The organism is Noviherbaspirillum sp. (assembly GCF_035254685.1).
Taxonomy (GTDB): Bacteria; Pseudomonadota; Gammaproteobacteria; order Burkholderiales; family Burkholderiaceae_D; genus Noviherbaspirillum.
The window spans coordinates 282,547-508,389 of record NZ_DATFAI010000041.1 but is presented as its reverse complement, the minus strand read 5'-3'; the positions used below and the strand labels follow the sequence as shown (position 1 = coordinate 508,389).

194 protein-coding genes (1 of these 194 only partly in view) are annotated in these 225,843 nt (G+C 62.3%); 91 read left to right on the top strand and 103 right to left on the bottom strand.

What is annotated here, in order from left to right; genetic code table 11:
- On the bottom strand, window positions 1-1,484 hold a 1,484-nt coding region (locus VJ698_RS19880), incomplete at its 3' end, for a proline dehydrogenase family protein (protein WP_324104542.1).
- Window positions 1,485-1,637: 153 nt separating this feature from the next.
- Between VJ698_RS19880 and VJ698_RS19875 the strand changes: the two genes are divergently transcribed.
- On the top strand, window positions 1,638-2,096 hold the full coding sequence (locus VJ698_RS19875) for an Lrp/AsnC ligand binding domain-containing protein (protein WP_324104541.1): 459 nt from the start codon (window positions 1,638-1,640) through the stop codon (window positions 2,094-2,096).
- 16 nt (window positions 2,097-2,112) lie between these two features.
- Here the strand turns inward: VJ698_RS19875 and VJ698_RS19870 are convergent, their stop codons facing one another.
- From VJ698_RS19870 to phbB, 7 genes are all read right to left on the bottom strand, one after another.
- A complete protein-coding gene (locus VJ698_RS19870; RefSeq protein ID WP_324104540.1) occupies window positions 2,113-3,906 on the bottom strand; it encodes a serine hydrolase domain-containing protein in 1,794 nt (597 codons plus the stop codon).
- A 106-nt stretch (window positions 3,907-4,012) separates the two neighbouring features.
- The gene (locus VJ698_RS19865; protein ID WP_324104539.1) at window positions 4,013-5,281 is read right to left on the bottom strand and encodes an HD-GYP domain-containing protein; all 1,269 of its coding nucleotides are present in this window, start codon (window positions 5,279-5,281) and stop codon (window positions 4,013-4,015) included.
- Between the two features lie 109 nt (window positions 5,282-5,390).
- Window positions 5,391-7,439, bottom strand: a complete 2,049-nt coding sequence (gene fusA / locus VJ698_RS19860; protein ID WP_324104538.1) for an elongation factor G — start codon at window positions 7,437-7,439, stop codon at window positions 5,391-5,393.
- A gap of 189 nt (window positions 7,440-7,628) precedes the next feature.
- A complete protein-coding gene (locus tag VJ698_RS19855) occupies window positions 7,629-8,480 on the bottom strand; it encodes a universal stress protein (RefSeq protein ID WP_324104537.1) in 852 nt (283 codons plus the stop codon).
- A gap of 1 nt (window position 8,481) precedes the next feature.
- Window positions 8,482-8,937, bottom strand: coding sequence for a universal stress protein (locus VJ698_RS19850; RefSeq protein ID WP_324104536.1), 456 nt, complete (start codon window positions 8,935-8,937; stop codon window positions 8,482-8,484).
- Window positions 8,938-8,966: 29 nt separating this feature from the next.
- Window positions 8,967-9,413 (bottom strand): universal stress protein, encoded by a 447-nt coding sequence (locus tag VJ698_RS19845; protein ID WP_324104535.1) that lies wholly within the window; start codon window positions 9,411-9,413, stop codon window positions 8,967-8,969.
- A gap of 52 nt (window positions 9,414-9,465) precedes the next feature.
- Window positions 9,466-10,188, bottom strand: coding sequence for an acetoacetyl-CoA reductase (gene phbB, locus VJ698_RS19840; protein ID WP_324104534.1), 723 nt, complete (start codon window positions 10,186-10,188; stop codon window positions 9,466-9,468).
- Between the two features lie 360 nt (window positions 10,189-10,548).
- Here phbB and VJ698_RS19835 point away from each other — a divergent pair, with 360 nt between their 5' ends.
- The 3 genes from VJ698_RS19835 (at window position 10,549) to VJ698_RS19825 (ending at window position 11,572) form a co-directional block, all read left to right on the top strand.
- On the top strand, window positions 10,549-10,932 hold the full coding sequence (locus VJ698_RS19835; RefSeq protein WP_324104533.1) for a response regulator: 384 nt from the start codon (window positions 10,549-10,551) through the stop codon (window positions 10,930-10,932).
- A gap of 118 nt (window positions 10,933-11,050) precedes the next feature.
- Window positions 11,051-11,242, top strand: coding sequence for a hypothetical protein (locus VJ698_RS19830; RefSeq protein WP_324104532.1), 192 nt, complete (start codon window positions 11,051-11,053; stop codon window positions 11,240-11,242).
- 114 nt (window positions 11,243-11,356) lie between these two features.
- Window positions 11,357-11,572, top strand: a complete 216-nt coding sequence (locus tag VJ698_RS19825) for a hypothetical protein (RefSeq protein WP_324104531.1) — start codon at window positions 11,357-11,359, stop codon at window positions 11,570-11,572.
- Between the two features lie 37 nt (window positions 11,573-11,609).
- Here VJ698_RS19825 and VJ698_RS19820 read toward each other — a convergent pair whose 3' ends face one another.
- Complete coding sequence (locus VJ698_RS19820) at window positions 11,610-12,569, bottom strand: LysR family transcriptional regulator (protein WP_324104530.1); 960 nt, start codon at window positions 12,567-12,569, stop codon at window positions 11,610-11,612.
- A gap of 169 nt (window positions 12,570-12,738) precedes the next feature.
- Here VJ698_RS19820 and VJ698_RS19815 point away from each other — a divergent pair, with 169 nt between their 5' ends.
- On the top strand, window positions 12,739-13,059 hold the full coding sequence (locus VJ698_RS19815; RefSeq protein ID WP_324104529.1) for a hypothetical protein: 321 nt from the start codon (window positions 12,739-12,741) through the stop codon (window positions 13,057-13,059).
- Window positions 13,060-13,089: 30 nt separating this feature from the next.
- The gene (locus VJ698_RS19810; RefSeq protein WP_324104528.1) at window positions 13,090-13,509 is read left to right on the top strand and encodes a DUF2798 domain-containing protein; all 420 of its coding nucleotides are present in this window, start codon (window positions 13,090-13,092) and stop codon (window positions 13,507-13,509) included.
- A gap of 82 nt (window positions 13,510-13,591) precedes the next feature.
- Here the strand turns inward: VJ698_RS19810 and VJ698_RS19805 are convergent, their stop codons facing one another.
- The 3 genes from VJ698_RS19805 to VJ698_RS19795 form a co-directional block, all read right to left on the bottom strand.
- Window positions 13,592-13,810: a DUF3820 family protein gene (locus VJ698_RS19805; RefSeq protein ID WP_324104527.1), complete on the bottom strand. Its 219-nt coding sequence runs from the start codon at window positions 13,808-13,810 to the stop codon at window positions 13,592-13,594.
- Between the two features lie 94 nt (window positions 13,811-13,904).
- On the bottom strand, window positions 13,905-14,612 hold the full coding sequence (locus tag VJ698_RS19800) for an SRPBCC family protein (RefSeq protein WP_324104526.1): 708 nt from the start codon (window positions 14,610-14,612) through the stop codon (window positions 13,905-13,907).
- A 192-nt stretch (window positions 14,613-14,804) separates the two neighbouring features.
- Window positions 14,805-16,973: a hypothetical protein gene (locus VJ698_RS19795; RefSeq protein WP_324104525.1), complete on the bottom strand. Its 2,169-nt coding sequence runs from the start codon at window positions 16,971-16,973 to the stop codon at window positions 14,805-14,807.
- Between the two features lie 281 nt (window positions 16,974-17,254).
- On the opposite strand from VJ698_RS19795, the gene VJ698_RS19790 reads away from it, so the two are divergent.
- From VJ698_RS19790 to VJ698_RS19765, 6 genes are all read left to right on the top strand, one after another.
- Window positions 17,255-17,662: an Hsp20/alpha crystallin family protein gene (locus VJ698_RS19790; RefSeq protein ID WP_324104524.1), complete on the top strand. Its 408-nt coding sequence runs from the start codon at window positions 17,255-17,257 to the stop codon at window positions 17,660-17,662.
- A 126-nt stretch (window positions 17,663-17,788) separates the two neighbouring features.
- Window positions 17,789-20,107, top strand: coding sequence for an endopeptidase La (gene lon / locus VJ698_RS19785; RefSeq protein WP_324104554.1), 2,319 nt, complete (start codon window positions 17,789-17,791; stop codon window positions 20,105-20,107).
- A 204-nt stretch (window positions 20,108-20,311) separates the two neighbouring features.
- Complete coding sequence (locus VJ698_RS19780) at window positions 20,312-20,518, top strand: hypothetical protein (protein ID WP_324104523.1); 207 nt, start codon at window positions 20,312-20,314, stop codon at window positions 20,516-20,518.
- A 140-nt stretch (window positions 20,519-20,658) separates the two neighbouring features.
- A complete protein-coding gene (locus tag VJ698_RS19775; protein ID WP_324104522.1) occupies window positions 20,659-21,693 on the top strand; it encodes an RNA methyltransferase in 1,035 nt (344 codons plus the stop codon).
- 21 nt (window positions 21,694-21,714) lie between these two features.
- Window positions 21,715-22,134: a secondary thiamine-phosphate synthase enzyme YjbQ gene (locus VJ698_RS19770; protein ID WP_324104521.1), complete on the top strand. Its 420-nt coding sequence runs from the start codon at window positions 21,715-21,717 to the stop codon at window positions 22,132-22,134.
- Window positions 22,135-22,467: 333 nt separating this feature from the next.
- A complete protein-coding gene (locus tag VJ698_RS19765; protein ID WP_324104520.1) occupies window positions 22,468-23,259 on the top strand; it encodes a class I SAM-dependent methyltransferase in 792 nt (263 codons plus the stop codon).
- Window positions 23,260-23,314: 55 nt separating this feature from the next.
- On the opposite strand, the gene VJ698_RS19760 is transcribed toward VJ698_RS19765, so the two are convergent.
- Window positions 23,315-24,415 carry a YsnF/AvaK domain-containing protein gene (locus VJ698_RS19760; RefSeq protein ID WP_324104519.1) on the bottom strand — a complete coding sequence of 367 codons (1,101 nt, stop codon included), beginning with the start codon at window positions 24,413-24,415 and terminating at the stop codon, window positions 23,315-23,317.
- 315 nt (window positions 24,416-24,730) lie between these two features.
- Here VJ698_RS19760 and VJ698_RS19755 point away from each other — a divergent pair, with 315 nt between their 5' ends.
- Both VJ698_RS19755 and VJ698_RS19750 read left to right on the top strand, forming a co-directional pair.
- Window positions 24,731-25,279 (top strand): SRPBCC family protein, encoded by a 549-nt coding sequence (locus VJ698_RS19755; RefSeq protein ID WP_324104518.1) that lies wholly within the window; start codon window positions 24,731-24,733, stop codon window positions 25,277-25,279.
- Between the two features lie 195 nt (window positions 25,280-25,474).
- The gene (locus VJ698_RS19750; RefSeq protein ID WP_324104517.1) at window positions 25,475-26,695 is read left to right on the top strand and encodes a 6-phosphofructokinase; all 1,221 of its coding nucleotides are present in this window, start codon (window positions 25,475-25,477) and stop codon (window positions 26,693-26,695) included.
- A gap of 190 nt (window positions 26,696-26,885) precedes the next feature.
- Here VJ698_RS19750 and VJ698_RS19745 read toward each other — a convergent pair whose 3' ends face one another.
- Together VJ698_RS19745 and VJ698_RS19740 are read right to left on the bottom strand one after the other, a co-directional pair.
- Entirely contained in the window at window positions 26,886-27,911 is a 1,026-nt protein-coding gene (locus VJ698_RS19745) for a class I fructose-bisphosphate aldolase (RefSeq protein WP_324104516.1), read from the bottom strand.
- A 111-nt stretch (window positions 27,912-28,022) separates the two neighbouring features.
- Complete coding sequence (locus VJ698_RS19740) at window positions 28,023-28,715, bottom strand: MgtC/SapB family protein (RefSeq protein ID WP_324104515.1); 693 nt, start codon at window positions 28,713-28,715, stop codon at window positions 28,023-28,025.
- 172 nt (window positions 28,716-28,887) lie between these two features.
- Between VJ698_RS19740 and VJ698_RS19735 the strand changes: the two genes are divergently transcribed.
- On the top strand, window positions 28,888-29,409 hold the full coding sequence (locus tag VJ698_RS19735; protein ID WP_324104514.1) for a TlpA disulfide reductase family protein: 522 nt from the start codon (window positions 28,888-28,890) through the stop codon (window positions 29,407-29,409).
- Window positions 29,410-29,425: 16 nt separating this feature from the next.
- Here VJ698_RS19735 and VJ698_RS19730 read toward each other — a convergent pair whose 3' ends face one another.
- A complete protein-coding gene (locus VJ698_RS19730; RefSeq protein ID WP_324104513.1) occupies window positions 29,426-30,511 on the bottom strand; it encodes a class I SAM-dependent methyltransferase in 1,086 nt (361 codons plus the stop codon).
- Window positions 30,512-30,876: 365 nt separating this feature from the next.
- Window positions 30,877-32,850 (bottom strand): helicase-related protein, encoded by a 1,974-nt coding sequence (locus tag VJ698_RS19725; RefSeq protein ID WP_414691186.1) that lies wholly within the window; start codon window positions 32,848-32,850, stop codon window positions 30,877-30,879.
- A gap of 129 nt (window positions 32,851-32,979) precedes the next feature.
- Between VJ698_RS19725 and VJ698_RS19720 the strand changes: the two genes are divergently transcribed.
- Window positions 32,980-34,413 carry an MFS transporter gene (locus VJ698_RS19720; protein ID WP_324104512.1) on the top strand — a complete coding sequence of 478 codons (1,434 nt, stop codon included), beginning with the start codon at window positions 32,980-32,982 and terminating at the stop codon, window positions 34,411-34,413.
- 10 nt (window positions 34,414-34,423) lie between these two features.
- On the opposite strand, the gene VJ698_RS19715 is transcribed toward VJ698_RS19720, so the two are convergent.
- Window positions 34,424-34,843: a DUF1810 domain-containing protein gene (locus VJ698_RS19715; protein ID WP_324104511.1), complete on the bottom strand. Its 420-nt coding sequence runs from the start codon at window positions 34,841-34,843 to the stop codon at window positions 34,424-34,426.
- A gap of 2 nt (window positions 34,844-34,845) precedes the next feature.
- Window positions 34,846-35,127: a hypothetical protein gene (locus VJ698_RS19710; protein WP_324104510.1), complete on the bottom strand. Its 282-nt coding sequence runs from the start codon at window positions 35,125-35,127 to the stop codon at window positions 34,846-34,848.
- Between the two features lie 160 nt (window positions 35,128-35,287).
- On the opposite strand from VJ698_RS19710, the gene VJ698_RS19705 reads away from it, so the two are divergent.
- The 4 genes from VJ698_RS19705 to VJ698_RS19690 all read left to right on the top strand — a co-directional run bounded on the left by VJ698_RS19705 (window position 35,288) and on the right by VJ698_RS19690 (window position 38,428).
- Window positions 35,288-35,458: a hypothetical protein gene (locus VJ698_RS19705; RefSeq protein ID WP_324104509.1), complete on the top strand. Its 171-nt coding sequence runs from the start codon at window positions 35,288-35,290 to the stop codon at window positions 35,456-35,458.
- Between the two features lie 204 nt (window positions 35,459-35,662).
- On the top strand, window positions 35,663-36,226 hold the full coding sequence (gene ahpC, locus VJ698_RS19700) for an alkyl hydroperoxide reductase subunit C (RefSeq protein ID WP_324104508.1): 564 nt from the start codon (window positions 35,663-35,665) through the stop codon (window positions 36,224-36,226).
- 167 nt (window positions 36,227-36,393) lie between these two features.
- Window positions 36,394-37,974: an alkyl hydroperoxide reductase subunit F gene (ahpF, locus tag VJ698_RS19695; protein WP_324104507.1), complete on the top strand. Its 1,581-nt coding sequence runs from the start codon at window positions 36,394-36,396 to the stop codon at window positions 37,972-37,974.
- A 31-nt stretch (window positions 37,975-38,005) separates the two neighbouring features.
- Complete coding sequence (locus VJ698_RS19690) at window positions 38,006-38,428, top strand: HAD domain-containing protein (protein WP_324104506.1); 423 nt, start codon at window positions 38,006-38,008, stop codon at window positions 38,426-38,428.
- A 103-nt stretch (window positions 38,429-38,531) separates the two neighbouring features.
- On the opposite strand, the gene VJ698_RS19685 is transcribed toward VJ698_RS19690, so the two are convergent.
- Window positions 38,532-39,701: a polymer-forming cytoskeletal protein gene (locus VJ698_RS19685; protein WP_324104505.1), complete on the bottom strand. Its 1,170-nt coding sequence runs from the start codon at window positions 39,699-39,701 to the stop codon at window positions 38,532-38,534.
- Between the two features lie 280 nt (window positions 39,702-39,981).
- Between VJ698_RS19685 and VJ698_RS19680 the strand changes: the two genes are divergently transcribed.
- Complete coding sequence (locus VJ698_RS19680; protein WP_324104504.1) at window positions 39,982-40,536, top strand: thermonuclease family protein; 555 nt, start codon at window positions 39,982-39,984, stop codon at window positions 40,534-40,536.
- An 82-nt stretch (window positions 40,537-40,618) separates the two neighbouring features.
- Here VJ698_RS19680 and VJ698_RS19675 read toward each other — a convergent pair whose 3' ends face one another.
- Together VJ698_RS19675 and VJ698_RS19670 are read right to left on the bottom strand one after the other, a co-directional pair.
- Complete coding sequence (locus VJ698_RS19675; protein WP_324104503.1) at window positions 40,619-40,888, bottom strand: hypothetical protein; 270 nt, start codon at window positions 40,886-40,888, stop codon at window positions 40,619-40,621.
- A 130-nt stretch (window positions 40,889-41,018) separates the two neighbouring features.
- The gene (locus tag VJ698_RS19670; protein ID WP_324104502.1) at window positions 41,019-41,696 is read right to left on the bottom strand and encodes an SOS response-associated peptidase; all 678 of its coding nucleotides are present in this window, start codon (window positions 41,694-41,696) and stop codon (window positions 41,019-41,021) included.
- Between the two features lie 130 nt (window positions 41,697-41,826).
- Between VJ698_RS19670 and VJ698_RS19665 the strand changes: the two genes are divergently transcribed.
- Window positions 41,827-42,561, top strand: a complete 735-nt coding sequence (locus VJ698_RS19665; RefSeq protein WP_324104501.1) for an SDR family oxidoreductase — start codon at window positions 41,827-41,829, stop codon at window positions 42,559-42,561.
- 4 nt (window positions 42,562-42,565) lie between these two features.
- Here the strand turns inward: VJ698_RS19665 and VJ698_RS19660 are convergent, their stop codons facing one another.
- Window positions 42,566-43,705 carry a diguanylate cyclase gene (locus tag VJ698_RS19660; RefSeq protein ID WP_324104500.1) on the bottom strand — a complete coding sequence of 380 codons (1,140 nt, stop codon included), beginning with the start codon at window positions 43,703-43,705 and terminating at the stop codon, window positions 42,566-42,568.
- Window positions 43,706-43,852: 147 nt separating this feature from the next.
- Between VJ698_RS19660 and VJ698_RS19655 the strand changes: the two genes are divergently transcribed.
- The 3 genes from VJ698_RS19655 to VJ698_RS19645 all read left to right on the top strand — a co-directional run bounded on the left by VJ698_RS19655 (window position 43,853) and on the right by VJ698_RS19645 (window position 46,341).
- Window positions 43,853-44,506, top strand: coding sequence for a lytic transglycosylase domain-containing protein (locus tag VJ698_RS19655; protein ID WP_324104499.1), 654 nt, complete (start codon window positions 43,853-43,855; stop codon window positions 44,504-44,506).
- A 147-nt stretch (window positions 44,507-44,653) separates the two neighbouring features.
- Window positions 44,654-45,082: a hypothetical protein gene (locus tag VJ698_RS19650; RefSeq protein ID WP_324104498.1), complete on the top strand. Its 429-nt coding sequence runs from the start codon at window positions 44,654-44,656 to the stop codon at window positions 45,080-45,082.
- Between the two features lie 194 nt (window positions 45,083-45,276).
- Complete coding sequence (locus VJ698_RS19645; protein ID WP_324104497.1) at window positions 45,277-46,341, top strand: type I glyceraldehyde-3-phosphate dehydrogenase; 1,065 nt, start codon at window positions 45,277-45,279, stop codon at window positions 46,339-46,341.
- Between the two features lie 23 nt (window positions 46,342-46,364).
- Here the strand turns inward: VJ698_RS19645 and VJ698_RS19640 are convergent, their stop codons facing one another.
- Entirely contained in the window at window positions 46,365-46,844 is a 480-nt protein-coding gene (locus tag VJ698_RS19640) for a VOC family protein (protein WP_324104496.1), read from the bottom strand.
- 22 nt (window positions 46,845-46,866) lie between these two features.
- Window positions 46,867-47,241, bottom strand: coding sequence for a hypothetical protein (locus VJ698_RS19635; protein WP_324104495.1), 375 nt, complete (start codon window positions 47,239-47,241; stop codon window positions 46,867-46,869).
- 229 nt (window positions 47,242-47,470) lie between these two features.
- Here VJ698_RS19635 and VJ698_RS19630 point away from each other — a divergent pair, with 229 nt between their 5' ends.
- Both VJ698_RS19630 and VJ698_RS19625 read left to right on the top strand, forming a co-directional pair.
- Window positions 47,471-49,957 carry a penicillin-binding protein 1A gene (locus VJ698_RS19630; protein ID WP_324104494.1) on the top strand — a complete coding sequence of 829 codons (2,487 nt, stop codon included), beginning with the start codon at window positions 47,471-47,473 and terminating at the stop codon, window positions 49,955-49,957.
- A 205-nt stretch (window positions 49,958-50,162) separates the two neighbouring features.
- Window positions 50,163-51,059, top strand: a complete 897-nt coding sequence (locus VJ698_RS19625; RefSeq protein ID WP_324104493.1) for a LysR family transcriptional regulator — start codon at window positions 50,163-50,165, stop codon at window positions 51,057-51,059.
- Here VJ698_RS19625 and VJ698_RS19620 read toward each other — a convergent pair whose 3' ends face one another.
- The 4 genes from VJ698_RS19620 to VJ698_RS19605 form a co-directional block, all read right to left on the bottom strand.
- On the bottom strand, window positions 51,060-51,302 hold the full coding sequence (locus VJ698_RS19620) for a CDGSH iron-sulfur domain-containing protein (RefSeq protein WP_324104492.1): 243 nt from the start codon (window positions 51,300-51,302) through the stop codon (window positions 51,060-51,062).
- 81 nt (window positions 51,303-51,383) lie between these two features.
- The gene (locus tag VJ698_RS19615; RefSeq protein WP_324104491.1) at window positions 51,384-52,232 is read right to left on the bottom strand and encodes a hypothetical protein; all 849 of its coding nucleotides are present in this window, start codon (window positions 52,230-52,232) and stop codon (window positions 51,384-51,386) included.
- 72 nt (window positions 52,233-52,304) lie between these two features.
- Window positions 52,305-52,904, bottom strand: coding sequence for a YceI family protein (locus tag VJ698_RS19610; protein ID WP_324104490.1), 600 nt, complete (start codon window positions 52,902-52,904; stop codon window positions 52,305-52,307).
- 13 nt (window positions 52,905-52,917) lie between these two features.
- A complete protein-coding gene (locus VJ698_RS19605) occupies window positions 52,918-53,406 on the bottom strand; it encodes a MarR family transcriptional regulator (protein WP_324104489.1) in 489 nt (162 codons plus the stop codon).
- A gap of 362 nt (window positions 53,407-53,768) precedes the next feature.
- Between VJ698_RS19605 and VJ698_RS19600 the strand changes: the two genes are divergently transcribed.
- Both VJ698_RS19600 and VJ698_RS19595 read left to right on the top strand, forming a co-directional pair.
- Window positions 53,769-54,041, top strand: coding sequence for a DUF2164 domain-containing protein (locus tag VJ698_RS19600; RefSeq protein WP_324104488.1), 273 nt, complete (start codon window positions 53,769-53,771; stop codon window positions 54,039-54,041).
- Window positions 54,042-54,205: 164 nt separating this feature from the next.
- Entirely contained in the window at window positions 54,206-54,676 is a 471-nt protein-coding gene (locus VJ698_RS19595; protein ID WP_324104487.1) for a Dps family protein, read from the top strand.
- Window positions 54,677-54,683: 7 nt separating this feature from the next.
- Here VJ698_RS19595 and VJ698_RS19590 read toward each other — a convergent pair whose 3' ends face one another.
- Window positions 54,684-55,361, bottom strand: a complete 678-nt coding sequence (locus VJ698_RS19590; protein WP_324104486.1) for a hypothetical protein — start codon at window positions 55,359-55,361, stop codon at window positions 54,684-54,686.
- Between the two features lie 262 nt (window positions 55,362-55,623).
- Between VJ698_RS19590 and VJ698_RS19585 the strand changes: the two genes are divergently transcribed.
- Window positions 55,624-56,829, top strand: coding sequence for an esterase/lipase family protein (locus VJ698_RS19585; RefSeq protein WP_324104485.1), 1,206 nt, complete (start codon window positions 55,624-55,626; stop codon window positions 56,827-56,829).
- A gap of 3 nt (window positions 56,830-56,832) precedes the next feature.
- On the opposite strand, the gene ltaE is transcribed toward VJ698_RS19585, so the two are convergent.
- Entirely contained in the window at window positions 56,833-57,903 is a 1,071-nt protein-coding gene (ltaE, locus tag VJ698_RS19580; RefSeq protein WP_324104484.1) for a low-specificity L-threonine aldolase, read from the bottom strand.
- Window positions 57,904-58,085: 182 nt separating this feature from the next.
- On the opposite strand from ltaE, the gene VJ698_RS19575 reads away from it, so the two are divergent.
- Complete coding sequence (locus VJ698_RS19575; protein ID WP_324104483.1) at window positions 58,086-58,955, top strand: response regulator; 870 nt, start codon at window positions 58,086-58,088, stop codon at window positions 58,953-58,955.
- 38 nt (window positions 58,956-58,993) lie between these two features.
- Here the strand turns inward: VJ698_RS19575 and cysK are convergent, their stop codons facing one another.
- The 6 genes from cysK to VJ698_RS19545 all read right to left on the bottom strand — a co-directional run bounded on the left by cysK (window position 58,994) and on the right by VJ698_RS19545 (window position 65,468).
- Complete coding sequence (cysK, locus tag VJ698_RS19570; RefSeq protein ID WP_324104482.1) at window positions 58,994-59,926, bottom strand: cysteine synthase A; 933 nt, start codon at window positions 59,924-59,926, stop codon at window positions 58,994-58,996.
- A 63-nt stretch (window positions 59,927-59,989) separates the two neighbouring features.
- Entirely contained in the window at window positions 59,990-61,753 is a 1,764-nt protein-coding gene (locus VJ698_RS19565) for a cation:proton antiporter (protein WP_324104481.1), read from the bottom strand.
- Between the two features lie 157 nt (window positions 61,754-61,910).
- The gene (locus VJ698_RS19560; RefSeq protein ID WP_324104480.1) at window positions 61,911-62,147 is read right to left on the bottom strand and encodes a hypothetical protein; all 237 of its coding nucleotides are present in this window, start codon (window positions 62,145-62,147) and stop codon (window positions 61,911-61,913) included.
- Window positions 62,148-62,190: 43 nt separating this feature from the next.
- On the bottom strand, window positions 62,191-62,964 hold the full coding sequence (locus VJ698_RS19555; RefSeq protein WP_324104479.1) for a TSUP family transporter: 774 nt from the start codon (window positions 62,962-62,964) through the stop codon (window positions 62,191-62,193).
- A 39-nt stretch (window positions 62,965-63,003) separates the two neighbouring features.
- On the bottom strand, window positions 63,004-63,870 hold the full coding sequence (locus VJ698_RS19550; protein WP_324104478.1) for an acyl-CoA thioesterase II: 867 nt from the start codon (window positions 63,868-63,870) through the stop codon (window positions 63,004-63,006).
- Between the two features lie 26 nt (window positions 63,871-63,896).
- A complete protein-coding gene (locus VJ698_RS19545; protein ID WP_324104477.1) occupies window positions 63,897-65,468 on the bottom strand; it encodes a class I adenylate-forming enzyme family protein in 1,572 nt (523 codons plus the stop codon).
- A 14-nt stretch (window positions 65,469-65,482) separates the two neighbouring features.
- On the opposite strand from VJ698_RS19545, the gene VJ698_RS19540 reads away from it, so the two are divergent.
- From VJ698_RS19540 to VJ698_RS19530, 3 genes are all read left to right on the top strand, one after another.
- Window positions 65,483-65,947: a hypothetical protein gene (locus VJ698_RS19540; protein WP_324104476.1), complete on the top strand. Its 465-nt coding sequence runs from the start codon at window positions 65,483-65,485 to the stop codon at window positions 65,945-65,947.
- Window positions 65,908-66,543, top strand: coding sequence for a DUF924 family protein (locus tag VJ698_RS19535; RefSeq protein ID WP_324104475.1), 636 nt, complete (start codon window positions 65,908-65,910; stop codon window positions 66,541-66,543). Before VJ698_RS19540 ends, VJ698_RS19535 begins: the two co-directional genes overlap by 40 nt.
- 366 nt (window positions 66,544-66,909) lie before the next feature.
- Window positions 66,910-67,674 (top strand): hypothetical protein, encoded by a 765-nt coding sequence (locus tag VJ698_RS19530; protein ID WP_324104474.1) that lies wholly within the window; start codon window positions 66,910-66,912, stop codon window positions 67,672-67,674.
- Here VJ698_RS19530 and VJ698_RS19525 read toward each other — a convergent pair.
- The gene (locus VJ698_RS19525; RefSeq protein WP_324104473.1) at window positions 67,671-69,254 is read right to left on the bottom strand and encodes a CHASE domain-containing protein; all 1,584 of its coding nucleotides are present in this window, start codon (window positions 69,252-69,254) and stop codon (window positions 67,671-67,673) included. The genes VJ698_RS19530 and VJ698_RS19525 overlap by 4 nt on opposite strands.
- Before the next feature lie 208 nt (window positions 69,255-69,462).
- Between VJ698_RS19525 and VJ698_RS19520 the strand changes: the two genes are divergently transcribed.
- From VJ698_RS19520 to VJ698_RS19495, 6 genes are all read left to right on the top strand, one after another.
- Entirely contained in the window at window positions 69,463-70,779 is a 1,317-nt protein-coding gene (locus VJ698_RS19520; RefSeq protein ID WP_324104472.1) for a D-serine ammonia-lyase, read from the top strand.
- A gap of 215 nt (window positions 70,780-70,994) precedes the next feature.
- Window positions 70,995-72,569, top strand: coding sequence for a tetratricopeptide repeat protein (locus VJ698_RS19515; RefSeq protein WP_324104471.1), 1,575 nt, complete (start codon window positions 70,995-70,997; stop codon window positions 72,567-72,569).
- Between the two features lie 131 nt (window positions 72,570-72,700).
- A complete protein-coding gene (locus VJ698_RS19510; protein WP_324104470.1) occupies window positions 72,701-74,338 on the top strand; it encodes an acyl-CoA synthetase in 1,638 nt (545 codons plus the stop codon).
- 288 nt (window positions 74,339-74,626) lie between these two features.
- Window positions 74,627-74,986 carry a hypothetical protein gene (locus VJ698_RS19505; RefSeq protein ID WP_324104469.1) on the top strand — a complete coding sequence of 120 codons (360 nt, stop codon included), beginning with the start codon at window positions 74,627-74,629 and terminating at the stop codon, window positions 74,984-74,986.
- A gap of 166 nt (window positions 74,987-75,152) precedes the next feature.
- Window positions 75,153-76,091, top strand: coding sequence for an alpha/beta hydrolase (locus VJ698_RS19500; RefSeq protein ID WP_324104468.1), 939 nt, complete (start codon window positions 75,153-75,155; stop codon window positions 76,089-76,091).
- 226 nt (window positions 76,092-76,317) lie between these two features.
- Window positions 76,318-77,031 carry a hypothetical protein gene (locus VJ698_RS19495; protein ID WP_324104467.1) on the top strand — a complete coding sequence of 238 codons (714 nt, stop codon included), beginning with the start codon at window positions 76,318-76,320 and terminating at the stop codon, window positions 77,029-77,031.
- A gap of 18 nt (window positions 77,032-77,049) precedes the next feature.
- Here the strand turns inward: VJ698_RS19495 and VJ698_RS19490 are convergent, their stop codons facing one another.
- From VJ698_RS19490 to VJ698_RS19470, 5 genes are all read right to left on the bottom strand, one after another.
- Window positions 77,050-78,756 carry a methyl-accepting chemotaxis protein gene (locus tag VJ698_RS19490; protein WP_324104466.1) on the bottom strand — a complete coding sequence of 569 codons (1,707 nt, stop codon included), beginning with the start codon at window positions 78,754-78,756 and terminating at the stop codon, window positions 77,050-77,052.
- Window positions 78,757-79,162: 406 nt separating this feature from the next.
- Window positions 79,163-79,807: a response regulator gene (locus VJ698_RS19485; protein WP_324104465.1), complete on the bottom strand. Its 645-nt coding sequence runs from the start codon at window positions 79,805-79,807 to the stop codon at window positions 79,163-79,165.
- 122 nt (window positions 79,808-79,929) lie between these two features.
- A complete protein-coding gene (locus VJ698_RS19480; RefSeq protein WP_324104464.1) occupies window positions 79,930-81,567 on the bottom strand; it encodes a diguanylate cyclase in 1,638 nt (545 codons plus the stop codon).
- Window positions 81,560-81,985: a response regulator gene (locus tag VJ698_RS19475; protein ID WP_324104463.1), complete on the bottom strand. Its 426-nt coding sequence runs from the start codon at window positions 81,983-81,985 to the stop codon at window positions 81,560-81,562. Before VJ698_RS19475 ends, VJ698_RS19480 begins: the two co-directional genes overlap by 8 nt.
- Window positions 81,975-85,079 carry a PAS domain S-box protein gene (locus VJ698_RS19470; RefSeq protein WP_324104462.1) on the bottom strand — a complete coding sequence of 1,035 codons (3,105 nt, stop codon included), beginning with the start codon at window positions 85,077-85,079 and terminating at the stop codon, window positions 81,975-81,977. The genes VJ698_RS19475 and VJ698_RS19470 overlap by 11 nt, the downstream gene beginning before the upstream one ends.
- A 634-nt stretch (window positions 85,080-85,713) precedes the next feature.
- Here VJ698_RS19470 and VJ698_RS19465 point away from each other — a divergent pair.
- On the top strand, window positions 85,714-86,847 hold the full coding sequence (locus VJ698_RS19465) for a GNAT family N-acetyltransferase (RefSeq protein WP_324104461.1): 1,134 nt from the start codon (window positions 85,714-85,716) through the stop codon (window positions 86,845-86,847).
- Window positions 86,848-86,853: 6 nt separating this feature from the next.
- On the opposite strand, the gene maiA is transcribed toward VJ698_RS19465, so the two are convergent.
- The 6 genes from maiA to VJ698_RS19435 form a co-directional block, all read right to left on the bottom strand.
- Window positions 86,854-87,498, bottom strand: coding sequence for a maleylacetoacetate isomerase (gene maiA / locus VJ698_RS19460; protein ID WP_324104552.1), 645 nt, complete (start codon window positions 87,496-87,498; stop codon window positions 86,854-86,856).
- 27 nt (window positions 87,499-87,525) lie between these two features.
- On the bottom strand, window positions 87,526-88,554 hold the full coding sequence (locus VJ698_RS19455; RefSeq protein ID WP_324104460.1) for a fumarylacetoacetate hydrolase family protein: 1,029 nt from the start codon (window positions 88,552-88,554) through the stop codon (window positions 87,526-87,528).
- A 40-nt stretch (window positions 88,555-88,594) separates the two neighbouring features.
- Window positions 88,595-89,581, bottom strand: a complete 987-nt coding sequence (locus VJ698_RS19450; RefSeq protein WP_324104459.1) for a TRAP transporter substrate-binding protein — start codon at window positions 89,579-89,581, stop codon at window positions 88,595-88,597.
- 48 nt (window positions 89,582-89,629) lie between these two features.
- The gene (locus tag VJ698_RS19445) at window positions 89,630-90,907 is read right to left on the bottom strand and encodes a TRAP transporter large permease subunit (protein WP_324104458.1); all 1,278 of its coding nucleotides are present in this window, start codon (window positions 90,905-90,907) and stop codon (window positions 89,630-89,632) included.
- Complete coding sequence (locus VJ698_RS19440) at window positions 90,904-91,482, bottom strand: TRAP transporter small permease (RefSeq protein WP_324104457.1); 579 nt, start codon at window positions 91,480-91,482, stop codon at window positions 90,904-90,906. Before VJ698_RS19440 ends, VJ698_RS19445 begins: the two co-directional genes overlap by 4 nt.
- 67 nt (window positions 91,483-91,549) lie before the next feature.
- Window positions 91,550-92,092, bottom strand: coding sequence for a VOC family protein (locus VJ698_RS19435; protein ID WP_324104456.1), 543 nt, complete (start codon window positions 92,090-92,092; stop codon window positions 91,550-91,552).
- Between the two features lie 179 nt (window positions 92,093-92,271).
- On the opposite strand from VJ698_RS19435, the gene VJ698_RS19430 reads away from it, so the two are divergent.
- On the top strand, window positions 92,272-93,183 hold the full coding sequence (locus tag VJ698_RS19430) for a LysR family transcriptional regulator (RefSeq protein ID WP_324104455.1): 912 nt from the start codon (window positions 92,272-92,274) through the stop codon (window positions 93,181-93,183).
- Between the two features lie 19 nt (window positions 93,184-93,202).
- On the opposite strand, the gene VJ698_RS19425 is transcribed toward VJ698_RS19430, so the two are convergent.
- Window positions 93,203-95,077, bottom strand: a complete 1,875-nt coding sequence (locus tag VJ698_RS19425) for a diguanylate cyclase (RefSeq protein ID WP_324104454.1) — start codon at window positions 95,075-95,077, stop codon at window positions 93,203-93,205.
- 182 nt (window positions 95,078-95,259) lie between these two features.
- Here VJ698_RS19425 and VJ698_RS19420 point away from each other — a divergent pair, with 182 nt between their 5' ends.
- Together VJ698_RS19420 and VJ698_RS19415 are read left to right on the top strand one after the other, a co-directional pair.
- The gene (locus tag VJ698_RS19420) at window positions 95,260-96,117 is read left to right on the top strand and encodes a helix-turn-helix transcriptional regulator (RefSeq protein WP_324104453.1); all 858 of its coding nucleotides are present in this window, start codon (window positions 95,260-95,262) and stop codon (window positions 96,115-96,117) included.
- A 69-nt stretch (window positions 96,118-96,186) separates the two neighbouring features.
- Window positions 96,187-96,705 carry an SRPBCC family protein gene (locus VJ698_RS19415; RefSeq protein WP_324104452.1) on the top strand — a complete coding sequence of 173 codons (519 nt, stop codon included), beginning with the start codon at window positions 96,187-96,189 and terminating at the stop codon, window positions 96,703-96,705.
- Window positions 96,706-96,709: 4 nt separating this feature from the next.
- Here the strand turns inward: VJ698_RS19415 and VJ698_RS19410 are convergent, their stop codons facing one another.
- The 8 genes from VJ698_RS19410 to VJ698_RS19375 all read right to left on the bottom strand — a co-directional run bounded on the left by VJ698_RS19410 (window position 96,710) and on the right by VJ698_RS19375 (window position 105,195).
- The gene (locus tag VJ698_RS19410; RefSeq protein ID WP_324104451.1) at window positions 96,710-97,207 is read right to left on the bottom strand and encodes a hypothetical protein; all 498 of its coding nucleotides are present in this window, start codon (window positions 97,205-97,207) and stop codon (window positions 96,710-96,712) included.
- A complete protein-coding gene (locus VJ698_RS19405; protein ID WP_324104450.1) occupies window positions 97,204-98,442 on the bottom strand; it encodes a sialidase family protein in 1,239 nt (412 codons plus the stop codon). The genes VJ698_RS19410 and VJ698_RS19405 overlap by 4 nt, the downstream gene beginning before the upstream one ends.
- Window positions 98,429-98,857 carry a biopolymer transporter ExbD gene (locus tag VJ698_RS19400; protein WP_324104449.1) on the bottom strand — a complete coding sequence of 143 codons (429 nt, stop codon included), beginning with the start codon at window positions 98,855-98,857 and terminating at the stop codon, window positions 98,429-98,431. Before VJ698_RS19400 ends, VJ698_RS19405 begins: the two co-directional genes overlap by 14 nt.
- Window positions 98,858-98,866: 9 nt before the next feature.
- On the bottom strand, window positions 98,867-99,604 hold the full coding sequence (locus VJ698_RS19395; protein WP_324104448.1) for a MotA/TolQ/ExbB proton channel family protein: 738 nt from the start codon (window positions 99,602-99,604) through the stop codon (window positions 98,867-98,869).
- 35 nt (window positions 99,605-99,639) lie between these two features.
- A complete protein-coding gene (locus VJ698_RS19390; protein ID WP_324104447.1) occupies window positions 99,640-101,760 on the bottom strand; it encodes a TonB-dependent receptor in 2,121 nt (706 codons plus the stop codon).
- 26 nt (window positions 101,761-101,786) lie between these two features.
- Entirely contained in the window at window positions 101,787-102,491 is a 705-nt protein-coding gene (locus VJ698_RS19385) for an energy transducer TonB (protein WP_324104446.1), read from the bottom strand.
- A 448-nt stretch (window positions 102,492-102,939) separates the two neighbouring features.
- Window positions 102,940-103,407, bottom strand: coding sequence for a DUF2946 domain-containing protein (locus VJ698_RS19380; protein ID WP_324104445.1), 468 nt, complete (start codon window positions 103,405-103,407; stop codon window positions 102,940-102,942).
- Window positions 103,408-103,536: 129 nt separating this feature from the next.
- Complete coding sequence (locus VJ698_RS19375) at window positions 103,537-105,195, bottom strand: L-lactate permease (RefSeq protein WP_324104444.1); 1,659 nt, start codon at window positions 105,193-105,195, stop codon at window positions 103,537-103,539.
- A 330-nt stretch (window positions 105,196-105,525) separates the two neighbouring features.
- Between VJ698_RS19375 and VJ698_RS19370 the strand changes: the two genes are divergently transcribed.
- The gene (locus VJ698_RS19370) at window positions 105,526-106,242 is read left to right on the top strand and encodes a FadR/GntR family transcriptional regulator (protein ID WP_324104443.1); all 717 of its coding nucleotides are present in this window, start codon (window positions 105,526-105,528) and stop codon (window positions 106,240-106,242) included.
- Between the two features lie 21 nt (window positions 106,243-106,263).
- Here the strand turns inward: VJ698_RS19370 and VJ698_RS19365 are convergent, their stop codons facing one another.
- The 3 genes from VJ698_RS19365 to VJ698_RS19355 form a co-directional block, all read right to left on the bottom strand.
- Window positions 106,264-106,830: an NnrU family protein gene (locus VJ698_RS19365; RefSeq protein WP_324104442.1), complete on the bottom strand. Its 567-nt coding sequence runs from the start codon at window positions 106,828-106,830 to the stop codon at window positions 106,264-106,266.
- A gap of 113 nt (window positions 106,831-106,943) precedes the next feature.
- A complete protein-coding gene (locus tag VJ698_RS19360; RefSeq protein ID WP_324104441.1) occupies window positions 106,944-108,230 on the bottom strand; it encodes an HD-GYP domain-containing protein in 1,287 nt (428 codons plus the stop codon).
- Window positions 108,231-108,327: 97 nt separating this feature from the next.
- The gene (locus VJ698_RS19355; protein WP_324104440.1) at window positions 108,328-109,236 is read right to left on the bottom strand and encodes a LysR family transcriptional regulator; all 909 of its coding nucleotides are present in this window, start codon (window positions 109,234-109,236) and stop codon (window positions 108,328-108,330) included.
- A 168-nt stretch (window positions 109,237-109,404) separates the two neighbouring features.
- Here VJ698_RS19355 and VJ698_RS19350 point away from each other — a divergent pair, with 168 nt between their 5' ends.
- Together VJ698_RS19350 and VJ698_RS19345 are read left to right on the top strand one after the other, a co-directional pair.
- Entirely contained in the window at window positions 109,405-110,040 is a 636-nt protein-coding gene (locus VJ698_RS19350; protein WP_324104439.1) for a glutathione S-transferase, read from the top strand.
- Between the two features lie 10 nt (window positions 110,041-110,050).
- The gene (locus tag VJ698_RS19345) at window positions 110,051-110,995 is read left to right on the top strand and encodes a pyridoxamine 5'-phosphate oxidase family protein (protein ID WP_324104438.1); all 945 of its coding nucleotides are present in this window, start codon (window positions 110,051-110,053) and stop codon (window positions 110,993-110,995) included.
- Window positions 110,996-111,040: 45 nt separating this feature from the next.
- Here VJ698_RS19345 and VJ698_RS19340 read toward each other — a convergent pair whose 3' ends face one another.
- Entirely contained in the window at window positions 111,041-111,331 is a 291-nt protein-coding gene (locus VJ698_RS19340) for a hypothetical protein (RefSeq protein WP_324104437.1), read from the bottom strand.
- 157 nt (window positions 111,332-111,488) lie between these two features.
- On the opposite strand from VJ698_RS19340, the gene VJ698_RS19335 reads away from it, so the two are divergent.
- Together VJ698_RS19335 and glgX (VJ698_RS19330) are read left to right on the top strand one after the other, a co-directional pair.
- Complete coding sequence (locus VJ698_RS19335) at window positions 111,489-112,121, top strand: 1-acyl-sn-glycerol-3-phosphate acyltransferase (RefSeq protein WP_324104436.1); 633 nt, start codon at window positions 111,489-111,491, stop codon at window positions 112,119-112,121.
- Between the two features lie 164 nt (window positions 112,122-112,285).
- On the top strand, window positions 112,286-114,394 hold the full coding sequence (glgX, locus tag VJ698_RS19330; RefSeq protein ID WP_324104435.1) for a glycogen debranching protein GlgX: 2,109 nt from the start codon (window positions 112,286-112,288) through the stop codon (window positions 114,392-114,394).
- 174 nt (window positions 114,395-114,568) lie between these two features.
- Here the strand turns inward: glgX (VJ698_RS19330) and VJ698_RS19325 are convergent, their stop codons facing one another.
- The 4 genes from VJ698_RS19325 to VJ698_RS19310 form a co-directional block, all read right to left on the bottom strand.
- Complete coding sequence (locus tag VJ698_RS19325; protein WP_324104434.1) at window positions 114,569-116,041, bottom strand: hypothetical protein; 1,473 nt, start codon at window positions 116,039-116,041, stop codon at window positions 114,569-114,571.
- 176 nt (window positions 116,042-116,217) lie between these two features.
- Window positions 116,218-117,924, bottom strand: coding sequence for a hypothetical protein (locus tag VJ698_RS19320; RefSeq protein WP_324104433.1), 1,707 nt, complete (start codon window positions 117,922-117,924; stop codon window positions 116,218-116,220).
- Between the two features lie 491 nt (window positions 117,925-118,415).
- Window positions 118,416-118,862 (bottom strand): lysozyme inhibitor LprI family protein, encoded by a 447-nt coding sequence (locus VJ698_RS19315; RefSeq protein WP_324104432.1) that lies wholly within the window; start codon window positions 118,860-118,862, stop codon window positions 118,416-118,418.
- 12 nt (window positions 118,863-118,874) lie between these two features.
- On the bottom strand, window positions 118,875-119,174 hold the full coding sequence (locus VJ698_RS19310; RefSeq protein WP_324104431.1) for a hypothetical protein: 300 nt from the start codon (window positions 119,172-119,174) through the stop codon (window positions 118,875-118,877).
- 140 nt (window positions 119,175-119,314) lie between these two features.
- Here VJ698_RS19310 and VJ698_RS19305 point away from each other — a divergent pair.
- Window positions 119,315-120,143 (top strand): IS5 family transposase gene (locus tag VJ698_RS19305; RefSeq protein ID WP_414691185.1). Its coding sequence is split into 2 segments (ribosomal slippage): window positions 119,315-119,652 and window positions 119,651-120,143, totalling 831 coding nucleotides; the frame shifts between segments, so codons are not numbered across the junction.
- 510 nt (window positions 120,144-120,653) lie between these two features.
- Here the strand turns inward: VJ698_RS19305 and VJ698_RS19300 are convergent.
- The 4 genes from VJ698_RS19300 to VJ698_RS19285 all read right to left on the bottom strand — a co-directional run bounded on the left by VJ698_RS19300 (window position 120,654) and on the right by VJ698_RS19285 (window position 128,534).
- Window positions 120,654-121,514 (bottom strand): hypothetical protein, encoded by an 861-nt coding sequence (locus VJ698_RS19300; protein ID WP_324104429.1) that lies wholly within the window; start codon window positions 121,512-121,514, stop codon window positions 120,654-120,656.
- On the bottom strand, window positions 121,511-123,793 hold the full coding sequence (locus VJ698_RS19295) for a hypothetical protein (RefSeq protein WP_324104428.1): 2,283 nt from the start codon (window positions 123,791-123,793) through the stop codon (window positions 121,511-121,513). The genes VJ698_RS19300 and VJ698_RS19295 overlap by 4 nt, the downstream gene beginning before the upstream one ends.
- Before the next feature lie 9 nt (window positions 123,794-123,802).
- Window positions 123,803-126,790, bottom strand: a complete 2,988-nt coding sequence (locus VJ698_RS19290; RefSeq protein ID WP_324104427.1) for a type VI secretion system Vgr family protein — start codon at window positions 126,788-126,790, stop codon at window positions 123,803-123,805.
- A 190-nt stretch (window positions 126,791-126,980) separates the two neighbouring features.
- Window positions 126,981-128,534: an alpha-glucosidase gene (locus VJ698_RS19285; protein ID WP_324104426.1), complete on the bottom strand. Its 1,554-nt coding sequence runs from the start codon at window positions 128,532-128,534 to the stop codon at window positions 126,981-126,983.
- Window positions 128,535-128,901: 367 nt separating this feature from the next.
- Here VJ698_RS19285 and VJ698_RS19280 point away from each other — a divergent pair, with 367 nt between their 5' ends.
- The 3 genes from VJ698_RS19280 to glgB are packed head-to-tail and all read left to right on the top strand — an operon-like array spanning window position 128,902 to window position 137,919.
- On the top strand, window positions 128,902-132,225 hold the full coding sequence (locus VJ698_RS19280) for a maltotransferase domain-containing protein (protein WP_324104425.1): 3,324 nt from the start codon (window positions 128,902-128,904) through the stop codon (window positions 132,223-132,225).
- Between the two features lie 2 nt (window positions 132,226-132,227).
- Complete coding sequence (gene treS / locus VJ698_RS19275) at window positions 132,228-135,668, top strand: maltose alpha-D-glucosyltransferase (RefSeq protein WP_324104424.1); 3,441 nt, start codon at window positions 132,228-132,230, stop codon at window positions 135,666-135,668.
- Window positions 135,661-137,919 carry a 1,4-alpha-glucan branching protein GlgB gene (glgB, locus tag VJ698_RS19270; RefSeq protein WP_324104423.1) on the top strand — a complete coding sequence of 753 codons (2,259 nt, stop codon included), beginning with the start codon at window positions 135,661-135,663 and terminating at the stop codon, window positions 137,917-137,919. The genes treS and glgB overlap by 8 nt, the downstream gene beginning before the upstream one ends.
- A 246-nt stretch (window positions 137,920-138,165) precedes the next feature.
- Here glgB and VJ698_RS19265 read toward each other — a convergent pair whose 3' ends face one another.
- Window positions 138,166-138,459, bottom strand: coding sequence for a GIY-YIG nuclease family protein (locus tag VJ698_RS19265; RefSeq protein WP_324104422.1), 294 nt, complete (start codon window positions 138,457-138,459; stop codon window positions 138,166-138,168).
- A 214-nt stretch (window positions 138,460-138,673) separates the two neighbouring features.
- Here VJ698_RS19265 and glgX (VJ698_RS19260) point away from each other — a divergent pair, with 214 nt between their 5' ends.
- The 4 genes from glgX (VJ698_RS19260) to treY are packed head-to-tail and all read left to right on the top strand — an operon-like array spanning window position 138,674 to window position 147,456.
- Entirely contained in the window at window positions 138,674-140,815 is a 2,142-nt protein-coding gene (gene glgX, locus VJ698_RS19260) for a glycogen debranching protein GlgX (protein WP_324104421.1), read from the top strand.
- Window positions 140,802-142,592 (top strand): malto-oligosyltrehalose trehalohydrolase, encoded by a 1,791-nt coding sequence (gene treZ, locus VJ698_RS19255; RefSeq protein ID WP_324104420.1) that lies wholly within the window; start codon window positions 140,802-140,804, stop codon window positions 142,590-142,592. The genes glgX (VJ698_RS19260) and treZ overlap by 14 nt, the downstream gene beginning before the upstream one ends.
- Window positions 142,589-144,700 (top strand): 4-alpha-glucanotransferase, encoded by a 2,112-nt coding sequence (gene malQ, locus VJ698_RS19250; RefSeq protein WP_324104419.1) that lies wholly within the window; start codon window positions 142,589-142,591, stop codon window positions 144,698-144,700. Before treZ ends, malQ begins: the two co-directional genes overlap by 4 nt.
- Window positions 144,700-147,456 carry a malto-oligosyltrehalose synthase gene (gene treY / locus VJ698_RS19245; protein WP_324104418.1) on the top strand — a complete coding sequence of 919 codons (2,757 nt, stop codon included), beginning with the start codon at window positions 144,700-144,702 and terminating at the stop codon, window positions 147,454-147,456. Before malQ ends, treY begins: the two co-directional genes overlap by 1 nt.
- A gap of 116 nt (window positions 147,457-147,572) precedes the next feature.
- Here the strand turns inward: treY and VJ698_RS19240 are convergent, their stop codons facing one another.
- Window positions 147,573-147,983 carry a hypothetical protein gene (locus VJ698_RS19240; protein ID WP_324104417.1) on the bottom strand — a complete coding sequence of 137 codons (411 nt, stop codon included), beginning with the start codon at window positions 147,981-147,983 and terminating at the stop codon, window positions 147,573-147,575.
- Window positions 147,984-148,175: 192 nt separating this feature from the next.
- Between VJ698_RS19240 and VJ698_RS19235 the strand changes: the two genes are divergently transcribed.
- On the top strand, window positions 148,176-150,050 hold the full coding sequence (locus VJ698_RS19235; RefSeq protein ID WP_324104416.1) for a hypothetical protein: 1,875 nt from the start codon (window positions 148,176-148,178) through the stop codon (window positions 150,048-150,050).
- 85 nt (window positions 150,051-150,135) lie between these two features.
- On the opposite strand, the gene VJ698_RS19230 is transcribed toward VJ698_RS19235, so the two are convergent.
- Complete coding sequence (locus tag VJ698_RS19230) at window positions 150,136-150,336, bottom strand: hypothetical protein (protein ID WP_324104415.1); 201 nt, start codon at window positions 150,334-150,336, stop codon at window positions 150,136-150,138.
- A gap of 185 nt (window positions 150,337-150,521) precedes the next feature.
- Here VJ698_RS19230 and VJ698_RS19225 point away from each other — a divergent pair, with 185 nt between their 5' ends.
- From VJ698_RS19225 to VJ698_RS19215, 3 genes are all read left to right on the top strand, one after another.
- A complete protein-coding gene (locus VJ698_RS19225; protein ID WP_324104414.1) occupies window positions 150,522-151,028 on the top strand; it encodes a hypothetical protein in 507 nt (168 codons plus the stop codon).
- A 115-nt stretch (window positions 151,029-151,143) separates the two neighbouring features.
- The gene (locus tag VJ698_RS19220; protein WP_324104413.1) at window positions 151,144-151,680 is read left to right on the top strand and encodes a flavin reductase family protein; all 537 of its coding nucleotides are present in this window, start codon (window positions 151,144-151,146) and stop codon (window positions 151,678-151,680) included.
- 4 nt (window positions 151,681-151,684) lie between these two features.
- Complete coding sequence (locus tag VJ698_RS19215; RefSeq protein WP_324104412.1) at window positions 151,685-152,146, top strand: hypothetical protein; 462 nt, start codon at window positions 151,685-151,687, stop codon at window positions 152,144-152,146.
- A 51-nt stretch (window positions 152,147-152,197) separates the two neighbouring features.
- Here VJ698_RS19215 and VJ698_RS19210 read toward each other — a convergent pair whose 3' ends face one another.
- The 4 genes from VJ698_RS19210 to VJ698_RS19195 form a co-directional block, all read right to left on the bottom strand.
- A complete protein-coding gene (locus tag VJ698_RS19210) occupies window positions 152,198-154,366 on the bottom strand; it encodes an amylo-alpha-1,6-glucosidase (protein WP_324104411.1) in 2,169 nt (722 codons plus the stop codon).
- Window positions 154,367-154,479: 113 nt separating this feature from the next.
- Window positions 154,480-155,508 (bottom strand): glycosyltransferase family 4 protein, encoded by a 1,029-nt coding sequence (locus VJ698_RS19205; RefSeq protein WP_324104410.1) that lies wholly within the window; start codon window positions 155,506-155,508, stop codon window positions 154,480-154,482.
- Window positions 155,509-155,739: 231 nt separating this feature from the next.
- Window positions 155,740-157,926, bottom strand: a complete 2,187-nt coding sequence (locus VJ698_RS19200; protein ID WP_324104409.1) for a DUF1631 family protein — start codon at window positions 157,924-157,926, stop codon at window positions 155,740-155,742.
- Window positions 157,927-158,351: 425 nt separating this feature from the next.
- Entirely contained in the window at window positions 158,352-160,208 is a 1,857-nt protein-coding gene (locus VJ698_RS19195; protein WP_324104408.1) for a phosphoenolpyruvate carboxykinase (GTP), read from the bottom strand.
- Window positions 160,209-160,730: 522 nt separating this feature from the next.
- Between VJ698_RS19195 and VJ698_RS19190 the strand changes: the two genes are divergently transcribed.
- The 3 genes from VJ698_RS19190 (at window position 160,731) to VJ698_RS19180 (ending at window position 163,542) form a co-directional block, all read left to right on the top strand.
- Window positions 160,731-161,717: a D-2-hydroxyacid dehydrogenase family protein gene (locus VJ698_RS19190; RefSeq protein ID WP_324104407.1), complete on the top strand. Its 987-nt coding sequence runs from the start codon at window positions 160,731-160,733 to the stop codon at window positions 161,715-161,717.
- 74 nt (window positions 161,718-161,791) lie between these two features.
- The gene (locus tag VJ698_RS19185) at window positions 161,792-162,964 is read left to right on the top strand and encodes an MFS transporter (RefSeq protein ID WP_324104406.1); all 1,173 of its coding nucleotides are present in this window, start codon (window positions 161,792-161,794) and stop codon (window positions 162,962-162,964) included.
- Window positions 162,952-163,542 carry an MOSC domain-containing protein gene (locus tag VJ698_RS19180; protein ID WP_324104405.1) on the top strand — a complete coding sequence of 197 codons (591 nt, stop codon included), beginning with the start codon at window positions 162,952-162,954 and terminating at the stop codon, window positions 163,540-163,542. Before VJ698_RS19185 ends, VJ698_RS19180 begins: the two co-directional genes overlap by 13 nt.
- Here the strand turns inward: VJ698_RS19180 and VJ698_RS19175 are convergent.
- The 7 genes from VJ698_RS19175 to VJ698_RS19145 form a co-directional block, all read right to left on the bottom strand.
- Complete coding sequence (locus tag VJ698_RS19175; protein WP_324104404.1) at window positions 163,499-164,257, bottom strand: L-asparaginase; 759 nt, start codon at window positions 164,255-164,257, stop codon at window positions 163,499-163,501. The two genes, VJ698_RS19180 and VJ698_RS19175, sit on opposite strands and share 44 nt — an antisense overlap.
- A 187-nt stretch (window positions 164,258-164,444) precedes the next feature.
- On the bottom strand, window positions 164,445-165,806 hold the full coding sequence (locus tag VJ698_RS19170; protein WP_324104403.1) for an ATP-binding protein: 1,362 nt from the start codon (window positions 165,804-165,806) through the stop codon (window positions 164,445-164,447).
- Window positions 165,803-166,468 carry a response regulator gene (locus tag VJ698_RS19165; RefSeq protein ID WP_324104402.1) on the bottom strand — a complete coding sequence of 222 codons (666 nt, stop codon included), beginning with the start codon at window positions 166,466-166,468 and terminating at the stop codon, window positions 165,803-165,805. Before VJ698_RS19165 ends, VJ698_RS19170 begins: the two co-directional genes overlap by 4 nt.
- Window positions 166,469-166,641: 173 nt before the next feature.
- Entirely contained in the window at window positions 166,642-167,715 is a 1,074-nt protein-coding gene (locus VJ698_RS19160) for an ABC transporter ATP-binding protein (protein ID WP_324104401.1), read from the bottom strand.
- 9 nt (window positions 167,716-167,724) lie between these two features.
- The gene (locus tag VJ698_RS19155) at window positions 167,725-169,485 is read right to left on the bottom strand and encodes an iron ABC transporter permease (protein WP_324104400.1); all 1,761 of its coding nucleotides are present in this window, start codon (window positions 169,483-169,485) and stop codon (window positions 167,725-167,727) included.
- Window positions 169,486-169,568: 83 nt separating this feature from the next.
- The gene (locus VJ698_RS19150) at window positions 169,569-170,675 is read right to left on the bottom strand and encodes an ABC transporter substrate-binding protein (RefSeq protein ID WP_324104399.1); all 1,107 of its coding nucleotides are present in this window, start codon (window positions 170,673-170,675) and stop codon (window positions 169,569-169,571) included.
- A gap of 93 nt (window positions 170,676-170,768) precedes the next feature.
- Window positions 170,769-171,836 (bottom strand): AbrB family transcriptional regulator, encoded by a 1,068-nt coding sequence (locus VJ698_RS19145; protein ID WP_324104398.1) that lies wholly within the window; start codon window positions 171,834-171,836, stop codon window positions 170,769-170,771.
- Between the two features lie 337 nt (window positions 171,837-172,173).
- Here VJ698_RS19145 and VJ698_RS19140 point away from each other — a divergent pair, with 337 nt between their 5' ends.
- The 5 genes from VJ698_RS19140 (at window position 172,174) to VJ698_RS19120 (ending at window position 179,463) form a co-directional block, all read left to right on the top strand.
- Window positions 172,174-173,118: a CAP domain-containing protein gene (locus tag VJ698_RS19140; protein ID WP_324104397.1), complete on the top strand. Its 945-nt coding sequence runs from the start codon at window positions 172,174-172,176 to the stop codon at window positions 173,116-173,118.
- A gap of 111 nt (window positions 173,119-173,229) precedes the next feature.
- Entirely contained in the window at window positions 173,230-177,459 is a 4,230-nt protein-coding gene (locus VJ698_RS19135; RefSeq protein ID WP_324104396.1) for a PAS domain S-box protein, read from the top strand.
- 20 nt (window positions 177,460-177,479) lie between these two features.
- Entirely contained in the window at window positions 177,480-178,658 is a 1,179-nt protein-coding gene (locus VJ698_RS19130; protein WP_324104395.1) for a two-component system response regulator, read from the top strand.
- An 8-nt stretch (window positions 178,659-178,666) separates the two neighbouring features.
- Window positions 178,667-179,050 carry a response regulator transcription factor gene (locus tag VJ698_RS19125; RefSeq protein ID WP_324104394.1) on the top strand — a complete coding sequence of 128 codons (384 nt, stop codon included), beginning with the start codon at window positions 178,667-178,669 and terminating at the stop codon, window positions 179,048-179,050.
- A gap of 191 nt (window positions 179,051-179,241) precedes the next feature.
- Window positions 179,242-179,463, top strand: a complete 222-nt coding sequence (locus tag VJ698_RS19120) for a hypothetical protein (RefSeq protein WP_324104393.1) — start codon at window positions 179,242-179,244, stop codon at window positions 179,461-179,463.
- A gap of 148 nt (window positions 179,464-179,611) precedes the next feature.
- Here the strand turns inward: VJ698_RS19120 and mnmE are convergent, their stop codons facing one another.
- The 5 genes from mnmE to rpmH form a co-directional block, all read right to left on the bottom strand.
- Window positions 179,612-180,985: a tRNA uridine-5-carboxymethylaminomethyl(34) synthesis GTPase MnmE gene (gene mnmE, locus VJ698_RS19115; RefSeq protein WP_324104392.1), complete on the bottom strand. Its 1,374-nt coding sequence runs from the start codon at window positions 180,983-180,985 to the stop codon at window positions 179,612-179,614.
- A 231-nt stretch (window positions 180,986-181,216) separates the two neighbouring features.
- The gene (gene yidC, locus VJ698_RS19110; RefSeq protein ID WP_324104391.1) at window positions 181,217-182,863 is read right to left on the bottom strand and encodes a membrane protein insertase YidC; all 1,647 of its coding nucleotides are present in this window, start codon (window positions 182,861-182,863) and stop codon (window positions 181,217-181,219) included.
- 26 nt (window positions 182,864-182,889) lie between these two features.
- Window positions 182,890-183,150: a membrane protein insertion efficiency factor YidD gene (gene yidD, locus VJ698_RS19105; protein ID WP_324104390.1), complete on the bottom strand. Its 261-nt coding sequence runs from the start codon at window positions 183,148-183,150 to the stop codon at window positions 182,890-182,892.
- Window positions 183,150-183,614: a ribonuclease P protein component gene (rnpA, locus tag VJ698_RS19100; protein WP_414691192.1), complete on the bottom strand. Its 465-nt coding sequence runs from the start codon at window positions 183,612-183,614 to the stop codon at window positions 183,150-183,152. Before rnpA ends, yidD begins: the two co-directional genes overlap by 1 nt.
- Window positions 183,574-183,708 carry a 50S ribosomal protein L34 gene (gene rpmH / locus VJ698_RS19095; protein ID WP_040041456.1) on the bottom strand — a complete coding sequence of 45 codons (135 nt, stop codon included), beginning with the start codon at window positions 183,706-183,708 and terminating at the stop codon, window positions 183,574-183,576. The genes rnpA and rpmH overlap by 41 nt, the downstream gene beginning before the upstream one ends.
- 24 nt (window positions 183,709-183,732) lie before the next feature.
- Here rpmH and VJ698_RS19090 point away from each other — a divergent pair, with 24 nt between their 5' ends.
- From VJ698_RS19090 to gyrB, 4 genes are all read left to right on the top strand, one after another.
- Window positions 183,733-184,047, top strand: a complete 315-nt coding sequence (locus VJ698_RS19090) for a hypothetical protein (RefSeq protein ID WP_324104389.1) — start codon at window positions 183,733-183,735, stop codon at window positions 184,045-184,047.
- A gap of 177 nt (window positions 184,048-184,224) precedes the next feature.
- Entirely contained in the window at window positions 184,225-185,622 is a 1,398-nt protein-coding gene (gene dnaA / locus VJ698_RS19085) for a chromosomal replication initiator protein DnaA (protein ID WP_324104388.1), read from the top strand.
- Window positions 185,623-185,934: 312 nt separating this feature from the next.
- On the top strand, window positions 185,935-187,038 hold the full coding sequence (gene dnaN, locus VJ698_RS19080) for a DNA polymerase III subunit beta (protein WP_324104387.1): 1,104 nt from the start codon (window positions 185,935-185,937) through the stop codon (window positions 187,036-187,038).
- Between the two features lie 261 nt (window positions 187,039-187,299).
- The gene (gyrB, locus tag VJ698_RS19075) at window positions 187,300-189,798 is read left to right on the top strand and encodes a DNA topoisomerase (ATP-hydrolyzing) subunit B (protein ID WP_324104386.1); all 2,499 of its coding nucleotides are present in this window, start codon (window positions 187,300-187,302) and stop codon (window positions 189,796-189,798) included.
- A gap of 322 nt (window positions 189,799-190,120) precedes the next feature.
- On the opposite strand, the gene VJ698_RS19070 is transcribed toward gyrB, so the two are convergent.
- From VJ698_RS19070 to VJ698_RS24635, 4 genes are all read right to left on the bottom strand, one after another.
- Complete coding sequence (locus VJ698_RS19070; protein ID WP_324104385.1) at window positions 190,121-197,257, bottom strand: Ig-like domain-containing protein; 7,137 nt, start codon at window positions 197,255-197,257, stop codon at window positions 190,121-190,123.
- 60 nt (window positions 197,258-197,317) lie between these two features.
- Window positions 197,318-198,157, bottom strand: a complete 840-nt coding sequence (locus VJ698_RS19065; RefSeq protein ID WP_324104384.1) for a sulfotransferase — start codon at window positions 198,155-198,157, stop codon at window positions 197,318-197,320.
- Between the two features lie 113 nt (window positions 198,158-198,270).
- Window positions 198,271-198,870 carry an adenylyl-sulfate kinase gene (gene cysC, locus VJ698_RS19060; RefSeq protein WP_324104383.1) on the bottom strand — a complete coding sequence of 200 codons (600 nt, stop codon included), beginning with the start codon at window positions 198,868-198,870 and terminating at the stop codon, window positions 198,271-198,273.
- Window positions 198,871-199,225: 355 nt separating this feature from the next.
- Window positions 199,226-199,516 carry a LysR substrate-binding domain-containing protein gene (locus tag VJ698_RS24635; RefSeq protein ID WP_414691191.1) on the bottom strand — a complete coding sequence of 97 codons (291 nt, stop codon included), beginning with the start codon at window positions 199,514-199,516 and terminating at the stop codon, window positions 199,226-199,228.
- Between the two features lie 30 nt (window positions 199,517-199,546).
- Between VJ698_RS24635 and VJ698_RS19050 the strand changes: the two genes are divergently transcribed.
- From VJ698_RS19050 to VJ698_RS19040, 3 genes are all read left to right on the top strand, one after another.
- Window positions 199,547-200,584, top strand: coding sequence for a histone deacetylase family protein (locus VJ698_RS19050; protein WP_324104382.1), 1,038 nt, complete (start codon window positions 199,547-199,549; stop codon window positions 200,582-200,584).
- 81 nt (window positions 200,585-200,665) lie between these two features.
- A complete protein-coding gene (locus tag VJ698_RS19045; RefSeq protein WP_324104381.1) occupies window positions 200,666-201,232 on the top strand; it encodes a flavin reductase family protein in 567 nt (188 codons plus the stop codon).
- 182 nt (window positions 201,233-201,414) lie between these two features.
- Window positions 201,415-202,395: a diguanylate cyclase gene (locus VJ698_RS19040; RefSeq protein ID WP_324104380.1), complete on the top strand. Its 981-nt coding sequence runs from the start codon at window positions 201,415-201,417 to the stop codon at window positions 202,393-202,395.
- Window positions 202,396-202,406: 11 nt separating this feature from the next.
- Here the strand turns inward: VJ698_RS19040 and VJ698_RS19035 are convergent, their stop codons facing one another.
- The 9 genes from VJ698_RS19035 to VJ698_RS18995 form a co-directional block, all read right to left on the bottom strand.
- The gene (locus VJ698_RS19035; protein ID WP_324104379.1) at window positions 202,407-202,592 is read right to left on the bottom strand and encodes a hypothetical protein; all 186 of its coding nucleotides are present in this window, start codon (window positions 202,590-202,592) and stop codon (window positions 202,407-202,409) included.
- Between the two features lie 32 nt (window positions 202,593-202,624).
- Complete coding sequence (locus VJ698_RS19030; RefSeq protein WP_324104378.1) at window positions 202,625-202,888, bottom strand: hypothetical protein; 264 nt, start codon at window positions 202,886-202,888, stop codon at window positions 202,625-202,627.
- A 63-nt stretch (window positions 202,889-202,951) separates the two neighbouring features.
- Window positions 202,952-203,254 carry a hypothetical protein gene (locus VJ698_RS19025; protein WP_324104377.1) on the bottom strand — a complete coding sequence of 101 codons (303 nt, stop codon included), beginning with the start codon at window positions 203,252-203,254 and terminating at the stop codon, window positions 202,952-202,954.
- A gap of 302 nt (window positions 203,255-203,556) precedes the next feature.
- A complete protein-coding gene (locus tag VJ698_RS19020; protein ID WP_324104376.1) occupies window positions 203,557-204,543 on the bottom strand; it encodes a D-glycerate dehydrogenase in 987 nt (328 codons plus the stop codon).
- 170 nt (window positions 204,544-204,713) lie between these two features.
- Complete coding sequence (locus tag VJ698_RS19015) at window positions 204,714-205,904, bottom strand: YbfB/YjiJ family MFS transporter (RefSeq protein ID WP_324104375.1); 1,191 nt, start codon at window positions 205,902-205,904, stop codon at window positions 204,714-204,716.
- Window positions 205,905-205,970: 66 nt separating this feature from the next.
- Window positions 205,971-206,948, bottom strand: coding sequence for a branched-chain amino acid ABC transporter permease (locus VJ698_RS19010; protein ID WP_324104374.1), 978 nt, complete (start codon window positions 206,946-206,948; stop codon window positions 205,971-205,973).
- A 13-nt stretch (window positions 206,949-206,961) separates the two neighbouring features.
- Window positions 206,962-207,846, bottom strand: a complete 885-nt coding sequence (locus VJ698_RS19005) for a branched-chain amino acid ABC transporter permease (RefSeq protein ID WP_324104373.1) — start codon at window positions 207,844-207,846, stop codon at window positions 206,962-206,964.
- Between the two features lie 50 nt (window positions 207,847-207,896).
- Window positions 207,897-208,607, bottom strand: coding sequence for an ABC transporter ATP-binding protein (locus VJ698_RS19000; RefSeq protein WP_324104372.1), 711 nt, complete (start codon window positions 208,605-208,607; stop codon window positions 207,897-207,899).
- Between the two features lie 41 nt (window positions 208,608-208,648).
- A complete protein-coding gene (locus tag VJ698_RS18995; protein ID WP_324104371.1) occupies window positions 208,649-209,419 on the bottom strand; it encodes an ABC transporter ATP-binding protein in 771 nt (256 codons plus the stop codon).
- A 349-nt stretch (window positions 209,420-209,768) separates the two neighbouring features.
- Between VJ698_RS18995 and VJ698_RS18990 the strand changes: the two genes are divergently transcribed.
- From VJ698_RS18990 to VJ698_RS18975, 4 genes are all read left to right on the top strand, one after another.
- Entirely contained in the window at window positions 209,769-209,993 is a 225-nt protein-coding gene (locus VJ698_RS18990) for a hypothetical protein (protein ID WP_324104370.1), read from the top strand.
- A gap of 165 nt (window positions 209,994-210,158) precedes the next feature.
- Entirely contained in the window at window positions 210,159-211,370 is a 1,212-nt protein-coding gene (locus VJ698_RS18985) for an ABC transporter substrate-binding protein (protein WP_324104369.1), read from the top strand.
- 74 nt (window positions 211,371-211,444) lie between these two features.
- Entirely contained in the window at window positions 211,445-211,621 is a 177-nt protein-coding gene (locus tag VJ698_RS18980) for a hypothetical protein (RefSeq protein ID WP_324104368.1), read from the top strand.
- An 87-nt stretch (window positions 211,622-211,708) separates the two neighbouring features.
- Window positions 211,709-212,410, top strand: coding sequence for a hypothetical protein (locus VJ698_RS18975; RefSeq protein ID WP_324104367.1), 702 nt, complete (start codon window positions 211,709-211,711; stop codon window positions 212,408-212,410).
- A 274-nt stretch (window positions 212,411-212,684) separates the two neighbouring features.
- Here VJ698_RS18975 and VJ698_RS18970 read toward each other — a convergent pair whose 3' ends face one another.
- On the bottom strand, window positions 212,685-214,322 hold the full coding sequence (locus VJ698_RS18970; protein ID WP_324104366.1) for a sigma-54 interaction domain-containing protein: 1,638 nt from the start codon (window positions 214,320-214,322) through the stop codon (window positions 212,685-212,687).
- Between the two features lie 275 nt (window positions 214,323-214,597).
- Here VJ698_RS18970 and VJ698_RS18965 point away from each other — a divergent pair, with 275 nt between their 5' ends.
- From VJ698_RS18965 to paaH, 11 genes are all read left to right on the top strand, one after another.
- Window positions 214,598-215,827, top strand: coding sequence for a CoA transferase (locus VJ698_RS18965; protein ID WP_324104365.1), 1,230 nt, complete (start codon window positions 214,598-214,600; stop codon window positions 215,825-215,827).
- Window positions 215,828-215,867: 40 nt separating this feature from the next.
- Entirely contained in the window at window positions 215,868-216,653 is a 786-nt protein-coding gene (locus tag VJ698_RS18960; protein WP_324104364.1) for an enoyl-CoA hydratase-related protein, read from the top strand.
- A 14-nt stretch (window positions 216,654-216,667) separates the two neighbouring features.
- The gene (locus VJ698_RS18955) at window positions 216,668-218,353 is read left to right on the top strand and encodes a class I adenylate-forming enzyme family protein (protein ID WP_324104363.1); all 1,686 of its coding nucleotides are present in this window, start codon (window positions 216,668-216,670) and stop codon (window positions 218,351-218,353) included.
- Window positions 218,354-218,355: 2 nt separating this feature from the next.
- The gene (locus VJ698_RS18950) at window positions 218,356-219,123 is read left to right on the top strand and encodes an enoyl-CoA hydratase/isomerase family protein (RefSeq protein WP_324104362.1); all 768 of its coding nucleotides are present in this window, start codon (window positions 218,356-218,358) and stop codon (window positions 219,121-219,123) included.
- 4 nt (window positions 219,124-219,127) lie between these two features.
- Window positions 219,128-219,871, top strand: a complete 744-nt coding sequence (locus VJ698_RS18945) for an SDR family oxidoreductase (protein ID WP_324104361.1) — start codon at window positions 219,128-219,130, stop codon at window positions 219,869-219,871.
- Window positions 219,872-220,087: 216 nt separating this feature from the next.
- The gene (locus tag VJ698_RS18940) at window positions 220,088-221,254 is read left to right on the top strand and encodes an acyl-CoA dehydrogenase family protein (RefSeq protein WP_324104360.1); all 1,167 of its coding nucleotides are present in this window, start codon (window positions 220,088-220,090) and stop codon (window positions 221,252-221,254) included.
- A gap of 10 nt (window positions 221,255-221,264) precedes the next feature.
- On the top strand, window positions 221,265-222,140 hold the full coding sequence (locus VJ698_RS18935; RefSeq protein ID WP_324104359.1) for a 3-hydroxyacyl-CoA dehydrogenase family protein: 876 nt from the start codon (window positions 221,265-221,267) through the stop codon (window positions 222,138-222,140).
- Between the two features lie 3 nt (window positions 222,141-222,143).
- The gene (locus tag VJ698_RS18930) at window positions 222,144-222,800 is read left to right on the top strand and encodes a 3-hydroxyacyl-CoA dehydrogenase family protein (protein ID WP_324104358.1); all 657 of its coding nucleotides are present in this window, start codon (window positions 222,144-222,146) and stop codon (window positions 222,798-222,800) included.
- Between the two features lies 1 nt (window position 222,801).
- Window positions 222,802-223,920 carry a CaiB/BaiF CoA-transferase family protein gene (locus VJ698_RS18925; protein WP_324104357.1) on the top strand — a complete coding sequence of 373 codons (1,119 nt, stop codon included), beginning with the start codon at window positions 222,802-222,804 and terminating at the stop codon, window positions 223,918-223,920.
- A gap of 205 nt (window positions 223,921-224,125) precedes the next feature.
- Window positions 224,126-225,127: an NADPH:quinone oxidoreductase family protein gene (locus tag VJ698_RS18920; protein WP_324104356.1), complete on the top strand. Its 1,002-nt coding sequence runs from the start codon at window positions 224,126-224,128 to the stop codon at window positions 225,125-225,127.
- A 19-nt stretch (window positions 225,128-225,146) separates the two neighbouring features.
- Window positions 225,147-225,843: the start of a 3-hydroxyacyl-CoA dehydrogenase PaaH gene (gene paaH / locus VJ698_RS18915; protein ID WP_324104355.1), read on the top strand. 842 nt of this gene lie beyond the right edge of the window; only the first 697 of its 1,539 coding nucleotides appear in the window; the start codon lies at window positions 225,147-225,149; its stop codon lies off the right edge, out of view.

Here is a 225,843-nt window from a genome sequence, read left to right as displayed (position 1 = left end):
GAATTCGAACCGTTTTCCAGCAGGCGGCGCACCAGGTAGGCAAGCAGGGTTTCATGCGAACCGACCGGCGCATAGATGCGGCAGGCCTTGCCCAGCTTGTCGTCGCCGACCACCTGGTCGTACAGCGTTTCGCCCATGCCGTGCAGGCACTGGAACTCGTAATCGGTCACGCCGAATTCCTGCGCCCAGATATAGATGGAAGCCAGCGTCTGCGCGTTATGCGTAGCGAATTGCGGATAGATCACATCCGTCGAACCGAGCAGTTTCTGCGCGCACACGAGATAGCACACGTCCGAATACACCTTGCGCGTGTACACCGGGTAGCCGGGCATGCTGTCCACCTGCGCACGCTTGACTTCCGCGTCCCAGTAGGCGCCCTTGACGAGGCGGATCATGAACTTGCGCTTGCTGCGGCGCGCGAGATCGGCCAGGTAATCGATGACGAAGGGGCCACGCTTCTGATAGGCCTGCACCACGAAGCCGATGCCGTCGAAGCCGGCAAGGTCCGGATCAGCGGCCAGCGCCTCCATCAGGTCGAGCGACAGTTCGAGGCGGTCCGCTTCTTCCGCGTCGATGTTCAGGCCGATGTTGTATTGCTTCGCGATCAGGATCAGCTTCTTCAGGCTGACCAGCAATTCATTCATCGTGCGATCGCGCTGCGCGCGCGAGTAGCGTGGATGCAAGGCCGACAGTTTCACCGAGATGCCGGGACCTTCCTTGATGCCGCGTCCGTTCGACGCCTTGCCGATCGCATGGATCGCGCTTTCATAGGAACGGAAATAGCGCTCGGCATCCTCCATCGTCAGCGCTGCTTCGCCCAGCATGTCGTAGGAATAACGATAGCCGCGTGCTTCGTTGTCGCGGCTGTTGGCGAGCGCTTCGGCAATGGTCTGGCCGGTCACGAACTGATTGCCCAGCATGCGCATCGCCAGGTCGACGCCTTTGCGGATCAGCGGTTCGCCGCCCTTGGCGATCAGCTTGGTCAGGGCCGAGCCGAGACCCTGCTCGCTGCTGGTGCCGACCAGCTTACCGGTGATCAGCAGGCCCCAGGTGGCGGCGTTCACAAATAGCGAGGGCGATTCGCCGAGATGCTTGCGCCAGTCGCCCTTGCTGATCTTGTCGGCGATCAGGCGGTCGGCGGTCTGGTGGTCGGGAATGCGCAGCAAGGCTTCGGCCAGGCACATCAGGGCCACGCCTTCTTCCGATGACAGGGAGAATTCATGCATCAATGCATCGACACCCGATGAGCGGGTGCGCTTTTCACGCACTGCCTCGACCAGCTCGCGCGCCAGCGATTGCGTGCGTTCCTGCGCCGTCGCATTTACTTTCGCCTGCGCCAGCAGCCAGCGCACCGCTTCGCGCTCGTCGCGGCGATAGGCGGCAGTGATGGCTGCGCGCAAGGGGCTTGCGGACGGAGCGACTTCAGTGTGCAATGCGGAAAACGGAGCAGGTGCGGCTGTTACTTCAGGAGAAACAATCAACATAAGAGTCCGTACGAAAGATAATCGGTCACAAAAAATGATGATTCGATTGTAGTAAGCTTTCGTGTGGATTAATTCTGGAAATCTCGGTCCCTATCGAAATTTTGTATTTTGTGGGACAATCGCGCCGAACAAAATTCTTACGAGAAGAACGCCATGCTCGACAAGATCAGCAAGAGAATCCTGTCTGAACTGCAGAACGACGGCCGCATCAGCAATGTGGAGCTGGCATCACGCGTAAACCTGTCGCCGGCCGCCTGCCTGGAGCGTGTGCGCAAGCTGCAGGAAGCCGGCTATATCCTCGGTTATACCGCGCAGCTCAATCCGCAGTTGCTCGATGTGTCGCTGCTGGTCTTCATCGAAGTCGTCCTCGACCGCACCACGCCCGAAGTGTTCGAAGCCTTCAAGCGCAGCGTGCAGGTGATCCCCGAAGTGCAGGAATGCCACATGGTCGCCGGCGGCTTCGACTATCTCGTGAAAGCGCGCGTGAAGGACATGAACGCCTACCGCGAATTCCTCGGCAAGTCCTTGCTGCAACTGCGTGGCGTGCGCGAGACGCACACCTACGCCGTGATGGAAGAAGTGAAGAACACCACCAAGCTGCCAATCCGTTAATCTGCTCATCGGCTGATTACCATCCTGCCTTTTTTCTGAGCAGGTATCCCGAATACGCGAGGCGCTCCTCGCCGTCCGCTTCCACGACGCGGATTGTTTCCCCCATTTGCCGCCCCAGGCCAAGAATCACCAGTTCGGTTTCCGACACGGGCCTTACCGCCAACCTGACTACTTCCTCGCCGAGGTCGGGCAGCAATGCCTCGAACACCAGGAAACCGTCGCGCAGACGCAACGCCATGTTTTCCGGGCGAAATGCGTCACTCTCACCGTTCACGATCTCATACTCGCCCAGCCGCGCCATCCACCGTTCGCCGATGGGTTCCGGATGGATTCGTTCCCCCGCCAGCATGCGTTGCCCATTGCTGCTCGCCAGCAGCACGTCGTGGCCGGCGATATGGGCGAGCGACAGGTCCATGTCCGAAATCCCGGGCAATGCAATCGGGAACAGGCCAAGGAAGCGGTATTGCAGTTCGACGCTGCCATTACTGCGAGGCACGAGACGGAAGCGCCTTCCAAGCAGTTCCACGCGCATCGTGTTGCCGCTTGCGCTGACCTTGGCGAAACCGGCGGCGGTGGCGTAATAGCCGCCGAAGGCGCGCAGCTCGCTTTCCTGGACCTGAGCCGCTTCGCTGCCGGTGTCGGCAACCGACTTGATGCCGGTCTTTTCCTCCAGCGCGAGCGTCAAGGCTTCGGCGGAAATCTCGTTGAGCGCCGATGCCGCCGACGGTGAGTTGGCCAGCATGATCACGCCGAGCTTGTGCTTCGGCAGTGCGATGATGGCGCTGCGAAAGAGTTGCGTGCCGCCGGCATGCCGCAGTGTCGGTCCGGCCTCGTCGGGGTGCACGCCCTTGAGCGGGACCAGCATCCAGCCGAGGCCGACGGCAAAGTCGACATCCAGCGCGACGCCCGCGTTCTGCCGCCGCATCATTTCAGCCAGCGTTGCCGGCTTGATGATCTGTTGTCCGCCGAAGCGCCCGTCGGCGAATACCATTTGCAGGAATCGGCCGAGGTCGAGCACGCTGGAATTCAGCCCGCCGGCAGGCACGTCGCGCAAGGGCGATTCCTCCGCCACTTTTCCCTTGCGATAAGCCTTCGACATGAGCGGCGCTTCCGGCCGCACCGACAGGCTTGAATGCGTCATGCCGAGCGGGCGCAGGAGCGTGCGTTCGACATGGCTGATGAAGTCTTCGCCGCTCGCCTGCTGCACCACATGGCCAAGCAGGGTCGCGCCGAGATTGGAATAGGACATGACGAAATTCGGCGGATAGGCGACATACTCGTCCCTGAGCTTGTTCGCGAGGCGGGTGAACGGCTCCGGGTGCGCAGTCCACATGCCGCGCAGGTAATCGGCCGGCAATCCGGAATGATGGCTCATCAGCATGCGCGGCGTAATCGGTGCGGGCGCAAAACGGCTTCGCATCGCGAATTGAGGAAGCCATGTTTGCAGGGGCTGGTCGATGTCGAGCCTGCCCTGCTCCGCGAGCTGCATCGCAGCCATGACGGTGAACAGCCGGGTGATCGATCCCGCGCGATATACCGTCTCTGCGGTGGCGGGAATGCCATCGGACTTGTCGGCGAAACCGAACCCCTCCGCCCACACAATGTCCTGGTTGTCCACCAGCGCAATGCTCAGGCCCGTCACCTTCTGCTTGCGCATCTGGACGCGGATCAGGTCGGCGACATGTTGCCTGGTCGCGGCGTAGGACAGTTGCGCCTTTTCACCGATGGCTTCGGCTCCAGCCGTGCAGCTTGCGGTGAATGCGGCCGTCGCCATGAACACGGCGGCCAGGCATCTCAAACGCCTGGGCATGTTGTTCTCCCGATGTCACTCTTCCGCTATCGGCCCGCTTCGGTGCAGGCGCAATGGATGGTGCTTCAAGGATAGGACATCTTGCAGCAGGCCGGGACGAGCAAGCTCAAGCCGCTTCCGCATCGGAAAAGAAGTGGCGATGCGCCATTTCCCGCATCAGTGCCGCCGTCTCTTCTTCGCCGGCAAGTATCGCGCGCGTTTCGATTTCATCGAGCAGGCATTCGAAGCGGTCTAGCAACGCCGGATCGAAATGATTGCCCCTGCCCTCGCGCATGATGTGCAGCGCCTTGTCGCGGTTGAACGGCTCCTTGTAGGGGCGCCTCGCGCGCAGTGCGTCGTACACATCGGCGATGCAAAAGATGCGTGCCGCGAGCGGAATGGCTTCACCGGCGAGCTTCTTCGGATAGCCGGAGCCGTCCCATTTCTCATGATGGCCTTCGATCACTTCTCGCGCGTTGACGAGAAAGCCCGCTTCGCCCGCGATCTGCCCGCCCAGCTCCACATGCTGCTGCATGATCGCGAATTCCTCCGCATCAAGCTTGCCCGGTTTGAGCAGGATGGCATCCGGTATGCCGATCTTGCCGACGTCGTGCAGGAAGGAACCGGCGATCAGGCTGCGCATCTGCGCCGCACCCAGGCCGGCTTCCTCGCCCAGCCTGGCGGCGATCCAGGCGACCCGGTAGTTGTGCGCGCCGGTGTCGGAATCGCGCTTGGCGATGGCGCGGCCGAGGGCTTCGAGGATGCCGATGTGCGCTTCCAGCAGGGATTGCGCGCGGCGGAAATTCTTCACCGCGAGGTCGGTCAGCAGCGGTGCGAGCACGAGCGCGCACACCAGCACCGAGGCCGCCGCCAGCAGCGCCGAAATGAAGGCCGACTGGCGAATGTTCGCCAGCTCGATGTCATCGAGCACACGCACGCCCTCCAGGTGGCCGATGACCGTGCCCTGCGTTGTTGCCAGCGGCGTGAAGACACGCAATACCTGATGGCCCAGCACCATCGCCGAATCGTAGCCGCCATGCGCGGGCGGCGCACCGTGCGGCAGCTTTTTCAGTGCTTCCTCGATGTCGTCGAATCCGGGCTGCACGGCTTCGGCGATTTTTCCGCCATCCGCCGCGTACACCTCGGCCACCGAGAAGATGCCGCCCACCATGCCCTCGATGGCTTTTGCCAGCGCGTGCTCGCGCTGCGGCGAAGGCAATTCCAGAATGGCGGGGGGCACGATGCGGCGCGCTTCGATGCGCAGCATGCGTATCGAGCCATTTTCCGCTGATTCGCGTTCATGCAGGTAACCGAGGATGGCGGCAGCCACCGCCACCGTGAATGAGACGGCCAGCACCCGGACGAGCGCATTCTTCAGCAAGCCACGCAGATTCATGAATTACCCCTTTTAATGCAAGGGGTAATAATAACGTGTCTGGAAGGAAAGTCATGCGCCGGCACGCTCGGGTGCCGGCGCTCCTGCAACGGTCCTCAACGATCTTTTGTCATTCCTCCGGCGCCACCTTGTACTGGCTCGCCAGCCGTTGCTGCACCGTCGGCGGAACGGGATCGTAATGGCTGAACTCCACGGTATAGCTGCCGCGTCCGCCCGTGGTCGAATGCAGGCGCGACTGGTAGCCGTTCAACTCGGACAGCGGCACCTGCCCCGTCACCACCACCGTGCCGGCCTGTGCGGTCTGCATGCCGCTCACCTGTCCGCGCTTGGAGGACAGGTCGCCGGTGATGTCGCCCATGTTTTCTTCCGGAGTGACGATCTCGACATTGACGATCGGTTCCAGCACCATCGGGCGTGCCTTGAGCACGGCGTCGATGAAGGCCTTGCGTCCCGCCGTGGCGAAGGCGACTTCCTTCGAGTCGACCGGATGGCTCTTGCCGTCGTACACCGTCACACGCACATCCTGCATCGGGTACCCCGCCAGCGGGCCCGCTTCCAGCACCTGGCGTATGCCCTTCTCCACTGCCGGAATGAACTGCCCGGGGATCACGCCGCCCTTGACGGCATCGACGAACTGGAAGCCTTCGCCGCGCGGCAGCGGCTCCACGCGCAGGAACACTTCGCCGAACTGGCCGGCGCCGCCGCTCTGTTTCTTGTGGCGGTGATGCCCTTCGGCCCTGCCGGCGATCGTCTCGCGATAGGCGATCTTCGGCGGACGGGTGGAGACTTCGATCTTGTACACGTCCATCATGCGCTCGAGCGCCGCGCGCAGGTGCAGTTCGCCCAGCCCGAGCAGCACAGTTTCGTTGGTGCTGACCTGGTGCTCGACCTTCAGGCAGGGATCCTCGGCGGTGAGCTTGTTCAGGATTTCCCACATGCGCTGTTCGTCGCCGCGCTTCTTCGGTTCGATGGTCAGGCCGAAGATCGGCAGCGGGAACGGCAGCGGCTTGAGATGGATATGGTCGTCTTCGGCGGCATCGTGCAGCACCGCGTCGAAGGCGATGTCCTCGATCTTCGCGACCGCGCAGATATCGCCGGGCACGGCTTCCTGCACTTCGATCTGTTCCTTGCCCTGCAGGACATACAAGTGCGCGACCTTGAACGGCTTGCGTGCATCGCCGATATAGAGCTGGCTGTCGCGCCGCACGGTGCCCTGATGGATGCGGAACACCGACAGCTTGCCGACATACGGATCCACCGCGATCTTGAAGACGTGCGCCAGCACATGCTTGCCGGGATCGGTGACGGCATGGATTTCGCTGCGTTGGTCGGGCGCGTTCACATCGTCGCGATAGAACAGCGGCGGATTGCCTTCGGACGGATTGGGCATCAGCTTCACGAATACATCCAGCAGTTCGCTGACGCCCGCGCCATTGCGCGCGGAAACGAAGCAGATCGGCACCAGGTGGCCTTCACGCAGTGCCTGCTCGAAGGGCGCGTGCAATTGCTCCGGCGCGATCTCGCCTTGCTCGAGATAGAGCGACATCAGGTCGGCATCGACTTCCACCACCTGGTCGACCAGCGCGCGGTGCGCTTCCGCCACCGAGGAGAAATCCGATTCGCCGGCCGGATTGAAAAAGCAGTCCACCACCTTCGTGCCGCCGCCCGCGGTCAGATTGATCGGCAGGCATTCCTTGCCGAAGGTTTCCTGGATGCGCACCACCAGGCCGGGCAGGTCGATGTTTTCCGCATCGATCTTGTTGATGATGATCATGCGGCACATGTTGCGCTGCTGTGCCATCTCCATCATGCGCGTCGTCATCATCTCGATGCCGGACTGCGCATTGATCACCACCGCCGCAGTTTCCACCGCAGGCAGCGCGCTGATGGCCTGTCCGGCAAAATCCGGATAGCCGGGCGTGTCGATCAGGTGGATGCGCGTGTCGCGGTGGTCGAGGTGGACGAGGGAAGAGAAGAGAGAATGCTGGTATTTGCGCTCCAGCGGATCGTAGTCGCAGACGGTGCTGCCGCGCTCGAGGCTGCCCTGGTTCGGAATCATGCCCGCCTTGTGGAGGAGCGCTTCTGCGACGCTCGTCTTGCCGGAGGCGGTATGCCCGAGCAGGGCGATGGTTCGGATGGCTTCGGTACTGTACGGCATGGCGATTCCCTTTCGAAAAGCTGGAGCCTCTGATGAACAATCCCGCGTTGATCCTGTCGATTCATTATCGCACCAAGGTCAGGCGCGAATCGACCGGATAGCACTCTCCACCGATGCTACGGAGCGCCGGATGAAAATTGATTGACGGACATCAAAGATTGCAGAGGGTGTCGAAGGGCACGCTACGTGTCAGCCCGACATCAGCACGGGGATCGTCATGGATTGCAGCACGGTACGCGTCACACCGCCGAGCAGCAATTCGCGGAAGCGGGAGTGGCCGTAGCCGCCCATCACCAACAGGTCCGCACCGATATCGGCGGCCAGCGACAGCAGTGCCTCGCCGATATCGGTCTCGGCCCACTGCGGTATCACGTTGACGCGCACGCCGTGGCGCGCGAGGTACAGCGCAATATCGGCCCCCGGTTGTTCGCCGTGCGACGTGCCGCCCGCGTCGGGATTGAACACGGCCACATCCACGGCCTGCGCGCGCTTGAGCATCGGCAGCGCATTCACCAGCGCGCGCGTGGCGCTGATGCTGGCGTCCCATGCCACCACGATGCGCCGACCCGGCACGTCGAGGCGGCCCGCATGGGGAACGATCAGGACCGGCCTTCCCGAATTCAAGACCACGAATTCGGGAAAGTCGGGCATCACGACGGGCGAATGTTCGTCGGGATCGAACTGGCCGATGACGACCAGGTCGCTGTAGCGTGCACGAAGGCAGATCCCCGCGCCAGCCTCGTCGTCGATCAGCGCGCTTTCGAATGAACGGACCTCCATGCCGCGCGCCTGGCTTTCGAATTCCTGCAGCGCGCTGCGCGCCCGCCCGCGCAGCGCATCCAGGTGCAGCACGAGATGCTGCGCCGCGTTGGGCGCGGCCTCGTCGATCATGCCTGCCTGGTAGACATACCGCGACACGCCGCTGGTCGCCGCGCCGACGAGGTGGGCCTCCTGCTGGGCGGCAATGACGGCGGCAAGGCGGATGCGTGTGTGGGCATGCCGCGATGCATCGACATGCACGAGGACCGTTCTGTAGGACATGTCAGGCTTTCTTCATGCGGTAGACGAACACAGGGATGTCGCACAGCGCGAGTACCTTGCTGGTGACGCTGCCGAGCAGCAGTTGCCCCAGGCCGCTGCGACCGTGCGAGCCGATGAAGATCAGGTCGCACTGCTGTTGTTGCGCAATCTCCACGACCTTTTGCGCGGTCTGTTCGGAATACACGATGACAGAGCTGTATTTCAATCCGCTTTCCGTCGCGGCCTTGCGCACGCCTTCAAGATAGGCTTCGCCGGTACGCGCGATCGACGCCTTGTACTCTTCCTCAGTCGGATAGCTGGGCGGAATGATCTCCACGCCGATCGGATAGTGGTAATCAGGTGCGACAAACACGCCGACCACTTCGGCCTGGCACTGCTTTGCGAATTCAACGCCGGCCTGCGCTGCGTTCGTTGCCAGTGTGGAGCCGTCGGTTGGAATCAGGATTTTCTTGAACATGATGGCCTTTCGTAGCGTTTGATTCGGAATCACTTGTGCTGGCGAATCACCAGGACCGGGATGGTCGAGTGCGCCAGCACCTTTTGCGTTTCACTCCCGAGCAGGAATTCGCTCAAGCCCTTGCGCCCGTGCGACGCCATGAAGATCACGTCGCAGCTCATGTTGCGCGCGGTATCGATAATCTTCTCATAGGGAGAAAACGATTGCTCGACCACGATCTCGCAGGGCACCTTCATCGCCTTGGCCTCCTCGGCCACCTTCTGCACGTTGTGCCGCGCGCGCGCCAGCATTTGATCCTCGTAATGCGCGCATTCCTGCGTCATGCTGCTTTCGGCCATGGGAGAGAACGGATAGGGCTCGGCGACCGACAGGCCGACCACATAGCCGTCGCTCTCCTTGGCAAACAGGATGGCTTCGTGGATTGCCTGTTCCGCCAGTGTCGAACCGTCGGTCGGTACCAGGATGGTCTTGAACATCGCGTTCTCCTTCCTCCTTCCGTGTGTGAGATCACCGGGCCTGCTGCCCGGGCTACACCATGTACTGCCCTCCGTTCACCGAAAATGTCGCGCCATTGATGAAGCCCGCGTCCGCGCTCGCCAGAAAGGCCACCACGCGCGCGATGTCCTCCGGCGTGCCGAGACGTCCGACGGGTATGCCGGCAATGATGGTCTTGAGCAGGTCCGGCGGCACTGCAGCCACCATGTCCGTATCGCAATAGCCGGGAGCCACCGCATTCACCGTGATGTTCTTGCGTGCGACTTCCAGCGCCAGCGAACGGGTGAAGCCGAGGATGCCGGCCTTGGCTGCAGCATAGTTGGTCTGGCCGGCCTGGCCTTTCTGTCCGTTGACCGAGCTGATGTTGATGATGCGCCCGAAGCCGCGCTCGCGCATGCCGTCGATGATGTTGCGGCACATGTTGAAGACGGAACCGAGGTCGTTATTGATCACACGCCACCATTGCTCGGGCGTCATGTGGTGCAGGATGGCGTCGCTGGTGATGCCGGCATTGTTGACCAGGATGTCGGCCGGGCCGAGGTCCTGTTCGACGGCGGCGATGCCTTCGCGGCAGGCGTCGTAATCGGAGACGTCCCACTTGTACGAACGGATGCCGGTGGCCGTACTGAATGCCTGCGCAGCGCCGACGTTGCTGCAGTAGATAGCGGCAACGTCGCAGCCTTGCGCCTGCAGCGCAATGGAAATGGCCTTGCCGAGGCCGCGTGTGCCTCCGGTGACAATGGCGGTCCGCTTCATGATCGGGTTCCCTGCATGCGTCCGGTCGTGCCGTCGACACGTTCCGGCTTTGTTTTCAGGGTAGACGATGCGCTGTGGCGATGCATCGGATCTCGTTGATCTGAGTCAACGAAAAACGGAAAAATTCCACGGTCGCGGAAGGGCTTCGCTTGCCTGCCTTTCACATGCCGCAAACCACATTGATCAAACGCAAAACGTGTTTGGATACTGGTCAGCGCGCATTGTCGAAACTGTCGGGTTTGCGAGAATACGTGCCGCGAATTCCAACAAATCAGAAACAGGTCCCATGTCGTTTTCCACACCGCGAACCCGGATTGCCCTCGTCTGTGCCGAAGTGCCCGTAGTCCCTGGTATCCAGGCATGAAGGCGCGATCCGTCCGGGTCCTGGTCGTCGAGGACAATCGTGATTTCCTGCAGATCCTGTGCGACATGCTGGAAAAGCTCGGGCACCAGCCGCATGGCGTATCCTGCGCGGAAGACGCGCTGGCCGTCTGCCAGACGCGCGGTTTCGATGTGCTGATCGCGGACGTGCAGTTGCCCGGCATGTCCGGCATCGACCTGGCGAAGATCATGGCCAGGAGCTCGCCATCGACCAGGATCATTTTTTCTTCCGGTTTCGGCTACCTGCTCACGGACAAGCTCGATTTCGGATTCACCGTGCTGCACAAGCCCTATTTCCTCAACCAGCTCAGGCATGCAGTTGCAGCAGGCGACGCCGAATGCGACGCCAGGCCGCAGCAATAAAAAGCCTGCCGCGCCCTCCCGGCATGTTTGACGTGAGTCAAAGGGCCTCCCCTGCGGAATAAGGTACAACAGAACGATCGCCGCTTTCGCGGCGTCGAATGCATCGGGAGGTCTCGAAATGATGTGGCATCATGGAGCAGGCTGGCACTGGCTCGGATCACTTGCAGTGATCCTGTTCTGGGCGCTGATCATCGTCCTGGCGCTGGCCCCGATCAAATATCTTCGCGCGCAGCTGCAATCCCCCGAACTCGGTGAGGCAAGCGACAAGGAAGAACAGCACGAGGATGCTTCCGGAGAGCCGCGGCGCTAGCCGCAAGGTCATGTGCACATAACGCGCACGTCACGTCTGCGTCACAAACGGCGCGTAGCATCCGGCGCTGGAATCAGTGTACCTGCAGCGTATCTGCCAACGTGTATCAGCGCCATGGAAAACTTCATCAGCAGCGAGCATATCGTGATCGTTCGTGACGGCGAAGCCTATCGCCTCCTGCACGGACACCTGCGCCTGGCAAACGTGCTGCGCGGCACCGGCATGGCCCGGGTCGAAGTCAAGGGCGAGGGACAGATTACGGTGCTCAAGACCCGCGATGGATGGTGTGCGGACAGGAACGGGCAGCACCTGCCCCTGCGCATCGCCTGATCCGCGCGCCAGGCCTTGGCCAAGCCTTAGTCAGGCTTTATTGCGCGATCCCTACTTTCGCGAAGGTGTCCCGCGTGGTGCCGCTCAGGTGGTCGCGCAACCATTTGTGCGCGGGATTACGGGTATCGCGTTCGTGCCACAGCATGTCCACATGCACGTTCGGCAATGAGAACGGCAGTTCCTTGGTGACCAGGGCGCCGGTGATGCCGGTCGATGCGATCAGATGGCGCGGCAGCACGGTGATGAGGTCGGAGGTTGCCACCACGCGGCCCGCGGTGAAGAACTGGTTCACCGTCAGGAGGATGCGACGCTCGCGCCCGATCTTCGCCAGCGCCTCGTCCACCAGGCCGTGCGCGCGCCCGGAAAAGCTCACCAGCAGATGATTGGACCCGCAATAGTCGTCGATTGTCAGTTCCTTTTTCGCCAGCGGATGATGCTTGCGCATCACGCAGACATAGCGCCCGGAATAGAGCTGCTCATGCCGGATCGGTGACACCGAAGCCTGGCCGCCGGTCAGTTGCGCCACGACGCCCGGGAAGAAGCCCACTGCGAGATCGATGTCGCCGCGCAGCAACAGCGGGCGCGGTTCGCGCGTCGTCAGGGGAACCATGCGGATGGTCAGGCCCGGCGCTTCACGCTCGATGGAGCGCACCAGGGAAGGCAGCCACAGCGCTGCCGTGGCGTCGGCCATGGCCATGCGGAACGTATTCTGCGCGGTGGAAATGTCGAAGTGCTCATCCGGCGAAATGGCTTCCTCGAGCGCAGCAAGCGCACGGCGAACGGCCGGCCACAGGCTTTCCGCACGGGGTGTGGGCTTGACGCCGTGCGCCGTGCGGATCAGCAGCTCGTCGCCCAGCGCGTCGCGCAGGCGCCGCAGAGCGTTCGACACGGCCGGCTGCGTCATCGCCAGCCGGTTCGCGGCACGCGTCAGGTTCTGTTCGGTCATCACCGCATCGAAGACGCGCAGCAGGTTCAGATCCAGTGTCAGGAAGCTCATGGCTCAAGGACCCCAAGGAGGATCGTTAGAAAAAGGAAAGACCCTGATATTCATAAGGATTATAGCTGATATGCGGAAAGGAAATTGGTTTTATAACTGAGTGCAACTTATACTGCACTGCAACATAAGAGAAAAACGAAGAAGCGTACATATTGTTTTGGAGTAAATCATGTCTATCCTGACCGTTGCCATTCCTGCCGAATCCGCCCTGCCCGCGTTAGAGGTGCTGATCTCCAACGCCCTGAACGTCGTGCGTCCGATGCTCGGCGTAGGCGTCCTGGCCGCGATCGTCGTTGCATTCAAGCCACTGCTGGTCGGCCTGCTGCGCGCCGCGTTGCTGGTCGTGAAACCACGCCGCTCGCTGGAACAGCGCGAAGAGCGCCGCCGCCTGAAGGCCATCCTGCAGATCAACCGCCTGGCGCGCGATGTCGAAGGCCTGCACCCGAGCATGGCTTCCGAGCTGCGGTCCATTGCATCGCGCGGCAACTAAGAACGCAATCACATTCGCCGAGGTGAAATCATGAGTGCAGTCAGCCATTCCTTCCATCCGAACCTGCTGGAGCAGGCCGCTTCCTTTGTGCGCCGTTCACGCAGCCTGTCGTCGATGTTGCCTTCTCTGGTGCTGAGCGGCCTGATCACGCTGGTGATCACTGCGGTGATGCACGTGATGTGGTTGGGAACGGCCGAAGGTTTCTTCGGTGCATGGATGGAAAGCTGGCTGACGGCTTGGCCGATCGCCTTCCCGGTGACTTATGTCGCCGGTCCGATGCTCTTCAGGCTGGCCGCCCGCGCGCCTGTTGCCGTGGTGCCGATGCCGGTACGCCGCGAACCTGGCCTGGCGTTCAACGACATCCTGGACGCCTCGGAACGCGTGAGCGCACGCAACGGGCTGACCGCGCTGCGCGGATTGAAGCCGAACCCCGATTTTAGTGCCGTGTAAGACACGCCGGCACGACCCTTTGTCTCCTCCTCCCTGTCGAAGGAAGGTTTAACCCCGCAGGCTTTGGCCTGGCGGGGTTTTTTTATGGCGATCGGTGCCGCAAGGGCGCCAGCAGGGAAGTCAGGCCGTTGTGGTCGAGCTCATGCATCAGGTTCAGGAGGCGGCCGGTTTCCCCTGGCGGAAAACCTTCGCGCGCAAACCAGTTGAGGTAATGACCGGGCAGGTCGGCCATTAGGCGGCCCTTGTACTTGCCGAAGGGCATGGTGCGGGTGACGAGCAGTTCCAGATCGGTAGGGTCCATGGCGTGATTCAAGGTGGGACAGCGCGCTCTTGCGAACCATCGCGCACTATCGTGCAATTATGCCTTTTCCTGGTGCAAGGCCATGGCCATTGCCTTATTCCGACGGAGGAATATTCCGCTCGACCGCCTGTTCGACGCGTTCCTTGCCCGATTTTTCCATCGCCTCACCCAGCGCATCGACCGGCTTCGCGGCAGCGGCATCCTGCGGCATCTGCCCGACGCGCCGCGCCTGGTCCGACTGCTCGTCGAAGTTCTGCTCTTCCGCTATCGAAAACCGCGCCTCCCCGGCCGATCCGGCGCTGCGCGAGAGCGAGGCGTTGGATTGCGTGCTGCGGCCTGCCTGCGGCGCATTCGCGGCATCCTGCGAACCGGATGCCGGCGGCGCGCCGTGCTCCTCGACGAAAGCCTTGAAGCAGGCCAGGTCTTCCTCCAGCCTGCGCGCCATCATCGTATCGGTATTGCCATCCGGTGCAGCCAGGATTTCGCCAGGGTCGCATTCCATGCTCAGCGTGACGCGCGACCTGCTGCCGTTGACGGACTGCAACTCGACTCTTCCTGTGTTGGCCGGCCCGCTGATGTTGCGCCAGGCAATGCAACGGTCAGGTTGCTGCTCGATGATCTCGGCATCCCACTCCATGGTCAGGTACGACAGATTGCTCGACCAGTGCAGGTGTCGAGCATCGAGCTGCTGCACCGTGTCGATATCCTGCATGAAGCGCGGGTAGTCCTCGAAGCGGGTGAGCTGAAGGTAGGCGGCGTGCACCGGCACGCCGATCTCGATGGATTGCTGGATCCTTGTCATGATGCATCTCCGTCAGGCCTGTTGCCGGCGCGCATGCGACGCAAAGGGATATGGCCGGTCTCTGGAGTCTGAGAGTGCGACAGGCGACGCAAGTTGCGGGGGGATGTGCGGGAAGGGCCTGAGAACTGCGCGGCGCCATGTTGCCGAGAGGGGATCGGCGCGGGACAGTCGTCGGACTATCCCGCATGCCGGCTACTTCGTTGCGCGCGCCGGCTCGCCGTCGTCTTCAGCCTCCCCGACGGTGGGGATGGTGGGCAGCACGAAGTCGAAGTCGATCGGCCCCGTAGCGGCCTGCGCTTGCGTTTCGGCAGCTGCGGGTTCTTCCGCAACGGGAATGCTCGGCAGGATGAAATCGAAGTCGATCGGTCCGGTGCCGGGTTTCGGCAGGTCGGCAGGCGGCTCTTCGGGTTTCTCTTCCGCTGCAGCGGCCGGAATGGCCGGCACCAGGAAATCGAAATCGATCGGGCCGGGTTCCGGCTGCTGTTTTTCAGCTGCGGCTGCCAGTGCCGACGGCGTCGTTTCGTCGATGCGCAATGCATCGAGATCGAAATCGAGGTCGTTTGCCGAGGGTTCCGGCGCGGAAGACGGGAGCTCTTCGACAGCAGGGATGCCTGGCAGCGGCGTCGTGTCCGCTGCAACGGCGTCGGATGCCATCGTGACGGCTTCGCCAGTCAGTGCCGTCGCAAGCGCGCCTTCCTCGTCATCCTCGTCCTCACTGTCATCGGCCAGGTCGGGCACGGCCATAATGATTTCCGGCCTCGGCTTCGGTGCGCTGGTCTTGTTCTGCGCATACAGCGGATTGTTCGGGTCGATTTCGAGGCCCATGGCGGCTGCATGCGCCCAGTCGTCACCCTCGCCCTTCGTCATCCGGTAGAGCTCGCGCGCGAGCGATTCGTAGGCCTGCACATCCTTGCGGCCGGCGAAGATGCCGAGCAGTTTGACGCGCAGCGCATGGCGCTCCGGCTGCTTCGCCAGTGCATCCTTCAGTACTTCCTCCGCCTGCACGTCGCGGCCGTAGGCGATGTAGACATCGGCTTCCGACATGGCGTCCACCTCGCCCGAATGAGACGGGTTGCCGAGCAACGACCAGGAGGAATTCAGCGTGCCGGAAGCCATGCCTTCCGTATTGCTGTTTTCATGGCTGTCCGGTTTCTCATTGCTGAAGCTGTCCGCATCGAACGGCTGCTGCGCCTTCCTGCGGCGGCGATACAGGCCGAGCGCGCCGACCAGTACCAGCAGCATGCCTGCGCCCGGCAGCACCAGCGGGTCATCGAGAAGGCTGGGTTCCGGCGGCGGTGGCGCGACGGGCTTCGGCCTGGGTGCCGGTTTCGCGACGGCCGGCGCAGGTTTGACTGGTGCGACCGCGGATGTTTCGCTCTTTGCCGCGGCCGGTGCGGTTTCCGCAGTCGCCGGCGCTGCGCTGGCGACGACGGGGGCAGGCGCATCGGCTTTCAATTCTGCTTTCGCGCCCGTCTTCATCCCCGCCTTCGTCAGCGCGTTCTGCTTCTGCAATTCGGCCAGCAGGGCGTTCGTGACTTCGAGCAGTTTCTGGAGTTCGCCGACCTTGACTTCCAGCGCCTTGACGCGCGCATTGGCATCGGACAGCGCCTTTTCCATGGACGCATAGTCTTCGCGATTGATGGCGGCATCGCCGTTCGGCCCCGCTACCGCGCTCACCGCCGACAGCTTCAGGCGCGACTTTCCGCCGTTGTTGAGCGCAGCCGGTTTGCCGGCATGCTCCTGCACGGCCATCGGCTTTGGCTGTGCCAGAGTGGCTGCAGGCGGCTTCGCGGGGGCGTGCGCAGGCGGTAGTTTTTCCGCCGGCTTCGCGGGGTTGGCCGCTGCTGCTGTGGCTACCGCAGCCTGTGCCGGCTGACTTGGGCTTGCCTTGGGCGCCACGCTGTTATTCGGTACGCTGGCCGTTGCCTGCGGTAGCGGCAGGCTGGCCGGATCGAGCAGGAAAACGTATTCGCGCACCATGCGCCCGCCGCCGCTGCCGAGCTCCAGCAGCATGTCGATGAAAGGCTCGTTTATCGGCTGCGCCGACCAGACGCGCACCACCTGCCTGTCGCCGCGCTGCTCGACCGAAAAACGCAGCGACATCAGCGCGACGTTGAACTCGATATTGGCCTGACGGTAGGCCTCGTACGATGCCAGCTTCACGCGCACCGGGCCTTCATCGGTCTTCGCGGTCGACACCAGTTCGATCTCCGCGCGCAGCGGTTGTCCGAGCGCCGACTGAACCGTGAGGTCGCCCAGGCCGACGGCATGGGCATTGCAGACGGCAATGCTCGAAATAACTGCGGCGCAGAGCGTTTTCAGGCGGAACGCTTTCCAGCGGGAGAAAAGAGGCGGTGACATGATCGATGAAAGCATCCTACGGAGAGGGCTATGCTATGCCGCTACTTGCATTGCGTCAATTTCTCTACGGCATCAAACGAAGAAGATTGACCGGCCTGCCGGGATTTCCTGTCATTTCCTGTCTTTACGATACGAAGGTAACTGTAAGTTGGTTATCTTCTCTTGCTTGCCGCCATCTCACGATGATTGAGCGTCCGAGCATGCCGCGGAACGCGCTGCACCTGTTCGGGTCTACGCGTTAAAGGTATAGCAACAGTAACCGCGTTCACGGAAGACAAGCTATGAGACGGCGTGACCTGACAGCATCGATGTGGGATGAGGCACTGGAACTGCTGGAGCACGCCGACAGGCTGCACCGGCAATTCTTCCAGCTCGAAAACCGCCGTACGCGACAGCCGGTCTGGCAGCCGCCGGTCGACATTTATGAAACCGAGCGTGAAGTGGTCGTGTTCGTCGCGCTGCCCGGGGTGGCTGCCGAACAGCTCGACATCTCTACCGATGGCGGGATGATCGTCATCCGCGGCCAGCGCGCCCTGCCCGCCGTATGCCGCAGCGCGGCCATCCGCCGGCTCGAGATTCCGTATGGCCAGTTCGAACGCCGGATCGAGTTTCCCTTGGAACGCTACCAGCTCGGGCAGCGCCTGCTCAAGGACGGCTGCCTTGTCCTGACCCTGACGAAGATCGGATGATCCATCATGATCCGGAACGCTGAACAAGACTCGCGCCAGCACGTCCCTTCGCACGACGACAATGCGGCGATCATCGAAGCGACGCAGCCTGCCGCACACCAGCAGCGCAGCCTGCCGGACGATGCCATGATCATCGTGCCGGTGCGCAATCTCGTGCTGTTTCCCGGCCTCGTGGTGCCGATCAACATCGGACGCGAGAAGACGATCGCCGCCGCGCAGGAGGCAGCGCGCAACGAGCGCCCGGTTGGCGTCCTCCTGCAACGCCATGCCGAAGCTGACGTGCCGCAGCCGGAAGACCTGTACCAGGTCGGCACGACGGCCAGCGTACTGCGCTACGTCACGCAGAACGATGATCATTACATTGTCTGCCAGGGCAACCAGCGCTTTCGCGTGATCGAATTCCTGCAGGGTTACCCGTTCTACGTCGCGCGCGTGCACATCTTCGCCGAGCAGGACGAGAACACGGCGGAAGTGCAGGCACGGCTGCTGCAGCTCAAGCAGCGCTCCACGGAAATCCTCGGCATGCTGCCGCAGGTATCGAAGGACGTGGTCGCCACGGCGCAGAGCATCACCTCGGCGTCGGCCTACGCGGATTTCGTCGCCGGCCTGATGGATCTCGCCGTCCAGGAAAAGCAGGACATCCTCGAAACCATCGACCTGCCGCAGAGGCTCGACAAGGTGCTGAATCTTCTGGTGCATCGCATTGAAGTGCTGCGCCTGTCGCAGAAGATCGGCAAGGAGACCAAGGAGCGCATCGACGAACGCCAGCGCGAATTCATGCTGCGCGAACAGCTGAAGACGATCCAGCAGGAACTCGGCGAAACCGAAGAAACCAATCCCGAAGTGCAGGACCTGGCCGAGGCGATCGCCAAGGCAAAGCTGACGCCCGAGGTGGAGACGCATGCGCAGAAGGAGCTGCGGCGGCTGGAGAAGATGCCGGAAGCGGCGGCCGAATATTCGATGCTGCGCACCTATCTCGAATGGCTGTCCGAGCTGCCATGGTCCGTCATGACCGAAGACAGGATCGAGCTTGACGAGGCCGCCCGCACGCTCGACGAAGACCACTTCGGCCTGGAGAAGATCAAGCGCCGCATCCTCGAATACCTTGCCGTGCGCAAGCTGAACCCGCAAGGCAAGAGCCCGATCCTGTGCTTCGTCGGCCCGCCCGGCGTCGGCAAGACCTCGCTCGGGCAAAGCATCGCGAAGGCCACCGGGCGCAAGTTCGTGCGCGTCAGCCTGGGCGGGGTGCATGACGAAGCGGAGATCCGTGGGCATCGTCGCACCTACATCGGCGCACTGCCGGGCAACATCATCCAGGCGCTGCGCAAGGCCGGTTCGCGCAACTGCGTGATGATGCTCGACGAGATCGACAAGCTCGGCGCCGGCGTGCACGGCGACCCTGCCGCCGCATTGCTGGAAGTGCTCGACCCCGAACAGAATGCGACATTCCGCGACGCCTATCTCGGCGTGCCCTTCGACCTGTCGCGCGTGATGTTCATCTGCACCGCCAACATGCTCGACACCATTCCCGGCCCCTTGCGCGACCGCATGGAAGTCATTTCGCTGCCCGGCTACACCGAAGAGGAAAAGGCGCAGATTGCGCGCCGCTACCTGGTGCGGCGGCAACTGGAAGCCAACGGTCTGACGCAACAGCAGTGCGACATCACCGATGAAGCGATCCGCGCCATCATCCACGACTACACGCGTGAAGCCGGGGTGCGCAACCTCGAGCGCGAGATCGGCAGCGTGTTCCGCCATGCCGCCATGCGCGTCGCCAACGGCAGCGCGCAGCAGGTGCACATCGATGCCGCCGACCTGCGCGGCATCCTCGGGCCGAAGCGTTTCGAGAGCGAACTTGCCATGCGCACCAGCATGCCGGGTGTCGCCACCGGCCTCGCATGGACGCCGGTGGGCGGCGACATCCTCTTCATCGAAGCCAGCCGCACGCCCGGCAATGGCCGGCTCATTCTCACCGGTCAGCTCGGTGACGTGATGAAGGAAAGTGCACAGGCCGCACTCACGCTGGTCAAGGCGCGCTCCGAGTCCTTGCAGCTCGCGCCCGACATATTCGAGAAAAGCGATATCCATGTGCATGTCCCCGCCGGCGCCATTCCCAAGGACGGCCCCAGCGCCGGCGTCGCCATGTTCATCGCGCTCGCCTCGCTCATGATGAACCGCCCGGTGCGCCACGATCGCGCGATGACCGGCGAGATCAGCCTTCGCGGCCTGGTGCTGCCGGTCGGCGGCATCAAGGAAAAGGTTCTGGCCGCCTTGCGTGCGGGCATCACCACCGTCATGCTACCGGCTCGCAACGAAAAAGAGCTCGAGGAAATTCCCGAAGAGGCGCGCAAGAAGCTGCGTTTCGTGTGGCTGGAAACGGTGGACGACGCGGTGCGCGAAGCGATCGGTGAGGCGCAGGAACAGACGTTGAATCCGATCGGTTGAAGCGTCGATGTGTTGGTGTGCAGAAAACGCTTGCCTGCCAATGTGTTGGATCAAGCCAGACACTTTTCTCCCCAAGAACCGTGTTTTGTCCCGTATTCAGGCGATTTTCCACGCGTCGGACGCATGGCATGCTCCCTGCAAGTGTCTGCGCGAGCGCAACAATGCGCCGCACCGTTCCAACTTGCCAACCGAAGGAGATTTGCCATGAAAGCCCTGACCATCAAGGACCTGCCCGAGACACACCAACTGAGCCACGACGCGATGAGCGATGTGCACGGCGGCAGGATGAAACTGCCGTTCCAGCGAACATCCACCAATGGATTGCTGACTTCGCCCGACGGCGAGCCCGTCTCCGTCTATGTCGACGGCGTGCTCGTCAACTCCGTCACGGACGGCTATGTGCACCTCTGAAGCGCCTGCCTCCTGATCGACACCATCGGGCAAGCCCGGCATCCGCCGGCCTTGCCCGATTGGCATCGGCTCCTGCCTTGCTGGAAAAACGCCCTTCCCCGGCTTACAATCCCCCGGTCCGCACCAATGCCTCCGCCTCCATGCAAATCGAATCCATCCGTCAACGCTTGCGCGCGCTCGGCGCCAAACCCGAACACGAGCAACGCGTGCTGCGGGACTGGTTGCAAGGCCGCTCGCACGACCAGGGGCGGCGGCGCGCGAAGGATTACCTGCCGCTCGCCCTGCGCGACGCGTTGCCGCAAGTCGATGCCGAACTGCGCGGCATCGCGCGACTGGTAGCCTCGCATCCGACGGAAGAGGAAGGTTCGGCGCGCCTGCTGGTTGGCCTCAACGATGGTCAGACGGTCGAGAGCGTGCTGCTGCCGCGCGGCGGGCTGTGCGTGTCCACCCAGGTCGGCTGCGCGGTCGGCTGCCAGTTCTGCATGACCGGGCGCAGCGGATTGATTCGTCAGCTCACCAGCGGCGAGATCGTCGCGCAGGTGGCGCTCGCGCGCACTCAGCGCGCGGTGAAGAAAGTCGTCTTCATGGGCATGGGCGAGCCTTCGCACAACTTCGGCAATGTGATGGATGCCATCGAGTTGCTCGGCACGGAAGCCAATATCGGCCACAAGAGCCTGGTGTTCTCGACGGTCGGCGACTTGCGTGTGTTCGAACGCCTCGGCCAAGGCACAGTCAAGCCGGCGCTCGCCCTGTCGCTGCACACCACCAAGGCCGCATTGCGCGAACGGCTGTTGCCGCACGCGCCGCGCCTCACGCCGCAGCAACTGGTCGACCTCGCGGAAGAATACGGCCGCGTCACCGCTTACCCGGTGCAATACCAATGGACGCTGCTGGACGGCATCAACGACGGCGACGACGAAATCGAGGGCATCGTGGAACTGTTCAAAGGCAGGTATGGCGTGCTCAATCTTATCCCCTACAACGCCGTGCCCGACCTGCCGTTCCGCCGCCCGGAGGTGGAGCGCGCGCGGGAAATGGTGCGCATCCTGCATCGTCGCGGCATCCTCGCCAAGCTGCGCGATTCGGCGGCGCAGGACGTGGATGGCGGCTGCGGGCAGCTGCGGGCGCGTGCCATCGAAACGCAGGCAAGCATCATCCGCATCCGCGCTGCGTGATCAAGTTGCAGGAGAACCGACATGAAAAGCCATCGCAAGGAACTCTGGTTCAACACGTCGACGCGGCGCGCCTTCATCAACATCACGTCGCAAGTGGAAGCGGCGCTCGCCGAAAGCGGCGTCCAGGAAGGGCTGGTGCTGGTGAACGCGATGCACATCTCGGCATCGGTCTTCATCAATGACGATGAACCCGGCCTGCATCATGACTTCGAGGCCTGGCTGGAAAAGCTCGCGCCGCACGAGCCGATCGGGCAGTACCGCCACAACGACACCGGCGAAGACAATGCCGATGCGCACATCAAGCGCCAGGTGATGGGCCGTGAAGTGGTGGTGGCGATCACCAAGGGGAAACTCGATTTCGGTCCGTGGGAGCAGATCTTCTACGGCGAGTTCGACGGCATGCGCAGGAAGCGCGTGCTGGTCAAGATCATCGGGGAATAGCCAGGGCAGAGGACGCCGTTCAGGCAAACCACAGCCCCTCGCATCCATAACAGCGCCCTGACGCAACCTCAGTCCCGATTGCCGGAAAAAATCCTTTTCATTTTCGGGAAAAAAGCTGGCATTTCCGGCTTCTCGTCATTCCGGTTTCCCCCATTGCACGCACCACACCACGCGCCAGAGCCCGCTTTCCGGCCGCGCTGCCATGTTTCGTACGACCATTGAAACATGGCATCACTCTTGCATTACAGCATATGAACGCTTCCCGGGCCCACACGGCATGCCGCGCGGATCAATGAAGGAAGCAGTATCTGGTCCATATCTGAAGGAGGTGCCATGAATGCCTGGATGATCAATGGGGCCTTTGCCCTGTTCGCTGTGCTGTGCCTGACCGGCGTGTTTTTCTTTGTCTTCACGCGAGGTGCCCTGATCGTGCGCGGGTTTGTTCCCGCCTGGCAGAACGAAACCTCGCATGTGTACCCCGTCTACTCCGACATGCGGCTCATCAGGGCCGTCGATTTCCAGCCGGTCATCTCGGCCATCCTGCTGTTCCAGTATCGCCGCCTGGTGTCGAAGATCGTCGGTGAGATCAGGCGGATGGACCTGCGCAACAAGAAACTGCTGATCACGTCCTGCGCGTTCGGCAATGTCATGCCGCGCGTGGTGAAGGCAGCGCTGCAGGCTGGCGCCGAGCGTGTGCTCATTGCGGACATCATTCCCAATGAACTCGACCATGCCAGGGCCAAGCTGGCCCGCTTTGGCGACAAGGTGGAATTCATCCGCGACAACGCGACCAACATGCAGCAGCGCGACGGCGTGGTCGATGCCAACGTCATCTTCTTCCTGCTGCACGAACTGCCGCATCACCTGAAGGGACAAGCCTTGAACGAGGCTGGCCGCCTGCTCGCCCCTGGCGGCAAGCTCTTCCTTGCCGAATTCCATCGCCCCAGCCTGCGCGTGCTGCGCGCCCTGAGCTGGACGTACTTCAAGGTATTCGAGCCGCTCGGCCTCGCGCTGTGGGATACGCACGATCCTGTCAGCTACCTCGAAGAAACGGGCCAATGGACCTGCGAACGCAGCACCTGCTTCTTCGGAAACTTCCAGGTCATCACCGCGACGAAACAATAGCGGCACAGGCAATGATCAGGGCAGGCAAGCTAGAAATGCCCGCCCTGCCTGCCGTTCAGTGATGTGTGCTTTCGGCGCCGTAGCGCACCGCATCCTTCACCTTGTCCCACGCGCTTTCCGGATGCTGCCGTTCCCAGTCGCTGCGCAGGTCCGGTTCCGCATCTTCCCAGCGATAGTTCCTGAAACGTTCGGTGCCGGCCATGGCGGAGCCATAGCGATACGCGGCATCGTAGTCCTCGTAACGCCCGCCGGACCGACCGTAGGCATCCTGCCAGTGGTGTCGCCATGCATCGACGCCGGACGCACCGATCTGCTCGACGTCCACATCCGTCCTGCGCACGGTATCGTTGATCTCTTCGGTCTTCTGCGTCACTTCCTTGTTGACCACCACTTCCTCGACCACGTGCGCGGTCTTGGCCACCACAGGCTCTTCCGCCATCTCGCGCATCTCGACTGAACCCTCCTTGAACGCGCCAAGATCGGCTTCGCTGGCCGGCTTGTCGACGGCATGGCGTTCGACCTTCACATGTTCTTCGCGCAGCTGCACCGATTCATGCACCGGCTTTTCGCTGACGCGCCGGAACACCCGCACGCCGCCACGCTGCACTTCACGCTTGCCGACCGTGAGTTCCTCTTCAATGACGGGAATGCGCGAGGTTTCCGATGTCGCCGACGCCGTGGACCCTGTCCCGATATCTTCCTGCCCGGACCATCCCTGCTGCCGCCATGCGCTGGAAAGCTCGTCGATATCGAGCGGATTGAAACGGCCCATGATGTGCGTTGCGCGATCGATCTCTTCGTCGTTCTGCGTATCGATCGTCAGCACATAACTGCCACGCCGCACCGATTCGGCATACACCTCGTGATGCGCCTCGTTGTCGATACCGAACAGCGAACGGAAGAAATTGGTGATACCCGCTGCGCCATGCTGATGGCCGGTGCTCACCATCGCCGGCTGCGCCGCTTCCGATGCGTTTTCCGAGGCGATGTGAATCGCCTCGCGCGCGAAGCCGGCGGCAGTCAGCGCCTGCAGCGCTCCTTCCGCATCAGCGTAGTCGTCATAGACGCCGACCACGGTGTCGCGCAGGTCAGCCGGCGCGGTGTCTTCGGGCTGATGTGTGTCGTGCCTGGAATCATTTCCTGAAGTTGAAGCCATGATGCATCTCCTTGTTCATGCCTTGCGAAAAGCGTCGTTGCGGCCCGGCATGCGGAAGTTGATGTGAGGTGACGGGGAAAGCCGGCGTGCTGCGTGTCTGGAGGGGCAAGGGCGCTCTTCGGCGGATTGATGGAACCGCAATGGCAATCGTCTTGTATGAAACCTGTGCGCGCACAGAGTTCCTTTCCTGGTTCCATCCGGCGCCGCCGCTGTCACGAACTTAATGACGATTGCCGTTGTCAGTGAATGACGGTCTGCGCCGGCGCTTTCGCTTCACCGGCTCCAGGCACCCTTGCACGAAAGGAGATGCACACCATGAACATGAACAGGATCGTTACCATCGCCGCGCTTGCCGTGGGCGGAGTTATCCTCTCGAAACAATTCACGAAAAAGCGTGGCATGGAGCGCGGCTCCTCCACCAAGGAATCCATCGATGTCGATGTGCCCGTCAGCACCGCCTACAACCAGTGGACGCAATTCGAGGACTTCCCGAAATTCATGAGCAGCGTCAAGGAAGTGCGCCAGGTTGACGACACGCACCTGCATTGGCGCGCGGAGGTGGCCGGCAAGGAGCGTGAGTGGGATGCCGAAATCACCGAGCAGATTCCCGACAAGCGCATCGCCTGGCGCAGCATGAGCGGCCCGAGGAATGCGGGCGTGGTCACCTTCCACAAACTCTCGAACGGCAAGACGCGCATCATGCTGCAGATGGATTACGAGCCGGAGAGCATGGATGAGAAGATCGGCGATACGCTCGGCCTGGTGAAGATGCAGACGAAGGCGAACCTGACGCACTTCAAGGAAATGCTCGAGGGCCGCGGTCGCGAGTCCGGCGCGTGGCGCGGGTCGGTCGCGCAGCATTGATGCGGCAATGAGATGCGATGAGACGCCTTGAGAGGCAATCAGCGGCAATCAGCGGCAACGGACCAATAAACTGATCCTTCTCAAGCGCAATCACAGATTTTCCCTTTGCATGGTGTCCCCAGGCGTGCCGCCACGGTAAAATCCGGATATAGGGCGCGAGTCACGCCTGACAACGCTGGACAGAGGAGGAATGCCATGCCTTCCGGAAAAATCCTGGTCGCACAGGGCGGCGGCCCGACCGCGGTGATCAACCAGTCGCTGGTCGGCGTTGTCCTCGAAGCGCGCCGCTTCCGCAATGTCGAGCTGGTCTACGGCGCGCGCCACGGCGTGCGCGGCATCGTCGATGAAGACTTCCTCGACCTGACGCAGGAGACCAGCCACAACCTCGAACTGGTCGCCAATACACCTGCTTCCGCCCTCGGCTCCACGCGCGACAAGCCGGACGTGAAGTACTGCCAGGAGATCTTCAAGGTGCTGCAGGCGCACCAGATCGAACAGTTTTTCTACATCGGCGGCAACGACTCGGCCGACACGGTGCACATCGTCAGCCAGGAAGCGCAGAAGGCCGGTTATCCGCTGCGCAGCATCCACATTCCGAAGACCATCGACAACGACCTCGTCGGCAACGATCACACGCCCGGCTTTCCGTCCGCGGCGCGCTTCGTTGCGCAGGCCTTCGCCGGTGCCAACCTGGACAACGCCGCCCTGCCCGGCGTCTATGTCGGCGTCGTGATGGGCCGCCACGCAGGCTTCCTCACGGCTGCCTCCGCACTCGGCAAGAAATTCCCCGACGACGGACCACACCTGATCTACCTGCCCGAGCGCACGTTCAGCATCGACAAGTTCCTGGCGGACGTGAAGCGCATCTACGATCGCTACGGCCGCTGCGTGGTCGCAGTCTCCGAAGGCATTCACGACCTCAGCGGCACGCCGATTGCGACCCTGCTCGCCAAGGAAGTGGAGCGCGATGCGCATGGCAACGTGCAGCTCTCCGGCAGCGGTGCGCTGGCCGACCTGCTCTGCAATGAAATCAAGTCGAAGCTGAAGATCAAGCGTGTACGCGGCGATACCTTCGGCTACCTGCAGCGCTCCTTCATCGGATGCGTGTCCGACGTGGACCAGCGCGAGGCGCGCGAGGTCGGTGAAAAAGCGGTGCAGTACGCCATGTGGGGCAGCCGCGACGGTTCGGTATCCATCAACCGCACCGGCTTCTACTCGGTCGATTACGAGTTGCTGGACCTCGAAGTCGTCGCCGGCCAGACGCGCATTATGGACGACGAATTCATCACCGAAAGCGGCACCGACATCACCGACGCCTTCCGTCTCTACCTGCGCCCCCTGCTCGGCTCCGGCATGCCCGACGCCTTCCGCCTCCGCTATTACCCGGTCCCGAAGGTGAAGAACATAGCGCGCTAGATTTTTGTCCACGGAAAACACGGAAAGCACGGAAATTTTCTTTTCGTGTTTTTCGTGGACAAGGGGTTTTGTGAGGCGGCAGTATCAAACGGCGTAAGGCTATGCGCCGAGCATTTTGTTTGTCCACGAAGAACACGAAAGACACGAACGTTTTCTTTCCGTGTTTTCTGTGTTTTCCGTGGACAAAAATCTACTCCGCGTCCTTCTCCATGCTCCGCTCGTACTTTCCTTCGCGTGCGAGGCCGTTCAGGCGGCAGCGCAGGAAGAAGGCTTGCTGCGCCTTGCCGGACTGGTTTTCCTGGCCTTGCCATGTGGCGATGACGGGGGCTTGCAGGGCGCGGCCGTAGGAGAAGCTGAGTTGCCAGGGGTGGGGGCCGGTGCGGTTCATGGCGTTGAGGTGGTCAGTGGCGTCTTCGGCGCTCTGTCCTCCCGAGAGGAAAACGATTCCGGGAACGGCGGCGGGTACGTAGCGCCGGAGGCAGCGCAGGGTCGCATCGGCGACCTGCTGCACGTTCGCCTGTTGCGGACACTTCATGCCGGGGATGACCATGTTGGGCTTGAGCAGCATGCCTTCGAACGCGACGTGCTGCGCATCCAGTTCGTCGAACAGTGCGCCGAGCACACGTGAAGTCACTTCCTCGCAGCGCGTGATGCCGTGCGCGCCATCCATCAGCACCTCCGGCTCGACGATCGGCACGATGCCGAGTTCCTGGCACAGCGCGGCATAACGTGCCAGCGCATGCATGTTCGCGCGGACGCCGGATCGTGTCGGGATGTCGCGCTCGTCGATCTCGATGACTGCGCGCCACTTCGCGAACTTTGCGCCCATCTGCTGGTACTCGGTCAGGCGCTCGCGCAGGCCGTCCAGCCCCTCGGTGATCTTTTCGCCCGGATGCAGGGCGAGCGGCTTGGTGCCCTTGTCGACCTTGATGCCGGGAATGATGCTGCGGCGTGCAAGCAGTTCGGGAAACGGAACGCCATCCTTTGACGACTGGCGCAGGGTTTCTTCATACAGGATCACGCCGCCGAGATACTGCTCGACGCCATCGGTCGTGAACAGGATCTCGCGGTAGCGCCGCCGGTTTTCTTCGGTGGATGCCAGGCTGATCGCATCGAAACGCTTCTTGATGGTCGGTCCGCTCTCATCGGCAGCGAGGATGCCCTTCTGTTGCGACACGATGGCGCGCGCCAGCGCATTCAGTTCGTCGATGTTCATGGTCGGTCACCCCGGAGCGAGACAAACGGATGATTCAATGTTGCATGGAAGGGGCGGGCCTGCAATGGTGAACTGACATCATTTCTGCATGTCATCCACGCCCGGCCTGGCTCAGTCGCCCGTCGGCGAAATCTGGAAGGAGCGGACCTGCTTTTGCGACACGAGGTACTTGGCCAGCAGCGCCATGTTGCGCGCGTCGGCGGTGCGGATGACCATGCGGTATTCGAAATATTGCCCGTCCTCGGTGACGCGGTAGTTCATGTTGGCGATGTTGAAGCCGTGGCTCGCGATGATTTTTCTCACCTCCTCCTCGGAAAGAACCTGGTCGCGCTCGAAACGCAAGGCGTGATGCGCATACAGTTGCGAGGGCATCCGGGCCTCGATGCGACGGAAGAAGGACAGGATGCCGAAGGTCAGCGCGGTGGAAAGGATCGCTGGATAGTAAAAACCGACGCCGATCAGGATGCCGATGGCCGCAGTGATCCAGATCGACGCCGCGGTGGTCAGGCCGCGCACGCTCAGGCCTTCCTTGAAGATCACGCCGGCACCGAGGAAACCGATGCCGGTCATGATGCCCTGCGCCATGCGCGTCGGATCCGTGCGGATGGTATCGCTTGGCGCGCCGGGCAGCCATTTCCACTGGTACAGCATCACCAGCATGAGCAGCGCCGAAGCAACGCACACCAGGGCATGTGTGCGAAAGCCGGCCGGCCGGCCGTGGTAGCTGCGTTCGAGCCCAATGATGCCGCCCGCGCAAAGCGCGCCCAGCAGGTGGAGAGTGATGACAACATAATCCGTATTCATCGTGCATTCCATTCGTCAGCGATCGCCCCGATGCAGCCGGGCATGTCATCAGTCTGACAGCTTGCACACAAGGCATCGCGTGAAATCTCAACAAATATCCTTCTTGCAACGATCGTGCCGAAGTTTGATGTCGATGCTTTATTTTGCTGAGAGGCAACGATACACTCGGGGCATGAAACGCATCCTCCCTTCGATACTGCTCTGCCTGGTGTGCCACCTGTGCCTCACGCTGCCCGCCTTCGGCAAGACCCCCGGTGAAGTCGAAATCGGCTCTGCGCTGCGCGAAGCGCAAATGCAGGGCCTGTCCGGTCCGGCGAAAAAACTGTCGTCCTACCGAGGCAAGCCGCTGATCATCAACGTCTGGGCCAGCTGGTGCGGACCCTGTCGCGCGGAAATGGGCTCGCTGGATCGCCTCGCGCGGCGCTATGGTGGCAAGAAGTTCAATGTGATCGGTATCTCCACCGACGATTACCGCGACCGCGCACTGGCCTTCCTCAACCAGGCGAAGACCGGATTCAGCCACTACATCGACAGCGAACTTTTCATGGAGAACATGCTGGGCGCCGACATGATTCCGCTGACCGTGCTGGTGGACGCGCAGGGCCGCGTGCTCGCGAAGTTCTACGGCGCCAAGCAATGGGACAGCCAGGATGCGGTGGACGTGATCGGCAAGACCTTCCGCATCAAGATGTGACACAAGGCGTGGCGCGCTATTGCACCGTGACCTCGATCTGAGCGGGAGTGGCACCGACGTTCTCGAACCAGCAAATCGATTCGGAAACAAGGTCAAGCGACAGGTAGAATTTTCCGGCATGCGGAAATGTCACCGTGATCGCATTGGACACCGATTCGCCTGGAAGCACATCGCGCGCGAAGCAGCTTCTTGCGAAATCCAGGTTGAGCAGATTCCGGTTCGCATCGTAAAGATGGGCACCGAGCTTGACGACACCTAAATCACCGAAGTTCTTGCAAAGCCATTTTGCCCCGCCGCTATTCAGGATATCGACGTCGATCACAAGTTGCTCGCTTCTCCCGACCTTGTAGCTTGTCCGTTCTGCCTTCATCGCATAGGCAAGCCCTTCATGCCCGCGGCTGTCGGGCATGGCCACGCCCTTATGGATGAAAAAGACGGTCTTGCCGGCATTCACGATCGTGGCCTGGCACTGCTCAAACCCGATCCTGTTGGCAAGCTTGAAAATGCCGTCGAGATCGACATCGTTCTCCAATACCTTGAAATTTGCCATCTCATACTGCGATTGCGGGCTGCGGGAATGATACCTGCCCGGTTCGCTAAACCCCGCGATGCCGCCGTCCCTGAGAACGCGGAAGAACTCGGCCAGCACTTCTTCCTGGTTCGGGATGTGATGGAATGTATCGAAACAGATGATGCGGTCGACCGATTCGTCCGGCAAGTCGATGCGGTGGCCATCAAACACCAGGAATTCGGGCGCGGCCACATAGTCACCGATGATCGGATATTCATGGAACAGGCGTTTTCCTATGCCGATTGCCGTGGCAGAGGTATCGCAGGCCACGGTCGCGCATTGCATCTGGCTGAGAAAGCGCGAGAACCAGCATGCTCCCGCACCGAATTCCAGGACCCGCATGGTCTTGCCCAATTTCAGCCCGGATAAAAGTTGCCCCATGTTGATGAGCAACTCGGGTGCTTCCACCACCGACGAAAACGGCTTTGCCATTTGCGGCCACGGATTGGCGATTGACTTGTAGTAATCGTCGGCAGACTCGCACAGGTCCTTGATCGAATATTTTTCGATGACCTCCTGAGGATTGATCATGGGGTTGCCCCTATGCAGGATGGGAGAATCTTTCGCTTTCTGCGATAAGCCTTGTCGCAGCTGGTGCCAGTAGCTTGTCAAAGACATGGTTGAGGTTGCGAAATTCAAGGTGGCGAAATCTTCATGGGGAGAACCTGCGCAGGAAGCCGCCGGGAAAGATTTGCTCAATGGGCATCGCACGCATCAACGCATTCTGCGTGAAAGGTGTTTGCCACACTTTGATGGATGTATAGAACTGATCGGGGCCGCGACACAATGGCGGACAGGCCCGAACTTGAAATGTGCGCCGAGGCAGCGAGGCGAGTGCTCTTGCTGCCGACATCACGGTACGCGGCGCGCGCTACGTTTTTATCTGGAAGAAATACTTAGCCAAACTGCCGTCGCCGCTTGCGTGCCGCCGAATTCTGCGCGTGCAGAATGCTGTCCACCCGATCCGATGCTTCGCGTGCCAGTTCCTGCGCCAGTTCGCCGCTCGGGAAAAACTCGGGGCAGCGGTAGCTGAGCCAGGCATAGGCGGAATACATGCGGCAGACATCCTCCACTTCCTGCAAGTTATGTCGTGACAAGGCCGGGCTGGATGCGCGATGCAGCGCAAACACCTTCCGTTTCGCCAGCGCGCGCGCCCAGTCCTGCCACGCGATGTGCAGCGACGGCACGCGCGATGACACCGGCACCAGCGATAGCGTGAACTTGTCCGCGACCGACAGCTGCAAGGTGTCCAGCCACAGCGCGCGTTCGGTCTGGTCCTCGGTGATGCGCGGGAAGAAGAAGCCGTCCGGAACATCGATGTTATGCACGAAGCGCTTGAACAATTTCGTCAGCGACTGTTCGCCCGTCACCGCTGCGATCCGGTGCAGATGTTCCAGCGTCGGCGCGACGGAAAAGCCGGCGGCTGCGACGGGCGGAATCTTCTCCTTCAGCAGTGCGCGCATCACGTGGTGCGTGTCATCGTCGTAGCCGGCGACGAAGCCTTCCTCGTGCACGCCGAAGCGGCCCGCACGGCCGGCGATCTGGCGCGCCAGCGAGGCAGGCACTTCTTCTTCCTCATAGCCGTTGAATTTCACCGAGGTGGTCATCACGACGCGCTCGATCGGCAGGTTCAGGCCCATCGCGATCGCATCGGTGCCGACCACGATATCCGCTTCGCCGTTGCGGAAACGCGCTGCCTGCGCGCGCCGCACTTCCGGCGAGAGATTGCCGTAGACGGTCGCCACCGCATGGCCCTGTTCGGTGATCATGTCGCGCCACATCAGCACATCGCGCCGCGAGAACGCGATCACGGCATCGCCGCGCCGCAAATTGCGCAGCTTGCGCACCGGCCCCGCCTCCATCGACAGCGGTCCCTTGCGCTTGAGCACATGCACTTCGAGCGGACATTCAAGACGCTCCGCGAGCGCTTCCACCGCGCGCCGCGCTTCCAGTGCGCCGACCAGGTAGACCACCGATGCCGGCGCGCCGCACACAGCGGCAGTCCATGCGGCGCCGCGATCCTTATCGCCCAGCATCTGGATTTCATCGATCACCGCCACCTCGACGCGCGTGCTGGTGTCGAGCATCTCCACCGTGCTTGCAACATGCGTCGCCCCCTCCACGATGCGGCGCTCCTCGCCGGTCACCAGGCTGACCCTCAGTTCCTGCCCGTGCGGCCTTGCTTCCAGCAGCCGCTCGTAATTCTCCAGCGCCAGCAGACGTAGCGGCGCGAGGTACACCCCGCTCTTCGCCTTGGCCAGCGCTTCCATCGCATGATGCGTCTTGCCCGAATTGGTCGGGCCGAGCAAGGCGATGAAGCGACGCGGCATACGACAGGCGAGCTCGAACGACGCCGGATACTCCGCCAGGTTGATGCTCTCCTTGGTCAGCGTCGCATGCCGCTCTTCCTGCTGCCGCTCGATCGCATGCAGCAGGCGCTGCTCGATGCGATCGAAGACGTACTCCGCCGGATCGGCGTTGTCGCGGCTGGCCAGCGCGCGCAGGAAGGTCATCGCATCGAGCCCGAAGTCGTCGGCTCGCATGTAGATCCCTGCGACGAAGGCCAGCACTTCGCGATGCAATTCCTCCTTCACGCCGGCATGCGCGCGTTCCGTGATCAGCTGCACTTGTTCCTGCGGAGCCATCTTGCGCCACTTGCCGGGCTTGGCCAGCACGCCCTGGCTAGGCACCAGGCTGTAGGGCACATGCAAGCCGCCTGCCTCTGCGGCGCCCGCAAAGCGCAGGAATACCCGCCCTTCCAGCTTGACCAGTTCGGCACCGAGCGCCTGCGCGTGCAACTCGGGCGCCATGCCGTCGTCAGATTCGGGGATGGCCGGAGGGAAATCCGGGGATGAGGAGTGGGTTGTCATGAGGAAGGGAAATCGGTCGAATGCTTCAGTTTACGCCTTGATGGTTGGCGGGCAAGCCACGACTGTCACCAATCCGGCTGGCCTCGTCTGCATGTCTGCTCGCCTGCATGATACGCAAGGACAAGACGCATGAGCTTAATCACCAGCAATATTCACGCACGTCTCGACCGCCTGCCCTGGTCGCGCTGGCACTGGCGCGTCGTCATCGCGCTCGGCATTGCCTGGATCCTGGACGGACTCGAAGTCACGCTGGTGGGTTCCATCGGCGGTGTGCTCGAACGCAGCGACACGCTCGGCCTCAGCGCGTCGCAGATCGGCTGGTCGGGCTCGCTCTACATCGCCGGCGCTGTGTTCGGCGCGCTGCTGTTCGGACGCCTTGCCGATCGGCTCGGCCGCAAGAAGCTCTTCCTCGTCACGCTGGCCGTGTACATGTGCGCCACGCTTGCCACCGGATTCTCGACCGGCTTCACTTTCTTCGCGCTGTGCCGCTTCGCCACCGGCCTCGGCATCGGCGGCGAATACGCCGCCATCAACTCCGCCATCGATGAACTGATTCCCGCGCGCGTGCGTGGCCGCGTCAACCTCGCGATCAACGGCAGCTTCTGGATCGGCGCCGCGCTGGGCGCCGGCATCTCGCTGCTGCTGCTCGATCCGCGCGTGCTCGGCCCGGTCATGGGATGGCGCGCCGGCTTCGTGCTCGGCGCAGTGCTCGCGGTGGCGATCTTCCTCGTGCGGCGCGGCGTGCCCGAAAGCCCGCGCTGGCTGCTCGCGCATGGGCGAGAACAGGAAGCGCAGCGCATCGTCGAGCGGATCGAGGCCGAGATCGAAAAGGAACACGGCCGCCTCGCTCCGGCCGGCGGCAGTCTCCAGTTCCTGCGCCGCGCCGAACCCTCGCTGCGGCACGTCGCGCACATCCTGCTGCGCCAGTACCGCGAACGCAGCGCGGTGGCATTCGCGCTGATGGTGTCACAGGCCTTCTTTTACAACGCGATCTTCTTCACCTATGCGCTGGTGCTGACGCGTTTTTATCATGTGCCCGATAGCCTGGTCGCGCTGTACATCTTTCCTTTCGCGCTGGGCAACGTGCTCGGTCCTGTGCTGCTTGGCCCGCTGTTCGACCGCATCGGCCGGCGCAGGATGATTGCGCTGACCTATGTGCTGTCGGGCATCGGGCTCGGCCTGACCGGCTGGGCCTTCATGCTCGGCTGGCTCGACGCGCGCAGCCAGGCGCTGTGCTGGTCGGCGGTGTTCTTTCTCGCCTCGGCGGCCGCCAGTTCCGCCTACCTCACGGTGAGTGAAGTGTTTCCGCTGGAGATACGCGCCGTTGCCATCTCGGTGTTTTATGCGGTGGGAACAGGTGCCGGCGGATTCGCTGCGCCGCTGCTGTTCGGGATGCTGATCGACACCGGCAGCCGCGGCTCGGTGACAGTGGGATACGGCATCGGCGCCGTCCTCGTCGTGGTGGCCGGCCTTCTTGCCTTGCGATATGCGGTGGACGCCGAGTGCCGACCGCTGGAAGAGGTGGCGCTGCCGCTCGGTGTGGTCGAGGATCGCGGCGCATAGCCCGCGGGGCTCACAATCGCGCCAGCGTCGCCGGATCCGGCTCCCCTGCGAAATACTTCTGCAGGCAGGCGTTGAACACCTCATTGTCGTCCGCCGCCTGCGCAAAGAGAGTCATCGACGAGCGGAACTTCATGTCGTCCGGATAGCCGAAAATCTCCTCCACCGTGTGCCCTTCGAGCCCGGCCACGATGCGCGCACATTCGCGCAGGCGCGCTCCGAGCACCGGATGCGCGAGATAGGCTTTCGCCTCCTGCAGCGAAGAAATCGCATACCGCTGCGCCATCGGGCTGTGCCCCAGTCCTTCGATCTGCGGAAAGATAAACCACATCCAGTGGCTGCGCTTGCGGCCGGCGCGCAGTTCCGCGCATGCCGCTGCGTAGGCCGATTCCTGCGCATCGACGAAACGCTGCAGGTTCCAGGGATCGCTCATGCTCAGTCCGACAGTTCGCCCTTGCCCAGCACGCGCAGCAAGGCTTCCTTGCCGTGGATGCCGAGTTGCCGCTCAAGCTGCTCGCGCGCTGCGTGCTCGGTGCCCGCCGGGCCGCAGGTGATGCGCTTGCCCGAAGTGCGCTCGGTGATCGCCCAGCCGCCATGGTTATCGTACAGCCAGGAATGCAGGATGAACTGCAGTTCCTCATAGCCGGGCACGGCAATTTCTTCGCCGACGAGTTCCTGCGGTTGACCGAATTCGTTCTGGATGCGGAATCTTTGCATAGGAATGCTTTCTGAATGATCTTGTCATCTTAGGCGAAGATCGCGGCCCTGCGCGGAAGATTTCCCTGCCGTCCTTTGTGTGGCGTCAATCCTCGCAACGGCGAAATTCCTAATCTGTAGGTGCGTCCCGCGCTCCCGCCCTACCCGACCGATATCCGCAATGGAACAGCCCAAGCAAGCCAAGGAAAGAGTCAGGGAGTACCTGGAGCGGCGGCAGATCGAACGCCGCCAGAATGCCCGCTCGCCGCTGCACGATCCGGAGCAGATCCGCAAGGAAATCGGCTGGGACCTGGTCGAACGCAGGAAGCTGGACCGCCGCGGCCGGAAGTGAGCGCCCACGTGCCCTTGTCTCAGGCCGGTTCTCCAGCCGAAACCCAGGCCGCAAGCCGGTATCCGCCAGTGCGGCGGCATGACGCAAAAGCAATAGATTTAACCTATGGTATCGATCTGAACTATCGATTTTACGTTTTCATAGGTTCGCACTATGATTCACTCATCGCGTTTTTCTTCAACCAACACCAACACGGGAGCATCCATGTCTCTGATCAATACACAAGTCAAACCCTTCAGCGCCACCGCATTCCAGAACGGCAAGTTCACGCCGGTCACCGAAGCCGACCTGAAAGGCAAGTGGTCCATTGTGTTCTTCTACCCGGCCGACTTCACCTTCGTCTGCCCCACCGAGCTGGGCGACCTGGCCGACAACTACGACACCTTCAAGTCGCTGGGCGTGGAAATCTATGCCGTGTCCACCGACACCCACTTCACGCACAAGGCGTGGCATGACACTTCCGACACCATCCGCAAGATCAAGTATCCGATGATCGGCGACCCGACCGGCGCCATCACCCGCAACTTCGACGTGATGATCGAAGAAGAAGGCCTGGCGTTGCGCGGCACCTTCGTGATCAATCCGGAAGGCCAGATCAAGCTGTGCGAAATCCATGACAACGGCATCGGCCGCGACGCCAAGGAACTGCTGCGCAAGGTGCAGGCTGCCCAGTACGTCGCGTCGCATCCGGGCGAAGTCTGCCCGGCCAAGTGGACCCCGGGCGCGAAGACCCTGGCTCCGTCGCTGGACCTCGTCGGCAAGATCTAAATCATCCCGGCGCGCTGCCTGCGGGCGGCGCGCCTTTCCGACGCGCTCCGCGTCCGCAGCACCACTCCCCGATCATCCTCTTCGATCCGCCGGCGCGAGCCTGATCCGGAAGTGGACCTGCACATCTCAACATCCCGACATTCTGTCATCCTCACAAGGGAACCATCATGCTGGACAACAACCTCAAAACCCAATTGAAGGCTTACCTCGAGAAGCTCGTTCATCCTATCGAGATCGTCGCCTCGCTGGACAGCAGCGAAAGCTCGCATGAAATGTCCTCGCTCCTGAACGACATCGCCAACCTGTCCCCGCACATCACGCTCAGCGAGCAGCGCGGCGGCGATGAACACACGCCTTCCTTCTCGCTCAATCGCGTCGGCTCGAACATGGGCATCCGCTTCGCCGGCATCCCTATGGGGCATGAATTCACTTCGCTGGTGCTGGCGCTGCTGCAAGTCGGCGGCCATCCGCCGAAGGCCGAACCCGAGGTGCTGGAGCATATTCGTAACCTGCCGGGTGAGTACGTGTTCGAAACCTACATCTCGCTGTCCTGCCAGAACTGCCCCGACGTCGTGCAGGCACTGAACCTGATGGCCGTGGTCAATCCGAACATCCGCCACACCATGATCGACGGCGCACTGTTCCAGGACGAAGTGAACGCGCGCCAGATCATGGCCGTGCCGACGGTCTTCCTCAACGGCGAAAGCTTCGGCCAGGGTCGCATGAGCCTGGAAGAGATCATCGCGAAACTCGATACCGGCGCGGCGCAGCGCGAAGCGGCGAAGATCGCGCAGAAGGAGGTGTTCGACATGCTGATCGTCGGCGGCGGGCCAGCGGGCGCGGCAGCAGCCATTTACTCGGCGCGCAAGGGCATCCGTACCGGCGTCGTCACGGAGCGTTTCGGCGGGCAGGTGCTGGACACGCTGGGCATCGAGAACTTCATCTCGGTGAAGGAAACCGAAGGCCCGAAACTTGCGGCGGCGCTGGAACAGCACGTCCGCTCCTACGAGGTCGATGTGATGAACCTGCAGCGCGCCGAGGCATTGGTGCCCGGCGACACTATCGAAGTCAAACTGGCCGGCGGCGCCAGCCTCAAGGCGAAGACCGTGGTGCTCGCCACCGGCGCGCGCTGGCGCGAGATGAACGTGCCCGGCGAAAAGGAATACCGCAACCGCGGCGTGGCCTACTGCCCGCACTGCGACGGCCCGCTGTTCAAGGGCAAGCGCGTGGCGGTGATCGGCGGCGGCAATTCGGGTGTGGAAGCGGCGATCGACCTGGCGGGCATCACGGCGCATGTCACGCTGCTCGAATTCGACAACAAGCTGCGCGCGGATGCGGTCCTGCAACGCAAGCTGTTCAGCCTGCCGAACGTCACCGTGATCACCAGCGCGCAGACCACCGAAGTGACCGGCGACGGCAACAAGGTGAACGGCCTGCGCTACACGGATCGGACGAGCGGCGCTGCGCACCATCTCGAACTGGAGGGCATCTTCGTGCAGATCGGCCTGTTGCCGAACACCGACTGGCTCAAGGGCACGGTTGCGCTGAGCAACCGCGGCGAAATCGAAGTCGATGCGCATGGCCGTACCTCCGTGCCCGGCGTGTTCGCGGCCGGCGACGCCACCACCACGCCTTATAAGCAGATCATCATCGCAATGGGCGAAGGCTCGAAGGCAGCGTTGAGCGCATTCGACCACCTGATCCGTAGCTCGGCGCCCAAGGAAGACAAGGTGGCGGTCGCCGCCTGAGCATTTGCAGTGGCAAGGAACAGGTGATGCCATGATCGTGTTCCTCGATTTTGACGGCGTGCTGCATCCCTTCCATCGTCCTGACGGCGCATTCAGCCTGCGCCGCGAGTTCGAGCGGGTGATGCGCGATTACGGCGAAGTCGATATCGTCATCTCCAGCACATGGCGCGAAGCGCATGCGCTGGAGGAACTGCGAGCCATGTTCGCACCCGACATCGGCGAGCGCATCATCGATGTCACGCCGGTCTGCAGCTGCCTGAAGCACGAGTATGTGCGCGAAGCGGAAATCCTGCGCTGGCTGCACGAAGCCGGCCGCGAGGCAGAAGCATGGGTGGCGATCGACGACACCGCCTGGTTCTTCTCCCCCGGCTGCGCCAACCTCATCCTGGTCAATACCGAAACCGGCTTCAACTTTGCGACCGAACGCGAGTTGCGCCGCCGGCTGGCGAGGTGATTCAGGTAGTAATGAATCCTGTCCACGGAAAACACGGAAAGCACGGAAATGGTTCTTGATTTTTCCGTGCGTTCCGTGTTTTCCGTGGACAAACGCTTTTTTGTTAATGTGAAGCAGTCCGGCCACCATTCACCGTCGTCCTGATCCAGATGGCCCAGCCGCCGAGGCCGAACACGACGGCGGCGATCATGACGAGGCCGCCGATGAAGGGAATTGCAGCGGCGATGCTCAGCACGATCAGCGCCAGCGCGAGGAACAGTGCGACTTTCTTCACGCTCACCGGCTCGGGCTGCTTTGCGACGGTGGCGACTTCGCCGCCGATCAGGAAGGCCGTTGCCAGGTAACCGAGCATCAGGCTCAAGGGATACAGCAACAGCAGTGCGAAGCCGATCGGAATGCCGATCACCGTGACCATGAACAGGATCGCCACCGGAGGAACCGTGAACACCAGTGCGAGGCCGAGCAGCAGGCTGCGCAGGGGGTACTGTCGGATGGCGCGCTGTGGGCCGAGCGCCGCATTGGGGAACACCGCGTACAGCAGCACGCCCGCCAGCAGCATGCTCAGCACGAAGAAGGGATGGAACCACGATACGCCCCGGTGCCGACCTTCAGCCTTGCTCCAGCCTGGCGGCGTCGCCTCGCGCGTGACGCTTCCCAGCACTTGTGCTGCGGGATCTCGCGCTAGCTCGTTGGGGCTGGCATAGACAAGATTGCCGCGGATTTTCGCACCGGGCATCAGCCGGATCTGCTGGCCGTACAAGTGAGCGTCACCGCCGATGTCGCCCGAGACAGTGATGTTGCTCGCATAAATCCTCGCGCTTTTTTCTACGCGGCCGGCCAGCGTGACATCGCCTCCCGCCAGCCAGGCCGAACCTGCCACCCGCGCCGCATCGCTGACGCGCACATTGCCGCCCGCCGCAACAAGATCACCATCGGTATTGCCTTCGACATCGACACTGCCGCCTGCGACGCGCAGGTCCTGATGCACCGGTCCGCGCACGGTCACTGATCCGCCGGCCAGCGCCGCGTCCGCGCCGACATCGCGCTCCACGCGCACGCGTCCGCCGGCCGCGAAAAGGTCCGCTGCCACCGGCGTCGTGATCGCGAGGTCGCTGCCGCTGATGTAGGTGTTCCCCGCCTCGCTGGTCTGCATTTGCGATGGCGCCGGGAGCGCGATGGTAGGAGTCGACAGGCAGAGGGCAAGCATGAACGCACGCAAACGGAAGGGCAATGCGTAAAGAGATGACATCGGGGGTGACATCGGGGATGACATGGCAATCCTCCTTTTCGGAAAGCTGCGCTTGTTCCATCATCCTGCAGCCGGCGCGAGGCGGCTTGAGGCAGCGCAGGCATGCGTGCTACAGGACAGCAGTCTCTTGCGGACCGGACCAGGGAATGTCTGTTCTCCACCACGCAGGTCGCGCGATGCGCCGTGCGAGTGGCCCATCGGCCTGTTTTTGAGGCATCATGTCAGCCTCCCTCTGCCGTTCGCGACACGCGACTGAAACAGGCGGTTACACGCGGCACCGGGTTTTCTTTTTACAATCTTCTGCATGAAACTCCTGGCTTTTCTTTTCGCGCTGCTGCCCCTCGTGCCGGCGCATGCACACAAGGTGATCGGCGTGGCCGACGGCGACAACCTCACACTCCTCGTTGGCCAGCAACCCCTCAAGATCAGGCTCGCCAATATCGATGCGCCCGAGAAGGCACAGCAATTCGGCGATCAGGCGAAGCAGTCGCTGATCGAACTCTGCTTCGGCAAGGAAGCCAGCTACAAGGAACAGGCCATCGACCATCGCGGGCGCACGGTGGCGGTCGTCATTTGTGATGGGGTCGAGGCCAATCGCTCGCAGGTCGAACGCGGCATGGCATGGGTCACGCCGAAGACCAACCAGGACCTCACCCTGCCGGGCCTGGAGGCGATGGCAAGGCAGCGTCGTGCCGGCCTGTGGGCTATGGCAGAACCGACGCCGCCGTGGCAGTTCAGGAATCCGAAACCGAGGAAAGCGAACACGATACCCGCAGAGAATACGGACGGCAGTATCTGCTTCACCGACCGGCACGGCGAATACCGCTTTGTGGATGGTGTGAAGCGGTACGGGTGTTAGGGGGCCTGACAGGCGATCACGAACTGGCCCGAGATGTACGTAAGGCAAACGGCATCAAACTGCCGGACCGGCTGAACTCACGTCAGGGTTCTACCGGCAAACCTGCTGCGCGGGCTTGCCTCGGCAAGGTGGCCAGGACACCATCGTGCATAGGGTAAGGACTCGGCGCCCATTGGGAAATCGATTGCGCCCCGGATTTGCCGCGCAGCCGGTTGTCGAGCGCGGCGCTCAGGATCTCGTGCATGAGCATGCGCGCTTCCGCGATATCGTCCTTGAGGGACCGGCGGGGCAGCAGCCCCGCCTCAACGGCCTTTGTCACTGCTGCCGTCAGCATTTCATCTGTAATCTTCATGTCTCACCATATGCTCATTCTTATGAGCAAATGATGCCGTCTTGCACGATTTTGTTGGCGTGCCGTTACATCTTTTTACAGAGGCCAGGTGAATGTCGGTCGGCGAACGAGGCCGGCGCACCGGAACGCCTCAGAGGCCCGGGAGTCCTTCCTGCGCCGCCTTCTTCCCCGCACGCGGTGCGGCCCGGGCTACCAGGCGCTCGGCGGGATAGCGTACGAAGAAGCGATGCGCGTCGTCAACCGGGCAATGCAGCCATGCGTCGTACTGGTCCGGATCGAGGATGACCATCATGCGCTTTTCGTCGCCGGGCTTGTGGAAACGCTGCATCATGGGGTGGCCATCGGCGTTGATGGTCAGCATGGAGAAGGACAGGAGCGGCAGTCCGTTGCCGCCATCACGCTTGTATTCCCAGATGCCGGCCACGCCGAGCGGAGAGCCGTCGGTATTGGCGATCTCGAAGCGCACCGGCTTGCCCGACTCATAGCTCGGCTCGAAAAAGGAATGCAGCGGAATCACGCAGAAGTGACGTGACGTATACGCATGGCGATAACTCGGCTTGCTCGCAACGGTCTCCGTCCTGGCGTTATAGGTTTGCCGCGCCAGCTTCGGATCGGCCCATCCCGGCACCATGCCGAACATGCCCAGTGCGCAGGCGCGGTCGCCCGGGACAGACTCGGCGTGCGGCAGGCGGATCATCGGCGCCATGTATCCGGGGAAGGCTTCTTCCGGGTAGCCGGAATCCGGCGCCGCAACGCCGAAGAACTGTTGCAGCTGGTCACGCGTGGAAGGGATGTAGTTGGCGCACATGGGTTCATTCTAGCGCTTGCCCGCAAAGGCGATAAAGACGATATACGGTTTTCCCGCGTCCGCACGCGCAGCCTGCAGACTTTTCCCATGCAACTTATCATGCAGTCTTGCGCAAAGCGAAAGGACATCGATGAAAGCCATTCTTACCGGACATGCGCGCGGCCTGGGCGCTGCCATTGCCGAGGATCTTCTTGAAAGAGGCATCGGCGTCCTCGGCATTGCGCGGCATGGCAACACTTCACTCGCAAGCAGGTTTCCCACCCTGCTGGAACAGATCACGCTCGACCTCTCGGATACCGGCGCCGTCGCAGGCTGGCTCGCTGGCGATACGCTGAAGCGCTATCTTGCCGGCAGCAAGACCTCCCTGCTCATCAATAACGCTGGCATAGTGCAACCGGTCGGGCCCATGCAGGCACAGGACATCGCCACGATCGGCCACGCCGTCAGCCTGAATGTCGCCGCACCGCTGATGCTGGCCAGTGCATTCACCGAGGCCAGTTCCGATGCCGCGGACAGGCGCATCGTGCACATTTCCAGCGGCGCGGGACGCAGTGTGTATCCCGGCTGGAGCGTTTACTGCGCCACCAAGGCGGCGCTGGACCACCACGCACGCGTTGTTGTTCTCGACCAGACGCCAAATCTGCGCATCTGCAGCCTTGCGCCTGGCGTGATCGACACCGACATGCAGGCGGAAATCCGCGCGACCGCGCTGGAACAATTTCCGTTGCGTGAGCGCTTCGAAGCATTGAAGCGCACCGGCAGCCTCGCCGACCCGCGAGAGTGCGCAAGGCGCCTCGTCGACTATCTGCTGGACGATGGCTTCGGGCAGTCGCCGGTGGCGGACCTGCGCGACCGGGGCAGCTGAAGAATCAGGATTCCGCCGGTGCCGCAGCTTGTGCCAGCGCGCACTGGTTGCGGCCGTTTTCCTTCGCGCGGTACAAGGCGTCGTCCGCCTTCCTGAAGGTGAGCGCGGCATCCGTCGCGCGTTCATGCTCCGCAATCCCGATGGAGATCGTCACCCGCAGCGACGGATCGATTTCCGGGAAGCTCAGCCGTTCAATTTTCTGCCGCACCCGCTCGGCGGAAATCATCGCCCCGCATGCAGCCGCGTCGCTCAGCACCATGACGAACTCCTCGCCGCCGAAGCGCGCGAAGATATCAGTCGTGCGCAGCGCGCCGGATGCCGTTGCCGCCACACGCTGCAGCACGATATCGCCCGCCATGTGTCCGTAGATATCGTTGATCTTCTTGAAGAAGTCGATGTCGATCATGCCTATGCAGAACACCGCCCCGCCGCGGGCGCAACGCTGCGTTTCCTCGACGATCCGGTCCATCACGTAGCGCCGGTTATAAGCGCCCGTCAGTTCGTCGCGGATTGCCATTTCGCTGATCTGCTGCAGTGCCGCTTCGAGCGCAGCGTTGCGCTGTTCGAGTTCGTGATTGTTGATGCGCAGCTTGTGGCGCAGATTGCCGATGTACCCAGCGAGGAAGCTGAACTCCACCACGGCCACGAACTCCGCAAGCAACTGCACCACTTCGACCTTGACCTTGACTTCGTCCGGACGGAAGACGTACATCAAAATGATCAAGCCACCGTAGCCCGCCAGCATGAACGCGCCGAAGCGCGTGAAATCGCGCGTCCTGAAGCGGAACATGCCGAACACCAGCATCGCCACGCCGAGCAACAGGAAGGCTCCCCTGAAATCATCGGCGTAGTACATCAGATACAGGCCGGACAAGGTTGCCGCCGCCATCTGCGCCTTGGTCAGGCTCGGATCGGCAAAGCGCTTGTTCAGGCCGGAACGGATGATCGCGTAGACGGCAACGTGGATGGCGAGCACGAAGCCGGAATAGATGGCGACGGTCCGCGTCGTGAAATAGCCCATCCACCAGCACGCGAGGACGAACGCCAGGTTCATCGCGTAGGTTGCCGCCGCGAGGAAGAAGCGGCGGAGCCTGAGCTGCTGTTCGGGCTCGTCGGGAAAAAGCGCAAAACGTTTCGCTGTCATTTTTCCACTGGTCGGAATCGGACGATGGCGCGGCTCGCCAGCCGCCATGATTGCCAGATGGTAACGCAAGGCCGCAAAACCTGCAGAACCAGTGCTTGCAGGAAATGTTGCCGCTGACGTATCGTATGGCTCAGCAGGGAGGATGCAATGAACTCCAGACAACGGAGTGGGCTGGTGCCGATTTGGCAATTTGCGTTGGGCGTCACGCTAAGCGTGGCGGGCGCCGCGCACGCGGAAGACATGAAGATCTACCGGTCGTACGACGCGACCGGCAAGGTGCCGACCTTTTCCGACCGTCCGCTCGACCGCAGCTCGCGCATCTACGCGGTATTCGACGGCAAGCAGCTGTGGCCCCATTCCGGCGGAGGGCCGGTATCCCTGCCCCAACTGGCCGCCCGCCGCCACGCGCTGGAGCCGCTCGTGCAGCGCATCGCCGGCATGCACGGCATTCACGCCGCCCTCCTCAAGGCGATCATCGAGGTCGAATCCGGTTTTGATGCCGGCGCCCGTTCGCCCAAGGGCGCCATCGGCCTGATGCAGGTCATGCCGGCGACTGCGGCGCGCTACGGACAATTCAACCTGTATTCACCGGAGCAGAACGTCGAGGTCGGCGCACGCTACCTGCGCGACCTGCTCGCGATGTTCGACGGGAACGTACGCCTCGCCGTCGCCGCCTATAACGCCGGGGAAAACGCGGTGATCCGCCACGGGCGCCGCGTGCCGCCGTACCAGGAAACGATCCGCTACGTGCCAATGGTCATGGAACGCTACGACCGCTTCAGGGCGCGCGCCGGGTCTTGAATTTGCGCGCGGCAGTGGTAGGCTGTCATTTGGCCTTGTTGTGCTGCTACGGCAGCCACGGGTGAGCGTTCCCGGATACCCCGGAAAACCTGCCAACACCCGGCCAGCACCCCGGCCAGCATCCCGGCCAATGATAAGGAGCCCAAAGTGGACGAGCATACAAGCTTCGATCTGCACGGCTGCGGCCCATCCGGCACTCCCCGGACCGATGCCGCAGATCCATCCCGGACACCCGCCCCGGAACGGCCGCGCATCCCCTTCACCTGGATGGTCAGCTACGACGGCAGGAAGGCGCGGCGTAACATCGCCTACTTCGAGCACGGCGCGCGCAACTGCAAGCGCGCATTCCCCATCCACGTGTACATGAGTGCGCTGACGCCGGCCGTCGTCATTTCCTTCGTGCCCTTGACCGGCGTACGCGAACCGCATGTCCGCGAGTGGATGTCCAGCTACCATGAAATCCCGGTCGAGGAAGCCAAGCGCCGGCTCGACGCATTTCCGGAATGGCCGTATGACGGTCGCGACGCGGACGTGGTGCGCGTGGAGCAGATGAATGAACCGGTGTTCCATCATTAGGTCAGGCGGGCATAACGAAGGAGCATGAGCGCGGCAAGTCTGCTGTCGGCAGGTGCCGGAAACCTTGCGGCTTGTCCCTTATAATTCTTTCTTGTCCACGCCCCTGGCGCGGCTGCCGGTTTGTCTGTGTGGATCCGAACGGATGCCGGTGCGCGGCCGGGCATCGATCGACTTCCACATCTCCGCAGCCATTCATGCACTCTTCCCGCGCCAGCTCAAACCCTTCCGATCAACCAGTCAGGCTCGCCATCAACGGCTACGGCCGCATCGGTCGCTGCTTCCTGCGCGCCCTGTACGAGTCGCCGCTCAAGGAGCAGTTCCAGGTGGTGGCGATCAACGAGCCGGCCGACCTGGCGACCATCGCTTATCTGTCACGTTTCGATTCGACCCACGGCGTTTTTCCTGGCAAGGTCGAGGCGGGCGACCATCAGCTGATCATCGACGGCCAGCCCATTCACGTCAGCCACGCGAAGGCGCCGGAAGCGGTGGACTGGGCGGGGCTGGGCGTGGACCTGCTGGTGGAATGCTCCGGCCAGTACGCGCACCGCAATGAACTGCAGCGCTTCCTCGATGCCGGTTGCCCTCGCCTGCTGCTGTCGCACCCGGGGCATAGCGCGCAGGACGTGGACCGTACCATCGTGTACGGCATCAATCACGGCGAACTGGTCGGCGACGAGCGCATCGTATCCAATGCCTCGTGCACCACGAATGCAATCGTGCCTGTGCTCGATCGGCTCGACCGCGCTTTCGGCGTGGAGCATGCGCTGATGACCACGTTGCATTCGGTGATGAACGACCAGCCGCTGATCGACAGTTACCATCACAGCGACTTGCGCCGCACACGCTCGGCCATGCAATCGATCATTCCGGTGTCCACCGGACTGGCGCGGGGCGTCGAGCGCTTGATGCCGCAACTCGCGGGACGCGTGCAGGCCAAGGCGATGCGCGTGCCGGTCATCAATGTGTCGGCGATCGACTTGGTCGTGAGCTTCCGGCATGAGGTCAGCATTGCGCAGATCAATGCGCTGTTCTCCGGCGCGGCGTCCGAATATGCCGGCCTGTTCGCCTATTCCGACGATCCGCACGCCTCCGTGGATTTCAACCACAATCCGCATTCAGCCATCGTCGACGGCAGCCAGACGCGCACCATCGGTCCGCACATCGCCAACCTGCTGGTATGGTTCGACAACGAATGGGGATTCGCCAACCGCCTGCTCGATGTGGCGCAGGCCTGGCAGCAGCGCTTCGTAGAACTTTGAACCTGTTCGTTTCGAACAGGTTCTCAGGTAGGCCGCGCGCCGAACATCTCCATCGCGCGCTTTTCCATTTCGTCCGGCGGCACGTCTTCGATGTGCGTGGCGATCCACCATTTGTGGCCGAAGGGATCGACCACCAGGCCGCCCCGATCGCCGTAGAACTGGTCGGCCACCGGCCGCTCCAGTTTCGCGCCCGCCTTCACCGCACGCTCCACCAGTGCATCCACGTTTTCCACATAAAGATGGATGAGCACCGGCGAGCCGCCCAGCGTCTCCGGGCTCGTGCCATCCATCTCGGGATATTCGTCGCTCAGCATGATGGCGGAATCGCCGAGGCGGATTTCCGCGTGACCCACCTTCTTGCCGGACGGATCGTTGAGACGGAACACCACGTCGGCGCCGAAGGCTTTCTGATAGAAATCCAGCGCCGCCGCAGCGTTCCTGATCGTCAGATAAGGCGTGACGGTATGAAAGCCGTCAGGAACCGGTTTTACCTTGGCAATCATTGCACAGTCTCCATGTTGGATACTACAAACCGCGCAACAGCATCTCCGTATTGACCACACGCACGCTGCCGCGCACCTGAATGCCGTTATCAACAAACCATCGCTGCGCGACGAACGGACCGAAGCCCGTTTCCTCGCGGATCGCGTACTGGAATACCGCGTCCCAATCGGTATTGCGCGGCATCACCCACACCACTTGATGCCCGTTGAAGGCGCGGATGCCGGCATGCCGCAGGTTGGCGCGCACGCCTTCCGCGCGTTGCGCGCGCCCCGCCGCATACATGCCATCGAGGTCGGGCACCGGCAGCACGGCCGGCACCCGTCGCTGCTCGACGGAGGTTGCGTTGGTGCGGAACTTCGCCCAAGGGCCGACCAGCGTGTTGGTAACGAACTGCAATTCACTCTCTGTGAGAGGTTCATCCAGGTAAAAGCAGGGCAGGATCAACGTATATTCCCGGGAAAAATTTCAACTTTGATACCGCAGGATAAACCCTCTGTGCTGATTTAAACAGAACCGGCCGGCGCCGCACTGATGCGGGCCAAAGTCCCGACGCGCCAGAAATCGGAAAACCAATCAGGGAGGCGCTTGTCCAATTTTCAATTCAAGGTCGAGAAGAAGGATATCGATGGTGGACAACGAGAATCCGCAGAAGCAAGACCCGCAACATTTTTCCGGAGACAGAAAACATTCCCGCAGCCGCGCGTTCTTCTGGTACCTGCTCAAACTGACGGCTGCTTTCCTCATCCTGCTGACCGCCGCAGCCATCGTGGCCGGCGCCTACATCGCGAAGCTCGTTCCGCATACGCCGGATGTCGACGGCATGTTCGACATCCAGAGCGCCAAGCCCAGTGTCTTGCTGTCGGCCAATGGCACGCATCTCGCCACCTTCGGTCGCGTGCAGCAGGAACTGGTGCCGCTGGACCGCGTGTCGCCTTGGGTGATCCGGGCACTCATCGCCACGGAAGACCATCGCTTTTACGCGCACCAGGGCGTCGATATCAGCCGCACGCTGTCGGCGGTGGTGCATACCGTGCTCGGCCAGGCGCAGGGCGGCTCGACCATCACGCAGCAACTGGTGCGCAACATGTTTCCGGAAGAGATAGGCCGCGCGCGCACGGTCGACCGCAAGCTACGCGAGATGATCACCGCGATCAAGGTCGAACGGATGTACACCAAGGACCAGATCCTCGAAACCTATCTCAACACCGTGCCCTTCCTCTACAACGTGGTGGGCATTGAGATGGCCGCACGCACTTATTACGACAAGCCGGCGTCCGCGCTCGGCGTGCTGGAGAGCGCGACGCTGGTCGGCATGCTCAAGGGAACGAGCTACTACAATCCGATCAGCAATCCGGATCGCGCGCGAACGCGACGCAACGTCGTGCTCGGCCAGCTCGTCAAGCATGGCTTGCTTGACGCAGCGCAGGCGGATGCGTTGCGCGCCGAGCCCTTGCAGGCCAGGCTCAACCGGCAGCCCGAACCGCTCGGTGACGCGCCGCATTTCGCGGTGTACGTGCGACGGCAGCTGCTGGAATGGGCCGAGCAGAACGACTACAACCTTTACACCGACGGTCTCGTGATCACCAGCACGATCGACGACAAGCTGCAGGAAGCCGCGACCGATGCTGTCGAGCGGCAATCCGCTGCGTTGCAGGCGGTCGCGGATGTCGAATGGGGACGCAGTACGGCGCGCGTCATCTCGCACGGCCCGAAGGCCTACAAAGCCATGCGCAAGAAAGTCGAGCCGTTCCGGTATTTCTGGGATGAGCGTGCCGGACTGCTCGACGCCTTCATCCGCGAAAGCCCCGAGTACAAGAAGGTCGTTGCGCGAGGCAAGTCCGATCGCGCGGCGCTGGCGCAATTGAAGACGGACAGCGAATTCATGGAGCGCCTGCGCGAGGGCAAGACGCGGCTGGAAGCCGGCTTTGTCGCCATCGAACCCGACACCGGCGAGGTCAAGGCCTGGGTCGGCAGCCGCGACTTCCAACGCGACCAGTTCGACCACGTCGCGCAGGCCGAGCGCCAGCCCGGCTCCACGTTCAAGCCCATCGTCTATGGCGCAGCGCTGGAACAGGGATTCCGTCCCGATCGCATCTACCCCGACGGCCAGGTCGAGATCCGTGCGGATGACGGCAGTATCTGGCGCCCCACCGACATGTCGGGATACTCCGGGCGGATGATGACGATGCGCGAGGGCCTGGTGTATTCGAAGAACACCATCACTGCGCAAGTGATGCAGGATGTCGGCGTGCACCATGTCATCGACATGGCACGCGCCATGGGCGTGACGCAGAGCCGGCTCGATCCTGTGCCTTCGCTCTCGCTCGGCTCCAGCCCGGTTACGCTGCTCGAAATGGTGTCGACCTACGCCACCATCGCGCAGGTCGGCGAATACCGCAAGCCGGTCGTGATCCGCAAAATCGCGGACCGCGACGGCAAGGTGCTGGCCGAGTTCCATTCCGAAGCACGGCGCGCGATGTCGGAAGATGCCGCCGTCGAACTGATCGACATGCTGCGCGGCGTGGTCAGGCAAGGCACCGGCACCGCAGTGCGCGAGCGCTTCAACCTCGTTGCCGACATCGCCGGCAAGACCGGTACCACGCAGAACAATACCGACGGCTGGTTCATCCTGATGCATCCGGACCTCGTGGCCGGCGCATGGATCGGCTTCAACGATCCGCGCGTGACCATGCGCAGCGATTACTGGGGACAGGGCGGCCACAACGCGATCCTGCTGGTCGGCGATTTTTTCCGCGGCACCTTCAAGGAAAAGCTGATCGACGCGAAAGCAAAATTCCCGCAGCCGAAGCGGCCACCGCCCTTGATGGCCACGTCGCCGGACAAGGACTGGATCGACCAGCTCAAGCAGGAAGACATGATCCCGCCCGGCTACGGCGTGGTGCAGCGTAACGGCAGCGAAACCACGATCGTGGTCGGCCCGAACGGTGTGCAGACGGTAGACCGCGGAAGAGGCCGCAGCGACGATGCGCTCGATCGCTTCCTGAACGGGATGGAACGCGACCCGGCAACGGGCACGCGGAGCAGTGGATCATCAGGCGACAGCGCTGGTAGCGCCGGCGGCGATATGGACTTCCCGGGGCCGGTGCGGTAGGCGTTTTTTTGTCCACGGAAAACACGGAAAACACGGAAAAATCTCAAGGAAAATTCCGTGTTTTCTGTGTTTTCCGTGGACAAAAAAACTGTTCGTGCTCCTCCGCGGCCTCTTCTTCCTCAACATTGCCCTCCCCCCTTCGAGCATGGCAAGATACCGGACTGCAACGATGGCGTTGCGCTTCTCTACTCTTGCAAGGTCGAATGTGGATACGCTCACCAGCATGAAGGTGTTTGCCGCCGTGGTCGATAACGGCAGCTTTGCGGCCGCGGCTGATCGCCTTGATATCTCGCGTGCGATGGCATCGAAGTACGTGGCGCACCTCGAAGAACATCTTGGCACCCGCCTGCTTCAGCGCACCACGCGCAAGCTGACGCTCACCGAATCCGGCACCAGCTATTACGACCGCTGCGTGCAGATCCTGGCCGACATCAGCGAGGCGGAGGAAGGCGCGGTCAGCCACACCGAGGCGCCGCACGGCACCTTGCGCCTCACCATGCCGGTGTCATTCGGCATCCTGCACATGGGGCCGATCGTGTCGGACTATCTGCGCCAGTATCAGGATGTGAAGGTCGACCTCCTGCTGAATGATCGCCGCGTGGACTTGCTCGAGGAAGGGCTGGATCTTGCGGTGCGCATCGGCATGCTGCAGGAGTCGGGATTGATCGCGAAAAGGCTGGCCTCCGATCGCATCATCATCTGCGCCGCGCCCGAATACTTGAAGCGCCACGGCGTGCCGCAACAGCCCGCCGACCTGGCGCAGCACAACTGCCTGACCTACAGCTATGCGGCCGCTGGCGACGACTGGAAGATGACCGGGCCGAACGGTGAGCATGCGGTGCGTGTGGCGGGAAGTCTGCGCGCGACCAATGGCGACATGATCCGGCTCGCGGCGCTCGGCGGCGTCGGCCTGATCCGGCAACCGCTGTTCCTGGTGGGGGAAGATATCCGCGCGGGGCGGCTGGTGGAAGTGCTGCCCGAATACCGCTCTGACGAGATCGGTATCTACGCGGTGTACCCGAGCCGCAAGCACTTGTCGGCAAAGGTGCGGACCTTCGTCGACTTCGTGGCTGCGGCGCTGGCGCTCAAGAGCGAGTGGTGATCAGAGCTGCTTGTGCGTGCCGTCGCACAGCGGCGAGTTCGCACTCTGCTTGCAGCCGCAGAAATACACCGTCTTGCTTTCGACGGCGGTGTGCTTCATCGGCGTGAAACTCGTGCCTTTGTGGCTTCCATCGCAGAAGGGTTGTGCCTTGCTGCGGCCACAGCTGCACCAGTAGTAGTCCTTGCCTGCCTCCACGTCCACTGCGTACGGCGTCTTGCTTGCAACGATGGCTTTGTCACTCATGGGAACCTTTCATAGATAAGATGTTTGCTTTGCCTGCATGGACGCGCGGTCCATGTGTCGTTCGGAATTGTCGTTCCGGATTCAATAACCGCCTGCCTCCTGCGCCGCCTGGAGCACCAGTCCGATCGTGCACAGCGCGGGAATGGCCGCGAGCGCGGTGGCCGTGGCCCACGAGCCGGCGCCGCCGCAGTGCCTGCGCCAGCGATTGACTGCATGCACCAGCGGATCCGCGAGCAAGCCTGCGACGAGCAGCGCGACATACGCGAGCGAAAACCCGGCATACAGGTACGCGTTCATCAGCAGCACGCCGAGCAGCAGCACTGCCATGCCGATGGCCGCTGCGGAGAACATCGCGCGCCTGTGTGTCAGGTTGAAGGCGAGGCAGGCTACGATAACCGATGCCAGTACGCCACACAACTGCCCGATGGCCTGGCTTGAATCGAGCAGCAGTGCCAGGCCTGCGCCGCCGGCGACGACCATCATCAGCAGCGGCGGCGTCGGTCGGCTTTGTGCGGCGCGCACCAGCCAGGACCAGATGAGGCAAACTGCGGCGGCTGTCAGTCCGGCGGCCAGCGCTACTTTCTGCGCGCCCAGCCCTTGCAGGCCGAACCATGCGGTGGCGGACGTCGCCAGCAGCGACAGCACGAAGCGCGCGATCACGCGCACCGCAGCGCTCTGCTTGTGTTCGATCGTGATCGCACCGAGTGTGCCGAGCACCGCGATCGCCGGCAACCAGTCGAGTGCCTGCTGCGGTAGCGCGGACCATTGCCCGTGCAGGATCGCGAAATAAGCCGCGATGAAACCCGCGCACAGTGCGAGTACTGAGGCCGCTGCGTGCTTGCGCAAGGTGAACAGCAGCGCGAGCGCCACACCGAAGGGAAGGACGGCGCTCTGCAGCAACAGCGGAATGAAAAATGAGGGATTCGGCATCGCCGGTCTCCTGGAATCACAGCAGAGAAAATTGCGTGGGGATGGGCATTGCCTGCCCATCCGCGCGAACGATTACTGTTTCACTGCTTCGATGTTGATGTGCAGGTCCACTTCGTCGGTGGCCGCGCCCGGCACACCGTAGTTCATGCCGAAGTCGGTGCGCTTGATGGTGCCGGTCGCGACATAGCCGACGCGCGTCTCACCCTTCATGCCCTTGCCCGAACCGATCTGCTTGAGCTTCAGGGTGACCGGCTTGCTCACGCCGTGCAGGTTCAGGTTGCCGGCCAGTGTGCCTTCGCCCGCAGCGTTCAGGTTCACTGCGGTCGAGGTGAAGCTCATGACCGGGAATTGCACTGCGTTGAAGAAATCCGGGCTCTTCAGGTGCTTTTCCAGCGGCTCATGCTTGGTATCGATGCTGCCGGTCTTGATCTCGACCTTGATCTTGCTCTTCTCGGGCGTATCGACCACCAGGTCGCCCGACATGTCGTTGAAGCGGCCCATGAAACGGCTCACGCCGCCGAGGTGGCCGATTTCAAAGTACGCGACCGAGTGCACCGGGTCGATCTTGTAGTTGCCTGCCGGAGCCGGCGTGGCGGCGAAGGTGGATGCCGACAGGGCCAAACTGGCGGCGGCAATGACGGAGGACAGCGAGCGGAGAGCGAAGCGAGACATGGTTCTGATTCCTTTAGTGTTGCGAAGCTTGGTTGAAGAATTCCCTGAAGCGGCGGAAACTGGTTTCGAAGCGTGCGAGGTCTTCGCTGTCGAATCCGGCAAACGCCGCCTGCAGATAGGCGAAATGGTGATTGGCTGCCCGCTCAAAGGTCACCCGGCCTTCGTCGGTGAGATGCACGACGCTGGAGCGACGATCCTGCGGCGACGTGCTGCGTCGCGCCAGCCCTTTCTGTTCCAGCCTGTCCACGATTCCCGTCAGCGTGCCCTTGGTGATCCCCGCTTCCTGGCCGAGCGCCTTGCAGGAAATGCCCGGGGCGCGCATCAGGACCGACATCACCGAGAACTGCCCAGGTGTCAGCCCCAGTGTGCGCAGATGGCGCGAAGCGAAGCCCTCGAAGGCGTGATAGGCCAGGCTCAGCTCGCGCGCCGCCGGCGGCATGCGCAATCCAGTATCGGAATGCTTCGCCAGTGAGGGGCAAACGGTTTTGCTGGTGTCGCGCATTGCTTCGGGCAGGGACGGTTCGTGTTAGGACGAAGCCATTCTATTGCCGCAAGGATTGCGAATAAACTGCCTGATTGGAATGGCACTGTTTCTTAGTTATTGATAATTTGCACTGCAATGGAGCAGCGTGTGCACGTCGGGACAGGAGATGTTGATGGCGTTGTTTTTGTTATAAGCGCCGATATAAACTGGTTGGCGTTTTGGGCCTGTTTTTTTGCGTGTTTATTGCCGCATTGAGATGCAGTACTTTTCCGGCCCCGACAGGCTGTCGGCAAATGATGGATGGACTTTGGCACCCGCAAGTTCGGGCTGGGCATCATTCACTTGCGTGCCCCGTGCCGCACCGGGAATGAGGAAGAACGATGACCATAGAAATATCCAAGGAGGCGCGTGCGGAAGCGATCGCCTCCATCCAGCGCTACTTCGAAGAAAACATGGAAGAACCCATCGGCAACATCGCCGCCAGCGGGCTGCTGTCGTTCTTCCTGGAAGAGATCGGACCGCTGGTCTACAACAAGGCGGTCGCCGAGGTGCAGGAGCGTCTGGAGGCGCGCATCATGGACCTGGACATCGAGGTGCACGAGGAGGAGTTCCAGTACTGGCGCAAGCATGAACGCAAGCGCAAGGGGAAGTGAGACGCAGACTGGTAGCGGCCATCAACAGACACTTGGCAGTCACGACGCATGCCGGGCGGAAAAAAACATTCGCCATCCGCTTCATCTGCATCAAGCGCGGTCATGAACGCATGCAGCGCCTGCATGTCGTATCAATATACCAACCCGCTTGGGAGGAACGCACAATGGCAATTGACATCGGAATTTCCGAACAGGACAGGCGTGCCATCGTCGACGGTTTGTCGCGCTTGCTGGCCGACACCTATACGCTCTACCTGAAGACGCATAACTTCCACTGGAACGTCACCGGGCCGATGTTCCAGACCTTACACCTGATGTTTGAAGCGCAGTACACCGAGCTGGCGCAGGCGGTGGACCTGATTGCGGAGCGCATACGCGCGCTGGGTAGCTACGCACCGGGCACTTACGGTGACTTTTCCCGCCTGAGCACGATCAACGAGCCGGACGGCGTGCCGAACGCGCAGGAAATGATCCGCCAGCTCATGCAGGACCAGGAGAGCGTTGTGCGCACGGCGCGCGCAATGTTCAAGGCCGTCGACCGAGCCGGCGACGAGCCGACTGCCGACCTGCTGACGCAGCGCATGCAGGTGCATGAGAAGACCGCATGGATGCTGCGTTCGCTGCTTGAGAAATAGGCGGCGATCAGAACCTGTAGTTGAGGCCGATGCGCAGCACCGGATAGACCTTGAACTTGCTCACTTCGTCGTGCAGGGCGGCGTTTTCCTTCGCCACGTCGGATGAGAATTGCGCGCACATCGGTGCCGGCGCGGTGCATCCGCTGCTGGTGAGCGTTGTTTTCGGCGATCCCTGCAGCAGCACACCGACATCGGTCGCGAACGACCAGCCTGTCTTTTCCGTCTTCGGCCGGCCCCAGCCGATGCCCAGATAGGGTGCGAACTTGTTGAAGCTGACATTGCCGGTCACCTTGCCGAAGCTCGCAGCGTCATAGGTGTTACCCTGAATGCTGTAGCTGCCGGAGGAATTCGGCCGCGCCTGCGCGTCGATGCGGTTGCCGTTGTAGGCCACGCCGGCGGTGAGACGGAAACTGCTGCCCGTATTCGGATACCAATCGAGCAAGGCGTCATAGGTCTTGGCCTTCAGGCTCAGGTCATAGTCCATATCGTTGGTGCGTCCATGATAGGAATAGCCAAGATAGCCGAGGCCGACGCGGGCGTTGACATTGGGCTTGATTGGAATGGTGGCGTGAAAGCCGATGCCGGTGGTGCCGATGTCGCCGGACGCACTGATGTCTCTGGCATGGGAATTGGCGGCGGTGAATGCGATGGCGAGGGTGCCGAGAGCAGCGAGGGATTTCTTCACTAATGGATTCCTGTCATGCGTGGAAAATCGTCAAGCCAATTTTTCATCCATGCAAATTTGCCCGACGTACAGGCCGTTCTGACAGGAACGTTGCGGGCCGGTTCCACGATTTTCCACAATGATGCGTGAAGAGCTGCGCCGGACGGATTCGCGTGCAGGTTGGCGCTGCAAAGACAGCAATGCGGCCGGCGCAATCGGGATCGATTTGTTATGGTGCACACGCCCGATCCGTCGATATCATTCAGGAGTAGAAAGACTTGCCATGAAAAAAGAGCGCCACATCCATCCCTCCGACCTCCGCGCGCTTGCCAGCCTGGCCACTGATGCCACGCTCGGCATCACCGACCTGGTGGAAGCGATGCATGGCTCGGTCCTGCGCGGCACTAGCAAGCAGCCGCGGGAACGCACGAGCGGTCTCACTGGCCTCATCTATGATGCGGTGCGCGGCGTCACGCGCATCGCAGGCAATGGCATCGACACCGTGCTGGCACGGCTTGTGCCATTCTTCGAAGAGCGCAGCTCGTCACCCGAGCGGGAAGCGGTCCTCGCAGCGCTGAACGGTGTGCTTGGGGATTACATGGCGGATAGCGGCAATGTGCTGGCGATCAGGATGGCCTTGCGCAAGGAGTCACATGCGCTGTTGCTGGAGCGGGAGCACTTGCGCGGCGCATTCCCGCAGGCCGGTGGCAGGTTGCTCATCCTTGTTCACGGACTCTGCATGAATGACTTGCAATGGCAGCGCCAGGGACATGAGCACGGTGCGGCGCTGGCGCGCGATCTCGGCTACACGCCGCTCTATCTGCATTACAACAGCGGCATGCATATCTCGACCAATGGCCGGGAACTTGCCGCGCTATTGCAGACCCTGGTACAGCAATGGCCGTATCCGCTGGAGGAAGTGAGCCTGCTTTGTCACAGCCTGGGCGGACTGGTGGCGCGCAGCGCCTGCCACTATGCCGCGCAAGAGCAGTTGTCGTGGCTGCCGATGCTGCGCAAGCTCGTGTTCCTCGGCACGCCGCATCACGGCGCACCGCTGGAGCGCGTCGGCAACTGGGTGCATACCGTGCTCGAAGCCACGCGATATGCCGCACCCTTTTCGCGCCTCGGCAAGATCCGCAGCGCCGGGATCACCGATCTGCGCCATGGCAACCTGCTTGATGAGGACTGGAAAGGGCGCGACCGCTTCGCACGCACCGACGATTTGCCGCAACCAGTGCCGCTGCCGGAAGGAGTGGATTGTTATGCGCTGGCCGTCATGCTCAGCAAGAACGGCGGCGAATTCAGCGAGCGCGTGCTGGGCGACGGCCTCGTGCCACTCGACAGCGCCCTCGGCCGCCACGCCGATCCCGCGCGCTGCCTGGCAATTCCACCGGAGCGGCAGTGGATCGGGCTCGGCATGGGGCATCTGGAATTGCTGGGCAGCGCGGAGGCCTACGCGCAGATGCGTCGCTGGCTCGCGCGTGATTGAAAATCAAAACGCCGCCAGCACCCGCAAGGCGCGCTCGACATCGGCACGGTCCACATCCAGGTGCGTGACCCAGCGAATGCGCTTCATGGCACGATCCTTCAGGCGCTGCGTGCCTGCAGTGATCTTCACGTCGTTTTCCGCCAGATGCCGCAGCACGTCATCCGCCACGATGGCGTCGACATCGAAAAAGACAATGTTGGTGTTCGCCGCATGCGCAATCGAACGCCCTTGCAAGCGCGCGTGCGACGCGGCGATGCGCGACAAGCCTTCCGCCAGCAGCCGCGCATTGGCATGGTCATCCGCCATCCGGCGCACGTTGTGCTGCAGCGCGTAGACGCCGGCCGCCGCGATCATGCCTGCCTGGCGCATGCCGCCGCCGAGCATCTTGCGGATGCGGCGTGCCTGCCGGATAAAATCCTTCGAGCCGAGTAGCAGCGAACCGATCGGCGCGCCGAGTCCTTTCGACAGGCATAGCGACACCGAATCGTAGCCGCGGCAGATTTCCTTTGCCTGCTGCACCGGGTCGCCGCCTTCGGCCTCGGCCATCGCGACGGCAGCGTTGAACAAGCGCGCGCCATCGATATGCGTGCGCAAGCCATGCCGTGCGGCCAGCGCCTGCACGTCGCGCATATAGGCAAGCGGCAGCACCCGGCCGCCGGTCGTGTTTTCCAGCGCTACCAGGCGCGTGCGTGCGAAGTGCGGATCGTCCGGCTTGATCGCCGCCTCGATATCGGCCAGCGCAATGGTGCCGTCAGGCTGGTGTTCCAGCGGCTGCGGCTGGATCGAGCCGAGCACCGCCATGCCGCCCGCCTCCCAGCGGTAGGTATGCCACTGCTGGCCGACGATCGCTTCGTCGCCGCGCTGGCAATGAGTCATCAGCGCGATCAGGTTGGTCTGCGTGCCGCTCGGCGCCAGCAGCGCCGCTTCGAAGCCGAGCATATCGGCTGCGAGTTCCTGCAGGCGGTTGACCGTCGGATCATCGCCGAACACGTCGTCGCCGAGCGGCGCTTCCAGCATGGCCTTCTTCATGGCGTCGGTAGGTTGCGTCACGGTGTCGCTGCGGAAGTCGCTCATGTCTGCCTCTTCAATGTGTCGAAGGCACCATTATCGGTTTTTTTCCCGCGAGAGGCTGATGGCCCATCCCCCGCCTGGATGATCCGTCCAAAATGAGGGAGTGAACCTGGTGCGTGTTATCATTTCTGCAATTATATCCGCGCCCTGCGGCTCCCCCCTCGTTCATCAGGACGTCACTTACCATGAACCTCGCATGCCAACCTGAGGATGATCAAACCGGTACCCGCCGCTTCGTGCTTGAGATGCTCGGCTTCTCCGCAGCAGAGAAGGCCATGCTGTCGTCCACTTTCCGCCTGACCGGCCGGCGCACCTACTGCTATGCCGAACCAGCCGCTCCGAGGGAGCGCGCGGACATCTACCTGGTCAATGCAGACAATCCGGACGGCATGAAACTGCTGCGCAAACGTTCTCCCGGCGTGCATGCGCCGGCAGTGCTGGTCGGGCGGGCTGCTCAGGACGACGGCTGGCCGTTGGTCCAAAAGCCGATCCACTGGATGCGCCTCTTCGAACAGCTCGACCGACAGATGCAGGAGGCCCTGGAGCGGCGCGCGCAGCGCATGGATGAAAGCCAGTGGGACGGACGCACGCTCCGGCGTGCGATGGACAGGGCGACGTCGCCCGTGCCGGTGTTCCTGGAACCCAATCCAGTGGAATCAGTGCTGGTGGTTGACGACAGCGCGACCGTGCGCGCCTTCATGCGCACCCGGCTTGCGCCCTTCCGTTTCGATGTCGACTACGCGGAAAACGGTGAAATGGCGATCGACATGGCACAGGCCAAGCGCTATACCTGCATCTTTCTCGATATCCTGATGCCCGGCATGGACGGCTACCAGGTTTGCAAACGCATCAAGTCCAGCCCGGCGACCAAGGGATCGGCAGTGGTCATGCTGAGCAGCAAATCGTCCGCGTTCGACAAGTTCCGTGGCAGCTGGGCGGGGTGTGATGCCTATTTGGGAAAACCGGTGAGTGAGAACGAGCTGCTGGCGACCATCGCGCGCTTCCTGCCGAGCGCGCGCAGGGCCGCGCAATCTATCCTGTCACGGCCCTCCTGATGCCGCAAGGCAGAACGTCTGTTCTGCCTTGCCGATGCTCAATCCGCCAGGTTGGCGAACAGCGGCGTGCTCAGGTAACGCTCGCCGAAGGACGGGATGATGGTCACGATCAGCTTGCCCTTGTTTTCCGGACGGCGCGCCACTTCCACCGCGGCCCACAATGCCGCACCCGACGAGATGCCGACCAGCAAACCTTCTTCCTTCGCGCAGCGGCGCGCGAATTCAAACGCATCGTCGTTCTTCACCCGTACCACTTCATCGTAAACCTTGGTGTTCAGGGTATCCGGGATGAAGCCTGCGCCGAGGCCCTGGATCGGGTGCGGTCCCTTGGCGCCGCCCGACAGCACCGCTGATGCATCCGGCTCGACGGCGATGCACTGGAAGGAGGGTTTGCGCGCCTTGATCACTTCGCCCACGCCGGTGATCGTTCCGCCGGTGCCGACGCCAGACACCACGATGTCGACCTTGCCGTCAGTGTCGCGCCAGATTTCCTCAGCGGTCGTCTTGCGGTGGATTTCCGGATTGGCGGGATTCTTGAACTGCTGCGGCATCAGGTAACGCGGATCGGAGGCGACCAGTTCTTCCGCTTTCTTGATGGCGCCGTTCATGCCTTCCGGTCCTGGCGTCAGGATCAGGTCCGCGCCGTAGGCGCGCAGCAGCATGCGGCGTTCCTTGCTCATGGTTTCCGGCATGGTCAGCACGCACTTGTAGCCGCGCGCCGCGCACACCATCGCCAGCGCAATGCCGGTGTTGCCGCTGGTCGGCTCGACGATGATCGTATCCGGCTTGATCAGCCCGGCTTGCTCCGCGGCATCGATCATGGCAACGCCGATGCGGTCCTTCACGCTGTGCGCCGGATTGTAGAACTCCAGCTTGGCAACCACGTCGGCGACGCAGTCCTTGCTCAGCTTGCGGATGCGGACCAGGGGCGTGTTGCCGATGAGTTGCGTTACGTCATTTGCGATGTTCATGGTGCTCCTTTTCTTCTTCGATGTCGGGATGAATCCAGCGCATAGGATACACCGTCCACAGGCTCACTTTGGCCCTGCTGCCGGCGGGGTGATCAGCAGGTCCGCGATGCGGCGCTCGCGTTCGACCTGGATCGTGTGCGCCGCCACGCCTTCTTCCACGCCGAGCGTCTGCAGCACGAAAGCCGAGAGCTGCAGCCCCGTCTCGAGCGTTTCCGGAATCACGAAAGTGGCGCCGGCCTGCTTGAGCGCCAGCGCATGCTTTTCGTCGCGCGAGCGTGCCAGCAGCGGCAGGTGCGGATACTGGCGGCGGATCGCCTTGACTGCATGCAGCGCAGAGGCAGGATGGTCCATGGTCAGCACGATCGCTGCCGCGGCGTCCGCATGCACCTTGCGCAGCAGTTCGATGCGCGCCGCATCGCCGAAGAACACGGGTACGCCGAGTGGATGCAGCTTCGCTACCAGGCGCGAATTCGCTTCCACGGCGACGTAGGAGATGCCCTGTGCCGACAGCAGTTGCGCAACGAGCTGGCCCACGCGGCCGTAACCAGCAAGAATGACGTGCCCGCCGGTTGCTTCCGGCCCGGCGCGCTCGAGGTCGGGCACCTCGTCCGGATTGCGCTTCTTCCACCATTCGCTGAACAGGGCGCCGGCACGCGCAATGAAGGGCGTGGCCAGCAGGCTGAGGCTGACCACCAGCAGCATGAATTTGCCGGTCGCGACATTGAGCAGGTGCAGGCCGGTCGCGTAATCGACCACGATGAAGGTGAACTCGCCGCCTTGCCCGAGCAGCGTGCCGCCTTCGATGGCGCGCCCCCAGCTGAATCCGCCCAGCCGGAAGATCACCGCCAGCACCAGCGACTTGATGAGGAACAGCCCGATCACCGACAACGGCAGCAGGGCCGGCGAGCGCAGCACTTCGCGCACGTCGATGTCCATGCCGACCGACATGAAGAACAGTCCCATCAGCAAGCCCTTGAACGGCTCGACCGTCACTTCCACTTCATGCTTGAATTCGGTTTCCGCCAGCAGCAGGCCGGCCAGGAATGCGCCCAGCGCCATCGACAGTCCGGCCGCAGCGGTCAGGCCCGCGATGCCGAGCGAACTCAGCAGCGTGAGCGCCATGAACACGTCCGGCTGCCGCTGCTGCGCGAAGGAATGGAACAGCGGGCGGATCACGCGCCGGCCGAGGACATAGATCAGCACGATGGCGCCGGCCGATTTCAGCAGGGTGAAGCCGGCCAGGCCGGCGAGGCCCGCAGTGTTGCCCTTGGCCAGCACGCCGGTCAGGATCAGCAGCGGCACAACCGCGAGGTCCTGCAGCATCAGGATCGAGAAACTGGCCTGGCCGAGACGCGTGCCGAGCATGCGCCGCTCGTTCATCAGCTGCATCACGACCGCCGTCGAGGAGAGCGACAGCACGCAGCCCAGGACGACGGCGGATTCGAGAGGATTGCCGAAGAAATAGGCCAGGCCGCCGATGATCGTGGCGGTGACGATCACCTGCACGCTGCCGGCACCGAACACCCAGCGCCGCAGGGACCACAGTCTTTCGGCGGACAGCTCCAGGCCGATCATGAACATCAGGAACAGCACGCCAAGATCGGCCAGCACCGTCACGCCTTCGCGCTGCGGAAAGGTGAAATAAGCGAGCCAGGGAATGTCTTTCGCGAGCAGGCCGAGTCCGAACGGGCCGGCCAGCGTGCCGACGATGAGAAATCCAAGCACCTGGTTGACGCGCTGGCGTTGCAGCAGCGGGATCAGGATGCCGGTGAGCGCGAGAAACATGAGCGTCTCGCGCAGGTAAGGAATGGCCTGGTGTGCTTCCACGTGAAAGTCCTGTCTTGCATGATGTTGCGCGGCGCTGCCTTTGCGCCGGAACGCAAGTTTGTCACAGATTCACGGGAGAGAGGATGATTGCGACGCAAGAATGTGGAGAGGCGAACCTGGATCAACCCATCAGGCCCCTGCCTGCGGCGAACGCTTCTTATCTTCTCCGCTTCTTCCAGTTGTAATCGGGATGCGGATCGGCCACGCCGGGCGGGCCGACCGAGTCGGGGTTCTCCGAGCTCATGGTGATGAAGCACAAGCGCTCGCCTGCCCGTTGCCGCGCGCGCAGCTCTTCCATGAATTTCAGCGCGCCGCTCAGGTCGTCCGACGCAAAGCCGAGGCTGTGCGGAGCGGCCTTCTCGTCTTCAACTTGTGTCCAGTAGACCATGTACATAGATTCGACTCCGGCGGCTGCAAGGCATTCCGCGAGGACAGGATCAGAACGACAGCAGGCCCTTCTGCCAGGTATATTTCGCCAGCATGACGCAGCAGACTGTGACGATCATCGGACGGATCAGTTTCGTGCCACCGCGCACCATCGCGTGCGATCCGGCCCATGAGCCAATCACCTGCCCGCCGACCATGGTCGCGCCGACGGTCCACATGACCTTGCCGCCGGCGATGAAGACCGCCAGCGAGGCGATGTTGCTGGCGAAGTTGAGCACTTTCGCCTGCGCGGTGGCGGTGACGAGGTTGTGGCCGCGCAAGGCGACGCCTGCCATCGAGAAGAACGAGCCGGTGCCGGGGCCGAACATGCCGTCGTAGAAACCGATGCCGGGCACCACCACGCCGCGATAGGCGGCGTCGTTCATGCGCGGCCGGTTGTCGAGTGCGCCCGCGTTCGGCGCCAGCACGAAGTACAGGCCGATGCTGACCAGGACGACCGGGATCACGATGTCGAGCGTCTTTGTATTCACGAACTGCACGGCCCAGGCGCCGATGGCGGCGCCGGCCAGCGAGCAGGCGAACAGCGCGCGCATGTCCACCCAGTTCACCAGCCCGCGGCGCAAGGCCATCAGCGATGCGGTGAGCGAGCCGAAGCTGCCCTGCAGCTTGTTGGTGGCGAGCGTGTGCAGCGGCGGCACCTGCGCCAGCAGCAGCGCCGGTATGGTGATCAGCCCGCCGCCGCCGGCGATCGCATCGATGAAACCCGCGACCATGGCCGCTCCGAACAGCATCGCCAGGACTTCCGGCGACAAGACAACATCCATTTTTTATCCGCTTGTGAAAGGACCAGGAACAGAAACAGATCAGGTTTTCGGCTTGTCGTGCAGGCGGATCAGGCCCTCCTGCGCGAGCGTCGCCACCAGCGTGCCATCGCGCTGGTAGACATGCGCGATGTTCAGGCCGCGGCCGCCCGAGGCGTTCGGGCTTTCCATCGCGAACAGCAGCCACTCGTCCATGCGGAACGGGCGGTGGAACCAGATGGTGTGGTCCAGGCTGGCGATCTGCAGGCGCGGGTCGCCCATGGTCACGCCATGCGGCTGCAGCGAGGTCCAGATCAGGCCATAGTCGGACACGTAGGCGAACAGCGACTCATGCAGCAGCACATCGTCGGGCAGCGCAATCGGCGAGCGCGTCCAGACCTGCTTGCACGGCTTGCCGTGGTGTCCGCTGTAGATGTCGCCTTCGAAATCGGCGCGGAAATCGACCGGCACCGGGCGGAATGGCCGCTTGGCCTTGGCCGCATGCTTCTTCCAGAATTCGATGCTCGACGAGAGCGATTCGGGCGCATGGTGCGGCGGCGCATCTTTCTGGTGCGACAGGCCCGATTCCGGCGTCTGGAACGAGATCGACACCACGAAGATGCGGCGCCCTTCCTGGGTGGCGACCACGCGGCGCGTGCTGAAGGTGCCGCCGTCGCGCACGCGCTCGACATCGTAATCGATGGGCAGGCGATGGTTGCCGGGCAGGATGAACATCGAGTGCAGCGAGTGCGGCCGTCGTCCCTCGACGGTCATCGAGGCGGCGTACAGGGACTGGCCCAGCACCTGCCCGCCGAACACATTCGGGCTGCCCATGAAATGGCTCTCGCCGCGAAAGCGGTCGTCGCCCACCTGCTCGGGCTTGAGCAGGCCGAGAATTTCTTCGGTATTGAAAAGGGAATCGTCCAGCATGTTATTGGTCTGTTGCGTGAATCAAATCAGAGCGGGCCGAGCGTCGCGCCGAGGCTGTCGCGCAGTTCGCGCTTGAGCACCTTGCCGATCGCGCTGCGCGGCAGCGTGCTGGCGAAGCGCACCGCGGCCAGCCGCTGTGTCTTGCCGAGCCGTTCATTGGCCCAACCAAGCACATCCTGCTCCTGCAGCGATGCGCCCTGCTTCGGCACGACCACGGCCACCGGCGTTTCACCCCAGCGTACGGACGGCGCGCCCACCACCGCGGCTTCCGCCACCTGCGGATGCTGCATCAGCACCGCTTCCAGGTCGCTCGGATAGACGTTGAAGCCGCCGGAGATGATCATATCCTTCTTGCGGTCCATCAGCGTCAGGAAGCCATCTTCGTCGAAGCGGCCGACGTCGCCGGTGCGGATGAAGCGCTTGCCGCTCGGATCGTACCATTCCGCCTCGGCGGTTTTTTGTGGCTGCTTGTGATAGCCGGCCATCATTGCCGGCGAATGGCCGACGACTTCGCCCAGTTCGCCGGGCGGCACTTCCCTGCCGGTATCGTCGATCAGGCGGATGTCGTGCCCCGGGCCCGGCTTGCCGACGGTGTGCAGCTTGTGCGGGAACTCATGCGCGGCCAGCACGCAGGTGCCGCCGCCTTCGGTCATGCCGTAGTACTCGATCAGTCCGCCCGGCCAGCGCTTGAGGATGTCGGTCTTGAGCGCGGCGGAAAATGGCGCGCTGGTGCAGAACTTCATCCTGAACGAGGACAGGTCGTGGTCGCCGAAATCCTCGCGCGCCATGATGCGCTGGTACTGCACCGGCACCAGCATGGTGTGCGTGACACGATGCTGCTGCGCCAGCGCAAGGTAGGCGCCGGCGTCGAACTTGGCCATCATCACCACCGTGCCGCCCAGCGCAATGGTCGGCAGGAAACTGACCAGCGTGGTGTTGGAATACAGCGGCGTCGAGATCAGCGTCACCGCGCTTGCATCGTAGCCGTTTACACGCGCCCGCTGCACATGCGTCCAGCGCATCGAATGCGGCTGCACGATGCCCTTGGGCGCGCCGGTGGTGCCGGAGGAATAGATGATGTTGAACGGCCAGTCGGGCCGGATCTCCACGGCTTGCGGCTGTGCTGTCGGCGCGGCCAGCCAGTCGCTGAATGGAGGTGCAACGCTGCTGTCGTCCAGCGCGATGAGGCGTGCAGGCAGGCTCTCGCGCACCGGCTCCAGCGCTTGCGCAACGGAATGGTCGACGAACAGCAGGCGGGCATCCGCGTCCGTCGCCATCGACACCAGGCTCTGCGGCGACGATGACGGCGCCAGCGGTGCGACTGCGACGCCGGCGCGCAGGCTGCCGAGGAACACCGCGGCGTAGGGAATGGAAGTCGTTGCGCAGATCGCAATCGCTTCGCGCGGCTGCACGCCCTCGCGCTGCAGCGCGGCAGCAACGCGGTCCATCATGGCATCGAGTTCTGCGTAGCTCACGGACTGGCCATCCTGGACGAGCGCAGTGCGCGCGGGATCGGCGGCCGCATGCAGGCGGATCAGGTGAGGAATCGTGCTGAAACTTTCTTCAAGTACGGGTTCAATGATCGATCGGTTGGTCATACTGGATTGTCGGAATGAACGAAATGACGGCGAGGAAACGCATACCTATTCCCTCAATACTATTCCACTTTCGGTTTTTTCGCGGGAAGCGCCCTGCCGGTGCTTCTGGTTGCAAGTCCGGTCGTAATTTCGACTACATTTCCGGCCGCAATTCCGGGCACGTTTTCGGCGCCATTTTGCGCGGCGCGTGCGCAAGCGCTAGACTGGCCTTGTCATTCCAGCATTTTCACGACGAGGAGCGCGCCATGAACAAGGATGTCCATCTGCACCTGCAGCACAGCGAGGCCGTCGTCGCCGGTATGGCGGCGACCATTTTTGCCGGTTATCTGCAAAGCCGCCAGATCAGCGAGAACAACGAGGACGCCTATTTGCGGAAGGCGGTTGATGCGGCGATCAGGATGGCCGGCTACGTCGATACGGCGGTCAGGAGCGACGAGGAATGGCTGAAGACGGAAGACAAGACTTCGTCGATGCTGTGATGACGCCCGAATCCATCCACGCATTCTGGTTCGGCGCCGAAGCGGACGATGCACTGGTGGCGCAGCACAACGCTGCGCTCTGGTGGAAGAAGGACGCGCGCGCCGATGACGAGATCCGCCGGCGCTTCGAGCCCGGTGTGCAGGCGGCGGCGCGACACGAGCTGGACAGTTGGTCGTCGACGGCTGCAGGCTGCCTGGCGCTCATCCTCCTCACTGACCAGTTCCCGCGGAACATGTATCGCGACACGCCGCAGGCATTTGCCTTCGATCTGCTCGCGCGCGGCTGGTGCAGGCAGGGATTGCAGGCGGGCCTGCATCGCTTGCTGCGTCCGATCGAGCGGGTGTTCTTCTACCTGCCGCTCGAGCATTCGGAATCGCTGGCAGACCAGGAGCAGTGCATTGCGCTGTTTCGCGCATTGCTGGACGAACTGGATGCCGCGCGCAGGCCGGCCTTCGAGGGCTTTCTCGACTACGCGCTGCGGCACCGCGAAGTGATCGCGCGTTTCGGCCGATTCCCGCATCGCAACCGCATTCTTGGACGCGCATCGACGCCGGAGGAAACCGCTTTCCTCGCCCAGCCGGGCTCATCGTTCTGAGCAGCAGCACAAAAGAAAAAACCCGCTGGTTTGCGCCAGCGGGCCAAAGCTCGTTTCGTTTGGAGATTTCACGAATACAGCCCGAATATAGGGTGCTTCGGCGTGGCAAAATGTGATGGCTGTCACTAATTGATACATTTTGTTTCCACGGGCGGACGACTTGTCCTTACTTTCATTGCCGTTTCACCAATGCTTGATCAAGATACAAGCTCCCGGCCGTCGCTGCGCTCTAATGATGCTTCGACGACACGGAGATCAGACTTGCGCTTCCTTTCATTATTTCCAGGGGCCCTCCTCCCGATCCTTCTGCTGTTTGCGGCGCCGCAGACAGTCGCCGGTGCCTTGCCTGCCGGCATGGAACGTTTCATGTTTGCCGACGAATCCACCGTGCCGGGCAAACAGATCCCGGTGTGGTACTACAAGCCGGCGGGCATCGATGCCAATGCGCGAGTGATGTTCGTGATGCATGGTGCGGACCGGCGCGCGGACCAGTATCGCGATGCCTGGGTGGGTTTCGCGAAGAAATACAAACTGTTCGTGGTCGTGCCCGAATTTGCCGAAAAGGATTTCACGATCGATGAATACCAGTTCGGCAATGTCACCGACCCGCGCAGGGAGCGCTGGAACTTCTGGATCATTGAGCATCTGTTCGACGAGCTCCGGCGGCGCGAAGGCATCGCCAGCGAAAAGTATTACCTGTTCGGGCATTCCGCGGGCGCGCAATTCGTGCATCGTTTCATGATCTTCATGCCTGCACCGCGGGTGCGCATGGCATTCGCCGCCAATGCCGGCTCCTACACGCTGCCGGTCTATGCCAACTCGGCATTCCCGATGGCGCTCGACCGTGCGCGCGTGGACGAGGCGCAACTTGCGGCAGCATTCTCGCGGCGCCTGGTGGTGATGCTTGGCGAGGAAGATATCGATCCGAACAGTGAAGGGCTGCCGACATCGCCGGAAGCGATGGCGCAAGGAAGGAACCGCTACGAGCGCGGCGTCCATTTCTTCCGGCTTGCACAGCGACAGGCCGTGCAGCAACATGCGTTGTTGCGCTGGAAACTGGTGAGCGTGCCGCGCGTCGGGCACAGCAACGGCGAGATGGCAGAGGCGGCACTGCACTACCTGTTCGATTAGTGGTCCGCCGCAGCATGCTGCGACAGTTTGACGTTGCTGCGTCCGCTGTTCTTGGCGTCGTACATCGCGAGGTCGGCGCTCTTCATCAGGGACTTGGCATCCGTGCCGTGCTCCGGATAGAGCGCTGCGCCGATGCTGGCGGAAATATTGAACGTGTGGCCGGCGATCTCGAACGGCTCGTTCAGGCGCTCGAGGATCTTGCTGGCAACCGTCTCCACGGCATGCGGCTCTTCGGTGTCGGACAGCAGCGCGACGAATTCATCCCCGCCCAGCCGCGAGGCCGTATCCGATTCGCGCACGCAGCTGCGCAGCCGCTTGGCAACTTCCTTGAGCAGCAGGTCGCCATAGGCGTGGCCATAGTTGTCGTTGACCGGCTTGAACTTGTCGAGGTCGATGAACAGCAGCGCGACGTGATGCTTGTTGCGCTTGGCCTTGACCAGCGCCTGCTCGATGCGCTCATCGAGTAGCTTGCGGTTCGGCAAGCCGGTGAGCGTGTCGTACAGCGCGAGTTGCATGGCCTGCTCGGCCGCCTGCAGCGCGCGCGCACGGTCATCGAGGAACAGCCAGATCAGCAGCGTGACGAGCAGGCTGATGCTGATGCCGGCCTGCAGGATGATCAACGGCCGGTCCGACAGCATTTTCGCCTCGAAGGCCGGCAGGCCGGTGGTCACGATGGTCCAGGTGCGATTGCCCGCTTCGATGCGGCTGATGCTGCGGAAACGGTGCTGCGGATCGAGCGCTTTATCCCACTTCACGGAGTCGTACAGCCGTGCCTGCTGCGACAGGTCGTTGTCGTCGTAAATTTCAATATCGAGGTCCTCGGCCTTTTCCCCGTTCACGCTGTGCATGAAATCCTCCATGCGGAACGGCGCGTAGATCCAGCCGGCCAGGTTCGCGCGCCGTCCTTCCAGCGTGTCATTCACCGCGTCGTGGCGATACAGCGGCAGATACATCAGGAAGCCGGCCTGCACTTCTTCCCCGGCTTCCTGCACCAGCGTGACCTTGCCAGATACTGTCGTCTCGCCGGTATCGCGCGCCAGGGCCATCGCGGCCTGGCGTGTCGGCTCGGAAAACATGTCGTAGCCGAAGGCGCGCAGGTTCCTTCCGGTGAAAGGTTCGAGAAAAATGATCGTGGTATAGATGTCCCGCTTTCCTTCCGGCCAGACCGTGTAATTCGGAAAGCCGCTGGCGCGGACCGATTCGATATGCCGCTTCAGTTCGGCGGGCGGGATGACTTCGGCGTAGCCGATGCCCTGGATGCCGGGGTAATTCGTCGTGATCTGCAGCGTATCGACAAAGGCGCGGAAGTCGTTCTGGGTGACGCTGCGGCTTGCCTTGAACAGGCCGGCGGTGGCGCGCAGCACCTGTTCATAGATGCCCAGTCGCTGGCGGATGCGTTCGTTTGATTCGCGCACCCGGAAATCGAAGGTCGTGTGCGAGGCCTGCCCGGCCACCTGGCTGGCTGTCGTCCACAGGTTGTACGTGATCAGAAGGGAAATAATCAGAAACAGTGCAGTGAGCAGTTCGCGCGCGCGGAACAGATCCAACACTTCCTGCTTTCGTTCTTCAATCTGTCTCATGCGGCATCCTGCTGTGCTTCTCGGCAGCGATGGCCTGTTCCTGATGCATGCGTTGTCTTGGTGTGCGGCAAGGAGCGCTCCCGTTGTTGTTGTATGTCTCAGCCAGCTATGACCAGCAAATGCGCGCGGGGTTTTAAAAACAGGAAAGCGCAGCACGGCAATTTCGACGTGGATCAATTATGCTGTCGCTTCTACAAGGGGATGAACGATGCCGTTACCGACTGTCGATGAAAACCTGCGCGCCGCGCGGCCGTGCCTGTGGGTGAACCCTGCGCGCGTGGAGGCTGATGAAGCCTTGCGCGCGCTGCCCATTCATCTCGACGCGATCGAGGAAGCCGAGGCGCGCTGGCGGCGTTTCGCTCCGCTGATTGCGAAACTCTTTCCGGAGACCGCTGCTGCTGGCGGCCTGATCGAGTCGGACCTGATCCCGGTGCCGCATCTGCAGCGCGCGATGATGGGCGGCTCCGCATCCGGCACCTGGCTCATCAAGGGCGACCATGCGCTGCCGATCGCCGGTTCGATCAAGGCGCGCGGCGGCATCCATGAAGTGCTGGAGTTTGCGGAACGGATCGCGCGGCAGCATGGCCTGCTCGACAAGGCTGCCGACTACACCGTGCTGGCAGAGCCCGCGGCGCGCGAGGTGTTTGCGCGCTACGTCGTGGCCGTCGGCTCCACGGGAAACCTTGGACTGAGCATCGGCGTGATCGCCTCCGCGCTCGGCTTTCGCGCGCAGGTACACATGTCGGCCGAGGCCAAGCAGTGGAAGAAGCAACGGCTGCGCCAGCGCGGGGTCGAGGTGATCGAGCATGCCGGCGACTACGGTGAAGCGGTCGAGGCCGGGCGCCGCGTCGCGCAAGGCGATGCGTTCAGCTATTTCGTCGACGACGAGCGCTCGCTGTCGCTGTTCCTCGGCTACAGCGTGGCCGCCCTGCGCTTGCGCGATCAATTGCGTGCAACCGGCATCGCGATCAGCAGCGGCACGCCGCTCTTCGTCTACCTGCCCTGCGGCGTCGGCGGTGCGCCCTCGGGCATCACCTTCGGCCTGAAGCAGGTGTTCGGCGACCACGTGCATTGCTTCTTCGCCGAGCCGGTTGCCTCGCCGTGCGTGCTGGCGCAGATGAGCTATCCCGAACGACCCGGCATCACCGTCTACGACCTCGGCCTCGATAATCGCACGGATGCGGACGGACTTGCAGTGGCCAGGGCATCGGAACTGGCGGTGCAGATGATGACTCCGCTCCTGTCCGGCATCTTCACCGTCGAGGACGACGCCCTGTTCCGTCAGCTCGCCCTGCTGCACGAGAGCGAAGGCATCCGCATCGAACCCTCCGCCGCCGCCGGCATCGGCGGGCCGCACATGCTGCTCGACACGGAAAACGGACGGCAATACCTCGCGGACAACGGCCTCACGCAGTGTATGTCGCAGGCTGTTCACCTGATATGGACGACCGGCGGCCTGTTCGTGCCGGACGAGGAGTATCGTGCGTTCCTCGAACGTGGCAGGAGATTGCTGTCAGCGACATGAATGTGTGGAGGGTGGTCTTGACCGACGCATCAGCGCCGCGGTCGTGACGCTTTGGATGTCCACGAAAAGCACGAAAGGTAGGATTGATTTTCGTGCTTTTCGTGGGGCACGCCGAGTGTCGTTCGTGGGCAAGAGTTTCCACTCGGCAGGTTCGTGTGCTGGCTTTGCAAGGCAAGCGTTTGGCCTCGCTGGTCAGTGCAACACGGCATCATTTGATGGGTTGTCGTTTTAATATCAAGCAACGATTCAACGACCACCATTTCATCATCATGCGCCACTACCTGATCCCGTTGTTTGCCACTGCTGTGTTTTCCGTATCCGCCCATGCCGGGTTTTCCGAAGGCATGACGGCCTACAACAAGAATGATTTCACCACTGCGCTGACCGAATGGAAGGCGCTCGCCGAGCAAGGCGACCCGCGCGCGCAATACTACCTGGCGTGGATGTACGAGCGCGGCGAAGGCGTGTCGCAGGATTACGCGCAGGCCGTGCGCTGGTATCGCCAGTCGGCTGCGCAGGGACATCCGATCGCGCAGATCAATCTCGGCAACCTGTACACGCTGGGACAAGGCGTGTCGCACAACCAGAAGCTCGCCGTGTACTGGTATCGCAAGGCAGCTGATCAGGGCTATACCAGCGCGCCGGTCGGACAGGGGATCCGCTACGACAATGGCGAAGGCACCACGCAGGACGACGACCAGGAACTGCCGCCCTACCGCAAGGCGGCCGAGCCGGATTACGCCGCGCTGCAGTTCAGTCTCGCCAACCTGCTCTACAACAAGGGCCAGGGCGTGCCGCAGGATTACGGCCAGGCCCTGCAGTGGTATGCGCGTGCGGCCGAGCAGGGCCATGCGCTGGCGCAGATCAACCTCGGCAACATGTACACCTACGGCCAGGGCGTGCCGCAGAACTATCGCCAGGCGCTCTACTGGTATCGCAAGGCTGCCGAACAAGGCAATGCCTACGCGCAGAACAACATGGGCAACATGGTCAAGAACGGCCTCAGCGTGAAGCAGGACTACGCGCAAGCGGTGCAGTGGTACCGCAAGGCCGCCGAGCAGGGCGACCCCGGCGCGCAGGTCAACCTCGCGCTCATGTATGCCGCCGGCGATGGCGTGAAACAGGATCTTGATCAGGCACTGCACTGGCTCTTCAAGGCCGCCGACCAGAATGACGCCGGTGCCGAATACCACCTCGGCCTGATGTACGGCAACGGCGAAGGCGTGCTGCAGGATAACGGGCGCGCAGCGGACTGGTTCCGCAAGGCCGCCGAGCAGGGCCACACGCTCGCGGCCCATACCCTCGGCAACATGTATATCAGCGGCGAGGGCGTGGAACGCGACGTGGAGAAGGCCGTGTACTGGCATCGCAAGGCGGGCTATCAGGGTGATGCCTACGCGGAGAACCACATGGCGAACCTGCTGATCGCGCAGGGTCACGGCGTGCCCAAGGATTATGCACAGGCAATCCAGTGGTATCGCAAGGCGGCCGAGCAAGGTTATCCGAGTGCGCAGGTCAATCTCGCCAACATGTACCGCCGCGGCATCGGCGTGAAGCAGGACGCGGCGCAGGCTGCGCACTGGTACCAGCTCGCCGCCGAGCAGGGCGACACGAACGCGCAGTACAACCTCGGCCTGATGTACCACGCCGGCGAAGGCGTGAAGCAGGACCTGATGCAAGCCGCGCGCTGGTACAAGAAGGCGGCCGAGCAGGGCCATGCGGGCGCACAGTACAAACTGGGACTTCTCTACACCAAGGGATCGACGGCGGTGACCATGCTGAACCAGTAAGCACGACGGCGCGGGTTCGCAAAAGTTGATCATGCGCAAGCATGGTGCAGGATTGTCGGCGGCATGACAGCAAATCCCGCGACTTCGTTTAGAGTACGGGTTTGCCAAACGCTACACCGATGGAGAACACCATGCCGAACATGTACGAGGTCGGCCTCGACCGCAATCCCGCCAATTACACGCCGCTGTCGCCGCTCAGTTTCATCGAGCGCGCGGCCGAGGTTTATCCGGACCGCACCGCCGTCATCCACGGCGCGATACGCCGCACCTGGGCCGATACATATCGCCGCTGCCGCCAGCTGGCATCGGCGCTCAGCACACGCGGTATCGGACTGGGCGACACGGTCGCCGTCATGCTGCCCAACATCCCGTCCATGGTGGAAGCGCATTTCGGCGTGCCGATGACCGGCGCCGTGCTCAACACGCTCAACACCCGCCTCGATGCCGAGTCGATCGCCTTCATGCTCGACCACGGCGAGGCGAAGGCTGTCATCGTCGACCGCGAATTCGCGCCGGTGATGAAGGCCGCGCTCGCCCTGAGCAGCCGCAAGCCGCTGGTCATCGATGCGGACGATCCGGAGTACAAGGGACCGGGCGAGCGCATCGGCAGCGTCGAATATGAAGACTTCGTCGCCGGCGGTGATGCCGCCTACGCATGGCAATTGCCGGCCGACGAATGGCAGTCGATCTGCCTGAACTACACCTCCGGCACCACCGGCAATCCGAAGGGCGTGGTGTACCACCACCGCGGCGCCTACCTCAACTGCATCTCGAACATCCTCGAATGGGACATGCCAAAGCATCCGGTCTATCTCTGGACGCTGCCGATGTTCCACTGCAACGGCTGGTGCTTTCCCTGGACCATCGCCGCGCGCGCCGGCATCAACGTCTGCCTGCGCCGCGTCGAGGCGCAGGCCATCTTCAGCGCGATCAAGCAGCACAAGGTCACGCATTACTGCAGCGCGCCCATCGTGCACAGCCTCCTGATCAACGCGCCTGCCGAGATGAAGGCCGGCATCGAGCACCGCGTCAATGCAATGGTCGCGGGCGCGGCGCCGCCGGCATCGATGATCGAAGGCATGGAACGGCTCGGCTTCGACATCACCCACGTGTACGGGCTGACCGAGGTGTACGGCCCTGCGGCGGTGTGCGTCAAGCATGAGACGTGGAATGCGCTCGACATCGGCGAACGTGCGCGCCTGAACGCACGCCAGGGCGTGCGCTACCACTTGCAGCAGGCAGTCACGGTGATGGACCCGGACACGATGCAGCCGGTGCCGGCAGACGGCGAGACCATGGGCGAGATCATGTTCCGCGGCAATATCACGATGAAGGGCTACCTGAAGAACCCGAAAGCCACTGAGGAAGCCTTCGCCGGCGGCTGGTTCCATACCGGCGATCTCGCGGTGATGAATCCCGACGGCTATGTGAAGATCAAGGACCGCAGCAAGGACATCATCATCTCGGGTGGCGAGAACATTTCGAGCATCGAGGTCGAGGATGTGCTGTACCGCCATCCCGCGGTCATCGCCGCCGCCGTCGTGGCCAAGCCGGATTCGAAGTGGGGCGAGACACCGTGCGCCTTCGTCGAACTCAAGCCCGATGCGCAGGTGACGGCCGACGAGATCATCACGCACTGCAAGCAGCACCTCGCCAGCTTCAAGGTGCCGCGCAACGTCGTGTTCGGTGAAGTGCCGAAGACGTCCACCGGCAAGATCCAGAAATTCGCATTGCGCCAGCAGGTCAATTCTGTCGACGCGCTGAAATAATCCTTCCTGCATCGCGGGCCGAGTGGCCCGCACCGCCCGCATTGCCCGCGATGCCCGTGTCGCCCTCTCTTCCCATCGCTGCCCGGTGCAGTGCAGCAGCAACTCATCCGTTCGGACGATTGCAAAGCGGGCCTCTCACCTTATGATGCGATAACAAAAAATCAATGCCGTTGCCTGCGGGCGCGGCGCGGGTTTTTTGTGGACCACTTGCATAAAAAAATGGAGCTGGTCGGGCAGGCCTTCGGGCCGCCGACAGACCGGCCCGATCCAGGGAAAGAGGAGACAAGCATGTCTTACGCATGGCAACAACTGCAATGTGCGGTACGGGCACTTTCGGGAACCAGCGAGCAGCGGGAGCGCCTGGTCGTCGCTTACAACAAGCTCGTCAAGCTCAGGCCAAAGGATCTGCCGGCGGAAGTGGCCGCGGATTTCGAACTCCTGGTGGGCAGCATTCCGCGCTATCCGGCGAAGAACGTCTTGCGCGAGGTGAAAACGGAAGTGCATTCATTGACCGATACGCAGGTGACGCAGGCCATCGCCGTGATTTCCGCCATGCATGAAGCAGTCTCGGTCTATCAGCCGCGCCGGGTGCATTGCGCGATGACCGTTGCCGCCAGCCGGCAAGAAGTTGCGGAACATGCGCAGTAGCGGTGATCATGATGGCTTTCATGGATAATGGTTTGGCTTCCCGGGGCAAATGACAGGGGCGGCGCCTGAACGGCGTCCGCTTACCATCGTCATCAGGCGTGGCCGCGATGCGCGCCGTGACTGCATGTGCCCGGTCCGAGTCGGCCCTGACGATGAAAGTTCGCCCATGACCCTGCAACAACGTTGGCTCCTTCCCGTTCTCTTCGTCCTCGTCAATCTCGCCGGTTGTGCCGGCGTGTTCGAGCAGGCAGCCACTGCGGCATTGAATGCGGAGCGTGAGCGCGCCGGCCTCGAGCGCAAGGAAATCGATCTGCCGGACGGATTGCGCTATGCCTACCTCGAAGGCGGGCAAGGCGAACCATTGATGCTGCTGCACGGCTTCGGCGGCAACAAGGACAATTTCGTGCGCACCGCGCGCACGCTCACCACGCATTATCGCGTCATCATTCCCGACCACATCGGCTTCGGCGAATCGGCGCATCCGCAGCAGGCCGACTACGCGCCGCCGGCACAGGTGGAGCGGCTGCGCGCATTGGCACGCGCGCTCGGTATCGCCCGCCTTCATCTTGGCGGCAATTCCATGGGCGGCCAGATCGCGCTTGCCTACGCGGCCACGTATCCCGATGAAGTCGCCAGCCTCTGGCTGCTCGATCCCGCCGGCGTGTGGAGCGGGCCGAAGAGCGAGCTGGCCAATACCATCCTGTCGGGCGGGCGCAACCGCCTGATCGTGCGCAACGAAGACGAATTCGCCGAGCTGTTCCACTTCGCCATGAGCGATCCGCCCTTCGTGCCGCGTCTCTTCCTCAAGGCGCTGGCAAAGGAACGCATCCGCAACGCTGACCTGGAAGAGCGCATCTTCCAGCAGATCGCCACCGCTTCCGTGGAACAGCAAATCAAGGGCCTGCGCACGCCCGCACTCATCGTGTGGGGCGCCGAGGACCGGATTATCAACGCCGGCACCGCCGAGGTGCTCCACCAGTTGCTGCCGCGTTCGACAGTGATCGTCATGCCCGGCACCGGCCACATGCCGATGCTGGAAAAGCCGCGGCAGAGCGCCGACGATTACCTGCGTTTCCGTGCGGCGCTGCAGCCTGAATCGCAGTAGGTGTCGATGAGGGAAAAGGAAAAGGCTATTGGTGTCCACGGAAAACACGGAAAGCACGGACATATCCCTCGAATTGGTACCGTTCGTGCCTTTCGTGGACAACATGTTTTTTGCGTTATGACACCTTAAGCAAGGGTAGCCACAAAAAACGTACAAAAGGCATCAAAACAATTGATGCCTTCCGTGCTTTCCGTGTTTTCCGTGGACAGCGAAAAGGGAGGACGAGATGGGATGGCTGCAACAAAGTCGTGAAAAATCGCTGTTCGGCCAGCTGCTGCTCAAGCATGATCTGGTCTCGGAGGAACAGCTTGCGCGCGCCATCGAGCAGCAGCGCAGGACAGGCCAGCGGCTGGGCGACATTCTTGCTGAATGGAACCTCGTCACGCAGCGTCATGTGCAGGAAGTCCTGCGAAAGCAGCGCAACCTGCGGCTTGCGGCGACGATTGCCGCGATGCTGATGGGCCCGCTGCGTGCTTACGCCACCGATCCGTTGCCGGCGCAGGTGACCGTGTCGGCGCAGGCCCCTGACCTGCACGCCCGGGATGAAGCGCCGCACGGCCTGCGCGCCATGACCGAAGAAGACCTTGACCGCGTTTCCGCGCAGGGCCTCACCGACGACCTGCTCAATCGTGCCACGAAGCGCCAGAACGGCGACAGCGGCCTCCGGGTGCTGGGCGACGTGGCGACGATGTTCAATCCCCTGCTCGGCTTCCTTGAAGCGGACACCACGATCAAGGATGTTGTCTATGACCCGGCCAATGCGGCGGTGTCGGTCAGCAAGGACGGCGCCATCGTGCTGCGCCTGCCCAGCACGATCGGCGAGATCAGTTTCGATAACATTCGCATCCGCGGCACCTCGGGCGCAAGCTTCGGCAGCATCCACATCCACGACATTGACCTGACCGGCACGACGGTAGTGCTGCGCAGCCTGCCCCGCTGAGCGCTCCGGCGGCTATCCTCAGAACTCTTCCCAGTCCTGACCGGCAGCCGCCTGCAAGCGTTGTACCGGCTGCCTGGCTTTCCGCGCGTTTGCCGGCGCTGCGCCGGGAAGGCGCGTGCGTGCTCCGGATGCCGGCGTAGTGGCCGGCGATACGGCCAGCTGCATTCCATCCAGCTTGAATACGCCGACTGCCTCTGTCAGGTGGTCGGCCTGGTTCTGCAGGGATTCCGATGCTGCCGCGGCTTCCTCCACCAGTGCGGCATTCTGCTGCGTGACCTGGTCCATCTGCGCGATGGCCTGGTTGATCTGTTCAATGCCGGATGTCTGTTCCTGGCTGGCCGCGGTAATCTCGCTGATGATGTCGCTGACGCGCTTGACGCTGTCGACGATTTCGGTCATCGTCGCACCCGCCTGATCGACCAGCTTCGCGCCGGTATCGACCTTCTCCACCGAGTCGCTGATCAGCGCCTTGATTTCCTTGGCCGCCGCTGCCGAGCGCTGCGCCAGGTTGCGCACTTCGGAGGCAACCACCGCGAATCCGCGCCCCTGCTCGCCGGCGCGCGCCGCTTCCACCGCAGCATTCAGCGCCAGGATGTTGGTCTGGAAAGCAATGCCGTCGATCACGCCGATGATGTCGACAATCTTCTTCGCCGAGTCGTTGATGGCGCCCATCGTCTCGACTACCTGCGACACCACCGAGCCGCCCTTGAGCGCGATTTCCGAGGCTGATTCGGCCAGCATGTTTGCCTGGCGTGCGTTGTCCGCATTCTGCTTGACCGTGCCGGTCAGCTCTTCCATGGACGACGCGGTTTCCTCAAGCGAGCTGGCCTGCTGTTCGGTACGCGAGGACAAGTCAAGGTTACCGGAGGCGATCTGGCCGGACGCGGTGGCGATGGCGTCGGTGCCGCGCCGTACTTCCGTGACGATGTTGACCAGGCTCGTATTCATGTCCTTCAAAGACTTCAGCAGCCTGCCGGTTTCATCCTTCGTCGTGACATCGATGCGGCCGGTCAGGTCGCCGGCGGCAACTGTCTGCGCGGCCTGAACCGCAGCATGGATCGGGCGGGTGACGCCGCGCGTGACATACCAGGCGATGAGCACGCCGGAGACGACCGCCAGCACGCTCAGTATCGTCATCAGCAGACGGGCGTTGTGATAGGCCGCATCAGCACTTTTCTCGGCTTCGTTGCTCAGCTTCTCTTCGAGCGTGACGAGGTCGTTGATTTCGCGCACCCATTCGAACTGCAGCGGCCGCACATCCTTGATCAGCATTTTTGTCGCACCGGCCGCATCGTCGTTCAAGCCCAGTTCGGCAGCCTTGGCCATCAGCGGCAGGATCGCGGCTTCGGTTTTCTTGATGCGGGGCAGGAAGGCCTTTTCCTCTGCCGTGGTGTCTGCGTTCTCCGCGAACATCCTGTCGAGCTTGCGTTCGGCATCCGCATACAGCTGCTCCTGGTGTCGGATGCGCTCAACCTCCGGCTTCATGTCAGCCATCTCGGTCAGCAGGGCCAGGTTGCGCAGCGCAATCATGCGATCGTTGACGGTGGCGCGCATGACGGTCGCGAGTTTCACTTCGACGTTGTTGACGCTGGCGATGGAGACCAGCCGGCTCTGCACCTGCGCCAGGCGGCTGATACCCAGTATCGTAATCATGACTAGCAGCGCCAGGATGGCGCCGAACGCCAGGGCCAGTCGCGTGCCGATCTTCAGATTCGCAAATTTCATGTCCATCCTTTCGAAAAAGTGACGGGGCAATGGCCGTGCGCATCGCGTTGCATCACGCGCCATTACGTTGCGTTACAGAGTGCAAATGCGTCCGTCAGGTTCATTGTGTGCGGCGAAGTCCGGTTGCTCGCGCGAGCGGGCTGCACGGAAGCAGCGCGGCACAAGGCAGCGGCCGGTTGTGCGGCGGGGTAAAGGCCGAACGGAGTTGCAGGATGCCGCGGGGTGTTGGGCGGCAGGGGAATCGGTCACTTGCAGCGGGTTGGGGAACGGGGAATGGGTTCCGGTCGAGCGATAAGCATCAGCCCATCGCCGAAGGCGCTGCAAGACATCAACACATGATATTTTGCATCGCGAAAGACTTGTTGTAAATCAATTAGTGATGTGACCTTCGGTTTCTCTTATGTCTTCACTTGTTGTTACGCGCCTTGGTAATCAGCGGCTGGAGCGCGTTCAGGGTCTCCTCGGCGGCCAGCAGGGTTTTCGCCACGTCATTGAGGCGCCGCCGGCCGGAGCGCGCGTAGTCGCGCAGCACTTCGAACGCGGTATTGCGGTCGGTCTGGAATTTCGCCATCAGCAAGCCGACTGCCATGCTGGTTTCGCGCCCGGCGGCGAGCGCGGCGGTGAGGTTGAACTCGGTGCGCCGCAAATGACGGATCTCGTCGGCGCTGGCGAGTGCCGCTTCAATCGCCGGAAGGATCTGTTCGCGGGTGAACGGCTTGACCAAATAGCCGAGCGCGCCGCACCCGGTCGCCTCGCGAACCAGCGCCATGTCGTTCTGGCCAGTCAGGAACATGAACGGCACGGTGGTTTCCGTCTGCAGGCGCCGCGCCAGATCAAGGCCGCTCATGCCGGGCAGGACGATGTCGAGCAGAGCGAGGTCCGGCTCCTGCCTGGCGATGATGGTCAGCGCGTCTTCGGCGGAAACAGCGCGCTCGGTCGCATAACCGTCGCGCTGGAACAGATGGGTGAGGAGGTCGAGGACGACCAGATCGTCGTCGACCAGGAGGATGGAGCGCCTGGCTTGTCTTGGGGTGATTTCCAGCTTGTTCACGTGGGATTCCTGGGAGGGGAGGGCCGGTGGCCGCGCCGTCACGCCGACGATAGGTGATTACGGAGCATCCCTCATCTTTGCGCTACCTGTTGGCAAATTCCTTAACTTGCATCAAGCGCGCCTTAGCTCGCGATGCGATTGCGCCCGCCGTCCTTGGCGCGATAGAGCGCCGCATCGGCGGTTTCCAGCAGCGCGTCGGCGTCGCCCTCGGCATCCAGTCCGGCCACGCCGGCGGAGAAGGTGGCGGTGAAATCTTCCAGTTCCGAATGGTGCCGGATATGCGAGAAGGATTCGCGGATCTGGTCCAGCACGAGCGCCGCCACCGCGGACGGCGTGGCGGGCATGATCACCGCGAACTCCTCGCCGCCGTAGCGGCCGATGATGTCACCGCGGCGCAGGCGCTGCTGCAGCAGGCGCGCCACGGCGCGGATCACCTGATCGCCCACTGGGTGGCCGTAGTTGTCGTTGACGCGCTTGAAGTGGTCGAGGTCGAGCATGGCCAGCGCCAGCGGCGTGCCGCTGCGGCGGGCGCGTGCGACTTCGCGCACAAGGTTCTCCTTGAAGGCCGAGTGGTTGAGCAGGCCGGTCAGGCCGTCGCGCATGATCAGTCCGCGCAGTTCGCGGTAGCGCTGCGCGCGGCTCGACAGCGCCGAGACGAGGTGCGCCGGCGTGATCGGCATGGTCAGGAAATCGTCGGCGCCCGATCCGATCGCGTCGAGCTGCTTGTCGACATTCGCTTCGCCGGACAGGAACACGATGGGCACGTCGAGATACATGTTGTCCTGCCGGATCAGCCTCGCCAGTTCGATGCCGCTGCACGTCGACAGGTAGAGATCCATCAGGATCAGCTCCGGCCGGTATTCGACGAGGACGTGCAGGGTCTCGGCGGCCTTGTCCAGCACCCGCGCCTCCATGCCCGCGGCGCGCAGGATCGACGCATGATCGGCGGCCGTCTGTGCGTTCTCGTCGATCAGCAGGATGCGATACGGGCGCGCTTCCTCGCGTGCCAGCAGCCGGTCGAGGCGTTCGACCAGCGCGACGATGTCGAGCGGCTTGGAAAAATAGCCGTCCGCGCCGGCGCGCACGGTGGCGAGGCGTGACGCGAAGTTGCTGCGGGTGGAGATGAAGATCAAGGCGAAATGGCGTCCGCCATGTTGCCGGATGCGCGCGACTTCGGCGGCGCCTGCAAGGATCCCGGCAGGAAAGCCGAGGTCCATCACCACCGCTGCCGGCGCGCACTTCGCAATGGCCGCCTCCAGCTGCGCCAGGTCGCTGATGATGGTGACCGGATAGCCGAAATGCTGAAGTTGCACCGCGATTTCGTGTGCCATGCCGGCGTTGTCGTGCACCAGGTAAACCGGCTGCTGCCGGTCATCCTTGTTCGCCGTTGATGCGGCCGGTGCCACCCGGCTGTCGCCCTTGGGATTGGTTTCGGCCCAGTGCAGAAATTCCTTCACGCGTGCCGCGACCGCCAGGAAATCCTTGCCGCTGGCGCCGGTTCCCGCGGTGAAGTCGCCGAGCAGGATTTCCAGTTCCGTCGCCCGCAGGCCCAGCTCGGAAAAGCCGAAGGTGCCGGCCGAGCCCGACAGCCCGTGCAGCTTCGCCAGCAGCGGCTCGCAGTGTGCAGGCTCGCCGGGTTCGTCCAGGCAGCGCTGCAGGCAGTCGCCAAGCTCGCGCAGGCGCTCCGGCAGTTTCTCGGCATACATGCGTTCGATGGCCTGCAGCGTCGCGCACAGGTCCTGGTCACCCGATTCAGGCATCGGACTGCTCCCAGAGCCGGCGCACCTGGCTGGCCAGCTGCATCGGATCGAAGGGCTTGGCAACGACGCCGATGGCGCCGAGCGAGCGGTAGTGGGCGATCTCCCCGGCCTGCACCTTGGCCGTCATGAAGACGACCGGAATGTCCATGCCCGACGGCAGCGCGCGCAGCGCCGCCAGCGTGGTGGGGCCGTCCATGCCCGGCATCATCACGTCCAGCAGCACCAGGTCGGGGACGAAGCCGCCGGCCACCATGTCCAGCGCTTCGCGGCCGGAGGCGCACACGGCCAGGCGGAAACCGCCGACCGCTTCGAGCGCGATCTGCGCCACCGTCCGAATGTCCGGATCGTCTTCGACGTAGAGAATCTGGTGGAGCGCGCCGCGGCTCATCGATTGTCCTTTTTGTCCTTTACTCCGCACCGGACCGGCGGATCAGTTGGTGCAGGATGGCAAGCAATTGTTCGTTCGAGGTGCGCGACTTTACCAGCGCCGCCCGCACGCTGTCGAGCGTTTGCCGATCCGTCTCTTCGGCGGCGAACACCACGACCGGGGTGGCGGCGTTCAGCGGTGGCAGTGCGCCGAGCAGTTCCGAGCCATGGCCATCTGGCAGCTGCAGGTCGAGCAGGATCAGGCCGTAACGTTCGGCGGCAAGCCGAGTGCGTGCTTCGGCCAGCGTGCGGGCATGACATGCGTCGAAGTTCGGATGCAGCAGCGCGGACACCACCTTCGCCAGGTCGATATCATCTTCCACGTGCAGCACGGACGGCGCGTCGCTCCTTGCATGCTGCACGACGCTTTGCAGGGTCGACAGCAGGCGCGGCGGGTCGATCGGCTTGGGGATCCAGTCGATGATGCCGACCGCCCCCCCGCTCAGCCTGTGCCTGCTTTCCTCCGCGCGGGCCGAAACCACCACCACCGGCAGATTGCGCAGGTCCTCCTGCGCGCGCATCCAGCGCAGCAGCGAAATGCCGTCCTCGCCCGGCAAGGCCAGGTCCAGCGTCATCGCTTCGTAGCCGCCTTCCAGCAGCCGGCTGCGCGCCTGTTCCGCATCGAAGGCGATGTCGCTGGCGAGGCCGGCCTGCGCCAGCATCAGGGCGAGCAGGCGCGCCACGTCCGGATCGTCTTCGCACACGAGGACCTTGCGGTATCCGGCCGGGAGCGCGGTGTAGGCCGGCTCTGCGGGCAGGGGCAGCTCGACATGGAATTCGGTGCCGCCGCCCGGCGCGCTGTTGAAATCGATGCGGCCGTGATGACGTTCGACGATGGCGCGCGAAATGCTCAGGCCGAGGCCGGTGCCGCCCTTCTGGCGCGAGTCGGAGGAATCGGCCTGCGCGAACTTCTGGAAGATACGCTCGTGGAAATCCGGCGCAATGCCCGGTCCCTGGTCGATGACCGAGAGGCGCATGCAGCTCGGCAGCCGCGCCAGCCGCACCTGCACACAACCGCCGGGAGGCGAGAATTTGACGGCGTTGGACAGCAGGTTGATGACCACCTGCGCCATGCGGTCGGCGTCCATCGCCACATGCAGGTCATGCGCGTCGTTATGCAGCCTGAAGCTGACCCTGTATTGCGCCGCGTAATCCTGCATCGCGTCGAGTGCCTGCTTCACCAGCGGCAGGACAGGCTGCTGCACGATCTCGAAGCGCATGTTGCCGGATTCGATCTTTTCCACATCGAGGATGTCGTTGATGAGGCGCACCAGGCGTTCGCAGTTGTTGTTGGCGATCTGCAGCAGACTCTTTGCGCGCTCCGGGATCTCGCCCGCCATGCCGCCGGTCAGCAGGCCGAGCGAACCGCGAATTGAGGTCAGCGGCGTGCGCAGCTCGTGCGAGACGGTGGAGATGAATTCATCCTTGATCTGTTCGGCGCGCTTGCGTTCGGTCAGGTCGTAGGCGACGCCAAGAAAGCCCGTGATGCGCTGCCGCTCGTCACGCACCGCGGTGATCGAAAGCATCACCGGCAGCCGGCTGCCGTCCTTGCGCAGGTAGGTCCATTCCTGCTCGTCGGCGATGCTGCCGCGGGCGCGCGCCACGAACACATCGAAGCCCGGCTCGATCGGACGCCCCAGCTCGATGCTGAGCAGGTGCGCGCGCGCGACGATCTCGTCGGCATCATGCAGCACAGCGGGCGTGCCCTTGCCGATCAGCTCTTGCGGCGCGTAGCCCAGCATGCGCTGCGCGCCGATGTTGAACAGGCAGATCACGCCATTGACATCGGTGGCGATAATGGAGAAGTTCGCGCTGTCGAGGATCGCATGTTGCAGGCTGGTGGTCTCGGCCAGTTGCCGGTTCAAGGCATTCATGGCCTCTTCCGCCGTCTTGCGCTGGGTGATGTCGGTGCCCACACCGCATACACCGTACACCGCGCCTCTCTCGTTGATCAACGGCGAGCGCACGACCACGTAGATGCGGCCATTGTTGTCGCTGCGCACCTCGTCTTCATGGCGGGTGCCGGCGCCGCCCTGAAGCACGGCCTGATCCCTTTCCCTGTTGTAGCGCGCCCACTCCGGCGGATAGGCTTCCTCGAGCGTTTTGCCGATCAGGTGGCCGGGCTGGAAGCCGAACACTTTCTTGTATTCCTTGTTCGCAAACAGAAAGCGGCCGTGCATGTCGCGTACATACACGAAGGACGAGGTGCTGCCCATCACCGCCTGCAGCAGTGCGCTGCTCTCGCGCAGCTTACGCTCGTTCTCGCGACGCACGGTGACATCGCGAATGATGCCGGCAAAGCCGCGCCGGCCGTGCAGCCACATTTCATTGACGGTCAGCTCCATCGGAAACAGCGAGCCGTCCTTGCGGCGGCCGGTCACCTCGCGGTCGAGGCCGATGATGCGGGTCTTGCCGGTATCGCGGAAATTCTGCAGGTGGCTGTCGTGCGCCTGATGATAGGCGGCAGGCATCAGGACCTTGATGTTCTGCCCTACCACCTCGTCCGGCTGGTAGCCGAAGATACGCGTCGCCGCCTGGTTGATCGACACGATCATGCCGAACTGGTCGAGCGTGATGATGCCGTCGGCGACGCTGTCGACCACCGCATGCAGGCGCGACTCGCTTTCCTCGGCCACCGTCAGCGCCTGCAGCAGTGCGCGGTTATTCAGCTCCGATTCCGCCCATTGCACCAGGTCGCGCAGGGCATCGACATCCTCCGCCTCCAGTGCGCGCGGCCTGCGGTCGAACATGCCCAGTGTCCCGGCACGGCGGCCGGCGGCATCGTGCAGCGGCCATCCCGCATAAAAGCGGAGCGGCGAAGGACCGGCGGACAGCGGATTCGCCGCGAAGCGCGGATCGGCGTCGATGTCTTCGATCACACAGGGAACAGCGTCGGATGCCGTGGCGGCGCAAAACGGCAGGCAGTGCGGCAAGTCTTCATCCGTCAGCCCGAGGCTGAACCGGGCCGGCCGTGCGCCGGTCTCGTCGAGCAGCACGAAGACGGCTTGCACGGCGAGCGTGCGGCGTGCAATGCGCATGATGCGCTCGAAGCGCTCCCTGGTGGCCGCTTCAGGTCCGGCTTCCATGGGTCTCGCGTCTTCAGTTGATGTGTCCCGTTCCAGCATGCATGTTCCCGGCATACAAGCTGCCGCCAGTCAGCGGCATGGATGTTCCTGTTTCAGTTTTTTCAGCGGTCGCTTGCTGCGCGTCGGCCGCATGCGTTGTTGCTGTCAGCAGGAGGAGCGATTGCGGACGCAGCCGTTTTTCCCAGATTCTACGCGAGTCTTTCTCTTGCCGGATTAACCCATACTTGCAAAGTGGTTATATCCAGGATAGTGAATTCCGTTGCGGAACGGCGGGGTGATATCGGCCTTCCATACCAGCATTCAATACCGGCGTGGAAGGACAGAGGAAAGAAGCAATGCGCTATAAGGCCTGCAGAGGGCTGCCGGGACTGCATCGGTGTGCATGCGGCGCTGCAGCAGCGGTACGCAATACCCATCACTATAGGAAGGCGAGGGCACGGCGCCGATGGATTCCACGTTCTCTTTGCGCTCACACAAACAAGCGGCAAGCGATCGAAACACTGGATGAACTCTTGTTTCGCTGGTCGTCCAATCAAGAGCCTGTCATGAATAGCGCCACGGGCGCCGCCCATGACAGGCACCAGGTGAGTTGTGCAGAACAAACCTGACGCGACCAAGAAGACGGAGACAACAAATGAGCGCACGCGGTTCCACCATCGACGGCATCCAGATCGCACGCGGCAACATCGCGGCCCTGGGCAAGCCGGCAGAAGGCATAGTCATCCAGTGCTACGACGACCAGATCCCGCCATTTGCGGAAGCGGCCATGCTGCGCCTCTACGGCAACCTGTTCTCGTCGCTGGCGCACCTCAGGGTCTACGGGCGCATGCAAAACATTAGCACTTATGCCGTGTTCGACGATGGCGCGCTGGTCACCGTCTGGCTGTTCCGCCGGGAAAAGAACCATGTGCAAGTGGTGAACGAAGGCATGCTGCTAGGCGACCACGAAGTCTCGCGCTTCGCGCGCCACATCCTTGCGACCTATCCCGAGGTCGACATCATCACTTTCCACGCGGTACAGGCCATGACGCAACGCCTGCCGCTGCCGCATCAGCACTTCAACTGCCTGGAAGACATGGTCATCACGCTGCCACCCAGTGCCGACGAGTATCTCGCAAGCATGGGCAAGGCCACGCGCAGCTATATTCACCGGTACATGAACAAGCTCAAGCGCGACTTTCCCACTTTCCGTTTCCGCGTCTACGAGACGAAGAACATTGATCCGGCGCATATTCGCGCCATCATCGACTTCAACCGCGTGCGCATGGCCGACAAGGGCAAGGTCGCCGTCAATGACGACGAGCGCATCATCCAGCTGGCGAAGGAATGCGGCATGGTCTGCGTGATGACCATCGATGGTCGCGTGTGCGCCGGCACCATCAACTACCGCGCCGGCGACAATTTCTTCCTTGAAGTGATCGGGCACAATCCGGAATTCAACAACTACCGGCTCGGCACGCTGTGCTGCTTCCTTACCGCCTGCGAATGCATCGCGCGCAGCGGCCATGAATACCATCTGCTATGGGGACAGGACGAGTACAAGATGCACTTGAAGGCGACGCAGCGCAACCTTGATGACCTGGTCCTGTACCGTTCGCGCCTGCGCATGTTCGGCCATCCGGAAACGCTAGTGAGGAATGTGGCTGCGCGCTGCCTGCGTCGCGCAAGGCTGTGGTCGCGCAACCTGCAACGCCGCGGCGGCTTCGGTTCGGGCATCGCCGCCGCGCTGGTGCGCCGTGTGCGGAACATGTTTCCGGCGCACTCCTGAGGCTGCCTATTCCGCGTCCGGCTGCTGCGCCGGATGCGCTGCGGCGAAGGCCGCCAGTTCGCCGCAGCGCGCATGGATCGCCATCACGGTCGGATAGGCCGACATGTCGACATCGAAGCGCTGGGCATTGAATACCTGCGGCACCAGGCAGCAGTCGGCGATGGTCGGCGCATCGCCGTGGCAGAAGGCGCCGGTCTGCGGCGCATGCGCGAGAAGTGCTTCCAGCGTGCGCAAGCCCGCTTCCGTCCAGTGCCGGTACCAGCGCGTTTTCTCTTCTTCGCTTGCCTTCAATGTGCCGGTGAGATATTTGAGCACGCGCAGGTTGTTGAGCGGATGGATCTCGCAAGCGATCGTCTGTGCCATCGCGCGCACTCGTGCACGATTCAGCGGCTCGGCCGGCAGCAGCGGCGTGTCCGGCCAGGCTTCCTCCAGGTATTCGAGGATGGCCAGTGACTGCGTGAGGATGTGTTCGCCATCCTGCAGGCTCGGTACTAGGCCGGCAGGGTTGATCGTGCGGTAGCGCTCCTGCAGCTGCTCGCCGCCGTTGCGCAGCAGGTGCACCGGCACCGTTTCGTACGCAAGGCCCTTGAGGTTCAAGGCGATGCGCACGCGGTACGCAGCGGAGCTGCGGAAGTAGGTATAAAGTTTCAGCATGGTCGGATTCATTCGCAAGTGAGGCTACTGCCCCGGCTGTCCCCGATACTTCGCCACCGTCTGCTGGATCGTCCCGAAGATGCTGTGCCCGGCCGCATCCTTCATTTCAATGCGCACCGTGTCGCCGAACTTGAGGAACCCCGTCTTCGGCGCACCACTTTCAATCGTCTCGATCATCCTCAGTTCGGCAATGCAGCAGTAGCCCACGCCGCCAGTCTCGATACGCGATCCATGCAGGCTGCCATGCCGGTTCGACACGGTGCCGGAGCCGATGATCGAGCCCGCTTCCAGTTCGCGCGTCTTCGCGGCATGTGCGATCAGTTGTCCGAAATCGAAATTCATGTCGGCGCCGGCATTCGGCTTGCCGAACAGCTTTGTGTTTACATGCACCAGCAGCGGCAGGTGAAGTTTCGCGTCGCGCCATGCGTCGCCCAGCTCATCCGGCGTGACCGTCACCGGGGAAAACGCGCTGGCCGGTTTCGACTGGAAAAATCCGAAGCCCTTTGCCAGTTCCGCCGGGATCAGGTTGCGCAGCGAGACATCGTTCACCAGCATCACCAGCCGGATCGCCTCGGCGCATTGCGTCGGCGTCGCACCCATCGGCACATCGCCGATAATCACCGCGACTTCCGCTTCGAGGTCGATGCCCCAGTCTTCACTCAGCGCACAAACCGGATCACGCGGCCCGGCAAAGGAGTCCGAGCCGCCTTGGTACATCAGCGGGTCGGTGTGGAAGGAGGCCGGCATCTCGCTGTTGCGCGCCTTGCGCACCAGCTCGACGTGGTTCAGGTAGGCGGAGCCGTCGGCCCACTGGAACGCGCGCGGCAGCGGCGAGTGGCATTGCGTTTCATCGAAGGGCTGCGCGTGTTGCGCGGTGCCGCTGTTCAGCGCGAAATAGACTTCCTGCAACTGCGGCGCGGCGCGTTCCCAGTTGTCGAGCGCGGCCTGCAGCGTGCGCGCGATGTCCGGCACCGGGCGGCATTGCGTGAGGTCGCGACTGACCACCACCAGCGTACCGTCGCGGCCGCCGGCCTTGAGCGTGGCGAGTTTCATTTGTTGTTGCCTTTCCTGTTCAAGCGTGGCGGGTTTGGAATCACTTCGTATCGAGCTGGCGGGTTACTTCGGCGAACGTGTCCTGTCCGACTTCGTGGGAGAACATGTCCCACACCGGCTTGACCTTGGCGCGCATGCGTGAGCGTTCGGCCGGCGTTACGTCGTTGACCTGCATGCCCTTGGCAGCCATCGCGGTCTGTGCCGAAGCGGCCTGGTCGCGTGCGACCTTGCGCTGGTAGGTGCGTGCCTCCGTCGCGGCGTCACGCAGGATCTTGCGGTCGGCTTCGGATAGCTTGTCCCAGAATTTCTTCGACACCAGCGGCACAAATGCGCCATACGCATGCTTGGTCAGCGACAGGTACTTCTGCACCTCGTTGAGCTTCAGCGCGGCGATCACTGCGGTCGGCGTGCCCTGTCCATCCACCGTATGGGTTTCCAGCGCGGTATAGAGTTCGGGCACCGCCAGCGGCACCGGATTGGCGCCGAGTGCCTTGATGGTTTCCTGCGAAATCTTCGCCTGGATCGCGCGGAACTTCAGCCCCTGGAAATCCTCGACCTTCGCGATCGGATGCTTGCTGTTGGTGGCGTTGAAGAAGCCGTTCTCCCAATACGCCAGGCCGACCAGCCCCTTGGCCGGCAGCTTGTCGAGCAGTTTCTGGCCAGTCGGGCCGTCGAGCACTTTCTCGGCTTCCTGTTCCGTGCTGAAGAGGAAAGGGAAATCGAGGATTTCGAATTCCTTGACCATGCCCGTCAGCGTGGTGGTCTGCGGCACGGTGAATTCGATGGTGCCGCCCTGCAGCGCGGAGGTGACTTGCACGTCGTTGCCGAGAGCGCCGCTGTAGAAAGGCTTGATCTTGATCTGGCCCTTGCTCTTGGCATCCACCAGTTCGACGAATTTCGCCACGCCCTGGCCCTGGTGCGATTTTTCCGGCAGGGTCACGGCGAACTTGGCATTGATTTGCGCCAGCGCCGGGCCGGACAGCAGTGCGGCGATCGCGAGGGCCATCAGCTTGTGCATTGGTTTCATGATTTGTGTCTCCTTATTGGATCAATGGATAGGAATCGAAGCGTGGCGTCAGTGCCACCACGAAGCAGGAACCGTGACGAGCGAAGGCATCAGGATCAGCGCCACCAGCACCAGCGATTCCGCCAGCAGGAAGGGCAGGACGCCGCGCACCGCGTCGGCCATTGACACCTTGCCGATGGAGCTCACCACGTTCAGCACCACGCCGACTGGCGGGGTGATCATGCCGATCGAGCAGTTCATCACGAAGACCACGCCGAAATACACCGGATCGATGCCGGCCTGCTGCACGATCGGCAGGAATACCGGCGTGAAGATCAGGACGATGGGGATGAAGTCCAGCACCATGCCGGCGAAGAACACCACTACCATCATCGCGATCACCAGCAGCAGCTGGCTGCCGGCGAAGGCCTGCATCCACCCGCCGACCTGGCCGGGAATGTCCGCGATGGTGATCGTGTACGAAGCCACCATTGCCAGCGCCGCCAGCAGCAGCACCACGGCCGTCGTGCGCGCCGTGACCAGCAGGCAATGGTAGATGGTGGCAAAGTCCAGCTCGCGATAGACCACGAGTCCGACGAAGAGGGCGTAGGCGGCGGCAACGACGGCGGCTTCGGTCGGCGTGAAGATGCCGAACTTCAGCCCGCCGATGATGATCACCGGCAGCATCAGCGCCCAGAAGCCCTTGCCCAGCAGCGCCATGCGTTCGCGCATCGGCAGCTTCGGCGCGAGCTTGACATCGGCCTTGCGCGATACCAGCCACCATGCGATCACCAGCGCCAGCCCCATCATCACGCCGGGCATGATGCCGGCCAGGAACAGGCGCGTGATCGACAGGTTGGCGACCACGCCGAACAGCAGGAAGCCGATGGAGGGCGGGATCACCGGCGCAATGATGCCGCCGGCCGCCATCAGGCCGCAGGAACGTGCCGGATCGTAGCCGGCGCGGCGCATCATCGGCACCAGGATGGCGGCCAGCGCGGCGGTGTCGGCCACTGCAGAGCCGGACAGGCTGGCCAGCAGCACTGCGGCAAAGATCGCGACATACCCGAGCCCGCCGCGCAGGTGGCCGACAAAGGCGCCGGCGAGATCGACGATGCGCTTGGACAGGCCGCCCGCGTTCATGAATTCGCCGGCCAGGATGAAGAAGGGCACGGCCATCAGTACAAAGTTATCGGCGCCGCCGATGGCGTTTTGCACCACGATCTGTGTATCGAACTGGTCCATCTGCAGCATGACGGCCACGCCGCCGAACAGCAGCGCAAAGGCGATCGGCATGCCGGCCGTGATCAGTGCCAGCAGGACGCCGAGGAAGATAAGGGCATTCATTCAGGTTTCTCCGGGTGCTGCTGATGCTGCTGATGGCGGCGCGCCACCATGTCGTCCATCTTGTCCTCGATGCGCGTGCCGATGTCCTTGGTCAGCACCAGGTCTTCATCGCTGCGCCGGAACGCCTTCCACACGTTGGCGCTGATGGTGAATATCATGCCGACGCCGAATGCGATGGCCACGGCATACAGCCATGCGTAGGAGATGCCGAGCACCGGATAGGCATTGTCGAGATTGATCATCATCTGCTGCCAGCCGCCGCTGATGAACATCACGCAGGCCGCCAGCATGAGCGCGGCGGTTACGGCGATCAGGGCCTTGCGCCATGCCGTCGGCAGTTTCGTCACCAGCGAATCGAAGCCGATGTGCGCGTGCTGCGCCGATGCGAGGATGGCGCCGAGAAAGATCAGCCAGACGAACAGCAGCCTGGCCAGCTCTTCCGAAACGGCGATGCCGGAATTGAAGGCGTAACGCAACACCACGTTGCCGAACACCAGGATGGCCATGATGGACAGGCACGCGACGATCATCCATTCCAATCCGCGCGACGCCCATCTTCCGAGGCGACTGAACATGTCTCCTGCTCCTTTGCTTGGTTCTTTTGCAGCCTTCCTCCATGCGAGGGAGGAAGGCCTTGTGCGCTTACTGCTTTGCCGAGTAGCTGCCGTCATGCATCCATGCGGCGTGCTTGGGCGCCTTCTTGGTGCGGTTCCATTCCTCGATCATGGCCTCCTTCACTTCGTCCAGCTTCTTCATCATCTCGGGAGTGGCCGTGTTCACCGCGAGCTCCAGGCGATGTCCGCTCGGGTCATAGAAATAGATCGACTTGAAGATGGTGTGGTCAGTCGGGCCGATCACCTCGATGCCGTCCGCTTCGAGGCGCTTCTTGGCATCCATCATCTCTTCCATCGTGTCGACTTCCATCGCGAGGTGCTGCGTCCAGACCGGCGTGTTGCGGTCGCGGTCCATCGGCGCCTGGTTCGGCAGTTCGAAGAAGGCCAGGATGTTGCCGCCGCCCGCGTCGAGGAAAATGTGCATGTAGGGATCGGGCGCGCCGGTCGACGGCACCTGGTCTTCGGCGATGGCGAGCACCAGTTCCATGTTGAGATATTTGCGGTACCAGTCGATGGTCTGCTTGGTGTCCTTGCAGCGGTATGCGACGTGGTGGATTTTCTTGACCTTCATTTTTGCCTCCTTGGTTGAATGGATTCCGGAACTTGTATGAAGACCCTGCATGGGTTGCAGTTTTCAGGCAGGCCGGAATGGTTCTTTCTGTGCCGAAAGCGTCATGTATTACAGGCATTAAAGCCCAAAGGGGTTTATCATTCAAACGGGATTTTTCGCTGGATTTATCAGATAAGCCGATGAGTGTGACACTAAGACAACTGCGCGCGTTCATTGCCGTGGTCCGGACCGGCAGCTTCACCAGCGCGGCGGAGAGCCTGCATGTGACGCAGTCCGCGCTGAGCGGGCTGATCAAGGAACTGGAGCAGACGCTGGGCGTGCAAGTGTTTGACCGCACCACGCGGCGCCTCGAGCTGTCGGATGTCGGCAGCGAGTTCTATCCGCTGGTCGACAAGCTGGTGCTGGACCTTGACGGTGCACTTGGCGAAATCAACAACCTGAAGGCGCTGAAGAAAGGGCTGGTGCGCGTGGCCGTACCGCAACTGATGGCCTGTACCCTGCTGCCGGATGTCATCAATTCCTATCGGCAGCAATATCCGAACGTGCAGGTGCAGCTGGTGGATTGCGGTGTGGAAAGCGTCGTGTCGCGCGTGCTGAGCGGCGAAGTCGACATCGGCGTCGGGCCGGAGCGCGACCTGGTGTCGGGCATCGACGCCATGCCCCTGTTCGAATTGCCCTTCATGCTCGTCTTCCCGAAGAAACATCCGCTGGAGAAAAAACGGCGCCTGACCTGGGACGAGGCAATGCGCTATCCGTTCATTGCCCTGCAAGGCCAGTTCTCGGAAAAACTGGCGCTCGACCTGCACGCCTCCTTGCGCGGCCTCACGCTCAATCCGAGCAACGAGGTCACCTTCATGACGACCGCACTGGCAATGGTGAGCGCCGAACTCGGCGTCGCCGCTTGCCTGCCCTATGCGGAATCGCTGGTGAAGCTGTACCAGTTGCAGATGCGGCGCCTGCACGAGCCGGAAGTGACGCGCAGGTTCTTCGTGTTTTCGCGCCACGGTCGCTCGCCGCTGCCGGCGGCGCAGAGCTTCGCGGAATTCCTGCTCGACTACGTGGAACGCAAGGACATGGCGAAATACAGGTAAAGCCTGCAAAGCCCGTGTCTTATTCCCGCATTCCCTCGGCAGCGCAGATCCTGTTGCGGCCGGTATTTTTCGCTTCATAGAGCGCGGCGTCGGCTCGGCCGAGCATGGAGTCGATGGTATCGTCCGGACGGGCACGGCTTGCCAGGCCGATCGACACGGTGAAGCGGACTGTCCTCCCATCGTCGAGGCGAACCTCGGCAGACGATACGGCCTCGAGCAGGCGCGTCGCGACCTCACGCGCGCGTTCTCCGTCAGTCTGCGGCAACACCGCGGCGAACTCCTCGCCGCCAAGCCGGCCGATGACGTCGACGGCCCGCGTTGCATTGCGGAACAAGGCAGCAAAGGTTTGAAGAACGATATCGCCGCTCTTGTGGCCATAGGTGTCATTGATCTTCTTGAAGTGGTCGATATCCACCATGAGCACCGACAGCGGCCCGCCGTAGCGAGCGGCGTGCGACAGCTCCTGACCTGCCAGCAGCAGGAACTGGCGCCTGTTCGCCACGCCGGTCAGGAAATCGGTCTGCGCCAGCCGCTCCAGCTCCAGCTCCGCCTGCTTGAGTTTCGTGACATCCGACACCAGGACCACGAAACCTTTCACCCTGTCGCCATCCTTGTCCGGAATATATTGCGCCAGGGTATGGCCGATACTGCCATCCGGTTTGGTCAGTGTGCGTTCAAACAATTGCGGCTCGCCGCGCAGGGCCGCGCGCATGTACGGCTCATTCTTCGCGAACAGCTCCGGGCCCATCAGGTCCTGGATACGGATATCGCGCATCTGCTCGGGCGTCTTGCCGAACCATTCCAGATAGGCGGCATTGGAGAATCGGCAGCGCAATTCATCCGTCCAGTAGGCAACCATGCCCGGCAAATGGTCGGCGATCATTTTCATGAAGCGTTCGTTCGCTGCCACCACCCTGAACGCCTCGGCTTCCCTGGCCGCGGACTCCAAGTGCTTGCGCTGGTAGGCATAAAGGCCGGCGATGGAAAGCAGGGCCATCGCGCCATAGAGCGCGGACAGGATCCTGATGTCGCGATACAGCGTGGCATAGATCAGGTCGAGCCTGCGGCTGACCGCGACCACCATCGGCTGGTCCAGCTTGAGCCCGGCCGGCATGACCGTGCGCTGCGCGATCATGCGCTCATCACCGGTGGCATACACCCGCCCCGAATACACGGTCGCTGCCCTGCCGCCTTCCCGATGGACGGTGAAGAAGGTGCCCGGCTGCCGCAGGTTCATGGTGGCCGTATTCCCCTGGTCCGGCCGCACCAGGAAGCGGGTGCCGCTCCAGTGCACGATGGAGGTCATCGTATCCGGCGTATAGCGGATCGATTCGAGCAGCGGCGCGAAATAATTCGGGTCCAGGGTGGCAAGCACCAGGCCGGCGAATCCGCCGCGGACATCGGCGAGGACTTTCGTCACGACGATGGTGTAGACATCAAGCGAGGTGCGAAAAGGCGGTGAAACGAAGAGGATGTCCGGATCCCGGCTTCGTCGCGCTTCGTCGAAAAAGGCGCGCTGGCGCATATTCTGATTCGCCAGCTCCTTGCGGCTCGCGCCAGTCACGTTGCCCTGCGCATCGAGGACAGCCACGGTGCGGATCGCCGGCATCGCATCCGTCAGTGTCTTGAGATAGAGATCAAGCTCGCGCCCGGCGCCGAGCGTGGGAAGCTGGTTGCGGACGTCGACCAGCGCTGCGTCCACCGCTGCCAGGTTCTGGCCCACGTTTTCCTGGACGACCCGGGCCTGCGCCAGCAGGCGCTCCTCTTCACGTTCCTGGGTGCGATGCTGCTCCTCGAAGAAATAAAAGATGCCGGCAGCACCAAGTACAAGCAGTGCGGCACTGAGAATGAGCCAATGCGCGATCAATGGCGCCGGTTTCGTTCGGGTCTGCATCGCCGGTAGAAAAGGGGCAATCCCCCCGTTCCTTTGTCCATCCGTGAATGACAATTCATTATCGCATGATGAACTGTCTGTGCGGCACTTGCATTGACTGTTGGTATAAATGCGCGCCCCCGCGACTTTGCCGTATTGCCAAGATGCGCTACATTACTTTTTCCGATCCATGACAAGACCGCATGCGCATCTTTTCCCGCTTCCCCGTGGCAAGGCTAAGCCCGTACATTGACCGCTTCTGGGGTTGGGAATCGGGCGAAGGTGAGACGGTCCCGTTGCCGACCGTGCTGCCCGGCACTGGAGCGGAAGTATTTTTCCATTACCGCACGCCATTCGCGCAAAGCGAAGGCGGGAAGCTTTTCTCCCTGCCAGCCACGCACCTGCTGTGCATCCGCAGGCGCCCGATGCAGCTTGCTGCAATGGAAGGACTGGGCTTCATCGCGGTGCGGTTTCGGGCCGGCGCGCTGCATCACTTCACGCAGCTGCCCGGCAATGAATTGATCGACCAGCAGCCGCGCGCGCAAGACCTGTGGGGAACGCCGGGAAAACGGCTTGCCGACGAGGTGACCGGCGCACGCTCCCACGACGAGCGTGTCGCGCTGCTGCAATCCTTCCTGCTCGAACAGCTCGAAGCTCGGGCATTCGATGCGATCGTCAGCGCCGCCGCGACCGTGCTTTATCGGCATTGCGACACGCTGTCGATTGATCAGCTGGCAGCGCGCTTTCATCTCGGCAAGCGCCAGCTGGAGCGGCGCTTCCTGCAAGCCACCGGCCTGACGCCGGTGGAAGTGCGGCGCCTGGGCCGCTTCCAGAAGACCGCGCGCACACTCCTGCTCGATCCGTCCGCGACCAGCGCCGATGCCGCCCTTGCGCACGGCTACTACGACCAGTCGCATTTCATCCGCGAATTCCAATCCCTCACAGCACTCTCGCCGCTGGCATACCTCAGCCAGGCGCGCCTGAAGACGCATTTTTACAATACGCCGCGCCCCGCCTCTGCGACGATTCACGGCACGCTTTCATCCTCACCGAGAGCGTAGCGCGCTGGCCGATGCCGCAGCACAGGCGGCATGGCAAAGCGATCCTGATATCCACAGAAAGGATGGTTCATGAAGTTTCGCGCACTATGGCAGTTCACGGCGCTCGGCATCTGCGTGCTCGCCCACGGCATTGCGGCATCGGCTCCGCTGCTCGATGTCCGGGAAAGCATCGCCCTCAGCGTTGCACCGGGCACCGCCTGGCAAGCAGTGAAGGATTTCGACAACATGGCCTGGCATCCCGCGGTCGCCACGACGCAGCTCACCGCAGGCCGCAATAACGAACGGCAGGCAGTCCGCCTGCTCACGCTCAAGGACGGCGCGACCATGCGCGAGCAGCTGCGCGAGTACGACGATGCGCGCCGGGCCCAGCACTACGCCATGCTCGATTCTCCGCTTCCTGTCACCGACTACGAGGCGTCGCTTGCCGTCACCCAAGGCGAAGGCGGCGGAGCCGTAGTGACGTGGCAGGCGCGCTTCCGTCGCAAGGAAGGCGCCGCCATGGACGATACGGCAGTCCGAAGCACGATCAGCGGCATCTTCGCGGCCGGGCTGGGCAACCTGAAGCAGCTGCTTCAGGGGCAGCGATAAAGCATCAACGAGGCGCGAACCGTTCGATCATCGCGGCCGTGATCACACCCGAATACGCGGTCTTCCCGCCTCGGCCGTCGAACCAGTAGCTGCGCGGCTTTTCTCCATGCCATGCGGGATCGATCGCATAGCGCAGCTGCTCGGGCGGCGCCACGCCGAAAGCCCAGGCGTGGCGTGTCATGCCGAGCGCTCCCAGCCGCTGCTGCATGAGCGCCACGGCATCCGGATCATCCACCGCATCGGTGGAAACCGTCACCACGCGCAGACCCTTGCGCCTGCGCATTTCCCGAGCGATGGTCTTCAGGCTGGCCTGGCAGTACACGCAGTCGAGCGACCATACGACCAGGATGAACGGTCTGCCCTTCTGTGTGTCGACGATGCGCGCCAGGCTGCCCGGTTCGAAGGCTTGCAGTACCTGGCCCGCGCGCGCCGAGCAGGGGACAAGGAAAGATAGCGCCGCCAGCAGCGATGTGATCAATATGAGCAATGTGCGCCGCATCATTGCCCTCCCTTCACAGGCACGATGCGGATGCCTTCCGCCTGCGTGCGCCACGCGAGCACGATGCCCGCCGGCGTCGTCAGCAGATGCGGCTGGTCCGATGCGCCTGCGGTGCGGGCAAGTTCCATGTCCTCCCATGTCGCGCCGCCGTCGTTCGAGGCCTTGCCGAAGATCGCCGTCGATGCGCCGTCGAACTGCTTCCATGCGAGCGCGACGCGCTTGCCAGCCACCGCCACGTCCGCATGTTCCGCATTGGCGGCGCCGAGTCGTCGTTCCGGACCGGGTTTCCCGCCGGGAGTGGCGCTCGCATAAAAGATCCCGCCATCGCCGTCCCTCATGCTGAACCACACCTGGTGCCGGATGCCGTCGTCACCGAAGGCAAGCGACGGTCCGTGATGCGGGCAGGCGTCGATGCGCCAGTTGTCGAAGCTCGCGCGCGCGAGCGGCCCGGCCTTGCCATCGGGACGCAGTTCGGCCATGGCGTGATCTCGCATATTGGGTGCGAACACATGACGCCACATTGCAACGGGATTACCGTCCGGGCCAAGCGCGAGCGCAATGCGGCAACATTCGCAGGAATGGTCGGCGATCTTGTAATCGCCCCGGAAGCTCGCACCCTTGTCCTCCGACACGGCGTAGTACAACGCGGCGCCGGCATACTTTCCCTTGTGCGCCGCCGCTGCGATGCCATCGCGCTTGTCGATCCACGCAATGTAGATGCGCCCGCTGCGATCGACGAGCATGGCATCGAAGCGATGCGTGATCTCGTCGCGATTGGCATGCACGGTCACCGGCGGCAGGAAGGTCTTTCCGCCGTCGAGTGAGCGCACGAAACGGATCTCGCCGGTATAGGGCTTCGCCAGCGGTTTCGTGTACGAGATGTAGAGTTCGCCCTGGGTGCCGAAGGCCAGCTTCGGACGGTTTTCGCCGTCGGCCGCCACCGGCTCCGGCTGCTGCTGCACCCGCCGGGGCGCAGACCACGTCCCGCCGCCGTCATCCGATGCCTGCAGCACCACGTACTGCGCATCGCCATCGGCTTCCTTGCTGGCAGCCCACAGGCGCCCGCTCGCATCGACGGCCACGCTGGTACCCAGTTCGATCCGTTTGCCAGCACCCGTGTTGTCACCCGTGTTGTGATTCATATGCCCGGCCTGTGCACGGGCATCGATTGCCGATCCGCTCGCGGCCAGCATGCTGAGCGCAGCGATGCCGCAGTTGAAAATGTCAATGGCGCGCATGGTCTTCTCCTTCCGTCACGAATGCGATCCTGCTGATGCCGTTCTTCTGCGCGGTGGCCATGATGGCAGCGACGCGATCGTAGCGCGTGGCACGGTCGGCACGCAGGTGCATCTCCAGCATCGGCGTGCCGGCGATCGCATGCAGGCGTTCATCCAGCGCGTCGAACGGTACCTCCTTGCCGTCGACGAAAACCTTGCCCTCGGCATCGAGCGCCACTTGCACTGTGCGCGGCTTGTCGTCCACGCGGCTGCCATCGACTTTCGGCAGGTCGACCGGAATCGCCTGGTGGAAGAGCGGCGCGGTGATGATGAAAATCACCAGCAGCACCAGCATCACGTCCACCAATGGCGTGGTGTTGATTTCCGCCATCGGCTGCGCCGTGCCGCCACTGTTCTGCTTGTTGTTGAATGCCATGGCCGCTCCTCAGTGCGCGTGCGCGGCAGGCAATGCGGTGACGGTGGCGGCGCGCGCCTGCCCGTCGAGCCGCACACCGGCCACCAGCCAGGCATGCAGGCTGTGCGCGAAGCCGTCGAGTTGCGCCAGCACCAGACGATTGGCGCGGGTGAAGGCGTTGTAGGCGAGCACTGCAGGGATGGCAACGAACAGGCCCGCCGCCGTCATGATCAGCGCCTCGCCCACCGGGCCGGCCACCTTGTCCAGCACCACCTGCGTCGCGCCGGAAAGCCCGACCAGCGCGTGATAGATGCCCCACACCGTGCCGAACAGGCCGACGAAGGGCGCGGTCGATCCCACCGAGGCGAGGAAGGTCAGGCCGCGCTCGACGCGCGCCTGCGCCAGCAGCGTCGATTGCTGCAGCGTGCGGCCGATGAACTCGCCGGCATCGACGCCTGCGCTGTGGATTCCGTGTTCCGCTTTCTCTTCCCAGGCCTGCGCCGCCAGAACCGCATCGGTGGCGAGCGCGGCGAACACGCCGGTCCTGTCTTCCTGGCGTATCGTGTCGAGCGCCTGCGTGCGCGACGCAGCGTTCCAGAAGGACTGCATGGCCGACATGGTCGACGCGCGAGCGCGCCACTGCCCGAAGAGCTTGCCGACGATGATGGTCCAGCTCACTGCCGACATCAGCAGCAGCGCGAGAGTGATGGCGTGCGACACCGCGTCGCCTTGTGCCCAGAAGTGGGCGATGCCGAGTTTTTCATTCATGATGCAACTCCTTGGTTGAGTAGACGCAGGGTGCGCTACTGGTAGGTGTAGGCCAGGCCGACCATCACGCTGCGCGGCGCGCCGGGCGTGTACTGGTTCTGCGTGTTCGGCGAATAGGCGCCGACGCCGGAATAGGAACTCGAAGCCGAGTCCGCATAACGCCTGTTGGCCAGGTTGCTCGCCTGCAGCCAGGCTTCCCATCCCTTCGCGAACTGATAGCGGCCGCGCAGGTTGAGCAGCGTGTGGCCCGGATACTTCACCGTGTTGGCGTTGTCCATCCAGTACGCCCCCTGGTGCACCAGTTCCAGCGCGATGCGCCCGCCCGCCACCGGCTTGTAGCCGATCTCCGCAGTCGTGATGTCGCGCGGTGCCTGCGGCATGGTCTTGCCGCTGTAATCCAGCGTGCCGGAGACCTGGTACTTGCGGAAGCGATGTGACGCGATCGTAGTGCCGAAACGCGCATCGACAGCACCGGCCTCATAGCTGAGGCCGAGTTCCAGTCCCTGGCTGCGCGTGCTGCCGGCGTTGCGGTATTCGCTGTTGCCCGGCGCGACGGTGTAATTCACCAGCGTGTCGCGGCCATCGAGGCGGTACAAGGCCGAATCGAGCTTGAGCGCGCCGTTCAGGAAGGCCATGCGCAGGCCGATCTCATAGTTGTCGTAGGTGGACGGCTTCAGGTTGGGAATGCCGGTTTTTCCATACAACTGCAGCACTTCCGGCGGCGTGAAACCTTCGCTGATATTGGTGTAGACGCTGGCGTCCTTGTCGAGCGCGTAGGTCGCGCCGATCTTCGGGCTGAAATGCGAGAAATTGCGCGCTTCGTCCGGCGCGCCGAAATTGGCGCTGCCCGCCGGCGAGAGATTGTTGTGATAGTCGTAGCGGATGGTATCGATGCGCCCGCCCGCCACCACGCGCGTCTTTGTCCATGGCGACAGTTCCCATTGCGCGAAGGCGGCGACGTTGTCGATGTCGGCCTGGAAGTCGCGCACACCCTTGGGATCGGTTGCGCTGGAGAGCGCATAGCCGACATATCTCCCGCTCGCCGGATCGCGCGTGATGTTCAGGTTGTCGCTGACGTAGGGATTGTCGCTCCGGTCGATGTAGACGCCGGCGACGAGACGCGAGGCCAGCCAGTCGAATTCCTGCTGATGCTTCACATCGACGCCGAGCGAATCGACGTGATTGTTGTTGATGCTGCCCTTGCAGGTGTTGCCCGCGCAACTGCCGATCGTGTAGCTCGGGATCTGCCCGTGGTCGTTCCGGCGGCTGAACAGCGTGACCGTGGTCAGGCCGTTCTGCGTCGTCTCTGCCTCCCACGCGAGGTTGGCGCGCGTGGTCTTGTCCTTGCGATAGGTGAAGGTGTTGAGGCTCTTGCCGGGGTTGGCGCGGTAATCGTTCTCGAACAGGCTGCCGGTCATGGCGGCGTCAAGATCCGTGTGCACCAGCGTTGCACGCAGTTGCGAGGACGCGCTCAGCGCATAGTCGCCGCGCAGCGAGAAGGAATCCTTGCTGCCCTTGCTGTACTCCTGCCAGTTGTCGCGCGTGCGCCGCGAGCTGTAATGCGAGAAGCGCAGGCCGAGCGGCCCCCAGGTGTTGCTGGCGGCCGAGTCGTAACGGGTGAAGCCGGCGGTGTTGTCGTGGCGCACGCCGGCACTGGCGGTCGGCGTGCGCGATGGCGCAGCGGTCAGGAAATTGATCGCGCCGCCGACCGCATTGCTGCCATAGAGCGAGGAGGCCGGGCCCTTCACCACTTCCACGCTTTCCGTGCCGGCAAGGTTCATTTCGTTGAGCGAGTTATGGTTGAACACGCCGAGCGGACGGATCGGGATGCCGTCTTCGAGGTACTGGTACACCGCATTGGTGCTGATCGGCTGGCGGATGCCCATGCTGTGCTGCTCGTTGCCAAGGTCGTTCCAGTAGACGCCCGGAATGCGGTTGATGACTTCGCCCATGGCCTTGGGCTTGTCGCGTTGCAGGACTTCTTCTTTGACGACGCCGATGGCCTGCGGCGTCTCGATGAGTTTCGTCGCTGCGCGCGAGCCGCTGACGACGACTTCGTCGAGCACGGGTGCGTCACTCGCCGCAAGGACGGCATGTCCCGGTGCCACGAGTGCGGCCAGCAGGATGATGCGGAATGGTTGGTCGTGGTAATGCATGCAATTGCTCCCTGGTTTGAATTGGTTCAGTTGTCGAGCCGGAACACCAGCGGCACGACAACGCTGCTGGCGACGGGCTCGGTGCCGCGCCGCGCCGGGACGAAGCGCCACTTGCGCACGGCGTTGAGGGCGGCTTCATCGAGGCGGGGATAACCGCTCCCCTGTTTGATCTGCACGTCGTCGGCTTCGCCCTTGGCGGACACCTGCACCAGCAGCAGCACCTTTCCCTCTTCATGCAGCTTGCGCGAGAGCAGCGGAAAGACAGGTGCCGGATTCTGCAGGTAGTCGGCATCGAAGCGCGCTGCCGTCACTGCGGGCGCCGCGGTGGGTGCAGCGGGTGCAGGCGCATGTGCTGCTTCTTCCCTTGCCGGCGCGGGCTGCTGCGCGGGAGCGGCCATGCTTGCGGCCGCTGGTTCGGCAATAGCAGGTGCGGCCTGCGTGGTCGGTACTGCCGCGTGGGTAGGGCGGGCGACAGAGCGGACTTCAGGCTGTACCGGCCGCATGGGCGCCTGCGGGGCGGTGGGCTTCTGCATGGCAGGTTGCGGCGCAGGCAGCGCGACGGTGCGCACCGACATGCAGATTTGCGGCGGTTCGGGAAGCGTCCCGATCCGTGACTGCCATGCCCACGCAGCGAGCGCGAGATGCATGCCGAGCACCAGCATGAATGTGCCCAGGCGCTTGATGCGCGAAGCATGCACGGTATGGTCGAAGACGAGTGTGCCGGAGGTCATGGATACCTCATGAAGTTCAGACGTGAAAGTTGGTGCGTGTGCCCGCCAGGGCAGCGTCAATCGCGCGCGTGATGACGCGGCGTGTCGCACCCAAGCGCCCATGCAGCGCAGCGCCATGATGTCAGGGCGCAGCGATGGAAGGGCGACCGGTGCTGCATGCAGCGAGCACGCGCGACGGACGATGCCGATCAGCCCGACCGTGCGGCGTGCGAAAGCGCCCCGGCCAGGACTGGTGCAGGCAGATGCAACGCGATAGCCAGCGTTCGCGCGGCTAGTGGTCCGTCACGTCTCGATTTGGGTTTGATGCCGAGGCAATCGGCGGCGAGTACAAGGCGCCTACCGGAGCGATAGAGTTGTTATCGCGAGGATGGGCAACGCAGCAATCGCCGTTGAGTGTCCGGCAGATATCCCAAATCGGGGTGGGGCGGGCCACTAGGGGCGGCGGAGATCAGGCGATGAAAGGCGGTGCGCGGGATTGCGCGGCGGCCCAGATGAACAGCGGGCGCGGAGATTGGTAAAAGAGGAAAGGACGTTCCTGCGTCGCAGTGACGATCGGCAGGGAAATGGCTGCGACGGGCGGCAGGCCGACCGAGCCGCCATGCGTGAAGCAGAACGGGCAGTGCTCGAAGTGCAGGCTTTTCTGCACGGGTCCGGAGTGATCGGCGTGCTTGCTGGTGTGCCTGTCTGCTTGCATATCAGCCTGCATGTCGGCATGCATATTGCCATGCATGTGGGCATGCTTGTCACCATGCATGCCTGTATGCCTGGTCATGCCGGCCTGCGTGCAGATGTCGCTCCAGATCGAATTGGTGCCCTTTGCTGCGGAGATGGCATGGGAGATCGACGGCGCAAGCGCGGCCAGAAGGACCGCAAAGCATGCGGTCCAGGCAGCGATCCTGCGCGTCAAAAGATTCATTCCCATTGGATCATATTAGCATTCGGCCTTGGCCAAGGGCAATATGATGGCCAAGGCCGCGCTTGCTGCACAATGAGACAGATCAAGTTTAACGGCTTCGGCCTCGCGTCGATCGCTGTCGCCTGCTGCTTACCTGACCATGGCCGAGAACGGCCAGACATACGCCTGCAAGGTCACGAACACGCCAACCAGTGCAGCCAGCGCGATCGAGTGGAAGAACACATAGCGCAGGATGTCGCCTTCATGGTTGAACCAGCGGGTGGCGGTCGATGCCACGACGATGGATTGCGCATCGATCATCTTGCCCATCACGCCACCCGAGCTGTTGGCCGCGCCCATCAGGTTGGGCGATAGGCCGAGCTGCTCGGCCGCCACGCGCTGCATGCCGCCGAACAGTACGTTCGACGCGGTGTCGGAACCAGTCATGCTCACGCCCAGCCATCCCATCAGCGTGCCGAAGAAGGGATACAGCACACCGCTGTTGGCGAACGCCAGGCCGAGCGTGGTGTCGGTGCCGGAGAAGCGCGTCAGCGTGCCCAGCGCCAGCATCAGCACGATGGTGATCAGCGAATAGCGCACCAGCCAGAACGTGCGGGCGAAAGTGCGCGCGATTTCCACCGGCCTGTATTTCATGACCAGCGCGCCGACGATGGCCGCCAGCAGGATGCCGGTACCGGTCGCCGAAAGCAGGTTGAGCACATACACCGCGGCTTCCGGATGCGCTTTCGTCACCACCGGTGGCATCTTCATGACGAGGTTGTGCAGGCCCTCCATCGGAAACTTGGCGACGAAGAGTTTGTCGAGGAAAGTCTTCACCGGCGGCAGGCCCCACACGAACACGAAGCCGGTGAGGATGGCCCACGGCGTCCAGGCGCGCACCAGCTCGGCGCGCGAGTAATGCTCGACCGGCGCCGGCTCCGGCACGCGGCCGCCGTCGTGCTCATGGCCTTTCAGGTTGGGCGAGAGCCAGATCTTTTTCGGCTGCCACACGCGCAGGAACAGGATCAGCGAGACCATCGATACGATGGCCGCGATGATGTCCACCAGCTCCGGGCCGATGAAGTTGGACACCAGGTATTGCGGAATCGCGAACGACAGGCCGGTGACCAGCAGTGCCGGCCAGATCTCCATCATCGCCTTGCGGCCGGCAAACGCCCAGATCAGCCAGAACGGCACCAGCAGCGAGAAGAACGGCAGCTGGCGGCCGATCATCGCGGTGACGTCCATCAGGTCGTAGCCGTGCACCTTGGCCAGCGTGATGACCGGCGTGCCGAGCGCGCCGAAGGCCACCGGCGCGGTGTTGGCGATCAGGCTCAGGCCCGACGCGGCCAGCGGCGAGAAGCCCAGGCCGATCAGGATGCCGGCGGTCACCGCGACTGGCGTGCCGAAGCCGGCGGCGCCCTCGAAGAACGCGCCGAAGCAGAACGCGATCAGCAGCAATTGCAGGCGGCGGTCATCGGTGATGCCTGACAGCGACGATTGCAGGATCTTGAAGCTGCCGTTCTGTTCCGACAACTGCTGCAGGAAGATAATGTTGAGCACGATCCAGCCGATCGGCAACAGGCCGGTGAAGCCGCCGAGCAGGGCCGCCTTGCCGGCCATCGCGGCCGGCATGCCGTACGCGAACACGGCAACGACGAACGCCGCCAGCAGGCCGAGGCCGGCTGCGAGATGCGCCTTGATGTGCAGAAAACCCAGCGATACCAGCATCACTACTACCGGTACCGCCGCCAGCAGGGTCGAGATGACCATATTCCCGAACGGGTCGTAAACCTGTTGCCAAACCATGAAGCTCTCCTCCAGCAAATCAATCAATGAATTAATGAATCGGTGCGTAGTCCGTACGTAGTCCATACGTAATCGGCATGTGCGTCGCCCGTGCCACGGGTACGCGGATGCGCTGCGTCACCGGTAAGGTGGTGACGGCAGGTCAGCCGGGAGGCAGGGCGCAGCAGGGATGGTGGTGTTGCGTGAATCGTCTCCTGAGAGCCACGACCTGGGGCGTTGATCGAGGCGTGTCTTTGCGTATTTCTTGTTGTGCCCGCATAATCCCAGCAGATGCCCGAGCCATGCAAATTGGTCGGACCAGTCGAAAAATGACAATCGCAGGAGACAGTGATGGGCGGCAGGCAGGCGAGCGGACGGGTGGAAGAAGTGATGCGCCGGCTGGAGACGGCGATGCTCGACGGAAGCTTTCCGGCCAACGCGCGGCTGCCTTCGGAGCGGGACATGGCGGAGCACTACGGCGTCTCGCGCAACACCGTGCGCGAGGCCGTCCAGCGGCTGGCGGCACGCGGGCTGGTGCGTAGCCGCCGGGGCGCGGGCGTCTTCGTGTCGGACCAGCTGCGCACCGGCATTGCGTCACCCTGGGCACAACTCATGACCGACCATCCCGCCGTGCGCGAAGACATGCTCGAATTCCGCCGGGTGCTGGAGGGAGCGACCGCTTACTTCGCTGCCCTGCGCGGCAGCGCCGAGGACATCGAGTGCATCAGCGGCCTGATGCAGGCGCTGGAACAGGCGCGAAACACGGACGACAAGGAAACCGAATCCAGCATCGACGCCAGGCTGCACGACGCGATTGCGCTGGCCTCGCACAACAGCATGTTCCTGCATCTGCACAGCAGCATCATGAGCATGCTGCGTGAACACATCACGCTCAATGTCGCCGGCCTGCGCGAGCTGGAAGTGTCGGTTCCGGAGCAGCTATTGCTGCAGCATCGCAGCATATGCGACGCCATCTGCACGCGCCGTCCCGAGGAGGCGCGCACGGCGATGCAGTCCCATATCGACTATGTGCGTAGCCGCCTGGGGCCGGCATCAGAAAAGGCGTAAACTGGCCCTACCAGTAGGGGCTCACCTTCCCCACGGCACCGCCAGTACGCCGAACAGCTGGCGATGGAAGCTCATCACGAGCAGCGCCAGCACCACGCCGCCGACCACGGCCATCACATCCTGACGCAGCACCGGCGTGAAGGTCTTGGTCGCATGGCGCGCAACGGCTGAAATCAGGTCCACGACCGCGTACGCAAGGAAGGCGCCGAACAGCACGGTCGCGCGCAGCTCGCCGTTCGCCAGCAGGTGCACGGCCGACCAGATGCCGAGTCCGATCAGTTGCGGATGCCGGACAGCGCGCCGGATATAGGTGCGCATGTTGGCCGCGGCGAACAGCACGAAGCTGACCGTCACTGCCAGGGGCGCGATCCTCACCGCGCCGGGGAAAGGATCGAACAGCTTCGGCTCGCTCGGCGCGTGGCCATAGCCCACCACGATCAGCACCAGGCCGATCAACGACACGAGCGAGAACAGCGCCTTGTATTTTTTCTCGCCGAGCGACCGGAACAGCGCATTGCGCAAGCCTGGCACGGCGGGAACGAGGTGAATGCCGAGAAACACGACGAGTCCTGCAATGAGGATTTCCATGCGGCGCTCCTGAGTCCTGAGGATGGGTGGTCGTCCATTACACCACATCAGCGCAGCGCTGCAAGCGCGCGGCGCAAGGCCTGTGCAGGAGCGCCCGGAGGCCTTGCCTGGCGTCAGCCTCGCGCCTTCGGACGCGAATTCGGCAGGTCGAAGTAATAGCTCATGCGCTTGCGCGGATTCAGGTAGGCGTGCGCCTCGCGCGAGAGCTGCATGGGCTTGAGGCATTCGGCGATGTTGATGTCCGGCTCATGCTCCAGGTCGAGGATGATGGCCTCGCTGCTCGGCACGCCCGGATCGTAGATCAGCACGCTCGGACGCAGCGGCTTGGCCGAATTGACCGCTACCACCAGGCCCGGCGTGCCGTCCGACAGGCGCACCACGGTGCCCGGCGGATACACGCCGAGGCAGCGGATGAAAATGCCGAGCGGTTCGCTGTCGAGCTGGTTGCGCTGCCGCGCGAACATGTGCGCCAGCGCCGCGTACGGCGAGACCGAATCGGCGATGTTCGGGCGGTTGCACAGGTTGTCGTAGGTATTGACCACAGCCACGATGCGCGCCAGCGGCGAGATCCGGTCGCCCTTCAGGCGGGCCGGATAGCCGCTGCCGTCCATGTATTCATGGTGCTCCATGATGATGTCGATCGCCGGCTTCGACAGGCCCAGCTTTTTCGCGATCGGCTCGCCATAGGCGCAATGCATTTCCACCAGGTTCTGCTCGGCGCGCGTGAGCGGCGTCGTCTTGTGCAGCACGCGGGCCGGAATGTCGAGCTTGCCGATGTCGTGAAACAGGCTGCCGAAACCGAGCTCCTTCACCTGCTCCTTCGGCAGCTTGAGCTGCTTGGCCAGCATCATTGCCAGCACCGAAACATTGAGCGAGTGAAAGTACATTTCCTCGCCGCCGATCTTGTCCTTCATCAGGTGGATCGCGATGTCGCGGTCGGTCAGCACCGAGTCGACCAGGTGATCGACCAGTTCATTGGCGCGCTGGTAGGCTTCCTGCGGGCGCGCGAAGAGGTTGTTGTTGATCTGCTTTAGCGTGTTCGCCGTGCGCACGAATTGCGACTCGCATTCCACCACGGCGGCACGCAACTGATTGATGCGTTCGACGCGCTCCCGCTTGGCCTTGGCCATCGGGCTTTCCACCAGCCCGGCGGTCGCATCTGTGTCTGGTGTGGCGCTTTCACCGGGCGCCAGCGGCTCGGGCACGGTATCGCTGCGCATCGGATCGATACGGATCCGCTTCAGGCCGAGGGCACGGATCTTTGCCAGCTGTTCTTCGTTCTTGATCTTGAAACTGTTGCGGGGGAAGTCGTGCTGCAGCCAGCTCAGGTCGAGAATGACGAACATTCCGACGCGAAGCTGCCCGATGACGATTTGATAAGGCTTTGCGGTGACGTTCATGAGCGACGCCCGGGGACAAGCGAACATTTTAGCACCCGGGCTTGGTCAATAGGCAACTTGTCGCGTAGGGGTTTTGGCGACGCCGCGCGCGATCCGGTCAGCCCTGAAGCTTCGTGAAATTCTGCGCCCGCAGCAGCGGCGCGGCAAAGTCGATGAAGGCGCGCACGCGGGCCGACACCAGTTTCGCATGTGGATACAACATCGTGATCGGCAAGGCTTCCGCCTCAAACTTGCGCAGGATGGGCCGCAACTCGCCAGCCCTGACCGGCGCCTGCACCATGTAGGAAAGGAAGGCGCCGATGCCCATGCCATCGCGGCAGGCATTGAGCGCAGCGTCCACCGAGTTGGTGGTGATGCGCGGCGCGATGCGCACGTTCAGGTCGCGCCCATCCTCACGGAATTTCCACTCGCTCAGCACGCTGCGCCCCGTGAAGCGGATCGCCGCATGCTGCTCCAGCTGTGACGGATGCCGGGGCGTGCCGTGTTCCTTGAGATAGCCGGGGCTGGCGCAGATCACGCGCTGCAGCGCGCCGACCGGCACCGCATGCAGGGTCGAGTCCGCCAGATGGCCGATGCGCACTGCGACATCCACGCCTTCCTCGATCAGGTCGATGCTGCGGTCGAGCAGCAGCAATTCGGTGTTCAATTCCGGATGCATGCGCAGGAAGCGCATCACCAGCGGCGCGACGTGCAGGCGACCGAACAGCGACGGCGCCGTCACCACCAGCTTGCCGGTCGGCTTCGCCTTGGATTCGAACAATGCCTCTTCCGCCTCCTCCAGCTGCCCGAGCGCCGTCTTGCAGATGGTGAGGTAGCGGTGTCCTTCATCGGTCAGGCGGATGCGGCGCGTGGTGCGGTTGAACAGGCGCACGCCGAGGGTGCTTTCGAGCTCCGCCAGCTTGCGCACGACGGTAGGAAGGGACGTGTCGAGCGCAGCGGCGGCTGCCGTGAGGCTGCCGCGTTCGGCGATCTCGACGAAGGTCTGAATGCTCCTGAGCTTGTCCATGGGACATTTCTGCACGCTCTGATTACTCCATATTATGAAGTAATTTGCTTCGTTTATTGCCATTTATTCAGCAATGCGTCTGACGCAGAATGTGTGCTGCGTCATATGTTTCCCGTATTGCGCCGCCGGCCCGGCGGCATCCCATTCCCAGCCAGAAGGAGAACCGCCATGCAAGCCTCGTCCCCGATCAAGCTTTACCGCAGCGTCGTGTCCGGCCACGCGCACCGCGCCGAACTGTTCCTGTCCCTGTTGGGCCTGTCTTACACGCCGATTGACGTCGATCTGCGCGCCGGCCAGCAGAAGAGCCCCGAATTCCTCCAGCTCAATCCTTTCGGGCAGGTGCCGGTGATCGATGACAACGGCACCGTCGTTGCGGATTCGAATGCCATCCTGGTCTACCTCGCATTGCGCTATGGCGACGAACACTGGCTGCCGCGCGATCCGGTCAATGCCTCGAAGGTGCAGCGCTGGCTCTCGGTGGCTGCGGGCGAAATTGCTTTCGGCCCCGCCTTGGCTCGGGTCGGCAAGCGCTTCGGCAGGCCAGTCGACATGGAAGCCGCGCAGCAGCGCGCGCAGCGCCTGTTCGGCATCCTGGAGCAGGAACTGCAGTCGCGCAGTTTCCTGCTGGGCGACACGCCCACCATTGCGGATATTGCCTGCTACAGCTACGTCGCCCGCGCACCGGAAGGCGATATTCCGCTCGATCCCTATCCGGCGATACGAACCTGGCTGGCGCGCATCGAAGCCTTGCCGCGCTTCGTGCCGATGATCGAACTGCCGCCTTACAACGCGAAGGCGGCATAAGAGGATCGGCATGGACACTCACCGTTCGATGCCACGCGCCGGCGCCTTCCATGCCGGCGAGATCGCTGCGCAGGAGCGCGCTGGCGTGCGCATGCAGATGGAAAGAATCGGCGCGATTGCGCTGCGGGATTACATGCCGCAGCAGCATCGTGATTTCTTCCCCTTGCTGCCGATGCTCTTTGTCGGAGCGCGTGATGATGAAGACGATGTCTGGGCATCCACCCTGTGGGGCGAGCCAGGTTTTGTGCAGTCGCCCGATCCGGTCAGCCTGCGCATCGGCGCGCGCCTGCAGCGGGACGATCCGATTGCCTCCGTCATCCGCCCCGGCCATGCGCTCGGCTGCCTCGGCCTGCAGTTCGAGACGCGCCGGCGCAACCGCGTCAACGGCGTAGTGGGCAGCGCCGATGCGGAAGGCTTCACGCTGGACGTGTGGCAGAGCTTCGGCAATTGCGCGAAGTACATCCAGACGCGCGAACGGATTGATCCGCCCGCGCAGCGCAATCCGGTCGTGACGATGGGCGATGGCAAGTTATTGCCCGATGCGGCAAGGACCCTGATCCGTCAGTGCGATACCTTCTTCATTGCGAGTGCCGCAGGCGATACGGTCGATGTCTCGCATCGCGGAGGAAGGCCCGGTTTCGTGCAGGCCGATGCGGATGGCGTGCTGATGTGGCCGGACTTCCAGGGCAACAACTTCTTCAACACGATTGGCAACCTGCTCGTCGATGCGCGCGCCGGCCTGCTGTTCATCGATTTCGAACAGGGGCACCTGCTGCATTTGAGCGGCCATGCCGAGGTCGTGTGGGAAGGGCCGCGGGTCGAGGGCTTCGCTGGTGCAAAGCGCATGCTGCGCTTCATCACCGAACGTCATGTATTCAGGCAGGGCGTGCTGCCGCTGCGCTGGGCCTTGCGCGAACCGTCGCCGCACCTGGAGGCAACCGGCCGCTTTGCATAGATTAGAAACGTGCGCGGAATCATTTCCCGATTCCGCGCACATTCCTTATTGCGGAATCCGCACCGTTCCCTGGATGGTGAGGCCGGGCTCAACCATGACGGGCGGCCCCGGCGCGTAGATCACTGCCGGTTCGCCAGGATCCTTGCACTTGCGCTTTTCCTCGAACTCGCCGTTCTTCTTGAACTTGCGCTCCACCTTGCAGTTTCCGTCCCAATATTTTTCCTTGTGCTTGTGGCCATTGCCGCCTTCATCTTTCCACGAGTCCGCCAGCGCCACGAGCGGCAAGGTAAACAACATCACGGTCGGTAATAGCAATCTGCAAACGTTCTTCATCATTCTTCCCTGGGAGTTTGCAACAGTTTACTGACTGCATTCCCGCCCTCGCAGCCCTATTACCGATTGAAACAGATTCAGATTCGCGCTTGCGAACGATCACAGGAGAAACATTTCCGTACGTAAACAGGCATAATATTTCGGCTGCTGCGAGAACACCATGGCCGATCATTATCAGACTGTCCGCTCCGTTTCTACTTCCTTGCAACGCTTCGCCGTCCGGGTGCTCGCCCTGTTCGGCTGGCGCGTGAACTTCGCACCCCTGCCCGGTCCGCGCGGCGTGGTCATCGTCTATCCGCATACCTCCAACTGGGACTTCGTCATCGGCCTGTTTGCGAAATGGGTGGTCGGCGTTCCGTTTCGCTGGCTCGGCAAGGAAGCCCTGTTCCGCGGTGTGTGCGGCATGATCCTCGGGCCGTTCTTCCGTGCCTGCGGCGGCGTGCCGGTCGAACGCGGCGCATCCACCGGCGCCATCGAGCGTCTCGCGCAAAGCATCAAGGACGCCGACCGCTACTGGCTCGCGCTCGCGCCGGAAGGCACGCGCAAGTATCGCGATACCTGGCGCAGCGGCTTCTATCACATCACGCTCAGCGCCGGCGTGCCGCTCGGCATCGCTTGCATCGACTACCAGCGCAAGGAAGTGCGCCTGGTCGATTACCTCTCGCTCTCCGGCGACCTGGACGAGGACCTTGCGCGTATCCGTGATGTGTACAGCAGCACGCGCGGCCTGCGGCCTGAACTTGCCTCGCCCATCCGGTTCGCCGATCCCGCGCAGCGCAAGGAACGCATGTAATCCACGCGGGAAACGCGGGAAACGCGGGATACATTCCGCAGCGACAGCCGGCATTTGATCCGGCCCGCCCTCCTTGCATTTCCCGGGAACGATATGCCCGCCTGCAAGCTCGAACCTCTTGCATAAGCAGCAAGCAGGATCAACGCACGCGGGAGACCCAATGCATGTTCTTTGAAATTCCGGACCGGCTGACGCCCGGCCAGCCCTATCCGCTCGGTGCGAGCTACGATGGCTCGGGCGTCAACTTCGCCGTATTCTCCGCGAACGCGGAAAGGGTCGAACTGTGCATGTTCGACCCGGCCGGCCGCAAGGAGCTCGCCCGCCTGTCCCTTCCCGATTGCACCGACGAAGTCTGGCACGGCTACCTGCCCGAAGCCGGCCCCGGCCTGCTGTACGGCTATCGCGCCTACGGGCCTTACGAGCCCCAGCGCGGCTTTCGCTTCAACCACCACAAGCTGCTGCTCGACCCGTATGCGCGCCAGCTCTCAGGGCCCTTGCGCTGGACCGATGCGCTGTTCGGCTACCGCATCGGCTCCTCGCGCGGCGACCTCAGCTTCGACCGGCGCGACAGCGCGCAGGCGATGCCGAAAGCCGTCGTGGTGGAAGACCTGTTCAACTGGGGCGACGATCGCCGCCCGCACGTGCCATGGTCGAAGACCGTGATCTACGAAGCGCATGTGCGCGGCATCTCGATGTTGCGTAGCGACCTGCGTGCCGACCTGCGCGGCACCTTCACCGCGCTCGCCAATCCGCGCTTCATCGAGCACCTGCACAAGCTCGGCATCACCACCGTCGAACTGATGCCGGTGCAGGCCTTCCTGCAGGACCACTTTCTACTGCAGCGCGGATTGCGCAATTACTGGGGCTACAGCCCGCTTTCCTTCTTCGCGCCCGAGCCGGGCTACCTGTCGGGCGGCGGACTGAACGATATGCGCCTCGCGGTGCGCCGCCTGCATGCCGCCGGCATCGAAGTGATCCTCGACGTGGTCTACAACCATACCGGCAGCGGCAGCGAACTCGGCCCGACCATCTGCTTTCGCGGCCTCGACAATGCCAGCTATTTCCGCCTCGTGCCGGGCAACGAGCGCTACTACATCGATGAAACCGGTTGCGGCAACACGCTCAACATCTCGCATCCGCGCGTGCTGCAGCTGGTGCTCGATTCCCTGCGCTACTGGGCGGACTCCTTCCATATCGATGGCTTCCGCTTCGACCTCGGCGCCACGCTCGGCCGTGAAGGAACCGGCTTCGACCCGGGCGCCGGCTTCTTCGACGCGATCCTGCAAGATCCCGTGCTGTCGCGCCTGAAGCTGATCTCCGAGCCCTGGGACGTCGGCCTCGGCGGCTACCAGCTCGGCAATCATCCGCCGCGCTTCGCCGAGTGGAACGACAAATACCGCGACTGCGTGCGGCAGTTCTGGCGCGGCGATTCCGGCCAGCGGCCCGAACTCGCCAGGCGCCTGAGCGGCTCCGCCGACATGTTCGACCGCCGCCATCGCAAACCCTGGGCCTCCGTCAATTTCGTCACATCGCACGACGGCTTCACCTTGCAGGACCTGGTGAGTTACGCGCAGAAGCATAACGAGGCCAACGGCGAAGACAACAATGACGGCCACAACGAGAATTACAGCGCCAACTGGGGCGCCGAAGGCCCGACCGACGATCCCGCCGTCCGCACATTGCGCGACCGGGTCAAGCGCGCCATGCTCGCCACCTTGCTGCTCGCGCAAGGCACACCGATGCTGCTCGCCGGCGACGAATTCGGACGCACGCAGCACGGCAACAACAACGCCTATTGCCAGGACAACGACATCTCATGGGTCGACTGGACGGCAGCGCGCACGCCCGAGGGACAAGCACTGATCAGCTACGTCGGCCGCCTCGCGGCATTGCGCCACACGTTCACCGCGCTTCAGTCGAACGCATTCCTGCACGGCCAGGAAATTGCGCCCGGCGTGAAGGACATTGCATGGTTCGACGAACAGGGCCAGGCCTTGTCGGAAGAAGCCTGGCCAAACCCCGAAGCCCGCGCGCTCGCAGTGCAACGGGCGAGCGTGTCTGCGAAGGGCGAGCTGGAGCTGGTGCTGATGTGCATCAATGGCGGGCCCGAGGCAATACGCTTCAGTCTTCCGTCGTCGCAAGCGACGTGGCATTTGCTGCTGGATAGCGCGGAGCCGCAGGCAGAGGTGCGGGTGGTCGGGGAGCCTGCGATAGAGGTGCAGGGGCGCAGTGTGGTGGTATTGGCGAATCGAGAGGCAAAGGGAGTGAGTTGATGCGTGGTGGTTGGCTTTTCGCGGGGGCGACATCCTTCCAGATGCTACGTCAACTGAACTGCATTCCAGCCCAGCCGGCACCTTTCCGGCAGATTGCTTTCGCACGTTATCCTGTGCTCCTGTGCGGCGACGCAAACCACTACGTCGCGGCGTGACTGAACGTTTGCGCCGCAGTCAGGCAGATAACGTCTTTTCGATGCGCTGCCAGTGCTGGGGAGTCTTGTACAGCGCGACGTCGGCATCGCCAATGGCGGCGGCAACGACGCTGCTCCGGCTTTCCGGCGTATAAGAAAGCGTGGTCCGTTCGCCATTCCGGATACGCGTCAGCGTTTCATCGCGATCAACGACAAGAAACTTCTTACCCCTGTTGTCTTCCAGTGCGCTGAATGCGGTGAGTTCCTCGACGCCAAGGTAGATGCCGGGAATCTTCACAAGATTTGCATACGCCCTGTTCGGTACAGAATACCGGCCGAAGGTCAGGTCCTGCGTCATGGCGCGGGTCTGCGGCGTTTGCAGCAACATGGCGGTCACCTGGTTGGCGTTGTAGCTCATTTGTAGTGGCGTATCGGGGTGTCCGCCGATGAAGTCTGCGATGTTTGTCCGCATCCTGTCCGCGTCCGCTTCGGAAGTGGCGCCCAGCGCATACAGCATGCAATCCCCGTCTCCCCGATTGCTAACAAGAGAAAAGGGCAGGTTACTCGTCAGGATGCGCGACTGCTTCGAGGCCGATCCAGGCACGAGGTGCGACCGGTAGACGAGGTCCAGGGCGGGCGATGCCTTGATCGGCGAAATCTCCTTGTTTGCGGCCGTGGGTCTGTCGAGGCCCAGGCTCCTGTCAAGTTCGCTTGACAGCGCCGCGTAGTCCAATTCCCTGGCGACGCTGTCCATGGATGCCGTGAACTGTGCAAAAAGTTCAGGGTTCAGCGCTTCGTGGCTGCGTCCACTGGCTACCGCCACGTTACCCCTCCAACTCTTGAACGCCTCAACCGCGTCGCGCGCAAACGCCTGGCTCTCCCATAATTTTTCTTTCCATGTCTCAAATTGCTCATCGCTGAACTTGCCCAAAAGACGGGAAAGGCCTTCGCCCGCAGTTGTTATTGAAACTGCCTGTTCGTCTATCGTTGCTATCGGTTGCGTGAGGTTTTCCAGGCGAGAAAAAATTTTATTCTTTATCTCGAAGTTATTTTCGCTTTTCGCCAGCTCGCCCTGTGTTCTTTCAACAAGCTTTAGAAACATCGCGATATTACGTTGTACGCCCACATTGGCCGACGTCGCATCCCGCCATGCCTTTGTCGTTTCCGGATCCAGTGTCTGGCCGCGCATTATCGCAAGACGGACGTCCGTGGAAAGCCTGATCAGCGCCTCAATTTGTTCGTTGGAAGCATTCAATCCTCGGGAAATGGTGTCGATATACACCTGCACCCGTGTAGGGTCATACGGCGGGTTGTGCACTTTCTCCCCTTGGCATGCGGCCGCCTGGATGCCTATGGTCGCCGCACGATCTTTGACCGGTGGCGCAGTGCGTCCGAAATTCTTGAAGAAGTGGAAGCGTTCGCGCCCCCGATTGCTGAATGACCCTGATAGCTGACGGCCATGCGATTCGGCATGAGGCAGTGTTGTTTGTCGCGGCTCCGGATCATTGTCCAAATCTCTTCCTTCCTCCTTGCGAAGGGAAAAGCAAGATTTGAAAGATGGAAAGGAAAAAAGGTTTGGCATTTCTTCTGCAATTTCGTGCCGCTCAAAGTTTTTGACTCGCTGCAAGCTTCTTAAGCAGCCGGAAACCTATGGCGAAGCCGCGTGGGATATTGGCCAGGAAATTCTGGTCAGGTGAATGTCGCGTCCATGTGCTTGACCGCCTTGTCAAAATACTGTGACACCCACGCAGCAACTCGTTCTCCCTCAACATCCGAGAGACTCGCTATGTTGCCATGGGAATGCTTGTTTGCTTCTGCCACCGCTGCCTCGAGAACCCAGGTTTGTCTTAGCTTTCCTTCTGCATACACTTCAAGCAAGCGAGTCGTCCTTTCCGGCGTTCCGGGCGACAAGGTCATGGATTCGGCCTGCGTTATCAGATCCTCCCGCCATTTGACCAGATGTTCACTTGCCTTCTGATCGTGCACCCATTCCTGAAGAAAGCCGGTCTTGAATTGCTCCATCAACGAGCCTTTTAGGGATTCGTATTTCAACTGCTGGCCCCTCATCTCGCCGTGCTTTTTGGCAGTGTTGGGAGACATGGTAAATTCACGACTCGCTTTCCTTGCCTTATCTCTCTCTTTGGTCACAGCAGTGTTGTAGGCCTTTTCAGCGCGCTTAGAATCGAAGTAAGCCTTTTTGAGCTCCTTAAGCTTATCAGGACCGATTTTTTCCTCGATGGCGCTGTGCAATTCCCTGATGCCCTCTTCGCTGGGGCAGTTCGGTCTGCCACCAAACGATTCCTTGATGTCGGCGCTTATTGCTTCGATTGTGATGGTCTTGCGCCTGTCGAGATTTTCAAGGTATTGATCCGGTGCGATAAAGCGAAGGGCGATGTTTTGCATGTTCTCCGCCGTCTTTTTAATCACCGATCTTGCATTAATGTAGGCTGTACGCGCTGCCGCGATTTGTTCCTCCGTCAGCCCCTCTTCCAGCAAGGTTCCTTTGGCTTTGTGCCAGAACGCTAGTTCCTTCTCCAGCGGATCGTAGCCATCAGTGGCTTTACTCACCTTGTTGTCAGCATGATGCAGTTCAAGCAGCCGTAAAAGCATGTCCGCGCCGCGTATCTGCAGTCGATCGTCCGGACAATTGTTCTTGAACTGTGCCTGTGTCGCTCGAGCCACGATCAGGATCCCCATCTTTTCCTCCGTGTCATCCTCCACGCCTTCTTTCATGTCATCTCGGTTTGAGGAGGAAACAAGCTTTTCCTCGGTTTTGCCAAGCGCCTTCGCCGTTGCCTGTTTGCGTTTCCCGTCCAAGGCCTCCTTGAGCTCCGCCAACGCGGCAGCATCAATGTCCTTGGTCATCAGTTCGTTGCAGAATTCCGGCACGCCTTCAAACGTCATGGCGGACAGCGGAAGGAGACTTGACGACCGGGAAGGAATGGAGAGCATCGATCTCGACTGCAGGAGGTGCGTGCTGAATGAAGGTAATCTGGTTTCAACCCTCTTGGGCATTTCCGGCACCAACGATACGGAGTTGCTACTGCCCGGAATCGCCTGCGACGATCCTTTTTTGCTCGAAAGGAACAGCAATGACGGCATCGATTTGTTGCGGAGGGACCGAAGGGAGTTTTTGGGCGGGGGATTCGAGAGATTTGCCGAGGACACGTTTTTATTGGCCTTGAACAACGGCGCACGCTTCTCCTGATCGAGGATCTGATAACGCCTGGACTCATCCATTGCCCTGCGCTGAGCCATCTCTTCTTTGGAGGAAGTGCTCTCATTGGGAGTGGCGGATGTCCCGCCATGAGTGGCAGGTTGGTTCCGAGACGTGTTCAGCAGTGGCGAAAGGTCACCCTCAGATCTCGAAATCACGCTCTTGATTCTGGCAAACATAAGATTTTCCTGGCAGATCATCTATTGGAATTCAACCCGCTGCCATCGTCCAATGACGATTAACGGGAATCAGCGAAGTAGTCACCTACATTACTAGCAAGCGAAGTATTGCTTCGCGGCAGTTGATCTTCGGTCAATGATGGGTGGCGGCAAGAGTCGATAAGTTCCCGACATATTCAGGAACGTGTTCATAATGCCGACAGCTCTAAATCGGATATGCGAATGAAGTGCGTGACTGGCAGATCCGATCACAGGGGATCCGCAGGCCGAGGGGTAATTCATCCGGAAATGAAGCGGTTTTGAAACTCGAAGAAGAGAACCGCCGCCCGAAGAAGACATATGCCGAAGAGCGATTGAAGGTCTAGATCATTGGAGTTCTGTCGATATCTCTTCCGTCCTGCGGACTTCATGGGATCGGTGTGTACCTTCATTTTTATTATGAGGCACACGACTTTCCGTAAATCTCACTGTATTTAGCGGGGCAGTTCCGGTTACGTAGGAATAAACGAGAAATCCGGCTTTGTACCGTTGGCAAGAGCTTTCTTCATTGATTGGATCTCCTGCGTTCGCGTCTTTGTGAGTTGAGCGATACACCACAACTCATCGTTGGCCTGCTTTTGGATTTGACTTGAGGTACTGAAGTCGCATTCGTGGCAAGACTCATCCGCAAATTTTTCACACTGGGTATCTCGGAAGTTAATCCATTTCCTTTGTTCCTGAACTAAGATGACTTTTTGTGTGCGATTCAATTTCTGAATGAGGTCTTTGTACTCGATATTCAGTTGGCGGTCCGCGTTTCTTAGCTTGCTTGTAAGGCGTGAATTTTCTGTACATGCGTAGGTCGTACATTCGTCCGCTAGCGAACCTCCTGCAATAAGAATTAATGAGAAGAAAATCGTAGTGCGAGGATGAAAATGAGTGCGATTAGGGAAGTTCATGCAAATTCACCGTTAGTAACTGTTTGTGTCGTAATAGTCTTCATCGAGAAAATTGAATTCGTTTTTTCTGAGTAAGGCAACACGGCGAGCTTCATCTACATCAAGGTGAACGCCGCCTAACGTAAGCTGGCCTTTCACGGTCGGTTTATAGCAATCAGAAATTGCTTTAAGTAATTCAAGTTCCTTCGCGTTTCTTTCGAATGGAATTTGAAAACCTAGACCTCGCCCAATGTCGACAAACGTAGATTCTTTTGTGCCGCGAACACGGCATGCTCCTACGAAGGCTAGAGCTCTGGCAGTTTGGATATTCATCTCTCTGCAATGAGGCAATGCCTTGTTGAAATAATCTTCTACAGCTTGTTCAAGTTGAACGTCCTGAAATTTAGAGCGTTTAACAAAATGATCGAAAAGGTGTCCAACGCACTTTCATCCCGAGTGTCGAGGAGAGTGCGATGGCACGCCAACTGGTTGATGATGAGCTATGGGAAATAGTCCAGTCGCTGCTGCCGGTCCAGCAGCGACGCACCACCCATCCTGGCCGCAAGCGGCTCGACGAGCGGCGCGTGCTGACTGGTATTCTGTTCGTACTGCAATCAGGCCTTCCCTGGGACATGCTGCCCCAGGAAATGGGATGCGGTTCGGGCATGACCTGCTGGCGCCGCGCAAGCGATTGGCAAAAGGCCGGCGTGTGGGAGAAGTTGCATCATATCCTTCTGGCGAAGCTGCGCAATGCAGACCGTCTCGATTTCTCCCGCGTGATCGCCGACAGCTCATCGGTGCGTGCCGTGCATGGGGGAAAAAGCTGGGCCCAACCCGACTGATCGGCGCAAGGCGGGCAGCAAGCACCACCTCGTCGTCGATGCCAACGGCACGCCACTGAATGTGATCCTGACTGGCGCGAACCCTCACGATTCGACACAGCTCACGCCGTTGCTCGACGGGGTTCCCGCCATCGCTGGGCGACGTGGCCGCCCTCTGCGCAAACCGAGGTGTGTGCAAGCCGACCGTGCCTACGATTGCGAGCGCTATCGTCTTATCCTGCAGCAGCGTGGCATTCATCCTCAACTCGCCAAGCGCTGTACCGGACATGGCAGCCATCTTGGCGTGACGCGCTGGGTGGTCGAACGCACTTTCGCCTGGCTGCATCGGTTTCGACGCTTGCGTGTGCGTTATGAAAGACGAGCAGATATGCATGAAGGTTTTCTCAGATTGGGCTGCGCCGTCATCTGCTGGCGAACGTTACGCAAAGCCTGGCACGATCCGTTTCCATTTCCATTTTGATAGACGCTCTTAGTATGTGTTTTTTCGTTGATCGACTCGAAGATGCCGAATCGTTCACCGGTGGTTTGATGCAACAGAATTGACTCGTTCAGCGTGCCATACAGCATTCGATGGGCTTCGTCGTAGTCATCAAGCGTTTCTTTTGTTCTGTTTCGCCAATCAAGTTTTTCCTCAATGTCCTTACGGATTCTGGCGTCTTCAACCAGGCGTTCTCTTTTCGAGTAGACGTTTTGTGGCTGAGGGTTTTGCGCTGATGCGAATGAGGCCGCGCTACTCAATACAGCGGCCGCGAAAATAAAAAGATTTCTTGGGAGTGCACATGCGTTCCGTAAGCAGTAGTGGTTAGCGAACGTGCCCTCTTCAGTAGGGCGGCCAACTTGTCACAAAAGCCGGCAGATCATATTCCGACGTAACAGGAAGCTTCGTCACTGGAATAGGAAAAGAAGCCCCAAATCCATGCATGACTTGGCATGCCAAGTGACGATAGATTTCATGTCATCAATACGTCAGCTATTCCCAACGCTTAATGTAAGTTCGAGCGCCCGATTTATCGTCATAGTCTAAATAGATCACTCCGCTCGTCGAGCCGACATCGTTGCTGCTGTATCCTATTCCATATGAAACGGAAGTAGATTTGATGAGGGGCTGATGAGCCTCTAAGTCAATGACGCATGACGCGGAAGGTTCAACGTCCTTCCTCAGGCAATTCGTCCGCTTTAACTTAATCTTCTTGGAATTTTCCGGAATGTCAGTGGAGAAACTTGTTATCCTTAAAGCACGGTCTCCAACATTCTTAATCGCTATGCTTAGCAACGGTGTATTTCCCAAAAAGAAACTCTTTGCTTCATTCTTGTCGAAATTTATTGTTGATCCAGGGCCGTGAATAATTCCTGTAACTGATGTGCTAAACGTCGTGGTAGCCAACGGCGGATAGCCGTTAATACCCGGACCATCAAAGTTTAGTGAAAATTGCTCGTCAAATTTTCCTGGGCCTAAATTTTTGGGGGCGACCATCCAATTGATTTTGTACTGCCTGGTTTTGGCACAAGTGGCATGGGCCTCTGATAAGTTGATTGTCAATGTATCACTCGAACTCACAGATACGGTCAAGTTGGCGGGACTCAAAATTAAGACAGATTCTTCCAGCGATGAGATTTCATTCTGATTTTGTTGTGACTGGAGATCCCCTAAATCAATTGAACGTTTTTCGCTCCATAACTTCCCTTGATGAAATAGGTAAGCGGACGGCATTTTTTTTTCTGTAATGGTCTTGCAAATAGAGTTTGGTATTGAGATATCTTTTGCATGAAGTGCAGAAGAAAATGAAAAAAGATAGATAAACCAGAAAGCGATTTTTCCAATACGGCTCATTTCATACACTCCTGCACATACTGATCAAAAAGAATTTTCAGATCGCCCATCTTCATCTGGGAATCTCTTCCACCTGGAAGACAGGACCACTCATTTGATAATCCCGTTTTATTAATCGCCTCTTCTATCCGACCTTCCATGATGTAGCCAAGCGCGCTGCGTCGTGGGTGGGGCATACTGCTATACGGCCTTCGATGGAGAAGAAGAATTGAAATTCTGTCCTGCATCGACGGGCTGAAATCCTTCGGCCAGCCAATCATCTTCTTTGTAACTTCTTCCCATGTCTGGAGCTTGATTTGATACGCGCCTGCGGGTTTGTTCTTTTTCTCTTCCGCATAAGGATGCGTACTAAAGTCGTTGAACGTTATATGTGACGGCCTTTCAGAGGGCGAATATCGGAGGGCGTGATATGGATCCTTGAAACCTTTTGCCTCGTGCTCCCGCAAAATTCGCAAAAATGCTTGTACGCGAACCAGTGCCAGGGTATCGCTGAACTTCCGAAATACCCCTGTGACTCGATAACGTTTGGTTGATTTTGCTGGCCCGCCTAGGGATGGAATAGCGGGCCACACGAAATCACTGATAAATCCATGATAGGTGCGAATGTCAACATGCCCGGGCGGATCCAGCTCTACTGGATCTACCTGCTCATAAACGATTACGTCCCCCGGTAAGGTATACATTAAATCCGGCTGCATGTATTTGACTTCTTTTTTTCTTACCGGTACAGCCGAACTTGTCTTCTCAGCTGTCTCGATTTCTTTTGCCGTCAACAGCTTCTTTTGTTTCTCTCCATCTCTCTGCGGAGTTTTAAGAGCAGCTGCATTTTTAAGGCATTGTTCAGCCTGCGGCCAATCAGTAGGAGAGAGCGCATCCTCATAGGTTATTTCAACTTGTGGAAGCGTGCTACTGACATCAGAAAATCCGTACTTCAGCCAATCTTTGCCAGACGTTTTTGCTTGGCCTTCCCATCCCGGGCCGTTGGTATAGCCTGCTTTGAATAGTGCGACTTTGACATACACCTGGCAAAGCCCTTTCGGTCTGTTTGGGTCTTTATTTTCAAATGTCGGTTCATTGGTCTTGGCGTATGCATTGATTACATTGACCGTTGTGCCGCCTTTGCCTCTATAGGGTGAATAATCGAGTTTCACCTGATGCTCTACAAAATCAATCAATTTCTGCAGCCGGTCCAATTCTTTACCAGAGAGTGGATTAGTCGGGAATATGACTGGGCGCAAAACCAGAGGATTTATTTTTGAGTGCCCTTGTGCTGACTTGCCTGGCTTGGCGATTTGCGAGCCATCTGTAGCCTGTTTATTTGCCTCTCGTGATGCCGCTGAATTTCTGGAAGATGTTTTGCGGGGTGGATGCAGAACCGAATGCTCAAAGTCGCGCCAGCTCCAGAAGTTAAATACGGCAAGAATTTTCCGTTTCAGCCAATCCAGCGTCATGTCTTCCACATTTGCTTGTGGATGTCCTGCCGAATCGCGCCCAAGGGTGATGTTCGGCTTGTTCTGTTGGCTGTTCCGGGTCGTTGCGATTTTTTGAACAGGCGACGTAGCGGTTTTACTTTCTCCATGGGAAGGAGATGGTGCGACGTCTATACCTTGCGAAGGTGTAGCCGGCAACCTTGCGGATGAGGCGGACACGCCGTCTTTCTTTTGTTCTCCAGATTCCTCTGGAGCAGGAGGTCTTTTCTGCTCCGCGTCACCGGGCTCTCCTACGTGCTCTTCTGTGTCCAGTATGTACTTAAGTTTCGGGCTGCATATCGCATAGCTGGAGTCGCCGGGATGAGCGTAGATCGAGCCGATGTTTTTGAAATCTTTTGTATGTTCTCTAAATACAAAGATTTGCACTTCGCTGCCGGGAATGATTTCAGTTAACGTGACGGTGTGGCACGCATTGCTGGTTATGCCGGTTTTTATGGTTTTGCCGTCGGCTACGAATTTATATTTCAAACCTTCAATTGGGTCGAATGCAAAATCCCTGAAGCCTACGAAAATCGTCGCGACATTGGTGTCGGAGCCTGCTTCATTTTCAGGCGATGAATCCTGGTTGGTTGCAATACTGGCGACGTTGTCTGTCCTAGTGTTCGACGTTTCTGTGTCCGCGCGCTCGGCCGTCGGTGCGGACTGCTCGACGTCCGCCGCATGCTGTGCCGACGTATCCGATTTAATCTCATTCTCTAAAACAAGGTCGCCTGTGTCATTCGGATTCACATCGTCGAGAGAGGTATTTTTTGTTAGAGAAGTATCTGTAACGAGGTCGGTTTTTTCCATTGCGTTTCCTTAGCTGTGATCACGATCCCCGAAAATTTGCCAGTGACCGTCGCCGATCCAAACCGTCAGCTGTTCGTTCCTGTTGGTAATAACACGTTGCGTGGTGCCTTTTTCATCAAGTCTTCCCGCTCCTAGCAATTTTCCGTGCTGACTGCGTATCTCATATGGAACTCGTTCGAGGACCTCGTCTTCTCCCGGCGCGAAGCCGATTACATGCGAAACATTGAGCCTTTGGCTGAAACTGTTCTCAGTGGCCAGTTTCGGTAAAGGTGGCAGGTCTCGATGTAGTTTTGTCGGCCCGGTAAAACTCTTGCTCGCACTCTTAATCGACACCGTCCCCGGACAGGCAAACGTGATGTTCCGTCCCTCGATGGTCAAACTCGCACCGCCCTCCGTGCACAGCGTGATGCTCTGCGCCGCCGCGAATTCGACATGGCTGTTCACGCTCGCGAGCTTCACCGCTTCCTTTGCCGCGAACGTCAACTCGCTGCTTTGCGCCTGGAACTCAACATCGTCCTGCGCGGCAATCAGCTTGATACCGGCATGGTCGTCCCCCGCACTCACTGCGCCGGCCAGGAGACCAATGGCTTGTCCGCTGTGCAGCGACAAGGCCTCGCCCACTGCGAGGTGCGTATCGCGCCCGCTTGCGAAATGCGCGACTTCTCCTGATGCGATATGCAATCCTTCCGAGGCTGTGACGCCAATGCCGGCCTGCGCGGTGACGATGACCATGGGCGCGTGCATGTGCGGGATCTTTTCGCCGTGCCCGTCGATGCTGCCGTCCTGCGCGTCGACCATGCCGGAGATCGCCTTGAGCATGGCGTCGATGGGGGTTTGTGTGTCGTCGAGCCGGCTCTGGCTTTTTGCGCCGTTGTGCGCATGGCCTTTGACGAGGATGAATTGCACGGTTTGATGCGTGGCGGCGGCGCGGTTGAAGTTCTCGGCAAAACCTTTGACCTGTTTCAGCAGGGCGATGCCGGGCGTGTTCTCTCCTGCCGGCTCCGGCTGGCCGTCGGGCCTGCCGCCGAGATAGGTGCTGAGGAGGATGCCTTTGCCGGCGCGGATGGCGCCGTAGGCATCGGTGCGCAATTCCCAGCCGGTGCCGCGGAAGCTGCCGCGATAGTTGTCGGCCTGGTGGATCAGATGGCCGAGGTTCAGTTGCGTGGCGGCGGCGTCGGTGGCTAATTGCGTGCGCAGGCGGCCGGTGCTGTCATCGAAGGCGAGCTGATTGGACTGGCGGGTGTAGCCGTCGACGCCGAGAGCGACGGATTTGAAGCCCGAGAGATAGCCGGCATGGCGGTGTTCGGCGGCAGCACCATGCCAGGCGGGCGAGTTGCCGTCGGCGTTCTTGTTGTCTTGGCCGGCGCGCGCATGGTCGCCGGCTCGCGCGAAGACGCTCGCGTCGTCTTGTCCCTGGCCGTTGTAGAGCACGCCGGCGACGACCGGGCGGTCGATGTCGTTGTCGAGGAATTTCAACAGCACTTCCTGGCCGATACGCGGGATGAATTGTGCGCCGTAGCCGGGGCCGGCGTGCAGTTGCAGCACACGTACCCAGCAGGTGTTGCTTTCTTCCTGCTGCCAGTGATAGCGGATGCGAATGCGGCCAAGATGATCAGTGTGGACCGTGCCGGCATTGGCGGTGCTGCCGTCTGGGCCGACGACGATGGCGGTCTGGCTGCCGTATGCAGTCGGCTTCGGGTTGAGATGTGTGCCCGTGCCGTCATGCAGCGTCGGGCGCCAGGGGATGTCGGCGCGGATGGCGGTGAAGCGGTTGGCGTAGCCGGTCGCGGTAGCCGCGTTGCGCAGCGTGTGCCAGTCGTCGCTGTCGTCTTCGACCAGGGGGCGGAGGCGCGTGGCGAGTGTCGCAGTGAGATCGGCGGGCAGGTTGTTGATGCCGGCGTGCTGCACCGCCAGCAGCGCGAAGCGGCGCTGCACCTGGGGCGCGCCGAGGTCGGCCAGCTCATCGAGCGGTGAAGCGGTCAGGGTGAAGACGCTGCCGGGGCGGAAGCTGCGGACTGCACCCTCGCCGGTCCATTGCTTGAAGCGGGCATCGGCGGCTTCGCGCAGGATGCGCGCGGTGCGCTCGGCTTCGTCGAGATTGGCAAAGGCGTAGGTGCCGGACCAGTCGTAGCTTTCGATGCGTGGCGCTTGTTCGCCGCCGAATGCGTGGGCGGTGGGCAACGCTGTGGCGGTTACGCGTTTGGCCTGGTAATCCCAGCTGCCAATGGTGGTTGTGGCCGCTTGCAGCCGGCGATGTGGGGAGAATGCCTGGATCGTGTCGTACTGCTCGATGGAGGCATTGCGATGGAAGCGGATGCCGCCTTGTGCTGCGGCGCTCGGATCGTCGGCGAAGGCCGTGGAATCGGCAAACAGGACCAGGCGCTGCTGCGACACGTCCATGTTGTCGGCCGGAGTTTCCTCAAAATAAAAACCGATGCCTTCCTCGGCCAGGATGCGCGACAGGAAAGCATAGTCGGATTCGCGATACTGGCAGCAATAACTGCGCGGGCGCAAGTCGGCGAGAAATGCTTCCGCGTCGGGCGTCATGCTCCAGTTGCTATACGGGCGGTAGGCGGCGAGCACGGCATCGATGAGTTCGGGCAGCGTCACATCCTGGAACACGCGCGAGCGGCGCTGGTGTTGCGCGAGCGCCAGCCATGGCATCAGTGTCAGGCGGTAGCGGGCGAGCCCGCCATCAGTACCAGGTTGTGCGATGGCTGTGATGTAGCCGGAACGAGGATGGCGGCTGCCGTCTGCGAGGCGGGTGTGCAGCACGGCTTGCTTGCCGAGCAGGGACTTGAGTTCAATGTGGGTGTCGGTGGCGAGGCAATCAACGTGGACCTCATACAGCGTCGACAATGCCTCCCTGCCGACGAAGCTTTCCACCAGCAAGACGTCCTTGCCCAAGGGCGTGTCGATGGCATACAGACGGGTGTCGGAAGTGAAGGCGGCCAGCGTGGCGTGGAGCAGGCTGGCGCCGTGCGACAGATCGGACATGGGACACCTCGGAGAGCCAGAGGGCAGGATTCAGGGGTATTGATTAAAACATAATAATTATCTGAATGGCAACTAAATGGGCAATAGCATGCGCGCCGCTTAGTATCGGCGGTGAGCCTTGTTGTCGGAGTGATTGAAATGGATCCGGCCCGAGCGTATCAGGCCGAATCCGGGGCACTTGCGTGTGGCGTCAGGCTGCTTCCAGCAGGCAGAAGCCGCACACATCGAGTGACGCGGTACGCCTGCCGGCTGTCGCATTTCGGCTTAGCACAACGCTGTTGAACGTTGGCACCGGCACCTGTTTTTCCGTCACGTCCATGTTGAACAGGCATACCAGTTCGCGGCCCTCCTGCTGCCGCGAAAAGGCAAGCACGCCTTCCGGCGCATCGATCAGGCGCAAGCTTCCATGGTCCAGTTCCGGACGTGCCTTGCGCAGCGCGATCATCTCGCGCGCAAAATTCAGCACGGAGTGCGGTCGCATTTCCTGGCTGTTGATGTTCAGTTCCCGATGGATTTCGTCCAGCGGCAGCCATGGCTCCACTTCACTGAATCCGCCGTGCACATGATTGGTCCAGGGCATCGGCGTGCGGCAGCCGTCGCGGCCCTTGAACTTCGGCCAGAAGTTCTTGCCGAACGGATCCTGCAGACGCTCGAAGGGCACCTCGGCTTCAGGCAAGCCAAGCTCTTCGCCCTGATAGAGGCAGATGTCGCCGTGCATGGTGAACAGCAGCGCCAGCATTTCCTTTGTGAATTGCTCGCGGTCACGGCCGTTCAGCCAGCGGGTCGCGACGCGCGGCTTGTCGTGGTTGCTCATCGCATAGCAGGCGTTGGCCGGCGGCCTGATGTGTTCTTCCAGTGTGGCGATGACGTTGCGCACGTAGGCCGCGCTGCTTTCCGGACGCATCATCGCGAAGCTGTAGGCGGAATGCAGGCGCGTTGCGCCGGTGTATTCGCCCATCAACTTGAGCGCGTCATGTCCGCCGACTTCCGCGAGGCTGAATGCGCCGTATTCGTCGAGCAGGCTGCGGATCCGTTCAAGGAAAGGCAGCATCTCGGGCTGCGCCTGGTCATACACGTGCACCTGATACCCATAGGGATGCAGCGCAGCGGCGTTGTCTTGCCTGGGCGGATTGCTGCGCAGTTGCAGGTCCTGGAAGATGTGGTTGCAGGCATCGAAGCGGAATCCCGACACGCCCATCTCCAGCCAGAAACGCATCTCGGCCAGCACCTGGTCCTGCACATCAAGGCTGTGCATGTTCAGGTCGGGCTGCTCCGGCAGGAAGGAGTGGAAATAGTACTGGCGACGGCCGGCATCCCATTGCCATGCGGGACCGCCGAACACCGATACCCAGTTGTTGGGTGCGGTGCCGTCCGGCTTCGGATCGGCCCACAGGTACCAGTCGGACTTGTTGCCCTCCTTTGCACGGCTGGCGACGAACCACGGATGTTCCTCGGAAGTATGCGAGATCACCATGTCGACGATGATGCCGAGATCCAGCGCCTTCGCGCTGCGCAGCAACTTCTTGAAATCGTCCATCGTGCCGAAGATCGGATCGACCTCGCGATAGTCCGCCACGTCGTAGCCGAAGTCCTTCATCGGCGACTTGAAGAACGGGCTGATCCAGATGGCATCGACGCCGAGGCTCTTGATGTAGGAGAGCTTTTTCTCAATGCCCGCCAGGTCGCCGATGCCATCGTTGTTCGCATCGAAGAAGCTGCGCGGGTAAACCTGATAAATGATCATTGACTGTCTCGCAAAACGAAATCGTTCCGGCAGTGCGCGCTCGGTGCGACGCTACCTTTGCAACGACAGTGTTGCGGTTGCCTGATGGAATTGTGAAGCAACATAGACTGGAAATGCGTGCGTTTGTTCCTGCGCAGCAACGGACTTGCGCGAACGACACTGCAGCGCGTGCAACGCTTCGCATGATCTTGCGATTTCTGCATATCGTCTTGAGAACAAATTGCCGGTCTGGATGCTCTATTTGGAAAGACGCGGCGCGTCGCCCATAACATCCGACTAACACTCGAATAACACCCGAACAACACCCAATACGAAATAATCGGCCCCCTGCTTGCCACGGCTGTTTTCACCTTGAGCGAACCGGTTCATGACGACTGTTCCATCGACGCCTTTCCTGCCCAGAATCTATTGCCTTCCCCCGCAGCTTGCCGGTCCGGCATCCGGACTCGAAAAACACCTGGACCGATGCATCGCGATGGGATTCGACCATGTGCTTGTTCCCATGCATGCCCTGCATCGCCGCGCGGGAAGCGACAGCATTCACCTGCCCGACGACACCGTTGCCGAGCTGGCGCGTCTGTGCGTGCGCAAGAAGCTGCGTCTGCTGCTCGACCTCGACATCGCAGCGATCGGTACCGATGATTCCATCGCGGAAAGCCATCCTGACTGGTTCTCCAGCGGCGACTTCGACGACCTGCCCGATCCGCGCTGGCCGGTACCGCAGCAACGCGCACGCGCACTGGGCTTCACGCAGCCGGACATCGCCGCTGCCATCGCCGGCTACTGGCAGCAGCGCATGCAGCCGTGGCTGCAAGCCGGCGTGACAGGTTTTCGCTGCGTCGAGGTCGCGGCCGTGCCGCCATCCTTCTGGCAACGGTTCATCGGCACGGTGAAGACGGCACACGCGGCCGCATGCTTTCTCGCATGGACGCCCGGCTGCACGCCACAGCAGCTGCAGGCGCTGGCGGGATGCGGATTCGACGCGACCTTTTCCTCCTCGGCATGGTGGGACTACCGCACGCACTGGATGACGGAAGAATATGCGCGGCTGAACATGGTCGCGCCACCGGTCACCTTTCCCGACAGCCCGGACGAACCGGTGATCGCACGCGCGGCCGGCTACGACGATATGGCCTTACGGCGTCCGCTGCACCTGCGCGCGCTCGGGCTGGCGGCGGCCATCGGCAACGGCATCCTCATGCCGATGGGTTTCGAGTACGGCATTGCTTCGCCGGCCGGCGCGGCAGCGGAAGACTTGTCCCTGCCGGAAACGCTGGAGGCACGGGCGGTGTTCGACATCAGCGAAGACGTCAGGCGTGTGAATGATTTCATCGCGGCCGGCATGGGCACCTTCTACGCGGCGCGGCTGCACATGCTGAGCGGCGAGGATTCCGGCCTCGCGGTGCTCATGCGCAGTACCGTGCAGCGGCCCGATGCCGGCGGCAAGGCGCTGTTGATTGTTGCCAATGCCGATGCCTCGCAGGCCTGCAGTGTCAGCGAAAACCAGTTGCTGGAGCGCGCGGAAGGTTACGTTCCCTACGAGCGCATCTGGCCCGTGATCGCTGAGCCACTGCAACCACTGCAGCCGCTGGCGCTGCCGCCTGCGGGTCTGCAGATCTTCAGCACGCGCCGCCTGCCGCCCATCCTGCTGCCCTTGCCGGAAGGCGAGCAACCGGTCAGTGCAGCGGCACGCGCGCCGCGCATCGCCATCGAAGCCGTCACGCCCTCGGTGGACGAGGGCCGCTTCCCGATCAAGCGCATCCTCGGTGACGTGGTGCATGTCGAAGCCGACGTATTCGTCGACGGCCATGAAAAGCTCGCGGTGTACCTCCTGTGGCGCGCGGCCGACGAAGCGGACTGGCATGAAGTCCGCATGCATCCGCTCGGCAACGACCGCTGGTGCGCCGCGCTGCCGATGACGCGCATCGGCCGCACCATGTTCACCGTCGAGGCATGGAAGGATGCCTTCGCGACTTATCGCGACGAGCTGGAAAAGAAGAGCACTGCCGGCCTGAACGTCGGCCTCGAACTGGAAGAGGGACGGCTGATGGTCGAGGCGGCGGCGCGCTCCGCGGACCGGCGGCGTATCACGCAGGCGGCGGCGCCGCTCAAGGCGCTGGCGAAAAACCTGAAGGAGCTGGGCGCCGGCGACAATGCCGGCGCGCGCGATCATGAACGCATCGCCGCGCTGCTGTCGGAGCCTACCGCCGAAGCGATGCGGCTTGCCGATACGCGTCCCTTTGCGGTGCGCCGCGAGCCGCCGCTGCGCATCGACGTCGATCGTGCGGCGGCGCGCTTCTCCAGCTGGTATGAACTGTTCCCGCGCTCGCAGAGCGGCGACCCGGCGCGGCACGGCAGCTTCGCCGACGTGATCCGGCGCCTGCCCGAGATCCAGGCGATGGGCTTCGATACGCTCTACTTCCCGCCCATTCATCCGATCGGGCGCAAGCACCGCAAGGGACGCAACAACACCCTCACGCCGGGGCCGGACGATCCCGGCAGCCCGTATGCGATCGGCGCCGAGGAAGGCGGGCATGATGCGATCCATCCGCAGCTCGGCACGCTGGACGATTTCCGCCGCCTGCGCGACGAAGCGGCGCGGCACGGCATGGAGCTGGCGCTCGATTTCGCGATCCAGTGCTCGCCCGATCACCCCTGGCTGAAGGAACATCCCGAGTGGTTCGCCTGGCGGCCTGACGGCACGATCCGCTACGCCGAGAACCCGCCCAAAAAATACCAGGACATCGTCAACGTCGACTTCTACGCAAAGGGCGCGTTGCCCGGCCTGTGGGCCGCACTGCGCGACGTGGTGCTGTTCTGGGTGAACGAAGGCGTACGCACTTTTCGCGTCGACAACCCGCACACCAAGCCGCTGCCGTTCTGGGAGTGGCTGATCGCCGATATCCGTGGACGCCACCCTGACACGATCTTCCTGTCCGAAGCCTTCACGCGACCGAAGATGATGTATCGCCTCGCCAAGGTCGGCTTCGCGCAGTCCTACACCTATTTCACCTGGCGCCACTCGAAGACCGAGTTCACGGAGTACCTGACCGAGCTGACGACCACCAAAGTGCGCGAATTCTTCCGCCCGCATTTCTTCGTCAACACGCCGGACATCAACCCGTATTTCCTGCAACGCTCCGGCCGCCCCGGCTTCCTCATCCGCGCCGCGCTGGCGACGACGCTGTCGGGACTGTGGGGCATGTACAGCGGCTTCGAATTGTGCGAGGCGACGCCGATCCCGGGCAAGGAAGAGTATCTCGACTCCGAGAAGTTCGAGATCCGCGCCTGGGACTGGCAGCGTCCGGGCAATATCGTGCGCGAGATCAGCGCGCTCAACCGCATCCGCAGCGAGAACCCTGCATTGCAGTCGCACCTCGGTATCCGCTTCCTGCACGCGTCGGACGACAACATCCTGTATTTCGTCAAATCAACGGAGCCGGCCGGCAGCGGCAGGCACTTCGGCGACAACATCGTGCTGGTGGCGATCAACCTCGATCCGTTCGCAGCGCACGAGGCCACGATCGAGCTGCCGTTCCGGGAACTTGGCTTGCCCGACGGCGCCGCGCTCGACGTGGACGACCTGCTGAGCGGGCAGCGCCTGGCATGGCACGGGAAGTTCCAGCAACTCCGGCTGGATCCGTCAGTCAGTCCATACGCCATCTGGCGCGTTCGACACAAGGGGATGTAAGCATGGACATCGGCAATATCAAACTCGAGCGGCGCAAGTCGGTACGCAGCGAGTCGGCAGCGAAGCGGCGCATCCGCTTCAACGAAGACCCGTTGTGGTACAAGGACGCGATCATCTATCAGGTGCACGTCAAGTCCTTCTACGATTCGAACAACGACGGCATCGGCGATTTCGCCGGCCTGATCGAGAAACTGGACTACATCGCCGACCTCGGCGTCAACACTATCTGGCTGCTGCCCTTCTATCCGTCGCCGCGGCGCGACGATGGCTACGACATCTCCGACTATCGCGGCGTGCATCCCGACTACGGCACCATGGCCGACGCCAAGCGCTTCATCGCCGAGGCGCACAAGCGCGGGCTGCGCGTCATCACCGAGCTGGTCGTCAACCATACCTCCGACCAGCATCCGTGGTTCCAGCGCGCACGCAATGCAAAGCCGGGCTCGGCGGCACGCGACTTCTACGTGTGGTCGGACAATGACGAAGCCTACGCCGGCACGCGCATCATCTTCTGCGACACGGAGAAATCGAACTGGACCTGGGACCCGGTGGCCAATGCCTTCTACTGGCATCGCTTCTATTCGCATCAGCCCGACCTGAATTTCGACAATCCGCAAGTGCGGCGCGCGGTGCTGTCCATCATGTCCTTCTGGCTCAACCTTGGCGTGGACGGCCTGCGGCTCGACGCCGTGCCCTACCTGATCGAGCGCGAAGGCACGAGCAACGAGAACCTGCCCGAGACGCATGTGATCCTCAAGGAAATCCGCGCCGAGCTCGATCGCGGCCATCCGGGGCGCATGCTGCTGGCCGAAGCGAATATGTGGCCGGAGGACGTGCTGCCCTACTTCGGCGAGAACGACGAATGCCACATGGCCTTCCACTTTCCGCTGATGCCGCGCATGTACATGGCGCTCGCGCAGGAAGACCGTTTCCCGATCACCGACATCCTGCGCCAGACGCCGGAGATTCCGCCCAACTGCCAGTGGGCTGTCTTCCTGCGCAACCATGACGAGCTGACGCTGGAAATGGTGACCGACAAGGAGCGCGATTACCTCTGGAACTATTACGCCTCCGAAAAGCGCGCGCGTATCAACCTCGGCATCCGCCGCCGCCTGCTACCGTTACTGGAACGCGATCGCCGCCGCGTGGAACTGCTCAACAGTCTGCTGCTGTCGATGCCCGGCACGCCGGTCATCTATTACGGCGATGAAATCGGCATGGGCGACAACATCCACCTTGGCGATCGCGACGGCGTGCGCACGCCGATGCAATGGACGCCCGACCGCAACGGCGGCTTCTCGCGCGCCGATCCCGCCAGGCTGGTGCTGCCGCCGATCATGGATCCGCTCTACGGCTACGAAGCGGTGAACGTGGAAGCGCAGAGTGCCGACCCGTATTCGCTGCTGAACTGGACGCGCCGCATGCTGGCCGTGCGCAAGCAGCACTGCGCGTTCGGGCGCGGCAGCCTGAGCCTGCTTTATCCGACCAATCGCCGCGTGCTTGCCTACCTGCGCCACTACCGCTACGCCGAAGGCGAAGACGGCGAAGAGACGATCCTGTGCGTTGCCAATGTCTCGCGTTCCGCGCAGGCCGTCGAGCTGGACCTGTCTTCCTATGCCGACCGTGTGCCGGTGGAGATGATCGGCGGCTCCGCCTTCCCGCCGATCGGCCAGCTGTCCTACCTGCTGACCCTGCCGCCGTACGGCTTTTACTGGTTCCTGCTGGCGCCGAAGGCACGCATGCCGGCCTGGCATACTCCCGCGCCGGAACCGCTGCCGGAGCTCTCGACGCTGGTGCTGCGGAACGGCCTCTCGGAAATCCTGGAGCCGTCGCGGCGCGCCATCATCGAGAAGGAAGCCTTGCCGGCCTATCTTCCGAAGCGCCGCTGGTATGCGGCCAAGCAGGAGAAACTGCTGTCGGCGCGCATCGCGCTCGCCACCACGCTGCCGGCTTCCACCGCGCGGCCGCATGTGCTGCCGACCATGCTGGTCGAGATCGAGACCACCACGCCCAGCGGCAGCGATCGTTACCTGCTGCCGTTCGGCTTCATCCGTGAGGAAGACATCGTCACGGCATTGCCGCAACAGCTCGCGCTGGCGCGCGTGCGGCGCGGGCGGCATGTCGGATTCCTGACTGATGCCTATGTGCTCGACTCCTTCTCCTATGTGCTGGTGGAGCTGCTGCGCGCGCGCACCGTCCTGCAGTCGGACGACGGCGAGATCCGCTTCATCCCGACCGATGCGCTGGACGCGATCGAATTGCCGAAAGAACCGGCCATCCGGCGTATGGCGATGGAGCAGTCGAACAGTTCGCTGGTGATCGAGGACAAGATGGTGCTGAAGCTGATCCGGCGCCTCTCGCCAGGCGTGCATCCGGAAGCGGAAATGGGACGCTACCTGACCACGATCGGCTTTGCCAACACGCCGCTCATGCTGGGCGAGGTGACGCGCTTTGCCGCCGACGGCACGCCGCTCACCATGGCGATCCTGCAACAGTACATCCACAACCAGGACGACGCCTGGCAATGGACGCTCGATACGCTCTCGCGCGCCATCCAGCAGGCCACCACGCAAGGCGCCGCACCGGCCACGCCGCCGCCTCCGCCCGCTGAAACGCCGCCCGCGGCGGAACTGGTGAGCGAGCTGTCCGATCCGCTCGCCGAACTGGGCGAACTCGCCACCATGCTGGGCCGCCGCCTGGGCGAAATGCACGCAGCCCTCGCAAGGCCGACCAACAATCCGGACTTTTCGCCGCAGGCCGCCACCGAAGAGGACACGAAGGCATGGGCTGCGGGCGCGCGAAGCCAGCTGGAAGCCGCATTCGACGTCCTGCGCGGCAAGAAGGACTGGAGCAATGCCGACGAAGAACGTCGCGTGGCGCGTCTCATCGGCCAGCGCGACCGGCTGATCGAGAGGATCGACAAGCTGGCCGCAGCCGGCATCGGCGCGCTGCGCACGCGCATCCACGGCGACTTCCATCTCGGCCAGGTGCTGGTGGCGCACGGCGATGTGTTCATCGTCGATTTCGAAGGCGAGCCGGTCAAGCCGCTCGAACAGCGGCGCGCCAAGAGCAGCCCGATGCGCGACGTCGCCGGCCTGCTGCGTTCCTTCGATTACGTGGCCGCCTTCGCCAGCAAGGCCGGGCCGGGCGATCTGAGCGAGGCGGCTGAAGTGCGCAAGCAACAGATCATCAAAGACTTCGTGCCCACCTCGCAGCGCAACTTCCTGCAGGCGTATCAGGAAGCAGCCTATGGCGGCACGCAGCCGCCGCACGAGGAGGCGGAGCGCGCCCTGCTGCAGATGTTCGTGCTGGAGAAAGCCGCCTACGAAGTCTGCTACGAGGCCGCCAACCGTCCCGACTGGATTCCCGTGCCGGTAAACGGCATGGCCAAGGTCGCCGATCAGGTGCTGGGCACGACGCAAGGAGAATCGCTGAATGACTGAGCAGACCGAAGAATTTCCGGACATCGACATGGAGAGCGTCGACGCGCTGCTGCATGGCCGCGTGCGCGATCCGTTCGCGCTGCTCGGGCCGCATCGCGAAGGCGACAGGGCGATGGTGCGCACCTTCCAGCCGGGCGCCTGGGCGGTGGACGTAATGACGCGAGACAAGCGCGGCGATGGCGCCGGCGAGGTGGTCGATTCCCTCTACAACCTGCACAACAGCGGCTTCTTCGTCAGCAGCGCGCCCACGCTGCCGGCCGGCATGCCCTACCTGCTGCGCATCACCTGGCCCGAGGATGAAAGCGGCGAGCATGTGAGCTACACCGAAGACCCGTACAGCTTCGGCCTGCTGCTGGGCGAGCTCGACCTGCACCTGCTGTCCGAAGGCAAGCATCGCGAGCTGGGACGCTGCCTCGGCGCCAATCCGATGAGTGTCGACGGCGTGGCCGGCACCCGCTTCGCGGTGTGGGCGCCGAGCGCGCAGCGCGTGTCGGTGGTGGGCGACTTCAACATGTGGGACGGCCGTCGTCATCCGATGCGCGTGCGCCACGATGCGGGTGTGTGGGAGCTGTTCATTCCGCGCATCGGCCCGGGCGCGCGCTACCAGTACGAGATCGTCGGCCCGGACGGCAACGTGCTGCCGCTCAAGTCCGATCCGGTGGCGCGTGCCACCGAAGCTCCACCTTCCACGGTATCGGTGGTCGCGTCCGATACACCGTTCGAGTGGACCGATGAGGCATGGATGGCAAGTCGCGCCAAGCGGCACCGGCCCGATGCCCCGATCTCAATCTATGAAGTGCACGCCGGTTCCTGGCTGCGCATCCTCGAAGAAGGCGGACGCAGCCTCAACTGGCACGAGATGGGCGACCGCCTGATTCCGTATGCGCTCGGCATGGGCTTCACGCATATCGAGTTCCTTCCGATCATGGAGCATCCCTTCGGCGGATCCTGGGGCTACCAGCCGCTCGGCCTGTTCGCGCCCAGCGCGCGCTTCGGCCCGCCGGCCGCATTCGCCTCCTTCGTCGACCGTTGTCATGCGGCGGGACTGGGCGTGATCCTCGACTGGGTACCGGCGCATTTTCCGGCCGACCAGCACGGCCTGGCGCGCTTCGATGGCACCGCGCTGTACGAGCACCAGGACCCGCGCGAGGGCTACCACCAGGACTGGAACACCATGATCTACAACCTCGGGCGCAACGAGGTATCCGGCTTCCTGATCGCCAGCGCGCTGGAGTGGCTGGAGCACTTCCACGTCGACGGCCTGCGCGTGGATGCGGTGGCGTCGATGCTGTACCGCGACTACAGCCGCAAGGAAGGCGAGTGGATTCCCAACATCTACGGCGGCCGCGAGAACCTGGAAGCCATCGGCTTCCTGCGCCATCTCAACCAGGTCATCGAAGAACGCTGCCCCGGCGCGGTCACCATTGCAGAGGAATCGACCGCCTGGCCGGGCGTCTCCGCGCCGGTTTCCGAGGGCGGCCTCGGCTTCAACTACAAGTGGAACATGGGCTGGATGCATGACAGCCTGCGTTATATCGGCACCGACCCGCTGTACCGCCAGCATCACCACAACGACCTCACCTTCGGCCTGGTCTACGCCTGGTCGGAACGCTTCATCCTGCCGATCTCGCATGATGAAGTGGTGCACGGCAAGGGATCGCTGCTCGGCCGCATGCCCGGCGACCAGTGGCAACGCCTCGCCAACCTGCGTGCCTACTTCGGCATGATGTGGACCCATCCCGGCAAGAAGCTGCTCTTCATGGGATGCGAGTTCGGGCAGGAATCGGAGTGGAACCATGACGGCTCCCCGAGCTGGAACCTGCTGGACAGCCCGGCGCACCGTGGTGTTCAGCGCCTGGTGCGCGACCTCAACCGGCTCTATGCGAACGAGCCCGCGTTGCATCGCAAGGATGTGTCGCATGAAGGCTTCGAATGGCTGATCGGCGACGACAACCACAACAGCGTGTTCGCCTGGCTGCGCAAGGGCGAGGCGGGAGACGCGCCGCTGCTCGTGGTGCTGAACATGACCCCGGTACCGCGCGAAGCGTATCGTATCGGCGTGCCGTCGAATGATTCGCACGCGCCGGTGGGATGGCAGGAGCTGCTGAACACCGATGCCGCAGCTTATGGAGGCAGCGGCCTCGGCAATGGCGGCGCGGTCACCAGCGAAACGGTGGCCAGCCACGGCAAGGAACAGTCGTTACTGCTGACATTGCCGCCGCTGTCGGCGCTGATCCTGAAACGAACGTAAGGGCCTGTTATGGACGGTATCAGGGGAGGAGCAGCTACGAGAACCGGCCGGGTGTTCCGGACGTGTGCAGGAGCGCTGGACGTCGTCACAAGAGAGTGTCTTCCTCTTTGCAGGTCCATGGTATCCACCTGTCCCTTTAACACCCCGTCGTGTCCCGGTGCGGGCGCATACGGTGGGTTTGGCGATGTCTTTTCCCCGTCGTCCCCGCGCAGGCGGGTGGCCGCCCCGCGGGGATCCATAGGGAGCTCACGCGGAGAGCGTCTCGTACAGATCACGCCAATGCGGGTTTCCCTTCTGGATCAGATTGATCTTCCACGCCCGATTCCATTGCTTGATCTGTTTTTCACGCGTGATGGCAGAGTGTGCGTCGACATGCGTCTCATACCACACCAAATGTTTGACACCGTGTTCCTTGGTAAAGCCAGCAACGAAACCTTCACGGTGTTCCCAGACGCGCCTGACCAGGTCGGAGGTGACGCCGACATACAAGGTGCCGTAGCGGGCGCTGGCGAGCAGGTAGACGTAAAAGGTTTTTTCCATCGGGTTATGGGTCCCCGCCCGCGCGGGGGCGACGATCTGAGGTCCGTGGGTTCAATGTTGTCGGCGACATTTTCCTGCAAGCGGGGGAGGCTGCAAAGAACGGCACTTGGCATAGCCCTGGCAAAGAGAAGGAGCCATTCGATGCCAAGCACCTCGCGCGGCATCTTTTCTCTAGTGAATGCAGCCTCAGAAGCAGTTCTTTGCGGGCGTTGATATGGCAAGCGTCCAGCTTCCATTGCCACCCATCAGGCCCGGATCGCCGATCCACCTGGGCGCAACATACGATGGATTCGGGACCAATTTCGCCGTTTTTTCCGCGCACGCTGTCAAGGTCGAGGTCTGCCTGTTCGATCCGGAAGGACGGCATGAGATCGCGCGCATTCCACTGCCGGAATGCACCAACGAAGTGTGGCACGGTTACCTCGCCGGCGTGCATGCCGGCGCGCTCTACGGCTTCCGCGCCTACGGCCCGTACCGGCCGGAGCATGGCCATCGCTTCAATCCCAACAAGCTGCTGCTCGACCCGTATGCGAAGCAGCTGCATGGCCACGTGCGCTGGACCGACGCGCTGTTCGGCTATCGTGTCCACTCACCGAAGGCCGACCTGTCCTTTGATCGCCGCGACAGCGCCTGGGCCATGCCGAAGGCGGTCGTCACCGATACTGCCTTCAACTGGCATGGCGATCGGCCGCCGCATGTGCCGTGGGAAAAGACCGTCATCTACGAAGCGCATGTGCGCGGTCTCACCATGCTCGCCGAACGCATCCCGCCGCGCGAACGCGGAACCTTTGCCGCGCTTGCCAATCCGTTTGTGATCGACTACTTCTCCCGCCTCGGCATTACCGCGCTGGAACTATTGCCCGTGTTCGCCTACCTGCAAGACCGCCGCCTCCTGATGAATGGCCTCAGCAATTACTGGGGCTACAACACCATGGCCTACTTCGCGCCCGAGCCGCGCTATCTCGCCGACGGTTCCCCGGACGAAGTGCGCCATGCGATCCGGCAACTGCATGCTGCCGGCATCGAGGTGATCCTCGACGTCGTCTACAACCATACCTGCGAGGAAAGCGAACTCGGCCCGACCATCTCCTTCCGCGGCTTCGACAATGCGAGCTACTACCGCCTGCAGGCAGACAACCATCGCCACCTCGTCAACGACACCGGCTGCGGCAACACGCTCAACCTGTCGCATCCCCGCGTGATCCAGATGGTAATGGATTCGCTGCGCTACTGGGTCACGGAATTCCATGTCGATGGCTTCCGCTTCGACCTCGGCGCGACGCTAGGCCGCGAGCACTACGGCTTCGATCCCGGCTCCGGCTTCTTCGATGCGTTGTTGCAAGACCCCGTGCTGTCGCAGGTCAAGCTGATCTCCGAGCCGTGGGACATCGGCCCGGGCGGCTACCAGGTCGGCAACCATCCGGCCGGCATCGCGGAATGGAACGACCGTTTCCGCGACGATGTGCGCAGTTTCTGGCGCGGCGATCCTGGCATGCGCGGCGCGGTCGCGGCACGCTTGCTCGGCTCGGCCGACCTGTTCAACCATCACCGCCGGCGCGCCTGGTCGTCAGTCAATTTCGTCACCGCACATGACGGCTTCACGCTGCAGGACCTGGTCAGCTACAACCGCAAATACAACGAGGCCAACGGCGAGGACAACCGCGACGGCAGCAACGAAAACCGCAGCAGCAACTGGGGCGCGGAAGGACCGACCGAGGATGCCGCCGTGCGCACCACGCGTGAACGCATCAAGCGCGCGATGCTGATGACGCTGATGTTCTCCAACGGCACGCCGATGGTGCTCGGCGGCGACGAGTTCGGCCGCACGCAGTACGGCAACAACAACCCCTACTGCCAGGACAACGAAATCTCCTGGTTCGACTGGGAGCTGGCGAAGACGGATGCCGGCAGAGCGCTGTTCGAGTTCGTGCGGCACTGCATTGCCGTGCGCCTCGCGCGGCCCGGCCTGCGCAGCACGCGCTTCCTCACCGCCAGTTCGCGCACGCTGCAGGGCGTGCCGGATACCGGCTGGTTCGATGAGACTGGCAGTGAAATGACGCCGGACCGGTGGAACTTCCCGGAAGGGCGGCTGCTCGCATTGCGCCGCATTGTGGGCGAGCGGCAGGACGCAAGGAACGGCCTCGTGTCCGCCTCGCTGCTGCTGCTGAACGCGTCGTCCGAGGATCGCGAATTCATTCTGCCGCAGCCGGTCATGCATTGGCATGTGGCGCTCGATGCAGCGGATGCCACGATCGGTCGCGGCGGTATGGCGTCGCATCGGCAGCCGGAACAGAACAGGATCATTGTCGCCGCGCACAGCGCGGTATTGCTGGTGGCCGACCATGTTACGCTTTGAACCTTCCTTCGGCGCGCGGCTGCTTGCGCCCGACCGCACCCGCTTCCGTCTGTGGGCGCCCGATCGCCAGCAGGTCGCGCTTGAGCTCGGCGGCAGGGCGCCGCAACTGATGACGCCCTGCGGCGAAGGCTGGTTCGAGGCGGAAGCCGACTGCGGCGCGGGGACGCTGTACCGTTACCGCATCAGCGATCAGCTCGCGGTGCCCGATCCCGCCTCGCATGCGCAGTCCGGCGACGTGCACGACGCCAGCATCGTCTGCGATCCGCAGGCCTACCGCTGGATGAACACCGACTGGGCCGGGCGAGCGTGGCATGAAACGGTGCTGGTCGAACTGCATGCCGGCATGCTCGGTGGTTTTGCCGGCGTGGCGCGCAGGCTGCCTGCATACGTGGCGCTGGGCATCACCGCCATCGAGCTGATGCCGGTGGCGGACTTCCCCGGCCCGCGCAACTGGGGCTACGACGGCGTGCTGCCCTACGCGCCCGATGCGGCCTACGGCACACCGAATGATCTCAAGGCCCTGGTCGATACTGCGCATGGCCTCGGCATCAGCGTCTTTCTTGATGTGGTCTACAACCACTTCGGCCCGGACGGCAATTACCTCGGCAGCTACGCCAGCGCCTTCTTCCGTGACGACATCCACACGCCATGGGGACAGGCGATCGATTTCCGCAAGCAGCCGGTGCGCGACTTCTTCATCGAGAACGCGCTGTACTGGCTCACCGAATTCCGCATCGACGGGCTGCGGCTCGACGCAGTGCATGCGATCAGCGAAAAGGACTTCCTGGTGGAACTCGCGCAGCGCGTGCGCACGGCCATCCCGCCGCCGCGCCACGTCCACCTCGTGCTGGAAAACGATGACAACGCCGCGCACCTGCTTGCACGCGCGCCGCAACGGTTGTACGACGCGCAGTGGAACGACGACCTGCATCATGTGCTGCACGCGATGCTGACGGGCGAGCGCGAAGGTTATTACGCGGATTACACAAACCAGGCCGGCGAAAAAATTGCGCGCGCGCTGGCGGAAGGTTTCGTGTACCAGGGCGAGCCTTCTTCCTACCGTGGAGGACAGCCGCGCGGCGAGCAGAGCCGACAGCTGCCGCCGACATCCTTCATCGCCTTCCTGCAGAACCACGACCAGGTCGGCAACCGCGCCTTCGGCGAACGGCTCACCATGCTGGCCGATCCCGACGCGTTGCGCGCGGCGTACGCCCTGCTGCTGCTGTCGCCGCAGATTCCCCTGTTTTTCATGGGCGAGGAGATCGGCGCGACGCAACCCTTCCTGTATTTCACGAGCCACCTCACCCCGCAACTCGCCGACGCCGTGCGCGAGGGACGCCGGCAGGAGTTCGCACGCTTTGCCGGCTTCGCCGACCCTGCCGTGCGCGAACGCATTCCCGATCCGAATGCGGAGCAGACCTATGTCGATTCGATCCCGCGTGCGCAGGACAACACCGCCCAGGCGTGGCGTGACTGGATCACCACCCTCCTGACCATACGGCGCGAAGAGATCGTGCCACGGCTGGACGGCGCCCAGGCGCTCGGCGCTGAATTGCTCGGCAGCGCGGCAGTCAGAGCGCGCTGGCGCATGGCGGACGGCACGGTGCTCATGATCGCCATCAACCTTGCCGACGCGCCGGTGCCGGTCACGCTGGAACACTTATCCGATGGGCAGGTTGGCCGCATCCTGTTTGAAACCGAAGGCGTACCGGACGCCGTGCTGCAGGGACGATTGCCGGCGCGCGCCTTCATTGCCGTGCTGGAGGCAGTGCCATGAACGACACCGAAGTTTTCAATCTCGCGCGGGCCTCCGGACTGGCCCGCGAGTGGACCAGCGCCAAGGGCGAGCAGATGCAGGTCGCGCCGGAGGCACTGGCCGCGATACTGGAAGCGCTCGGCCTGCCCTGCGCCACGGATGAGCAATGCCGCGACAGCCAGCGGCGGCTGGCGGAAATCCAGGGCGAGGACGTGCTGCCGCCGCTCGTCACCGGCGTCGTTGGCAAGCCCTTGCGCGTGCCCGGCGTACGTACATTTGCGGGAAAGAACTACCGGATCGAACTGGAAAACGGCGGGCATGTCGATGGCCGTTTTCCGGATGAAGCCGCCGCTGCGGTGGAATTGCCGCCGATCGATCGCTATGGCTACCATCGCCTGCTGGCCGGTGAGCGCGAGGTCACGCTGGCGGTTGCGCCGCAGCGCTGCTTCGGCGTCGCCGACGCTTTGCAGGGCAGACAGTGCGGGAATGGCGACGGGCGTGTCTGGGGGCTCGGCGTGCAGCTCTATTCCCTGCGCCGCCATGGCGACGGCGGCATCGGCGACTTCACCGCGCTGTCGCAGCTCGCACGCTCGGCGGCATCGCATGGTGCCTCGGCACTCGCAATCAGCCCCGTGCATGCGATGTTCAGTGCCGACGTGACCCGCTTCAGCCCTTACAGCCCGTCGAGCCGCCTGCTGTTCAATGTGCTGCACATCGATCCGGCCAGCGTGCTCGGGCCGGACGCGCTGGCGACGGCGCTGGCCTCGCTGGGCGACGATGCCGCCAGCAACATGGCGCGGCTGGAGCAGGAAGAATTCATCAACTGGCCGGCTGCCGGCGTGCTGCGCCTGATGGTGCTGCGGCGCCTGTTCGAACAGTTCAACGCCGCTGGCAACCAGACGGAATTCGCCGCCTTCCGCGCGCAGGGCGGCACGGCGGTGCAGGACCATGCGCGCTTCGAAGCCTTGCATGCATGGCGGATGGCGAACGGCGAGAGCGGCGACTGGCGCACCTGGCCCGAGGGCTTGCGCAATCCGCGCGGCACGGCGGTCGAGGAATTCGCGCACGCGCATGCGCCGGAAGTCGCATTCCACGAGTTCCTGCAATGGCAGGCGGCGCGCGGCCTGTCCGGCGTGCAGAAGGATGCGCGCGAGGCCGGCATGCCGATCGGCCTGATCACGGACCTTGCCGTCGGCGCAGACAACGGCGGCAGCCAGGCATGGAGCCGACAGGCGGAAATCATCAACGGGCTGTCGGTTGGCGCGCCGCCGGACATCCTCAACACGCGCGGCCAGAGCTGGGGCCTCGGCGCGTTCTCGCCGCAGGCGATGAAGGCAAAGGGCTTCGGCGCCTACATCGAAATGCTGCGCGCGGCATTCGCCCATGCGGGTGGCGTGCGCATCGACCATGTGCTTGGCCTGAGCCGGCTGTGGCTGGTGCCGCAGGGCGAATCGCCCGAGCAGGGCGCCTACCTGAAATACCCGATGTACGACCTGCTGCACCTGATCGCGCTGGAATCCTGGCGCCATCGCGCCATCGTCATCGGCGAAGACCTTGGCACCGTGCCGCCCGGCTTCGAGCGCATCATCGCGGAGCACGGCCTGCTCGGCATTCGCGTATTGCTGTTCCAGCAGCACAACGGCCGTTTCCTCAGCCCGGGCGAATGGTCGGGTGACGCGATCGCCACCACCACCACGCACGACCTGCCCACCATCGCGGGCTGGTGGCAGGGCCGCGACATCGACTGGGCGGCGCAGCTTGACCTGCTCGAACGCGGCAAGAGCGATGCGGATGCCCGGCATCAGCGCGAGCGCGACCGCATGGCGCTATGGCAGAGCTTGAAGGATGCCGGTTGCGGCAGCGGCAACGCGCCCGAGGCCCGCGCCGATTGCGCCCCGCTCGACGACGTGATCGGCTTCATCGCCGCCACGCCCGCGCCGCTGGCCATGCTGCCGATCGAGGATGCGCTCGGCCTGCCCGAGCAGCCGAACATCCCCGGCACCATCGAAACGCATCCGAACTGGCGCCGCCGCCTGCCGCAGACAGTGGATTCGCTGCTCGATGCGCCCACGGTCGCGAAGCGCCTCGCCATCCTCAACCGGGCGCGTTCCTGCGGGAAGATGAGCTGATGGCGATCCCGCGCGCCACCGTCCGCCTGCAACTGCACAAGGGCTTCGGCTTCGACGACGCGGCCGCGACAGTGGCGTATTACCACGAACTCGGCATTAGCCACGTCTACGCCTCGCCCATCCTGACTGCCCGCAGCGGCTCGACGCACGGCTACGACATCGTCGATCCGACGCACATCAACCCCGAGCTGGGCGGCGAGGATGGCTTGCGGCGTTTCGTCGCCCGCCTGCGCGCGGCGAACATGGGACTGATCGTCGACATCGTGCCCAACCACATGGGCGTCGGCCCGGAGAACCCGTGGTGGCAGCATGTGCTCGAGTGGGGACAGGCCAGCCCGTATGCGCGCTGGTTCGACATCGACTGGCACCCCGCCGACGAAAGCCTGCACGGCAAGCTGCTCGCGCCCTTTCTCGGCCAGCCCTACGGCGACACGCTGGCTTCCGGCGACATCAAGCTGCAGTTCGACGCCGCACGCGGCAAACTGTTCGTCAGCTATTACGCGCAGCGCTTTCCGGTCGCACCGGCGGACTATCTGCGCGTGCTGCGGGCGGCCGATGCGCCGCGCCTGGATGCGGCGATCAAGGCCTTCGAGCAAGGAGAGGGGGATTTCACGCAGCAGCAGGCCGATGTCGGCCAGGGCCTGCTGCGCGAGCTGTATCGCGACAGCGAAGGCGCGAGCGCTGTCCATGCCGCGCTGGCCGCGTATTCCGTGGAGACGCAGCAGGGTTTCGATGCGCTGCATGGCCTGCTCGAACGCCAGCATTACCGCCTCGCGTGGTGGCGCTGCGCCGCCGACGGCATCAACTGGCGGCGCTTCTTCGAAGTGACGGACCTGGCCGGCGTGCGCGTCGAACAGGACGATGTGTTCGAAGCCACCCATGCGCTGGTCTTCCGCCTCTACACCGAAGGCCTGATCGATGGCCTGCGCATCGACCACGTCGACGGCCTGGCCGATCCCGGCGCCTATTGCCGCAAGCTGCGCGGCCGGCTGGAGGCGTTGACCGCGCAGCGTCCGCCCGAGCTGCCGCCCGCACCGGCCTACCTCATCGTGGAAAAGATCCTCGCGCCGGACGAGCCCTTGCGCGCCGACTGGCGCATCGACGGCACCACCGGCTACGATTTCATGGAACAGGTCGGCGCGCTGCTGCATGACCCGGCGGGCGAAGCGGCGCTGGATGCGCTGTGGTCGGAGACGAGCGGATTGGAACGCAGCTTCGCGGAGGAAGTGCGGCAGGCGCGACGGCAACTGCTGGCGAACAATCTCGCCGGCGAATTCGACAGTGCCGCGCGCGCCCTGCATGCGGTGGCGCGCACCGACCTGCGCACGCGCGACTTCTCGCTCGCCGCCATCCGACGCGTATTCGCCGAACTGCTGGTGCATTTTCCTGTGTACCGCACCTATGCCGATGCGAACGGCCGCGACGAACTCGACCAGGCCATCATCGACCGCGCACTGGAGCAGGCGCGCAACACGGTCGAGCGTACCGAAGCCCCGCTGCTCGACCTGCTGGCGCACTGGCTCGGCGGCGATGCGCCGCGCCACTACGGCAACCCGCGCGTGCGGCGCCTGCACCAGGCCGCCATCACCCGCTTCCAGCAGCTGACGCCGCCGCTGGCCGCGAAGTCGGTCGAAGACACGGCGTTCTATCGCTATGGCCGGCTGCTCTCGCGCAATGAAGTCGGCGCCGACCCCGGCCGGTTCTCCATGCCGGTGCCATCCTTCCATGCAGCCTGCATTTGGCGCACGCAGCAATTTCCGCATGCGATGCTCGCAACCGCCACGCACGACCACAAGCGCGGCGAAGACGTACGCGCACGCCTTGCGGCACTGAGCGAAATGCCGGAATCTTGGAGCGATGCGGCGCACGAATGGATGCAGCTGCAGCCGGCCGAGATGGCCAAGCCACAGCCTGCCGACGAGTTGATGCTGTACCAGACGCTCGCCGGTGCATGGCCCATCGGCCTGTCGGCGAACGATGCGGAAGGCCTGCGGCACTTTGCGGAGCGCGTCGACGGCTGGCAGACTAAGGCCTTGCGCGAGGCCAAGCAGGTGAGCGACTGGGTGCTGCCGAACGAGGAATACGAAGCGACATGCCGGTCATTCCTGCAGGCGATCCTGAACCCCGGCCCCGACAACCTTTTCCTGCCCGCCTTCCTCGACTGGCTCGGCCGGCTCATCCCCGCCGGCGCAGCCAAGAGCCTCGCGCAGATCGTGCTGCGCATGACCACACCCGGTGTGCCGGACCTGTACCAGGGAACCGACTTCTGGGATTTCAGCCTGGTCGATCCCGACAACCGCAGGCCGGTCGATTATCCAAGCCGGGAAAAGGCGATGCAGGAAGCAACGCCGCTGCTCGCCGGCATGGAGGATTGGGAAAGCGGCATCGTCAAGCAGCAGGTCATCCGCCACACCTTGAACTACCGCGCGCAATTCCCCGACCTGTTTTCGCTCGGCGAATATGTACCGCTGGACGTGCAAGGCCCGTATGCATCGCACGCGATCGCATTCATGCGCCGCCACCAGGACCGCTCGATCATCGTGATCGCCGCGCATCTCCCCTGCGCGCTGCTGGCCGGCCAGCGCACGCCGGTGATGCCTGCTTCGGCATGGGAAGACACCGCAGTGCTGTTGCCTGATGCGATAGACGCTGCACCGACCGACATCCTCACCGGAAATCAGGCATCCATCAAAACTGGCCGCCTGCTGCTAAGGGATGCGTTATCGCTGCTGCCAGTCGCGCTGCTTGCGCAGTAGAGCCTGAGTAAGGTGACTTCAGCGGGGTAAAGGATGTCCACGGAAAACACGGAAAGCACGGAAAGATTTTTTTGGGTTTTTTCGTGTTTTCCGTGGACAAGGGGTTTTGTGCGGTGCTAACTCCCCACGCCCTGAGCAGTCCCGGAGACAGTCCCAAGTATCACCGGGCCGACCGGCGTTTCCTTTTCATTGGAGGCATGCATCGACAGCAGGAATTCGCGTTCGATGTAGGCAAAAAAGGTCGAGTCGGCGTACTTTGCGCGAAACCAGCGGTACCAGCGGGCATCCTTCTGTGTGGCGGCTTCCGCCTGCTCCAGCGCTTCGATGCGTTTCTGTTTTTCTGCCAGCGTGAATGCAGCGGCTTCGCTTGCCAGCCGGTACTCATTCGCCTGCCGCAGCAGTCGCGCGTTTTCCTGCTGCAGATGTTCGATCGCCTGCGTTGCCTTGTCGACAAGCGCGAGCAGGTCGTCCGGCGTGATGCCCTTGTCGTCAATGGACAGTGCCATGGTTTCCTTTCTGTTTTGCATGTTATTCCTGGGGGGAATCATTAGGTGCGGAAAATTGCCATCAGTTCCATGGCTGGATGCGGTTTTGTTGCATCCGAAAAAAAGAACAGGAGTGTATTCTGTTTTCTAAGCGCCGCGCCATTGACGCCACTCAAGCTTGTGCATTCCCTCAATTCGTACACTGCATCAAGTATGTCAATGGGGAGAACAAGAATGATCAAATCGGGAGGCGGCGCGCTGGCGTTGGCCATGCTGCTTGTCATCGCGCTGAGCGGCTGCGGCGGTGCGGATCCGCAATCGACCGCGCGGCAATCCACATCCTCGTCGACGCTGCTCGCTGCAAGCACGACCGAAACCTGGACCAAATGCGCGAATGAAAACCAGACCTGCTCCTTCTCCGGCACGACGCAGGTACGTTATGGCCTGAACGGTACCTGGGCCACGCGCACGGCAACGAATGCGATCGGCTGCGACAACAGCGTGTTCGGCGATCCGCTGCCCGGTGCCGACAAGATCTGCGAATTCCTCACGGTCACCACCGAGCCGCCGCCGCCTCCGCCTCCCTCGGACACGACCTGGACGAAGTGCGCGAACGAAAACCAGACCTGCACCTTCCCCGGCACCACGCAGGTGCGTTATGGCCTGAACGGTACCTGGGCCACGCGCACGGCAACGAACGCGATCGGTTGCAACAACGACGTGTTCGGCGATCCGCTGCCCGGCGCAGACAAGATCTGCGAATATGCCTCCACCTCTCCCACGCCGGTGACCGGGCAGCCCGCGCCCGTCCCCGACGGCACGCCGATGACGATGTCGTGCATCGAAGGCGCGAACACGCAATGCAGCGGCAGGTCCATCATCCGCATTGAAAACGGCATCACGCTGACGAGCGCCGGCGTGCAGGCTTACGGCAAATCGACCAACGACCTCGCCGTGCCGATCGCGAATGCAACGGCTGCCTATGGGCTGGTACCGGCATCGGGCGGCCTGGCTGAGATCCGCGCCCTCAAGTCGAGCGACGGCGTCGTCTCCAATCCGGTGATGCTGCTGTCGAAACTCGGCATTTCCTGGGACGGCAAAGTCGAGCGACCGCCCATCATCGAAACCTTCCGCGCCACGCAAGGACACATGCAGGTCGATGCCTCCGGAGCGATCAGTGCCGTCACGCTGCCGCCGAGTTCCGACCTGGCCTTCTATGACGTTGCGGGCAAGGGCGTCGCCGGTACGCAAGCCAACTATGCCAACAACAGCTACTTCCCGCGCAGCGAGCCTTCGCGCTGCCCGCCGGAGATGGTGCCCTGCCCCCTCGTCGAAACCAAGGGCCTGAAGAACCAGGCGGGCGACTGGCAGAACGGCGGCATCGAGCCGAACATCGCCGATATCAGCCGCCTGCATGAAGACGGCGACGTGCATGCGGGGAACGGGCTGCCGGATGCGAATGGCAATCCGACCATCCTGCCCGGCGGGAGTGGCTTCGGCGTGCCCTTCCCTGGATCGAAAGGCTATCGCCAGCTCACCAACTGGAGCTATCGCTACGCCACCCTCGGCGCCTGGTTCACGCAGGACACGGTACGCATCGTCGAGTGGACCGGCGGCGCAGGCACGGACGAGCATAACCAGGCGCGCACCGGCATGGTCGCGTTCGGGCAGGTGACGGATCCGGCGAACGTGCCCGCTTCCGGTTCGGCCGGCTACACCGGCATCGTCTATGGCTGGTACACGCCAAACGGCACGCAGGAGGCGGCCTTCTTCCGCGGCTCCGCGCTGGTCGCCGTCGACTTTGCCACGCGCACGGTAAGCATTTCGATCCAGAACACCCACACCTGGGACGCGGCATGGGCGGAAGTGCCGGTCGCGTTGAGCGGCACAACGATGATGGGGGCGACCGGAAGCAATGTCGCCAATTACCTGACGGGGACGATCAGCAATGCGTCATTGAGCGGCGGTCTCGGCGGACGCTTCTTCGGCCCGGTGGTCACGACAGGAAACAGCGGCGCCGGCCCCGCCGAAATCGGCGGCAGCTTCTCGCTGTCGAACGGCGCGACCAAGGCCGCCGTGGTCGGCGGCTTCATCGCGCGCAAGCAGTAGCGTCCGTGCGTGCGGGCGCTGCGGTGCGAAGAAAAACGACTCCCGATGGCCGGCATGGCCGGCCATGCGGGTGCGGCTCGCGCGCCTACTCTTCGCGTGCCGCGCGCAGTGCTTCGCCCGTCGCGGTCAGGCGATAGATCGACCGCCCGGGAACCGCTTCCACGAGCCCTGCGGCAAGCAGGTTGTCGATGTCGTAGGGATGCCGCTCGGACTTCTCGTCGAGCACCGTGCAAAACATACTGAAATCAGCGAGAACCTCGGGACGAGGTTTGACCATAATGTTCATGGACGCCTCCTGGAATGTCGTTAACAATGATGTTATCCGTGCCCGTGGATTAGGCAAACGCTTTTGCTGCGGACGCTTCTCCCAGATCAAGAAATTTCCGTGCGGCAGGCGATGCCCGCATTTCCGCTTGCCGAAAATGCATGCGGCGCACGCCCCACACGCTGCACACGCTTCATGAGGCACCCATGAAAACGCTGATACGCTTGTCTGCCGTCATTCATTTTCTGGCCACCGTCGCCTTCGTCGGCGCGGCGCTGGTACTGCTGGCGATCGCTGCGGTCACGGGGCTGCACGCACTGCTTGCCGAGGGCCTCAACGTCAACGGCGCGCAGGGCGTGATCGAGGCGATCGGCCTTGTCACGGTGGCTGTCGCGGCGTTGCAGATCGCGCAGACCATCGGTGAAGAGGAAGTGATCCGCGAAGCCCATGTCAGCGCCCCGACCCGCGTGCGCCGCTTCCTGTCGCGCTTCCTGGTCGTGATTGTCGTCGCCATGGCGATCGAGGGGCTGGTCGCCACCTTCAAGTCTGTGCGCGAAAACCTGGCCATGCTGCCCCATGCAACCGGCATCCTGATTGCCGTCGGCGTGCTGCTGGCTGGCTGGGGCGTGTTCATCCGGTTCAACGTTTATGCGGAAGAGCTGGAGCCGGAGGCGATGAAGCAGGCGAAGCAGGAGGACCGCAAGCTGGAGTAAGGGCAGGCCCAAAGTTCGCGCGATTGCCATAAGGCGATCCTGCTCAAGAAGCAGGTTTTCCACGCGTCCTATACTAGGACGCATGAACGCATGCGTTCTCGCCAGGAGGCTGCCCATGTTCAAGAAGCCTTTTCCTCTCGCCAAGGTCTACGCACTGATCGAACCCGGCCCGGTCGTCCTGCTGACGACCGCGCAGGACGGCCAGCCGAACGTGATGACGCTGTCATGGAAGACGATGCTCGAATTCGAGCCGCCGCTGATTGGCTGCGTCATCAGCAACCGGAATTATTCCTACGATCTCCTGGTGGCGTCGAAAGAATGCGTCATCAACATCCCGACGGTCGAACTCGCGAAGAAGGTCGTCAGCGTGGGCAACACGACCGGCGCAAAGGCCGACAAATTCAAGCGCTTCGGTCTGACGCCGCTTCCAGCCCGCTTCGTCGACGCACCTCTGATCGATGAATGCTACGCATGCCTCGAGTGCCGCGTGGCCGACACGCGCATGGTCCCGGAATACGGCTTCTTCGTCCTCGAAGTCCTGCAGGCATGGGTGGACCGCGCCGTGAAAGATCCGCGTACGCTGCATCATCGCGGATACGGCAGCTTCATGGTGGCCGGCGAAACGATCAGGCTGCGTTCGCGCATGAGGTAGGCCGATGAAGGGGACCCGTCTTCACTTCCTGCTTGCTGCCTTCGCCGCGCTGGCCATCGTCATGTTCTTTCCCTCCTGCGCGCGTTCGCAGGAAGCGGCAACCGCATCGTCGGCGGGAACGCTTGCCGAGATGGCGGAGCTGTATGTGTTCAACGATAGCGGCCGCACTCTCATCCCCGGCAACCAGGCCATCAACGACGATGGCAAGACGCTGGCAAGCCTGCCGCGGCAAAGCTGGGCGAAGATCGGGATCGCTCCGGGCCTGCATGTGCTGAAACCGTTTCCGCCCTTGTGGAACCAGGAAGTGACGATCAATGCCGTCGCCGGCCATCGCTACTATGTGCTTGTTGCCTACCGCCCGGAACGCTCATGGGCCGGGCCTGCCGCCGGCGCCCCTTTGATCCTGCGGGAGATTACCGAGGAAGAGGCGGCGCCGCTGTTGCGCGAGATGAGGGAGCAGAAATGAAAGAGCAGAATTGAGGCAGCGGAAAGTGCCGGCTCCCGGGTGCACAGCCTGCTAAGCCACTGCCACCACCTCGACATTCCCTTCCTTGCGGATCACGTTCACGCCCACGTTGTTCGGATAGCGCTGCAACAGCAGATCGACCGTGGCGCCGTTGATCGATAGGTCGTGGATCTCGACCGTCTCCAGGAAGGGCGGCAGTTGCGGATGACGGAAGCGGATCTCGGGCTTGCCCGGGTCGAAGGACAAGCCGAGGCAGGCCTGCAGCAGCGAGAACACGCTCGCCGCCGCCCATGCCTGCGGTGAGCAGGCCACCGGATACAGAGTGGGGCCTTCATCCGGCCGGCGTTCGAAGCCGCAGAACAGTTCCGGCATGCGATGCTGGTCCATGTACAGGCTGGCCGAGCGCAGGCCGGCGAAGACCGCCATCGCCTTCGCCGTGAAGCCGTAGCGCGCCATGCCGTCCGCGATGATGGCATTGTCATGCGGCCAGACCGAGCCGTTGTGGTAGGCCATCGGGTTGTAGCGCGATGCTTTCATCGGAATGGTGCGGATGCCCCAGCCGCAGAAGAAGTCTTCGTCCAGCAAGCGATCGGCAATGCGTGCCGCGTATTCTGGTGTGGCGATGCCGCTCCACAAGGTGTGCCCGGCATTGGACGAGCCCACTTCGCATTGCCGCTTCTCGCCGTCGAGTGCGAGAGCGTACATGCCGATGCGTTCGCACCAGAAGGCTTCGTTGAAATTCTTCCTCAGCAGCATGGCGTCATTGTGCAGCCGCTTTGCCAGCGGCGCGTCGCCAAGCAGGCGCGCCAGATCGGCCGCACGCAGCTTTGCTTCGTACACATAACCCTGCACTTCGCACAGCGCGATCGGCGCATCCGCCAGGCGGCCGTCGGCGTGGAACACCGAATCCTGCGAGTCCTTCCAGCCCTGTTGCGCCAGGCCGGTTTCGCTGTAGCGCGCATATTCGACGAAGCCGTCGCCGTCGCGATCGCCATATTCGTCGATCCAGGTCAGCGCGCGCGTGATGTTGTCCCAGATGCTGCGGATGAATTCGAGGTCGCCGGTGCGTTCGTAATAAGCGCCAGCCAGTCCGACGAACAGCGGCGTCGCATCGACGGTGCCGTAGTAGCGGCCGAAGGGGATTTCATTCAGCGCGGCCAGTTCGCCGTTGCGCGCCTCGTGCAGGATCTTGCCGGGCTCGGCATCGCGCTCGGGATCGAAATCATCTGCCTGCGTGGCGGCAAGGAACGCGAGCACGCCGCGCGCCAAGCAAGGGTCGATCCACAGGTATTCGCGCGCAGTAAGGATGCCGTCGCGGCCGAAAGTGGTCGAATACCAGGGCAGGCCGGCGTAGGGATAGTCGCCCTGCTTCAGGTTGGTGGTCAGCATGACCAGGTCGGCGGTCGAGCGGTCCAGCCAATTGTTGAACAGCGGGTCGGAGGTGGTGACCTTGCAGCGGTTCTGCAGTGAGCAGCTGACCGTGCGGTTGACCTGCGTGAATGCGGTGAAATAGTCGCTTGGCGGCGGCCGCTTCTCTTCGTTGCGCTCGCAGGTCACCGTGGCATACAGATGCACCTCACCCTTGGGTTCGAGCGCGACTTCGTAATCGGCCTGCCGCTCGGTCAGCTTCTGCGGTACCGGGTCGAAGTCGATGCGCGTCCGGCGCACCACGTCGTCCAGCCCGCGGTAGCCGAGCACCAGTTCGCGGTCGCTGATCTGCGGCGGCAGGTAAGTGCCGCGCCGCTCGCGCTTGAAGCCGCGCACTTCGAAGATGTCCTTGAAGTCGGCGCCGAATTCCATCGAGACTTTCGCGCGGATCGGCGTCAATCCGAAATTGACGATGCGCACATGCTCGTAGCAGCTGCCGTCGAGCAGCAGCTTGGCGCGGAAGATGTGCAGCTCGCCCTTCGGTATGTGGTCCTTCCCCGGTGGATAAAGGTCGGGGTTCATCAGCTCGACGATGAACAGGCCGTTGTCGTCGCGCACCGTCGAGTTCAGGTGCATCGGCCGCACGCCTTCAATCAGCAGCTCCTGCTGCGAGAGGAAGCAGGTGTCACCGTCGTAGATGCCCTCTTCGCCCAGCCCCATCGGCTGTACGTCGCCGAAGCGGTCGAACATGGCGAAGGTTTCGTTATGCTTGAGGACGCGCCGGCGCTCGTCGGCCGGCGAAGAGGTGGCGAGGATGTACCATTGCTCGCCGAGTTGGATCTTTTCAACCATTGCGTCTCCCGTTCGCTTGCGTGATGTGCCTGGTTTTCTTCCTGCAGATACGGTGACGGCCGGCGCCGGCAGCCTGCCGGCGTTCCTCCGGATCGCGCCGCGCCGGACGTCGCCTATGGATGACGCGGCAACTGCTGGTAGACGCGCAGGTAATGCTCCGCCATGTGCGCAGCGGTGAAACGGCGGTCGAAGACTGCGCGGCAGCCTTTCCTGTCGACCGTATCGATGTCTTTCGCCGCGCGCACGGCCTCGTCCTGATTCGTCACCACGAAGCCAGTCACTCCGTCTTCCATGATCTCCGGCACCGAGCCGTGCCGATAGGCAATCACCGGCGTGCCGCAGGAGAAAGCTTCGATCATGACCAGCCCGAATGGTTCGGGCCAGTCGATCGGAAACAGCAGCGCCCGCGCGTGCTCCAGCAGTTCACGCTTTTCATGCTGGTTGACCTCGCCGACGAACTGCACCAGCGGATGCCGCAGCAAGGGCTTGATGCACTCGTTGAAGTACGGCTCGTCGGCCTTGTCGATCTTGGCGCCGATATAGATCGGCACGCCGCACTGTTTGGCGATATCGATCGCGCGGTCAACCCGTTTTTCGTGGGAGATGCGACCGATGAAGGCGAAATAGTCGCCCGGTTTTTCCTGAAACGAATACAGGTCGGGCGGCAGGCCGTGATAGACCGTGTCCTGCCAGTTGGCGTCCGGCAAGGGCGTGCGCTGGTTGTCCGAGATCGAAACCAGCGGCACGTCATGAAAGTGCCGGAACAGCGGTTGCAGGTCCGCCAGGTCGAGCCGTCCGTGCATGGTGGTGACATGCGGGACACCGAGTTGCCTTGCAAGAGGAAAGTGCAGGTAATCGGTGTGGAAATGGATGACATCGAAGCTGTCGGCCATGTTGGCGACGAGGTCCATCTGGATCGTGTGATAGGACAGCCAGCTTGGGCGTGCCGGGTCGGGGCGCAGGCTTTGGGCGATCGGCGAGACCAGCCTTGCGGCGGTTACCGAGTCGCCGGAGGCGAATAGGGTGACTTCATGTCCTTGCTTGACCAGCTCCTCCGTCAGATAGGAAATTACACGTTCGGTGCCGCCATAGGCTTTCGGCGGGACGCTCTCGAAAATCGGGGATACTTGGGCTATCTTCATGCTCCAGTCGGACTCCGGGGCAGGGAGCCCATTATGTGGTTGGAATGGCGTTGATGAGATTGCTACGAAATGTGACAACGTTCCAGCCGATTTGTGCCCGACATTTTTGACGTGCCTGATTGAAACCAAGGACAGGAAATCGGCTACGCGGGCGCAGCGGTGCAACACCTGCGGCAATGGGCGAGGCAAGGCGTGCGAACGCACGCGAAGGAGGAGGTGACGGAGGAAGTCTTAGGCAGCAGGCCGGGCGCTGTCGTTCCCGGTGTCGTTCACACCGAGCGCGGTCGCCAGGGCGCGGCTGACGAAGCCCGCGACCGACAACACCTGCGCGCGCCCGGAGCGCAAGTGCTGCGCGAGTTCTTCGGCCGGCATCGACATGGCTTCATGCCGGTCGCGCGTGGAGAAGATATAGAGGTTGCGCAGCGGGCTGGTCCAGGCCAGCTTGACCTTGATCGCCGCGCCGTTCAGCCGCTTGAACTCGACCCAGGTGCCGCGTTCCAGCGTGGCAACCTGTTCGTCGAATGCGTCCGGCACAGGCTCCGGCTTCTGCCTCGCCTGGCGCATCAGGCGGCGTTCGGCTGCCCGCTTGGCGACCTGCAGCGCGATCTGCATCTGGCGCTCGGGAGAGAGTTCCAGCGGCGCGCGCACGATCGACGCATGGCAGCGTGCGAGTTCGGCGAAGAAGCGGGTGCGCTCCTCATCGTTCCACTTGATGAGGTCGAGCCATTTGTTCAGCATCGTCAGCATTGACGGCAGCCTGGCCAGCAGATCCTTGCGCTCGGCCATCGTGATCTTCGGCTTGACGCTCCAGCACAGGTCGTCCATGGTCTTGATCGCGCTCTCGACCGCTTCCGGCTTTTCATCCTTCACCGTATAGGCCAGCGTCAGCACGGGCACCCATTTGTCTTCCAGGAAGGTCTCCACGAAGGCCACGACTTCGCCGGTGCCGATGCGCAGCGCCACCTCATGCTTCGCCGCCCTGGTCGCTTCGTGCAGCTTCTCTTGCTGCAGCGCACTCGAGATCGTGGCCGACAGGGTCTGCGCGGCAGCGGTCTCATCGCGCTTGATGAAGGCATCGAGGCTGGCGGCCACGTCGGCGAACACGGAAATGCGATGGTCGGATTCCTGAAGGATGCGCTGCACGCTGCGCTGGACCAGCAGGTAGTGCGGATCGTTCACGCCCTTCTCCGGATCCCAGCCGACGCTGATCCGCGCCAGCAGTTCGATGCTGCGACGCGCCGGGAACGACTCCTTGAAGAAGAAATCCTTGTTGATCAGCGCGGCCTTCACGGCCGGCAGCTGGAGCGAACCGATCAGCTCCTTCATCCGGTCGGGAATGTTCCTGTTCTCGAACAAGGCATCGAACACCTTGCCGACCAGCTCGAAAGTGTGTTCGTCCGTCGGCGACAACAGTCCGTGCGGCATGCGGCGCTGCATCTCGGCCAGCGACGTGCATTTCGGCGACTCCATCCCGGCGAGCGCTGTGCGCATATCGGAATCGGCCTGCTGCAGGCTGCTCAGATAGTCAAGCAGTTCGTTGCGTGCGGCCGCGGCATGCACTGCATTTTCTTCGAACAGCGTCGGAAATGCGCCGTCCAGCGGGCGGCTGGGGGCCTTGGGCACAGCAACCGGTTCCTCCGGCGGGAACAGGCGGCGCAACTGCTGCGTGAGCGCGTCCTCTTCTTCGGCAGGGGCTTCCTGCTCGGTTGCCGGGTGCAGAGTCTGGGTGGTCTCGGCCAGTTGCGGCTCGGCCAGCGTCGGAACGATGCCGCGCTTGATCAGGGCTGCATTCAGCGCATGCAGGATCGGCGCCATGTCGAACGACAGCTTCGGCTGCAGCAGCGGGAATACCAGATGGTGCGATCCGGAATCCGGATTGAATTCGCACCACGCATCATGGATCACCGACACGAAGACATGGGGGCGGAACGGATTGTGCGCATTCGTCAGTTGTTCCATGCCGAGCAGGCGCGCCAGGCGGACATTCAGCGCGCTCAGGCGATCGGCATGCTCGCTTTCAATCGAACGGCTGGCCTTGATCAGGCAGAGCTTCTTGTCGATCTCCACATCGGGCGGCAAGCTGACCCGGCTCTGGGCCGGCGTGGCCGCTTTTGCGCCCGGGTTGTCGAGGGCGCTTGCCTCGCGCTCCAGCGCGGCGGTCAGGCGCGAGGAGAGTACATAGAAGAACGGATAGCGGTTCTGCCGCAGCAGATTGGCGGCATCGCGGTGCAGCCTGGCTTCATTTGCGTCGACGCACGCCTGCGACACGCGCAACAAGGCATCCGACAGGCGCCTGGTAAATCCCTCAATCTGCGCATTCGCGACAGTTGAGCCGATTTCGACAAGCTCCTGCAGAATCTCGGCCCGCGTGGTGGCGGGAACGGAATGCTGCGCGTCTCCGGACGTGGGGGAAGCCATTTCCTTGCAGACTGAATGTAGATTAAAAAGCGGATCGCGTTGGTCCTGGTCTTTCCGCAACACGATGCAGGCCTGAAAAATTTCGTGAAGGGAAATTACCGTAATAATGCGCGACTGTGATCGTATTCTCCCACAATATTGCCGTACGGCAAGATTTATTTTGTAATGAATCGTTACTATGATAACAAGATCGCAATTTTTTATTGCATTTAGTTATCGTAATAGTAAGGCGTGAAACTGGCACCCGGATAGCGCTTTGGCCAGGCAACTTGTCGGCTGCGATCCGCTGCGCCGGTTGAGAAATAGATATGGGAAGTGTCAGTGAAGAAAATCTCCGACGCATTCGCTCGCGCAAGCAGGATAAAAAAAACAGCGCGGCAGGTTGCCCTGCCGCGCTGTCTGATGCGGTAAAAATCGTTTCAGGCTCAGCTTGCCAGGCGCTTTTCCAGTTGCGCCTTGGCCGTTTCCAGTTCCTTCGGCAGGCGGTGCTTCAGCTTGTCGAACAGTTCGGCATGCAGCTTCAGTTCTGCTTCCCATGCCGCTTTGTCGATCGAGGTGATCGTGTTGAACTGCTCCTGCGTGAACTCGATGCCGTCCCAGGTCAGGTCGTCGTAACGCGGTGTGACGCCGAAGATGTTGTCGTGGCCGCCTGCGCTGCCTGCCATGCGGTCGAGCATCCATTTCAGCACGCGCATGTTGTCGCCGAAGCCAGGCCACACGAACTTGCCGTTTTCATCCGTGCGGAACCAGTTCACGCAGTAGATCTTCGGCAGCTCCGCCGGTGAGGCGGCGATCTTCTTGCCCATGTTGAGCCAGTGCTGGAAGTAGTCGCTCATGTTGTAGCCGGTGAACGGCAGCATCGCGAACGGATCGCGCCGCACCACGCCCTGCTGGCCGGCGGCCGCAGCGGTCGTTTCGGAACCCATGGTCGCGGCCATGTAGACGCCTTCCACCCAGTTGCGGGCTTCGGTCACCAGCGGCACGGTCGTCGAGCGGCGGCCGCCGAAGATGAAGGCCGAGATCGGCACACCGTCCGGATCGTCCCAGGCCGGGTCGATCACGGGGTTCTGGGTCGCGGCGACGGTGAAGCGCGCGTTCGGGTGCGCCGCCTTGCGGCCGGTTTCCTTCGCGATTTCCGGCGTCCAGTCCTTGCCCTGCCAGTCGATCGCGTGCGCCGGCGGTTCCTTGGTCATGCCTTCCCACCACACATCGCCGTCATCGGTCTGCGCGACGTTGGTGAAGATGGTGTTCGCGTGCAGCGACGCCATGCAGTTGTAGTTGGTCGTGGTGTTGGTGCCCGGTGCGACGCCAAAGTAACCGGCTTCCGGATTGATCGCATACAGGCGGCCATCCTCGCCCGGCTTGATCCAGGCGATATCGTCGCCGATGGTCGTGACCTTCCAGCCCTTGAAAGCCGCCGGCGGGATCATCATCGAGAAATTGGTCTTGCCGCAGGCGGACGGGAAGGCTGCCGCGACGTAATGCTTCTTTCCTTCCGGCGATTCGACGCCGAGAATCAGCATGTGTTCGGCCAACCAGCCCTGGTCGCGGCCCATGTTGGAAGCGATGCGCAGCGCAAAGCACTTCTTGCCCAGCAGCGCGTTGCCGCCGTACCCGGAACCGAAGGACCAGATCTCGCGGGTTTCGGGGTAGTGCACGATGTACTTGGTCTGGTTGCACGGCCATGCAACGTCCTTCTCGTCCGCCAGCAGCGGCTTGCCGACCGAGTGCACGCAAGGCACGAACTCGCCATGTGCGCCCAGCACGTCGTACACGGCCTTGCCCATGCGCGTCATGATGCGCATGTTGACCACGACATAGGGGGAATCGGAGAGCTCGACGCCGATATGGGCGATCGGCGAGCCGAGCGGGCCCATGGAGAACGGGACGACATACATGGTGCGCCCGCGCATGCAGCCGTCGAACAGCCCGTTGAGGGTGATGCGCATCTCGGCCGGGGCGACCCAGTTGTTGGTCGGGCCGGCATCTTCCTGTTTGGCCGAGCAGATGAAGGTGCGGTCCTCGACGCGCGCCACGTCGGACGGGTCGGAGCACGCGAGGTAGCTGTTCGGGCGCTTGGCCTCGTTCAGCTTTTTCATGGTGCCGGCAGCGACCATCTCCGCGCAGAGGCGATCGTATTCTTCCTGCGAGCCGTCACACCAATGGATCCGGTCCGGCTTGGTCAGGGCGGCGATTTCTGCAACCCAGCTGATCAGCTTGCGCTGTTTGACGTAAGATGGCGCATTCAACGGTGCGATACCTCCCATAACGGGCTGATTCATAAACTACCTCCAGTGCCAATAAAGAGTTCAGTCGTGTCCTTCACGGCAGGATCGTCGTCAGCTTTTGGCTCGGCTAGTTCCTTTGGGGCTAGCGGTACGGCGGTCTTGTCGACGGCGGTCTTGTAGTAACCGCGCTACCCGAAAAATGGAATGATGCTCGGGCCGATGGGTTCGCAAATCCTACGAAATTTGCAGAAAATGAGCCGCCGATTTTACACGGCAGATGTAGGTAACTCAATGATTCTGAAGAAAATGTAGTAATAATTGTTGAGAAATGTAGTAGGTCATTTTGCTGCCTCCAGTTAATCGTCGTTTTTTTACGTAATGAGGGCGTGCCAACATTGGGATTGGGAGTGCGAACGGGTCGCAGGCGCCGCAGGCCAAAGGGCCGGGACGCGGCGTAATCGTGCTGCAGCAATGCCGCCTCGGCGGCGTCCGGCAACACCGGCATGCGACGCCTGCGGCCCCTTCGCACTCCCGAACGAACCGCGGACATGTTCTGACATTGATTGAAAAATTCGTATGAAAGTTGCGATTCTTGACGACTATCAGGATTGCGTACGGCACCTCGCGTGTTTTTCCTTGCTCGACGGCCACGAAGTCCGCGTTTTCAACAATAGTGCCAGGGGGACAGGCCAGCTCGCGGTCCGCCTGGCGGAATTCGAGGCGCTCGTCCTGATCCGCGAACGCACCCGCCTGCCCGCCGCCCTCCTCAACAGGCTGCCCCGTCTGAAACTGATTTCCCAGACCGGCAAGGTCAGCGGCCACATCAATGTCGCTGCGGCCACGCAACGCGGCATCGCCATCGTGGAAGGTGTGGGCGACCCGACCGCCCCGGCCGAGCTGACCTGGGCGCTCATCATGGCCGCGTCACGCAAGATCCCGCAATACGCCGCCAACTTGCGCGACGGACTGTGGCAGACGGCGTCGGTCAATCCGGAACTGAACACGCTGGGCCGCGTGCTGAAGGGGCGCACCCTCGCCATCTGGGGCTATGGCCGGATCGGCCGCCTGGTTGCCGGCTATGGCAAGGCTTTCGGCATGCGCGTGCTGGTGTGGGGCAGCGAGGCAAGCCGGGCAGCGGCGGCCGGTCAGGGCTTCGAGGCGGCGCCGTCCAGGGAACGCTTCTTTGAAGAGGCAGACGTCCTCACGCTGCACCTGCGCCTGTCCGACGCCACGCGCAACCTCGTCACCGCCGGCGACCTGGCGCGCATGAAGCCCGACGCCCTGTTCGTCAACACCAGCCGCGCCGAACTCGTGACAGCCGGCGCGCTGGAAGACGCGCTGCGGCACGGCCGGCCCAGTTTCGCAGCGCTCGATGTATTCGAAAGCGAGCCGCTGCCGGCCGATGCGCCGCTGCTGCGCATTCCCACGGTGCTCGCCACGCCGCATCTCGGCTACGTGGAAAAGGACAGCTACGAGCTGTATTTCCGCGCCGCGTTCCAGAACATCGTCGACTTCGCCAACGGCACGCCGAAGCATGTGTTGAATCCCGAAGCGCTGGGCTGACGCGCCTCGCAGAACCGCTTCCGGCACGGTCGTTCGCATTTCGCTACACTGGAGCCTCCTGTTTCGGAGCCCCCATGCAAACCAGACTCTGGTCACTGACCCTCGGCAACTTTGCCATCGGCACCGGCGTGATGATCGTGCCGGGCATGCTCAATGAATTGAGCGCCGACCTTGCCATTGCGCCCGCGAAAGTCGGTTGGCTGATTTCCGCATTCGCCATGACGATCTGCATCACCGGTCCCTTCCTGGCAAGCTGGACCAGCGCGATCGATCGCCGCAAGCTGCTGGTCGCCTCGCTGCTGCTGTATTCGGTGATGCACATGCTTGCCGCCCTCGCGCCGAATTACGACATGCTGCTCGTCGCGCGCATGGTTACCGCCATTGGCGCGGCAATTTTCACTGCACAGGCCGCGGCGACGGCGGGACTGATGGTGCCGCCGGAGACGCGCGGCAAGGCGATCAGCCTGGTCTTCCTCGGCTGGTCGATCGCGGCTGTGGTCGGCACGCCGCTGGGTGCTTACCTCGGCGCACATATCGGCTGGCGTCCGACGCTCGGCCTGGTCGCCCTCCTGGCCGCGCTGTTCGCCGTCGGCGTGTGGATGCAGATTCCGCCGAAGCTGTTCATCGCACCCATGGACCGCGCCGCATGGAAGGCGCTGTTCGGCAATACGCCCCTGCTGCTCGCCATTTCCGTGACGGCCATCCAGGCACTCGGCATGTTCACGGTGTTTTCCTACATGGCCCTCCTGCTCAAGGATTTCATCGGCGCCAATGCCACCACCATCAGCCTGCTGTTCCTCTGCTTCGGCGCCACCGGCGTGATCGGCAACGTGCTCGGCGCGCGCTTCATGGACCGCATCGGCCCGGTGCGCGTCGGCGTCGCCGCGATGGGCTGCATGCTGGCCGCCATCCTCCTGTGGCCGCTCACGCGCGGCTCGCTGCCCGTCACTATCCTGCTGATCCTGGTCTGGGGGCTGGGATGCTTCTCGGTCAACAGCGCGCAGCAGGCGCGCCTGGTATCCATGGCGCCGCAGCTCGCCTCGGCATCGGTATCGATGAATTCCTCCGCGATCTATCTCGGCCAGGCGGCAGGTGCCTTCATCGGCGGCCTGATCATCAGCAGCGACGGCACGGCCAACCTGTCCTTCTTCGGTGCCTTGCCGATGGCGGCAGCCATCGCGGTGTCGCTGTTCGCCGCCAACCTGTCGAGGCGACAGCGACTGGAACAGATCGCATGCAAGTGCTGAGCGTCAATATCGCGCAAGCCGCTCCGCTGTTCGTGCAGCAGTCGGAACACGTGCGCCGCATCATGAGCGGCATCCAAAAGCAGGCGGTGCAAGGCCCGCAACAGGTGAACAGACTCGGCTTCGTCGGCGACGAGCAGGCCGACCTCACGGTGCACGGCGGACTGCACAAGGCGGTGTATGCCTATCCGGTCGAACACTATGCATTCTGGATCGCGCAGCGCTTCGCCGCATTGAAGCGTGAAGAACCCTTGCCGCATGGCGCGATGGGCGAGAACCTGACGCTGCAGGGCCTGCTGGAAGCGGATGTATGGATGGGGGATCGCCTGCGCATCGGCACGGCGCTGCTGCAGGTCACCGAGCCGCGCCAGCCATGCTACAAGTTCAACGCGCGCATGGGCTTTTCCCATGCGGCGAAGATGATGGTGCAGGCCGGCTGCAGCGGGTTTTACCTGCGCGTGATCGAGACCGGAGAGATACAGGCCGGCGATGCGGTAACGCTGATCGCCGGCCCGCGCGAGACAGCCATTGCGCAGGTCAACGAACGACGCCGGATTGGGCGTCAGCGCGATCTGTTCTGAAGCTCGTGCGCACCAGCGCGCTGCCGCCCGTCCACATGCGCGCCCATCCGGGCGGCCACGGCAGCGGCGGGCCGGCATAGGCGGGAACGCCACGCCGCACAGGAATGACAGGCAGGTGTTCCGGTACCGGGCCGTCGCGATGGTCCCACCCGAGTGTAAAGGCGTAATTCGGCAGCAAGGCTTCGCAGATCTGGTCGAACCAGAGGGTGTGGTCCTCGTCGCGGCTCAGCGCCTGCGCCAAGCCCTGCGGGTCGAACTGCGCCAGCGAGCGCACCAGTTCCTGCGCGGTCGCACCGGGCTGGTCGCCCCAGCCGAGGATCGGATTGAAGTTGTAATCCGCGCCAGAACCGTACCAGCCTTCCCGCCAGGGGCGGTCGAGCCAGTTGCGGCTCCCGGTGAACAGATGCCAGCGCCAGTGCAGCCCCGAGGCCTTCGGCCAGCTGTAAAGGTACAGGCGTTGATAGCCGGCGCGGTGCAGTTCGCGCACCATCGCCATCAGGCGCGCATGCGGCATGCGGTCGGGCGGGTCACGGCGGAAGCGGATCGGCTCGCCGTCCGCGTGCTGCAAATCATCGTGCGACAGATTCAGGTCGAGGCTGCGTACTTCATCGCCAAAACGCGCAGACACCCACCCGGTCAGCAGGTTGACCGAAGTGATGACGCCATAGCCGCGGAAGCGATGGAAGATGACAGTGCCGGGTGCAACGGGTTTCATGTGCAAATACGGTGAAAGCGATCAAACAGAAAACGGTGCAACAGAGTCAAAAAATACGGCGTTGGTTCGCAACGCCGCATGCGTCCTTCGAGAACACTGTAAACGATTCGCGCCGACAAAGCATCCCTAATTCATGTCATTCGGCGGCTTGTTTTTTGCCTCAAATTTCCAGTTTGACATTGACATTTCAAACCGGAAAACTGACGGTCACGCCAAGGCCCTTTCCGTCCATTCCTTCGCCGATGCGCACCTCGCCGCGATAGCGTTTGGCAATCCGCTCGACGATGGAGAGGCCGAGCCCGCTGCCCGCAACGCCGGTGCCGGTCACGCGGAAAAAGCGATCGGTCAGGCGCGAACGCTCGTCGGCCGGAACGCCAGGGCCGTCGTCCTGCACGCGCAACATGATCTGCCCGTGCTCCTTCCATACCTTCACCACCGCGCGCCCGCCGTCGCTGCCATACTTGATCGCGTTGTCCAGCAGGTTGTCGAGCAGGATGGAGAGCGCGAACGGATCGCTCCGCATATGGCAAGCCTCCTGCGCATCGACCTCCAGTTCAATGCCCTTGTCTTCGGCGGCGTTTGCGAAACGCGCAGCGCTGCCAGCGGCAAGGTGGCCGAGATCCACCAGCTGCAATTGCTCCGCGTCGACATGGTCGAGCCGCGCCAGCAGCAGCAACTGTTGCGCAAGGTACGTGGTGCGTTGGACACCGGCGATGACCTGCTGAATTGCGTGACGTCGTTGCTCTTCGTCTTCGGCAGCCAGTGCGACCTCGGCCTGTACCTTGATCGCGGCCAGCGGCGTTCTCAATTCATGGGCGGCATCGGCGGTGAATGAGCGCTCCCTGTCGATGGATTCGGACAATCGTTCAAGCAATTTGTTCAATGCATCGACCAGCGGTTGCACTTCGTCCGGCACGCTCGCAAGGTTGAGCGGTTCCAGGTTCTGCGCGCTGCGTGAACCAATGGCGTGCGAAACGGTCGTCAGCGGCGCCAGCCCGCGGCGAATGCTGAGCCAGACCAGCAGGGCGAGCACAGGCAATGCCAGCAGCAACATTTGCGCCATGCGGAACGCGAGCTTGTTGACCAGGTGGCTGCGTGTGCGCGCAGTTTCGAAGACCCGCACCTGGTAGCCCCGCTTCGGGTCGCGCAAGGCGAAGGTGCGCCACTCGCGGTCACCCACGCTGACCCAGCCATGGCCAATCTCCGGGTCGTAGCGGGCTTCCGGCGCGCCCGGCGCATGCAGCAGTAAAGCGCCGTCGCTGCCCCACACCTGGAAGTCGACATACTCCGCATGGTTGTCGTTGTGTTCGAGGCGATGCTCGCTCTCATGACCGTCTTCATGGCCATCGTCCAGGCCGACCAGCGCATGCAGGCGTTTGAGGTCGAGCAGGAGCAGCGTGCGCGCACTCTGCTCCATGCGTGCATCAGCCTGCTCGCCGACTTCCTCGCGCAGTTCGACATAGCCGGTCGCCAGCATGGCGGCCCACACCGCCACCAGGCTGCCGAGCAGCAGCGCGACGAGGCGGCGCCGTATCGAGAATGCTTTCATGGCGAGTCCTTCCGGATCAGGTAGCCGACACCGCGGATGGTCTTGATCAGCTCGTTGCCGAGCTTCTTGCGCAGGTTGTGGATGTGCACTTCCACGGCATTGCTTTCCACTTCCTCGTTCCAGCCGTACAGGCTCTCTTCCAGCCGCGCGCGCGACAGTGCCGTGCCGCGATGTTCCAGCAGGTCGGTGAGGATGGCGCATTCACGTGCCGACAGCGCGATCTGCTCGCCGTTGCGCGTGACGCACAGGGTGTCCGGCGACAGTTCCATGTCGGCGTAGCGGATCACCGACGCGCTGCGCCCGTGCGCGCGCCGCAGCAGGGCGCGGATGCGCGCGACCAGTTCGCTCAGGTCGAAAGGTTTGACGAGGTAATCGTCGGCGCCGGCGTCCAGGCCGGTGACGCGGTCGCGCACCGTGTCGCGCGCGGTCAAGAGCAGCACCGGCAGGTCGCTGCCCTTCTTGCGCAGGCGCTGCAGCAGTTCCAGCCCGGAGACGCGCGGCAGGCCGATGTCGAGCACCACCAGCTCGTATTCGGTGGTGTCGAGCGCCAGCTGCGCCGCGTGGCCGTCTTTGGCCCAGTCGACGGTGAATCCCGACTGTTTCAATCCGCTCTCGATGCCGTCGCCGAGCAGCGGATCGTCTTCAACCAGAAGAAGACGCATGATGTCCTTCCTTGTTTCCCATGGATTGCACTTCTTATCGCATCGCTCGCTTAAGGCGTTCTTAAGCCCGACCGGACAGGAGGAATTGTCCGGCAGCCAGATCAAGCGGGGCGCACAAGCTTGAGTATCGCCCCGGACAGCGGGGGAAACAAGGTTCGAAGGGGTTCAGGCCATTAGAAAATCCACAACTTCTCCGATGGGAGCTGCAACCAGTAGTCGCCCGCCTCCAGCCGGTACGGCGAATAGGCGCGCAGCTTGATGTCACCCTCCCTGCCGTGATGGAACAGGCATTCCCAGCGGTCGCCGAGGTACATGCAGGTCAGCAGCGGCAGCCTGAGCGCATTGTCGACTGGCGTGCCGGAGATGCGCACATGCTCGACCCGGATCATGGCGTTGATGTCGCTGCCGGCCTGCGCGCCGCGCGCCGTGCCCAGCATGGTCGTGCCGCCCACCTGCAGGCTCACGCTCGCGCCATCGCGCTGCAGCAGCCGCGCGGGCAGGCGGTTGTTGCTGCCCATGAATTCCGCGGTGAACAAGGTCTGCGGCGTTTCATACATTTCCTGCGGCGTGCCCTGCTGCTCGATCCTGCCGTTGTTGAGCAGCAGGATGCGGTCGGCAATCGCCATCGCTTCGCCCTGGTCGTGCGTCACCATCAGCGCCGACAGGCCGAGGCGAACGATCAGCTCGCGCAGGAAGGCGCGCGCTTCCTCACGCAGTTTCGCATCGAGGTTGGACAGCGGTTCGTCCAGCAGGATGACCGGCGGGTTGTAGACCAGCGCGCGCGCAATCGCCACGCGCTGCTGCTGGCCGCCGGACAGCTGGTGCGGATAGCGCTCCGCGAGCTGGCCCAGGCCGAGCTGCGGCAGCACCTTGTTGACGCGTTCCGCGATCTCGCCGCGGCTCATCTTGCGCAGACGGAGGCCGTAAGCCACATTGTCGAACACCGTCTTGTGCGGCCACAGCGCATAGGACTGGAACACCAGGCCCAGATTGCGTTCCTCGGCCGGCATTTCCAGCCCGCTGCCGCCGTCGAACACGGCGCGCTCGCCGATCCGGATGGTGCCGGCCTTCGGGCTTTCCAGGCCGGCGACGGCGCGCAGCAGGGTGGTCTTGCCGCTGCCGGAGGGGCCGAGCAGCGCGACCACTTCGCCGCGCTGCAATTCCATCGATACGCCCTTGAGGATTGCGTTGGCCGATGCGCCGCTGCCGTAATCGAGATACAGATCCTTGACGGAGAGTTCGTTCATTCTTTCACCTTAATCATGCAACTTCACGCCAAAGCGCAACGCAATGCCCAGACCGATCGCCACCAGGATGATGTTGATGAACGACAGCGCCGCCACCAGGTCGATCGCACCCGATCCCCACATCGACACCAGCATCGAGCCGATCACTTCCGTGCCGGGCGAGAGCAGGTACACGCCGGTGGAATATTCGCGCTCGAAGATCAGGAACACCATCAGCCATGCGCCCAGCAACCCGTAGCGCGCCAGCGGCAGCGTGATGTCGCGCGTGATGCGCCCGCGCCGCGCGCCGACGGCACGCGCCGCTTCTTCCAGTTCGGGGCCGACCTGCAGCAGCGCGGTCGAGATCAGGCGCAGGCCATAAGCCAGCCACACCACTGAGTAGGCGAGCCACACCGAGAAGATGGTCGAGCGCAGTTCGCGCAGTGGCGGGATCAGATTCTCCGACAGCCATTGAGCGACCCCGTTATCCATGCTCTTGAGGAAATGGTCGAGCGTGGCCGGCACGAACAGGAACACCCACAGAAAGGCGAGGCCCGCCAGCAGGCCCGGCACCGCGCGCGGGATCAGCACGCTGTAGTCGAGGAAGCGCGTGATGCCGTCCTGCCTGCGGTGCGCGGCGAGCGCGATCGCCGCGTAGCACATGACTGCCACGGCGCCGCCGACCACGCCGATCAGCACCGTGTTGAAGATGGCGCGCAGCAGGGACGGCTGGTCGAGGATGTCGGTGAAGTGCTGGAGCGTGAACACGTCAGCCAGCTTGACCCCTTCGCCCCAGTAGGACACGAAGGAACGCAGCGCGATGCCCGAGATCGGCATGAAGATCGTCAGCAGCAGCCAGAGCGCGATGAAGCCGAACGCAATCCACTTCCATTTCCCCAGCGGCAGCGGCTTCTGGCGCGCGCCCTTGCCCTTGATCGACACATACTTGTTGGCTGTCCTGAGCAGGAAGCGCTGGCACAGCACGAGCGGCACTGTCACCGCGACCAGGCACACCGCGACCGCGGCCATCAGGTGGTAGGACGGCGTGCCGAGCTTGTTGGTCAGCTTGTAAAGATAAGTTGCCACCACGAGGTGGCCCTCCGGATCGCCCAGCACCAGCACCAGGCCGAACACCTCGAAGCCGAGGAACAGCACCAGCACGCCGGCATAGGCGAGTGCCGGCATGATCATCGGCAGGGACACGTTCAGCGCCACCTGCAGCGGCGAGGCGCCGGCAACGCGCGCCGCTTCCTCCACGTCCGAGCCGAGGCTCTTGAGCGCTGATGAGGCGTACAGGTAGACATGCGGCACATGGGTCAGGCCGGCGATGACGACGATGCTGGAGAAGGCATAGATGTTCCAGGGCTGCACGCCGGTCCATTGCTTGATCCACGTCGTGTAAAAGCCGACCGGCCCCATCGACACGACATAGCCGAAGGCCATCACCATCGGCGATACGAAAATCGGCACCAGCAGCATGGGCGCCAGCCAGTTGCGCCCGGGCAGGTCGGTGCGCACCATCAGGAAGGCCAGCATCGCGCCGAGCGGGAGCGCGATGGCTGTCATGCCCACTGACAGGATGGCGCCGTTGATGAAGGCCTGGCTGAAGTCCGGATCATCGAAGATGAAACGATAGGAATCCAGCCCGAGCGTCTTGTTTGGCACGAAGAAGGGCGCCGACAGGAAGCTCTGGTAAAAGATGAGCAGCAGCGGCAGGAAGATGGCGATCGCCGTCAGGGTGACGACGAGGCCGCGCGGCCAGTTCAGGCGCGAAGACGACAGGGTTTGCATGGCTGATGACCGGGAAGAAAAAAGCGGCACGATCGGATCCGGCCGCCCGCGGAGGAATCATGCGGGCGGCCGTCGCGGCAGTCTTACTTCTTCGCCATCGTCTCTTTCCACTTCTTCAGGAAGGCGAGCCGCTTTGTTTGGTCGAGGTACTGCAGCAGCGAGGTATTGACCGGAACCGGCTTCAAGCCCTTGCCGATTTCCTTGCTCAGCGCGGCAGACGTTGCTTCACCCGTGACATCGCTGCGGATCGCGAACAGCTTCGCCTCGTTGGCGATCACGTTCTGGCCGCGCTTGGAGAGCAGGTAGTCGAACCACAGCTTGGCCGCATTCGGATTCTTCGCGGTCTTGTTGATGAACTGCACGCGCGACAGTACCAGCGTGTAGTCCTTCGGGATCACGACGCCGATGTTCGGATCTTTCTTCGCGCGCACCAGCGCGTACGAGCCGATGATGTTGTAGCCGATCAGGTTCTCGCCGGAAGAAATGCGCTCCAGCATGGTGCCGGTGGAGGACTGCACGCGCAGGCCGGTGGCGCCGAAGGCCTTGACCAGGTTCCAGAAGCCGTTCTCGTCGACATGCGAATCCTGCGTCACGAACATGAAGCCGACGCCGGATTTCTCGATGTCGTAGGTGGTGACCTTGTCCTTGTACTTGTCGGTCTTGCTGGTCAGCAGCTTCGCGAAGTCCGCGTGCGTGGCCGGCACTTCATTGGCGGGTACCAGTCGCGTGTTGTAGACAAACACGGCAGGCTCGAAGGTCGTACCGTAGGCGGTGTTGTTCATCACGGCCCAGTTCGGGATGGCTGCCACCTCGGGCGACTTGTATTGCATGGCATAACCGTCAGCCGCCAGTTTGATCTGCAGGTCCATCGATGAAGACCACAGCACGTCGGCGGTATTGCCGCCGGCTGCCGCCTCGGAGATGAAGCGGTTGTAGACCTCGGTCGAGTTCATGTCGTTGTATTCGACCTTGACGCCGGGGTACAGGGCATTGAAATCCTTGAGCAGCGGTTCCGCAGCCTTGGTATCGGTCGTCGAGTAAACCACCAGCTTGCCTTCCTTCTTTGCTCCGTCGACGATCTTCGCGTAATCCGCCGGATAGCCCGCCGGAACCTGGGCGAATGCGCCCGCCGTGAAGGACGCGAAGGTCGTGACGAGTGCGGCGGTGATGATGCTTTTTCCTGACAACATGGTATCTGCCTCCTTGTGTGAAATGCCTTGTGGACCCAACCTCATGTGCAAAAAATCAACAGCGCCAGAATACGCCATTCCTGCCGCTTCACGTTACCTTGCGTTCCTGACGCGCTCTGCAAAGCGGTACATCGGCCCGATCGTCATGACCAGCGCCGCCAGGCGTGTGACGTGGAAGGCGGTGACGATCGGCACGCCGAGCTGTAGTGTTTTGGCCGTCAGGCTCATTTCCGCGATGCCGCCCGGCGAGGTCGCGAGGACCGCCGTGGCGGGATGCATGCCGCTGATCATCGCCAGGCCGAATGCGAAACTGGCGGCGATAGCCATCGCCATCAGCGCGCAGATCGCCACGCTTACCAGGTAGCGCGGCGCGGTATGCAGGAATTCCGGCGTGAAGCGTGTGCCGAGCGATACGCCGATGAAGAGCTGTCCGAGATGCACCATCCACTCCGGCAGCGCCGACAGGTTCAGTCCGGATGCGGTCAGCGTCGCGGCCACCAGCAGCGGACCGATCACCCAGGCATTGGGCGCCCTGGTGCGCTCGAGCACGAGCGCGCAGGCCGAGGTCAGCAGGATCAGCAGCGCCAGGCCGCCGTAGTGCACCACGCGCGCGCCGGGCACGAACACATCCTGACCCTGCACGCCGGAGAACTTGAACACGAAGGGGATGATCCCGACCACCAGCATGATGCGCAGGCTGTGCGCAGCGGCCACACGATCGACCTTGGCGCCGTGGCGTTCGCCCTGGGTCGCCATCTCCGAAGCACCGCCGACCGCCATGGCGAAGAAGGCTGTGGTCTTGTCGATGCCGGACAGCCGGTGCAGCATCCAGCCGCCCACCAGGCCGAGCAGGAGCGCGAACAGCACGCCGGCGAGGATGAAACCGCTGAACGACACCAGCACCTTCAGCACCGGCGTCGTGAAGTACAGGCCGAGCGCGGTGCCGATCGCCCATTGCCCGGCTTCCCGTACTTGCACCGGGCAGCGCAATCCGGCGCCGGCCATGCGCGCGGCGGCAGTGCTGAACAGCGGGCCGATCATCCACGGCAGCGGCGTTTTGAGCCACTGGCACAGGATGGCGGAAAGGAAGCCGACTGCCAGCGTAAGCAGGAGGGGCTGAACGGTGGATCGGTCCAGGAATGGCATAAGGGCGGCATGCATGGCTTCAGCCGGGAAGCGCGCAGGGTGGCATATTTGTAGTTATGGAAATTTTGCACGAAAGACGCGACATTTGCCCGGCGCGCGTTCATCATGCTCTTGTTGTCGACGCCGGCGTCTCCTGCCGTCGTCCTGCGTCAAACATACCTGCTGCAAGCTTTCAAAAGCCTGTCATTTGTTTATGTATATCAGGATCATGTTCGACTGAGCGGTGTCAAATTGCCATTGCAGCAGAAATTTCGTCGGGATACTTTGCAACCGGAAGTAAAAGTCCGTATCTAATTCAAATTTTGCGCTTAGGTTTGCCATGCCCCCCACATCCCGAAACCAAGGAGAAACAATGGGACGATCCCTGCGCCCTGTCCTGTCCATACTGGTCTTGCTCGCCCTCGCTGCTTGCGGCGGCGGTGGCAATGGCGGATCCGGCACGACGACTTCCAGTCCGGTCAAAGCGGTCACATCGCTCGATCCCGGCGCGCCGCAGACGACCGGTAACACGGCGACCGACGGTTTCAACTGGTTCAACTTCCGGCGCCAGCAGGCCGGACTCCCGGGCGTGGCGCGTAATGCGAAGCTCGACCTGGCGGCGCAGGGGCATTCCGACTACCAGAAGTTAAACGACACCATCACCCATGAGCAGATCGCCGGCAAACCCGGCTTCACCGGGCAGACCACGGGTGACCGCTTGATGGCCGCGGGCTACCTGCTGCCGGCCGGCGGCTATGCGTATGGCGAGGTGATTTCGGCAACAAGCGACCGTTCCGGCTTCAATGCCGCGGAAGACCTGATCGCGGCGATCTATCACCGCTTTGTCATTTTCGAGCCGATCTTCAAGGAAGGCGGCTCCGGTGCCGCCACCGTCACCAATGGCCTGACCTACTTCACGACCGACTTCGCAACCATCGGCATCGATACGACCCCGCAGGAACGCAGCAGGCTGTTCACCTATCCGTATTCGGGGCAGCAGCGCGTGCCCGTGAATTTTCTGAGTGATAACGAAGTGCCCGACCCGGTCCCGAACATCAACGAGGTCGGCTATCCGGTCAGCGTGCACTCCACCCTCGGCACCACACTTGCCGTCCAGAGCTTCACCATCCGCCCGCGTGGCGGCGATCCGCTGCCGGTGCAGTTGCTCAGGCATGACACCGACCCCCAGACCCCGGGTTCGGCCGTCGCCATCATTCCGCTTGGCGTACTCAAAGCGGCCACGACCTACGACGTGCAGTTCACCGGCAGCCTGGACGGCGCCGGCATTAGCCGCTCATGGGCATTCACGACACAATAATCGCTTTCCCCGTGCCACCCCGGCGCGAATCTGCTATCGTGTCTTTGTTGCTGTAAGGAAAGCAGGGTATCGGCTTGCCACACCCCGCCTTTCTGCCGGCACAGAGGGGACATGACAAGACAAGCGGGCGGCACGATGGCGACGACAACAACAGCCTCATCAGCGCGCGACGACGATGAACTGTTGAGCGCGGCATTTGATGCCACAGGCATCGGTATCTGTTTTCTCGACGAGACGGGCACGTTCCAGCGCGTCAACCGCGCCTTCTGTGCCATGCTCGGCTATTGCCCGGACGAGATTGTCGGCCAGCCGTGGAGCAAGGCGGCGCCCCCGGAGGTCGCTGCCTATGGCGATCGCTTCGTGGCCGGCCTGTTCGCCGAATCCCCCAGACTCTCCGACGAATGGCGCATCCGCCGCAAGGACGGTTCGCTGCTGACCGCGCTGGTCAGCGTCAAATCCCTTGCCCTGCACAGCGGCGCGCGCCGCGTGGTTGTCACCTTCACCGATATCGAACGGCGCAAGGCAGCCGAGGAAGCCGCGCTGCGCCGCTCCAGGGACCTGTACCGCGACGTGGTGGAAAACGTCGGTGAAGCCATCGTGATCGTGCAGGAACGCCGCCTGATCTACAGCAATCCGCGCACCGTCGAGCTGTCCGGTTACACGATGGACGAACTGTTGTCGCTGCCGTTATCCAACATGGTCCATCCGGAGGACCTGCCCAGGGTGCTCGACGGCTACCGGAACCGCATGGACGGCGCGCCGGCATCCTCCGGTTATTCGCAGTTCCGCCTGCTGCGCAAGGACGGCACGGTCTTGTGGGTGGAATCCAGCGGCGTGCGCATCGACTGGGAAGGGCAGCCGGCCATCCTCGCCTTCCTGTCCGACCAGACCGAGCGCCGCCGCCAGCAGGAAGCGCTCATCACGTCCGAAGAACACCACCGGCAGGTGGTGGACAACGCCATTGAAGGCATCCTGGTGTTGCAGGACGGTGTGGTCGCCTTCGCCAATTCCCGGGTGAAGGACTTCATCGGCCTGCCCGCAGCGGAACTGATCGGCAAGCCATTCCTCGACGGCGTGCATCACGACGACCAGCACCTCGTTCTGGATCGTTACCGCCGACGCATGCGCGGCGAGGAAGTCGAGCAGAACGCTGTTTTCCGCATGTTCAACCGCAGCACCGGGCAGAGCCTCTGGGTGCAGGTCGCGGTGGTGACGATCGACTGGGGCGGGCGGCCGGCGGCGCTCGTCTTCATCAACGACATCACCGAGCGCAAGGCGCTGGAAGACAAGCTCAAGCAGACGCTCGCCGAGCGCGAGACCATTCTGGAAAACTCCATCGTCGGCATGATCTTCCTGAATCCCGCAGGCCGCGTGAACTGGGCCAACAGTGCGATGTTCGAGATCTTCGGGGTCGAGCGCAGCAACATCGCCGGCATGTCGCTCGAACCCTTCTATTCGTCGCGCGAGGAATATCTGACGACAGGCGCCATGGTCGCCGAGGCCGTCAGCAGGGGCGAGGCCTTCGAAGCGGAAATGCAGATGAAGCGCGCCGACGGCAGCATGTTCTGGGCCTACCTCTCCGGACGCGCGGTCAACCCGCATGACCTGTCGCACGGCACGGTCTGGGTCGCGATGGACATCACCAAGCGCCGCCAGCTCGAGAAAGACCTGAACAAGTCCGAAGAGCATTACCGGCAGGTGGTCGACAACGTCACCGAATGCATCCTCGTGGTGCAGGACGGGCGCATCGTACTGTGCAATCCGCGCCTGCTGCAGCTCACCGGCTACGAACGCGATGAACTGTTCGCGCAGCCCTTCGTCGCCGCCATCCACGCCGAGGACCGGCCGTTGGTGATCGATCACCACATGCGCCGCCTGCGCGGCGAACAGGTCGAGCAGTACTACCAGTTCCGCATCGTCAACAAGCAGACCGGCGCCATCGCCTGGGTACAGCTGTCAGCGGTGATGATCGAATGGGAAGGCAAGCCCGCGACACTGTCCTTCATGACCGACATCACCGAGCGCAAGGCGCTGGAGGACAGCCTCAAGCAGAGCATGGCCGAACGTATCCGCCTCGAGCGGTTGCGCATCCAGGCCGAACTGAAGGAAGCAGAGCTGGCGCGCCGCCACGCGGAGGAAACCACGCGCGCCAAGTCGATGTTCCTGGCGAACATGAGCCACGAGATCCGCACACCGATGAATGCCATCATCGGCATGGCGCACCTCGCCCTGCGCACCGGGCTCGACGCGAAGCAGCGCGATTACGTGGAAAAGATCCGTAGCGCCGGCATCTCGCTGCTGGGCATCATCAACGACATCCTCGACTTTTCCAAGATCGAAGCCGGCAAGCTCGACATGGAGCACATCAGCTTCAACCTGGATGACGTGCTCAACAACGTCGCCACCGTCACCGGCGCCAGGGCGCACGAGAAACGCCTCGAATACGTGTTCCAGGTTCCGCTCGACGTCCCACGCGGACTGGTGGGCGATCCGTTGCGCCTCGGGCAGGTGCTGATCAACCTGGTCAACAACGCCATCAAGTTCACCGAACGCGGCGAGATCTTCGTTTCCTGCAGCCGGCTCGATGCCAGCGCCGACAAGGTCCAGCTGCAGTTTCTCGTGCGTGACACCGGCATCGGCATGACGCAGGAGCAGACCGCGAAACTGTTCCGCGCATTCAGCCAGGCCGATGAATCGACCACGCGCAAGTATGGCGGCACCGGCCTCGGCCTGTCGATCGCCAGGCGGCTGGTGGAGCTGATGGGCGGCGCCATTTGGTTGGAGAGCGAGCCCGGTCTCGGCACCACCATCCGCTTCACCGCCTGGTTCGGCATGGCGGAAGCGCTGGAGCGGCGTCGCGCGGTGCCGGCCATCATCGACGGCATGCGGGTGCTGGTGGTCGACGACAATCCGGTCGCGCGCCAGGTGCTCGCCGACAGCCTGGCCGTGCTGCCGCTGCAGGTGGAACTTGCCGCCGGCGCGGCCGAGGCGCTCGACATGATCCGCGCCGCTGACGGTACGCAGCCGTACGGCGTGGTGTTCACCGACCTTTACATGCCCGGCATGGACGGCATCGACCTGATCGGCGCAGTGAGAATCGACGAAGCGCTGGCCGCGCCGCCGCGCATGGTACTGCTCAGTGCGCACGGACGCGAGGAAGCGCGTTACCGCATCGAGCATGTGCAGGCCGACAGCTTCCTCGTCAAGCCGGTCAACGCCTCGACCCTGGTCGACACCCTGGTCGAACTGTTCGCGCCGCACGCGCGCGCGGCCATCACCGGCGTCAGCGATCGCGCACCGCGCTTCCGCGGCCTGAATGTGCTACTGGTCGAAGACAACGAGATCAACCAGCAGATCGCCGCCGAACTGCTGCGTTCCGCCGGCCTGACAATCGAGATCGCCGCCAACGGCCTGGTTGCGCTGGAGAAGCTCGACGCCGCTGGGCCCGGCTGCTACGGCCTCGTCTTCATGGATGTGCAGATGCCGGAAATGGATGGTCACGAAGCCACGCGCCGCATTCGCAGCGACAAACGCTTCAACGCGCTGCCGATCATCGCCATGACCGCGCATGCGATGGTGGAAGAACGCGAGCGCTGCTTCGCCTCCGGCATGAACGACCATCTCGCCAAGCCGATCAGCCCCGACGAGCTGTATCGCGCGATCGCGCGCTGGTGCCCGCAGAACGTCGTCCCGGAGGAGCCGCCGCAGGACAGCACTGATATCGCAGCGGAAGCCGAACTGGAGATCGACGGCATCGACGTCAGGGACGGCCTGTCGCGCACGCTCGGCAATCGCAGCTTCTACCTGCAGATGCTGGCGCGCTTCCGTGAAGACCAGGACGGCATCGCCAGCAGGATCCGCAACGCGATCGCTCACGACCGTGAGCTGGCAGAACGCTGCGCGCACACGCTCAAGGGCGTCGCGGCGCTGCTCGGTGCGACCAACCTGCAGCAACTGTGCGGCAGGCTGGAGGCTGAGATCCATCGCGGCAGCGGCATCGACATGCTGGCTCCCTTGCTGGATGAGCTCGAACGCACCATGCACGCCTTGATGCAGGCCATCGACAAGGTGCTGCCTTCCTCCGTTCCTGCCGTGACCGTTGAAAGCACGGCAATCGACCGCGGCGAGGTGCAGGCCGCGATCTCTCGCTTCGCGCAACTGCTGAAAGAATCGGATGCCGAAGCGAGCGACCTGCTGGCGCAATCGGCGCACCTGATGTCGGCTGCGCTGGATGAGGAAAGCTGGCGTCGCATCGAGCGCGCCACGCACCACTACGACTTCGACGCCGCGCTCGCCGCGCTGCAGGCAGGTATCGGGAACAGCGGCTATTCGATCGACTAGCATCCAGGGGGAGCGTACTGATGAGCATTCCATTCGACAGCCTGCGCAAGCAAACCATCCTGATCGTCGACGACACGCCGGACAATATCTCGCTGCTCTCCGCGCTCCTCAAGGACAAGTACAAGCTGAAGATCGCCACCAACGGCCTCAAGGCGCTGCAGATCGCTTCCGTCGCGCCCTGCCCCGACCTCATCCTGCTTGACGTGATGATGCCCGTGCTGGACGGCTATGAAACCTGCCGCCGCCTGAAGGCCGCGCCGGAAACCGCCGATATTCCCGTCATGTTCCTCACCGCAAAGACGCAGCAGGAAGACGAGGAAATAGGCCTGAGCCTCGGCGCGGTCGACTACATTCCCAAGCCGATTAGCCCGGCCATCGTGCTCGCGCGCGTGGCCACGCAACTGAGTCTGAAGAAGGCGCGCGAGTTTCTGAAGGACCAGAATACGCACCTGGAACATCTCGTCGAACAGCGCACGCGCGAAGTGATGCAGATGCAGGACGCCACCATCCTCGCCATGGCCTCGCTGGCGGAAACGCGCGACAACGAAACCGGCAACCACATCCGCCGCACGCAGGCCTACGTTGCCGCGTTGGCGCGCAAGCTGCAGCACCATGCGCGTTTTGCCGAGGTACTCACCGAAGAGAACATCCACCTGCTGTTCAAGTCGGCGCCGCTGCACGACATCGGCAAGGTCGGCGTGCCCGACCGCATCCTGCTCAAGCCGGGAAAGCTCGATCCGGATGAATTCGAGATCATGAAGATGCATGCGGTGTATGGCCGCGACGCCATTATTGCCGTGGAAAAGCATCTCGGCGGTAGCAACGGCTTTCTCGCCTTCGCACGCGACATCGCCTACTGCCATCACGAAAAGTGGGACGGCAGCGGCTATCCGCAGGGGCTGAAAGGCGACGCCATCCCGCTGGCGGCGCGGCTGATGGCACTGGCCGATGTCTACGACGCGCTGATCTCGCGTCGCGTGTACAAGCCCGCGTTCAGCCACGAAGAAGCGGCCAGGATCATCCGGCAGGGCCGCGGCACGCACTTCGATCCCGATGTGCTCGATGCCTTCAACGAGATCGAGCACCAGTTCCGCGAGATCGCGCGGCAATACAGCGACAACGGGCACGGCAAGGACAAAGACGCGCCGGAAGACGACAACGGGCTCGCCCCGCAGCCGGTCACCTCCCGAGTCGCATGAGGTGAAACATGGCGGCACCTTCCCGTACCTCCATCCTCATCGTTGACGACAACGACGTCGGTCGCGCCATGCTGCGCCATATCCTGATCGAGCATGGCTACAAAGTGGTCGGCACCGCCGCGAGCGGGCAGCTCGGGCTGGAACTGGCGGCGCGCTTGCAGCCGCAGATCGTCTGTCTCGACATCATGCTGCCGGACTGCAATGGACTCGATGTGCTGAAGCGCGTCAGAGAGCAGTGGCCCCAGACGACGGTCCTGATGGTAACGGGTGACAATGATCGCACTTCCGTCAGCACAGCCATGCAGCATGGCGCCGCCGGCTACATCGTCAAGCCCTTCAACCCGGCCACGCTGCTGCAGACGATCGCGCAGGTCGCGTTCAAGACAGTCTAGCTTCGTTGCAATTGCCCACATTTCCTGTGGCTAAAACTGTGGACAAGTCCTACCCGACTTGCCTATCTCCATGATCTGCAAGGAAATTTTCATTCTGATTAAAATCAAGGCAGGCATCCGCCGGGCATCGCATGCGGCCTGAACATTGTGTGCCTCGCACAGTCCTATGCACATGCATGAAGGAGGCAGCGATGACAGTCATCAAGTACATGAAAGCGGATTGGGTCGCCCAGGCGGACATTCAGGAACAGCAGGACGGCAAGTTCCGCGGGGTCGTCATGCTGAGCCGTGAACGCGGCGCGGGCAGCGATGATACGCAGCATACGGTCGATGCGCCCTCCGATAGTCCGGAGCAGGCGCTGGAGCAAGCCAAGGCGCTTGCGCACCGCCTGCTCGCCGGGATCGATGCCTGACGGTTTTCAAGCGCCGTTCAATCGCCATCTACTTGCCCACATCCTGTGTGGATATTTCTGTGGGCAACCCGGAATAACGTTATCTATGTGCATGATCTATAAGGAAATTTTTCCTTTGATTAAAATCAGTGCACTGACAGCGGGCAAGCTACTTTCCTATACAGAAACGGCTGAAAATCACGCCCAGCAAATCGTCTGACGTGAATTCGCCGGTGATGCTGTTCAGGCATTCCTGCGCGAGCCGCAATTCCTCCGCAAACAAGTCAAGCGCCTGGCTGTCTTTCGATGCGTGCGCGGCGGCAAGCTCGAGATGCTCGCGCGCCGTCTTCAGTGCCAGCAAGTGCCGCTCGCGCGCCAGGAAACGAGACTCACCGGTCTGCTGCCAGCCGGCCACGCGCAGCAATTCCGTGCGCAGCAGGTCGATGCCGCGCCGCTCGGTCGCCGACAGATAGATATGCGTCGCATCCGGCATGCGGTCAACCGCTGGCTTGTGGCCCGACAGGTCGATCTTGTTCCACACGCGCAGCACCGGCACGCCGGACGGGAAACGCGCCATGATGTCCTCGTCGCCGCGCGTCGGCCCGCGACTTGCATCGAGCAGATGCACGATCACATCCGCCTTCTGCACTTCATTCCAGGTCCGCTCGATGCCGATGCGTTCGACCTCGTCGCCGGAATCGCGGATGCCGGCCGTATCGATGATATGCAGCGGGATGCCTTCCATCTGGATCGTCTCGGTCACCTTGTCCCGCGTCGTGCCTGCGATCGGCGTGACGATGGCGACATCCGAACCGGCCAGCGCATTGAGCAGCGAGGACTTGCCCACGTTCGGCTGGCCGGCCAGCACCACGTTCAGGCCCTCACGCAGCAGCGCACCCTGCGCCGCCTGCTCGAACACCTCGCCCAGGTTCGCGCGGATGCGCTCCAGCTGGCCGCGCGCATCGGATTTTTCGAGGAAATCGATTTCCTCCTCCGGGAAGTCGAGCGTGGCTTCCACCAGCATGCGCAAGTGCACGACCTTGTCGACCAGTTCATGAATGGTCTTTGAAAATGCGCCGGTCAGCGACGCCGAGGCCGATTTCACTGCCGCTTCAGTCGACGCCTCGATCAGGTCGGCCACCGCCTCGGCCTGCGCCAGGTCGAGCTTGTCGTTCATGAAGGAACGCTGCGTGAATTCGCCTGGCTCCGCCACGCGCAGCCCGATCTCCTGCCCGGCCTGCAGGCAGCGCGCCAGCAGCATTTGCATCACCACCGGTCCGCCATGGCCCTGCAGCTCCAGCACATCCTCGCCGGTATAGGAATGCGGTGCCTTGAAGTAGATCGCGATGCCCTGGTCGATCACGCTGCCGTCTTCATTCTTGAACGGCAAATACGTTGCATAACGCGGCTGCAGCAATGTCGTGCCGCACACCGCCTGCATCACTGGTGCCAGGTTCTTGCCAGAGATGCGCACAACGCCAATACCGCCGCGCCCCGGCGCGGTGGCAATGGCAGCAATCGGAGAAGAAGAATCGTAGTTCATGAAAATGATTGTAGGTTCGGAGGTGTCGGCAAGCAACAGAAAAGCGGGTGTCCACGGAAAACACAAAAAACACGGAAAACAACAACAGAATCGACTGTATCAATTCGATGTTCTTTCAACGGAGAGATGCCGTTGCACGTCCCGAATAATTTCTGTGCTTTCCGTGTTTTCCGTGGACAAAAACAAAAAGCCCGCGCATCGCACGGGCTTCCTTATTGCGCAGAATAACGCTTACGCTGGCTTGCCGCCCGTGATCTTCTTCGTGATCACCCATTGCTGCGTGATCGACAGCACGTTGTTCACGACCCAGTACAGCACGAGGCCGGACGGGAAGAAGAAGAACATGACCGAGAACACGATCGGCATGACCATCATCACCTTGGCCTGGACCGGGTCCGGCGGCGTCGGATTCAGCTTGGTCTGGACGAACATCGAAACCGCCATCACGACCGGGAGAATATAGAACGGGTCGGGCGATGCCAGGTCATGGATCCAGCCGAGCCACGGCGCGTTGCGCATTTCGACCGACGCCAGCAACACCCAGTACAACGCGATGAACACCGGGATCTGCACCACGATCGGCAGGCAGCCGCCAAGCGGATTGATCTTCTCGGTGCGGTACAGGTCCATCATGGCCTGGTTCATCTTAGCCGGATCGCTCTTGTAACGCTCGCGGATGTTCTGCATCTTCGGCGTGACCGTCTTCATCTTCGCCATGCTGCGATAGCTCGCGGCGGACAACGGGAAGAAGGCCAGCTTGATAAGGATGGTCAGCACAATGATGGTCCAGCCCCAGTTGCCAAGAACCTTGTGGATCTGGGTCATGAGCCAGAAGATCGGCTTGGCGACAATGGTCAGCCAGCCATAGTCCTTCACCAGTTCCAGGCCGGGCGCCAGTTTTTCCAGTGTGGACGACACTTCCGGACCGGAATACAGTGGTGTCTGCATCGTCGCGCTTGCGCCCGGGGCAACGGTGCCCAGCGGCAGGATGGTGCCGACAGCGTACAGGTTGTTGTCGACCTTCTTCGTGTAAATCTCCCGAGGCACATTTTGCGGCGGCAGGAAGGCCGACACGAAATAGTGCTGGACCAGTGCAATCCAGCCATCGTTGGCCTTGGTCGCGTGCTTGGCCTTGCCCTTCTCGATATCTTCGAAGGTCATCTTCTGGAATTTCTCTCCTTCCGTATAGACGGCCGGGCCGGTGAAGGTGCTGTAGAACTTCGACGTGCCTTCAGGCTTGTTGCCGTCGCGGACGAGTTGCAGATAGAGAGAGGGGCTGATCGGCGCGCCGCTGTTGTTGATCACTTCATGCTTGAGGCCGATCTCGTAGTCGCCGCGCTTGAACGTGAAGGTCTTGACCAGCTTGACGCCGTTCTGCTCGGATTCCAGCACCAGTTGCAGTTCGTTGTTGCCGTCCAGCGTGCGCGGGCCGGGTTTCGCAACGAACACCGACTTGTGGTTCGGGAACGGACCGCCGATCAGGCCGGTCTGGCCGAGGTAAGTGTGGTTGGGGTCGGACTCGAACAGGACCATATGCTTGGTCGGATCGACCGGATCCTTGTGCTGGAGGAGTTCCAGGCGCTTGATTTCGCCGCCGAGAGTGTCGATGTCCGCCTTGAACACATCGGTGGTGATGGTCACGGTTTCGCTCTTCGCTTGCGGCGCGGTGGCCGGGACGGCAGCGGGTGTGGCGGCAGGAGTGCTTGCCTGCGGCACATCGGCCTTGTTCGCCGGTGCGCTGCCGGATGCCGGTTTGGCCGTCTGCGTCGTGGTCGGGAAGAACATTGACGGTTTGCCGTTGTAGCGCATCCAGTTGTCCCACAGCAAGAGCAGGGACAACGAGAACACAACCCACAGGACGGTACGTTGGATATCCATAAGCGTATTGGTCAGTAATCAGGAATTCAGTGATGATGGCAGGCGCATGCGTCTGTCGTCGTTTCGCCGGTCGCCTTCTTCGGCACCGGGTCCAGCCCGCCTGGATGCCACGGATGGCATTTGCACAGGCGCTTCGCGGCCAGCAGGCTGCCCCTGGCCGCGCCATGTTCGCGAATTGCTTCCATAGCATAGCTCGAACAGCTCGGATAAAAGCGGCAGTTCCGGCCGAGGAAAGGGCTGATACCCAGCTGGTACGCGCGCAATAGTAGCAGTAAAAGCGTTTTCATCAGCGTGCCTCGTTGGATGCGGGCAGCGTGTGCTTCGAGCGAAGCAGCAACGTCAGCTCGTTACGCAATGCGGACTTGAGCTTCGCGGTCGATGCCGGTTCGGCCTTGGAGTTCACTGGTTTGGACAGGCGTACGATGCAATCGATCGGCGGCAGGTCGGATTGGCGGAACAATTCGCGCGTGATGCGCTTGATCATGTTGCGCGTGACCGCGCGCGGCGCAAAACGCTTGGCGGCGACGATGCCCAGCCGGGCGCGGTTCAGTTGGTTGCTGCGCGCATACAGCACGAAGTGTGCCGTGCGATGGACGGGCCGCAAACGAAAAACGGATGAAAATTCATCCGTTTTAACGATTCGCCGATCGCGTGCGTAGTGTTGAGAACGAGCTTCGCCCACGCCAGCAGCGTGCGGTGCAATGTCTGGCTCAGACGGCCAGACGCTTGCGGCCCTTGGCGCGGCGCGCATTGAGAACAGCGCGGCCACCACGGGTTGCCATGCGAACGCGGAAGCCGTGGGTACGCTTGCGGCGGACGACGGAAGGTTGGTAAGTACGTTTCATTATTGGTCTCGCTAGTCAGCAAAAATGGGTGGGATCATCACGCAGCCCATTCTTGTCTTGTGCTATGTCTACAAAACACACAAAACGCAACAGGCAGTGAACCCGCAATTAAACCCCACTTTCCGGTTTTCTGTCAATCACTTAGAGCGTCGGGAAGTTGCCGTGAAAGCAAGCGGCGACAAATTTTGCTTGCAGGAAATGATGGAAATTGTCATGCGCCGAATCCCGCCAGCAGGCAGGCCGGGCGCTTTCATGCCCATTCGTAATAAACATGTCTCGCCTCATCATGAAGCCCAAATTATCCACATTTGCAAGGAATTTTTTATGTCGGAAAAATGACGCAGCCTGTGGATAACCCACCTTGCGGGGTATAGAATAGCCGTCCCGTGTGGAACGCCAGACGTTACCAAACGCCGCACCGGCGCTGCATCAAGTCGCAACTGCAGGCCGCCGGAAGGGTGAACGCAAGGCAGTCGGTCATGTTCCGCGCCATCCCCCCGACATTAGAAAAAAATCATGGAAGATTTTTGGCAGACGTGCTCCTCCTTGCTGGAGCAGGAGCTTACGCCGCAACAATTCAGTGCATGGATTAAGCCGTTGGCGCCGCTCGACTTCGAGGATGGCCGATTGCGGATCGCCGCGCCCAACCGCTTCAAGCTGGACTGGGTGAAAACCCAGTTTGCCAACCGCATCACAACCCTGGCTGCACAGTATTACGAAGCGCCAGTGGAGGTGCAGTTCGTGCTCGACCCGCGCCTGAACGTCGCAAGAAAGCCGGCGCCGGTTCCGGCGGCAGCGGCCGTCGTGGCCCTGGCTGGCGGGTCCGACATGCCGGACATGCCGGATCCAATTGAACGCGCCGACATTGTTATCGAAGAAACAAAGAAGCGCGACCAGAGCAAGATCAACGAAGCGCTCACCTTCGAAAGCTTCGTGACCGGCAAGGCCAACCAGCTGGCGCGCGCGGCGGCCATCCAGGTCGCCAACAATCCCGGGGTTTCCTACAATCCGCTGTTCCTTTATGGCGGCGTGGGGCTGGGCAAGACGCACCTGATCCATGCCATCGGCAATCAGTTGCTGGCAGATAACCCGAATGTGCGCATTCGCTACATCCACGCAGAACAGTATGTTCGCGATGTAGTGACCGCTTACCAACGCAAAGGTTTCGACGATTTCAAGCGGTACTACCACTCGCTGGACATGCTGCTGATCGACGATATTCAATTCTTCGCTGGCAAGAGCCGCACGCAGGAAGAATTCTTCTATGCATTCGAAGCGCTGATTGCAGCCAAGAAACAGATCATCATCACCAGCGATACCTATCCGAAGGAAATCACCGGCATGGATGACCGCCTGATTTCCCGTTTCGACTCCGGCCTGACGGTCGCCGTCGAGCCGCCGGAGCTGGAAATGCGGGTGGCGATCCTGCTGAAAAAAGCGGCACAGGAAGGCGCAATGCTCAACGACGATGTGGCTTTCTTCGTTGCCAAGCATTTACGATCGAACGTTCGTGAACTTGAAGGCGCGCTGCGAAAGATCCTCGCGTACTCACGCTTCCACGGCAAGGATATTACGATCGATGTTGTCAAGGAAGCATTGAAAGATCTGCTTTCGGTCCAAAATAGACAGATATCGGTCGAGAACATTCAGAAGACGGTCGCCGACTTTTTCAACATCAAGGTCGCCGACATGTACTCGAAAAAGCGCCCGGCCAACATTGCCCGTCCGCGCCAGATCGCCATGTATCTCGCCAAGGAGCTGACGCAGAAGAGCCTGCCGGAGATCGGTGAACTGTTCGGCGGCCGCGACCACACCACCGTGCTGCATGCGGTGCGAAAGATCGCCGCCGACCGCTCCAAGAACCCGGAAGTGAACCACGAGCTGCATGTGCTGGAACAGACGCTCAAGGGGTAATCCACAGCTGCTTCACGGCCTGTGGACAAGTTCCCGGAAGCGCCCGCACGACAGACAGGCGCATCGCATCCGGTGAGTGTTTCTCTATGGAAATTTATCTTTCTCCAGTGCGGGAGAGAGATTGGCGCGGTCGGAGAAAGCGCTTGTCAAGAAGGCAAAAACCACACACTTTGATTTCTTGGAAGCCCCCCTTTTCTGTCAAAATAGAGGTTGTTCCGCGTTTGTTTTTCTGGTCAGTGTCAGTTTTTGCAGACCTCCCGTTTCACACGAAATCAAGCACTGTCTCAACCCAATTACTACAAGGACAAAAGCATGCAATTGGTCAAAACCCAACGAGACACGCTTCTCCGACCGCTGCAGATCGTGAGCGGTATTGTCGAGCGTCGGCACACGCTGCCGATTCTGGCCAATATCCTCATACGCAAGGACGGCGAAAAAGTGTCTTTCCTGTCGACCGACATCGAAGTGCAGATCACCACGCACGCCGATGTTGGCAGCGGCGGTGAAGTGGCCGCCACCACGGTTGCGGCGCGCAAGCTGCTCGACATCCTGCGCGCGCTGCCCGAAGGCGACGTGTCGCTCTCGCTGGCGAACAAACGCATGACAATCCAATCCGGCAAGTCGCGTTTCGGTTTGCAGACGCTCGCCGCGGAAGAATTTCCGACCGTGGCGCAAGCCGAGCACTTCAATGCAAAGGTCACGCTGCCGCAGAAGACCTTGAAGCACCTGTTCAACATGGTGCACTTCGCAATGGCGCAGCAGGACATCCGCTATTACCTGAACGGCATGCTGCTCGTCGTGGATGGCAAGAACGTGATCGCCGTTGCGACCGATGGCCATCGTCTCGCGTTTTGCCAGGTCGAGACCGACCAGGATTTCCAGCGCCATGAAGTGATCATTCCGCGCAAGACCATCCTGGAACTGCAGCGCCTGCTCGAAGACCAGGACAGCCCGGTCGAGATCGAGATCGCGACCAACCAGGTGAAGCTGAGCTTCGCGGACATCGAACTGATTTCCAAGCTGGTCGAAGGCAAGTTCCCCGACTTCACGCGCGTGATCCCGAAGGGCTACAAGAACAACTTCACGATCGACCGTCAGACGTTGCTGCACTCCCTGCAGCGCGCGGCCATCATGACCAGCGACAAGTTCAAGGGCGTGCGCTGCATCATCAGCCCGGGCAGCCTGAAGATCAGCTCGACCAACGCTGACCAGGAAGAAGCAGTGGAAGAACTCGAAATCGATTACGGCGGCGACAGCATCGACATCGGTTTCAACGTCACCTACCTGCTGGATGTACTCAACAACCTCAAGGGCGATAACATTAACATCGCGCTTGGCGACGCCAACTCATCGGCGTTGATCACCGTACCGGATAACGCAGACTTCAAGTATGTCGTGATGCCGATGCGTATTTGATTTGATTGATAACGCAATTCGCAAGGGGGCCGCTGGAGTTCGGGCGCGCCCCTTTGCTGCATTTTTGGAAGTTTACATTTTTAGCTGATTAGCTCCTTCCCCCTTGCAGGGGGGAAGGTTGGGATGGGGGTAGAGTGATTGCGCCATCACTTGCAATGATTCGATCTCACTACTCCCACCCGAACCTTTCCCTGCAAGGGGGAGGGAACCCGCAAGCTAAACCGTTCTTTTAGACGTAACTCGATTCATCAGAAGGCAGCCATGTCCGCGATCCCTCAGCAAAACACTCCGCAACCGCAAGTCAGTCAGTACAGCGCATCCTCGATCCAGATCCTCGAAGGTCTCGAAGCCGTGCGCAAGCGCCCTGGCATGTACATCGGCGACACCTCCGACGGAACGGGCCTGCACCATCTGGTATTCGAAGTTCTCGACAACTCGATCGACGAAGCGCTGGCCGGCCACTGCACCGAAATTCACGTCACCATCCACGCCGACAACTCCATCTCCGTGACCGACAACGGCCGCGGCATCCCGACCGGCATCAAGTGGGACGACAAGCACGATCCCAAGCGCAGCGCCGCGGAAATCGTCATGACCGAGCTGCATGCCGGCGGCAAGTTCGACCAGAACTCCTACAAGGTCTCCGGCGGCCTGCACGGCGTGGGCGTGTCCTGCGTGAACGCGCTGTCCAAGCTGCTCAAGCTCACCATCCGCCGCGACGGCAAGGTGCACCAGATGGAGTTCGCCAGGGGCGTTGTCCAGAACCGCGAACTCGAAGTGCAGGATGGCGTCAGCGTCTCGCCGATCAAGGTCACCGGCGACACCGACAAGCGCGGCACCGAAGTTCACTTCTGGGCCGATGAAGAAATCTTCACGCACGTCGAATTCCACTACGACATCCTCGCCAAGCGCATCCGCGAGCTCTCCTTCCTGAACAATGGCGTGCATATCAAGCTCACTGACCAACGCACCGGCAAGGAAGAAGACTTCGCGTTCGAAGGCGGCACGCGCGGCTTCGTCGAGTACATCAACAAGAACAAGAGCGTGCTGCATCCGACCATCTTCCAGGCCACCGGCGAGAAGGTGTCCGAGCACGGCACGACGATCGGCGTCGACGTCTCCATGCAATGGAACGACGCCTACAACGAACAAGTGCTCTGCTTCACCAACAACATCCCGCAGCGTGACGGCGGCACCCACCTCACCGGCCTGCGCGCCGCGATGACGCGCGTCATCAACAAGTACATCGAAGAAAACGACTTCGCGAAGAAGGCCAAGGTTGAGGTATCCGGCGACGACATGCGTGAAGGCCTCACCTGTGTGTTGTCCGTCAAGGTCCCCGAGCCGAAGTTCAGCTCGCAGACCAAGGACAAGCTCGTGTCTTCCGAAGTGCGCGGCCCGGTCGAGGAAATCGTCGCCAAGACGCTGACTGACTTCCTGATGGAAAAGCCGAACGACGCCAAGATCATCTGCGGCAAGATCGTCGAAGCCGCCCGCGCGCGCGAAGCCGCCCGCAAGGCGCGCGAGCTCACGCGCCGCAAGGGCGTGATGGACGGACTCGGTCTCTCGTCCAAGCTGGCCGACTGCCAGGAACGCGATCCGGCGCTGTGCGAGCTGTACATCGTCGAGGGTGACTCCGCAGGCGGCTCCGCCAAGCAAGGCCGCGACCGGAAGTTCCAGGCCATCCTCCCGCTGCGCGGCAAGGTGCTCAACGTCGAAAAGGCTCGCTTCGAAAAGATGCTGTCCTCCGAGCAGATCACCACCCTGATCGCCACGCTCGGCACCTCCATCGGCCCGGACGAATTCAACGCCGACAAGCTGCGCTACCACCGCATCATCATCATGACCGACGCGGACGTTGACGGCGCGCACATCCGCACCCTGCTTCTCACGCTGCTGTATCGCCAGATGCCGGCACTGGTCGAGCGCGGCCACGTCTACATCGCGCAGCCGCCGTTGTACAAGGTCAAGCACGGCAAGGATGAGCGCTATCTCAAGGACGACGTCGAAGAAGCGCAATACATGATGCAGATCGCACTGCACGATGCCGCACTGATCCCGAACGAAGGCGCGCAACCCATCGTCGGCGAAGCCCTGTCAGAACTGGTTCGGCAGTACAACACGGCCAACGCCATCATCATGCGCCTGGCGCGCGCCGTCGATGAAGCGGCGCTGTCGGCCATCATGACCGGCGTCACGCTCAAGCTCGACACCGCTGCCGATGCTGAAGCGTCCGCGCAAGCGCTGACCAAGGCCATCAATGACCCGGCCATCGCCGTCGTCGTCAAATCCGACGAACTCTCCGACAAGCACATGCTGCGAATCGAACGCAGCCACTTCGGCAACCTGAAGATCAGCACCATCGACGCCGACTTCGTGCACGGCCCGGATTACCAGATACTGTCCGCCGCCGCCGCCACCTTCAAGGGCCTCATCGGCCCGGGCGCGCTGGTCCGTCGCGGCCAGGGCGACAAGGCCAAGGAAATCGCCATCAAGGACTTCCACGAAGCGATGAACTGGCTGCGCGACGAAGCCGAACGCGGCGTCTCCAAGCAGCGCTACAAGGGGCTGGGCGAGATGAATCCAGAGCAGCTGTGGGAGACCACGATGGATCCGGCAGTGCGCCGCCTGTTGAAGGTGCAGATCGAGGATGCGATTGCGGCGGACCAGATCTTTACCACGCTGATGGGGGATGACGTGGAACCGCGTCGTGCGTTCATCGAAACCAATGCGCTGCAGGCGGGGAATATTGATGTTTGATGCAAGCTGTGAGTTGATCCATAACCTTGGCCAGGTATCCCCATAGCCTTGGCCTTTTTGCGCATGACATTGCTCTTATTAAGCGTTTAAATCTGGCGTTCAATCCCCGGCCGTGGTCGGGGATTTTTTATGGTGATCCCACTTCGAGATACTGAATGAGCGAAACAAAGAACTCTGACTGATGTTGATTGGATACTCGCTATCCAAATAGTCATCACTAAACTATACGTAGCACGCTTTATGCGGCAGCGGGGAGTCCTGGGCTCCCTGAAGAAAACCCCGAAGAAATTCCTAAGGGGTCGCTCATGGACATTTGTCGTTCCTACCCGACGGTCTCGATCGAGGTCGTGAGCACCCCGACCAGCGCGATCTTCTCTGCCGAATCGGCAAACCCGAGCACTGCATCTCCGCGCGTGAGCTGCCCCGCGTCCAGCAGGTGCGTCCACGCCGCCACTTCCTCGCCGCTGCCTGTTCGGCCCAGCCCCACACGGTACAGGGTCGCGATGAATTGTGTGTTGTCCAACGCGCCATAGCGCTGCTGCACTTCGCCCGAGCTCGCAAATTCGGCCGCAATGTCGCGCAGCGCTATGCCCGCCTCGCTGGCAGCAATCCAGTAGTTCAGCCCGGCCTGGTCCGGCGCGCGGTCGAACAGCGTGTCGTAAAGCCGCACCAGCGATGCCACATCGGTGGTGTTGAAGCTCTCGTCCACCGGCCTGCCCGCCTCAGCCGCCAGCTTCTCGGGCGAGTCGATGAACGACAGCACGACTCCGGCCCGGTCCGTTTTGCCCGACGTCAGCGCATCGAGCCAGAAGTTGCGCCCGGCCACGTCCGCCGTGCGCCCATGCACGCTGCTGTAGAGCAGGTCCACATACTGCGCATCGGTCAGGCTGCTATGCAGGTCTTGCGCTTCGGCGCTGCCGAGGAAGTTCACCGCAATGTCGTGCAGACTCATGCCCTGGCCGTGCTGGGTAAGCCAGTAATTGAGGCCGCCCTGGTCCGGGGCACGATTGAACAGCGCGTCGTACAGCCGGGTCAAGGTGCCAGTGGCGCTGGTGTCGGCCTGGGTGCCGGCAAAGCGCAGGGTTTCGATATTGGCCAGCGTATCGATCCCATCCACCCCGCCGTCGCGGTGTGTGGCGACCAGTTGGCCGTTCTCGACGCGCAGCTGATAGTCGGCGCGGCTGGCGCCGGCCAGGCGCACCACGTCGTTGCCGCTGCCGCCGTCAATAAAGTCGTTGCCTTCGCCGCCGAACACCAGGTCGTCGCCCTCGTCGCCGAAGATCTGGTCGTTGCCGCCTGCGCTGCCGACGGTGTCGTTGCCGGCGCCGCCATGCAGCACGTCGTCATCGGCGCCCAGCATGATGTATTGGCTGGCGCTGTCGCCCCAGACGTGCTGCGAGCCGTCGCCGCCGGTCACGTGAGCGGTGCCGACAATGGCGGCGAAGTCGACATGCTGCAGCTGGAGGGGCGTGCCATTGGGCAAGCTGCGGGCGTCAATGACCAGCGCCGTCGTTGCCGTGCCGGGCGCGGCCGGGGTGCCATTAATGACCAGCGGCGCGACCGGTGTGGTATTCGGTGTCACGGTGGGCACGATGGTTTGTACCAGCAGCGGGGTATTGGCCGACAAGCTGTGCAGGAAGTCAGTGCCACCGCCGGTCAGACTGGTCTGGTCGGCCGAGCCGGTGTTGGTATGCGCGTTGATCTCACGAATCAGGTCGGCCAGCGAGGTACCCGCACTCTTCGGCGCGGGGCTGCCGCTGGCCGTCAGGCCGAAGCCGGCCGGCACCTGCGCCGTCAACACGCTCGCGCCACCGGAGGTGACCAGCGGGATGTCGGCCACGGTGTTGTTGCCCACCGAATCGGTGCGGGTATTGGTGACGACCGGCACGGTAATGACTTGCGAGGGGGAACCGTCGGCGTTGCTGACCGTCGCAATCTGCAACTGCACGCCGTCGACCGTCGTGGTTGTCGGCAGCAGCACGACCGGGTCGGAAACCGGCGCGGCGGTCGTGTTCGTCACCGCCTTTGCCGCCAGTGCCGCCAGTTCGTTGCCGGCCGCGTCCAGCAGGTTGCTGGACGCCGCGGTCGGGTCGTAGTCGAACGTGACCGTCTGGCCGGATGCCACCGCCGAGGCCAGCGTAAGCGTCAGCGTGGTCGTGCCAGAACCGGCGACTGTATTGATCGCGTGGGCTGTGCCATTGACGGTGACCGTCATGCCGTCGGCCGTGCTGGCATGCACTTTCTCGGCAAAGGTGAACGTCACCGTCGCGCCATTGACCGTGGCGGTGCTCACCAGCGGTGCGGTGGTGTCGATGGTGAGCGCCAGGCCAGTCGACGCCACCGACAGACTACCTGCGGCATCGCTTGCCTTGGCGGTGAGCGTATGGTTGCCTTCGACCAATGCGCTGCTGGTGACGCTCCAGTTGCCGGAACCGTCAGCAGTGGTCGTACCCAACGTCGTCGTGCCGTCGGTGTCGTACAGGGTGACTGCGGCGCCGGCTTCGGCGGTGCCGGTGATGGTCGGCGTGGTGTCGCTGGTGATGCCGTCGGTGCTGGAAATGCCACTGTCGGACGCAGCCGCCAGCGCTAGTGTGTCCGGTGCTGTCGGCGCAGTCGTGTCGATTGTGAGCGCCAGGCCAGCCGACGCGGCGCTGATGTTGCCCGCGGTATCGGTTGCCTTGGTGGTGAGCGTATGCACGCCCGCACCCAATGCGGTGCTGGTAATGCTCCAGTTGCCGGAACCATCGGCAGTAGTCATGCCCAGTTCCGTTGTGCCGTCCGTGTCATAGAGCCTGACCTTTGCGCCAGCTTCGGCGGTGCCGGTGATCACCGGCGTGGTGACGCTGGTGATGTTGTCGGTGGCGGAACTGCCCAGGTCCGAGGCGGCGGCCAGGTCGGGGGTACCCGGCGCAGCGGGCGCGGTGGTATCAATGGTTACCGCGAAGCCGGCTGAGGCGCCGCTCGTGTTGCCGGCGGCATCCGTGGCGGTCGCGGTGAATGTGTAGTTGCCGTCGGCCAGCGAGGTGCCGGAGTAATCGTAGGTCCAGTTGCCACTGCCATCGGCCGTGACGGTCCCCATCGCCCCCATGCCGGAACGGTAGAGCATGACTGTGCTGTTGGCTTCGGCGGTACCCGACAGGGTCAATGTGGTGTCATTGGTGATGCCGTCGGCGGTGCCGGAATCGGTGGAGATTGCCGTGATCGCCGGCACTGCCGGCGCGGTGGCGTCGATGGTGACGACCAGGCCGGCGGAAGTGGCGCTCACGTTACCGGCTGCGTCGGTCGCTTTGGCGGTCAGCGTATGCGTCCCCTCTCCCAATGGGGAGCTGGTGATGCTCCAGCTGCCGGCGCCGTTGGCGGTCCCGGTGCCGAGGAGCGTGGTACCGTCGCTATCGTAGAGCGTGACCGTGGCGCCGGCTTCGGCGCTGCCGACAAGGACCGGCGTGGTGACCTTGGTCAGCCTGTCGGCGCTGGAGACGCCGCTGTCGGATGCAGCCGTCAGCGCTAATGCGCTCGGCGCTGCCGGGGCGGTGGTGTCCACCAGCACCGCCACGGTGGAGCCGACGCCATTGAGGGTGGTGACCAGGTTATTGCTGGCGACATCGCGTACCGTGTTGCCGTTCAGTGCGAGCGCGCCCACGGTGATGCCGCTGCTGTCATTATCGCCCGCCTGCACCGTGTAGCGGTACGTGATGCTGTTGGCCGTGCTCGACAGGTAGGATGCCTTGCGGACAACGCCGCCCACATCCAGCGCCAGGGTCGAATCGGTGCCGGTGACCGTGACGTTCTCCGACAGGTGGACGGTGAAATCGAGGTCCTGGCCTGCCTTGTAGCTGCCATTGGCCGGCACGCTCACCGAGGTCACGGTCGGCGCGGAGGTGTCGACCAGGATGCCGGCCGTGCTGGGCAGATGGCCGCCAAGACTCAGGTCGGCGCTGTTGCCAGTCGCATCCTGGATGGTGCTGGTATTGAGGCTGATAGTACCCATTGCAATGCCGTCGGCATCGTCATCGCCGGCCTGCACGGTGTAGCGATAGGTAACGCTGTTGCCGGTTTTCGACAGATACGCTGCCTGGCGCGCGGTGCTACCGATGGTCAATCCCAGCGTGCTGTCAGTGCCGGTAACGGTGACGTTGTCGTCAAAGGTGAGCGTGAAATCGAGCGAATCCCCGAGCACGCGCAGCCCGTCGTTCGGCACAGCAATGTTGCCCGTCACTGCAGGCGCAACACCGTCGATATTGACCGCCGCAGTGGACCCGACGCTGTTGAGCGTGGGGTTCAGCGCATTGCCCGCCACATCGGTAATGGTCGCGCCGGAAAGCGCGCCGACTGCAATGCCGTCGGCATCGAGGTCGCCGGCCTGCACGGTGTACTTGTAGACCAGGGTCGAGGCGGTGCTTGCGCCGGCATCGAAGGCAGCACTGCGGGCGGTGGCGCCGACGGTCAAACCGAGAGTGCCGCCGGTCGTGACCGCCACGTTCTCGGAGACATTGACCGTGAACGCCAATGTATCGCCGACCTTGTAGGTGGCGTTGGCCGGCACGGCGACCGAGGTCACGCTGGGCGCCGCCTGGTCGAGCGTGTAGCCCTGGCTGGTCACGGCGCCATCATTGCCGGCGCTGTCGGTGACCTTCAGTTTGAGTGTGTTGCTGCCGCTCAGGGTGACGCCGTCCCAGAGCAGCGTGGTGCCGCTCACCTTGGAAGTAATATCGGTCCAGGTAGCGCCGTTGTCGAACGAGCCGTAGACAACGTCGCCTGCTGCCAGGCCGCCGCTTAGGTTCCCGGAAATCGTCTGCGCGGCAGTCTTGGTCGTGAAGTCGGTGCCCGACGTACCCGTGTCGGCCGACAGACTCAGACCACTGAACGTAATCGTCGATGCGATGTTATCGAGCACGTAAGACTGGCTGGTTGCCGTGCCGCTATTGCCGGCGGCGTCGCTCACTCGTACCTGCAGCGTGTTGCTCGCTGTCAGGGTACGGTTGATCGTCCAGGTATTTGCACCCACGCTCGTCGTGGCAGTCGCCCAAGTCGCGCCGTTGTCGAGCGACACTTCGACGATTTCGCCGACCGCCAAGTTCGCACTGGTAGTGCCGGAAATCGTCTGGGCTGCGATTCTGGTAGTGAAGTCGGTGCCGGACGTGCCGGTGTCGGCCGAGAAGGCGATCGAAGCAATCGTCGTCGTCGGTGCGGTGGTGTCAATGGTGATACTCAGCCCAGAGGACGCCGCACTGATATTTCCCGCGGTGTCGGTAGCTTTGGCGGTGATCGTATGCGCCCCTTCGCTCAGGGGGTTACTGGTGATTGACCAACTGCCGCCGCCTGCCGTGGCCGTGCCCAGCACGGTGGTGCCATCGGTGTCATACAGCGTCACCGTCGCATTCGCTTCCGCCGTGCCGGTAAAGGTCGGCGTGGTGTCGCTGGTGATGTTGTCGGTGCTGGATATGCCGCTGTCCGTACCTGTCGCCATGTCCGGTGCCACTGGTGCTGCGGGCGCAGCGGAGTCAATGGTGATCGATAATCCCGAGGATGCGGCGCCGGTCACGCCCGAAACGGTCGCCTTGGCAGTGACCGTGTGAGCGCCGGAACTCAATGTGCCGCTGGTGATGGTCCAGACGCCGCCTGTGGCAGTGGTGCTGCCCAACGAGGTTGTGCCATCCGTGTCATATAGCGTCACTGACGCGCCGTCTACGGCCGTGCCGGTAAAGGTCGGTGTCGTGTTGCTCGTGATGTTGTCGATGCTGGAACTGCCGGTATCTGTAGCTGCCGTCATGTCCGGCGTGCCGGGCGCGCTCGGTACAATCGAAAAGGTGCCCTGAATCTTCGATGCCGCAATTCCCGCCGTTCCGCTGGAGAAGCCGGTCTTGGCGGCTTGACCGCCACCTCCCCCGGCACCGAAGTTACCGGTCGAAAGCGACGAATTCGTCGCGGCGTCGAGGATCAGCGTGCCACCGGCATTCCAGATACCGCCGACACCCGCTCCACCGTTGCCGCCGTTGCCGCCGGCGCTGTAGGCAGAGTCCCCCGCACCACCGCCACCGCCACCGCCGGCAGCGATGTTGTTGGTCACCGAGCTGTCAGTAATGGTGAGCGTGCCGGTGTTGTAGATACCGGCTGCGGCATCGCCGCCGCGCCCGCCCGCACGGTCGTAACCTGCGCCGCCCCCCCCACCGCCAATACTGATGGTTCCGTTGGTGGCGGTGCCGCCGGCGCCGCCGGCAGCGTACGCACCATAGAAACCGCCATTGCCGCCTATGAGAGATCCGCCGCGCCCGCCCATGTTGCTTTGGCCGGCACCGTTGCCGCCCCAACCTGAAGACGGGGCGGTTGGGGAATGATACAAGGTCATCGTGCCACCGAAACCGCCGGGGGTAGTCCCGAAGCCGCCGCCGCCGCCACCACCGCCGCCGCCGCCGCCTTGACTGCCGCCCCCGCCGCCGCCAGCCGCCTTGTTGGCGGTGATTGTGCTGTTGGTGATGGTCAGCGTGCCTGCATTCCGGATGCCTGAGCCAAGCGCATCGCCGCCGGCACCTCCTGGCACCCCCTCTCCGACATTGCCGCCATTGCCAGTGACGAACCCGTTGCTGATGGTGATGTTGCTGATTGCGACGCTACCACCGGTGATATTCAGGACACGCGCGACGTTGTTGCCGCTGAGGGTAAAACCGCCGCCCACGATGGAGAGCGTCTGCCCGTCAGTGACGTTGATGGCTATCGTGTCGTTGGCGGCGGAGAGTGTAATGTTGCCCAGCAGCGTGATCGTATCGGCCTGGCCATCGGTGCTCGCTGCCGCGATCGCAGAATTCAGTTCGGCGACAGTCGACACGCTCGCCGTGTGCAGGGCGAACGCGTAGCCGTCAAGATCCGTCTGACGTAGTACAGGCATAGATTCCACAGTGCCGGTACTGATCTCCAGCTCCCAATCGCCCCGCCCTGCGCCGCCGGTGGCGTCGTTCGATGCAGCGACGTCAGCACCAGTGGCCTCCGCCAACGCGGTCACGAAAGTCGCACCCTGTTCGCCGGCACCGACATCGCAACCGTACAGAAGGATATCGCCTTGTTCACTCAGTGCCGCGCCAATCGCCTGCAAGGCTGCTGCATGCTGCTCAATATTGCCGATATGCAGAGGACCGCTGCCCAACAGCAGCACGCCCTCGTCGCCGTGCGACACAATGCTGATGGACGCGACATCGTTCTGGCCTGCCAGTGCTTCGGCGATCTGTTGCACGCCGTCCTTGGCGGGGTCGAGCAAAACGACCCGCACGCCAGGCTCGGCAGCGCGCATGAGAGCGTCGAGGTCCGGCACACGGCTATCGATGAAGAGGAATTTGGCGGACGATTCCGCCTGAGCGCCGGTGGCAAGGCTGATGGCAGGAGTAACCTTTTGATCCGTTTGCCCAGCCACGCTGCTGCCAATGGCGGGCAGCACATCAGATGTTGCGTCATTCAAGCTACGAATCATTTTCAGGCTCCCTTCGAGGGTGGCGTCAAGCCATCAGCGGTTGTAGTTTTATTTGTTTTGTTACTTGGTCTTTTCGTCTTGCCGCAGGCGGATGACATTTGCCTCGCTTCCCGCGCCGTCCTCCCAGAACGACAAGGATGCGTATTGTCGGAATAAATCCGGCGGCAGGATGGTGCGGCGCGCTTCGACGCCGACCTTGCGCCGCACCCGGTGCAGGCCCGACACGCCAAGTGCCTGGTCAAATTCCGGTGCGTCATACTGGACGTTGTTGAAATCGTGCTCGAACCACGGCTCGCCGATGAAGTCGTAGACCAGTCGCAGCACTTGCTCCGGTGATTGCGTCAGCAAGTCGTAATCGACCACCAGGACCGACTTTGCCTGTTCGCCGTAATAGGCTTCCTTTAGCGCCGACCAGGCAAAACCGACCAGGCGGTTGCGCTGGGCGAGCGTGTCGACCCGGCTGGCCACCGTGTTGCGCTCCGTGTCGTCATTAAAGAGCCGGGTGTTCTCATAGGGATTCGCACGGTACAGCCGCTCCAGGCTGTCCATGATCCACGCAACATTGCGCACGCAGGCAATGATTTTTGCGTCGGGAAACAGGTCCAGCAGCGCGGGGAGCTTTGCGCACCACAGGCGATTGGTGTCGAAAATGACTTCTTTGTCCTGCTGATCGGCGTAGTAGCTTTCGAACAGGCCGCGTGACAACCGTTGCCGCTGGCTCTTGCTCAGTACCGCCCCGAATTCGCTTCCTGCACTAAATTGCTGCAGCATGGCGGTGAACAGGCTTCCGACCGGGCTGGTCATCCCTGCATGAAAGCGCGGGTTCTGCAGCAGCAACGCGGACAGCAAGGTTGAGCCCGACCGCGGCAACCCGGAAATGAAGTGAAATTTTTGTGGCATAAGCGTGCTGCTGAAAAATCGTTTAAAGACCGGGTTTCACAACATGAAGAGTGGAGTGGGCCCTTGCGCGAGGCGAGCTTGTGCGGGAAATGCTGCATCCCGATGACTTCGTCTTAATTGCCCAAATAGCGCGCACGAATGAACCGGTGCAGCTTCTCCGTACTTTCCGTGAGAGTGAGCTCCTCGGTATCAATCACCAGATGCGGAGCGAACGGCGGCTCATAAGGCGAGGAAATGCCGGTGAATTCACCGATTTCGCCAGCTCGCGCGCGGCGGTATAGGCCTTTCACATCCCGCGTTTCACATGTTTGCAGCGAGCATTTGCAATAGACCTCGGCATACGATTGCTCGCCGAGAATGTCGCGGGCCATCAAGCGGTCGTCACGCAAGGGCGAGATCAGCGCCGCAATGACTATCCATCCTTCGTTATTGAAAAGCTTCGCCACTTCAGCTACCCGCCGGATGTTTTCCCGTCGTGCAGCCAGATCAAAGCCGAGATCGCTGCACAGGCCGGAGCGCATCTTGTCTCCATCGAGAACCATTACCCGGCACGCCTTTTCGGACAGCACCCTTGCCAGCGCCTGCGCGAGGCTGGACTTTCCGGCTCCCGACAATCCTGTTAACCAGATCGTGAATGCGGGGTGTGAAGCGAGACAGGTTGTTGATGATTGGTGCACGCTAATCCCGCCCTCTTCGAGGAATGTAGGTTGCATCGGTTATAGGCAATTCATTTAGCGCCGTTCTCTATCCGGAAATTTGGAATGGTCGCCTTGTACGTCGTGAAGTCGAACAAAGCTTGCCCTAAGTGCTGCCAGGGCTAGCAACGCTAAATACCGAATCCGAAATTGATTTAAAGCAAAATTGTAACAAAAAGTATATAACAACTAAATACCATATGTGTGCTATGGTCTTTGGATAGATGTGGCTCCATCCTTACCTTACGGCCGGGTCAATTGCAGGCGAAATTGCCTTTGAACGTTTTGCTGCGACGACTCCGTTTTCTAACGCAATGATCAGTTTTGCTAAGGTGCGAAGCCAAATTTTGGGAATTTTCTGTCTTGTGGAACTTCAAGTTATTCCCACGCGGAGCACGCAGTCGAGCCCTTCCCGAACCACATCGACCCGACGGTCGGTACTGCTCAGCTCAATTGCAACTTGGGGATACCGACGCATAAAGTCTGGTAGCTGCGACAGAACCAGATTGCGGGCAATTCCAAGCGGCAGGTCAACCTGCAAACACCCTCGTAGCTCAGCGGAATCGGAGCGGAACAACCCTTGAGTCACATTTGCGAGCCGCAAGAATGTGAAATCGCGACTGTTTCGCCAGTAAACGACCGAAAGACGTAATATCAGTCCCATTCGTATAAGCAGAAATTGGGCTTTCACCATATGCACATCATCTACACCCCCGATCACCATCTCCATCGCGGCCAACTCGAGTTCTTCCGTGGCGAACTCGTCCCCTGCTTCGAAAAACCCGAGCGCGCCGATTACGTCTTCAAAGCCGTCAGCGATCACAACATCGGGCCAATCTCCGCGCCAGATAGCTTCCCGCTTACCCCCATCGAACGCGTGCACGCGTCACGTTATCTGCGCTTCCTCGAACGCGCATGGGACAACTGGACCGCCCTCGGCAACACACGCGATGCGATTCCTGCGGTCTGGCCGATTCGCGGATTTCGGCATGACGTCGAGCCGGAGAATTTCATCGCGCAGCTCGGCATGTATTCCTTCGACAGCGGTACGCCGCTTACTGCGGGAACGTGGCAAGCGGCGCGGCTTGCGGCAGAGGTGGCGCTGACGGGGCAGCGGCGCGTTGCGGAGGGCGCGCGTGCGGCATTTGCCTTGTGTCGTCCGCCTGGCCATCATGCAGGGACGGATTTCCTCGGCGGATATTGCTTCATCAATAATGCGGCGGTCGCGGCGCAGGCGTTTCTTGACGGCGGCGCTTCGCGTGTTGCGCTGCTGGATGTCGACTATCACCACGGCAATGGCACGCAATCGATCTTCTATGGTCGGGCCGATGTGCTGTTCCAGTCCATCCACGGCGATCCGAAGACGGAGTATCCATTCTTTCTCGGCTATGCGGATGAAACGGGAGTCGGGGAGGGGCTGGGGTTCAACCAGAACTATCCGCTGGCAGCGGGCAGCAGCAACGAGCAGTGGTTCGCGGCGCTGGATGCCGCATGCGAGCGCATCCGGGCTTATGCGCCGGATGCGCTGGTGGTGTCGCTGGGCGTGGATACGTATGCCGGTGATCCGATTTCGAAGTTCAAGCTGGATGAGCCGGAGTACTTGCGGATGGGCGCGCAACTGGCGGGGCTCGGATTGCCGACGCTGTTCGTGATGGAGGGCGGGTATGCGGTGGAACAGATCGGAGTGAATGTGGCGCAGGTGCTGCGCGGGTTTCGGGATGCCGCTGGTTGACTCTGCCTGAATACCTGTCTTCAGCGATAATCAGGCTATAGAAGTTGTTCGCCTATCGTTGATCAAATAGTTTTCCCCGCCATGCCCACCCGCCTTCCCGTCGAACTCTCCAAAGCCTACCGTCTTCTCAACCACGGCCCGACAGTGCTGGTCAGCAGCGCACACGGCGATGCGAAAAACGTGATGGCTGCGGCCTGGTCGATGCCGCTCGATTTCTCGCCGCCGAAAATCGCGGTAGTCATCGACCGTGCGACGCGCACACGCGAGCTGGTGGAAGCATCCGGCGAGTTCGCGCTGAACATTCCGTCGCGTGAAATGGCGCAGGCGGCGCTGCAGGTGGGTTCGGAATCAGGGCGTGACATCGACAAGTTCCGCGCGCATGGATTGATGACCTTTGCCGCTGAAAAGATCGCGGCGCCTTTGCTCGAGGGCTGTCTTGGCTGGCTGGAATGCAGGGTGATTGCGGAACCGCATATCCAGAATTGCTACGACCTGTTCCTCGGCGAGGTGGTGGCGGCGTGGGCTGACCCGCGCGCGTTCAAGGGCGGCCACTGGTCCTTCGAGGAGGGCTGCCCGCGCAGCATTCACTACATCGCCGGCGGCAATTTTTTCGAGACGGGCGCGGCGTTCGAAGTGGACAAGATGTAAAGAAAAATCTGCATGCGCCATGCAGGAAAATAATTTTTCAGAGTGCTACACTGGACACGCGCCTCGCGCAGGTCGAGGACATGCCGAAGCCGGCGGCATCCTGGAAAAATAATAATCGTGCGTTCGGGCGTGCAGGCCCGGGCGCTGTGAATCCGGCGGGGCCAATTCAGCTCAGGAGAATCGTGAGAGACGCTGCGACACCCTCCGGGATCGACGCCGAGCTCGAGAAATATCGACGCCTGTTCCGCTCGATGCCCGACTATGCGACGTTTTCCATTCTGAAGACGGGCGAATTCATTGATGTGAATCCGGGCTTCGAACGGCTCATCGGCTATCGGCGCGAGGAGGTGATCGGGCGCACCGCGGCGAGCATCAACCTCTGGGTGTATCCCGAGCACCGCGCGCAGATCGTGGCACGCCTGCAGCAGGTTGACGAGATGTCGATGGAGACGCAGTTTCGCGACCGCGGCGGCAATATCTACGACGTGTCTGCTTCCATGGCCATCTTCAACATGAACGGCGAGGCCTTGCTGGTGGCGACGGCGCGTGACGTGACCGCGCGCAAGCGGCAGGAGCAGGAGCTGGAGGAGTATCGCAACAGGCTGGAAAAGCTGGTGGAGCAGCGGACGACGGAGCTGGAATCGGCGATGCAGAAACTCAAGGATCTGGCGTCGCATGACGAGCTGACGGGCGTGGGCAACCGGCGTGACCTGAACACGCACCTTGACCAGGAATGCGCAACGTTCAGACGTCTCGGCCTGCCGTCCAGCATCGCGGTATTCGACCTCGACAACTTCAAGGAGGTCAACGACCGCTACGGCCATGCAACGGGCGACGAGGTGATCAAGGCGTTTGCGCAGATCATCCGGCGTGAAATGCGCGCGGTCGATTATGTTGCGCGTTTCGGCGGCGATGAGTTCGTGCTGCTGCTGAAGGGTATTACGGCTGACGCAGCGCAGGTGCCATTAGGGCGCATTCGCGAGGCGGTGCTGGGACATCCCTGGTCGGCGCTGGTGCCTTGCGCGGCGCTGACGACGTCGATCGGCGTGGCATCCTTCCATCCTTCCGAATCAGCGGATGATACCTTCCGCCGCGCGGACAAGGCCTTGTACCAGGCGAAGCTGCAGGGGCGCAACCGGATTGTGGTGGCGGGCGAGCCTTAGCGGCATGCCGTCTACGAACGTTGCTCGGCAGGGCTTTCTTCTAACGCAGGTGGTGATGGCCGCAATGCCGCCATCACCACGAGGCGTATCAATTCCCTGTTCACTTCCGCTTCTTCCCGGCAGGGGCGGCGAGGCAGGAGGCCTGCCTCGATCGCTTTCTTGATCGCCGCCTGCAGCATTTCATCAGTGACGTTCATGGCGTGCCTCATTTCGGGAATGCCGACCGTGCTCAGATGACGGCGTTGGCCTTGGCAATTTGCATCGGATTGACGTCGAGCTTGAACGGGCCGAAGCCGGCACCGATCACGCCTACATTGTTCAGCGCGTTGACTTCGATGTCCTGCAACTGGGTGATGTTCTGGTTCACGTTGACATTGACGTTGGCGAAGGTGCCGAGGTCGGTGGGCAAGGCATGGCCGCCGTGGACGGCGGACATGGCCTTATGGTCGAGTTCACGGGTGCGTTCGAGGTCGTGGATAGCGAGGGTCGACATGGTGGTTCTCCTTGATCTGGTGCGGGAGGTGGAGGCGCGCAGCCTCCACCGCTCTGTTGCTGATTAGCCGAAGTTGATGGTGTTGGTGCCGTTCTGGGTCGGCTTGACGTTGGCGGTGATGTTGTTCGCGAAGGCGACGTTGTTGCCGTTGTTGACAATGGTGTTCTGCGACTGGCCAAGCGATTGCGAAGCGTTGAAGTTGAAGTCGTTCTTCATGACGTCGATGTCGGGGCCGTAGAACGACGGCATGTACATTGGTGAGGTCATTGAGTACTTGCCCATGCCCATGCCGCCGTGCACGGTGGCCATGGCTGCGCGGTCGAGTTCTTCGGTGCGGGACAGGTCTTTGATCATCAAGGTTTTCATTGCGTTTCTCCTGAAAGGAATTAAAAAATATCGAGTTGGTGTAGCGCGTTTTCGTTGCGCTCGACAGACATACAGCAGGGAGCGTGCCAGTTGTGCCGACATAGGGGCATCTTGGCTGTAAGCCTTTGAAGAGAAAGGAGAATTTTGATTGCGGCTGGCCGCGCTGCGGCGTCAGCTTGTCAGTCGTTCAAGCCCTATTGGCGGGTCAGCGCCAACAGCTTGTGCGTGACTGTTTGTTTTGGTGCGACAGTTGAAATGAGACTGGCCCGGCAGTCGCACGGGCCTGCCCGATCAGGCTTTGATCAGGCTTTCGCCTTGACCTGCGGGTTTAACAAATTGGCAGGGCGACCGCCCGTGAGGGCCGCGATCAAATTGCTCGCTGCCGTGTTGGCCATGCCGCGTCGCGTCGGCTCGGAAGCGCTGGCGATGTGCGGCGTGAGTACTACATTGGAAAGCGACAGGAAGCCGGGATTGAAACGCGGCTCGTTCTCGAACACGTCGATGCCGGCTGCAGCGATCCTTCCCGCACGCAGGGCTTCGATGAGCGCCGCGTCGTCGACGATGCCGCCGCGCGCGATGTTGACCAGCGTTGCGCTCGGCTTCATCAGTGCGAGTTCGGTGGCGGTGATAGTGTGGTGGGTGGCGGCGGAGTAGGGCAGGACCAGGATCACGTGGTCGGACTGGCGCAGCAGGTCGTCCTTGCTCACATAGCGCGCGTTGTTGGCGGCGCGTTCCAGGTCTTCGCTCAGGCGCGAGCGGTTGTGATAGAGCACCTGCATGTTGAAGCCGGTCGAGCGGCGGGCGATCGCCTGGCCGATGCGGCCCATGCCGATGATGCCGAGCGTCGATCCATGCACGTCTGCGCCGAGGAAGGAATCGTAGCGCCATTTCTCCCATTTGCCGGCGCGCAGCCAGTGCTCGGATTCGGTGACGCGCCGCGCCGTTGCCATCATCAGCGCCCAGCCGAAATCGGCAGTGGTTTCATTGAGCACGTCGGGCGTGTTGGTCACCATGATGCCGGCTTGCGTGGCGGCGTCGAGGTCGATGTTGTTGTAGCCGACGGCCATGTTGCAGATCGCGCGCAGCTGCGGGCACGCGGCGATTGTTGCGGCCGATACGCGCTCGCTCGGCGTGGTGAATACGCCGTCCTTGTCCCGCAGTCTCGCCCGCAGTTCTTCTTCCGTGTAGATCCTGTCTTCCTGATTGGACTCGATCTCGAAGTACTGCAAGAGGCGCTCGAGGACGTCCGGGAAAACGGCGCGCGTGACGAGGATCTTTGGCTTGCTCATGGCGAAGGCGTTTCAGGGTGGAGTGATTGCTCAAATACTACCAGAGCCACCACGCGGGCGTTATAGGGGTCCACGGAAAACACGGAAAGCACGGAAACGCTGAAGGTGCGGAAGATTTTCGTGTCTTCCGTGGACAAGCTTTTCGGTGCCGTCGATGATCCGTTTGCCCTTCATCCGAGCACACTACCTTTCTGCGGGGCAGAACCAAGCGAAGCAACCACGGTGGCAAGGCCGAGCGCGCTCGCGCCGATCACGAACAGCATCGTGAATGAATGCGTGGTTGCATACAGCGTCGCCATCACATGCCCGCCGGCTGCCTGCAATACCGAATAGGAGAAGGTGAGCAGCGCCCAGTTGCGCTGGTGGCCGCCGATGCCGGCGATTTCAATCACGCGGCCTGATACCACCGCGCCCATGCCGGGCGACAGGGCGCCGACCAGCAGCGAGGAAGCGAGCAGTGCGACGGTGGACGTTGACACCAGCGGCAGCGCGACCGCCGCGCCCTTGATTGCGAGGCAGCCGATGACGGTCTTGCGGAAGCCGATGCGGTCCGCAATGAGGCCGCATACCGGCGGGCCGAGCGCTGCACCGAGGCCGAACACCACCCAGTATGCGCCGCCGGCGGAAACCGGCTTGCCGAGGCCGTGCACCAGGTATTCCACCCAGAACACGGTATGCGGCAGGTAACCGATGGCGTCGAGCGAATAGGCGACCAGCAGCGCGAGCAATGCGCTCCGCGGCAGCATCCGGCCTTGCGCCGGACGGGCATGGCTCTGGCCGTGGGTTTCCATCTGCGGCTTGCCATACTGCGGCCATGACCACAGCACGCACACGCCGATCATGGCGGCCAGCGCGAACCAGGCGAGCGGTAGCTGCGCCGCGCCGAACGCCGGGGCTGCGAAACCGGACAATACGACGCCCCAGCCCACACCGGAAAACATGATGCCCGCCGCCTTGCCGCGTTGCGCGACCGGAAGCTGGCCGAGGAGATGGGGCGCGGCGAGGATCATCAGCAGCGCGCCGGAAACGCCGGCGAGGAAGCGCCAGCCCCAGAACCAGGCCAGTCCGAGATCGATGCCGCAGGCGGCGAAGCTGAGCAGCACGCACACCATAGCGATGCGAACCACGCGCACCGTGCCGGCCTTCAGTGCGAGACGATGCGCGATCAGCGCGCCGAGCAGGTAGCCGATCAGGTTTGCTGCTGCGATCTGGGCCGCGCCGCCGGGCGAGGCCCAGCGTGCGTCGATCATCAGCGGCAGCAGCGCGACATAGGAGAAACGGCCGAGGCCGATGCCGATCAGCAGCGCGCACATTCCGGCTGCGGCAGCCGGCAGCCAGGGCGAGGAAGCGGGTTTGTTCATGCGTTGTTGTCAGGGGCGGCGGCCAAACCTCTCCTCAATGTGCTGCGTTGCAGGTCATGTCTTTTTTCACTTGCTGGTTGCCGGTGCGCGCTTGAGCAGCGCGCCGATCTCGCCCACGATGCCGCGGCGGAAGGCCAGCACGCAGAAGATGAAGATCAGTCCGGTGACGATGGTGACCGATTCGCCGATCGCGTTGAACCATTCGATGCTGGTCGCACGCGCAAGCCAGGAACCGAGGTCGCCCAGCTTGTTTTCCAGCGCGATGATGAGCAGTGCGCCGACGATCGGGCCGGCGAGCGTTCCCAGTCCGCCGACCAGCGTCATCAGCACCACGAGGCCCGACATCGCCCAGTGTACATCGGTCAGCGTTTCGAAGCCGAGCACGACCGTCTTGGTCGCACCGGCAAGGCCGGCCAGCGCGGCCGACAGCACGAAGGCCAGCAGCTTGTACCTGTCGGTGTCGTAGCCGAGGGAAACACCGCGCGGCTCGTTGTCCTTCACCGCTTTCAGCACCTGGCCGAAGGGCGAATGCACGGTGCGCATGATGAGCGCGAAGGCGGCGATGAAGATGGCCAGCACCACGTAATACATGGTGAGGTCGTTGCCCAGGTCGAGCAGGCCGAGCAGTTTGCCGCGCGGTACGCCTTGCAGGCCATCCTCGCCGCCGGTGAAAGGCGCCTGCAGGAAGACGAAGTACAGCATCTGCGCCAGCGCCAGCGTGATCATGGTGAAGTAGATGCCCTGCCGGCGGATGGCCAGCATGCCCATCAGCAGACCGATCAACGCGGCGAAAGCGGTGCCGAGCAGCAGGCCCGCTTCGAAGGGCAGCCCCATCGATTTGAGTGTGTAGCCGGCGACGTAGCCCGCGCCGCCGAAGAAGGCGGCATGGCCGAAGGAGAGCAGGCCGGTGAAGCCGATCAGCAGGTTGAAGGCGCAGGCGAACAGCGCAAAGCAGAGCACCTTCATCAGGAACACCGGATAGGCGACGAAGGGCGCTGCCAGCGCCACGGCGAGCGCGATTGCATAGGCGAGTTTCTTGTTCATTGCAGATTCCTTTTCACTTCTCTTTGCCGAACAGGCCGGCAGGGCGGATCATCAGGACGATGGCCATGATGATGAAGACGACTGTGGCCGACAGTTCCGGATAGAACACGCGCGTCAGGCCTTCGATCACGCCGAGCCCGAGGCCGGTGACGATGGAGCCCATGATGGAGCCCATGCCGCCGATCACCACGACGGCGAACACCACGATGATCAGGTTCGATCCCATCAGCGGCGACACCTGGATGACAGGCGCGGCCAGCACACCGGCAAAGGCGGCCAGCGCCACACCGAAGCCATAGGTCGCGGTGACCATCAGCGGCACGTTGATGCCGAAGGCTTCCACCATCTTCGGGTTCTCCGTTCCGGCGCGCAGGTAGGCGCCGATCCTGGTCTTTTCGATCACGAACCAGGTGGAGAAGCAGACCACGAGGGAGGCCACCACCACCCAGGCGCGATACCTCGGCAGGATCATGAAGCCGAGATTGAACGCGCCGCCCAATGCTTCCGGCACGGAATACGGCTGACCGGATACGCCATAGAAGGAGCGGAACAGGCCCTCCAGCAGCAGCGTGATGCCGAAGGTCAGCAGCAGGCCGTACAGATGGTCGAGCTTGTAGAGATGGCGCAGCATGGTCTTCTCGATGATGACGCCGCCGAGGCCGACCACGACAGGCGCGAGGAGCAGCATCAGGAAGTAGTTCAGCTCGAAGTAGGAGAGGCCCATCCAGGCGAGGAAGGCGCCGACCATGTACAGCGCGCCGTGCGAGAAATTGATCACGTTGAGCAGGCCGAAGATCACCGCGAGGCCGAGCGAGAGCATCGCGTAGAACGAGCCGTTGACGAGGCCGAGCAAAAGCTGGCTCAGCATCGCCTGCAGGGGAATACCAAAGATTTCCATACGAAGTACCTTAATGTGTCCGTGTGCCGTGTACTGTGTCCGCGGATTGTTTATACGCCGAGCAGCTCGTTGAGCACCGGCATCATCACGTCGAGCTTTTCAGAGGGGAAGTGTTCGACGATCTGGCCGTGCTCCATCACATAGAAGCGGTCCGCGAGCGGCGCCGCGAAGCGGAAGTTCTGCTCCACCATGACGATGGTGTAACCCTTCGCCTTGAGCGTCGTGATCATACGCGCGAGCGCCTGCACGATCACAGGCGCGAGGCCTTCCGAGATTTCGTCGAGCAGCAGCAGCTTCGCGCCGGTGCGCAGGATGCGGGCCACCGCGAGCATCTGCTGTTCGCCGCCCGACAGGCGCGTGCCCTGGCTGGCGCGGCGCTCGGCGAGGTTGGGGAACATGTCGTAGATTTCCTCGACCGACATGCCCTTCTCCGTCTTCGACACCATCGGCGGCAGCATCAGGTTTTCTTCCGTGGACAGCGAGGAAAAGATGCCGCGTTCCTCGGGGCAGTAGCCGACGCCGGCGTGCGCGATCTTGTAGGTCGGCAGCGCGATGGTTTCGCGGCCGTTGATGCGGATCGAGCCTTTCCTGCGGCCGGTCAGGCCCATGATCGCGCGCAGGGTCGTGGTGCGCCCTGCGCCGTTACGGCCGAGCAGGGTGACGACCTCACCCTGCTGCACCGAGAGGTCGACGCCGTGCAGGATGTGCGATTCACCGTACCAGGCATGCAGTCCGGTGATGTCGAGTGCTTTTGTATTCATTGGAACCACGTTCTGAACATGAGGGTGGACGACGGCATCCATCAGTGCGCTCCTTCCAGTGCTGCGCTGGCGCTGCCCATGTAGGCTTCCATCACCTGCGCATTCTGCGAGACTTCCTGGTAGCTGCCTTCGGCGAGGATGGCGCCGCGCTGCAGCACGGTGATGCGATCGCAGATGCCGGACACCACCGCCATGTTGTGTTCCACCATGAGGATGGTGCGGCCCGCAGAGACCTGCTTGATCAGCTCGGTGACGCGGCTCACGTCCTCGTGCCCCATGCCTTGCGTCGGTTCATCGAGCAGCATCAGTTCCGGTTCCATCGCCAGCGTGGTGGCAATTTCCAGCGCACGCTTGCGGCCATAGGGCAGATCGACGGTCATGGTATCGGCGAACGTCTCGAGATCCACTTGCGTGAGCAGGTCCATGGCGCGCGCATTCAGGCGCGACAGAGTGCGTTCACTCTTCCAGAAATGGAAGGAGGTGCCCAGCGCGCGCTGCAGCCCGATGCGCACGTTTTCCAGCACGGAGAGATGCGGGAAAACGGCCGAGATCTGGAAGGAACGAATCACGCCCTGGCGCGCGATCTGCGCGGGTTTGGCCTGCGTGATGTCGCGCTTGTTGAAAAGGATGCGGCCTGTCGTCGGCGTGAGGAACTTGGTGAGCAGATTGAAGCAGGTCGTCTTGCCAGCACCGTTCGGGCCGATCAGCGCGTGAATGTGGCCGCGCGTGACCTGCAGGTTGACATTGCTGACGGCGGTGAAGCCCTTGAACTCCTTAGTGAGGTCCTGCGTTTCCAGAATGAAGTCAGTCATCCATTCTCCTGTTGGCTTGTGTGTCTGTGTGTGGTCCGGACAGGCATGTCCGGTTCATTGTTTTAAGCGGATGGACAAAAGTCTTTCGACAGTATTGAATCCTCTCGTTTCAAATCGTCGTTCCTGCGGAGGCGGGAATCCATAAGCCGGTTGATGGAACAGGCTTGCTATGGATTTCCACCTGCGCGTGAACGACGGGGAGAGGAGGAAGCATTGCGCAGGTAACAGCCCGCCTGCCAAAGCCCATGTGTCATCGTCAAAAAGACTCTTGTCCCCCTTTTGGTTTTTTTAGTGCGGAACCCCGGGTGCAACAAGCGTGCCATCCCATGCGCACCGGCAATCACGGCCGATGACGAAAACGCCGACAGCGGTCGCTGCGCGTGCCGCCTCCGAATGGGCCAAGGCTGTCGGCAGCATGATGTCCGATGAAGGATGCCCGTCTTTTGAGCGTGAGATAACGATAGGCAACTTCATGGCGCGTGTACTTGCCGTGAACACTCGCGATGGCAACTACTGTCTTTTGCAAACACAGTTGACCGGCCATGCGGAAGACATATTGCTGTCTTTCGAGTGAAGATGCGGGCTTTTGGGCGTGGAACAGAATTTGCTGACAGGCAGGTCGAGCACTCGCTTCCCTTGGAAAGCGTGCCGACATTGATGAGGAATGTGCGAGACCGATCCGCACCATTCCTTCGGACCAGCCACACTTGTTTTGATACAGGAAAACGGAGAACGACCTATGAAGCGCATCTTAAGCACGACCCTCACCGCTGTTGCGGCGGCCACCCTGTCAGCCCACGCCGCTGCACAGATTTCGGATGATGTCGTCAAGATCGGCGTGATCGTTGACAAGACCGGCGTGTATTCCGCCAACGGCGGCCCCGGCGCGGTCAGGGCAGTCGAAATGGCCGTCAAGGATTTCGGCGGCAAGGTGAACGGCAAGCCGATCGAGATCGTCAATGCGGACTATCAGAACAAGGTGGACATCGCGCTGTCGAAGGCGCGCGAATGGATCGACCGCGACAAGGTCGACATGATCATCGAATCGACCGACTCCGCGGCGGCGATCGCGATGCAGAAGCTGGGCGCGGAGAAGAAGCGCGTCATGATCTTCGCCGGCTCGGCCAGCACCGCGCTGACCAACAAGGAATGCTCGCCCTACGGCATCCACTACGTCTATGACACCTATGCACTGGCCACCGGCACCGGTCGCGCGGTGATGCAGGAAGGCGGCGACACCTGGTTCTTCATTACCGCGGATTACGCCTTCGGCCATTCGCTGGAGAAGGACACGACCCGCGTGATCAATGAAATGGGCGGCAAGGTGCTCGGCAGCGTCAAGCATCCGCTATCGGCGTCGGACTTCTCGTCCTTCCTGCTGCAGGCGCAGGCATCGAAAGCGAAGGTGATCGGCCTCGCCAATGCCGGCAAGGACACGCAGAACTCGGTGCGTCAGGCCGCGGAATTCGGCCTGACCGCCGGCGGCCAGAAGCTGGCGACGCTGCTGGTGTTCGATACCGACATCAAGGGCCTTGGCCTGAACGCCGCGCAGGGGCTGCTGTTTACCACCGGCTATTACTGGGACTACAACGACGAGACGCGCAAGTGGTCCAAGCGTTTCTATGACATCCACAAGGCGATGCCGACCATGATCCAGGCCGGCGCGTATTCGGCGACCATGCATTACCTGAAGGCCATCCAGGCCACCGGCACCGACAACGCCGAAACCGTCATCAAGAAGATGAAGGACACCCACATCAACGACTTCTTCGCGAAGGACGGCATCATCCGCGCCGACGGCCGCATGATCCACGACATGTACCTGGCCGAAGCCAAGAAGCCGAGCGAGTCCAAGGGTGAGTGGGACATCATGCGCATCAAGCGCGTGATCCCGCGCGATCAGGCCTTCCAGCCGCTGAGCGAGAGCACCTGCCCGCTGGTGAAGAAGTAATCCGCGCGACGGACGAAGCTGCGCGGCATGCACGCAGCTTCGTTTTTTCGCCGGCATGACATGCGGTGCCCATCATGAACAATCTTCACACCAAACAACTGGTCCGCGCCTGGCTGCAACGGCGCCAGGCGCACCCCGAACCGCCGCCGGAGCTGGAACAGATTCGGCGCGAGGTCGGCTGGGCCGCGCAGGAAGAAAAGCCGGAGGTTCCGGCGCCAGGCCCGGAAGAGCGTGATGTGCTTATCGCATGAGCGCTTCGCCGCGCGGCCACGCTGCAAGTCCGACGCGGATTTCCTACAATATTTGCATCATGAAAACCTGTCCTGACCATGTCGACCATGAATGACAAAGACCGCCGCAAGGCGCCCGGCGTGCTGCTGGTGCTGAACGATGTCGTCAAAGACATGGAGGATGAATTCAACCGCTGGTACCAGGAGCAGCATCTTGGCGACCGGCTCGGCATCGACGGCTTCCAGCGGGCGCGCCGCTACCGCTCGGTGGACGGACAGCCAAACTACATGGCGGTCTTCGATTGCCGTTCGATCGACGTGCTCGGCTCGCCTGCCTACCAGCGCCGCCTGGCCAACCCGACTGACTGGACGAAGAAGGTCATGCCGTGCTTTCGCAACATGCAGCGCTCGGCCTGCCGCGAAACCTGGTCGACCGGCGAGGGCACCGGCGGCAGCGCCATCGTCGTGCATTGCAAGCCGGTGCAGGGCAGGGAAGAAGACGCGCGTCGCTTCATCAAGGACCAGTTCGGTCCGGGCCTGATGCTCTCCAGCTGCACGGTGCGCATATCCCTGTGGGAAGCCGATCAGGCAGTGACGGACATGCCGAGCCATGAAGCAGTGCTGCGCGGCGTGCAAGACAGCGTGGCGGACTGGGTACTGTTCGTCGAATGCTACGACCTGGGCCAGATGGCGCTGGCGCTGCACACGCAGATCCTCACCGGCGAAGGCGCAAAGACCGGCCTCCTGCTCGGCTCCTGGATGCGCTACCAGCTCATCTGCGAACGCATCGCACAACGCGCAGCGGCGTGAGTGTCGTTACGCGGATGATCGGTCCACAAAAAATACTCGGCATGTTCGATGAAGGACGAGGAAAGATTTCCTGGTTTTCTTTCGTGTCTTTCGTGTTTTTCGTGGACAAAAAATATCGCCGCTGCACCGGCTCGCAGCTTGAACCGGCCTTGACGGCCTGAGCCTCGGCATCAAGCAATGATTTGCTTGTCCACGAAAGACACTCGGCGTGCCCCACGAAAAACACGGAAAATCTTCTGGTCTTTCGTGTTTTCTGTGTTTTCCGTGGACAAACCTAAGCCGCCATGCCCAGTTTCTTGTACAGGTAGGCGCGCGAGATGCCGAGTTCTTCGGCGACTTTCTTCTTGTTGCCGCCGTGCTTGAGCATGGCGTCGCGGATCATCACGTTTTCCATCTCTTCGATCGCGTCCTGGATCTTGCCGCTGGCGGGGCGCGATGGTGCAACAGGCGCCGGCTTTTCGACTAGACCTTCCGGGATCGGGCGGAAATTCTGCAGCGTGATTTCCGGCCCGTCGCAGAAGATGGCGGCCTTCTCCACTTCGTGCAGCAGCTGACGGACATTGCCCGGCCAGGGCAGTTCCTTCAGGTAGTCGTAGACGCGCCGGTCGACGCGCTTGGCCGAGGTGTGGTGACGTTCCGCGAAGGCCACAAGGAAGCTTTGCACCAGGTCGGGAATGTCTTCCGGGCGTTCGCGCAGGCTGGGCATGTGGATGGTCACACCGCTGATGCGGTAATACAGGTCGAGACGGAATTCGCCGTTGCTGATCATCTCCTGGAAATTGCGGTTGGTCGCGCAGATCAGGCGGAAATCGGAGTGGCGCGGGCGGTCGCCGCCGACGCGCTCGAACATGCCGTCCTGCAGCACGCGCAGCAGCTTTACCTGGATCTCCGGCGGCATGTCGCCGATCTCGTCGAAGAACAGCGAGCTCTGGTCGGCCTGCTCGAACTTGCCCTTGCGGCCTTTCTTTTCCGCACCGGTGAAGGCGCCGGCCTCGTAGCCGAACAGTTCGCTCTCGACCAGGCTGCTCGGCAGCGCTGCCGCATTGACGAACACCATCGGGTTTTCATTGCGCGGGCTGAGCGCGTGCATCGCATGCGCGGCCAGCTCCTTGCCGGTGCCGCTTTCACCGACGATCAGCACAGGCACTGACAGCGGGGCGACGCGCAAAATATCGGCCTTCAGCTGACGGATGGCATCGCTGTTGCCCACCATTTTGTCCAGGCCAAAGGAGCGGCGCTTCAGGCCGGACAATTCATTGCGGTAGAACTCGACTTCGGAACGCAGCTTGGCGACTTCGCCGCTCAGTTCGAGCACGGTTTCCGGGCCCTTGAACATCACGCGGCCGAGCGCGCCCAGCGTCTTGCCGTTTTCGACCAGTGGAATGCGTGCCACCACGCGGGTCACGCCGCCCATCTCCTGCAGCTTGCCGATCTCGGCCTTGCCGGTGCGCACCACCTCGTGCAGGTTGGTGTTCTCGATCACTTCGGTGACGTGCTTGCCGACCGCTTCGCCACGCTTGATGCCGAAGAACTTTTCATGCACCGGGGGAATGAACTGGATGCGCGCCTGGTCGTCCACCACCACCATCGACTCGTAGGGGTTGTTCAAAAAATAATCAAACACCGCCTGCGCGAAATCCACGCTGGAAACGAATTCGAACAGCGTGGAGCCGCCTTTGGCAGGCTGGATCAGGAAAGCCGTGGCATCGGCGCTGCTGCGGTAGCTGGCGATGAGATCGGGGTCGCCTTCGAGCGCAATCATGCCGCGGTCGGAGGCTTTTTCCTTGAACTTTTGCAGCAGGGCAGCGCGAGTTGCCGGGTCGCAAGCATATCCGGTCTGGCAAATAATTTCGTGTTGCCGATTCAGCACAAGCATGCCGAAGTCGGGCAGCTTTTCGTTCACTGCAGTCATCGTGTGTCTTTTGAAAAAACAGATTTCATTCAATGCATTGTCTCTCAAAAAGACATTCCTTTCAGCGTACAGGTTCAATTGCGGCAAGCCCGCCTGCCGCCCGGCATCGAATGCGAGCGGCCAGCAGGGCGTAAATCGCCATACGGTGCTGTATTGCGCGGGATCGGCCCCGGATTCGGTGGCTTGTCGGTGACTTGTCCGGCCCGCCGGCATCCGGATGGCATGGAGGTTGCTCTTGCCTCTACAGAACTCATTCCTGAAACGTCTTTGCAAACATGCTTCCTGCCGATTCATTACCGCCTCCGCCCTCCGAGAACACCTTGCGCCTGCTCGACGGCATCCGCGTGCTCGACCTCACCACCTCGATCGCCGGCCCCTATGCGTCCCTGCTGCTGGCCGACCTCGGCGCGTCCGTGGTCAAGATCGAGCGGCCCGGTCGCGGCGATGACTGCCGCGCCTGGGGGCCGCCTTTCCTCGACGGCGAGTCGCTCTGGTTCCTCAGCGTCAACCGCAACAAGCAGAGCGTCACGCTCGACTATTCGCAGCCGGCCGGGCTGGAGGCATTGCATGCACTGGTGAAGGTGGCCGACGTCATCCTCGTCAACCAGGTCGCGCGCAGCCAGAAGAAACTCGGCATCGACCACGCCACGCTCAAGGCCATCAATCCGAAACTGATCCACGTCTCGATCACCGGCTTCGGCCTGTCCGGTGCAAGCGCCGACCAGCCCTGCTATGATCTGATCGCCGAGGGGTACAGCGGCGTGATGGACATGACCGGCGAAGCGGACCAGGACCCGCAGAAAGTCGGCACACCAGCCGCGGACCTGCTCTCCGGCACCGATGCCGCGCTCGCCACCATGGCTGCGCTGATCGACCGCAACCGGACCGGTAACGGCCATGCAATTGATGTGGCGATGGTAGAGAGCATGACGCGCTTCATGACCCCACGCATCATTCCGTATCTCGGCTCCGGCGAGCTGCTGCGTCGCAGCGGCGGAAAAGACAGCGTGATCGCCATTTACCAGACCTTCCATACCGCCGACGATCCGATCACACTCGGGCTCGGCAACGACAACATCTGGGCACGCTTCTGTGAAGCGGTCGGACGCCCGGACATGGGATGCGATCCCCGCTTTGCCGACAACATCGGGCGCCGCGCCGCGCGCGAGGAAATCGTACGCGAGATCCAGACGCTTCTCATCACACAGCCGCGCGCGCACTGGCTCGCGCTGTTTGCCAAGGCGCGTATCCCGGCCGGCCCCATCAACCGCATCGACCAGGTGGTGACCGACCCGACGCTCACCGAGCGCGGCCTGTTTTATTCCGCGCAGCGCGACGGCTTTTCAGTGCCGCAGGTCGGCCTCGGTATCCGCTTCGACGACAATAACCAGACCTTCCGCAAGGCGCCGCCGCGGCTGGGCGAAGACACGCGCGCAGTGTTCGCTGGATGGCTGGACTGGGACGAAGAAAAAATTCAGCAACTCGGCTCCGCAGGCTTGCTCTGAGCCCCTATACAAACTACACAAACCAAAGGAAAAACAACCCATGACACGCCAGTTCGAAACCATCCTGTACTCCGAAGACGGCCCGATCGGAACCATCACGCTGAACCGCCCGAACAACGGCAACATGTTCAATGAGACCATGTGCCACGAGATCCGCGACTGCATCAACGAGATCCGCCGCGAGACGCGCACGCGCGTCATCGTGATCACCGGCGCAGGCGACAAGTTCTTCTGCATCGGCGGCGAGAAGACCGGCATGGAAGACACCAACCTCTACCCCGGCGTGCTGCCAGTGCTCGACATGTACGAAGCGATCGACCGCCTGCAGAAGCCGGTGATCGCCTCCGTGAACGGCTTCGCGGTGGGCGGCGGCCATGTGCTGCAGGTGATGTGCGACATCACCATCGCCAAGGAAAGTGCGATCTTCCGCCAGGTCGGCCCGATGATGGGCAGCTTCGACGCCGGTTTCGGCACCTGGTATCTGGAAGACCTGGTCGGCAAGAAGAAGGCCAAGGAGATCTGGTTCCGCAATCCGAAGATCACCGCCGCCGAAGCGGAACGCATCGGCCTGATCAACAAGGTTGTTCCCGATGACCAGCTGGCCGCCGCCACCCGCGAGATGGCGCTGGAAATCGCCGACCGCGGTGCCTTCGCGCTTGCGGCGATCAAGAGCGCCTTCCTGGCGCGCCACGGTGGCGTGGCGGGCTTGTCGCGCGTCACGCACGACATGCTGCTGCGCCTGAATCTCAACACCGAGGAATCGAAAGAGCTGTCGAAGTCCTTCGCCGGGAAGCGCTCGCCAGACTCTTCGACGTTCGGCCACTGACGAGGCAAAGACGAATGACTACGATTCTTACACTTCACGATCCGCAACAGGCGCACGCCTACTATGCCTCCGGCGTGTGGCAGGACAAGACCCTGTATGGCATGCTGCAGCAGCACGCCGCCAGTCAGCCCGATGGCTTCGCATTGCGCGACAGCGTGCATCGCCTGACCTGGAGCCAGGTGCTGGCCTGGGTCGATGCGGTGGCCGCGGATCTGGAAGAGGCGGGATTGCGCAAGGGCTCGCGCGTGTCGGTCTGGCTGCCGAACCGTGTGGAAGCACTCGTCATATTTCTGGCCTGCTCGCGCAACGGCTACATCTGCAATCCGTCGCTGCACCAGAACTACACCGTGGCGGAAATCGTGCGCCTGCTGGAACGCATCGACGCCGAAGCCTTCTTCGGCCAGAAGGGCTACGGCGCCGATGCCAACCGTCCCGGCGTGGCGGAGCAGATCGGCGCGGTGGCGTCGCTGCGCCGCACTTGCTGGCTCGAACCGCGCAAGAGCCGCACCGATACGACGGCAGGTGAATTCCCCGTGTCGAACGGTCGCAAGCCGGTGCAGGCGCCCGACACCAATCCCGACAAGATCGTCTACCTCGCCTTTACCTCCGGCACCACCGGCCTGCCGAAGGCCGTCATGCACAGCGATAACACGCTGCTCGCCAACGGGCGCGCGATGGTGAAGGACTGGCACCATGACCGCAACACCATCCTGCTCACGCTCAGCCCGATCAGCCATCACATCGGCACGGTGGCGCTGGAGCAGATGCTGGCGGCCGGTTTCGAGCTGGCAGTGAATGACGTGCCGCCGGGCCTGAAGCCGATCGACTGGATCCTGGAGACCGGCGCGACCTATGTGATGGGTGTGCCCACGCATGCGATGGACATCCTCGCCGAGATGAAGCGACGCGACATGGAAAAGCTCGGCCGCGTCAAGGTGTTCTACATGGCCGGCGCGGCGATTCCGCGCGAGACCGCGCAAGGCTTCGTCAACCGCGGCATCCTGCCGCAGAACGTGTACGGCATGACCGAGAACGGCTCGCACCAGTACACGCTGCCGAGCGACAGCACCGACACCATCGTCGGCACCTGCGGCCGTGCCTGCGCGGCCTACGAGATCAAGCTGTGGAACCAGGAGAACCCTGACCTCGAAGCAGCGCCGGGCGAGATCGGCGAAATCGGTGGGCGCGGCGGCTGCCTGACGCTTGGCTACTTCAATAACCAGAGCGCCACCGAGAAATCCTTCAATTCCTCCGGCTGGTTCATGAGCGGCGACCTCGGCATGTTCGATGCGAACGGTTGCCTGATCATCATGGGCCGCAAGAAGGACCTGATCATCCGCGGCGGACACAACATCCATCCGTCCACCATCGAAGATCTCGCGATCACGCATTCCGCGGTGCTCAAGGCGGCAGCTTTCCCGATCGCCGACGATCGCCTTGGCGAAAAGGTCTGCCTCGCGGTCACCACCCACGGCGGAGAGGCGCCTGGCGCGGAAGAAATGCTGCGGCACCTGCATGACGCCGGGCTGTCGAAGTTCGACATGCCGGAGTATTACATTCCGCTCGAGGAATTCCCGCTGACTGCCAGTGGCAAGATCCTCAAGCGCGAGCTGGTGGAATGGGTCAAGCAGGGCCGCATCGCGCCGGCGCCGGTGCGCTTTGTCGCGCCCGAGAAGCAATCAACGAAAGACACACACTGACCATGCCCATCACCTTAAGCTTCCGCGACGAATTCGCGGTCATGACCATCGACCGGCAGGAAGCGCTCAATGCATTGAGCTTTTCGCTGATCGGCGATATCGACAAGATCTTCGACGAAGTCGAGGAATCGGATGCGCGCGCGCTGCTCATCACCGGCGCGGGACAGAAATCATTCTGTGCCGGCGCAGACATCAGCGAGCTGATGAACCGCGACCTCGAAGCGCAGAAGCGCGGCGCGGAATTCGGGCAGCGCGTGTTCGCGCGCCTCGATACCTTCCCGATTCCTTCGATTGCGATCATCAACGGCTACGCCTTCGGCGGCGGGCTCGAACTGGCGCTGGCCTGCACCTTCCGCCTCGCCACCGCGAATGCCAAGGTCGGCCTGCCGGAAATCAAGCTCGGCCTGATCCCCGGCTACGGTGGCACGCAGCGCCTGCCGCGTGCCGTGGGCGAAGCACGCGCAATGGAAATGATCATGACGGGACGCACCGTTGCGGCCGAGGAAGCGCATCGCATCGGTCTGGTGAACCGGCTGGTCGAAGGCGATGCGATCGAAGCCGGCATCGCCTTCGCGCGCGAATTCAGCGGCCACGGCATGGTTGCGTTGCGCCTTGCACGCGGTGCCGTGCAGCGCGCGCTGCAGACATCGCTCGCCGAAGGGCTGAAGATCGAAGCCGACCTGTCCACCCTCGCTTACCAGACCAAGGATGCAAACGAAGGCATGGCTGCCTTCCTGGAAAAGCGCAAACCTCAATTCAAGGATTGCTGACACCATGAGCAAGCAAGGCACCATCATCGTCACCGGCGCCAGCCGCGGTATCGGGGCAGCCATCGCCATCGCGCTGGCCGAGCAGGGCTTCAACGTAGCCTGCCTGTCACGCAGGGGCGAATTGCCGGCTGTGCCGGACGCCAGCGAAGCCGCGAAGGCCCGCTGCACCGCGTTTTCCTGCGACGTCACCAAGGGCGACAGCCTGCGCAGCGCCTTCGAGCAGGTGGCGAAGAGCGGGCCGGTCATTGGCCTGGTCAACAATGCCGGCGTGCATCTCGAAGGCCCGAGCGCCACGTTCGCGCTAGAGGATTTCGATACGGTGTTCTCCACCAACTCGACCTCGGTCTTCATGGCCTGCCAGCAGATCTATCCGCACCTCGTGGCGGCCGGCGGCGGCCTGATCGTCAACATCGGCTCCTTCTTCGACAAGATGGGCGTCAAGCGTAATCTCGCGTATTGCGCATCGAAAGCGGCGGTGGGCGCGATGACGCGCTGCCTCGCGGTGGAATGGGCGGGCAAGGGGATTCGCGTCATCGACGTCGCGCCGGGTTACATCATGACTGACCTGAACAAGGAAGCGATGGCCGCAGGCCCGCTGCGCGAGTATCTCGACAAGCGCATTCCGGGGCGCCAGCCGGGGGCGTCGGAGGATGTGGCGAAATTGGTGAAGGCGCTGTATGCGGCGGATATTCCATTCTTGTCGGGGGAGACGATTTATATCGATGGTGCGCAGGGAATTGCGCACTAACTCTACTGCAACATGCGTCACAAATGAATGGTTCCCTCCCCCTTGCAGGGGGAGGGCTAGGGTGGGGGTAGAGTGGTTGAATCATCGTAGTCGAACGCTCAACCACTCCACCCCTCGCCGGGCGCCCCCATCCCAACTTTCCCCCTGCAAGTGGGAAGGAGCCATCCGATGTTGTGTTTTGACGCAGTAGTGCCATTTTTTTGAAAGAGACTGGCTGTGAACATTTTTGAACGGCTCGACGCCGATATCCCGCTGAACGAGGATGAAAGACTCCTGCTCGACAGCGTGCGCACGCTGGCGCAAGATGAATTGATGCCGCGCGCGGAGCATTACGACAAGACCGGCGAATTCCCCTGGGAAAACGTCAAGGCCATCAACAACCTCGGCTTGAATGCGATGTTCATTCCCGAGCAGTACGGCGGCGCGCAGCTTTCCTATACGGCCTACCTCGCCTGCGTGCGTGAAATCGCAAAGGCCTGTGCCTCGACCGGCATCATCTGGGCCACCAACTTCCATGCGATCAAGCCGGTGATCGACTTCGGTTCGGAAGAACAGAAGTCACGCCTCTTGCCGCGCATCGCGGAAGGCGGCCTGGCGGCGCTGGCGATCACGGAACCGAACGCAGGTTCCGACGCCACCGGCATGCGCACGCGCTTCACGCCCGAGGGCGACGAGATCGTCATCAATGGCGGCAAGACCTTCATTACCAACGGCGACGTGGCTGACCTGTACGTCGTGTTCGGCAAATGGAGCGAAATCGATGATCCGAAGCAGGCCATCTCGGTGGTCGTGCTGGAGAAGGGCACGCCGGGCCTGTCCGTGGTGCGCACCGAAACCAAGATGGGCCACCGCGCTTCCAGCACCGCGACGATTTCCTTCGACAACTGCCGCGTGCCGCGCGCCAATCTGCTGTGCAATCCGGGCGACGGCCTGAAGATCCTGTTCTCTTCGCTCAACAAGTCGCGCCCCAGCGTGGCTGCGCATGCGCTCGGCATCGCGCGCGGCGCGTTCGAGGATGGCGTGGCCTACATCAACGAGCGAAAGCAGTCGGGCAAGAAGATCATCGAATTCCAGGGCATCCAGTTCATGCTGGCCGACATGGCGACCGACCTCGCGCTGTGCGAGTCCTGGCTGTGGCGGCTGGCGAAGCTGGTGGATGGCGGCGGCGCCGATTTCGGCATCGATGCGTCGATGCTGAAGATGCGCGCTACCGACACCGCCATGCGCATCACGACTGACGTAGTGCAGCTGTTCGGCGGCTACGGTTATTGCAGCGATTTCCGCGTTGAGCGGCTGATGCGCGATGCCAAGATCACGCAGATATGGGAAGGCACGAACCAGGTGCACCGTCAGCTGATCGGACGCAGTTTTTTGACCAAATGAGGATTCCACAATGAGTGAGATCAAGACCATCGGCATCGCCGGCTGCGGCACCATGGGCGCCGGCATTGCCATCGTGTCCGCGCGCGCCGGTTTCCGCACCGTCGTGTACGACACGCGCCCGGAAGCGCTGGAGAATGCGCGCAAGCAGACGCGCGCCTTCCTCGACAAATCGGTGCAGCGCGGCAAGCTGAGCGCGGAGCAGGCCGACAGCGCCATGAACAACCTGGTCGCGACGACCAACCTGGCCGACATGAACCAGTGCGATCTCGTGATCGACGCGGTGTTCGAAGACCTGCGCGTCAAGCACGAGCTGTTCGGCAAGCTGAACGAGGTGTGCCCGCAGCACACGATTTTCGCCTCCAACACCTCGACGCTGTCGATCACTGAAATCGCCGCTGGCTCCGGACGCGACGACCGCTTCGTCGGTATGCACTTCTGCCTGCCGGCGCAGCTCATGAAGCTGGTCGAGATGTCGCCCGGCCTGAACACCTCCGAGGAGACGTTCACGAAGGCATGGGCCGCGTGCGAAGCGCTAGGCCAGCGCCCGGTGAAGACCAAGGACAATCCCGGCTTCATCCTCAACTACTTCCTCGTGCCCTACAACAACGACGCGATCCGCCTGGTGGAAGCCGGTGTCGCCGCGCCGGCGGATATCGACCGCGCGATCAAAGAAGGCCTCGGCTATCCGATGGGCCCGCTTGAACTGCTCGACCTGATCGGCCTCGACACGCAGCTCTTGCTGTGCGAAGCGCTGTACGGCATCACGCACGAGCCGCGCGCCGCCTGCCCGCCGCTGGTCAAGCGCATGATCGCCGCCGGCCACCTGGGCCGCAAGTCCGGGCGCGGCTTCTACACCTATCAAGGCAACGCCATGTTCGGGAGCTGACACATGAACTATTCCATTATCGACACCGGCAACAGCCGCTCCTTCCCGGCATCCCACGCGCTACTGGAAGGCAAATCAACGGACGGCGAGGTCGTCATCCTGATCGGACAGCAAGCCGGCGATGCGCTGGCGAAAGTGCAGGGCGCGGACAAGAAGGCTGCCATCCTGATTGAGCTCGGAACGGAATGCCTCGGCGTGCACACCGGCGAAAGCCGCGGCAAGGAAGGCTCCAATGTGCTCGGATTCAATCGCTTCCGCCTCGGCGATGGCGATCCGTCCAATCTGATCGAGCTGGTGCGCCAGCCGAACACCTCGCAAGCGGCAATCGATGCCGCCAAGGCGGTGCTCGAAGGCGCGGGCCTGAAGGTCGCGGTGTGCTTCGACTTCGCCGGCCGCATCATTGACCGCCTGGTGCGCCCGTACTACAACGCCGCATTGCGCCGCCTTGACGAAGGCCTCGCGACCGCAGACGACATGGACCTCACGCTGCGCCTTGGTCTCGGCTATCCGGAAGGTCCGATCGCGCTATTGGAGCGCACCGGTCTTGAGCATCATTTCGATGTGAGCAAGGACCTGTTCGACGCGCTCGGCGAGCAGCCCTATGCGCCGGCGCGTCGCGCCCGCGTGGCGAAGATGCGCGCTGAAAAGAAGGAAGGCTGAGATGATGCGTCCGCTTGAAGGCGTGCGCGTCCTCGATTTCAGCACGCTGCTGCCCGGGCCGCTCGCGACGCTGGTGCTGGCCGAAGCCGGCGCCGAAGTGATCAAGATCGAGCGCCCCGGCCGCGGCGACGAGATGCGCAGCTACATGCCAAAGTTCGGTGACGACAGTGTGAACTTCGCCATGCTCAATCGCGGCAAGCGCAGCATTGCCATCGACCTGAAAGAGAAGGGCGTGGTCGACAAGCTGCGCGGGCTGATTGAGAGTGCCGATATCGTGGTCGAGCAGTTCCGCCCCGGCGTGATGGACCGTCTCGGCCTCGGCTATGAAGCGCTGTCGGCGATCAATCCAAAGATCATCTACTGCGCGATCACCGGCTACGGCCAGACCGGTCCGCGCGCGAGCGTCGCGGCGCATGACCTGAACTACGTCGCCGAGTCCGGCATGCTCGGCCTGAGCGCAGGCGCCGACGGCGCCCCGGTGCTGCCGCCCGCGCTGATTGCGGACATCGCCGGCGGCACCTATCCGGCCGTGGTCAACATCCTGCTGGCGTTGCGCCAGCGCGATCGCACCGGCAAGGGCTGCAAACTCGACATCGCGATGGCGGACAATCTGTTCACCTTCCTCTACTGGGCCATCGGCAACGGTTTGGCGGCGGGCGAATGGCCGACGCCGGGCGGCGACCTCGTCACCGGCGGCACGCCGCGTTACCAGATCTACCGCACGAAGGACAACAAGTTCCTCGCTGCCGCCCCGCTGGAAGACAAGTTCTGGGCGAACTTCATCGACGCCGTCGGCGCGCCGCAGGAACTGCTCGACGACAGCCAGTCGCCGGCCACGGTGAAGGCGCGCATCCAGGACATCATCGGCGCGCGGACCGCGGAGCACTGGGATGCAGCATTCGAAGGCAAGGACGTATGCTGCGCCATCGTCGCCACCATGCAGGAAGCGATGGCGAACCCGCATTTCCGCGAACGCGGCGTGTTCTCGCGCGAGCTCGCCAGCGGCGGCAAGCGCATCACCGCGCTGCCGGTGCCGGTGCAGGACGACTTCCGCGGAAGCGATGCAAGCAGCGGCTATCCTGCACTGGGCGAAGCGAACAAGGACTTTGGGCTGAGTTGAGTTTGCGTTTTGTTTGTCCACGGAAAACACGGAAAGCACGGAAAAAAACCATCAATCATTTTTGTGTTTTTCGTGGACAAGTTTGCAGCGTTTGCACTTCACGGGCCTCAGTCAAGACGGTCCACGGAATACACGAAAGACACGAAAAAAAGCCAGAAATTTTCCGTGTTTTCCGTGGACCCCAATAACCAACCGAAAAATTCCTATGCGAGCAATCCTGATCAGGGAACATGGCGCGCCGGAGACGCTGAAGATTGAAGACGTTCCGGCACCGGTATGTGGAGACGATGATGTGCTGATCGATGTGCATGCGATCGGCGTGAACTATCCGGACCTGCTGGTGATCGGCGGGCAGTACCAGATCCTGCCGCAGCGGCCGTTCAGCCCTGGCAAGGATGCCGCCGGCGTGGTCGCTGCAGTGGGACGCAATGTGACGTCGTGCAAACCCGGCGACCGCGTGGTGGCACAGGTGGAATACGGCGCGTACGCCGAGCAGCTGCGGGCACGCGGCGACAGCTGCTTCGTAATGCCGGACTGCATGTCCTTCACCGATGCCGCGGCGATGGGGCTGGTGTACCAGACCGCGCATTTCGCGCTGGTCGAGCGCGGACAGTACCAGAAGGGCGAGGTCGTGCTGGTGAACGGCGCGGCGGGCGGGGTGGGACTGGCGGCGGTGCAGATCGCCAAGGGGCTGGGCGCGACCGTGCTCGCGGGTGTACGCCATCCGGAACATGCCGAGCTCGCGAAGGCCAACGGCGCGGACCACATCATCGACCTCGCGGCGGACAACCTGCGTGACGCGCTGCGCCGCCAGGTGCATGAAGTCACCGGCGGACACGGCGCAGACGTGGTGCTCGATCCGGTGGGCGGCGACGTGTTCGATGCGTCCCTGCGCGCGATGGCATGGCGGGGACGCATGGTGGTGATCGGTTTCGCCGAGGGACGCATTCCCACCGTCAAGGCCAACTACCTGTTGGTGAAGAACATCCTCGTCTCCGGGCTGCAGTGGAGCGACTACCGCGAGCGCACGCCGGAATGGGTGCGCCGCGTGCAGGGCGAATTGTTCAGCCTGTACACCGCCGGCAGGATCAAACCCAATGTTATGCGCGCCTTCCCGATGGAGCAATTCGCCGAGGCGCTTGCACTGGTCAAGGCCGGCAAGGTGCAAGGCAAGGTGGTGCTGACCACTGCACGCGAAGAGAACTGAGCTAGAGAGAGAAATCATCATGTCTAACGCACTACCATCGTCCAGCATTGTCGCCATCGTTGGCAGCGGCGCCATGGGCTCCGGCATCGCGCAAGTTGCTGCCGCATCCGGCCATCCGGTCAAGCTGTATGACACGCGGCCGGAAGCAGTCGAGAAGGCGATCGCCGGCATACGCAAGACCTTCGGCATGCTCGCCGAGAAGGGGCGCATGAGCGCAGAGGCCGCCGAGGCAGCGGGACAGCGCCTTGCGCCGGCCGCATCGCTGGCCGAGCTGGCCGACGCGAGCCTGGTGGTCGAGGCCATCGTGGAAAACCTCGACATCAAGCGCGGCCTGTTCGCCGAGCTCGAAGGCATCGTCGGCGACGACTGCATTCTCGCGACGAATACCTCCTCCATTTCCATCACCGCGCTCGCTGCGAAGCTGCGCCTGCCGGGCCGCTTTGTCGGGATGCATTTCTTCAACCCGGTGCCGCTGATGGCGTTGGTGGAAGTCATCAGCGGACTCGCGACCGACGCCGCTGTGGCGGAGGCCATTCATGCCACCGCAAGCGCATGGGGCAAGAGTCCGGTGTACGCGCGCTCCACGCCAGGTTTCATCGTCAATCGCGTGGCACGCCCGTATTACGCGGAAGCGCTGCGCCTGCTGAACGAACAGGCCGGCGAGCCGGCCACCATCGATGCCATCCTGCGCGAAGCGGGCGGCTTTCGCATGGGAC

Bases quoted from the DNA above. Each gene is read 5' to 3' on its own strand.
- VJ698_RS19875 (WP_324104541.1), top strand. From the start codon at position 1,638: ATGCTCGACAAGATCAGCAAGAGAATCCTGTCTGAACTGCAGAACGAC.
- VJ698_RS19870 (WP_324104540.1), bottom strand. From the start codon at position 3,906: ATGCCCAGGCGTTTGAGATGCCTGGCCGCCGTGTTCATGGCGACGGCC.
- VJ698_RS19865 (WP_324104539.1), bottom strand. From the start codon at position 5,281: ATGAATCTGCGTGGCTTGCTGAAGAATGCGCTCGTCCGGGTGCTGGCC.
- fusA (WP_324104538.1), bottom strand. From the start codon at position 7,439: ATGCCGTACAGTACCGAAGCCATCCGAACCATCGCCCTGCTCGGGCAT.
- VJ698_RS19855 (WP_324104537.1), bottom strand. From the start codon at position 8,480: ATGTCCTACAGAACGGTCCTCGTGCATGTCGATGCATCGCGGCATGCC.
- VJ698_RS19850 (WP_324104536.1), bottom strand. From the start codon at position 8,937: ATGTTCAAGAAAATCCTGATTCCAACCGACGGCTCCACACTGGCAACG.
- VJ698_RS19845 (WP_324104535.1), bottom strand. From the start codon at position 9,413: ATGTTCAAGACCATCCTGGTACCGACCGACGGTTCGACACTGGCGGAA.
- phbB (WP_324104534.1), bottom strand. From the start codon at position 10,188: ATGAAGCGGACCGCCATTGTCACCGGAGGCACACGCGGCCTCGGCAAG.
- VJ698_RS19835 (WP_324104533.1), top strand. From the start codon at position 10,549: ATGAAGGCGCGATCCGTCCGGGTCCTGGTCGTCGAGGACAATCGTGAT.
- VJ698_RS19830 (WP_324104532.1), top strand. From the start codon at position 11,051: ATGATGTGGCATCATGGAGCAGGCTGGCACTGGCTCGGATCACTTGCA.
- VJ698_RS19825 (WP_324104531.1), top strand. From the start codon at position 11,357: ATGGAAAACTTCATCAGCAGCGAGCATATCGTGATCGTTCGTGACGGC.
- VJ698_RS19820 (WP_324104530.1), bottom strand. From the start codon at position 12,569: ATGAGCTTCCTGACACTGGATCTGAACCTGCTGCGCGTCTTCGATGCG.
- VJ698_RS19815 (WP_324104529.1), top strand. From the start codon at position 12,739: ATGTCTATCCTGACCGTTGCCATTCCTGCCGAATCCGCCCTGCCCGCG.
- VJ698_RS19810 (WP_324104528.1), top strand. From the start codon at position 13,090: ATGAGTGCAGTCAGCCATTCCTTCCATCCGAACCTGCTGGAGCAGGCC.
- VJ698_RS19805 (WP_324104527.1), bottom strand. From the start codon at position 13,810: ATGGACCCTACCGATCTGGAACTGCTCGTCACCCGCACCATGCCCTTC.
- VJ698_RS19800 (WP_324104526.1), bottom strand. From the start codon at position 14,612: ATGACAAGGATCCAGCAATCCATCGAGATCGGCGTGCCGGTGCACGCC.
- VJ698_RS19795 (WP_324104525.1), bottom strand. From the start codon at position 16,973: ATGTCACCGCCTCTTTTCTCCCGCTGGAAAGCGTTCCGCCTGAAAACG.
- VJ698_RS19790 (WP_324104524.1), top strand. From the start codon at position 17,255: ATGAGACGGCGTGACCTGACAGCATCGATGTGGGATGAGGCACTGGAA.
- lon (WP_324104554.1), top strand. From the start codon at position 17,789: ATGATCATCGTGCCGGTGCGCAATCTCGTGCTGTTTCCCGGCCTCGTG.
- VJ698_RS19780 (WP_324104523.1), top strand. From the start codon at position 20,312: ATGAAAGCCCTGACCATCAAGGACCTGCCCGAGACACACCAACTGAGC.
- VJ698_RS19775 (WP_324104522.1), top strand. From the start codon at position 20,659: ATGCAAATCGAATCCATCCGTCAACGCTTGCGCGCGCTCGGCGCCAAA.
- VJ698_RS19770 (WP_324104521.1), top strand. From the start codon at position 21,715: ATGAAAAGCCATCGCAAGGAACTCTGGTTCAACACGTCGACGCGGCGC.
- VJ698_RS19765 (WP_324104520.1), top strand. From the start codon at position 22,468: ATGAATGCCTGGATGATCAATGGGGCCTTTGCCCTGTTCGCTGTGCTG.
- VJ698_RS19760 (WP_324104519.1), bottom strand. From the start codon at position 24,415: ATGGCTTCAACTTCAGGAAATGATTCCAGGCACGACACACATCAGCCC.
- VJ698_RS19755 (WP_324104518.1), top strand. From the start codon at position 24,731: ATGAACATGAACAGGATCGTTACCATCGCCGCGCTTGCCGTGGGCGGA.
- VJ698_RS19750 (WP_324104517.1), top strand. From the start codon at position 25,475: ATGCCTTCCGGAAAAATCCTGGTCGCACAGGGCGGCGGCCCGACCGCG.
- VJ698_RS19745 (WP_324104516.1), bottom strand. From the start codon at position 27,911: ATGAACATCGACGAACTGAATGCGCTGGCGCGCGCCATCGTGTCGCAA.
- VJ698_RS19740 (WP_324104515.1), bottom strand. From the start codon at position 28,715: ATGAATACGGATTATGTTGTCATCACTCTCCACCTGCTGGGCGCGCTT.
- VJ698_RS19735 (WP_324104514.1), top strand. From the start codon at position 28,888: ATGAAACGCATCCTCCCTTCGATACTGCTCTGCCTGGTGTGCCACCTG.
- VJ698_RS19730 (WP_324104513.1), bottom strand. From the start codon at position 30,511: ATGATCAATCCTCAGGAGGTCATCGAAAAATATTCGATCAAGGACCTG.
- VJ698_RS19725 (WP_414691186.1), bottom strand. From the start codon at position 32,850: ATGACAACCCACTCCTCATCCCCGGATTTCCCTCCGGCCATCCCCGAA.
- VJ698_RS19720 (WP_324104512.1), top strand. From the start codon at position 32,980: ATGAGCTTAATCACCAGCAATATTCACGCACGTCTCGACCGCCTGCCC.
- VJ698_RS19715 (WP_324104511.1), bottom strand. From the start codon at position 34,843: ATGAGCGATCCCTGGAACCTGCAGCGTTTCGTCGATGCGCAGGAATCG.
- VJ698_RS19710 (WP_324104510.1), bottom strand. From the start codon at position 35,127: ATGCAAAGATTCCGCATCCAGAACGAATTCGGTCAACCGCAGGAACTC.
- VJ698_RS19705 (WP_324104509.1), top strand. From the start codon at position 35,288: ATGGAACAGCCCAAGCAAGCCAAGGAAAGAGTCAGGGAGTACCTGGAG.
- ahpC (WP_324104508.1), top strand. From the start codon at position 35,663: ATGTCTCTGATCAATACACAAGTCAAACCCTTCAGCGCCACCGCATTC.
- ahpF (WP_324104507.1), top strand. From the start codon at position 36,394: ATGCTGGACAACAACCTCAAAACCCAATTGAAGGCTTACCTCGAGAAG.
- VJ698_RS19690 (WP_324104506.1), top strand. From the start codon at position 38,006: ATGATCGTGTTCCTCGATTTTGACGGCGTGCTGCATCCCTTCCATCGT.
- VJ698_RS19685 (WP_324104505.1), bottom strand. From the start codon at position 39,701: ATGTCATCCCCGATGTCACCCCCGATGTCATCTCTTTACGCATTGCCC.
- VJ698_RS19680 (WP_324104504.1), top strand. From the start codon at position 39,982: ATGAAACTCCTGGCTTTTCTTTTCGCGCTGCTGCCCCTCGTGCCGGCG.
- VJ698_RS19675 (WP_324104503.1), bottom strand. From the start codon at position 40,888: ATGAAGATTACAGATGAAATGCTGACGGCAGCAGTGACAAAGGCCGTT.
- VJ698_RS19670 (WP_324104502.1), bottom strand. From the start codon at position 41,696: ATGTGCGCCAACTACATCCCTTCCACGCGTGACCAGCTGCAACAGTTC.
- VJ698_RS19665 (WP_324104501.1), top strand. From the start codon at position 41,827: ATGAAAGCCATTCTTACCGGACATGCGCGCGGCCTGGGCGCTGCCATT.
- VJ698_RS19660 (WP_324104500.1), bottom strand. From the start codon at position 43,705: ATGACAGCGAAACGTTTTGCGCTTTTTCCCGACGAGCCCGAACAGCAG.
- VJ698_RS19655 (WP_324104499.1), top strand. From the start codon at position 43,853: ATGAACTCCAGACAACGGAGTGGGCTGGTGCCGATTTGGCAATTTGCG.
- VJ698_RS19645 (WP_324104497.1), top strand. From the start codon at position 45,277: ATGCACTCTTCCCGCGCCAGCTCAAACCCTTCCGATCAACCAGTCAGG.
- VJ698_RS19640 (WP_324104496.1), bottom strand. From the start codon at position 46,844: ATGATTGCCAAGGTAAAACCGGTTCCTGACGGCTTTCATACCGTCACG.
- VJ698_RS19630 (WP_324104494.1), top strand. From the start codon at position 47,471: ATGGTGGACAACGAGAATCCGCAGAAGCAAGACCCGCAACATTTTTCC.
- VJ698_RS19620 (WP_324104492.1), bottom strand. From the start codon at position 51,302: ATGAGTGACAAAGCCATCGTTGCAAGCAAGACGCCGTACGCAGTGGAC.
- VJ698_RS19615 (WP_324104491.1), bottom strand. From the start codon at position 52,232: ATGCCGAATCCCTCATTTTTCATTCCGCTGTTGCTGCAGAGCGCCGTC.
- VJ698_RS19610 (WP_324104490.1), bottom strand. From the start codon at position 52,904: ATGTCTCGCTTCGCTCTCCGCTCGCTGTCCTCCGTCATTGCCGCCGCC.
- VJ698_RS19605 (WP_324104489.1), bottom strand. From the start codon at position 53,406: ATGCGCGACACCAGCAAAACCGTTTGCCCCTCACTGGCGAAGCATTCC.
- VJ698_RS19600 (WP_324104488.1), top strand. From the start codon at position 53,769: ATGACCATAGAAATATCCAAGGAGGCGCGTGCGGAAGCGATCGCCTCC.
- VJ698_RS19595 (WP_324104487.1), top strand. From the start codon at position 54,206: ATGGCAATTGACATCGGAATTTCCGAACAGGACAGGCGTGCCATCGTC.
- VJ698_RS19585 (WP_324104485.1), top strand. From the start codon at position 55,624: ATGAAAAAAGAGCGCCACATCCATCCCTCCGACCTCCGCGCGCTTGCC.
- ltaE (WP_324104484.1), bottom strand. From the start codon at position 57,903: ATGAGCGACTTCCGCAGCGACACCGTGACGCAACCTACCGACGCCATG.
- VJ698_RS19575 (WP_324104483.1), top strand. From the start codon at position 58,086: ATGAACCTCGCATGCCAACCTGAGGATGATCAAACCGGTACCCGCCGC.
- cysK (WP_324104482.1), bottom strand. From the start codon at position 59,926: ATGAACATCGCAAATGACGTAACGCAACTCATCGGCAACACGCCCCTG.
- VJ698_RS19560 (WP_324104480.1), bottom strand. From the start codon at position 62,147: ATGTACATGGTCTACTGGACACAAGTTGAAGACGAGAAGGCCGCTCCG.
- VJ698_RS19555 (WP_324104479.1), bottom strand. From the start codon at position 62,964: ATGGATGTTGTCTTGTCGCCGGAAGTCCTGGCGATGCTGTTCGGAGCG.
- VJ698_RS19550 (WP_324104478.1), bottom strand. From the start codon at position 63,870: ATGCTGGACGATTCCCTTTTCAATACCGAAGAAATTCTCGGCCTGCTC.
- VJ698_RS19545 (WP_324104477.1), bottom strand. From the start codon at position 65,468: ATGACCAACCGATCGATCATTGAACCCGTACTTGAAGAAAGTTTCAGC.
- VJ698_RS19540 (WP_324104476.1), top strand. From the start codon at position 65,483: ATGAACGAAATGACGGCGAGGAAACGCATACCTATTCCCTCAATACTA.
- VJ698_RS19535 (WP_324104475.1), top strand. From the start codon at position 65,908: ATGGCTGAAGACGGAAGACAAGACTTCGTCGATGCTGTGATGACGCCC.
- VJ698_RS19530 (WP_324104474.1), top strand. From the start codon at position 66,910: ATGTTTGCCGACGAATCCACCGTGCCGGGCAAACAGATCCCGGTGTGG.
- VJ698_RS19525 (WP_324104473.1), bottom strand. From the start codon at position 69,254: ATGAGACAGATTGAAGAACGAAAGCAGGAAGTGTTGGATCTGTTCCGC.
- VJ698_RS19520 (WP_324104472.1), top strand. From the start codon at position 69,463: ATGCCGTTACCGACTGTCGATGAAAACCTGCGCGCCGCGCGGCCGTGC.
- VJ698_RS19515 (WP_324104471.1), top strand. From the start codon at position 70,995: ATGGGTTGTCGTTTTAATATCAAGCAACGATTCAACGACCACCATTTC.
- VJ698_RS19510 (WP_324104470.1), top strand. From the start codon at position 72,701: ATGCCGAACATGTACGAGGTCGGCCTCGACCGCAATCCCGCCAATTAC.
- VJ698_RS19505 (WP_324104469.1), top strand. From the start codon at position 74,627: ATGTCTTACGCATGGCAACAACTGCAATGTGCGGTACGGGCACTTTCG.
- VJ698_RS19500 (WP_324104468.1), top strand. From the start codon at position 75,153: ATGACCCTGCAACAACGTTGGCTCCTTCCCGTTCTCTTCGTCCTCGTC.
- VJ698_RS19495 (WP_324104467.1), top strand. From the start codon at position 76,318: ATGGGATGGCTGCAACAAAGTCGTGAAAAATCGCTGTTCGGCCAGCTG.
- VJ698_RS19490 (WP_324104466.1), bottom strand. From the start codon at position 78,756: ATGAAATTTGCGAATCTGAAGATCGGCACGCGACTGGCCCTGGCGTTC.
- VJ698_RS19480 (WP_324104464.1), bottom strand. From the start codon at position 81,567: ATGCCTGAATCGGGTGACCAGGACCTGTGCGCGACGCTGCAGGCCATC.
- VJ698_RS19470 (WP_324104462.1), bottom strand. From the start codon at position 85,079: ATGGAAGCCGGACCTGAAGCGGCCACCAGGGAGCGCTTCGAGCGCATC.
- VJ698_RS19465 (WP_324104461.1), top strand. From the start codon at position 85,714: ATGAGCGCACGCGGTTCCACCATCGACGGCATCCAGATCGCACGCGGC.
- VJ698_RS19455 (WP_324104460.1), bottom strand. From the start codon at position 88,554: ATGAAACTCGCCACGCTCAAGGCCGGCGGCCGCGACGGTACGCTGGTG.
- VJ698_RS19450 (WP_324104459.1), bottom strand. From the start codon at position 89,581: ATGAAACCAATGCACAAGCTGATGGCCCTCGCGATCGCCGCACTGCTG.
- VJ698_RS19445 (WP_324104458.1), bottom strand. From the start codon at position 90,907: ATGAATGCCCTTATCTTCCTCGGCGTCCTGCTGGCACTGATCACGGCC.
- VJ698_RS19440 (WP_324104457.1), bottom strand. From the start codon at position 91,482: ATGTTCAGTCGCCTCGGAAGATGGGCGTCGCGCGGATTGGAATGGATG.
- VJ698_RS19435 (WP_324104456.1), bottom strand. From the start codon at position 92,092: ATGAAGGTCAAGAAAATCCACCACGTCGCATACCGCTGCAAGGACACC.
- VJ698_RS19430 (WP_324104455.1), top strand. From the start codon at position 92,272: ATGAGTGTGACACTAAGACAACTGCGCGCGTTCATTGCCGTGGTCCGG.
- VJ698_RS19425 (WP_324104454.1), bottom strand. From the start codon at position 95,077: ATGCAGACCCGAACGAAACCGGCGCCATTGATCGCGCATTGGCTCATT.
- VJ698_RS19420 (WP_324104453.1), top strand. From the start codon at position 95,260: ATGCGCATCTTTTCCCGCTTCCCCGTGGCAAGGCTAAGCCCGTACATT.
- VJ698_RS19415 (WP_324104452.1), top strand. From the start codon at position 96,187: ATGAAGTTTCGCGCACTATGGCAGTTCACGGCGCTCGGCATCTGCGTG.
- VJ698_RS19410 (WP_324104451.1), bottom strand. From the start codon at position 97,207: ATGATGCGGCGCACATTGCTCATATTGATCACATCGCTGCTGGCGGCG.
- VJ698_RS19405 (WP_324104450.1), bottom strand. From the start codon at position 98,442: ATGCGCGCCATTGACATTTTCAACTGCGGCATCGCTGCGCTCAGCATG.
- VJ698_RS19400 (WP_324104449.1), bottom strand. From the start codon at position 98,857: ATGGCATTCAACAACAAGCAGAACAGTGGCGGCACGGCGCAGCCGATG.
- VJ698_RS19395 (WP_324104448.1), bottom strand. From the start codon at position 99,604: ATGAATGAAAAACTCGGCATCGCCCACTTCTGGGCACAAGGCGACGCG.
- VJ698_RS19390 (WP_324104447.1), bottom strand. From the start codon at position 101,760: ATGCATTACCACGACCAACCATTCCGCATCATCCTGCTGGCCGCACTC.
- VJ698_RS19385 (WP_324104446.1), bottom strand. From the start codon at position 102,491: ATGACCTCCGGCACACTCGTCTTCGACCATACCGTGCATGCTTCGCGC.
- VJ698_RS19380 (WP_324104445.1), bottom strand. From the start codon at position 103,407: ATGAATCTTTTGACGCGCAGGATCGCTGCCTGGACCGCATGCTTTGCG.
- VJ698_RS19375 (WP_324104444.1), bottom strand. From the start codon at position 105,195: ATGGTTTGGCAACAGGTTTACGACCCGTTCGGGAATATGGTCATCTCG.
- VJ698_RS19370 (WP_324104443.1), top strand. From the start codon at position 105,526: ATGGGCGGCAGGCAGGCGAGCGGACGGGTGGAAGAAGTGATGCGCCGG.
- VJ698_RS19365 (WP_324104442.1), bottom strand. From the start codon at position 106,830: ATGGAAATCCTCATTGCAGGACTCGTCGTGTTTCTCGGCATTCACCTC.
- VJ698_RS19360 (WP_324104441.1), bottom strand. From the start codon at position 108,230: ATGAACGTCACCGCAAAGCCTTATCAAATCGTCATCGGGCAGCTTCGC.
- VJ698_RS19355 (WP_324104440.1), bottom strand. From the start codon at position 109,236: ATGGACAAGCTCAGGAGCATTCAGACCTTCGTCGAGATCGCCGAACGC.
- VJ698_RS19350 (WP_324104439.1), top strand. From the start codon at position 109,405: ATGCAAGCCTCGTCCCCGATCAAGCTTTACCGCAGCGTCGTGTCCGGC.
- VJ698_RS19345 (WP_324104438.1), top strand. From the start codon at position 110,051: ATGGACACTCACCGTTCGATGCCACGCGCCGGCGCCTTCCATGCCGGC.
- VJ698_RS19340 (WP_324104437.1), bottom strand. From the start codon at position 111,331: ATGATGAAGAACGTTTGCAGATTGCTATTACCGACCGTGATGTTGTTT.
- VJ698_RS19335 (WP_324104436.1), top strand. From the start codon at position 111,489: ATGGCCGATCATTATCAGACTGTCCGCTCCGTTTCTACTTCCTTGCAA.
- glgX (WP_324104435.1), top strand. From the start codon at position 112,286: ATGTTCTTTGAAATTCCGGACCGGCTGACGCCCGGCCAGCCCTATCCG.
- VJ698_RS19320 (WP_324104433.1), bottom strand. From the start codon at position 117,924: ATGTTTGCCAGAATCAAGAGCGTGATTTCGAGATCTGAGGGTGACCTT.
- VJ698_RS19315 (WP_324104432.1), bottom strand. From the start codon at position 118,862: ATGAACTTCCCTAATCGCACTCATTTTCATCCTCGCACTACGATTTTC.
- VJ698_RS19310 (WP_324104431.1), bottom strand. From the start codon at position 119,174: ATGAATATCCAAACTGCCAGAGCTCTAGCCTTCGTAGGAGCATGCCGT.
- VJ698_RS19300 (WP_324104429.1), bottom strand. From the start codon at position 121,514: ATGAGCCGTATTGGAAAAATCGCTTTCTGGTTTATCTATCTTTTTTCA.
- VJ698_RS19295 (WP_324104428.1), bottom strand. From the start codon at position 123,793: ATGGAAAAAACCGACCTCGTTACAGATACTTCTCTAACAAAAAATACC.
- VJ698_RS19290 (WP_324104427.1), bottom strand. From the start codon at position 126,790: ATGTCCGATCTGTCGCACGGCGCCAGCCTGCTCCACGCCACGCTGGCC.
- VJ698_RS19285 (WP_324104426.1), bottom strand. From the start codon at position 128,534: ATGATCATTTATCAGGTTTACCCGCGCAGCTTCTTCGATGCGAACAAC.
- VJ698_RS19280 (WP_324104425.1), top strand. From the start codon at position 128,902: ATGACGACTGTTCCATCGACGCCTTTCCTGCCCAGAATCTATTGCCTT.
- treS (WP_324104424.1), top strand. From the start codon at position 132,228: ATGGACATCGGCAATATCAAACTCGAGCGGCGCAAGTCGGTACGCAGC.
- glgB (WP_324104423.1), top strand. From the start codon at position 135,661: ATGACTGAGCAGACCGAAGAATTTCCGGACATCGACATGGAGAGCGTC.
- VJ698_RS19265 (WP_324104422.1), bottom strand. From the start codon at position 138,459: ATGGAAAAAACCTTTTACGTCTACCTGCTCGCCAGCGCCCGCTACGGC.
- glgX (WP_324104421.1), top strand. From the start codon at position 138,674: ATGGCAAGCGTCCAGCTTCCATTGCCACCCATCAGGCCCGGATCGCCG.
- treZ (WP_324104420.1), top strand. From the start codon at position 140,802: ATGTTACGCTTTGAACCTTCCTTCGGCGCGCGGCTGCTTGCGCCCGAC.
- malQ (WP_324104419.1), top strand. From the start codon at position 142,589: ATGAACGACACCGAAGTTTTCAATCTCGCGCGGGCCTCCGGACTGGCC.
- treY (WP_324104418.1), top strand. From the start codon at position 144,700: ATGGCGATCCCGCGCGCCACCGTCCGCCTGCAACTGCACAAGGGCTTC.
- VJ698_RS19240 (WP_324104417.1), bottom strand. From the start codon at position 147,983: ATGCAAAACAGAAAGGAAACCATGGCACTGTCCATTGACGACAAGGGC.
- VJ698_RS19235 (WP_324104416.1), top strand. From the start codon at position 148,176: ATGATCAAATCGGGAGGCGGCGCGCTGGCGTTGGCCATGCTGCTTGTC.
- VJ698_RS19230 (WP_324104415.1), bottom strand. From the start codon at position 150,336: ATGAACATTATGGTCAAACCTCGTCCCGAGGTTCTCGCTGATTTCAGT.
- VJ698_RS19225 (WP_324104414.1), top strand. From the start codon at position 150,522: ATGAAAACGCTGATACGCTTGTCTGCCGTCATTCATTTTCTGGCCACC.
- VJ698_RS19220 (WP_324104413.1), top strand. From the start codon at position 151,144: ATGTTCAAGAAGCCTTTTCCTCTCGCCAAGGTCTACGCACTGATCGAA.
- VJ698_RS19215 (WP_324104412.1), top strand. From the start codon at position 151,685: ATGAAGGGGACCCGTCTTCACTTCCTGCTTGCTGCCTTCGCCGCGCTG.
- VJ698_RS19210 (WP_324104411.1), bottom strand. From the start codon at position 154,366: ATGGTTGAAAAGATCCAACTCGGCGAGCAATGGTACATCCTCGCCACC.
- VJ698_RS19205 (WP_324104410.1), bottom strand. From the start codon at position 155,508: ATGAAGATAGCCCAAGTATCCCCGATTTTCGAGAGCGTCCCGCCGAAA.
- VJ698_RS19200 (WP_324104409.1), bottom strand. From the start codon at position 157,926: ATGGCTTCCCCCACGTCCGGAGACGCGCAGCATTCCGTTCCCGCCACC.
- VJ698_RS19195 (WP_324104408.1), bottom strand. From the start codon at position 160,208: ATGAATCAGCCCGTTATGGGAGGTATCGCACCGTTGAATGCGCCATCT.
- VJ698_RS19190 (WP_324104407.1), top strand. From the start codon at position 160,731: ATGAAAGTTGCGATTCTTGACGACTATCAGGATTGCGTACGGCACCTC.
- VJ698_RS19185 (WP_324104406.1), top strand. From the start codon at position 161,792: ATGCAAACCAGACTCTGGTCACTGACCCTCGGCAACTTTGCCATCGGC.
- VJ698_RS19180 (WP_324104405.1), top strand. From the start codon at position 162,952: ATGCAAGTGCTGAGCGTCAATATCGCGCAAGCCGCTCCGCTGTTCGTG.
- VJ698_RS19175 (WP_324104404.1), bottom strand. From the start codon at position 164,257: ATGAAACCCGTTGCACCCGGCACTGTCATCTTCCATCGCTTCCGCGGC.
- VJ698_RS19170 (WP_324104403.1), bottom strand. From the start codon at position 165,806: ATGAAAGCATTCTCGATACGGCGCCGCCTCGTCGCGCTGCTGCTCGGC.
- VJ698_RS19165 (WP_324104402.1), bottom strand. From the start codon at position 166,468: ATGCGTCTTCTTCTGGTTGAAGACGATCCGCTGCTCGGCGACGGCATC.
- VJ698_RS19160 (WP_324104401.1), bottom strand. From the start codon at position 167,715: ATGAACGAACTCTCCGTCAAGGATCTGTATCTCGATTACGGCAGCGGC.
- VJ698_RS19155 (WP_324104400.1), bottom strand. From the start codon at position 169,485: ATGCAAACCCTGTCGTCTTCGCGCCTGAACTGGCCGCGCGGCCTCGTC.
- VJ698_RS19150 (WP_324104399.1), bottom strand. From the start codon at position 170,675: ATGTTGTCAGGAAAAAGCATCATCACCGCCGCACTCGTCACGACCTTC.
- VJ698_RS19145 (WP_324104398.1), bottom strand. From the start codon at position 171,836: ATGCATGCCGCCCTTATGCCATTCCTGGACCGATCCACCGTTCAGCCC.
- VJ698_RS19140 (WP_324104397.1), top strand. From the start codon at position 172,174: ATGGGACGATCCCTGCGCCCTGTCCTGTCCATACTGGTCTTGCTCGCC.
- VJ698_RS19135 (WP_324104396.1), top strand. From the start codon at position 173,230: ATGACAAGACAAGCGGGCGGCACGATGGCGACGACAACAACAGCCTCA.
- VJ698_RS19130 (WP_324104395.1), top strand. From the start codon at position 177,480: ATGAGCATTCCATTCGACAGCCTGCGCAAGCAAACCATCCTGATCGTC.
- VJ698_RS19125 (WP_324104394.1), top strand. From the start codon at position 178,667: ATGGCGGCACCTTCCCGTACCTCCATCCTCATCGTTGACGACAACGAC.
- VJ698_RS19120 (WP_324104393.1), top strand. From the start codon at position 179,242: ATGACAGTCATCAAGTACATGAAAGCGGATTGGGTCGCCCAGGCGGAC.
- mnmE (WP_324104392.1), bottom strand. From the start codon at position 180,985: ATGAACTACGATTCTTCTTCTCCGATTGCTGCCATTGCCACCGCGCCG.
- yidC (WP_324104391.1), bottom strand. From the start codon at position 182,863: ATGGATATCCAACGTACCGTCCTGTGGGTTGTGTTCTCGTTGTCCCTG.
- yidD (WP_324104390.1), bottom strand. From the start codon at position 183,150: ATGAAAACGCTTTTACTGCTACTATTGCGCGCGTACCAGCTGGGTATC.
- rnpA (WP_414691192.1), bottom strand. From the start codon at position 183,614: ATGCGCGCCGCGCCAAGGGCCGCAAGCGTCTGGCCGTCTGAGCCAGAC.
- rpmH (WP_040041456.1), bottom strand. From the start codon at position 183,708: ATGAAACGTACTTACCAACCTTCCGTCGTCCGCCGCAAGCGTACCCAC.
- VJ698_RS19090 (WP_324104389.1), top strand. From the start codon at position 183,733: ATGGGTGGGATCATCACGCAGCCCATTCTTGTCTTGTGCTATGTCTAC.
- dnaA (WP_324104388.1), top strand. From the start codon at position 184,225: ATGGAAGATTTTTGGCAGACGTGCTCCTCCTTGCTGGAGCAGGAGCTT.
- dnaN (WP_324104387.1), top strand. From the start codon at position 185,935: ATGCAATTGGTCAAAACCCAACGAGACACGCTTCTCCGACCGCTGCAG.
- gyrB (WP_324104386.1), top strand. From the start codon at position 187,300: ATGTCCGCGATCCCTCAGCAAAACACTCCGCAACCGCAAGTCAGTCAG.
- VJ698_RS19070 (WP_324104385.1), bottom strand. From the start codon at position 197,257: ATGATTCGTAGCTTGAATGACGCAACATCTGATGTGCTGCCCGCCATT.
- VJ698_RS19065 (WP_324104384.1), bottom strand. From the start codon at position 198,157: ATGCCACAAAAATTTCACTTCATTTCCGGGTTGCCGCGGTCGGGCTCA.
- cysC (WP_324104383.1), bottom strand. From the start codon at position 198,870: ATGCAACCTACATTCCTCGAAGAGGGCGGGATTAGCGTGCACCAATCA.
- VJ698_RS24635 (WP_414691191.1), bottom strand. From the start codon at position 199,516: ATGGGACTGATATTACGTCTTTCGGTCGTTTACTGGCGAAACAGTCGC.
- VJ698_RS19050 (WP_324104382.1), top strand. From the start codon at position 199,547: ATGCACATCATCTACACCCCCGATCACCATCTCCATCGCGGCCAACTC.
- VJ698_RS19045 (WP_324104381.1), top strand. From the start codon at position 200,666: ATGCCCACCCGCCTTCCCGTCGAACTCTCCAAAGCCTACCGTCTTCTC.
- VJ698_RS19035 (WP_324104379.1), bottom strand. From the start codon at position 202,592: ATGAACGTCACTGATGAAATGCTGCAGGCGGCGATCAAGAAAGCGATC.
- VJ698_RS19030 (WP_324104378.1), bottom strand. From the start codon at position 202,888: ATGTCGACCCTCGCTATCCACGACCTCGAACGCACCCGTGAACTCGAC.
- VJ698_RS19025 (WP_324104377.1), bottom strand. From the start codon at position 203,254: ATGAAAACCTTGATGATCAAAGACCTGTCCCGCACCGAAGAACTCGAC.
- VJ698_RS19020 (WP_324104376.1), bottom strand. From the start codon at position 204,543: ATGAGCAAGCCAAAGATCCTCGTCACGCGCGCCGTTTTCCCGGACGTC.
- VJ698_RS19015 (WP_324104375.1), bottom strand. From the start codon at position 205,904: ATGAACAAACCCGCTTCCTCGCCCTGGCTGCCGGCTGCCGCAGCCGGA.
- VJ698_RS19010 (WP_324104374.1), bottom strand. From the start codon at position 206,948: ATGAACAAGAAACTCGCCTATGCAATCGCGCTCGCCGTGGCGCTGGCA.
- VJ698_RS19005 (WP_324104373.1), bottom strand. From the start codon at position 207,846: ATGGAAATCTTTGGTATTCCCCTGCAGGCGATGCTGAGCCAGCTTTTG.
- VJ698_RS19000 (WP_324104372.1), bottom strand. From the start codon at position 208,607: ATGAATACAAAAGCACTCGACATCACCGGACTGCATGCCTGGTACGGT.
- VJ698_RS18995 (WP_324104371.1), bottom strand. From the start codon at position 209,419: ATGACTGACTTCATTCTGGAAACGCAGGACCTCACTAAGGAGTTCAAG.
- VJ698_RS18990 (WP_324104370.1), top strand. From the start codon at position 209,769: ATGACGAAAACGCCGACAGCGGTCGCTGCGCGTGCCGCCTCCGAATGG.
- VJ698_RS18985 (WP_324104369.1), top strand. From the start codon at position 210,159: ATGAAGCGCATCTTAAGCACGACCCTCACCGCTGTTGCGGCGGCCACC.
- VJ698_RS18980 (WP_324104368.1), top strand. From the start codon at position 211,445: ATGAACAATCTTCACACCAAACAACTGGTCCGCGCCTGGCTGCAACGG.
- VJ698_RS18975 (WP_324104367.1), top strand. From the start codon at position 211,709: ATGAATGACAAAGACCGCCGCAAGGCGCCCGGCGTGCTGCTGGTGCTG.
- VJ698_RS18970 (WP_324104366.1), bottom strand. From the start codon at position 214,322: ATGACTGCAGTGAACGAAAAGCTGCCCGACTTCGGCATGCTTGTGCTG.
- VJ698_RS18965 (WP_324104365.1), top strand. From the start codon at position 214,598: ATGCTTCCTGCCGATTCATTACCGCCTCCGCCCTCCGAGAACACCTTG.
- VJ698_RS18960 (WP_324104364.1), top strand. From the start codon at position 215,868: ATGACACGCCAGTTCGAAACCATCCTGTACTCCGAAGACGGCCCGATC.
- VJ698_RS18955 (WP_324104363.1), top strand. From the start codon at position 216,668: ATGACTACGATTCTTACACTTCACGATCCGCAACAGGCGCACGCCTAC.
- VJ698_RS18950 (WP_324104362.1), top strand. From the start codon at position 218,356: ATGCCCATCACCTTAAGCTTCCGCGACGAATTCGCGGTCATGACCATC.
- VJ698_RS18945 (WP_324104361.1), top strand. From the start codon at position 219,128: ATGAGCAAGCAAGGCACCATCATCGTCACCGGCGCCAGCCGCGGTATC.
- VJ698_RS18935 (WP_324104359.1), top strand. From the start codon at position 221,265: ATGAGTGAGATCAAGACCATCGGCATCGCCGGCTGCGGCACCATGGGC.
- VJ698_RS18930 (WP_324104358.1), top strand. From the start codon at position 222,144: ATGAACTATTCCATTATCGACACCGGCAACAGCCGCTCCTTCCCGGCA.
- VJ698_RS18925 (WP_324104357.1), top strand. From the start codon at position 222,802: ATGATGCGTCCGCTTGAAGGCGTGCGCGTCCTCGATTTCAGCACGCTG.
- VJ698_RS18920 (WP_324104356.1), top strand. From the start codon at position 224,126: ATGCGAGCAATCCTGATCAGGGAACATGGCGCGCCGGAGACGCTGAAG.